The sequence below is a fragment of the Microcoleus vaginatus PCC 9802 genome (assembly GCA_022701275.1).
In the GTDB taxonomy this organism is placed as follows: domain Bacteria; phylum Cyanobacteriota; class Cyanobacteriia; order Cyanobacteriales; family Microcoleaceae; genus Microcoleus; species Microcoleus vaginatus_A.
Map to the genome: position 1 here is coordinate 3,652,955 of CP031740.1, position 230,686 is coordinate 3,883,640.

Annotated in this window: 196 protein-coding genes, 2 tRNA genes and 15 pseudogenes (2 of these 213 cut by a window edge); 88 read left to right on the forward strand and 125 right to left on the reverse strand. The window is 46.0% G+C overall.

Going from position 1 to position 230,686, the window contains the following annotated elements:
- A protein-coding gene (locus D0A34_14760; GenBank protein UNU22304.1) for a hypothetical protein crosses the window boundary here: on the forward strand, window positions 1-736 show its 3' portion. The gene continues 491 nt to the left of window position 1, outside the view; only the last 736 of its 1,227 coding nucleotides appear in the window; the start codon falls outside the window, past its left edge; it ends in the stop codon at window positions 734-736.
- 271 nt (window positions 737-1,007) lie between these two features.
- Here the strand turns inward: D0A34_14760 and D0A34_14765 are convergent.
- Together D0A34_14765 and D0A34_14770 are read right to left on the reverse strand one after the other, a co-directional pair.
- Window positions 1,008-1,079, reverse strand: a tRNA-Gln gene (locus D0A34_14765).
- Window positions 1,080-1,180: 101 nt separating this feature from the next.
- Complete coding sequence (locus D0A34_14770) at window positions 1,181-3,952, reverse strand: GAF domain-containing protein (protein ID UNU19973.1); 2,772 nt, start codon at window positions 3,950-3,952, stop codon at window positions 1,181-1,183.
- A gap of 775 nt (window positions 3,953-4,727) precedes the next feature.
- On the opposite strand from D0A34_14770, the gene D0A34_14775 reads away from it, so the two are divergent.
- Window positions 4,728-5,114: a response regulator gene (locus D0A34_14775; GenBank protein UNU19974.1), complete on the forward strand. Its 387-nt coding sequence runs from the start codon at window positions 4,728-4,730 to the stop codon at window positions 5,112-5,114.
- Between the two features lie 148 nt (window positions 5,115-5,262).
- Here the strand turns inward: D0A34_14775 and cheB are convergent, their stop codons facing one another.
- The 12 genes from cheB to D0A34_14835 form a co-directional block, all read right to left on the reverse strand.
- Window positions 5,263-6,348, reverse strand: coding sequence for a chemotaxis-specific protein-glutamate methyltransferase CheB (gene cheB / locus D0A34_14780; GenBank protein UNU22305.1), 1,086 nt, complete (start codon window positions 6,346-6,348; stop codon window positions 5,263-5,265).
- A 247-nt stretch (window positions 6,349-6,595) separates the two neighbouring features.
- Entirely contained in the window at window positions 6,596-9,091 is a 2,496-nt protein-coding gene (locus D0A34_14785) for a hybrid sensor histidine kinase/response regulator (protein ID UNU19975.1), read from the reverse strand.
- Window positions 9,084-9,311 (reverse strand): hypothetical protein, encoded by a 228-nt coding sequence (locus D0A34_14790; GenBank protein UNU19976.1) that lies wholly within the window; start codon window positions 9,309-9,311, stop codon window positions 9,084-9,086. Before D0A34_14790 ends, D0A34_14785 begins: the two co-directional genes overlap by 8 nt.
- Before the next feature lie 4 nt (window positions 9,312-9,315).
- The gene (locus tag D0A34_14795; GenBank protein ID UNU22306.1) at window positions 9,316-11,028 is read right to left on the reverse strand and encodes a methyl-accepting chemotaxis protein; all 1,713 of its coding nucleotides are present in this window, start codon (window positions 11,026-11,028) and stop codon (window positions 9,316-9,318) included.
- Between the two features lie 128 nt (window positions 11,029-11,156).
- Window positions 11,157-12,623, reverse strand: coding sequence for a chemotaxis protein (locus D0A34_14800; protein UNU19977.1), 1,467 nt, complete (start codon window positions 12,621-12,623; stop codon window positions 11,157-11,159).
- A 253-nt stretch (window positions 12,624-12,876) separates the two neighbouring features.
- Window positions 12,877-14,007, reverse strand: coding sequence for a chemotaxis protein CheW (locus D0A34_14805; protein UNU19978.1), 1,131 nt, complete (start codon window positions 14,005-14,007; stop codon window positions 12,877-12,879).
- A 3-nt stretch (window positions 14,008-14,010) separates the two neighbouring features.
- The gene (locus tag D0A34_14810) at window positions 14,011-15,678 is read right to left on the reverse strand and encodes a tetratricopeptide repeat protein (GenBank protein UNU19979.1); all 1,668 of its coding nucleotides are present in this window, start codon (window positions 15,676-15,678) and stop codon (window positions 14,011-14,013) included.
- Window positions 15,679-16,067: 389 nt separating this feature from the next.
- A complete protein-coding gene (locus tag D0A34_14815; protein ID UNU19980.1) occupies window positions 16,068-17,834 on the reverse strand; it encodes an AAA family ATPase in 1,767 nt (588 codons plus the stop codon).
- Between the two features lie 122 nt (window positions 17,835-17,956).
- Entirely contained in the window at window positions 17,957-19,108 is a 1,152-nt protein-coding gene (locus D0A34_14820; protein ID UNU19981.1) for a 4Fe-4S ferredoxin, read from the reverse strand.
- A 152-nt stretch (window positions 19,109-19,260) separates the two neighbouring features.
- A complete protein-coding gene (locus D0A34_14825) occupies window positions 19,261-19,443 on the reverse strand; it encodes a hypothetical protein (protein UNU19982.1) in 183 nt (60 codons plus the stop codon).
- 90 nt (window positions 19,444-19,533) lie between these two features.
- Complete coding sequence (locus D0A34_14830) at window positions 19,534-20,856, reverse strand: four-carbon acid sugar kinase family protein (protein ID UNU19983.1); 1,323 nt, start codon at window positions 20,854-20,856, stop codon at window positions 19,534-19,536.
- A gap of 192 nt (window positions 20,857-21,048) precedes the next feature.
- Entirely contained in the window at window positions 21,049-21,717 is a 669-nt protein-coding gene (locus tag D0A34_14835) for a hypothetical protein (GenBank protein UNU19984.1), read from the reverse strand.
- 96 nt (window positions 21,718-21,813) lie between these two features.
- Between D0A34_14835 and D0A34_14840 the strand changes: the two genes are divergently transcribed.
- On the forward strand, window positions 21,814-22,986 hold the full coding sequence (locus D0A34_14840; GenBank protein UNU19985.1) for an IscS subfamily cysteine desulfurase: 1,173 nt from the start codon (window positions 21,814-21,816) through the stop codon (window positions 22,984-22,986).
- 133 nt (window positions 22,987-23,119) lie between these two features.
- Here the strand turns inward: D0A34_14840 and D0A34_14845 are convergent, their stop codons facing one another.
- Both D0A34_14845 and D0A34_14850 read right to left on the reverse strand, forming a co-directional pair.
- On the reverse strand, window positions 23,120-24,124 hold the full coding sequence (locus D0A34_14845; protein ID UNU22307.1) for a glycosyltransferase: 1,005 nt from the start codon (window positions 24,122-24,124) through the stop codon (window positions 23,120-23,122).
- Window positions 24,125-24,218: 94 nt separating this feature from the next.
- On the reverse strand, window positions 24,219-24,926 hold the full coding sequence (locus tag D0A34_14850) for an NlpC/P60 family protein (protein UNU19986.1): 708 nt from the start codon (window positions 24,924-24,926) through the stop codon (window positions 24,219-24,221).
- A 95-nt stretch (window positions 24,927-25,021) separates the two neighbouring features.
- Between D0A34_14850 and D0A34_14855 the strand changes: the two genes are divergently transcribed.
- Window positions 25,022-25,960, forward strand: a complete 939-nt coding sequence (locus tag D0A34_14855) for a serine hydrolase (GenBank protein UNU19987.1) — start codon at window positions 25,022-25,024, stop codon at window positions 25,958-25,960.
- Between the two features lie 154 nt (window positions 25,961-26,114).
- On the opposite strand, the gene D0A34_14860 is transcribed toward D0A34_14855, so the two are convergent.
- The 4 genes from D0A34_14860 to D0A34_14875 form a co-directional block, all read right to left on the reverse strand.
- Window positions 26,115-26,203: transfer RNA gene (locus D0A34_14860), tRNA-Ser, on the reverse strand.
- A 153-nt stretch (window positions 26,204-26,356) separates the two neighbouring features.
- On the reverse strand, window positions 26,357-27,484 hold the full coding sequence (locus D0A34_14865) for a phospholipase (protein UNU19988.1): 1,128 nt from the start codon (window positions 27,482-27,484) through the stop codon (window positions 26,357-26,359).
- Between the two features lie 47 nt (window positions 27,485-27,531).
- Window positions 27,532-28,380 (reverse strand): mechanosensitive ion channel family protein, encoded by an 849-nt coding sequence (locus D0A34_14870; GenBank protein UNU19989.1) that lies wholly within the window; start codon window positions 28,378-28,380, stop codon window positions 27,532-27,534.
- Window positions 28,381-28,591: 211 nt separating this feature from the next.
- Complete coding sequence (locus tag D0A34_14875) at window positions 28,592-29,794, reverse strand: alanine racemase (protein UNU19990.1); 1,203 nt, start codon at window positions 29,792-29,794, stop codon at window positions 28,592-28,594.
- A gap of 134 nt (window positions 29,795-29,928) precedes the next feature.
- Here D0A34_14875 and D0A34_14880 point away from each other — a divergent pair, with 134 nt between their 5' ends.
- Entirely contained in the window at window positions 29,929-31,509 is a 1,581-nt protein-coding gene (locus D0A34_14880; GenBank protein ID UNU19991.1) for a peptidoglycan-binding protein, read from the forward strand.
- Between the two features lie 95 nt (window positions 31,510-31,604).
- On the opposite strand, the gene D0A34_14885 is transcribed toward D0A34_14880, so the two are convergent.
- The 4 genes from D0A34_14885 to D0A34_14900 form a co-directional block, all read right to left on the reverse strand.
- On the reverse strand, window positions 31,605-32,639 hold the full coding sequence (locus D0A34_14885; protein ID UNU19992.1) for an S-layer homology domain-containing protein: 1,035 nt from the start codon (window positions 32,637-32,639) through the stop codon (window positions 31,605-31,607).
- Window positions 32,640-32,821: 182 nt separating this feature from the next.
- Window positions 32,822-33,703 (reverse strand): hypothetical protein, encoded by an 882-nt coding sequence (locus D0A34_14890; GenBank protein UNU22308.1) that lies wholly within the window; start codon window positions 33,701-33,703, stop codon window positions 32,822-32,824.
- A gap of 244 nt (window positions 33,704-33,947) precedes the next feature.
- Window positions 33,948-34,553: a DUF1517 domain-containing protein gene (locus tag D0A34_14895; protein UNU19993.1), complete on the reverse strand. Its 606-nt coding sequence runs from the start codon at window positions 34,551-34,553 to the stop codon at window positions 33,948-33,950.
- A 466-nt stretch (window positions 34,554-35,019) separates the two neighbouring features.
- The gene (locus D0A34_14900; protein ID UNU19994.1) at window positions 35,020-35,562 is read right to left on the reverse strand and encodes a hypothetical protein; all 543 of its coding nucleotides are present in this window, start codon (window positions 35,560-35,562) and stop codon (window positions 35,020-35,022) included.
- A gap of 357 nt (window positions 35,563-35,919) precedes the next feature.
- Between D0A34_14900 and rfbB the strand changes: the two genes are divergently transcribed.
- From rfbB to D0A34_14925, 5 genes and pseudogenes are all read left to right on the forward strand, one after another.
- Window positions 35,920-37,026, forward strand: coding sequence for a dTDP-glucose 4,6-dehydratase (gene rfbB, locus D0A34_14905; GenBank protein UNU19995.1), 1,107 nt, complete (start codon window positions 35,920-35,922; stop codon window positions 37,024-37,026).
- Window positions 37,027-37,415: 389 nt separating this feature from the next.
- On the forward strand, window positions 37,416-38,267 hold the full coding sequence (gene crtA, locus D0A34_14910; protein ID UNU19996.1) for a cyanoexosortase A: 852 nt from the start codon (window positions 37,416-37,418) through the stop codon (window positions 38,265-38,267).
- Entirely contained in the window at window positions 38,267-38,935 is a 669-nt protein-coding gene (locus D0A34_14915; GenBank protein UNU19997.1) for a cyanoexosortase A system-associated protein, read from the forward strand. Before crtA ends, D0A34_14915 begins: the two co-directional genes overlap by 1 nt.
- Window positions 38,908-39,110: pseudogene (locus D0A34_14920) on the forward strand (hypothetical protein). The gene D0A34_14915 and the pseudogene D0A34_14920 overlap by 28 nt, the downstream one beginning before the upstream one ends.
- Window positions 39,107-39,784, forward strand: coding sequence for a hypothetical protein (locus tag D0A34_14925; protein ID UNU19998.1), 678 nt, complete (start codon window positions 39,107-39,109; stop codon window positions 39,782-39,784). Before D0A34_14920 ends, D0A34_14925 begins: the two are co-directional and overlap by 4 nt.
- 455 nt (window positions 39,785-40,239) lie before the next feature.
- Here the strand turns inward: D0A34_14925 and D0A34_14930 are convergent, their stop codons facing one another.
- Window positions 40,240-40,881, reverse strand: coding sequence for a cofactor assembly of complex C subunit B (locus tag D0A34_14930; GenBank protein ID UNU19999.1), 642 nt, complete (start codon window positions 40,879-40,881; stop codon window positions 40,240-40,242).
- A 136-nt stretch (window positions 40,882-41,017) separates the two neighbouring features.
- Window positions 41,018-41,749 carry a DNA-binding response regulator gene (locus tag D0A34_14935; protein ID UNU22309.1) on the reverse strand — a complete coding sequence of 244 codons (732 nt, stop codon included), beginning with the start codon at window positions 41,747-41,749 and terminating at the stop codon, window positions 41,018-41,020.
- Window positions 41,750-41,913: 164 nt separating this feature from the next.
- Here D0A34_14935 and radA point away from each other — a divergent pair, with 164 nt between their 5' ends.
- The 6 genes and pseudogenes from radA (at window position 41,914) to D0A34_14965 (ending at window position 45,603) form a co-directional block, all read left to right on the forward strand.
- Window positions 41,914-43,449, forward strand: a complete 1,536-nt coding sequence (gene radA / locus D0A34_14940) for a DNA repair protein RadA (protein ID UNU20000.1) — start codon at window positions 41,914-41,916, stop codon at window positions 43,447-43,449.
- A 45-nt stretch (window positions 43,450-43,494) separates the two neighbouring features.
- Window positions 43,495-43,716, forward strand: a pseudogene (locus D0A34_14945) (type II toxin-antitoxin system prevent-host-death family antitoxin).
- Window positions 43,717-43,804: 88 nt separating this feature from the next.
- The gene (locus D0A34_14950; GenBank protein UNU20001.1) at window positions 43,805-44,029 is read left to right on the forward strand and encodes a hypothetical protein; all 225 of its coding nucleotides are present in this window, start codon (window positions 43,805-43,807) and stop codon (window positions 44,027-44,029) included.
- Window positions 44,029-44,241, forward strand: a pseudogene (locus tag D0A34_14955) (type II toxin-antitoxin system HicA family toxin). Before D0A34_14950 ends, D0A34_14955 begins: the two are co-directional and overlap by 1 nt.
- A 106-nt stretch (window positions 44,242-44,347) precedes the next feature.
- On the forward strand, window positions 44,348-45,202 hold the full coding sequence (locus D0A34_14960; protein ID UNU20002.1) for a TIGR02587 family membrane protein: 855 nt from the start codon (window positions 44,348-44,350) through the stop codon (window positions 45,200-45,202).
- Window positions 45,199-45,603, forward strand: a complete 405-nt coding sequence (locus tag D0A34_14965) for a TIGR02588 family protein (protein UNU20003.1) — start codon at window positions 45,199-45,201, stop codon at window positions 45,601-45,603. Before D0A34_14960 ends, D0A34_14965 begins: the two co-directional genes overlap by 4 nt.
- A gap of 145 nt (window positions 45,604-45,748) precedes the next feature.
- Here the strand turns inward: D0A34_14965 and D0A34_14970 are convergent, their stop codons facing one another.
- From D0A34_14970 to D0A34_15005, 8 genes are all read right to left on the reverse strand, one after another.
- On the reverse strand, window positions 45,749-46,342 hold the full coding sequence (locus D0A34_14970) for a CPBP family intramembrane metalloprotease (protein UNU20004.1): 594 nt from the start codon (window positions 46,340-46,342) through the stop codon (window positions 45,749-45,751).
- A 46-nt stretch (window positions 46,343-46,388) separates the two neighbouring features.
- On the reverse strand, window positions 46,389-47,456 hold the full coding sequence (locus D0A34_14975) for a DUF3326 domain-containing protein (protein ID UNU20005.1): 1,068 nt from the start codon (window positions 47,454-47,456) through the stop codon (window positions 46,389-46,391).
- Complete coding sequence (locus D0A34_14980) at window positions 47,453-47,644, reverse strand: hypothetical protein (protein ID UNU22310.1); 192 nt, start codon at window positions 47,642-47,644, stop codon at window positions 47,453-47,455. The genes D0A34_14975 and D0A34_14980 overlap by 4 nt, the downstream gene beginning before the upstream one ends.
- A 57-nt stretch (window positions 47,645-47,701) precedes the next feature.
- The gene (locus tag D0A34_14985; GenBank protein UNU20006.1) at window positions 47,702-48,019 is read right to left on the reverse strand and encodes a ferredoxin; all 318 of its coding nucleotides are present in this window, start codon (window positions 48,017-48,019) and stop codon (window positions 47,702-47,704) included.
- Window positions 48,020-48,262: 243 nt separating this feature from the next.
- Window positions 48,263-48,802, reverse strand: a complete 540-nt coding sequence (locus D0A34_14990; protein ID UNU20007.1) for a Uma2 family endonuclease — start codon at window positions 48,800-48,802, stop codon at window positions 48,263-48,265.
- 132 nt (window positions 48,803-48,934) lie between these two features.
- Complete coding sequence (locus tag D0A34_14995) at window positions 48,935-50,116, reverse strand: DUF697 domain-containing protein (protein UNU20008.1); 1,182 nt, start codon at window positions 50,114-50,116, stop codon at window positions 48,935-48,937.
- Between the two features lie 196 nt (window positions 50,117-50,312).
- Window positions 50,313-50,852 (reverse strand): Uma2 family endonuclease, encoded by a 540-nt coding sequence (locus D0A34_15000; protein UNU20009.1) that lies wholly within the window; start codon window positions 50,850-50,852, stop codon window positions 50,313-50,315.
- Between the two features lie 624 nt (window positions 50,853-51,476).
- Complete coding sequence (locus tag D0A34_15005; protein UNU20010.1) at window positions 51,477-51,920, reverse strand: hypothetical protein; 444 nt, start codon at window positions 51,918-51,920, stop codon at window positions 51,477-51,479.
- Between the two features lie 144 nt (window positions 51,921-52,064).
- On the opposite strand from D0A34_15005, the gene D0A34_15010 reads away from it, so the two are divergent.
- Both D0A34_15010 and D0A34_15015 read left to right on the forward strand, forming a co-directional pair.
- Window positions 52,065-52,277 (forward strand): XRE family transcriptional regulator, encoded by a 213-nt coding sequence (locus tag D0A34_15010; GenBank protein ID UNU20011.1) that lies wholly within the window; start codon window positions 52,065-52,067, stop codon window positions 52,275-52,277.
- 57 nt (window positions 52,278-52,334) lie between these two features.
- Window positions 52,335-52,547, forward strand: coding sequence for an XRE family transcriptional regulator (locus D0A34_15015; GenBank protein UNU20012.1), 213 nt, complete (start codon window positions 52,335-52,337; stop codon window positions 52,545-52,547).
- Between the two features lie 96 nt (window positions 52,548-52,643).
- On the opposite strand, the gene D0A34_15020 is transcribed toward D0A34_15015, so the two are convergent.
- The 9 genes from D0A34_15020 to D0A34_15060 form a co-directional block, all read right to left on the reverse strand.
- The gene (locus D0A34_15020) at window positions 52,644-53,594 is read right to left on the reverse strand and encodes a F0F1 ATP synthase subunit gamma (GenBank protein ID UNU20013.1); all 951 of its coding nucleotides are present in this window, start codon (window positions 53,592-53,594) and stop codon (window positions 52,644-52,646) included.
- Window positions 53,595-53,725: 131 nt separating this feature from the next.
- On the reverse strand, window positions 53,726-55,243 hold the full coding sequence (gene atpA / locus D0A34_15025) for a F0F1 ATP synthase subunit alpha (GenBank protein UNU20014.1): 1,518 nt from the start codon (window positions 55,241-55,243) through the stop codon (window positions 53,726-53,728).
- A 191-nt stretch (window positions 55,244-55,434) separates the two neighbouring features.
- Complete coding sequence (locus D0A34_15030; protein UNU20015.1) at window positions 55,435-55,980, reverse strand: F0F1 ATP synthase subunit delta; 546 nt, start codon at window positions 55,978-55,980, stop codon at window positions 55,435-55,437.
- A 3-nt stretch (window positions 55,981-55,983) separates the two neighbouring features.
- Entirely contained in the window at window positions 55,984-56,511 is a 528-nt protein-coding gene (locus D0A34_15035) for a F0F1 ATP synthase subunit B (GenBank protein ID UNU20016.1), read from the reverse strand.
- Between the two features lie 87 nt (window positions 56,512-56,598).
- Entirely contained in the window at window positions 56,599-57,084 is a 486-nt protein-coding gene (locus D0A34_15040) for a F0F1 ATP synthase subunit B' (GenBank protein UNU20017.1), read from the reverse strand.
- A gap of 97 nt (window positions 57,085-57,181) precedes the next feature.
- Window positions 57,182-57,427, reverse strand: coding sequence for an ATP synthase F0 subunit C (atpE, locus tag D0A34_15045; protein ID UNU20018.1), 246 nt, complete (start codon window positions 57,425-57,427; stop codon window positions 57,182-57,184).
- Between the two features lie 128 nt (window positions 57,428-57,555).
- Window positions 57,556-58,308, reverse strand: coding sequence for a F0F1 ATP synthase subunit A (locus D0A34_15050; protein ID UNU22311.1), 753 nt, complete (start codon window positions 58,306-58,308; stop codon window positions 57,556-57,558).
- A gap of 61 nt (window positions 58,309-58,369) precedes the next feature.
- Window positions 58,370-58,723: an ATP synthase subunit I gene (locus D0A34_15055; GenBank protein ID UNU22312.1), complete on the reverse strand. Its 354-nt coding sequence runs from the start codon at window positions 58,721-58,723 to the stop codon at window positions 58,370-58,372.
- Window positions 58,724-59,158: 435 nt separating this feature from the next.
- Window positions 59,159-59,608: a nitrate reductase associated protein gene (locus D0A34_15060; protein ID UNU20019.1), complete on the reverse strand. Its 450-nt coding sequence runs from the start codon at window positions 59,606-59,608 to the stop codon at window positions 59,159-59,161.
- Window positions 59,609-59,805: 197 nt separating this feature from the next.
- Between D0A34_15060 and moaA the strand changes: the two genes are divergently transcribed.
- The 4 genes and pseudogenes from moaA (at window position 59,806) to D0A34_15080 (ending at window position 62,049) form a co-directional block, all read left to right on the forward strand.
- Window positions 59,806-60,795: a GTP 3',8-cyclase MoaA gene (moaA, locus tag D0A34_15065; protein UNU20020.1), complete on the forward strand. Its 990-nt coding sequence runs from the start codon at window positions 59,806-59,808 to the stop codon at window positions 60,793-60,795.
- A gap of 168 nt (window positions 60,796-60,963) precedes the next feature.
- Window positions 60,964-61,452, forward strand: coding sequence for a hypothetical protein (locus D0A34_15070; protein UNU20021.1), 489 nt, complete (start codon window positions 60,964-60,966; stop codon window positions 61,450-61,452).
- Complete coding sequence (locus D0A34_15075) at window positions 61,445-61,885, forward strand: hypothetical protein (protein ID UNU20022.1); 441 nt, start codon at window positions 61,445-61,447, stop codon at window positions 61,883-61,885. The genes D0A34_15070 and D0A34_15075 overlap by 8 nt, the downstream gene beginning before the upstream one ends.
- A gap of 53 nt (window positions 61,886-61,938) precedes the next feature.
- Window positions 61,939-62,049, forward strand: a pseudogene (locus tag D0A34_15080) (cyclic pyranopterin phosphate synthase MoaA).
- Between the two features lie 52 nt (window positions 62,050-62,101).
- On the opposite strand, the gene D0A34_15085 reads toward D0A34_15080, so the two are convergent.
- Window positions 62,102-62,389: a hypothetical protein gene (locus D0A34_15085; GenBank protein ID UNU20023.1), complete on the reverse strand. Its 288-nt coding sequence runs from the start codon at window positions 62,387-62,389 to the stop codon at window positions 62,102-62,104.
- A 199-nt stretch (window positions 62,390-62,588) separates the two neighbouring features.
- Here D0A34_15085 and D0A34_15090 point away from each other — a divergent pair, with 199 nt between their 5' ends.
- Window positions 62,589-63,032 (forward strand): hypothetical protein, encoded by a 444-nt coding sequence (locus tag D0A34_15090; protein ID UNU20024.1) that lies wholly within the window; start codon window positions 62,589-62,591, stop codon window positions 63,030-63,032.
- 163 nt (window positions 63,033-63,195) lie between these two features.
- On the opposite strand, the gene D0A34_15095 is transcribed toward D0A34_15090, so the two are convergent.
- From D0A34_15095 to D0A34_15115, 5 genes are all read right to left on the reverse strand, one after another.
- Window positions 63,196-63,486, reverse strand: coding sequence for a hypothetical protein (locus tag D0A34_15095; protein ID UNU20025.1), 291 nt, complete (start codon window positions 63,484-63,486; stop codon window positions 63,196-63,198).
- Window positions 63,487-64,362: 876 nt separating this feature from the next.
- Window positions 64,363-64,608: a hypothetical protein gene (locus D0A34_15100; protein UNU20026.1), complete on the reverse strand. Its 246-nt coding sequence runs from the start codon at window positions 64,606-64,608 to the stop codon at window positions 64,363-64,365.
- Window positions 64,609-64,763: 155 nt separating this feature from the next.
- On the reverse strand, window positions 64,764-65,030 hold the full coding sequence (locus D0A34_15105; protein ID UNU20027.1) for a hypothetical protein: 267 nt from the start codon (window positions 65,028-65,030) through the stop codon (window positions 64,764-64,766).
- A 125-nt stretch (window positions 65,031-65,155) separates the two neighbouring features.
- Window positions 65,156-66,388 (reverse strand): class I SAM-dependent methyltransferase, encoded by a 1,233-nt coding sequence (locus D0A34_15110; GenBank protein ID UNU20028.1) that lies wholly within the window; start codon window positions 66,386-66,388, stop codon window positions 65,156-65,158.
- A 274-nt stretch (window positions 66,389-66,662) separates the two neighbouring features.
- Complete coding sequence (locus D0A34_15115; GenBank protein ID UNU20029.1) at window positions 66,663-66,887, reverse strand: hypothetical protein; 225 nt, start codon at window positions 66,885-66,887, stop codon at window positions 66,663-66,665.
- 183 nt (window positions 66,888-67,070) lie between these two features.
- Here D0A34_15115 and D0A34_15120 point away from each other — a divergent pair, with 183 nt between their 5' ends.
- Entirely contained in the window at window positions 67,071-69,860 is a 2,790-nt protein-coding gene (locus tag D0A34_15120; protein UNU20030.1) for a photosystem I reaction center subunit X, read from the forward strand.
- Between the two features lie 582 nt (window positions 69,861-70,442).
- Here the strand turns inward: D0A34_15120 and D0A34_15125 are convergent.
- A complete protein-coding gene (locus D0A34_15125) occupies window positions 70,443-70,847 on the reverse strand; it encodes a hypothetical protein (protein UNU20031.1) in 405 nt (134 codons plus the stop codon).
- A gap of 207 nt (window positions 70,848-71,054) precedes the next feature.
- Window positions 71,055-72,389: a DUF839 domain-containing protein gene (locus D0A34_15130; protein ID UNU20032.1), complete on the reverse strand. Its 1,335-nt coding sequence runs from the start codon at window positions 72,387-72,389 to the stop codon at window positions 71,055-71,057.
- Window positions 72,390-73,284: 895 nt separating this feature from the next.
- On the opposite strand from D0A34_15130, the pseudogene D0A34_15135 reads away from it, so the two are divergent.
- Window positions 73,285-73,737: pseudogene (locus D0A34_15135) on the forward strand (type 1 glutamine amidotransferase domain-containing protein).
- Between the two features lie 93 nt (window positions 73,738-73,830).
- On the opposite strand, the gene D0A34_15140 reads toward D0A34_15135, so the two are convergent.
- On the reverse strand, window positions 73,831-74,034 hold the full coding sequence (locus D0A34_15140) for a hypothetical protein (protein ID UNU20033.1): 204 nt from the start codon (window positions 74,032-74,034) through the stop codon (window positions 73,831-73,833).
- Between the two features lie 263 nt (window positions 74,035-74,297).
- Here D0A34_15140 and D0A34_15145 point away from each other — a divergent pair, with 263 nt between their 5' ends.
- The 3 genes from D0A34_15145 (at window position 74,298) to D0A34_15155 (ending at window position 77,356) form a co-directional block, all read left to right on the forward strand.
- The gene (locus D0A34_15145; protein UNU22313.1) at window positions 74,298-75,662 is read left to right on the forward strand and encodes an ATP-binding protein; all 1,365 of its coding nucleotides are present in this window, start codon (window positions 74,298-74,300) and stop codon (window positions 75,660-75,662) included.
- Between the two features lie 177 nt (window positions 75,663-75,839).
- Window positions 75,840-76,817 carry a shikimate dehydrogenase gene (locus tag D0A34_15150; protein ID UNU20034.1) on the forward strand — a complete coding sequence of 326 codons (978 nt, stop codon included), beginning with the start codon at window positions 75,840-75,842 and terminating at the stop codon, window positions 76,815-76,817.
- A gap of 107 nt (window positions 76,818-76,924) precedes the next feature.
- Window positions 76,925-77,356, forward strand: coding sequence for a hypothetical protein (locus D0A34_15155; GenBank protein UNU20035.1), 432 nt, complete (start codon window positions 76,925-76,927; stop codon window positions 77,354-77,356).
- Between the two features lie 258 nt (window positions 77,357-77,614).
- Here the strand turns inward: D0A34_15155 and D0A34_15160 are convergent, their stop codons facing one another.
- The 3 genes from D0A34_15160 to D0A34_15170 all read right to left on the reverse strand — a co-directional run bounded on the left by D0A34_15160 (window position 77,615) and on the right by D0A34_15170 (window position 79,053).
- A complete protein-coding gene (locus D0A34_15160) occupies window positions 77,615-77,902 on the reverse strand; it encodes a YggT family protein (GenBank protein UNU20036.1) in 288 nt (95 codons plus the stop codon).
- Window positions 77,903-78,156: 254 nt separating this feature from the next.
- Entirely contained in the window at window positions 78,157-78,480 is a 324-nt protein-coding gene (locus tag D0A34_15165) for a hypothetical protein (protein UNU20037.1), read from the reverse strand.
- 198 nt (window positions 78,481-78,678) lie between these two features.
- Complete coding sequence (locus D0A34_15170) at window positions 78,679-79,053, reverse strand: YkgJ family cysteine cluster protein (protein ID UNU20038.1); 375 nt, start codon at window positions 79,051-79,053, stop codon at window positions 78,679-78,681.
- Window positions 79,054-79,402: 349 nt separating this feature from the next.
- Between D0A34_15170 and D0A34_15175 the strand changes: the two genes are divergently transcribed.
- Complete coding sequence (locus tag D0A34_15175; protein ID UNU20039.1) at window positions 79,403-79,543, forward strand: photosystem II reaction center protein Ycf12; 141 nt, start codon at window positions 79,403-79,405, stop codon at window positions 79,541-79,543.
- 121 nt (window positions 79,544-79,664) lie between these two features.
- Here D0A34_15175 and recJ read toward each other — a convergent pair whose 3' ends face one another.
- The gene (gene recJ / locus D0A34_15180) at window positions 79,665-81,761 is read right to left on the reverse strand and encodes a single-stranded-DNA-specific exonuclease RecJ (protein ID UNU20040.1); all 2,097 of its coding nucleotides are present in this window, start codon (window positions 81,759-81,761) and stop codon (window positions 79,665-79,667) included.
- 57 nt (window positions 81,762-81,818) lie between these two features.
- A complete protein-coding gene (locus tag D0A34_15185) occupies window positions 81,819-82,100 on the reverse strand; it encodes a hypothetical protein (protein UNU20041.1) in 282 nt (93 codons plus the stop codon).
- A gap of 22 nt (window positions 82,101-82,122) precedes the next feature.
- Between D0A34_15185 and D0A34_15190 the strand changes: the two genes are divergently transcribed.
- Window positions 82,123-83,028, forward strand: coding sequence for a hypothetical protein (locus D0A34_15190; GenBank protein UNU20042.1), 906 nt, complete (start codon window positions 82,123-82,125; stop codon window positions 83,026-83,028).
- A gap of 74 nt (window positions 83,029-83,102) precedes the next feature.
- Here the strand turns inward: D0A34_15190 and D0A34_15195 are convergent.
- From D0A34_15195 to D0A34_15205, 3 genes and pseudogenes are all read right to left on the reverse strand, one after another.
- Window positions 83,103-84,702, reverse strand: a pseudogene (locus D0A34_15195) (apolipoprotein N-acyltransferase).
- A 271-nt stretch (window positions 84,703-84,973) separates the two neighbouring features.
- Window positions 84,974-86,056 carry a photosystem II q(b) protein gene (psbA, locus tag D0A34_15200; protein ID UNU20043.1) on the reverse strand — a complete coding sequence of 361 codons (1,083 nt, stop codon included), beginning with the start codon at window positions 86,054-86,056 and terminating at the stop codon, window positions 84,974-84,976.
- Window positions 86,057-86,604: 548 nt separating this feature from the next.
- On the reverse strand, window positions 86,605-86,952 hold the full coding sequence (locus tag D0A34_15205; GenBank protein ID UNU20044.1) for a histidine triad nucleotide-binding protein: 348 nt from the start codon (window positions 86,950-86,952) through the stop codon (window positions 86,605-86,607).
- Window positions 86,953-87,212: 260 nt separating this feature from the next.
- Here D0A34_15205 and D0A34_15210 point away from each other — a divergent pair, with 260 nt between their 5' ends.
- Window positions 87,213-88,742, forward strand: coding sequence for a magnesium chelatase (locus D0A34_15210; GenBank protein UNU20045.1), 1,530 nt, complete (start codon window positions 87,213-87,215; stop codon window positions 88,740-88,742).
- An 807-nt stretch (window positions 88,743-89,549) separates the two neighbouring features.
- Complete coding sequence (locus D0A34_15215) at window positions 89,550-90,959, forward strand: hypothetical protein (GenBank protein UNU20046.1); 1,410 nt, start codon at window positions 89,550-89,552, stop codon at window positions 90,957-90,959.
- A gap of 293 nt (window positions 90,960-91,252) precedes the next feature.
- On the opposite strand, the gene D0A34_15220 is transcribed toward D0A34_15215, so the two are convergent.
- Window positions 91,253-92,077 (reverse strand): hypothetical protein, encoded by an 825-nt coding sequence (locus tag D0A34_15220; protein ID UNU20047.1) that lies wholly within the window; start codon window positions 92,075-92,077, stop codon window positions 91,253-91,255.
- 428 nt (window positions 92,078-92,505) lie between these two features.
- Here D0A34_15220 and D0A34_15225 point away from each other — a divergent pair, with 428 nt between their 5' ends.
- The gene (locus D0A34_15225) at window positions 92,506-92,913 is read left to right on the forward strand and encodes an IS701 family transposase (GenBank protein UNU20048.1); all 408 of its coding nucleotides are present in this window, start codon (window positions 92,506-92,508) and stop codon (window positions 92,911-92,913) included.
- 191 nt (window positions 92,914-93,104) lie between these two features.
- Here D0A34_15225 and D0A34_15230 read toward each other — a convergent pair whose 3' ends face one another.
- Together D0A34_15230 and D0A34_15235 are read right to left on the reverse strand one after the other, a co-directional pair.
- On the reverse strand, window positions 93,105-93,506 hold the full coding sequence (locus D0A34_15230) for a DUF4342 domain-containing protein (protein UNU20049.1): 402 nt from the start codon (window positions 93,504-93,506) through the stop codon (window positions 93,105-93,107).
- Window positions 93,507-94,267: 761 nt separating this feature from the next.
- Window positions 94,268-94,471 carry a hypothetical protein gene (locus D0A34_15235; GenBank protein ID UNU20050.1) on the reverse strand — a complete coding sequence of 68 codons (204 nt, stop codon included), beginning with the start codon at window positions 94,469-94,471 and terminating at the stop codon, window positions 94,268-94,270.
- Window positions 94,472-94,935: 464 nt separating this feature from the next.
- Here D0A34_15235 and D0A34_15240 point away from each other — a divergent pair, with 464 nt between their 5' ends.
- Complete coding sequence (locus tag D0A34_15240; protein ID UNU22314.1) at window positions 94,936-96,420, forward strand: ATPase; 1,485 nt, start codon at window positions 94,936-94,938, stop codon at window positions 96,418-96,420.
- Window positions 96,421-96,603: 183 nt separating this feature from the next.
- Here the strand turns inward: D0A34_15240 and D0A34_15245 are convergent, their stop codons facing one another.
- From D0A34_15245 to D0A34_15260, 4 genes are all read right to left on the reverse strand, one after another.
- Window positions 96,604-96,990: a hypothetical protein gene (locus D0A34_15245; protein UNU20051.1), complete on the reverse strand. Its 387-nt coding sequence runs from the start codon at window positions 96,988-96,990 to the stop codon at window positions 96,604-96,606.
- 153 nt (window positions 96,991-97,143) lie between these two features.
- Window positions 97,144-98,112 (reverse strand): protein translocase subunit SecF, encoded by a 969-nt coding sequence (gene secF, locus D0A34_15250; GenBank protein UNU20052.1) that lies wholly within the window; start codon window positions 98,110-98,112, stop codon window positions 97,144-97,146.
- A 142-nt stretch (window positions 98,113-98,254) separates the two neighbouring features.
- A complete protein-coding gene (gene secD, locus D0A34_15255) occupies window positions 98,255-99,652 on the reverse strand; it encodes a protein translocase subunit SecD (protein ID UNU20053.1) in 1,398 nt (465 codons plus the stop codon).
- 185 nt (window positions 99,653-99,837) lie between these two features.
- The gene (locus D0A34_15260; GenBank protein ID UNU20054.1) at window positions 99,838-100,821 is read right to left on the reverse strand and encodes an alpha-ketoacid dehydrogenase subunit beta; all 984 of its coding nucleotides are present in this window, start codon (window positions 100,819-100,821) and stop codon (window positions 99,838-99,840) included.
- Between the two features lie 193 nt (window positions 100,822-101,014).
- On the opposite strand from D0A34_15260, the gene D0A34_15265 reads away from it, so the two are divergent.
- Window positions 101,015-101,590 (forward strand): Uma2 family endonuclease, encoded by a 576-nt coding sequence (locus D0A34_15265; GenBank protein ID UNU20055.1) that lies wholly within the window; start codon window positions 101,015-101,017, stop codon window positions 101,588-101,590.
- Between the two features lie 225 nt (window positions 101,591-101,815).
- Here the strand turns inward: D0A34_15265 and D0A34_15270 are convergent, their stop codons facing one another.
- Together D0A34_15270 and D0A34_15275 are read right to left on the reverse strand one after the other, a co-directional pair.
- Complete coding sequence (locus tag D0A34_15270; GenBank protein ID UNU22315.1) at window positions 101,816-102,088, reverse strand: type II toxin-antitoxin system HicB family antitoxin; 273 nt, start codon at window positions 102,086-102,088, stop codon at window positions 101,816-101,818.
- Window positions 102,089-102,169: 81 nt separating this feature from the next.
- Entirely contained in the window at window positions 102,170-103,537 is a 1,368-nt protein-coding gene (locus tag D0A34_15275; protein UNU20056.1) for an NACHT domain-containing protein, read from the reverse strand.
- Window positions 103,538-103,784: 247 nt separating this feature from the next.
- Between D0A34_15275 and D0A34_15280 the strand changes: the two genes are divergently transcribed.
- The gene (locus D0A34_15280) at window positions 103,785-104,624 is read left to right on the forward strand and encodes an SH3 domain-containing protein (GenBank protein ID UNU20057.1); all 840 of its coding nucleotides are present in this window, start codon (window positions 103,785-103,787) and stop codon (window positions 104,622-104,624) included.
- 73 nt (window positions 104,625-104,697) lie between these two features.
- Here D0A34_15280 and D0A34_15285 read toward each other — a convergent pair whose 3' ends face one another.
- Together D0A34_15285 and D0A34_15290 are read right to left on the reverse strand one after the other, a co-directional pair.
- The gene (locus D0A34_15285; GenBank protein UNU20058.1) at window positions 104,698-105,423 is read right to left on the reverse strand and encodes a peptidase M15; all 726 of its coding nucleotides are present in this window, start codon (window positions 105,421-105,423) and stop codon (window positions 104,698-104,700) included.
- Between the two features lie 300 nt (window positions 105,424-105,723).
- Window positions 105,724-107,019 (reverse strand): adenylosuccinate lyase, encoded by a 1,296-nt coding sequence (locus tag D0A34_15290; GenBank protein UNU22316.1) that lies wholly within the window; start codon window positions 107,017-107,019, stop codon window positions 105,724-105,726.
- A 150-nt stretch (window positions 107,020-107,169) separates the two neighbouring features.
- Between D0A34_15290 and D0A34_15295 the strand changes: the two genes are divergently transcribed.
- Both D0A34_15295 and D0A34_15300 read left to right on the forward strand, forming a co-directional pair.
- A complete protein-coding gene (locus tag D0A34_15295; protein ID UNU20059.1) occupies window positions 107,170-107,418 on the forward strand; it encodes an XRE family transcriptional regulator in 249 nt (82 codons plus the stop codon).
- The gene (locus tag D0A34_15300; protein ID UNU20060.1) at window positions 107,415-108,146 is read left to right on the forward strand and encodes a restriction endonuclease; all 732 of its coding nucleotides are present in this window, start codon (window positions 107,415-107,417) and stop codon (window positions 108,144-108,146) included. Before D0A34_15295 ends, D0A34_15300 begins: the two co-directional genes overlap by 4 nt.
- Here D0A34_15300 and dcm read toward each other — a convergent pair.
- Window positions 108,109-109,302 (reverse strand): DNA (cytosine-5-)-methyltransferase, encoded by a 1,194-nt coding sequence (gene dcm, locus D0A34_15305; GenBank protein ID UNU20061.1) that lies wholly within the window; start codon window positions 109,300-109,302, stop codon window positions 108,109-108,111. The genes D0A34_15300 and dcm overlap by 38 nt on opposite strands.
- A gap of 205 nt (window positions 109,303-109,507) precedes the next feature.
- Between dcm and D0A34_15310 the strand changes: the two genes are divergently transcribed.
- Window positions 109,508-109,732 (forward strand): type II toxin-antitoxin system HicB family antitoxin, encoded by a 225-nt coding sequence (locus D0A34_15310; GenBank protein UNU20062.1) that lies wholly within the window; start codon window positions 109,508-109,510, stop codon window positions 109,730-109,732.
- Here the strand turns inward: D0A34_15310 and D0A34_15315 are convergent.
- Window positions 109,698-110,168 (reverse strand): annotated as a pseudogene (locus D0A34_15315) (DNA cytosine methyltransferase). The gene D0A34_15310 and the pseudogene D0A34_15315 overlap by 35 nt on opposite strands.
- 355 nt (window positions 110,169-110,523) lie before the next feature.
- Between D0A34_15315 and D0A34_15320 the strand changes: the two are divergent.
- Complete coding sequence (locus D0A34_15320) at window positions 110,524-111,579, forward strand: alpha/beta fold hydrolase (GenBank protein ID UNU20063.1); 1,056 nt, start codon at window positions 110,524-110,526, stop codon at window positions 111,577-111,579.
- Between the two features lie 401 nt (window positions 111,580-111,980).
- On the opposite strand, the pseudogene D0A34_15325 reads toward D0A34_15320, so the two are convergent.
- A pseudogene (locus tag D0A34_15325) lies at window positions 111,981-112,585 on the reverse strand (SAM-dependent DNA methyltransferase).
- Window positions 112,586-112,958: 373 nt separating this feature from the next.
- On the opposite strand from D0A34_15325, the gene D0A34_15330 reads away from it, so the two are divergent.
- The 3 genes from D0A34_15330 to D0A34_15340 all read left to right on the forward strand — a co-directional run bounded on the left by D0A34_15330 (window position 112,959) and on the right by D0A34_15340 (window position 116,577).
- Window positions 112,959-114,560, forward strand: coding sequence for a metallophosphoesterase (locus D0A34_15330; GenBank protein UNU20064.1), 1,602 nt, complete (start codon window positions 112,959-112,961; stop codon window positions 114,558-114,560).
- 146 nt (window positions 114,561-114,706) lie between these two features.
- Window positions 114,707-115,435, forward strand: coding sequence for a DUF3891 family protein (locus tag D0A34_15335; GenBank protein ID UNU20065.1), 729 nt, complete (start codon window positions 114,707-114,709; stop codon window positions 115,433-115,435).
- Between the two features lie 173 nt (window positions 115,436-115,608).
- Window positions 115,609-116,577: a YegS/Rv2252/BmrU family lipid kinase gene (locus tag D0A34_15340; protein ID UNU20066.1), complete on the forward strand. Its 969-nt coding sequence runs from the start codon at window positions 115,609-115,611 to the stop codon at window positions 116,575-116,577.
- Between the two features lie 52 nt (window positions 116,578-116,629).
- On the opposite strand, the gene D0A34_15345 is transcribed toward D0A34_15340, so the two are convergent.
- The 4 genes from D0A34_15345 to D0A34_15360 form a co-directional block, all read right to left on the reverse strand.
- A complete protein-coding gene (locus D0A34_15345) occupies window positions 116,630-116,986 on the reverse strand; it encodes a hypothetical protein (protein ID UNU20067.1) in 357 nt (118 codons plus the stop codon).
- A 288-nt stretch (window positions 116,987-117,274) separates the two neighbouring features.
- On the reverse strand, window positions 117,275-119,002 hold the full coding sequence (locus D0A34_15350) for an ABC transporter ATP-binding protein (GenBank protein ID UNU20068.1): 1,728 nt from the start codon (window positions 119,000-119,002) through the stop codon (window positions 117,275-117,277).
- 80 nt (window positions 119,003-119,082) lie between these two features.
- On the reverse strand, window positions 119,083-119,565 hold the full coding sequence (locus tag D0A34_15355; protein UNU20069.1) for a hypothetical protein: 483 nt from the start codon (window positions 119,563-119,565) through the stop codon (window positions 119,083-119,085).
- A 213-nt stretch (window positions 119,566-119,778) separates the two neighbouring features.
- Entirely contained in the window at window positions 119,779-121,482 is a 1,704-nt protein-coding gene (locus D0A34_15360) for an FAD-dependent oxidoreductase (protein ID UNU20070.1), read from the reverse strand.
- 93 nt (window positions 121,483-121,575) lie between these two features.
- Between D0A34_15360 and D0A34_15365 the strand changes: the two genes are divergently transcribed.
- The gene (locus tag D0A34_15365) at window positions 121,576-122,487 is read left to right on the forward strand and encodes a calcium-binding protein (protein UNU20071.1); all 912 of its coding nucleotides are present in this window, start codon (window positions 121,576-121,578) and stop codon (window positions 122,485-122,487) included.
- 286 nt (window positions 122,488-122,773) lie between these two features.
- Here D0A34_15365 and D0A34_15370 read toward each other — a convergent pair whose 3' ends face one another.
- From D0A34_15370 to D0A34_15380, 3 genes and pseudogenes are all read right to left on the reverse strand, one after another.
- Window positions 122,774-123,370 (reverse strand): hypothetical protein, encoded by a 597-nt coding sequence (locus D0A34_15370; protein ID UNU20072.1) that lies wholly within the window; start codon window positions 123,368-123,370, stop codon window positions 122,774-122,776.
- Window positions 123,371-123,415: 45 nt separating this feature from the next.
- Entirely contained in the window at window positions 123,416-124,591 is a 1,176-nt protein-coding gene (ribD, locus tag D0A34_15375) for a bifunctional diaminohydroxyphosphoribosylaminopyrimidine deaminase/5-amino-6-(5-phosphoribosylamino)uracil reductase RibD (protein UNU20073.1), read from the reverse strand.
- A gap of 102 nt (window positions 124,592-124,693) precedes the next feature.
- Window positions 124,694-124,816, reverse strand: a pseudogene (locus tag D0A34_15380) (LysR family transcriptional regulator).
- 96 nt (window positions 124,817-124,912) lie between these two features.
- Between D0A34_15380 and D0A34_15385 the strand changes: the two are divergent.
- Window positions 124,913-125,773, forward strand: a complete 861-nt coding sequence (locus D0A34_15385) for a deoxyribodipyrimidine photo-lyase (GenBank protein ID UNU20074.1) — start codon at window positions 124,913-124,915, stop codon at window positions 125,771-125,773.
- A gap of 97 nt (window positions 125,774-125,870) precedes the next feature.
- Complete coding sequence (locus D0A34_15390) at window positions 125,871-126,284, forward strand: hypothetical protein (GenBank protein UNU20075.1); 414 nt, start codon at window positions 125,871-125,873, stop codon at window positions 126,282-126,284.
- Here the strand turns inward: D0A34_15390 and D0A34_15395 are convergent.
- Together D0A34_15395 and D0A34_15400 are read right to left on the reverse strand one after the other, a co-directional pair.
- Window positions 126,166-126,456 carry a hypothetical protein gene (locus D0A34_15395; GenBank protein UNU20076.1) on the reverse strand — a complete coding sequence of 97 codons (291 nt, stop codon included), beginning with the start codon at window positions 126,454-126,456 and terminating at the stop codon, window positions 126,166-126,168. The genes D0A34_15390 and D0A34_15395 overlap by 119 nt on opposite strands.
- Window positions 126,426-126,965 (reverse strand): cyclic nucleotide-binding protein, encoded by a 540-nt coding sequence (locus D0A34_15400; protein ID UNU20077.1) that lies wholly within the window; start codon window positions 126,963-126,965, stop codon window positions 126,426-126,428. Before D0A34_15400 ends, D0A34_15395 begins: the two co-directional genes overlap by 31 nt.
- A 148-nt stretch (window positions 126,966-127,113) precedes the next feature.
- Here D0A34_15400 and D0A34_15405 point away from each other — a divergent pair, with 148 nt between their 5' ends.
- The 7 genes from D0A34_15405 (at window position 127,114) to D0A34_15435 (ending at window position 138,585) form a co-directional block, all read left to right on the forward strand.
- Window positions 127,114-127,410, forward strand: a complete 297-nt coding sequence (locus D0A34_15405) for a hypothetical protein (protein UNU20078.1) — start codon at window positions 127,114-127,116, stop codon at window positions 127,408-127,410.
- A 213-nt stretch (window positions 127,411-127,623) separates the two neighbouring features.
- Entirely contained in the window at window positions 127,624-128,733 is a 1,110-nt protein-coding gene (locus tag D0A34_15410) for a hypothetical protein (GenBank protein ID UNU20079.1), read from the forward strand.
- A gap of 281 nt (window positions 128,734-129,014) precedes the next feature.
- On the forward strand, window positions 129,015-129,344 hold the full coding sequence (locus tag D0A34_15415; protein UNU20080.1) for a hypothetical protein: 330 nt from the start codon (window positions 129,015-129,017) through the stop codon (window positions 129,342-129,344).
- Window positions 129,337-129,678: a type II toxin-antitoxin system PemK/MazF family toxin gene (locus D0A34_15420; GenBank protein ID UNU20081.1), complete on the forward strand. Its 342-nt coding sequence runs from the start codon at window positions 129,337-129,339 to the stop codon at window positions 129,676-129,678. Before D0A34_15415 ends, D0A34_15420 begins: the two co-directional genes overlap by 8 nt.
- 64 nt (window positions 129,679-129,742) lie before the next feature.
- Window positions 129,743-132,862, forward strand: coding sequence for an SMC family ATPase (locus D0A34_15425; GenBank protein ID UNU20082.1), 3,120 nt, complete (start codon window positions 129,743-129,745; stop codon window positions 132,860-132,862).
- Window positions 132,863-133,239: 377 nt separating this feature from the next.
- On the forward strand, window positions 133,240-136,548 hold the full coding sequence (locus D0A34_15430; protein ID UNU20083.1) for a PAS domain-containing sensor histidine kinase: 3,309 nt from the start codon (window positions 133,240-133,242) through the stop codon (window positions 136,546-136,548).
- 159 nt (window positions 136,549-136,707) lie between these two features.
- Window positions 136,708-138,585, forward strand: coding sequence for a guanylate cyclase (locus tag D0A34_15435; GenBank protein UNU20084.1), 1,878 nt, complete (start codon window positions 136,708-136,710; stop codon window positions 138,583-138,585).
- Between the two features lie 14 nt (window positions 138,586-138,599).
- On the opposite strand, the gene D0A34_15440 is transcribed toward D0A34_15435, so the two are convergent.
- Both D0A34_15440 and D0A34_15445 read right to left on the reverse strand, forming a co-directional pair.
- On the reverse strand, window positions 138,600-139,367 hold the full coding sequence (locus tag D0A34_15440; protein UNU20085.1) for a YebC/PmpR family DNA-binding transcriptional regulator: 768 nt from the start codon (window positions 139,365-139,367) through the stop codon (window positions 138,600-138,602).
- A 145-nt stretch (window positions 139,368-139,512) separates the two neighbouring features.
- Window positions 139,513-140,151: a histidine phosphatase family protein gene (locus D0A34_15445; GenBank protein UNU20086.1), complete on the reverse strand. Its 639-nt coding sequence runs from the start codon at window positions 140,149-140,151 to the stop codon at window positions 139,513-139,515.
- Window positions 140,152-140,214: 63 nt separating this feature from the next.
- On the opposite strand from D0A34_15445, the gene D0A34_15450 reads away from it, so the two are divergent.
- Entirely contained in the window at window positions 140,215-140,487 is a 273-nt protein-coding gene (locus D0A34_15450) for a BrnT family toxin (protein UNU20087.1), read from the forward strand.
- Window positions 140,474-140,695, forward strand: coding sequence for a hypothetical protein (locus D0A34_15455; GenBank protein ID UNU20088.1), 222 nt, complete (start codon window positions 140,474-140,476; stop codon window positions 140,693-140,695). The genes D0A34_15450 and D0A34_15455 overlap by 14 nt, the downstream gene beginning before the upstream one ends.
- 541 nt (window positions 140,696-141,236) lie before the next feature.
- On the opposite strand, the gene D0A34_15460 is transcribed toward D0A34_15455, so the two are convergent.
- Entirely contained in the window at window positions 141,237-141,605 is a 369-nt protein-coding gene (locus tag D0A34_15460; GenBank protein UNU20089.1) for a DUF91 domain-containing protein, read from the reverse strand.
- 277 nt (window positions 141,606-141,882) lie between these two features.
- Between D0A34_15460 and D0A34_15465 the strand changes: the two genes are divergently transcribed.
- The gene (locus D0A34_15465) at window positions 141,883-142,236 is read left to right on the forward strand and encodes a DUF4864 domain-containing protein (protein UNU20090.1); all 354 of its coding nucleotides are present in this window, start codon (window positions 141,883-141,885) and stop codon (window positions 142,234-142,236) included.
- A 10-nt stretch (window positions 142,237-142,246) separates the two neighbouring features.
- Here the strand turns inward: D0A34_15465 and D0A34_15470 are convergent, their stop codons facing one another.
- Window positions 142,247-142,948, reverse strand: coding sequence for a class I SAM-dependent methyltransferase (locus D0A34_15470; protein UNU20091.1), 702 nt, complete (start codon window positions 142,946-142,948; stop codon window positions 142,247-142,249).
- Window positions 142,949-143,281: 333 nt separating this feature from the next.
- Here D0A34_15470 and D0A34_15475 point away from each other — a divergent pair, with 333 nt between their 5' ends.
- Complete coding sequence (locus D0A34_15475; protein UNU20092.1) at window positions 143,282-145,147, forward strand: sugar transporter; 1,866 nt, start codon at window positions 143,282-143,284, stop codon at window positions 145,145-145,147.
- A gap of 559 nt (window positions 145,148-145,706) precedes the next feature.
- Here D0A34_15475 and larE read toward each other — a convergent pair.
- From larE to D0A34_15495, 4 genes are all read right to left on the reverse strand, one after another.
- Entirely contained in the window at window positions 145,707-146,534 is an 828-nt protein-coding gene (gene larE, locus D0A34_15480) for an ATP-dependent sacrificial sulfur transferase LarE (protein ID UNU20093.1), read from the reverse strand.
- Between the two features lie 358 nt (window positions 146,535-146,892).
- Window positions 146,893-147,666, reverse strand: coding sequence for an ABC transporter permease (locus D0A34_15485; protein UNU20094.1), 774 nt, complete (start codon window positions 147,664-147,666; stop codon window positions 146,893-146,895).
- Window positions 147,667-147,920: 254 nt separating this feature from the next.
- Window positions 147,921-148,919, reverse strand: coding sequence for a hypothetical protein (locus D0A34_15490; GenBank protein UNU20095.1), 999 nt, complete (start codon window positions 148,917-148,919; stop codon window positions 147,921-147,923).
- Between the two features lie 5 nt (window positions 148,920-148,924).
- A complete protein-coding gene (locus D0A34_15495; protein ID UNU20096.1) occupies window positions 148,925-149,443 on the reverse strand; it encodes a hypothetical protein in 519 nt (172 codons plus the stop codon).
- 227 nt (window positions 149,444-149,670) lie between these two features.
- Here D0A34_15495 and D0A34_15500 point away from each other — a divergent pair, with 227 nt between their 5' ends.
- From D0A34_15500 to D0A34_15510, 3 genes and pseudogenes are all read left to right on the forward strand, one after another.
- A complete protein-coding gene (locus D0A34_15500) occupies window positions 149,671-150,804 on the forward strand; it encodes a cob(I)yrinic acid a,c-diamide adenosyltransferase (protein ID UNU20097.1) in 1,134 nt (377 codons plus the stop codon).
- A gap of 463 nt (window positions 150,805-151,267) precedes the next feature.
- Window positions 151,268-153,235 (forward strand): calcium-binding protein, encoded by a 1,968-nt coding sequence (locus D0A34_15505; GenBank protein UNU20098.1) that lies wholly within the window; start codon window positions 151,268-151,270, stop codon window positions 153,233-153,235.
- 388 nt (window positions 153,236-153,623) lie between these two features.
- Window positions 153,624-153,870 (forward strand): annotated as a pseudogene (locus D0A34_15510) (DUF4926 domain-containing protein).
- 498 nt (window positions 153,871-154,368) lie between these two features.
- Here the strand turns inward: D0A34_15510 and D0A34_15515 are convergent.
- The 4 genes from D0A34_15515 to petN form a co-directional block, all read right to left on the reverse strand.
- Window positions 154,369-154,557 (reverse strand): CsbD family protein, encoded by a 189-nt coding sequence (locus D0A34_15515; protein UNU20099.1) that lies wholly within the window; start codon window positions 154,555-154,557, stop codon window positions 154,369-154,371.
- An 85-nt stretch (window positions 154,558-154,642) separates the two neighbouring features.
- Complete coding sequence (locus D0A34_15520) at window positions 154,643-154,885, reverse strand: DUF167 domain-containing protein (GenBank protein UNU20100.1); 243 nt, start codon at window positions 154,883-154,885, stop codon at window positions 154,643-154,645.
- Complete coding sequence (locus D0A34_15525; GenBank protein UNU20101.1) at window positions 154,882-155,481, reverse strand: protease; 600 nt, start codon at window positions 155,479-155,481, stop codon at window positions 154,882-154,884. Before D0A34_15525 ends, D0A34_15520 begins: the two co-directional genes overlap by 4 nt.
- 92 nt (window positions 155,482-155,573) lie before the next feature.
- Window positions 155,574-155,663: a cytochrome b6-f complex subunit PetN gene (petN, locus tag D0A34_15530; GenBank protein UNU20102.1), complete on the reverse strand. Its 90-nt coding sequence runs from the start codon at window positions 155,661-155,663 to the stop codon at window positions 155,574-155,576.
- A gap of 82 nt (window positions 155,664-155,745) precedes the next feature.
- On the opposite strand from petN, the gene D0A34_15535 reads away from it, so the two are divergent.
- Window positions 155,746-156,225: a hypothetical protein gene (locus tag D0A34_15535; GenBank protein ID UNU20103.1), complete on the forward strand. Its 480-nt coding sequence runs from the start codon at window positions 155,746-155,748 to the stop codon at window positions 156,223-156,225.
- Between the two features lie 140 nt (window positions 156,226-156,365).
- Here D0A34_15535 and D0A34_15540 read toward each other — a convergent pair whose 3' ends face one another.
- The 6 genes from D0A34_15540 to D0A34_15565 all read right to left on the reverse strand — a co-directional run bounded on the left by D0A34_15540 (window position 156,366) and on the right by D0A34_15565 (window position 163,765).
- Window positions 156,366-157,040, reverse strand: a complete 675-nt coding sequence (locus tag D0A34_15540; protein ID UNU20104.1) for an SDR family oxidoreductase — start codon at window positions 157,038-157,040, stop codon at window positions 156,366-156,368.
- A gap of 171 nt (window positions 157,041-157,211) precedes the next feature.
- On the reverse strand, window positions 157,212-157,823 hold the full coding sequence (locus D0A34_15545; GenBank protein ID UNU20105.1) for a class I SAM-dependent methyltransferase: 612 nt from the start codon (window positions 157,821-157,823) through the stop codon (window positions 157,212-157,214).
- Window positions 157,824-158,050: 227 nt separating this feature from the next.
- Window positions 158,051-159,094: a biotin synthase BioB gene (gene bioB, locus D0A34_15550; protein ID UNU20106.1), complete on the reverse strand. Its 1,044-nt coding sequence runs from the start codon at window positions 159,092-159,094 to the stop codon at window positions 158,051-158,053.
- 17 nt (window positions 159,095-159,111) lie between these two features.
- Entirely contained in the window at window positions 159,112-160,416 is a 1,305-nt protein-coding gene (gene bioA, locus D0A34_15555; protein ID UNU20107.1) for an adenosylmethionine--8-amino-7-oxononanoate transaminase, read from the reverse strand.
- A 215-nt stretch (window positions 160,417-160,631) separates the two neighbouring features.
- A complete protein-coding gene (locus D0A34_15560; protein UNU20108.1) occupies window positions 160,632-162,044 on the reverse strand; it encodes an adenylate/guanylate cyclase domain-containing protein in 1,413 nt (470 codons plus the stop codon).
- 251 nt (window positions 162,045-162,295) lie between these two features.
- Window positions 162,296-163,765, reverse strand: a complete 1,470-nt coding sequence (locus D0A34_15565) for a DUF3365 domain-containing protein (protein UNU20109.1) — start codon at window positions 163,763-163,765, stop codon at window positions 162,296-162,298.
- A gap of 304 nt (window positions 163,766-164,069) precedes the next feature.
- On the opposite strand from D0A34_15565, the gene D0A34_15570 reads away from it, so the two are divergent.
- Window positions 164,070-164,819: a class I SAM-dependent methyltransferase gene (locus D0A34_15570; protein UNU20110.1), complete on the forward strand. Its 750-nt coding sequence runs from the start codon at window positions 164,070-164,072 to the stop codon at window positions 164,817-164,819.
- A 145-nt stretch (window positions 164,820-164,964) separates the two neighbouring features.
- Window positions 164,965-166,323, forward strand: coding sequence for an FAD-binding oxidoreductase (locus D0A34_15575; GenBank protein ID UNU20111.1), 1,359 nt, complete (start codon window positions 164,965-164,967; stop codon window positions 166,321-166,323).
- Window positions 166,324-166,440: 117 nt separating this feature from the next.
- On the opposite strand, the gene D0A34_15580 is transcribed toward D0A34_15575, so the two are convergent.
- The 3 genes from D0A34_15580 to D0A34_15590 form a co-directional block, all read right to left on the reverse strand.
- A complete protein-coding gene (locus D0A34_15580) occupies window positions 166,441-166,827 on the reverse strand; it encodes a hypothetical protein (GenBank protein UNU20112.1) in 387 nt (128 codons plus the stop codon).
- A gap of 242 nt (window positions 166,828-167,069) precedes the next feature.
- Window positions 167,070-167,960 (reverse strand): ABC transporter permease, encoded by an 891-nt coding sequence (locus D0A34_15585; GenBank protein ID UNU20113.1) that lies wholly within the window; start codon window positions 167,958-167,960, stop codon window positions 167,070-167,072.
- Between the two features lie 87 nt (window positions 167,961-168,047).
- Entirely contained in the window at window positions 168,048-168,785 is a 738-nt protein-coding gene (locus tag D0A34_15590) for a Uma2 family endonuclease (protein UNU20114.1), read from the reverse strand.
- Between the two features lie 122 nt (window positions 168,786-168,907).
- On the opposite strand from D0A34_15590, the gene D0A34_15595 reads away from it, so the two are divergent.
- Window positions 168,908-169,177, forward strand: coding sequence for a hypothetical protein (locus tag D0A34_15595; protein UNU20115.1), 270 nt, complete (start codon window positions 168,908-168,910; stop codon window positions 169,175-169,177).
- 329 nt (window positions 169,178-169,506) lie between these two features.
- Here D0A34_15595 and D0A34_15600 read toward each other — a convergent pair whose 3' ends face one another.
- Window positions 169,507-169,932, reverse strand: coding sequence for a hypothetical protein (locus tag D0A34_15600; GenBank protein ID UNU20116.1), 426 nt, complete (start codon window positions 169,930-169,932; stop codon window positions 169,507-169,509).
- A gap of 289 nt (window positions 169,933-170,221) precedes the next feature.
- Between D0A34_15600 and D0A34_15605 the strand changes: the two are divergent.
- Window positions 170,222-171,625 (forward strand): annotated as a pseudogene (locus tag D0A34_15605) (ATPase).
- A gap of 163 nt (window positions 171,626-171,788) precedes the next feature.
- Here D0A34_15605 and D0A34_15610 read toward each other — a convergent pair.
- From D0A34_15610 to D0A34_15625, 4 genes are all read right to left on the reverse strand, one after another.
- Window positions 171,789-172,124, reverse strand: a complete 336-nt coding sequence (locus D0A34_15610; GenBank protein ID UNU20117.1) for a DUF433 domain-containing protein — start codon at window positions 172,122-172,124, stop codon at window positions 171,789-171,791.
- Between the two features lie 190 nt (window positions 172,125-172,314).
- Window positions 172,315-173,337 carry a daunorubicin resistance protein DrrA family ABC transporter ATP-binding protein gene (locus tag D0A34_15615; protein ID UNU20118.1) on the reverse strand — a complete coding sequence of 341 codons (1,023 nt, stop codon included), beginning with the start codon at window positions 173,335-173,337 and terminating at the stop codon, window positions 172,315-172,317.
- A gap of 495 nt (window positions 173,338-173,832) precedes the next feature.
- Window positions 173,833-174,021 carry a hypothetical protein gene (locus D0A34_15620; protein UNU20119.1) on the reverse strand — a complete coding sequence of 63 codons (189 nt, stop codon included), beginning with the start codon at window positions 174,019-174,021 and terminating at the stop codon, window positions 173,833-173,835.
- A gap of 333 nt (window positions 174,022-174,354) precedes the next feature.
- Complete coding sequence (locus D0A34_15625) at window positions 174,355-175,278, reverse strand: histone deacetylase (GenBank protein UNU20120.1); 924 nt, start codon at window positions 175,276-175,278, stop codon at window positions 174,355-174,357.
- 396 nt (window positions 175,279-175,674) lie between these two features.
- Between D0A34_15625 and D0A34_15630 the strand changes: the two genes are divergently transcribed.
- Window positions 175,675-178,386, forward strand: a complete 2,712-nt coding sequence (locus D0A34_15630; protein UNU20121.1) for a DNA gyrase subunit A — start codon at window positions 175,675-175,677, stop codon at window positions 178,384-178,386.
- Window positions 178,387-178,620: 234 nt separating this feature from the next.
- Complete coding sequence (locus D0A34_15635; GenBank protein UNU20122.1) at window positions 178,621-179,916, forward strand: ribonuclease D; 1,296 nt, start codon at window positions 178,621-178,623, stop codon at window positions 179,914-179,916.
- Window positions 179,917-180,089: 173 nt separating this feature from the next.
- On the opposite strand, the gene D0A34_15640 is transcribed toward D0A34_15635, so the two are convergent.
- The 3 genes and pseudogenes from D0A34_15640 to D0A34_15650 all read right to left on the reverse strand — a co-directional run bounded on the left by D0A34_15640 (window position 180,090) and on the right by D0A34_15650 (window position 181,844).
- A complete protein-coding gene (locus tag D0A34_15640) occupies window positions 180,090-180,272 on the reverse strand; it encodes a hypothetical protein (protein ID UNU20123.1) in 183 nt (60 codons plus the stop codon).
- 92 nt (window positions 180,273-180,364) lie between these two features.
- A complete protein-coding gene (locus D0A34_15645; GenBank protein UNU20124.1) occupies window positions 180,365-181,426 on the reverse strand; it encodes an NAD(P)-dependent alcohol dehydrogenase in 1,062 nt (353 codons plus the stop codon).
- A gap of 12 nt (window positions 181,427-181,438) precedes the next feature.
- A pseudogene (locus tag D0A34_15650) lies at window positions 181,439-181,844 on the reverse strand (cupin domain-containing protein).
- 304 nt (window positions 181,845-182,148) lie between these two features.
- Between D0A34_15650 and D0A34_15655 the strand changes: the two are divergent.
- Window positions 182,149-182,349: pseudogene (locus D0A34_15655) on the forward strand (AraC family transcriptional regulator CmrA).
- A gap of 96 nt (window positions 182,350-182,445) precedes the next feature.
- Here D0A34_15655 and D0A34_15660 read toward each other — a convergent pair.
- Window positions 182,446-184,977 carry a VWA domain-containing protein gene (locus tag D0A34_15660; GenBank protein UNU20125.1) on the reverse strand — a complete coding sequence of 844 codons (2,532 nt, stop codon included), beginning with the start codon at window positions 184,975-184,977 and terminating at the stop codon, window positions 182,446-182,448.
- Between the two features lie 212 nt (window positions 184,978-185,189).
- Here D0A34_15660 and D0A34_15665 point away from each other — a divergent pair, with 212 nt between their 5' ends.
- The 3 genes from D0A34_15665 (at window position 185,190) to D0A34_15675 (ending at window position 193,909) form a co-directional block, all read left to right on the forward strand.
- Window positions 185,190-186,176, forward strand: coding sequence for an AEC family transporter (locus D0A34_15665; protein UNU20126.1), 987 nt, complete (start codon window positions 185,190-185,192; stop codon window positions 186,174-186,176).
- A 169-nt stretch (window positions 186,177-186,345) separates the two neighbouring features.
- Window positions 186,346-191,790 carry a GAF domain-containing protein gene (locus D0A34_15670; protein UNU20127.1) on the forward strand — a complete coding sequence of 1,815 codons (5,445 nt, stop codon included), beginning with the start codon at window positions 186,346-186,348 and terminating at the stop codon, window positions 191,788-191,790.
- Between the two features lie 439 nt (window positions 191,791-192,229).
- The gene (locus D0A34_15675) at window positions 192,230-193,909 is read left to right on the forward strand and encodes a calcium-binding protein (GenBank protein ID UNU20128.1); all 1,680 of its coding nucleotides are present in this window, start codon (window positions 192,230-192,232) and stop codon (window positions 193,907-193,909) included.
- 66 nt (window positions 193,910-193,975) lie between these two features.
- On the opposite strand, the gene D0A34_15680 is transcribed toward D0A34_15675, so the two are convergent.
- Window positions 193,976-194,338, reverse strand: coding sequence for a hypothetical protein (locus D0A34_15680; protein ID UNU20129.1), 363 nt, complete (start codon window positions 194,336-194,338; stop codon window positions 193,976-193,978).
- Window positions 194,339-194,739: 401 nt separating this feature from the next.
- On the opposite strand from D0A34_15680, the gene D0A34_15685 reads away from it, so the two are divergent.
- Together D0A34_15685 and D0A34_15690 are read left to right on the forward strand one after the other, a co-directional pair.
- Window positions 194,740-195,582: a Photosystem II manganese-stabilizing polypeptide gene (locus D0A34_15685; protein ID UNU20130.1), complete on the forward strand. Its 843-nt coding sequence runs from the start codon at window positions 194,740-194,742 to the stop codon at window positions 195,580-195,582.
- Between the two features lie 462 nt (window positions 195,583-196,044).
- On the forward strand, window positions 196,045-196,818 hold the full coding sequence (locus tag D0A34_15690) for an RNA polymerase sigma factor SigF (GenBank protein ID UNU20131.1): 774 nt from the start codon (window positions 196,045-196,047) through the stop codon (window positions 196,816-196,818).
- 101 nt (window positions 196,819-196,919) lie between these two features.
- Here the strand turns inward: D0A34_15690 and D0A34_15695 are convergent, their stop codons facing one another.
- On the reverse strand, window positions 196,920-198,083 hold the full coding sequence (locus D0A34_15695) for a pyridoxal phosphate-dependent aminotransferase (protein UNU22317.1): 1,164 nt from the start codon (window positions 198,081-198,083) through the stop codon (window positions 196,920-196,922).
- A gap of 240 nt (window positions 198,084-198,323) precedes the next feature.
- On the opposite strand from D0A34_15695, the gene D0A34_15700 reads away from it, so the two are divergent.
- The 8 genes from D0A34_15700 (at window position 198,324) to nrdJ (ending at window position 212,262) form a co-directional block, all read left to right on the forward strand.
- The gene (locus tag D0A34_15700; GenBank protein UNU20132.1) at window positions 198,324-198,836 is read left to right on the forward strand and encodes an adenine phosphoribosyltransferase; all 513 of its coding nucleotides are present in this window, start codon (window positions 198,324-198,326) and stop codon (window positions 198,834-198,836) included.
- A gap of 217 nt (window positions 198,837-199,053) precedes the next feature.
- A complete protein-coding gene (locus D0A34_15705; GenBank protein ID UNU20133.1) occupies window positions 199,054-200,094 on the forward strand; it encodes an ABC transporter permease in 1,041 nt (346 codons plus the stop codon).
- Between the two features lie 117 nt (window positions 200,095-200,211).
- Window positions 200,212-201,942, forward strand: a complete 1,731-nt coding sequence (locus tag D0A34_15710) for a leucine-rich repeat domain-containing protein (protein UNU22318.1) — start codon at window positions 200,212-200,214, stop codon at window positions 201,940-201,942.
- 181 nt (window positions 201,943-202,123) lie between these two features.
- Window positions 202,124-203,077, forward strand: coding sequence for an ABC transporter ATP-binding protein (locus tag D0A34_15715; GenBank protein UNU20134.1), 954 nt, complete (start codon window positions 202,124-202,126; stop codon window positions 203,075-203,077).
- A gap of 77 nt (window positions 203,078-203,154) precedes the next feature.
- On the forward strand, window positions 203,155-204,822 hold the full coding sequence (locus D0A34_15720) for a hypothetical protein (GenBank protein ID UNU20135.1): 1,668 nt from the start codon (window positions 203,155-203,157) through the stop codon (window positions 204,820-204,822).
- Between the two features lie 572 nt (window positions 204,823-205,394).
- On the forward strand, window positions 205,395-207,557 hold the full coding sequence (locus D0A34_15725; GenBank protein ID UNU20136.1) for a DUF4394 domain-containing protein: 2,163 nt from the start codon (window positions 205,395-205,397) through the stop codon (window positions 207,555-207,557).
- 174 nt (window positions 207,558-207,731) lie between these two features.
- On the forward strand, window positions 207,732-208,019 hold the full coding sequence (locus D0A34_15730) for a hypothetical protein (protein ID UNU20137.1): 288 nt from the start codon (window positions 207,732-207,734) through the stop codon (window positions 208,017-208,019).
- 955 nt (window positions 208,020-208,974) lie between these two features.
- Window positions 208,975-212,262, forward strand: a complete 3,288-nt coding sequence (gene nrdJ / locus D0A34_15735; protein UNU20138.1) for a ribonucleoside-triphosphate reductase, adenosylcobalamin-dependent — start codon at window positions 208,975-208,977, stop codon at window positions 212,260-212,262.
- Window positions 212,263-212,379: 117 nt separating this feature from the next.
- Here nrdJ and D0A34_15740 read toward each other — a convergent pair whose 3' ends face one another.
- The 3 genes from D0A34_15740 to D0A34_15750 form a co-directional block, all read right to left on the reverse strand.
- A complete protein-coding gene (locus D0A34_15740; protein UNU20139.1) occupies window positions 212,380-214,674 on the reverse strand; it encodes a stem cell self-renewal protein Piwi in 2,295 nt (764 codons plus the stop codon).
- Window positions 214,671-215,408, reverse strand: a complete 738-nt coding sequence (locus D0A34_15745) for a hypothetical protein (GenBank protein ID UNU22319.1) — start codon at window positions 215,406-215,408, stop codon at window positions 214,671-214,673. Before D0A34_15745 ends, D0A34_15740 begins: the two co-directional genes overlap by 4 nt.
- A gap of 120 nt (window positions 215,409-215,528) precedes the next feature.
- Window positions 215,529-215,750, reverse strand: a complete 222-nt coding sequence (locus tag D0A34_15750) for a hypothetical protein (GenBank protein UNU20140.1) — start codon at window positions 215,748-215,750, stop codon at window positions 215,529-215,531.
- Between the two features lie 348 nt (window positions 215,751-216,098).
- Here D0A34_15750 and D0A34_15755 point away from each other — a divergent pair.
- From D0A34_15755 to D0A34_15765, 3 genes and pseudogenes are all read left to right on the forward strand, one after another.
- A pseudogene (locus tag D0A34_15755) lies at window positions 216,099-216,410 on the forward strand (XRE family transcriptional regulator).
- 3 nt (window positions 216,411-216,413) lie between these two features.
- Window positions 216,414-217,184 (forward strand): ImmA/IrrE family metallo-endopeptidase, encoded by a 771-nt coding sequence (locus tag D0A34_15760; protein UNU22320.1) that lies wholly within the window; start codon window positions 216,414-216,416, stop codon window positions 217,182-217,184.
- A gap of 57 nt (window positions 217,185-217,241) precedes the next feature.
- Complete coding sequence (locus tag D0A34_15765) at window positions 217,242-217,934, forward strand: ImmA/IrrE family metallo-endopeptidase (GenBank protein UNU20141.1); 693 nt, start codon at window positions 217,242-217,244, stop codon at window positions 217,932-217,934.
- A gap of 197 nt (window positions 217,935-218,131) precedes the next feature.
- On the opposite strand, the gene D0A34_15770 is transcribed toward D0A34_15765, so the two are convergent.
- Window positions 218,132-219,418 (reverse strand): Glu/Leu/Phe/Val dehydrogenase, encoded by a 1,287-nt coding sequence (locus D0A34_15770; protein UNU20142.1) that lies wholly within the window; start codon window positions 219,416-219,418, stop codon window positions 218,132-218,134.
- Between the two features lie 408 nt (window positions 219,419-219,826).
- Between D0A34_15770 and D0A34_15775 the strand changes: the two genes are divergently transcribed.
- Window positions 219,827-220,438 (forward strand): DUF4126 domain-containing protein, encoded by a 612-nt coding sequence (locus tag D0A34_15775; protein ID UNU20143.1) that lies wholly within the window; start codon window positions 219,827-219,829, stop codon window positions 220,436-220,438.
- Between the two features lie 120 nt (window positions 220,439-220,558).
- Here D0A34_15775 and D0A34_15780 read toward each other — a convergent pair whose 3' ends face one another.
- Window positions 220,559-221,722 (reverse strand): ferrochelatase, encoded by a 1,164-nt coding sequence (locus tag D0A34_15780; GenBank protein UNU20144.1) that lies wholly within the window; start codon window positions 221,720-221,722, stop codon window positions 220,559-220,561.
- Between the two features lie 100 nt (window positions 221,723-221,822).
- Between D0A34_15780 and D0A34_15785 the strand changes: the two are divergent.
- Window positions 221,823-222,408, forward strand: a pseudogene (locus D0A34_15785) (class I SAM-dependent methyltransferase).
- 391 nt (window positions 222,409-222,799) lie between these two features.
- On the opposite strand, the gene D0A34_15790 reads toward D0A34_15785, so the two are convergent.
- The 3 genes from D0A34_15790 to D0A34_15800 all read right to left on the reverse strand — a co-directional run bounded on the left by D0A34_15790 (window position 222,800) and on the right by D0A34_15800 (window position 226,379).
- Window positions 222,800-223,924, reverse strand: coding sequence for a hypothetical protein (locus D0A34_15790; protein ID UNU22321.1), 1,125 nt, complete (start codon window positions 223,922-223,924; stop codon window positions 222,800-222,802).
- A 236-nt stretch (window positions 223,925-224,160) separates the two neighbouring features.
- A complete protein-coding gene (locus D0A34_15795; protein ID UNU22322.1) occupies window positions 224,161-224,835 on the reverse strand; it encodes a membrane-anchored protein in 675 nt (224 codons plus the stop codon).
- A 143-nt stretch (window positions 224,836-224,978) separates the two neighbouring features.
- A complete protein-coding gene (locus tag D0A34_15800) occupies window positions 224,979-226,379 on the reverse strand; it encodes a DUF2157 domain-containing protein (GenBank protein UNU20145.1) in 1,401 nt (466 codons plus the stop codon).
- A gap of 338 nt (window positions 226,380-226,717) precedes the next feature.
- On the opposite strand from D0A34_15800, the gene D0A34_15805 reads away from it, so the two are divergent.
- On the forward strand, window positions 226,718-227,311 hold the full coding sequence (locus D0A34_15805; protein ID UNU20146.1) for a Uma2 family endonuclease: 594 nt from the start codon (window positions 226,718-226,720) through the stop codon (window positions 227,309-227,311).
- 423 nt (window positions 227,312-227,734) lie between these two features.
- On the opposite strand, the gene D0A34_15810 is transcribed toward D0A34_15805, so the two are convergent.
- Complete coding sequence (locus tag D0A34_15810; GenBank protein ID UNU20147.1) at window positions 227,735-228,313, reverse strand: hypothetical protein; 579 nt, start codon at window positions 228,311-228,313, stop codon at window positions 227,735-227,737.
- Window positions 228,314-228,658: 345 nt separating this feature from the next.
- On the opposite strand from D0A34_15810, the gene D0A34_15815 reads away from it, so the two are divergent.
- Window positions 228,659-229,741: an IS630 family transposase gene (locus D0A34_15815; protein ID UNU20148.1), complete on the forward strand. Its 1,083-nt coding sequence runs from the start codon at window positions 228,659-228,661 to the stop codon at window positions 229,739-229,741.
- Window positions 229,742-229,771: 30 nt separating this feature from the next.
- Here the strand turns inward: D0A34_15815 and D0A34_15820 are convergent, their stop codons facing one another.
- On the reverse strand, window positions 229,772-230,686 hold the 3' portion of the coding sequence (locus tag D0A34_15820; protein ID UNU20149.1) for a hypothetical protein. The gene runs 531 nt beyond the window's last position; only the last 915 of its 1,446 coding nucleotides appear in the window; its start codon lies off the right edge, out of view; it ends in the stop codon at window positions 229,772-229,774.

The following is a 230,686-nucleotide window of genomic DNA, read 5'->3' on the forward strand; positions in this document are numbered from 1 at the left end:
CAAATTATTTTGGATGGCAGCCTTTTACTCAGCCATAGAAAAAGGCATCATTACGCAAAGAGAATCTGCCTTTAAAAACGACCTCGATCAAATGATTCGCGTCTCCAACAACGATGCTGCCAGCCGACTTTTAGACAAAATAACAGATACAAAATCCGGCGATCGGCTGGCAGGAGAAGAGTTGCAAAGCTGGCTGAAAAAGCGCAATCAAATTAACACATTTTTTCAGTCTGCTGGATACAATGATATTCGTATAACCACCAAAAATTATCCCATACACTATTTAAGACAAGAACAGCCCATCGGTCGGGACTTGCAATTGCGGGGCGATCCTTCCCAGCCGATTCGCAATCAAGTAACTACCGACCAAGCTGCCAGATTAATATATGAAATCTATACTAGGCAAGCCGTTTCCACTGTCGCCAGCCGCAAAATGGCTTACTTGCTGACGAGAGACTTAGACCCCAAAGCATGGAAAAATGACCCCAGCAACTCGATACAAGGATTTCTCGGCGAGTCTTTACCAACTAATATTTATTTTGGTTCCAAAGTTGGCTATACCTCTGGTTCCCGCAGCGAAGCGGCATTTGTCAGAACTTTAGACGATCGCGCGATTTATATCTTAGTTGTTTTCGCAGACGATCCGGCTTATGCCAAGGACGAAACAGCATTTCCGGCAATTTCCCGATACGTTTTCGATCGGCTAAATGCTCGCGGGCCCAGCAGTTTGCCGTGAGAGCGAGTAGGGCGGGTTCACTCTTTTTGGATGAGGACTTACGCAAAACAACGTGTTTGGGCCAAAAATCCGCACTGGCGAGCAAAGAAACCGATTTCTCTATCGCAAAAATCTACGCTTTTAGGCCAAATCCGCCGCAAGAAACCCGGTTTCTTATATCCTGTGAGCAACCCCTAATTAGGTTTGTAGTTAGGCACTCGTTTTTCTCTCGTCGGACGAGCGGTGACTCTAAACTATCAGTTAAATAATTGATTGACCTAACACAATTTAACTGGGGCGAAAGGATTCGAACCTCTGAATGGCTGGACCAAAACCAGCTGCCTTACCACTTGGCGACGCCCCAACGTCTTAACCTTCACTATCTTAACATTCAAACACTGGAATCTGTCAAGCATTTTGACAATAAAATTTAAAAAATGTTTTTGGAAGCGATCGCCGGCCGGTTTATTCTTTGATCGCAGGGGGGCGAGCTACCGGGATTTCAATCCTGAAATCAGCTCCCTGTCCCGGTTTCGAGATACAGTTCAAGCTTCCTCCGTGTTTTTCCACCACAATCTGGTAGCTGATAGACAAGCCGAGCCCCGTACCCTTGCCCACAGGTTTAGTGGTAAAGAAAGGGTCAAACAAGTGGCATTTAGCTTTTTCGCCCAATCCCGGCCCGCTGTCTTGAATCCGAATCACCACAACTTGACCGCTCGACTTTCCTGACTCACCAGCCTCCGAGTTTGGGGCCACCACCGCCGTCGAGATTTTGATCGTCTTGGGTGAGGGCTGATTTTCCAAAGAGTCGATCGCATTCGCCAAAATATTCATAAATACTTGGTTGAGCTGTCCGGGATAGCACTCTACCTTCGGCAAGTTGCCGTAGTCTTTAATTACCTCAATTTCCGGTATTAGCCCATTTGACTTCAAGCGGCTCTGCAAAATCAGCAGCGTGCTGTCCATCCCTTCGTGAATGTCCACCAGCTTCATCTCTGCTTCGTCGTGGCGCGCGAAGTTCCGCAGAGACAGGACAATTTGGCGGATGCGTTCAGTTCCCATCTCTATTGAAGACAGAATTTTCAGCAAATCCGGCACTATGAAATCAACATCGATTTCTTCGTTTTTGTCGAGAATTTCGGGGCAAGGATCGGGGTAGTGCTTTTGATACAAGTGCAGCAAATCCAGCAAATTCCTCATGTACTGCTTGCAATAAGTCAAGTTGCCGTAAATAAAATTAACCGGATTGTTAATTTCGTGGGCGACGCCGGCGACCATTAGACCGAGAGAGGACATTTTTTCGTTTTGGATGAGCTGAGCTTCTTTCTGCTGCAACTGCTGCAAAGTTTCCGTCAGTTGGCGGGCTTGAGTTTGAGCGGCTAAGGCTGCCGCCCGCGTTTGGGCGTAGAGTTCGGCTTGGTCGATCGCGATCGCCAGTTGATCAACCACCGCTTGCAGCAACTCCACTTCGCTCGTCGCCCAGGAACGGTGGCTGCTGTAATGGTTACAAACTACAGCACCCATTTGACCGGAGCGAGTCTTGAGCGGCAGCAGCAGGTTAGAAACAATGCCGAGACTGGTCAAAAAATCTCGCGTGGGCTGTTCGATGCAGAGTGCTGTTGCCGCCTCCCCGATCCGGAGCGTTTGGCGGTGGCAAATTTTCTCGGCCAGCAGCGTTACTTGTTCGATCGGGTATTCTGTAAGCCGCTCTTTCAGTTCGGGATTTGCCGCCTCGTGGGTGATTGCAAAGCTTGGCTGCCCGTCTCGCGAGATGGAGTACCACAAAAAGTAGCACTGGTCAACCTGCAACAAGCTGCGAATTTCGTTGACAGCCGTATCTAAAATTTTGTCGAGGTCGAGGGAATTCCGCATCTGGCTGGCGAGGCCGAAGAGCAGGCCTTCGCGGCGGCTCAACAATTCTTCTCGGGCCGTGATGCGATCGATCGCCACAGCTATGGCGTTAGCCATGCAGCTCAGAACTTCTAGCGCTCCCTCGCTTACCAAAGCGCTACTGCACAGAGCCAGCACTCCCACCAGGCGCTCCTCCACTATCAGCGGATAGGCAATGGCGCAAAGAGACGGGTTCGACAGTAGGCATACAGGAGCCGTTTGGAGTTTTCCCGGTTCTGCTCGCACCCAATCTTCTATTTCCCGTTCCCACCCTTCGGTGCTGAGTCCTGAATCGGCCTGCAATTCTAACTGCTCTGTCTGTGGGTTGAACGTCCAGATAGTCGCCTCCTTGGCGTCGAGGTAATCTACCATTGCCTCGGTGCAGCGGTTGAGGATGGGCGATATTTTCCCACCTTGTCCGAGGGCGGCACCGACTTTAGCTTGCAGAGCTCCCAAGCGCGATCGCTCTTCTAGCGACGGGGCCGTTAATTGGCGCTCATAGGTGTCCCGGGAGCCGACAACGATTTCTCGGATTTGTTGGGTATCGTCTGCATGCCCGATGCTCGCTGAAGTTTCCCACGAATATTGAGATTTGCCTGTTTCCTCGACCGTTGGGAGCTTTTTTGCGTATATTCTTGTACAGCTTTGTGGCGTCTGTACGGCACACAAGGTGGATGGGTTCGAGCCACGAACTAACTCGGAGATTTGCTCGCTGTCGGAGCTGATATCTTCCGCCTCTGGCCACTGTTTCTGAGCTTTGAGTAATTGCCAGCGCAGCTCCACCAAACTCGCAACTTGCCGACTCAAAGCTTGGATAGCTTCTATGGTTTCTTTTGTCAAGTATCTCGGTACTGAGTCCATGACCGATAGCACTCCCAGCATCTGCCCATCTGAGGTCATGACTGGGATGCCGGCGTAAAATTTCACGAAGGGATAGAAAACTGTTAGGGGATGCTCGCCAAATCTCACGTCTGTGGAAGCGTCTCGGACAATGGCCACAGGCAGTTCCTTGAAGGAATTTGCAGGGGGTTCGATCGCAGATTTGGGAGCAACTGGCGGTTTTTGCAGGGGGTTCGAGCGGTCAAATTCCGAGTTTGAGTTTGAGCCGACGGCGAACTCTTCGGGAGTTGGGTCGAGCGCGCGATCGCAAAAATCCAGGTAACTATCAGCCAAAGTTTGATCGATACCTAACTGCGACTTCAACCAGTGGCGGTTGCCGTCAATCAAGCTCAAGAAAGCAATAGGAGTTCGGCTGATCTGAGCTGCCAAACCGACCAAATTGTCCAAGCAAACCTCTGGATCAGAGCCGAGAAGCTGATACAAGTCGATGTTATGGACCTTGAACACTTTTTTTACCAAGAGGTAAGGGTGCTTTTATCATGTGTAACGGCCCGTCTAGTTGCTGGCAACCGCCCTTCTCAATACTTCCCTTGAAAAACAAGCTATGAATTCTGTGCTGGGAGAGTCTGGGCGCAAGTTCGGCGCAGGTTGCTTGCGCCGAATTCAGACTAACCTCTTGACTGATCTGGAAACTTTTGAGTTATGGGAGTTAGAGCTCCCCAAATCTAAGACTATATAAATTATACTTCCAGTTGACTATGCTTTTGAATACCTCCGGCTCTCTAAATCTAAGAGCCTCTGTTGAGAGGAAGCAGCTTTCCAAAATATAACGCGATTGCTTACCTAGAATTTTTTAATCATTTTAATTGTATTTTAACAGACCTGTCTACTCCTGGGTAGCGGGCTTGCTGGTAAATTTAAATCATGGGTGTGTGCCACAATACCAGTGTCCTTTAGCGAGCTGTGCCTTAGCCGATCGTTCAACTACAGTTAGGAGATGAATTACAAAAGATTGGTAAGATGTTAAACTTTGTAACAATAGTTACTCCAACTCGACCTTCTAGGGTTTCTGGGCCCGGATGCACATTTTGCAACTGTTGTAATCGCCGATCAACCACTCTCCCAATCCCTTTTTTCGAGTTGGAGGTAAAAAAGCAGGGGTCAAGTTTCAACTAACACTCCAATGAGGTTGACAATTATTGCGTAGAGCCAACTCTCAAAAAATAACTGCAGGAAGTATGTTTTGTATTTTCAAGAACTATAAATAAACAGGGAGAATAATATGTCTGCAAGTAGCAGTCAAGTACCAACTATTTTGGCAGTTGATGATAGCGTCGTGATGCAAGGACTTGTTAAACAGGCCTTAAGCAAAGAGTTTCGAGTTCTCGTAACCGATAATGCAGTGGATGCTTTGTCAACGATTTATCACGAACAAATTTCGGTTTTGTTGCTCGATGTTTCGATGCCTGGTATTGACGGATTGGAACTCTGCCGCACGGTGCGGAGCTTGCCTCAGTTTCAAAATTTGCCGATCGTAATGCTGACAGCGCGAGATGGAGCTTTTGATAAGGTACAGGGGCGTTTGGCGGGAGCAACAGAGTATTTAACTAAGCCGTTTGATGCTGAGAAGTTGCGCGAGGTAATTGGTAAGTTTATCAAAATCAAATAATCGCACTTAGAAAAAAATTCAGTTTTGAGTAATTAATGAAGTAATTTGAGTAATTAATGAACTAAAAAGTTGCGATCGCGCTCTCTTATCGCCGATTTTTTTAACCAGTCCCGGATCGGGGTATTCTGCACTATTTGCGGGGTAAGTCCTAAATTTTTAATTTAGCCAGAAGTAAGGGAGCGATCGCACTGACAGGTAGAACATATTGGGCCGCACCGAGGGCGATCGCCTCCTTGGGCATTCCGAAGACAATGCAGCTAGCTTCGTCTTGGGCGATTGTCAACCCTCCTTGTCTGGCGATAGCCAACATTCCGTCAGCACCATCTCTACCCATTCCTGTCAGCAAAACCCCCGCTGCCCCCCGATTATAAAAATTAGCTACCGACTTAAATGTCACCGTTACAGAAGGGCAGTGCCCCGCGGCAGGAGCAGCTTCTGAATAAACAAATCGCCCTTGAGAGTCCAATTCTAAATGACGTTTTTCTGGCGGGAAATAAACAGTCCCTGCTTGTGGCAATTCCCCAAAAGAAGCTATCTTAACTGGCAGTTTCGATTCATTACCCAGCCAATCAACTAATCCTTGCAAAAAACCTTCACTGATGTGCTGAACACAAATTACAGGCACAGGAAAACTAGCTGGAAGTTTAGAAATAATGGCGTATAGTGCTTGCGGGCCCCCTGTAGAAGCCCCTATAGCCAATAGTTTAATAGTTGGAGATTTAAGATTTTCGTTGAAAAATTTGTAATTAGCAACTGGTGTTTGGTTAATTTTTACCAGTGGGTTATTATCTTCTGTTTGTATCATTTTTGGATGGCGTGTAAATACTTTAACTCCGGCGACTATTTTAATTTTAGCTATTAATTGATTTCCCAGCCGCTCGTAATCTGATACCAAGCCGCCAATCGGTTTCGGAAAAACATCCAATGCACCAGCCTTTAACACTTGAAATACATTCTGAGTATCATTCGCTTGTACTGAAGCACTAATTACTAAAATTGGTAGCGGATATTTCTTCATTACTTCTTTCGTAAATTCTAATCCGTTCATTGGTGCCATGTTCAAATCCGTACAGATTACTTCGGGGTGAAGTTTCGGGATTAATTCTAGTGCTTCTAACCCGTTGCAAGCGGTTCCTACAACTTTGATTTCGGGGGAGGAATCAAAAATTCGTTTGAGGACGATCGTAACTACTGGAGAATCTTCAACTAACAATACTTTAATGGGCGATAACATCAGTTTGGGGGGAAATTGGGAATGAGCAATTGAGAATGGGCCATTGGAAATGGGGGACTTGTACTGCCCTTCGACTTCGCGAGCGACTAAGCTAAGCACGACTCGCTCAGGAACCGCGTAGTCGAAGTATTGGGTCTTGGGAATCGATGCAATGGTAATTGTGCACTGGGCACGAGGCATTGGATCTCGCTAATTGATAGTAAAATTGATAGTAAATAAGAAATGGCTAATAACTAAGGGCTAATGACTAAACTAACCTTTTTAGTGTCTCTATGAGTACATCTTGATTAAAATTCCCTTTAGGAATATAAGCATTTGCCCCCGCATCCGCTCCTCTTTTTCTATCTTCATCCGAGGCCAAAGATGTTACTAAGATTATCGGTAACTCACTGTATTCTTTTTGCTCCCGAATCTTAACTGTCAGGGCCAAACCGTCTAAATTTGGCATTTGTACGTCAGAAATCACAGCATCAAAATTGCGAGTTTTTAATTTATGGAAAGCATCCAATCCGTCTACCGCTGTCACAACTTCGTAACCCGCACCTTCCAGGATGCGCTTTTCTTGAGTGCGCGTGGCGATCGAGTCTTCTGCTAAGAGTATAACTTGTTTTCTGGTGGCAGTCTCAATTGGCGATCGCGCACCAGAAACCCTACGGGACGAAACTTGCTGGCGTACAGATTTTATCAAATCGTGGGGATTGAGTACCATACAAACTTCCCCAGTACCCAGAATTGTGGCACCCGAAACATTTCGCACCCGTTTCAGCAATTGACTTTGAGGTTTCATCACCACATCCTGTTCGTCTATCAAAGCATCTACCAATAATCCCAATCTTTCCTCCCCAACTTTCAAAACAATACAAGGCATTTTTGAAGAAGTTGAATTTAGGAATTCTTGGGGATTTTTGGTCATAATTTCGCTACCGTTTTCCTGTCTCAAATACCGATTTCTTTGCCAACCCTGTCTATGGTTTAATTCTAGTAAATCTGTCAGATGAGCAACTGACAGAGGCTGACCGTTTGAAAGTATAGTTGCCTTACCTTCTATAGCAAATATCTCAGACTGAGACACCTGTTTGGCCGTGTCTACAAACTCGACGGGCAGAGCATAAGGAATGTCTTCAACTACGACAATTAATACATTTACGGTAGCTAAAGACGTGCTTATTTGCAGCTTGAAGGTGCATCCTTTTCCCGGTAAAGACTCGACTTGAATACTACCTTTTAGGGCTTCAACATTAGTGCGAACTACATCTAAACCCACCCCGCGCCCCGAGACTTCAGTAACAAATTTTTTTGTTGAAAAACCAGGACTAAAAATTAAAGATTGTACTTGAGTATCGGTCATTTCTGCCAGTTGTTCCCGCGTACAAATATTACGTTTTACAGCCGTTTGTTTAATGCTCTCTAGATTTAGTCCCCTGCCATCATCAGCAACTTCAATAATAATATTGCTAGCAACATTATAGCCTTTAATTCGGAGAGTAGCCACGGGAGGTTTACCTATTTTTTGCCGCTCTTCAACAGTTTCAATACCGTGGTCGATTGCATTTCTAATCATGTGCATTAAAGGGTCTTTCATTTCCTCTAAAATGCGTTTATCGGCTGTAGTTTCGCCTCCTTCAATCACTAATGCAACTTCTTTACCTTCCCGTTTCGCTAAGTCTCGAACAGTTCGAGGAAATAAATTAAAAATAGTAGACAAAGGCAGCAGTCTCAGAGTGCGAATTCCTGATTCTAATGCCTCGGCGATTAATTCGAGTCTGGCAGTATCTTCATAAACTCGATTTCTCAAGCGGTTGACTAAAGTTCCGAGACGTTCTAAACGTTCTTCTGTACGTTGATAGTAATCCTGCAATTGGCTAAATTTACCGTTGGCTTTAATACCGTTTTCATCTATTGGCATCCGCTCAACATTCAAGCTCGTTACAAAATATTCTCTGCTCCACTCTTCCCACAAAGTTGTAATTTGTTCGATCTCTGCAACTCGGTGTCCTAGCCGAGTTTTTGTGACAGTAAGTTCCCCTGCTTGAGTCATTAAATCGTCTAAATTTTGAGTAGCAACACGAATGGTTTCAATGCGGTAAGATGAGGTTGAGGATGCAGTAACTGCCGACTGCGAAGCCGACGCAGTGGCGGGTTCAGAAGGTGCAGGCAAGTTTTGAGCTTGCAGTAGAAATTCTGGCTGGGATTGTAGGGGTAAAAAAGAGGAATTTGTCTCTAAGTTAAGGACTTCAGAAGTTTCAACATTTGTTTCTAGTTCTTGGGTAGGAGGCTCAGTAAATTGCGGTTCTACCAACGGTTGTTCTGGTACTTGTGAAGATGAGGGAGCTACTATTGAGGCTGCAGCCTGTGGCTGTTGCTGACTAGAAGCACCCATCATGCTAGCGAGGATGTAAAATGTATTAACGCCGGAATCTTCACCCGTGACGGCTTCGTCAACGAGTTTGCGGATGGCGTCTAAACTTTGCGAAAGTCGATCACTAATATCTGAATTCAATTGAGTTTCACCCCGCTTGATAGCTTCTAAGATATGCTCCATTTGATGAGCTAAAGATGCTACATTTTTTACTCCAAGCATCCCAGCATCACCTTTAAGAGAATGAGTTTCCCGCAACAATTGTTCTAACTTAGCTGAGTCTCCCGGGTGTTGTTCCAAGTACAGCAATCCATCGTCTAGTATCTGCAAGTGTTCTTCACTAGCAATTTTAAATACATCTCGGAGTTCTTCATCTTCAATCATATATATCTTTAGGGAATTGGGAATGGGGAATTGGGAATTGGGAATTGGGCCGAAAAGCATCTTCGCCGCAAAGAATTGGGAATTGGACCGAACAGAATAGGGAATTGGGAATTGGGAATTGGGAATTGGGCAATTTTCCCACTCTCCGCCTCTCCCTCTCCCACTCCCACTCTCCCCCTCTTCCTTCTTCCGACTTCCATAGGACTTCTTCCTTCAACATCTAACTAAACTACTGATTTTAAATCTTGGGCTGCGTGGTGGAGTTGAGCAATGCCGAGTTTGACTTGAGAAATGCCGGATGCTGTTTCCTGAGCAGCTAGGTTAAGAGAGTTGACTGCTTCAACTACATCCTCAATGGCGATCACCTGGTTTCTTGCAGTAAAAGAAATTTGTTTGCTGTTCAAAACAATGCGATCGATCGCCTCTGCCACGCCAGCAAAGGCGTCGGCGGTTTTTCGGGCAATTTTCACTCCATTTTCCACAGTTTTTGTCCCGTCATCCGTCACCGTTGCTGTCGAACGAATCGCTTTCTGGATGTCTGCAACTAAAGCATTAATCTTGCTCGCTGATTCCTTGCTTCGATCGGCTAATTGGCGAATTTCGCTGGCAACAACAGCAAATCCTTTGCCACTTTCACCCGCTCTAACTGCTTCGACAGCAGCGTTGAGGGCGAGCATATTTGTTTGGTTGGCTAAATCGCTGACTAAACCGGAGATATTGCCAATGTGATCGGTTTGCTCGCTCAAACGCAAAATTTGCTTTTGAATTGCTCCTACATTTTCTGTCAAAGTTGCCATTTCTTTCAAGGTATTGTCTACTGCTTGACTGCCTCCTGCTGTGAGTTTAAGAGCCTGTCCAGCCCCGAAAGCGGCCGCTTCGGCTTGCTCGGCACAAGCTTTGCTTGATTCGCCCAATTCGTCCATTTTAGTAGCAGTTCGAGCTACAGCATATAGTTGTTGGCTGGCAATGCGTTCTTGCTGTTCGACGGTGACAGCAATTTGCGAGGAAGAAGAGGCGATCGCCCGCACAACTTCATTTACCGAGCGAGTAGCTCGAGTAGCCAAAAAAATTGCGAGCGCGCTAACAATAGCCGCCGTCATTCCAACTCCTGCAATCAGAGCAGACAGCAACTCTTTTTGCGGAGCAAATAGATTTTTTGTATCGTTAGCAATAATCACACTCCAACCCAATTCTGGCATATTTTTTAATGTTTCAATTGGAGCGTAAGTAATGAGTTGCTTAGCTCCATCAAGGCGATCGATATCTATGGCACTCTGAATCTTTCTGTTGGCTTGCATTTGGGCAAAAATACTAAAGTCTGACCGTGCATCTCTACTCACCTGCTGAATTTCTGTTGCTGAGAAAAACTTGCCATTGCCATCTATCAAATGGTATTCTTCTTGTTTTAATTCCTCCGAGTCTCTGGTTAATTTATCTTGGTTTTCCTGAAAACCCTGCTCTAAATAAGTTATAGGGGTGCGAGTCCTGATGACAGCGATAGTTTTCCCTGTATTGATATCGACAATCGGCGCCGCAGCAAAAAAAGCGTATTTCCCATTTATAAATGACTTTCTTGGCTGCACAAGCGTAGGACGATTAGTTTTAATTACTTCCTGAAAATACTCGCGCTTGCCTAGCTCTGTAATTGGTTCTCCGCTCGATTGCAAAATAGTATTCCCCTGGAGGTCTGCGACTGCAATACTGTCGTAACCTTCCCCTTCTTTTACATATTTATCTAACAGAGCTTGTTTTTGACTGGTTGATGTGGTTTTGCTGACTCGGGGGTCGTTCAGTATAGCTAAATTAGCTAGTTCCTTAATGTCTAGGTAGCGTTCAAAATTAAAGTGGCTCACTTCATTTCCTGTAGAGATAGCCCGTGATTCTTGGTACTTAATTACGTACTTAGTGAGGTACTCGCTGGCCAATAAATAAGTCATCGCTCCTGTCAATAAAAGTGGGATTGTACTGAGGCAGAGCGCAAAAACAATAGCTTTTATTCTTAAAGACCAATTTCTCACTTTTAGTTTCATAATTAAGATTTAACAAATGATAAGTGATAAGTATTCTAAACAACTGCTTTTAAATCTAAAGCAGCTTCATTCAATCTTTGAGTGGCGACTTTAGTTTGAGTGATACCGCAAGCCGTTTGTGCCGCTGCTTGGTTGAGAGAGTTCATAGCTTCCACCACTTGTTCGATCGCGATCGATTGCTGTTGGGCATTCAGCGAAATTTGCTGAGAACTCAAAACCACATTGTTAATGGCATTGGCAACTCCTGCAAATGCTGCTGCAGTTTCTGAGGCAATATTCACGCCCGATTCCACAGTTTTAGTTCCTTCGTCGGCCACCATTACCGTTGAGTTAATTGCCTTTTGAATATCAGCAACTAATAGATTAATTTGTGCTCCTGATTTTTTACTGCGATCTGCAAGTTTGCGAATTTCTGACGCCACCACACCAAACCCCTTGCCGTGTTCCCCCGCCCGGACTGCTTCAACAGCAGCATTGAGTGCTAACATATTAGTCTGATTCGCCAAATCGCTAACTACAGTTGAGATATTACCAATGTGATCTGTTTGTTCGCTCAACTCTATAATTTGTCGTTGAATATCCTGAACTTTAGTTTTCAACGTTGCCATTGCTTCTAAAGTTTGTTCTACAGCTTTTGTGCCACCTCCAGCTAAATTCAAGGCTTGCATTGCTTGAGCCACGGCGGTTTCGATCTGCTGTGATGTCGCCCTAGAAGAGGCTCCCAATTCGTCCATTGTAGTAGTAGTTTGATTTACTGAAGCTGCTTGCTGACTTGCCATGCGTTCCTGTTCTTCCACGGTGGCTGCAATCTCAGTGGAAGAAGAGGCGATCGAGCTAATTGCCCGATCAATAGTTTGAGCAATTCCTGAAGAAATCAGCCAAGCTATGGCTGCACCAAACAGCACTAACAGCACCGAACCAACCAGCAGCGTCGATACCAAAAAGCTTAAAGCTTCCTTCGTCATTTTCGTTTTTTGTTTAACGATACTTAATTCTGTTTCCCGAAATTCCCCGTTCACTTTCAAAAAATTATTCAGAAAATTTGTGTACTTCCCTGTATTAAATACAGCGATAGCTTTCGTTGTCTGATTTTGCTGCAATAAGCGAACAATGTCTTCATTACAAGCATCATAATATTGATTGACTAGCTCTCGCATCCTTTGCAAACGCGTTCTCTGTTCTGGATCTTTAACGGTATGCTCTATATTATTCGCCGACTGGCGAGCCAACTCTGCACCTGCTTGAAAATCCTTTAAAAACTGCTGATTTTTATTATTAATTAAATACCCGCGCAGCCCCCGTACCATTTGCTCCGCACCTAGCGATATATTACTTATTTCCCCGACTACCTGCTGTACCCTTTCTGTTTCTTGTAAATTTTTAAATACCTGATTTGTAGTAGCAATAACTAATAAGGGAAACCCTAAGTATATAGCGGCTGGTGCTAGATATCCGAACAGCATCTTGTTTCTAATGTTTAAGTGGTTTATTTTAGGCAACATATTTTTCTCCTTGATTTAAGCCAGTGCATACACGAATTATATGCCTTTGTCAAATAGCGCTTGAAAAGCGGATTTGGTATAACTAACTTCTCTAGTCCTGGACACACTTCAAGATAATTCTCTCATGCTGAGTCCCGCTCGTTACCCGTTCCGATCTCTGCGTTGGATCGGGATTGCGAAGGAAATGAAGTATCAAGCCAGATGCTTCACTTGACTCATGACACATATGCTTTGCATAAGTCCTGTTCTTCATTCAAACCTCTTCATCAACAACTACTTCTCCTTTTGTCAGCAGTTTTTGCAAGCTCAGAATAGCCATCATTTTTTCTCCGTAAATAGCTGTCCCCCTTAGATATTCGCGGTTAGCAGAATGCAGTGCAGCCGGAACAGCCGCCATTTCCGACACATTTAAGTATATAATATCTAATATTTCGTCAACAACTATACCAGCGACCAAATCCCCCACTTCAACAACGATCGCCTTAGAGAGATAATTTGCAGCCTCCGACATATTTAAAGACATATTTAAAACACTGCGAATATCAATTAGCGTCAAAATTTCTCCCCGTAAATTCATATTTCCCACTATGCGATCGGGAGTGCAAGGAACCGGAGTTACTTGGTTAATATCAGTAAATTCGCGCACTACATCCAAAGGAATACCAAAGTATTCACCATTCAAAACAAACACCGCCAGGGACATATTAATTGCAGCATCATTTTCCCCCTTGCCTCGCAGCCTCAAATTATTAGTCCGCGATTGAAAAATTGCTTTTTCTTCCGGGGTAGCCTGCGGGCGAAAAACGTGACGATTGCTCAAAATTTGAGGATTTTTGCCTAACAATTTTGCATTTATTTGCCACTGTAAACTTTCCGTATCTGACTCACCTGCTGTTTCTTGATTACCTGCATTGTTTGGAGAAACAGGCCAGCTTTCCTCTAACTTTTTGGGAGAATATCGAATTAAGCGATCGAGATTCAGCAGCATGATAATATCGGCTTCGCAGCGGGCAAATCCAGCTACAAAATGATGAGAGGCTTCTGAATGGTCTCGCCCGTAAGATAACTGCGAAGTGATGGCATCTTCTGAGAGTTCCTTAACTTCGCGAACTTGATTGACAATTATACCGACTTTAAATTCTTGCCACTCGATGACGATCGTACTATCTGTCACAGAATACTCCTGCCAAGCGTATCCAAAACGCAGATTCAGATCCATCACGGGCAGAATTTCGCCCCGAAGGTCGATCGCCCCAACAATATCTTGAGGTGCTTCTGCAATTGCTGTCAACTCCGGCAGAAAGAAAATTTCCCGAACATAACAGGCTTCTATACCGCAGAGAAAACCGTTCTGTTCAAAGATAAGATACGGTTTAGTGTCCATATTTTAGTGTACAGTTTCCTTACTGTATAATCTTAACAATTTTTTTTTAACATCCACCAGCAGTTGATTAGCTGTCATTTTCCCCTGGGAATCTATGGGAGTGTGTTGCGGTAGTGCTTTCAGGATTTCACAAGATGAATTGTACATTTTAATCGCTCTTTTTACTTGACCTTCTTTATTGTATATATTCCCTAGTTCTATATAAGCTGAAACAAAAGATGGACACATATAAATAGTCCTCTTTAATAAATTTTTTGCTGTTTCCAATTGCCCCTGTTCTTCAGCAATGTGAGCTTGTAAATAATCAGTCAATACTGAGCCAGGATCTACTTTCCTAGCTCGATTACAGTATTCTATTGCTTGAGAATAATTGCCCGCATTTGCATGAACTTGAGCAATTAAAAAATAAGCATCAAAATTATGCCCCTGCAAGTCTATTGACTCTTGTGCCTTGTTGATTGCCTCAGCATAATCTTGATTTTTAAATAATTGTTTAGCCTCGAAAATTAGCATTTGAGGCGTTTTATTTTGAGTATTTTCTGCTATTACTTTTTGTGTAACTGATACGGCATTGTTCCCCAAGCCGTCCTCCAGATAGCGAGAGCGCAGCATCTTCCCCAGCGGATTACTTATTGTTAATACGGGCGGCATCTCGGGAAAATTGCTGTTAGTAACACTAGGTAATCTGGTTTTTCCTGTTAGCAACTCACCACTATCATCCCCCACAGTATCTGGTTTCGGGAATTCCCGAAATGCCGAGTTGGCTTCCCCTACCGTCGCCACCCTAGACTCTATTTGACAGCCTTCCTCCGGTACTGCATCCCGACGCTGATAAACCACCGACTCCGGAAAAATCTTGGGCTGAAACTCGTTCATAATTTGACCATAAACTTCAGCGTGACCGGTCATTAAATATCCTCCAGGTCTCAGGGTCTTGGAAAATTTTTTCAGTACCAGTGAAATATACTTATGTTCAAAATACACAAAAACGTTTCTACACAAAATTAAGTCTATGTTATAAAGATTTTGGTAAATACTAGGAAACTCATCTGTGATTAAATTAACACAGCTAAAGGTTACACTTGGGCGCAATTCTTGATTAATGTGCCAATCATTTTGCCTCTGATAAAAATACTGCTTTTGTATCTGCGGTTCAACCAAGCGAAACGACCAATGACTGTAAACTCCCTGGGGCGCTTTTTTGATTACTTTTTCATTGATATCTGTACCTAAAATTAATATTTTCCATTCTTCCCAATCGGGAATCAACTGTTTTAAAACAATAGCTAAAGAATAAGGTTCTTCACCGGTGGAGCAGCCCGCACTCCAGATTCGCAGTGTCGGCTGCATTCCCAAGGTCTTGTGCAAGTTTCTTTTCTGCTCTATCAATTCAGGAAAAATTACTTTTTTCAACAGAGCAAACTGTCCTTTATCTCGCATAAAATAACTTTCTATTGTTGTTAATACCAATACTAATTCTGCCCATTCCTTTTTACTTTCAAAAGTTTTGGCGGTTAAAAGTTTATAATATTTTTCGGGTTCGGGGATTTTTTTTGCTCTCATTCGACTCATAATTTTATGAGACAAACCCTCTCGATCTTGGAACCTAATTCGCACACCTATCTCAGTAGTAATTAAGTTAATAAATAGCTGAAGTATGGAATCATTCATGTCAACTCAGGTAGATTCATTTAATAATTTGGGAAGTGGCCACTTTTACTGAGCTGGTGGTGAGTTTGTGCTCAGGATAGCCGCTCACCCGCGGCTCGTCCGTTCGCAAAGCCGAAGGGAGCCGAAGGGAAGTGCGTAGCCGAACTATTGGGAATTGGGCAACTTGTAAGCTCGTGTAGTCGAAGAATTGGTAATTGGAAATTGGGGAATTGGAAATTAGAAATTTAGAATTTAGCCGATCGCATTAACAAGAACAGTGTTACAAAACATCATATCAGAAACTTGCCAGCTACTCAAAAGAAAAAGGCAAAAGGTAAAAGACACAAGCCAGGAAAAAATTATCCCTTCTGCCTTCTACCTTCTGCCTTCAAAAGCACTAATCTCCAACTTTAAGCTGGATATATCCGCAAGCGACGATTGGGTTCTTCCCCAAAACTGTGGGACTTCAGGTGATAGTGTTCCACAAGTTCGTGCTGCATTTTGCGGACATTCGGAGAACGGGGCAGGAGTTCCACCGGCTGTCCCTTGGGAATGACGATTTGCTCGACTGCCAAGCGGGTTTCTTCGAGAGCTTCGATCTCATCAGAAGAACCGCTGCGGGCGAATAAGGCGAGGTCTGCCACTTCCGGGGTGCCCGGGTCATCCATGTCCAATAGGCGCCGCAAAGCTCTCGCTACGTGGGGTATAGTGCCAGCCTTAATTGTGTGCAGGGGAACTTGGCGAGTTTTGGCCAAGTGCCTCAATTTCGACTGGTTCCGAACGTTCGATCGCAAAGCCAAAACCACGTCAGCACTCTCAATATCCTTCGTCAGCAGCACCGGCAGGTTCAGCGTTGAAATCACCTGTTCGAGCTGGTGGCGAGGTATGCCGTAAGGATAAACGTGGAGGGGCAAATCTTCGCCGTTAGGGCCGACATTATGGGAATAGCGTCCGGGGTTGGGTACTGGTTCGACGGACAGGGATTCTTCGAGCAGTTGCTCGAAATACCGAGTCTCAGAAACCGGCGCGCTCTTAGCAGCGAAGTTCTCGCTGGGAGCGGGCATCGGCACCATTTTGCCAGCACTCCGCCACCCAGAGATCGGTGTGACGGGCCGCATTGCCGAGACAGCAGCCGGGCCGCTGGAAGCTGCCATCCCCGGAAACCGGGCGGGGGGAGCGGCCGAGTCGCGCTCGATAATTACTTCTCCACTCTCGCTGACACTTCTGATTTGCTGGTGCGGTTCACGTCCCCGCAGCAGAGTGTCGATCGCATCTGCAACTCGCTCGTGGATTACCCAGCGCTCGCGTTCGAGCATTTCGATGGCAATTTCAAAAGTTGGCGGTGCTTTGCGCTCCAAAACCGTCTTTTGAGAACCGCGCCGTCTTGCTTCGTCATCTCCCAGCGTCACCGCTTGGATGCCCCCAATTAAATCTGCCAGAGTCGGGTTTTTCATCAAGTTTTCGATCCGGTTCCCGTGGGCGGTACCGACCAACTGCACGCCCCTTTCGGCGATCGTCCGAGCCGCCAAAGCTTCGAGTTCCGTGCCGATTTCGTCAATCACGATCACTTGCGGCATATGGTTTTCCACTGCTTCGATCATGACTTGGTGCTGAAGTTCGGGACGGGAAACTTGCATTCTGCGAGCTCTGCCGATCGCTGGGTGGGGAATATCTCCATCTCCGGCAATTTCGTTGGAGGTGTCGATGATTACCACCCGTTTTTCCAAGTCATCGGCGAGCACGCGGGCAATTTCCCGCAGGGCGGTGGTTTTGCCGACTCCGGGGCGGCCGAGCATCAAAATTGACTGACCGGTTTCCACTAAATCGCGGATAATGCCGATCGTCCCGAACACAGCGCGGCCCACCCTCAAAGTCAAGCCGATAATCTCGCCGCTGCGGTTGCGAAGGGCGCTAATTCGGTGCAGGGTTTGCTCGATACCGGCTCGATTGTCGCCGCCGAAGTGGCCGACTCGCTGGATGCAATAGTTGAGGTGTGCCTTGGAAACCGGCGTTTGGGAAAGAGGTTCGGCCAAGGATGGAAAACGAGCTTCAGGTCGGCGGCCCAAATCCATCACAATCTCAATGAGATTGTTGCGCTGCGGGTGCTGCTCTAAGGGCTGCCGGATCTCATCTGGCACGATGTCTAATAATCTGTTGAGGTCGTCTGTAATCTGCATTCGCCTCGATGTGTTCGGTGACGTTTTCAACTTTTTAGTCAGTTGTCAGTTGTCAGTTAACAGTTGCCAGTTGTTTTTTACTTGTAACTAATGGCTTCTGAGTTCTGACTAATGACTTCTGACTAAAATTCTTTGAGCTGGGAAACTAGAGAACAAGCTAAACTCACGGCCTCCGAGAGAAGTTCTGGGACGGCTTCGAGCTGAGGTAGCCGAGATGTTTGAACTCCGGCTCCTGACCGCGCTACTGCCACTGGAACGGCATAGGCTCGATCGGTCTGCATTGTTTCTAATTGTTCTAAAATTGGCGATAGCAAAACCCTGGCATAGCTGCCGTAAGCTACACCTGCAATGTATGGGACAGGGGGAACTAATAAATTTTTCCCGCCATCCTTCAACAGTCCGTCGGCTCTCAGCTTGCTGACAGTGTGAGCATTAGTGCCGCCTGCAAGTTGCACGTATCCCGGCAACTGGGCCGCCAAAACTTTTTGACCGAGTTTGACCGCGGCTCTGGTAGTTCCTGTTCCGATATCTCCGCTCATTGGCCTACCGTCGGTTTGCCAAATTAGGGGACAAGGAAGGGGGGAAATTATTTGATACAGTGTCCGCAAATAATCAATCAAACCGTCTCCATCGGGGCAACTAATTGCTATTACCTTGAGTTGACCGACCCAGGGAGCTATACTCGACCAAAGTCGCGCAAAATCTGCCTCTCTGCCTACTTGCGTGTGGATTTCTAGGGCGTCGGCACCGGATTGCAAGATTAAAGGTGCGATCGCGGCGGGAGCAGACACGTAAGAACGAGTATAAATCAGTTGGCTCGGACAAATCGGCAGACAGCGACCGCAGCCATAGCACTGCTGGTCTATCACCCCGGAAAAACCACTGCCAGCACTCTGAAAAACTATTGCTTCGGCTGGACATATTTTTTCGCACGGCCGCCAGCAGTCCACCGGACAATCGGCTGGGTTGAATTCGGCTTTGCGAAAATGCGGGTCTTCCCCATCATTTAAACTCACCATCAGCCACGGCAACCCTTTGCCGCCAAACCTGCGGTTTTGAGTTCTTGCCTGTAATTCGCTGGCCACTTGTAGGGCTTCTTTCGCTGCTGCGACGGCGGCGGGATCTGCCGCGACATCGATACAGTCAGCGCCTGCTAAGGTGTAAGCCAATGTGAGATTCCGTACAGCAGGCAGGTGCTGAAAGCTCGCCCCACAGATCAGCTTGAACCAATGGCCACCTTTTAATGAGTTTAGGGGATGATAATGTTCTGTCACCCTTATATGCTAATCCTTTCAGCTAAAAATTACGAGGTGCAAATTTCTACTTAATTTTAAAATTTAGGCGGGTACAAGCTGGAAACGCTACTGATAGCAGTAGCTCTGGCGCTGTTGGCTCTATATGTAGAGTTCTGCCTTAATTTTTTTTTCTAAATTTGATTTTTTTGAGAGCGGCTGCTGAGGGGCGATTTGGAGATGGCGCGATCGGCTTGAGTTACAGACAGACCTTCTATTGTATCATAGTTGGGTGGCTTTGGCAAGGAAACAGTAGGGTAGAGATTTTTTTTGAAGTTGCCGTGCAGTGGGAATTGCCATAAAGTTCGATCGAGCATGGAAACCCATCGACGAACCGCAGATGAACATTATCCTCCCTGACTCGAAGCTAAATTCATCTGGGTTAATCTGTGATTCAACGAGCTATACTACTTGCTCAGCCGCTTGTAAACCGTAGCCAAAGCATGGCTATCCCCCACATTTCCCGGAAACAAAACAACTGGCAAATTGGGAAACAGAGGATGAGTAGCCTCGGTTTTCACCACCGAACAACCTGCAATAATTTGACCGATTTGCCTGACACTTTTGAGCGACAAACCTGTACTCAAAACATCATTAGAAGTAATGCCGCCCTTGCTAATTAAAAACCCGATATCTGCCGGCAGTCCCCGCACGATATCCATCAATAAAGCAGAAACCGCCTCTCCAAATTTTAAGCGAACTTCGGCATTTTCAAATTCGAGTTCCTTGCGGCTGGTATAAATTACAGGCGTTTTACCATCTGCATGAGCAGTGCGGACTTTTTCGAGAATTTCATCGAGCATTTGGGTGCGATACTCTGGTGAATCTTCTACCAACTGAGATACATCTATTTCAATGCTAACTATATTGGGTTCTTTTAACAAGCGTTCCAATTGTTCAGTAGTTTTCTTAACGTGGGAACCAACTATTACTGCACCCGGTTTGCCATCCCTCACGTATTTTGCCATTTCGTCGGCTGCTACTGGCTGCGGGCCGAGGTCAGCTAAGGATGTTAAAATACTTGCTGCACTGCGGAATAAAAACTTTTTGCCTTGACTGACTGCATGGAGAATGTGTTTGGCAAATGTGTCTAAATCGCCTTGGCTTTGGCCGTCAACAACTGCACATTGGTTGTCTGTCATGTCCATCAGTCGATCTAAACTTCCGTAGCGAATGTCTCCGAGTAAAATGCGATCGACTGCATCAGCGGGGATGCGACCTTTGGTTTTTTCTTCTACATAGTCTGGGAGGTAACTGTGACTGTAGCCGAAGACTGAATCTTTGGCAAATTCGGTTTGATGTACTGGTGTCGGGACGCTGTTAACTATTAGGTAGTGCACGCTGTGGCGAGTCATTCTCCCTCCTTCAAAAAAGGCGGGAATCAGAAAATGGGCGTCGAAGGGGCCAAGTTCTTCGGCGATCGCGTCGGTTTCGATGGGATAGTGGCCGCGCAGGGTAGAATCGGAACGGCTAACTATTAGGAAGTCTTCGATTTTTTCGCTCGCGATCGCCTTTTTGAGATTTTGGCACACTTCGCGGGTGACGGAGGCTGCTTTTTCGGGAGTTAGCGAGCGAGTATTTGTCAGGATGAAGAAAATCGGGCACTTGTCCCGCAGCCCCAAACGCAGGGTGTCTTCGTCCCAACGTGTCAGCAGCAAGCAACTGTGCACGGTTTGAGAACCAGTCGGATCGTCGTCGAGAACTATAATCTTGGGTTTAACAGAAGACATACTGACCTGGTTGTTAACGTCACCTTTCCAAGATATCCTTACCTGTTACGTAACAGGAAAAAATTTACAATAGTTATGATATTTTTTTCATAATTCTCCTAACTTATAATTTGGAGAATGTGTTTGAGTTAGATCGGTTCAGTAAGCTGCATATTGCTACTAGGTAAGAGGCGCAGGCAGCCGTGTCCGCTACTAAGTTTTGCCATTTTTAAAATGAGCAGCGTTTCGATCTTGCAACTTTTTCATTTCTGCTTGAACTCCCACGGCTACCTGCAAAGCTTCGTTGAGCAATCGCCCTTGTTCGCTGGCTCGATCGCTAATTTGCAGGGCATTCAAATTTCTTAAGTTAGTGGCAAACAATTCGGAGTTAGTAGCGACAAATTTTTTGTTTTCCCTAAGAATTCTTTCAGTTTTTAAAGCTCGAACTAAATCGTCTCTGATTAGCTGCAAAGCTTGAATGACTTTTGCGCGATCGCCTATTTTGACTTCCGCATTGCCAGCATCTTCTATCCGATCGTTAATTGCGATCGCTTCGATTATACCATTATAGCGATCGACATCATCAAAAAGATTGATTAAATGTTGGTTTTGCCGACTGCACCGGATTTTCCACGCATCCTCAAAGATTAAACCCACTATCGCAGCGAAGTGAAGGGCGAACCACAACAAATAAGCTCTAGGAAATATCGCAACCAGCAGCCAACAACTGATGAGAACCAAAACAATTAAACCGACAGTTTTCAAGGCTTCGCGGGCAAACTTAGTCGCTGTCGGCGGTCGGTATACGCGATCGGGCCCTGCGCCGGTGAGGTGCTTGAGCTCACCGAGAGTAATTTCTAATCCCTGAATGTCAGCTCGCATAAATCTTTACAAATATTTGTTAATTATAAAGTTTTGTAGTAGAACAAAGGGCTCGTCTACAATAAACCTAACACTTTTTTCACCCAACCCTGCACTATGTCCGCACGTCCTATATACCTCGACAATCACGCCACAACCCCCGTAGATCCACGGGTACTTGATGCGATGCTGCCGTATTTCACCGAACAATTTGGCAACGCAGCCAGCATCAACCACGTCTACGGCTGGGAAGCAGAAGCAGCGGTAAAACAGTCACGACAAATCATAGCAGAAGCGATCAACGCCTCCCCAGAAGAAATTGTTTTTACCAGCGGCGCCAGCGAAGCAAATAACTTAGCGATTAAAGGCATCGCCGAAGCTTATTTCAGTAAAGGAAAGCACATTATCACAGTAAAAACCGAACACAATGCAATTCTCGACCCCTGTACCTATTTGCAAAAATTGGGGTTTGACATTACTGTTTTACCTGTGAAAAACGACGGGCTGATTGATATAGGCGATTTGATCAAAGCGATTCGCGCCGAGACAATTTTAGTTTCAGTGATGACGGCTAACAACGAAATTGGCGTCATTCAGCCGATCGCAGAAATTGCTGCAATTTGTCGCGGAAATGACATTCTTTTTCACACAGATGCGGCACAGGCTATCGGCAAAATTCCCCTCGACGTAGAGGAGATGAATATCGATCTAATGTCCTTGACAGCCCACAAAATTTACGGGCCAAAAGGGATCGGTGCTCTCTACGTGCGCCGCAACAAACCGAGAGTGCAGCTAGCGCCGCAGATGCACGGAGGAGGCCACGAACGGGGAATGCGATCGGGCACTCTCTACCCACCGCAAATAGTTGGGTTTGCCAAAGCAGTAGAATTGGCAATTGCAGAAATGCCGTCGGAAACAGAACGAGTGGTTAATTTGCGGCAGCGTTTGTGGGAAAACTTGAGTGAATTGGGAGATGTTTATCTCAACGGTCACGCTACTAAGAGATTGCCGGGAAATCTCAATATTAGTGTAGGGGGGGTTGACGGTCAAGCGTTGATGTTGGGTTTGCAACCGGCGGCGGCAGTTTCTTCGGGATCTGCTTGCACTTCCGCAAAAATATCGCCATCTCATGTTTTAGCAGCGATCGGGCGATCGGACAAATTAGCTTATGCTTCAATTCGGTTTGGTATTGGCCGGTTCAATACCGAAGCAGAAATAGATGCAGTCGCCGAACACGCGATCGCAACTATTACATCTCTCCGACAAGCTCAAAAAGTAAATCAATTTTAGATTTGAGATTTGAGATTTTAGATGAGAGAATTGAAGATTAGGAAGTAGTTTTGAGTGGTGAGTTTTAAATTATTTAACTTACAACTCAAAACTTTTCCTCTTTTTATCACGGAGTACAATTGGGATCAACCCCTTACTTAGAACCAAACACCTCGCGCACCCGATAAATCGGTTTTCCCTGCGACTCGTGATAAGTCCGCATCATCACTTCCGCCAGCAAACCAAAACAAAATAACTGCACGCCAGTTAACAGCAAAACCACAGCCAAAATCAGCAAAGGACGATTGCCAATACTTTGACCAAAAGCAAATTTTAAGACTGTCAAATAAATCCCTAAAACCGTTCCCAACGTCATAGAACTCAGTCCCAAAAGTCCAAAAACGTGCATCGGTCGAGTCAGGAACTTTTTCATAAAAGAAATAGTTAACAAATCCATCAACACGCGAAAAGTCCGCCAAATTCCGTACTTACTTTGACCGAAACGGCGGGCGTGGTGTCGCACAGGCAGTTCTGCAATTCTCGCCCCTTCAATAAACGCCAAAGCAGGTAAAAAGCGGTGCAATTCCCCGTAGAGATTCAAGTCTGCTACCAACTCGGATTTATAAGCTTTCAAAGAACAGCCGTAGTCATGCAAAGTTACACCTGTAACGCGACCAATTAACCAGTTAGCAATTTTAGAAGGAATCAACCGGCTAATAGTATTATCCTGCCTATTTTTCCGCCAGCCGCTAACTAAATCGTAGCCTTCATTTAACTTTGCCAACAACAGCGGAATATCAGCAGGGTCATTTTGCAAATCGCCGTCTAGGGTAACAATAGCACGGCCGCGAGCGCGATCGAAACCTGCCGACATGGCAGCAGTTTGCCCGTAATTGCGACGCAAAATTACAGCACAAAGGTCATTGCGAGTGCTGGCTAACTGCTGGAGAAGTTCAGCAGAACCGTCCTTAGAACCGTCATCTACACAAATAATTTGATAGCTGAGTCCAGATGGTTGGATAGAAGAGGCGATCGCCTCAATCAAATGAGGCAAACTTTCCACCTCATTATACACCGGCACCACCACTGAAACGTCGAGAACCACCTCAGCGCCAGCCTGCTGTGCAGCCAATTTTTCCAAAAATAATGCAGCGTCCATTTCTTTGTTAGATAACATCAGTAATCATTAGTCATTGGTCATTAGTCATTAGTTAACAGTCAACAGTCAACAGTCAACCGTCAACCGTCAACAACTAATGAGGTTGATAACTTGCCACAACTTTACCATATCCCCGCAATTGCTGGTAATAAGCTTGACTGACTAGATCGCCATCGTCCGACAAAACATCGATACCGATACCGTTGCGACCTTGTGCTTTTCCAGAACTGTGAATGTAGCGATTATCTCCGAGATACAATCCTACATGAGTTGCTTTTTCTGGCGTACCAAAAAATACTAAATCTCCCGGTTCTAAAGCACGGATACTAATAGGTTTAGTAAAAGCTTCTTGCTGATAAGCATCCCTCGGCAACCAGATGCCTGCGGCCACAAAAGCCGCTTGCATCAAGCCCGAACAATCATAATTCGGCCCGACTGTACCGCCCCAAAGATAATAATTGGATTGGTTCATAGCCTCACGAGCGAAAGTAATTGCAATTGGCAATTTTTCTCTAACTTCCGCCTCAGAAAGCACCAGAGGATGATACACTGTTTCTGCCACATCGAGCAACTCAACATCTCGAATATCCAGCCATCCCGGATAATCATCTTCGCACAGCCGCACCATCACAGCCGTTGTATCCAAGTTTACATCGCTCTGTCTTAGGGGGAGTTCAACGACGCGCAAATGTCGCCCCAGCGCTGCTTGAGTTGCCAATCGATCGCACTTTGGGGAATCGTAAATATTTATGTGCGATCGGGTTCGGTACTCCACAACATCAGATAATTGATAATTGGCCATTGCTAATTGCTCATTGTTTGCTGTTAATTGTTCGCATTTAACGATAGATTGCCATTAGCTGCTAGCCGTTAACCGTTAAGCGTCAGCCATTAACCATGACATTTTTTCACCAAGACGAACAATTAGAAACCCTCGGCAGTAGCATTATAGACTCCGCATTGTCAGAATTTACAGGATTAAGTGGCGATCGTACAGCCATTACCTGGATAGTCTACGATCCGCCGGTGCGAGTCAATACAGGCGGCGCCCTGAGTCCAGAAGAATTTTGGAAATATCAACCCCGAGGTTTTAGCGCTAGAGCTTCCGAACGAATTTATCCCGCCAGCATCGTTAAATTATTCTACCTCGTTGCCATCTGGGAATGGGCGCAAAAAGGCATGATTAAAACATCGCCAGAATTAGAACGCGCCGTCCGAGATATGATAGTTGATTCCAGCAACGATGCCACCAGTTTAGTAGTAGACGCCCTCACCGGCACTACCAGCGGCCCAGAATTATCACCCGCGCCCTTTGAAACTTGGAAACAGCAGCGAAACATCGTCAACCGTTACTTTCAATCATTAGATTGGCCGGAATTACAAAATATTAACGCCAATCAAAAAACCTGGTGTGACGGCCCCTACGGTCGCGAGCGAGCATTTCTGGGAGAATTAATGGAAAATAGAAATATGCTGACAACAAATGCAGCGGCGCGTTTGCTGCACAGTATCATCGGCGGCGTAGCTGTTTCCGCTAAAGCATCGCAAGAAATGATGGGTTTAATGAAACGCAGTTTAGACCCAGCAGAATTAGAGGCAGATCCCGAAAATCAAGTAACGGGTTTTTTAGGTGGTGGATTGCCCGAATCAGCAAAATTGTGGTCAAAAGCGGGACTGACAAGTCAAGTGCGTCACGATGCTGCTTATATTGAAATAGCGGGTTTGCGGCCGTATTTGTTAGTTGTATTTACAGAGGGGAAAGAGAATAGCAAGAATGAAGAGATTTTGCCATTTATATCGCGGCAATTTGTAGAAGCGATGAAGACACTGAATTAGATTTAGTAGTTGATTATTGCGGCTAGAGTAGACTTGAACTGCAAAAATAATTTGGACGGGCTAGAAGCCCATCCCACAAAATTTTCTTGTGGGATGGGCTTCTAGCCCGTCCAAAAATTTGATTAAAAGGAATTTTTTCCTAGAAGCTCTAGAACGGAGAGGGAGGGATTTGAACCCTCGAAGGATGTTAACACCCTTAACAGATTAGCAATCTGCCGCTTTCGACCACTCAGCCACCTCTCCAAGATGACAGTAACTAACTATAGCACACACATCTTCTTTTTGCCAACCCCTAATTTAAAAATTCCTCAATCCCTTACTCTGTATACTTTTCGCCGCAGGCAAAAGGCAGATTTTCCCCAATCTCCCCCTCTTGCCCAACTCAAGACTCGAAACCTACTCCCCAAAGCCCCTAGCCTTCAAGTGCTTCTCCCAACTAAAATTGGCACTCAAAAAGAACCTCTTAGTATACAAATACCCCAAGCGGTACAGGTGAGCCTTGCGATCGCCATCGAGATTAAAGTCCGTCGTCGTCACCCCAGCTTCAGTCACATCAATATTAATCACCCTGCCCTTATCCATTTCCCGCTGGTGATAGCGGTCTCTTGCTTTCATCATCGTTCTGAACATCGCCGCCAGCATCGACAGGGGAGTATCAATCTTAGCTTTAGTCTCAATTCCGGTATCGACTAATCGAAACCCAAAGGTAAACCAGCGCGGCGACGCAGGAGTCGCACCGACGGATTGTTTGTCATAAATCCACAGGGGGAAATTGCTCAAAATTCCGCCATCTACAATTAAGTCATCGCCAAGTTTTCCGGGTTCAAAAAATAGCGGAATACTCATCGACAACCGAACGGCTTCAGCGACGCTAAAATGTTCAGCGCTTGGGAGGTGCAACTGCTCGTACAAAGCATCGGAATCTGTCGATTCGCGCCGATGTAAGTCGTCGGGAAGCACCAACATTTCACCGCGAGTGAGGTTAGATATTACTACTTTTAATTCCCGGTCTTTTACGATTTGTTTGACATCGGCAAAAGTGTGCAAGTTCCCTCGACCGAGCATTGCTTCCAGCCACTGCCGGAAAGGCTGCGCCGAATATTCTCCCATTTGACGGCTAACTGTTAGAAAAAGCAGGGTCCAAGCTGGGGATTGCAAGTCGTCTGCGGGGTCGCCGTTTAAAATTAGAGGACTATTTTTTTTAGTTAAAAATATGCTGTAATCGAGCTGACCTAAAATTTCCTCTAAATCATCAATTGACAAGTCGGTTGCCAATACTGCGGCGGTAATTGCACCTGCTGAAGTGCCTGCCAATTTTCGCCAGCGGATGCCCAAATCGTTGCAGCACCTGAGTGCTCCTAAAAACGCAACTCCGCGCACGCCGCCGCCTTCAAAAACCCCGTCGGCATATATTTGACCGTTTTCGTCGGGAGGCGGAAATTTGCTGAGAATTGTTTGTTTTTCGGTGGCGGTCATTCTGACACCGGGTTCTTGCAAAATTTGCTGCGGATACCACTTGCTCATAGGAAATACCTCGGCTAGATTTGGGATTTTAGATTTTAGATTGATATCTAGTGTTCTTGATTTTTGTAGGCATTCATTGCTTCTTTGACGTGTTCTTGAACTTGCGATCGCACTTGTTCGTAGGCCACCGACGCGCACCAAGGCCGGAGAGATAAAATAGTTGTGTCTGGAGTAATCTCGGCTACCAAACAAGTCGGGGGCGGATTCTCCAAAACCAGGGGGTGAGAGTGGGCAATTTCTAATAACTCAGCTACAGTTGGACGGATCGGCCGATCGCCAATATCAATTTTCAAGTCTACTCGCCTCGTTCCCATTGCCGTGGTATTTTTCAATGTACCGTTAAACAACTGATTGTTCGGGACAATAATTTTTATGCGATCGTCTGTGACTACGGTTGTTGAAAAAATCCCGATGCTCTCCACCACTCCCTTAACATCCCCAGCTTCGATCGCATCTCCGACTTCAAAAGGGCGCAAACTAATCAACATTACCCCAGCAGCAAAGTGCGACAAAGTATTTTGCCACGCCAAACCGATCGCCAAACCCGCTGCACCCACCACCGCAACCACGCTGGTAGTTTGAATTCCCAACTGATTCAAAGTGGCGACTACTCCCACTACCAAAATCGTAATTTCAGCAGCTTGAACTAAGAATTTTCGCAGGGTGGCTTCGGTGCGACTCAGTGCTCGGCGAGTCACGCGGCCCGCAAAGCCGATCGCAAATCGCGTAATTAACAAAATGCCGATCGCCCACAGCAGTTGAGGTACAATTTTAAACCCCAATTCTACGAATTTTTTCGAGAATTCTTGGGCTACTTCCAAGGCTTGTGTTCTTTCTGCATTTAGCTGAGTATAGAAGGTTTGAGCTATTGGTAAAAACGTCTGAATAACTGTCATATCAATTGGGAATTGGGAATTGTAAATTGAGAATTGAAGTCTCAGTCTTATCACTTATTACGAGAGTCCGACGGGGGTTGAAAACCCCTATCTCATAGCGGAAGTTCTCTAAAATAGGACTAAAGTCGATAATTTTATCCTTCAAACTCTTGAGTCGGTTTAAACCGGATTTTGCTATGAGGCAGGGGTTTAAACCCCTGCCGGACTACTGCTAATAGTGTACTGCTACGCGGGGCAATCGGTGTTTAAAACCGCAGAGAATTTCCCACGAAATAGTTCCTAAAGTCGCGGCCCAATCGTCGGCAGTAATTTGATATTCCCCATCTTTGCCCAACAGCGTCACCACTTCGCCGACTTCTAAATTGGGAATATCAGTTACATCCAGCATTAATTGATCCATCGTTACCGCGCCCACTTGCCGCACGAAGTGACCCCGGACTAAAACCTGCATTTTATTAGAAAGATTGCGCGGAATGCCATCTGCATAGCCGATACCAATTACGGCAATCTGTGTCTGGCGCTGAGCTATAAATTTATAGCCGTAACTGACGCCGGTTCCTGCTTCAATTGTTTTCACCTGCGTTACCCTAGCTTTTACCTGCATTGCAGGCTTCAAATTGGCGATCGACTGCAAGTGAGGTGCTGGATAAAGACCGTAGGTAGCTAAACCGACTCGCACTAAATCGTAGTGCAAAGCCGGGTCAGCGAGGGCTGCGGCAGAGTTGGCCAAGTGGAGGCGAGGGGGGTTAATTCCTGCTATTTTAATTTGCTCGATCGCCTGTTGAAACCGCTGGTGCTGCTCTCTCATAACTGCGGGGTCGGGGCTATCTGCTGTCGCCAAGTGAGAGTAAATACTGGCTAATTTTAAATTGGGCAACCGCTTGACTAATTGCACAAATTCTGTTGCTTCTTGCCAGGGCGTACCCAAGCGAGACATTCCCGTATCTAACTTAGCGTGAACCGGCAAAGATTGGTTAAGATCAGCGAGAACTTCGGAAAAAATTAGGGCTTGTTTGGCAGTACAAATAGTGGGCTGCAAGTGCCAATGGGCGATCGCCTTTACCTGTTGGGCTGTATGGGTTGCCCCCAACAGCAAAATCGGCGCTTCTATCCCAGCTTCTCGCAATTCTATTCCTTCGGGAATTGTCGCCACTCCCAGCCAACTAGCACCTGCTTGCAATGCTGTTTGACTGACTGCAACAGCACCATGCCCGTAAGCATCCGCTTTCACAACTGCCATCAGTTCTGTGTGCGGAGATAAGAGCTTTTTAAGCTGTTTTACATTGTGAGTTAAAGCTGCTAAATCGATTTCTACCCAAGCCCGCTGGCAAAGTCCCCCGTCATCCTCCCACAGCAAAGTCTGGCGGGATTCTTTTGTCGTTGATTCTGCGGTTGTTTTTTCCCCACTCCACATTGTCGATCGCTCCTACTTGCTTGCACCATTAAAAACTGCTTGGAGATTTTACCCTAAGTTTGATTATAATAAGATTCTCTCTTTCATCAAAGTTAACTGGTGTATCATAGCACCAAAAATACCCGGTAAAAACTATGGACGGACTGGCCTACCTACATTTAGCTGAAACTTGGGAAACGGCTGCGGGTCAAACTCGATCGACCCACTCAAAAATGCACCGGAATTTAGCCTATACTCCTTTACTTTTCTTTACGATCGCTCTCACAATTGTCAATTTAGTCAATCCCGCACTCGCCCTCAAAAAAGGTGATTCAGGCGCGGAAGTTGCAAACCTCCAGAAAACTCTGCAAGCAGCAGGATATTTTGGCGGTAAGGCTACAGGATTTTACGGTTCTCTCACCCAGGCTGCTGTGAAAAAGTTTCAAGCAGAGAACAACCTGAAAGTTGACGGAATTGTTGGCCCTAAAACCTTGTCAGCACTGAAAGGTAAGCCGGAAGACGCCAGCATGGAAGCTGCGGAAAAAATCTCGCCAAATGTCGATCAATCTTCGCCATCTCCTACCGCCACAGATAACACAAACGAACTCGAAGATCAAACTAAAGCTCAGCCCCAAGAACCTCTATTTCAAGAACCCTCTTTGCCACCCTTTAAAACTGAAAATTCCGAGGATAAAGAAATTGAATTACCACCCACAAGGCTAGTAAATCCTCCCGATAATACTCAAGGAAAAATGACCTTGAAAAAAACCATTTACGGCAATATCTCACCAAAATCAATAGTTTATTCGGGAGCGGGTTTGTTTTTTGCTCAAAACATGATGTACCGCCACACAATCACAGTTTATGACAGGAATTTTAAATTAGTCAAGACTATTCCCGATACCGTAAACTTGTCGAAGTTCGGGTTTTCTAAATTCAAAGGCAATTATAAAGGATCTCCTGTAGAAGCTGCTTTTTCAACAGACGGCAAATATGCCTACGTCTCCAACTACAAAATGTACGGTTCCGGGTTTAGAAATCCGGGAACCGACAGGTGCTCTCCAGCGGCCAAACATGACCAAAGTTTTCTGTACCGCATCAATACCCAAACTTTGAAAATAGAAAAGGTAATTCCTGTAGGTGCAGTTCCGAAATTCAATGCTGTTTCCCCTGACAATCGCTTCGCCCTCGCTAGCAATTGGTGCAGTTGGGATTTGAGCGTAGTTGATATCAATAAAAATCTCGAAATCGAGCGAGTGAAACTGGGTGCATATCCTCGGGGTATTGTTGTTACTCCCGACTCAAAAAATGCCTATGTTGCCATCATGGGTTCTTCCGATATTGCGAAAGTGAACCTCATCGACTTTTCGGTAGAATGGCTCAAGAATATTGGCAATGCGCCGCGTCATTTGACGATCGATCCCAATGGAAAGTATCTTTATGCCACTTTAAATGGTGAAGGAAATGTGGCAAAAATTGACCTAAAAACGGGTAAAGTGGTAGACAAAGTTTCTACAGGAAAAGCACCTCGCAGCATGACAATTTCCGATCAGGGAAAACTGCTTTATGTAGTCAACTATTTCTCGAATACTGTTAGCAAAGTTAGGACGAGCGATATGAAAGTGCTGCAAACAGTGAAGGTTAATTCAAGTCCGATCGGGATTACTTACGATCCGGAAACTAATCAGGTTTGGGTAGCTTGCTATTCGGGCAGTATTATGGTGTTTCAAGATTAATTTAGCTGCTTCGTACTGAAGGCTTCCGTCCTGACTACAAACAATAACGATTAAATGTTATTGTGGGGCGGGCTAGGAGCAACGCCCCTAAAATATTATTTGGGCAACTTTAAAGGCTTCACAACATACTCTGAAGACTTAGCAGGTACTTTGCCTTTTTTAGCCATAGCTTGGTAAATCATGGCTGCTACTTCAGCACGAGTTGCTGTTCTATTAGGCTGCAAAAGTGTGCGCTTCGGGTGGTTAACAACAATGCCAGCTTCTGTGGCTGATGCTACTTTGTTAGCTGCCCATTTCGGTACTTTTGCCCTGTCTGTATAAACTTGTAAAGTTTTGGTTGCTTTTGTTGATGGTTTCAGGCTCAAACCGCTCGCTAAAGCTGCGATGACTTCGACACGGGGAATTTGTTTTTCGGGACGGAACTCCTTGTTTGGGTATCCTTGAAGATATCCAGTTTTGACGGTGTGGTCGATCGCAGGAGCGACAGGACTCTGGTCTTTTACGTCTTTAAAATCAATTGGTTTTCGGATCGGTTGTTTGTCGTCGGACATTCGCTGAATTAAGCGCGCTAGTTCGGCTCGCGTCATCGGTTCGTCGGGACGAAATTTGCTGTCGGTGGACTCAGCAAAAATTTTCCGATCGACTAAAGCTACAATGAACGGACGCGCCCAATATTTGTCTGGAACATCGGAGAATCTAACGGGCCCAACTTTGGGTTTATCGGCTTTGGGTTTATCGCCTTTGGGTTTGGTAATTGCTGGAGCGGGAGTCGATCGCGCAATTGGCTTGGGAGGAACAACGATTACACCCACCGGAGGATTTTGCGGTAAAACCGGCCCTAAAGGTCCCACAGGTGCGGCATCCGGTTCTGAGGGAATGAGCGTTTTAGCGGGCGAGCGCAAATCGGAACTTGGCGATTCGGGTGTTAATATTCCCGGACTCGCGGGCGTAACAGCAGGCTGAGAAAAAACGGCTGGAAATTGCCAATTTCTGGCATTCAATCGCTCGGGATTTTTACCTGTTACCCAAAATAAAATGGCTCCCATCGTGCCGAAGGCAACCAAGATCGCAATCAATTCATCCAATCCTAGAGGATTTCTTTCCCCTGACGGGGGTTGTGAAGAAGACATATTGTCACCTACATACTAATGTAGAAATTAAATCACATATTTTTTGGGTCTGGGGGAAACAGAGAAGACTAAATCAATTATTCCAAAATTTTCATTCTCCCTACCTGTGGCAGCGTGGCATCGGGAGAATATATAAAATCAACTTTTACCCATGTCAGTTGCTGATTTTTACCATCTTCCACTCAGCGCCTTCTACTCCCGAAAGAGCGATTCCGACTCGGTTGACGAGAATTTCTACCGCTACCAAAACTCGGCTGCCGCTTGTATTGATTTTGACGCGGCTGCCGCGATCGCCTCAAAGTGCTGCCACCGTAACCCGAACCGGTGGATCGATTGCCATTTGGCCGTACTGAGGGTCTTACTGGCTGGTTATATGTGGGCGATCGCAAACGACCGGTCGTCCTTAAAACTTGACGGTTTCTCACAGCCGGAGGCGGAGTTCGATAACGAGTTTGATACTGCTGAACAGCTTGGCCGTAAGTATTACCATACCCGCCATATCCTGTCATAATCCCCGGCTGATAGACTGGCGGCATATAATATCGTGGTCTAAATAACAAACTGCCGATCGCCTGACCGGCTATAGCCCCAGCAAACGGCGCCCAGAAGCCAGATTGCTGGCGCACTACTACGGTTTGTGGCTGACCTGTTTGAGGATTAGGAACAGTTTCGGTAACGTTGTGAACGTACTCAATTTTAAAATCTTCTGTCAAATGCAAAACCGCTTGATTGTTATTCACATTTAGATAACTTTTCTTGCCTGCCGATATTTCTTCTTCTGTTAAGCGAGCCATTTGCAAATCCCTAGTGCGGTAAACTGGGGGACTGCCGGCGGGAGTATTCAGCAACATTAAACTGTATTCGCCATCCGCATCGTCGTAGGTAGCTTGCTGTACAGGATATTGACCTTCACTCAAGTTATTATTATTTGGTGCAGGACGCACTGTGTTAATATTTGGATTGCCAGCAGGATTTGGAGAAGTTTGTGTGCGAGGTGCACCGCAGCCGATGGCCGTCCCCAAAAAAGTTAAAGCCATTAAATAAATTGTCAGTTTTCGCAGCATCATAAATAGTAATTGGTAATGAGTAAATACAGCCTATTCCATCTTTAACAAGTACAGTAGCAGCTATATTGTGTGGTGTTAATCTCTAGGGTGCCTCGCTGCAATATATTGGATAAAACTTGGAGTTTGTTGCTAGCAACGCACCTTCATTACTAGAAGATTGGGTCTACTACATATACATGGAATCTGCTGTAGTAATTGGTAAATAGTGATTGGTAATTTCTCCCTCTTCCTTCTTCCTTCCTTAAAGGGGAATAAGTTCGGGGAAATTAACCAACACTTGGTCGTTGGTAAGTTCGTCTCCCAACTGTGCGGGAGAAAAGTGAACTTGCACAGCTCGGAGCCTTTCTTGGTAATGTAAATTAATCAGGGCTTTTAAACCGACTTTCAGCGCGCTGATGTCAGCGAGGTCAGTTTCTAGGGCAGGAACTTCGCCTTCATACGCAACTGTCAGCATCACTACAATATTTCTAGTTACCGGCAAAGACAAGGGGGATTTTTGATCATAAACAGATGTGGTGTATTGAGGCTCGCTCAGATAGCGATCGGCTGAATCAATGAAAAGTTCATCCACATAATCGCCCGCTTCCCCTTCATTCCAAAAAACATCGCCTTCATTGGCGGCTGATTGCCAGTAGTTGTCGTACTGCAAGAGGTGATTGCAAATTTCTACAAGACCTTCTCCTAAAACTACTATGTCGCCATCGGCATCAATTGCTTTTCTGGCGTTGCGGTTGAGAACTCCTAACAGCGGTGCAACTTCTTCGCCTGTTATGTGAACGAACACCCGGCAAACTGCCAATCTAGTTTGACCTGTAAATTGATTGAATCGATCGCGCCAAGCATTCATAATAACCTATAGTTGTAATCTGTAGGGCTATATTTCCCACCATAGCAGGGGATTTGAACTCTTGCCGTCTACCCTCAGATTGATCTGAAGAGTATTTTTAGCGCTCGCCTCGGCAGGGTACTCTTTCGCTTTGACTCATCTCATTTTATAGCAGTTTTCAATCGGATTAAATACAGTTCAAATACAGTAGGGAAACGGCACAGCCTTGTCCTGAGGGAGAGCGGCAACTTTTAATAATTAGTATGAGATTGATGATTGTAGCAAGAGTTTTTTTAATTGATATTAATTCAGCGCTCGTTTGCTTAGCCGGAATATGATAGTGTGTGCTATCGATTCATCTGTCTATTGTTTGCAGTGCTTCGCGAGCGCAATGACCAGAAATTGTAGGGTAGATAATTTCCAGTCAAAAAACCTCCAATCTTGGAAGATTGGAGGTGCGCTAAGCGAATACTTTGGTTTGAGATAACTATTTGACGATCGCGTTTTGGACTTGTTCGATCGCAATTTCAGAACTCAACTCGGCAACTGGCGAAACCGGCAAATCCAGCTCACCGCCAGGAGCTTCTGGGTGTTCGCGAACGGCTGCAACCGCATCTGCTGACTCAGCTACAGCACCCGCCGGCGCCAAATCGAGCAAGGCAGGAACTTCTATGTGTCCAGAAACACCTGCATCTGCGATCGGAGCCGACTCTTCAAAAACTTCAAAATTATCGGTCATCGCAGCGCAAGCAGCAGAAGCGCGCTTGCCGGCGCGGTAGCTCATGTAGGCCGCTCCGCCACCCAAAACTCCCGCCAAACCTAGGAAACCGAGAGCTGCTGTTTTGTAGGATTTCCACGGATTGATTCGCTCCGAGCCGCCGGAACCTAGGATCGTTGTCGCAGAACCAGATTTAGCCGCCCCAGATTTGCTGTAGGAACAGGGGAAAGCAGATGCAGCGTCACCTATGGCGATGCTGCTGGCGATCGCGACGACGGAAGCAATGCCAGCTAACACTTGAAACTTCTTCATGGTGCTCTGGAGATTGTAAAGGATAATTAAAAAATTAATGGTAACAGCTCTTTACAAATGTATCAACTCTGCGCGCCTTCCAAATCGCGGATCGATCGCAAAAGTCAGCTATAGCCTCACGCAATTCAAATTTAAAATTGCCCGCTTAAACATCTGGAATAGTTGCTGTGTAAGCGTTTGATCTACCGGATCGGTAGAACTTCAAGTTTTGTGAACCAATACTTTGATCGCGCCCACATTAGAAAATCTGAGGTGAGATTGTAGAAAATTTAGTTACATCGCCGCAAACACTTGGTGACAAACTACTTTTAAGGCTACTTTTGTAAAGGCTTAGTTATTGGAATAACTCTTATTTTTATGACAGACAACGCGAATCAAGGCATTGAGCGAGCCCCTCGCCGATTGTTGGTGACGGGCGGGGCTGGATTTATCGGCTCGAATTTTGTGCATCACTGGTGCAGCAGCTATCCGGGCGATCGAGTAGTCGTACTCGACGCTTTAACCTACGCCGGAAACCGACAAACCCTGGCAACTTTGGAAGGAGGCGAAAATTTTCGGTTTGTGGAGGGGGATATTTGCGATCGTACCCTAGTCGATACCTTGCTCCAAGAAGAAAACATCACCACAGTCGCCCACTTTGCCGCAGAATCCCACGTTGACAGGTCAATTATCGGGCCTGCAGCCTTTGTTCAAACAAACGTTGTCGGAACCTTCACACTTTTAGAAGCCTTCCGCAAGCATTTTGAAGCAATTGATGAGGCATCTCTCAAAGCACAAATGCGCTTCCTCCACGTTTCTACCGACGAAGTTTACGGCAGTCTCGGCCCCGATGACCCAGCCTTCACAGAAACAACTGCCTACTCGCCCAACAGTCCCTACTCAGCCTCCAAAGCTGGCAGCGACCACCTCGCCCGCGCCTATTTTCACACCTACGGCGTCCCGACAATTATCACCAACTGTTCCAACAATTACGGCCCCTATCACTTCCCAGAAAAGCTCATTCCATTAATGTGCATCAATATGCTATTGGGCAAACCGCTGCCAGTATACGGCGACGGTCAAAACGTGCGAGATTGGCTTTACGTTCTCGACCACTGCCGCGCTTTAGATGCCGTTATTCACCGTGGTCAGCCTGGGGAAACCTACAATGTTGGCGGCAACAACGAGGTAAAAAATCTCGATTTAGTAAAAATGCTGTGCCAGCTAATGGACGAATTAGCTTCTGATTTACCTGCCCGTCCTTGCGAACAATTGATCACATTTGTCAAAGACAGAGCCGGGCACGATCGGCGTTATGCTATTGATGCCAGCAAAATTAAAACTGAGTTAGGTTGGACTCCCTCAGTAACAGTTGAAGAAGGTTTGCGGCAGACTGTAGAATGGTACTTAGCCCATCGGGAGTGGTGGGAACCCCTGCTTTCGGAGGAATATCAAACTTACTACCGGAAAGTCTACTCTAATTAATCTACTCTTGGACGCACGGGCTACCAAAAACCAGCACCGGTAAAAAACTGGTTTTCAAGCTCAAGAGTGCGTCCAAGAAAGGTTTCTGTCTTGCCTTTAAGCTTTACATCTAAACTCTAGGCGCAGAAACCGGGTTGGAGGGAAGAAAATCTTTCGTGGAGTGCGATCGATCCGAGTTAAAAAACCTGTTTTCTTTGGTCTTTGATCCTAACTTCAGAATTAATTGGGTGAAGGTAATTATCACACATATTTACTATTGTCAATCTTTGTGAAGATTTAGTGAAAAATCATCACAAACGCATAAATTCAAGTGTTTGTAGCTGATAATTTGAATAGAGTTACAACACATTAAGCATTTTAGAAGCTTTTAGTAAAAACAAAAAGCAGCAATGACCGAAATAAACTGGCTCAAGCACATCCAAGAACCTAAATACTGGCTGTTAGGCATCGCCTCCGGTTTGATTGCCCTACACCTAACTCTAACTTCCAGAACAAACGACACAGACCTGTTCGGTACAATGTTACTGTTTTGGGGAGTCGTAGCATTTCTCATTTGGGAAAGGCACGAATCCTTAACTTTTGAAAGCGGAGTTTTCGCCAGCTTCTTTGGGACATCGTTAATTGCTTTAATATTGCTCAAAAGTTCGTCCATATCTGGATACGACTTTTTTATCCGAGCAACGCCTTTTTTGTCGGGAATCAGTCTCGCATTGCTTGCTTCTGGAACAAAAGGACTGAAACAATATTGGCAGGAACTTCTAATTCTTGGCTATACAGCTATTCCTCCCGGATTAATCGGAGTATTCGTTGATGTCCCCAAATTAACAGCTAAATTTTCAGCTTTCATCCTGCACTATATAGGATTTGAAGTGGTGCGGAAAGGGGTTTTTTTAATCCTGGAAAAGGGAAGCGTGGAAGTGAATCACGGCTGTTCCGGCGTAAATGCGATGCTACAATTATTAGGACTAGCTCTGGTTTTCTTACTGATGTTTCCTACCACTAGGGGTCAGAAAATGGTATTGCCATTCGTGGCAATAATTACTGCATTTGTAGTGAATGCCGCGCGAGTTGGTCTCCTGGCCGTGCTGGTATCGCTATCTCAACCCGAAGCATTTAAATACTGGCACGAAGGAAATGGTTCGGTAATATTTTCTATGATTGCTGTATTTATTTTCGGGTTATTCTGCTGGTTTGCAATTTTGAAAGACCAACCCCAAAATAAGGAAGGACAGAATTGCTAATGGCTATTACCTCTTGGAAACCACTTAGGCTTTCCCTGTTGGCTGTTACTTTGGGAGGGGTTTTGTTGGTGGCCGGAAAATTGGTTTTCTATCCATCGGACGGCAACACTCAGGCAACCCCGTTTGAGTTTCCCGAGTCGGTGCCTCTAGCCGATTGGAAACTACACAAGAGCGCCGTTCTGGAAATTAAGGACACTTCAGGATTAAAAGCTGCCAGGAAATATGAATATCAAAAGAATAGCATGGCTCTAGAAATAGAGATGCGGTATGCGGTAAACACCATTGGAGATGTGGAAGGCCTGATGAAGGGACATACTATTCTCAAGTCGTATCCTGGTAAACTAGCATTGGCAAACACTCAAGGCGTGGGGTTTCACGGAATTTTGCAACAGAAAAATCGAGTGTATTTGAGTTCGTGTATCAATCCTCGTGGCAGTGCTACAGTAACTTCCCAACAGTTTAGATATAATCGAAATACTCGCGATTGGCAGCCAAACCGTATTCTGTTTTGGTTGTTGGGTAGGGGAAATATTCAAGACCGGCGCTGTTTATGGACTCAGATGTCTGTGCCTTTGGATAAAACAACTCCAGAAGATGCCAAAAAAATTCTAGAGAATGCTTGGGTTTCTTGGTATGAGTGGTGGCAGCCGCGATTTCCCGAGCCTTGAGTCGAGTCAGTCGATTTTAGATTTTAGCTTTTAGATTTACTCCACAGGTGAATCTGGAAGCTTGAACAAAAGTCTAAAATTTTTGATTCTCCACGACTGTTGTCGGGGGCTTGTATCCGTTCTTGGGCGGGCTCAAGAAAGATTTTTCTTAACAACAACTCTGATGATTTTATGAATGACTTACAAGGCGAACAAGGTTTTTCTATCTACAGACTGCGTTGGATTGGCTACGGTCTATTAATTCTGTCTGTATTAGATACGATTGCAGTTCTTATACCAGCAAATTTTGGCAATCGCCTCTGGGAATTGCAGACGATTGGGGCTGTAGTGGAACGGGTGCCAGTTCCTTTACTGGCAATGGCGCTGATATTTTTTGGAGAAGGGTACGATCGCAGAGGTTTGGAAGACGTTTTTTTGAAGGTTTTGTCTTGGGTTTGTCTGCTGCTGGCCCTGGTTTTTCTGTTGATGCTGCCTTTGGGAATTTTTGGCGCTATCTACGTCAACAACCAAAATAACCAGCAAATTACGACTCAAGCAAAGCAACAATTAGCTCAGTTGCAGCAGGTGGAAGAACGGCTGAATAAGGGTAGTCCTGAAGATTTAAGGAACTTGGCCGGGGAACTTACCCGTCTGGGGGTACCAGCGGATACGCAAAACCCACAGCAATTGAAAGAGCAAATTCTTTCGAGAATTACTCCGGCTAAGGAACGGTTACAGACGCAAAGTGCTGCGGTTCAGTCTAGTCAGCGCTTGGGGTTATTTAAAAATGCTATTAAGTGGCTGCTGGGCGCGCTGATTTCTAGTGTTTTGTTTTTTACGCTGTGGCGCGGTACTGACTGGGCTCGGTAGTAGTTTTGAGTTTTGAGTTGAGAGTTTTGAGCTAGTAAGGTGCGCCTAGCGCACCCGGAGAGCGTTGTTGAGGACTAAGATGCGCCCTGTGCACGCAGTCCGCTCAGGAGTGGTGAAGAAGACCCTCAAACCCTGCAAATTTTGTTGGGGGGAGCGCTCGCTCTTTTTCTTTTCAAAAGATATCGGTAATAAATCTTGTTTATTGCCGATAACCAACACCTAGAATGAGGCAAATTCGTCGTTAGCGCAGCCCTCGAAGACGATCGCACCTTGACAGGGCTGGCATTTTGCAATCCACAATCTAAAATCTAAAATCTAAAATCCACAATCTAAAATCCACAATCTAAAATCTAAAACCAAAAATCCACAATCTAAAATCTAAAATCTAAAACATAAAATCCCCAATCTAAAATCTAAAACCAAAAATCCACAATCTAAAATATAAAATCTAAAATCTAAAATCGATTGATGGTATTTTCTAGTTTGTCGGCAATCCCTTCAATCCAGTTTTCATCTTGTTTGGTGTAGCTGCGGGGCGCGTTAGCACCTAAGATTAAAACGCCTTGGCTGCCGATGGGTTGACAGATGACTCCTTGAGTATTTTCTGGCAAATAGTCAAATTCAATTCGACCGGGATAAATATTGAGATTTACTAAATAAACTGGTTTGTTTTTGTCGAGCACTCGCTGCAAAATCGGCCCCGGTTTGACTTCGGGATTGATGCCTAAAATACCGCGTCGCAATAGGACTTTTCCCTGATACACAATTATGATCGACCTTGTGGCGGTATTTGTCAACAGCAAACGCGACGCCCAGGCTAATTCTATTTTCACAGCCTCCGGCAAATCCGGCGCAAATTCAAAACCTTCTTCGCCGATAAGTTTTACGGAATCGGGCGATCGCGCTTGCACCTGCTGCCACAGCAAACCTGTTAAAATCAGCAAAGCGCTAATAATTACTCCCAAAGCGTCCGATCGAGCTTGAGAATCTGTGATTTGCTCTGTCAGCAAGCGGTTGACCATTAGCAGCGTACCTGCTAACCCTCCTGCAACTAAGGGCAATTGCCGCAAAACTTTATTGGGATCAGATTTAGTCATTTGTCATTTGTCAGTTGGCTGTTGGCTGTTCACTGTTGACTGTTCACTGTTGGCTGTTCACTGTTGACTGTTCACTGTTGACTGTTGGTTGTCAACCGTCAACCGTCAACCGTCAACTGCCAACTGCCAAGTGACTTTATCCTACTTCTCCAATTTCGACAATTCGCTGGAAGAGATAGCCGGTGCCGCGGGCGGTGAGAATTAATTCGGGATTGCTGGGGTCGTCTTCCAACTTTGCCCTAAGCCGCGAGATGTGAACGTCCACTACGCGGGTGTCTACGTGGCGTTCTGGGGTGTATCCCCAGACTTCCTGCAAAATTTCCGATCGCGAAAAAGGCTCTCCAGAACGGCTGACAAGCAGTTCTAACAGGCTGAATTCCATCCCCGTGAGCCTAATTCGTTCGTCGCCTTTGTAAACTTGGCGCTTGTTGGTGTCAATCCTAATATTGGTGACGTGGATGACTCCGGAGCTTGGAATTCCCGAGGCGCCGTTTTTGTCAACCCTCCGCAGTACCGAACGGATGCGGGCTTCTAGTTCTTTGGGAGAGAAAGGTTTGACGACGTAATCGTCGGCGCCCAATTCTAAACCGGTGATGCGATCGGCTACGTCTCCCAAAGCGGTTAGCATGATGATGGGCACGTCTGACTCTTTACGCAACTCCTGACAGACGCCGTAACCGTCTAGCTTCGGCATCATCACGTCCAAAACCACTAAGTCGGGTTCGGTGTTGCGAAATGTTTCGAGAGCTTCTTCGCCGTCAGCAGCGGTGACGACATCGTAGCCAATCATGGAAAGGCGAGTCTCCAGAATGCGGCGGATACTGGCTTCGTCATCGACTACCAGAATTTTTTCTTTATGGTTTTCCAAGTTACCGAGCACTCCTTAAGTTACATTTCAGATAATGTTAATTTTTTGTACCCTATCATAGAAGACACAAATTGAATTATGTGTGGGGATGGGTCTGAAAGCTTGATAAGTGCTTTAACTCAGACTTTTCTAAATGTTAGGGTGACTATTTATCATAGTAAACAATGCCTAAGCCTCGAATACAATATATTTGTCGGGAATGCGGGTATGATTCACCACAATATTTTGGCAGGTGTCCTAGCTGTCAGAAGTGGGATTCTTTTGACGAGCAGTTAGAACAACCTACTGCTGCTGTCTCGCGGGCTGGTTTAACTGGGGTGACAACTAAGACAGTGGGCGGTTCGCCCCCTGATAAGTCGAAGGGTCAACCAAGGGTATCTTTCAGATTATCGCAGATTTCCGACCAAACTCAGTCTCGCTGGCCTTCGGGTTACGGGGAACTGGATCGAGTTTTGGGAGGCGGGATCGTTCCCGGATCGCTGGTGTTGATTGGGGGGGAACCGGGAATCGGGAAATCGACGCTGCTGTTGCAGGTGGCGAATATGTTGGCCCGCAAGGATCGGATACTGTATGTCAGTGCGGAGGAGTCCGGCCAGCAGGTGAAGTTGCGATCGCAGCGTTTGGGCGTGGCTAATCCGGTTGAATTGTCAAGCAACGGCGGGCATAAATCGGGTAGCAACGGGGAAGCTAAAAGGGATTCCGAGGATAATTCAGCGGAGAATTTCTATTTGCTTCCAGAGACGGATTTAGAGGTTGTTTTGCGGGAGTTGGAAGCCCTGAAACCGAATGTGGCGGTGATTGACAGCATCCAAACTATTTATTTTGCTAGTTTAACATCGGCTCCGGGTTCGGTGGCTCAGGTGCGGGAATGTACGTCTGCTTTGATGCAGGTTGCGAAAAGGGAAAACATTACTTTATTTATTGTCGGTCACGTTACTAAAGATGGAGCTTTGGCGGGGCCGAGGGTTTTGGAACATTTGGTAGATACTGTACTGTATTTTGAGGGCGATCGCTTTGCTTCTCATCGACTTTTGCGGTCGATGAAAAACCGTTTTGGTGCCACTCACGAAATCGGTGTTTTTGAAATGGTAGCCAACGGTTTGCGAGAAGTAAATAATCCGTCGGAGTTGTTTTTAGGGAATAGAGATGAATTTTCTCCCGGTACTTCGACGACTGTTACTTGCGAAGGAACTCGACCGATTTTAGTGGAAATTCAGGCGTTAGTCAGCCCTGCAAGTTTCGGTTCGCCGCGCCGCACTACTACTGGTGTGGACAATGCTAGATTGCAGCAAATTTTAGCTGTTTTGGAGAAAAGGGTGGGGATTCCTTTATCTAAATTAGATGTGATTTTGGCGACGGTGGGCGGGTTGAAGGTGGACGAACCGGCGGCGGATTTGGCAGTTGCGATCGCCGTTGTGGCCAGTTTTCGCGATCGGGTGGTTGATGCACGCACTGTTTTGCTCGGGGAAGTGGGTTTGGGGGGACAGGTGCGGCCGGTTTCGCAATTAGAGTTGCGGCTGAGGGAGGCGGCGAAATTGGGTTTCAAAAGGGCGATTATTCCTAAGAATCAACCGGTGCCAGAGTTAGGAATGGAGATTATTCCGGTGGCGAAGGTAATCGATGCAATTATTGCGGCGATTCCGGCTACTCCGGCTCAGTTGCAGTCGGTTGATTTGGAGGAAGAGGATTTGTTGAATTGACTTAGAATTGTGATGTTTGAAAATGAGATTAAGGAGGTACGAAGTATGTCTCAAGTAGACATTATTGAGGCAAAATAAAAGCTTGGGGAATTAATCGAAGCGACAATGAGAGGCGAAGAATTTGCGATTACTCAAGATAACCAGCCTGTTGTAAAATTGGTAGTAATTCCCAAACAAGCTAAACCCAATCGCCAAGCAGGAAGTGCCCAAGGAATGGTTGGGATGTCCGATGATTTTGACGAACCCCTAGAAGAGTTTAAGGAGTAGATGGAATGAGGTTGTTGTTGGACACTCATGCCTTTATTTTGATGCTTATGTGCGGGTGTGGTGAATTAAGAAAAATAAAGAGGCGAAGATGAAACAATTTAGAATCCTCATTGAAAAACATTCCGATGGTTATGTCGCCTATCCCCTTAGTATCAAAAGTGCCGTAGTTGGTGAAGGTGACACCCATGAAGAAGCCTTAGCTGATGTCAAGTCAGCTATTCGTTGCTACATCGAAGTAGTTGGCAAAGAAACAAGGGAAAACGAATCACCTGGGAGCGAGACTTTTTTAGTAGAAGCAGAGGTGGCTATTTAATGTCAAAGTTTCCTGTCCAGGCTTCTAAAAGACGAGTCATCAGAACATTTCAGTTGTTGGGTTTTCGCATTATTACAAAAGGCGAACATATTGTCATGGTGCGATAGAATCAGGATGGCACGGAGACTCCGTTAGTAATGCCTAACCACGAGCAAATAAAATCAGGGACACTGAGAGCAATTTGTACTCAGGTGGGAATTTATAGAGAGTAATTTTTAATAGCTTATGCACAAAGTTGAGTGCAAATGCTCTCTACGATAACACTTGAAATATGTTAAATTATAGATAGCCTTTTTTGAGGTACGTTTTCACTAAATAATGAAGAAATCAAAAAGACGCAAAAATCAGTGGTCAAATGAACTAAACGACATCATTCGAGGCGCATCTGGCGGCTTTTTGTTCGGGATTCCCCTGCTTTATACGATGGAAGTTTGGTGGATTGGTTCGTATACTAAACCAGCGGAAATGTCGATCGCGATCGCAACTACTTTTATCGTCGTTTTCTTGCTGACTCGCACTGAAGGTTTTCGCAAAACTAAGGACATCCGTTGGCTAGATGCTGCAATCGATACCGTAGAAGCGATCGCCATCGGCATTGTCTGCGCGGCTTTGATCCTGTTTTTGCTCAGGGAAATTACGCCGGAGACTCCACTGCAAGAAACTCTAGGGAAAATAATCTTTGAAGGCCTGCCCTTTGCCTTGGGAGTTGCCCTGGCGAACGGTTTTTTGAGCGGCGATCGCTATCAAAGTTCAGACAGCGACAACGAACCTACCATTAATCCAACTGTAGCAGATATCGGCGCTACTTTAATAGGCGCGATGATCATTGCTTTCAACATCGCCCCAACTGACGAAATTCCCATGCTAGCTGCAGCTATTTCGCCACCTTGGCAATTAGCAATTATCGCTGCTTCGCTGCTAATTTCCTACGGTATTGTATTTGCAGCAGGGTTTACCGATCAAGCAAAACGCCACCAGCAGCAAGGGATTTTTCAGCGTCCCCTCAGCGAAACTGTCATGGCGTATTTAGTGTCGCTGGCGGCTTCTGCATTTATGATGTTTTTCTTCCAAAAACTCAGTTTTGACGACCCGTGGTCGATTTGGTTGAGCTATACGTTAGTATTGGGATTGCCGGCGACAATTGGCGGCGCGGCGGGGAGGTTGACGGTATGACGGAAAGTAATAACGAACAGCAACCAAAAAAAACTTTTGCTGAATGGGCGACATTTGCGATCGCCTGCTTCATCCTTTTTACCCTCACTGGACTCGTACTCTACAACTGGCTGGCTAAAAAGCAGGAACCTCCGGTTATTTCTGTCACTCGCAACACGCCTATTCGCGAAACTCAAGGGCAATTTTACGTACCGTTTACCGTAACTAACACGGGCGGCGAAACGGCCGAATCAGTGCAAATTATTGCCGAATTGCGCGTCAATGGCGAAGTCGTTGAATCCGGCGAGCAACAAATAGATTTTTTGTCAAGCGGCGAAACGGAAGAAGGAGCTTTTATCTTCAGCCGTAACCCCAGTCAAGGTCAATTGAGCGTGCGATCGAGCAGTTATCAACTACCTTAACAAAGTTTTTAACTATCGTGTCCGGTAAGTGTGACCCTAATAAAATTTTGTCGCTGGGTGGGGGCGGGTTTAAAAATACTTTGGTTATTAAGCAGAGATACGGGTGAACCCGCCCCGACCTCAATATTATTGTAGTGCGATCGATCTACCGCTTCACGGCATTGTGTTCCCACTTCCAAACACAGCTAGAAATCAAATTCGTACAGATATGAGCCGTAATTGGCACTAACAAATTCCCAGTAGCTAAAACGCTGTAACCCAACAGCAATCCGACAGCCGTTGCCCAAACAGCATAAGGCCACTGATCCATGCCTCCCAAGTGCAGAATACCGAAACAAAAACTCGATAAAACTAAACTGGTAACATTCAATCCTAAAGCAGACAGCATCACGCCTCGAAATAGCAATTCTTCGCTAAGTCCCGGCAGCAGTCCCAGCCAAATTAAATCAGGCCAAAACAAAGGTTTGAGCACTACTTCCAAGTAAACGTCTGCACTCCGGCGATAACCCGGCCAGAGGTGATAAACGATCGCACTGCCGCCTGTAATTGCCAGTCCGATCGCACATCCTTTGAGCAAGTCGATTCCTATCAATTTGACTGGCAAAAGCGATACCGATCCAAATAGCAACCACAATTTAGCAACCGCCAGCAACATAATTGCTGTCACGCCCATTGCTATTAAAACTTGGGTGCGCGTCAAGGGTTCAATTTCAGGATTTTGGGGAAGTTTTTCTGCCACTTAATCACTTTTATATTTGAGGTTTGAGATTTTAGATTTGTTGAGTTTAGTCAGACAAACAACGCAGGGAGGAGATGTCTGCACCCAAGGAAGCTGGACTGATGCCGGCCCGCAAAGCGACCAAAACTCCGATCGCCTCTAAATATGAGTTTACCTGCAAAGCTTTGATTCCGAGTTTTTCTGGAGTCGCCTGCATCTGGGTTTTGTTGTCGCCCACAGCGATGATTTGTACCGACGATCGCCCACTCAAACTCAGAATAGCACTGCCGCCGCAGGCTGTGGCGGGTATTACCACCGCATCGACTCGATCGACGGTAATTGATAATTGATTGTGCTGCTGGCTTTCTGGCGCTACCAATTGCGGAGCTTTGCTGAGGCCCGCAAGCACGCAAGGTAGGAAAGTATAGCCGATCTCCTCAGCAGCCGATCGCGGGGACAGGTGCGGATCGAGGGGAAGCGCAGACAGGGCGGGGGCGTGGGCGCAGGGGATTTTAAACGTCCTGACGACGAGGTGGCTGATCACAGCTTCCGCGCCGGCGAGGGGGTCAACTCCTTTGCCGCGGCGGTAGTTTTCGAGGGCGAGGCTGCCTTCATCGTCGGGAAATCTGGCCACAACTGCGATCGCCTCTACTCTTGCTTGTTTGATTAATTTTTCGGCTGCGCGCAATAAACTGTCTGGATTGCCGATCGTCCCCCAGGATGCCCCTGATTCAGAAATACGCAATTCTACTTGCAGGGAGCGATCGGTTAAAACACAATCAGTTATATTCAAACCCAATGTAGCTCTCGTTGCATCAACGGCTTGCAAGTGGCGCAACTGCAAGTCTGGTTCGATCGCGGAATCGAGGATTAAGCCGATGCGATTTTGATGTACCGGTTGCAGTCCCCAGCATCCGGCAGCAAATTTGTCCAGGGCGTAACCTTCCACGTAGAGAGCGTTAGGTATCGGCCAATAAAGTTGAGCGCCGTTGAGGACGTTGGGGTGAGTGATCAGGGTGTCTGAAATTTGGGCGATCGCCCTAGCCACCGGCAGCGCATCTCCTGCAAACCCACCAATCGAGGCTCCAACGCCTGTGGGAACGATCAAAACCACTGTCAAAGGGCGGGGGTTCACGGTGTTGCGGAGGATGCTTCCACGAGCACGTAGCCTTCTACCACAGCCTTTTGCCGAGCGACATCCACGTCTGTGACTGCCCACCGCAGGGGTTCGCCGTACTTTTGCAGTTCAATTTCAATAGCCGAGTGCAGTTGCTCGGGGGTCTCGTGGAGGTCAACTTCTGCGGAAACGAAATGGGTGGTCATAGGGCGATCCATAGTGGTTTTACCGCTAACGGTACTTAGGTCAATTTTAGCTTAGTCCTAGGATTTACCGAATTGGCGATCGTACACAATGTCTTCTTTTTCGGTTTCTATCTTCAAGTTCGATCGGGGATAAGCAATGCACAGCAACACATAACCTTCTGCCTGAAGTTCGGGACTGACGCCCATGCAATCAACTTGCTCAACTTCACCCTCAATAACTTTAGCAGCGCAAGTAGTACAAACCCCCGCATTGCAAGAGTTAGGCAGATCAATGCCCGCAGCGTTTGCCGCCTGAAGAATTTGTTTATCTTCCGGCACTTCTACGGTATAGGTACTGCCTTGGTGGATCAATTCAACAGTGTAAGTCTTAGACATATTTCAATTATTGGTTGTAATTCCCAATTGGAATTTACGCTACATTTGCAAACAAAGCAATAAGTATTTTACCGCTCTTTGTGATTTGGTGCAATTTTACAACTGCATTTTTTATTGATAATTTTTTTTATTAATTAGCGGGGCGAACCCGCGGCATTTTGTCAATGACTTTTTCACAAATTATTACAAGCCTCACGGGCAAAGCCTGCCAAAAAGCACTTATACCTAATTAATTTTAGACCTTCAAGCCAACAACTCGTCAACAGGAACACTAAAACCCCCCAGCACTAGCTGAGTGCTGACTGTAGAACCCAGGTTAAAGGTTAACTTTTGACTTTGAGTCATGATCAATATCCAGCGACTTTCTGGAAAAAGAACCCAAGCTTCCAGACAACCTGAATCTAAATATTCTTGTGCTTTTAGAAATATTTCTTCCGCAATATCAGTAGGAGAAACTATTTCAGCAATTAACGGCGGACTTTGAGGCAAAGTAGGAACATCGCCATATTGAGCAACAAGTTCAGGAGTCAGATAAGCTACATCAGGACGGCGCACTCGCCTGTCTGTACGACAAGGAACTTCTGTATAAACTTCGCCGCCTTGTCCGCTCGATATCTTATAACTTCTCCAACAATAATCTAGTCGAGATTGGATTCGACTGTGTTTTACTGTCCTGCCATTTTTCTCCACGATTTGCCCGGCAACCCATTCCATGCAGTCGGGGGGATTAGCCATGAAGTCTTCTAGAGAAACATTTTCTGATAAAACGGCAGCCATTACCATACCCATTTACTTTCTTTTGCAGAATTCACTCATATTGTAGCAATCAATTGGTAATGGGTAATTGGGAATTGGAACTAACAAATAACCTATGCCCTATGCCCTATACCCCCTGCCCTATGCCCCATGCCCAATTTACTCAATATTAATTTGATTGGGAGGTTTAGGTTGCTCCGGTTTCTCATCCTTCAAAGTTTTACGCCCAGAACTAGCATAATCCTTGTACAATTCCACAAACATCTTGGTCAACTGCTGCAAAGAAAGTTGTTCTCCATTAACTTGAGCTTTCATATAAGCTTTAAGCACCTCAATGTAAGCCAAACCGAGGGCAAGCGTGAGAGCTGCTGCCGTTGCACCGGAGATAGCACCGCCGACAACTGTACCCGCACCAGGAATGATTTTAATCAAATTAGTCACAATACTTCGGCCAACAGCAGTAACCCCGCCTGTGCCGCTAATAGCAGACAGCATCGCCGAAATAAAGCCCTTATCAAAGGGCATTCCAAAAATCACAGTAATATTAGCAATCATTGCCGTTTGCATCGCCATCAAAATCGGCGCATCAGCAAACGGTACAGGAGTCGCACCGACAATTGCAGAACCTGCAACATAAGCACTTAAATACTTAAATGCCATATCGGATTTGAGCGCAATATTAGCAATTTGTTCTTTAACAAAAGCTTTTTTAGCTACTTCCGGCAGCAGTTGAAAAGTTGCATCTACCAACTTATCTAAACCGTGAGATTTTACTGTATAATCCTCATCAATTTCTTCCGGCTCAGCCATGACGGGGATGATTTGACTGACGGGCAAATTCATGTGTTCCAGTTGCTTGAAAAACTCGCCCGGCTTTTTAGATGTCGTCTGAGTCAGCACTAAAACAACTGGTACGTCTTTGACTTCCATTTCTTTTAGCCAGTTTTCCTCGACAGATTCTATTCTATTGGCGCTGTGATTGATGCAGTACCAGATGACGTGAATGTGTTCTTTGGGATGCAGGAGTCTTTGGTCTTCAATTAGTTTAGCAACGTTTAATTGAATAACTTTAATTTGTTCGGCATTGAGTTCGAGTCCCGGAGTATCGTAGACTGTAATTGGGCAATTCGGTTTGGTATATTGGCGAATGCCTTGAGTGATGGGGCGGCCGACTCCAGTTTCTGCTAAGCGTTGGCGAAAAACGGAATTTATTAGGGTACTTTTGCCGACGCCGGTTTTGCCGATGACTAAAACATTGCACTGTCCCACTTGGTTTTCTGCGTCTTTGAAGGCGTAGTAACTTCTATTTAAAAGCTCGTCTAAGGAAAAGTCGTCTGACATGGCGGTTTGCTCCGATAAGGGTGGGATATTAATTCAATACCACCGAATAGAATTCCGATGCTCTACAAACGAAGTCCGCGTAGGCGGACTGGGGGAGTCTTAAGAATATTGTAGCAATTTGATTTAAGAACTGGTGCAACGGGTAGAGGATAGTTTTGTGTCGCGTGCTGCTACATGAAAGGTTGTAGAATTTAGTTTAAGCTAGCAATCGATCGACATCAATGCTAAAACCGATCAGGATTTGTTGGGTGCTGGCGGTATCGCCGGATCGAAATGTCAATACTTGATTTTGAGTCATCACAAATACTAAATGACTTTCGGGAAAAACTAGCCAAACTTCCTGACAGCTAGATTCTAAATATTCCTGTGCTTTTAGAAAGACATCTTCAGCGATATCGGTGGGTGAAACTATTTCGGCAACTAAAGGGAAACTTTGGGGTAAAGTGGCAAGGTTGCCAAATTGTGCAACTAATTCGGGTGTGAGATAAGCGACATCGGGGCGGCGAATTTGTCGGTTAGTGCGGCAAGGAACCTCGACATAAGCTTCTCCCCCTTGTCCGCTAGAATTTTTGTAATCTTCCCAAAAATTCCCCAGTCTCAACTGAATTTTACCCGTCTTTAGTGTCATGCCATTTTTCTCCACAAGTTGGCCGTCTACCAATTCCATGTTATCGGGCGGAGCGACCGTGAAATCTTCTAGAGTAAAATTATCCTGTACAGCAGTAGCAGTGACCATAGTTATTTCCTCGCTTTTACCAAACTCACTTGTTACTATTATGGCTGATATGATGATAAGTTATTGCGTGATGAGTACCCGCACTTTACGGTAGTTTCTCCCGCACCGAAAGCCAAGAGTTTAGTTGTTCATCTAAAACATACTTATCGTTGTTAGCGAGTGCTGCGATAACTTTCATTAGTGATGCTTGAGTTTCTCAGATGTTGACGAAAAAAGGAACAGTGGCAGCGGAATTGTTTTCGACCAAATCGAAGAATGCTTGGATTTGTTATCCTAAATTCCTGTAGAGAGCGGGTAATCGCCACCGCCTGGGATATTTGAAAGGTTACTCATGGGCTTAGCTGAGATAGAGGGGGAAGCGCATGGAGAAATTATAACTGTTGTAGTCGAGCTTGTACCACTTTTTTGAATGTTTGCTGCGAGTAATTCCTGTAGGGGCAATCCCCCCGTTGTTGCCCCGATCTTTCGGGCGGGCACGGGGGCACCGCCACTACAGGGGGGGGCAGGAGTTTATGAGAGTTACGCATACCAAAGAAACCGGGTTTTTTACTTTAGTTAAAGGCTGGGCGTGAAGTATTGTTGCAAAAAAAATCGATTTCTAATCACCCGTGTTTCAGTCATAATTTAGAAATTTTCTAGCAGAGATTTCTCTTGTGCATAAACCTTTCGCAGCGACTCCAGAGCTATTCGACTTAACATCAATTTAATCACCCCTACCATTTCCCCCCACTCCAACAATTCAGAAACACAAACAGCTTTTTGAAATCTCGTCGCATAAAAATCCACCCAAAAATCCGGCGCGTGTCTCTCTTTTTGACTCGCTATCCGGCGCTTCCAATAACCAAAATCTAAACCAGAGGGCGATTCCACTCCCAAAACAGGCGGAAAGTCGGCATAACTCACAAACCGACTCATGCCTTTGGCGTGCACGTACAGGATATGCGCCCAGCACTCGAAGCGATATATTTGTTCTACCTTGATTTTCAGCAGCCGCGCGATCGCCTCTTTCGTCACAAACCGGCTCAATCTGTGTCTGGGGGTTGATTTTCGCGAAAATTTTGTTAACATGATGTTAAGCAAATCCTTTGTAAAGAGTACAAACTTTTGTAAAGGGATTGAATTTGGATAGGCGATCGCTTTTTAGTTTTCCAGACCTGGGAGCGATCGCTTTTTACGATATTTTTATTAAAAACTAAATCTAGTTTTTTGTCAATGGGTTTAATTAGATTGCGGGTTAAAGAATTTGCTGCTGAGAAAGGCTGGACGATCAAAGAGGTTTCTGAGCGATCGGGAGTCATTTACAGCACACTCACCACCTATTCACGTTCTCCGGGAATGGCAATGGTTGATTTTACTTGTCTGCTGAAGTTGGCACGTACTTTTGACGTGATGGTGGAAGATTTGGTTGAGGTCGTCAAAGAGTAGGCGATCGCTTTTTACAGTACAATTCTCTGACTTATATTAATCACATCTCAAGAGGTTATGGGCTTAATTAAGTTGCGGGTTCGAGAGTTGGCTGCTGAGAAAGGCTGGACGATCAAAGAGGTTTCAGAGCGATCGGGCGTAGTCTACAGTACCCTCAGAACCTATGCCCGATCGCCTGGGTTAGCAACTGTTGACGTGACAGCCTTGCACAAGTTGGCGAGGACTTGTGATTTGTCGATTGAAGATTTGTATGAGATTGTGCAGGAATAGGCAATCGCTTTTACAGACTAATTATCCAGATCTTAAAAAAAGCGCCTGAGTTGCCTCAGACGCCTACCATAAAATCAACAAATTGTCAACCCTAACCTAACCATTCAAAGCCTCAGCACCGCCGCAAACTTCCAGGATTTCCTGAGTAATTGCCGCTTGCCGCGCCTTGTTATAAGTCAGCGTCAAACTACCGATCAAATCGCTAGCATTCTCACTAGCATTATTCATCGCCGTCATCCGCGCCGCCAATTCGCTAGCAGCAGACTCTTGCAAAGCCCGCAGCAATTGGTTGTTCAAATACAAGGGCAAAAGAGCCTCCAGAATTTGCGCCGGATCTTGCTCGAAAATCATGTCTCTGGGCAAACTCTTCGTAGGTGAAGCAACCTTCTCCCGCGATACTTGAAACTGTCCGCCTTGCGATGTCAAGCGGAAGATTTCATCATCGGGAGTTTCCAAACCTTGGGGGTCGAGGGGCAGCAAGGTTTGAATTACCGGACGCGAACTAATTAGCGACACAAACTTGGTGTAAATTAGCTCAACTCTGTCCACAGTTCCCGACAGGAACAAGGAAAGCAATTCGTCAGCAATTTGTGCCGCTTCCGGTGCTGTGGGAATTTGTTCCAAGTTAGCGTAAGTAGCATCAATCGGCTGTTCGCGGCGCTGGAAATACTGAGTAGCTTTGCGTCCTACCAACACGTATTTGTAGTCTAAGCCTTCAGCTTTGATTTCCTTAGCGCGATTTTCGGCGTATCTGATGATGTTGCTGTTGTAGCCGCCGCACAAACCCCGATCGCCCGAAACTACCAACAGTCCCACAGATCGCACTTCGCGTTTTTTCAGCAGCGGCAAATCCAGGTTTTCAAACTGCAACCGTTCCGCCAAACCATACAATACCTCTGCCAGTCGATCTGCAAAAGGCCGAGTAGCAGTCACCTGTTCTTGAGCGCGGCGCACCTTTGCAGCGGCCACCAAACGCATCGCTTCTGTAATCTTTTTAGTGTTCTTGACCGACTTAATGCGATCGCGAATAGTTTTCAGATTTGCCATAACTTTCTCCTTACATCCTTGCCCGCATCTTCTTAATTAAAACCGCAGATTAACGCAGAGTAACGCAGATTAACTTCAGATTATCTACGTTAATCCGCGTTCATCTGCGGTTCAAAATTCCTACTTGTCTACTACGCAGAAACTAGAAAACTTTGCTTGTATTCAGTGATGCCTTCTTTCAGCAGCTTTTCAGCTTCATCAGTCAAGGCTTTTCCGCCTTGAACTATTTCGCCGTACTGAGGCTTGCTAGTCCGCAAATAGTCGCGCAAACCAACAGTAAACTTGCTGACTTTTTCCACCGGAATGTCATCCATATAACCGTTAATACCGGCATAGATTACAGCCACTTGTTCGTTCATCGGCAGAGGCGAGCTTTGCGGCTGTTTCAACAGTTCCCGCAAGCGCTGACCGCGCGACAATTGATTCTGAGTAGCTTTATCCAAGTCAGAAGCAAACTGAGAAAATGCTGCCAGTTCTTCAAACTGTGCCAATTCCAATTTCACCTTACCGGCTACTTTTTTCATCGCCTTAGTTTGAGCCGCCGAACCTACCCGCGATACCGAAATACCGGGGTTTACTGCCGGACGCAAACCAGCGTTAAACAAGTCAGAAGAAAGGAAGATTTGACCGTCGGTAATCGAAATTACGTTCGTCGGAATGTAAGCAGAAACGTCACCAGCTTGGGTTTCGATAATTGGCAAAGCAGTCATGCTGCCTTCGCCCAAGTCGTCGCTCAATTTAGCAGCGCGTTCTAGCAAGCGAGAGTGCAGATAAAACACGTCTCCGGGATAAGCTTCGCGACCGGGAGGACGGCGCAGCAACAGAGACATTTGGCGGTAAGCTTGTGCTTGTTTGGAAAGGTCATCGTAAATGACCAAAGTGTGCTTGCCTTTGTACATGAAATACTCGGCTAAGCTAGCACCTGTGTAGGGAGCCAAGTATTGCAGGGTTGCGGGGTCGCTAGCGTTGGCTGCTACTACGATCGTGTAGTCCATCGCGCCCTTTTCTTGCAGGACGTTGACGATGTTAGCTACTGTAGAAGCTTTTTGGCCGATCGCCACGTAAACGCAGATCACGTTTTCCGATTTTTGGTTAATAATCGTGTCGATCGCGATCGCAGTTTTACCGGTTTGTCTGTCACCGATAATCAGTTCCCGCTGTCCTCTTCCCACCGGAATCATCGCATCAATAGCGGTAATTCCTGTTTGCATGGGTTCGTAAACAGAACGGCGAGAAACAATCCCCGGTGCCGGAGATTCAATCAAGCGAGATTCAGTAGTTTTAATTTCTCCTTTGCCGTCAATCGGACGGGCCAAAGCATCAACTACCCGTCCCAACATTGCTTCACCCACGGGGACTTCAGCAATTCTGCCAGTAGCAGTAACTGCCGAACCTTCTTGAATGCCGAGGCCTTGGCCCATCAACACTGCACCGACGTTATCTTGTTCGAGGTTCAGTGCAATGCCCACGGTGCCGTCGGCAAATTCTAGCAATTCCCCAGACATGGCTTTATCCAAGCCATAAATCCGGGCAATGCCGTCGCCTACTTGCAGAACAGTACCGACGTTAGAGACTTTTACGTCTTGGTCGTACTGCTCAATTTGCTGGCGAATAATGCTGCTAATTTCGTCAGGTCTGATTGCTGCCATGTTAGTTATTATGTGTCAGTTGTCAGTTGTTAGTTGTCACTCGATGTTTTCGGCAAGAAAGAATAGGGATTTGCTAGTAAGAATTTGGGACTAACAACTCAAAAACAGAAATTAATTTATTCCTGCTTCCTGTTTGATTCTTCCTTCTTCCTTCTTCCTGCTTCCTTCTTCCTTCCTCCTGCTTCCTTAAATCAGGAATTCAAGCGAATTCCTAGACGCCGCAATTGTCCCCGCAGGCTGGCATCAATTACTTGAGAGCCTACTTTGATTATCACACCGCCGATTAAATCTGCGTCTATTTTGGTTTCAATTTCTACTTGACTAGCGCTGGTCATCGCCTGCACTTTCTCGCGCACAGTCTGCTGTTGAGCGTCTGAAAGCGGGACGGCCGATGTAACTTCAGCCAATACTGTTTGGTTGAGTTCTCGGAGCCTTGCCAAGTATTGTTTGCCAATTCCTTCTAAAAAAAGAATTCTTCCTTTGTCTACTAATAGCTTCAGAAAGCTGTGCATCAAGGGGTTCATTTCTTCACCCGCTATTTGCTGAATCACGGCTTTTTTAGCATCCGGTTTTACCAGCGGATTGGCTAAAAATTGACGCAAGTCTTCCGAACCTTCTAGCAGGCTCAGCAAGGAACGAATATCTTCGCCAAACTTCTCTGAGAGATTGCTGGACTGAGCCAGTGACATCAAGGCAGATGCGTAAGGCTGTAAGACTTCTGTGCTGACTGTACTCACGTTTTAGCCTCCCAGTAACGCAATGCTGCGATCGATTAATTGGTGTTGAGCGCTGTCGTCCAAGCTCGTTTTTAGCTGGCTTTCCACCTTTGCTAATGCCAGAGATACAACCGCCGATCGCAGTTGGGCGATCGCTCTTTCCCGCTCCGCTTCCAACTCTTGACCTGCTGTTGCTCTCATTCTTTCAACGTCTTGCGCTGCCTGAGCTAGAATTGCTTCTTTTGCTTTCTTGGCAGTTTCTTCAGCAGCGGCCCGAATTCGTTCCGCTTCTGCTTGCGCTTGAGTCAATTTTTGCTGTTGCTCTGCTAGAGCTGCTGCTGCATCTTTTTGGCGTTTTTCTGCTTCTTGAATCGCCTCTTGGATGCCCGAACGCCTCTCAGTCAGGATTTTACCTACAAATCCGCGCCCGAAATAAAACAGCACTGCAATAATAATGACCAGGTTAATCAGGTTGGTTTCTAAAATATCGAAATTTAAACCGAAACCACCTTCGCCGCTAGCTTCTGTGGCTAGCAATAAAACAGTCCCCATGATACTCTTCCATAATTGCGCGTGCAGATTGGGTGAAGCGATTTTAGATTTAAGATTCCATCCAAAATCTAAAACTCTTCGGTCTCGCTATTTGGCCAGCGACTGCCCTAATAGCTTTTCGAGAATTTGGCCGCTGAGCGCGTCTACTTGTTGTTCTAGTGAGCGCATTGCTTCTTGCTTTTGCTGCTCTATTTCTTGCCCAGCCTTTTCTCGCGCGACTTGAGCTTCTTGTTGAGCCTCAGCTACTTTGGCTGCCCCAATTTTTTGGGCATCAGCTTGAGCAGCAGCAATTACTGATTGAGACTGTTTGCGAGTTTCTCCCAGTTTTTGCTCGTACTGCTGCGCTAGTTGCTGAGCTTTTGCCAAGCGTTCTTGGGCGGAGACTTGAGTGTTGCGAATGTAATCGGCGCGATCGTCAATTGACTTGCTGAGCGGCTTGTAAAAAATTACATTCAAGACTGCGACTAGAATTAAAAACTGCACCGCCATCAGAGGCAGCGTAGCATCTATATCAAACAGTCCCCCTTCCTTAGCCGCTTCTTCAACTGCTAGTAATACTGTCCAGTGCATCATGATTTTTTGACGGCTTCCATCTAATTCGCTTAATCGATTTTAGATTTGAGATTTTGGATTAGAATCGCCAAAACCTCAAATCTAAAATTTCCAATTATTATGCGAAGGGGTTGGCAAACAGCAGCACTAGGGCTACGACCAAACCGTAAATTGTGAGCGCTTCCATGAACGCCAAACTCAACAGCAAGGTGCCGCGAATTTTACCTTCTGCTTCCGGCTGACGGGCAATCCCTTCTACAGCCTGACCTGCTGCATTACCTTGACCGATGCCAGGGCCGATTGCAGCTAAACCTACTGCCAAAGCGGCGGCAATTACGGAAGCGGCAGCAACTGTTGGGTTCATGATGATTTTCCTTATCTAAAGTACAAAATTGAGAACAGAAAGTCTACAGAATTGTCCGATGTGACGGGAGAAAGTTTGAGTTCAGAAATTTTCTTTTTCCTCCTTCATTCTTCGCCGTTTATCGTTAGTTAATCGTGATGTTCTTCGCCGTGACCGCCTTCTAGAGCTTCACCTATATAGGCTGCGGCTAAGGTTGCAAAAATCAAAGCTTGAATTGCACTGGTAAATAGTCCCAGAACCATTACTGGCAGAGGAACAAATAAAGGCACTAGCAACACTAGCACTCCGACCACCAATTCGTCCGCAAGAATGTTGCCAAACAAACGGAAACTTAGGGACAGAGGCTTAGTGAAATCTTCTATGATTTTGAACGGCAACATGAAAGGCACCGGTTCAACATAGTGGGCGAAATACCCCAAGCCGCTTTTGCTGAGACCTGCATAAAAATATGCTAGAGAAGTCAGCAGTGCAAATGCTACCGTCGTGTTGATGTCAGCGGTAGGAGCTCCCAATTCGCCTGATGGCAGCTTAATCAGCTTCCAAGGAATTAGAGCGCCAGACCAGTTTGACACAAAGATGAACAGAAATAATGTACCAATAAACGGTACCCAAGGGCGATATTCTTTTTCCCCAATTTGGTTTTTAGCCAAGTCGCGAATAAATTCCAGCGCATACTCCATAAAATTTTGCATTCCGCTGGGAATTCGCTGGATTTTGCTGGTTCCTAAAATCGAAACTACGACTAAAACGGCAATTACAAACCACGAGGTTAGAAAAACCTGCCCGTGCACTTTCAGATTGCCCAGTTGCCAGTACAACTGCTGGCCAACTTCCAATTCGGCGAGGGGGAAACGATTAAAGGTGTTTAGAACGTCAAGCATTGCCATTCAACGGGCTTCCCCATACAAATCGATGAGTTGAGTTGTGCTCTTCTTGCCTGACCTACCTGTAGTCTAGTGCTAATGCACTTCGGATCACGTAAACCAACAGCGCAGCTTTGTAAGTCAGAAATCCCAAAAATATCGGTAAAATCTGTAGCTGATTCCACTGTGTTCCTACTATCATCACCGCTAAAAACACACCGAGCCGTGTCTTGCTGATGCGCTGATTTTGGCTGCCGATTCGTTCAACGTCTCTAGCCAACATCTTTAAGTAAACCACACCTGTGCTCGCCCCAAGCAAATAATTCAGGGCAATATTGAGCGAGTAAAAAATCCAAACGGAGATAAAAATAATCGCCGTAAAAGCAAGGGTGTACGCCAACAACTCTTGTTGGAGGCGATAAAAGTCTTGCATGGGATTGCTAGTCTCGGACGAGGCTGTCGAGACTGTCGAGACTGTGCCAGCTTGAGGAATATCCTCGTTTGCTGCTGCGGGTTCGGTGGGTGTGTTTTGCGTGTTCACGAAGCTCAGAAACTAATGCAGGTAGCAGGCGAGTGCTTTGCAAACTCACAAAAATCATACCACGCTGCGGTAACAATACTTAAAATAAAATTAATCATATTTTCGGAATTTGGTGTCTGGCGCTTCGGAAACCTCAACCCGTTAAATGTCCGATCAACCTCACCCTACATCTCCCACCGCCCGACCGCACTCTCTTACACATTGTTTTTATTTTTCTCACTTAGTGAGTCTCACTTAGTGAGTGAGAACTGAGGACGATCGGGCAAATAGATGAGCAGACTCTCCCTTCTCGGACTCTGCGCCCTAAAAGTCAATTAAAACTTGATCTTATTCAATAACCTTAAACTCTTGAAGCGCCGGGATGAAATTTTTATTCTCGTGGCTCGATCGACTAAGCTTAATCAAAGCAAATCGCTGTAGAGGCTGCAAACTCGCCCACTGGGGCAAAGAAATTGTCACGCCGAGCTCTTGCGCTTTTGCAGAAACAGACTCCGGTACAGTTGCAGCATCCATCCAGGGGGGATTTTCATCAACCGCCAAATCACTTCCCGGTTTGCCTGTCTGTTGAATTAATACTTGGTTTAGCTGTTCTCGGTAATCGATAATTTCTGCTTTTGTCAAGCAAGGTAACTCTACAAGACTTTGCCGTTCTGCTTGGTTAAAATGATTCCAATCCTGCAACTTCAATTTAATGCCGCAAGTATCTAACTTGAGACGTACCTGCATCGGAATGCAGCGCAAAGCTTCGACAAAATCAGCTTCAAATTCAAAGAACATAAATTTAGCAATTTTAGATTTTAGATTTTAGATTTTAGATTTACTCTACAGCCGGGAGCTGGGGGCTTGTATCCCTTTTTGGATGATATTAATTGTATTTTAGATTTTAGATTTTAGATTATCGATTTACTCTACAGCCGATAATTGCAGAAAATTGAGTCAGCATTTATAATTAAATAATATTACAAACTATTGACATGGATACCGTAGACTACCTTCGGATTAGCTTGATAGACCGCTGCAACTTCCGCTGTCTCTACTGTATGCCGGAAGGTAGCGAGTTGGACTATGTATTGCAGCAGCAGTTGTTAACTCACTCGGAATTGCTAACTCTGCTGCGGGAAGTTTTTATACCCGTGGGATTTACCAAGTTTCGCTTGACGGGAGGGGAACCGCTGCTGCGGCCTGGGGTGGTGGAATTAGTGAGGTCGATCGCATCTTTGCCCGAAACCCGAGATTTATCCATGACAACCAACGGATTTTTGCTGGCGGGAATGGCGGAAAATCTCTACAATGCTGGTTTGCGCCGGATTAATATTAGTTTGGATTCGTTGGAACCGGAGACTTTCGACAAGATAATTGGCAGTCGGGGACGATCGCGGTGGACGCAGGTTTGGGAGGGAATTCAAGCGGCTTATCAAGCTGGATTCGACCCGCTGAAACTGAATGTTGTGGTAATTCCGGGTGTGAATGACAGCGAAATATTGGATTTAGCGGCGTTAACAATTAACCGGAATTGGCACGTTCGTTTTATTGAGTTTATGCCGATCGGGAATGGGGATTTATTTGGCGATAAAGGTTGGGTAGCTTCAGCCGAATTGCGGCAACAAATTAACGACAAATACGGGTTAGCCGAGTCGGGAGTGCGCGGAAATGGGCCGGCAGATGTGTTTCAAATTCCGGGGGCGAAGGGCACTTTAGGCTTTATCAGTCAAATGTCCGAGTGTTTTTGCGATCGCTGCAACCGGATGCGTTTGTCTGCTGACGGGTGGCTGCGGCCTTGTCTCCTGAACGAAACTGGTCAAGTTGACTTAAAAACTGCTCTCCGCACCGGGACTCCTCTCAGCGAATTGCGCGATCGAGTGCGGCACATATTAGAGATTAAACCGGAGATTAATTTCAAGCAGCGAGATTCGGGAACTACTCAAGGAAGTTACAGCCGCACAATGTCTCAAATCGGTGGGTGAACTGCCCGAAATCGATCGCTCTTTTTGTTATGTGGGGCCGAGGGGCGATTCACGCTCGGGATAGCTGCGCTTCAGGTACTTGGGCAAAAATGGGCGATCGATCTTTGTCAACTCTGTATCGATAATTTATTTGCTACACTTAAGACATCATCCAATTTTGTAAGCCAGATGAACACCATCTCGATCGCCATTTCAGACCGGCTGATTCTGAAGCTACAAAAAGTTGCTGCTGAGATGAATGTATCGATTGAAGAATTAGTCTTGATGAGCATTGAAAGCTCAATCGCGCAACGAGAAAATCCCGCAGCAAATACCGAGCGAGATATCTTCAATAAAAATGCTGAAATTTCGATCGAGGTAATTGACAAATTTTATACTCTTGCTACGGAATGGCAAAGTGAAGTTGCGGGAATGTCTTCGACAGCTCAAATGTCTCAGCATCCTGCATATCAGGAAATTATTAATATGGGATCTAAAGTCGTGCCGCTGTTGCTATCGGAACTGAAAAAAAATCCCCTTTACTGGTTAGCTGCATTGAATGCAATTACGGATGAAAATCCCATTAAACCGGAACAAAGGGGAAGGGTAAAACAGATGGCATCAGCTTGGATAGAGTGGGGTAGAGATCGAGGCTACGCGATTGAAGAGAATGTATAGAAGACCGGAACTTGAAATTAAATGGCCTAACTTGTCTCGCACTGATTATCGAGTTACTAACCAAAAGTCACAGGAATATAATTGCTTTGCATGGGCTGCTGGTGAAGAAGATCGCTGGTGGCAACCGATACCTGGAGAGCAATTCTATTGGCCAGAAGGCGTGCCGCAAGAGGAGACTTTAGACGCATATATTCAGGCTTATCAAACACTGGGATATGAACTTTGTAATGGTGATATATTAGAAGCTGGATATCAGAAAATAGCAATATATGTTGACTCTAGCGGTATCCCAACTCATGCAGCTAGACAGTTACCTAATGGTAAGTGGACAAGTAAACTTGGATGGTTAGAAGATGTTGAACACGAATTGGATGGATTGACAGGCGACAGGTATGGAGTGGTCGGTCAAATTCTTAAACGTGCGATAAATTAGGGAAAGGCGATCACTTTAGCTCAACCCAATTTACAAATAATTATATTAAATGCGATCGAGTGCGGCAGATATTAGAGATTAAACCGGAGATTAATTTCAAACAGCGAGATTCGGGAACTACTCAGGGAAATTACAGCCGCACCATGTCTCAAATTGGCGGGTAATTGTCTTTAGGACTTACGCATGGGGCCCAGAAACCGGGTTTTTTTTACGCAATTACTTCGTTTTTACGGACAGATTAGGTAAAAAACCCGGTTTCTTTGTCGGAGTGCGTCCAGGAGTGTATCTATCTGCGGCAAAAGCAAGGCAGGCTTTGATTTCTGCCGAAGTTAGTAGGGTTTTCCACCAATAAGACTCCAAAATTGGCGGCAGTCCGATCGACACGGGGCGATCGTCTCGACATCTCCGACGGCTGGCACGGCTGCCACGGCTCCAAAATTGCAGGATAGACTCGCTGTTGTGGGGTTTTGGGGTGATTTTGGTGAGGACAGGCACGGCTTGCACAGTCGCACCATAAGGACTGCTACGGCTCGGGCTGTCGCAGTGGTAAGGCTGGCATGGTTGGCAAGTTTGGCGATCGTCTCGCTGGCACGGTCGGAGCGGTGGGAGTGTTGGTAAGGTTGGAGCGGTTGCGGGTCTAGCTTTTTTACGTTAAACCTTCAGGTGTATAGGGTTTTTTGGTCATGTGAGGTATATAGTTTTTATGTTCAAAAATCTTTTGATAGGTCTAATCTTCACTGCCGGGGTTTTATTACCTTCTTTTTGTGGTGAAAGCGTTGCTACTCCGTTGCTCCAAGTTCAAAATCCCAACACATATCCAGAGGCTGACAAAAATGGAGACTACCACATTGTCAATGGAAAGAGTGGAGTCATGCCTTGGGTGTGGGAAGTCGTAGATCCAGAAGGTTTGAATGTTCGCTGGCAAGATAGGACTGGTCAAAGTAATCGAATGGATATGATTGATTTGCCTGTTGATAGGATTATGCCCACTGGAGAAAGATTTGATGCTGTTGGAATTTTTCTTGACCGACGGGGAAAACCTTGGCTATGGGTGGGAAGCCATTCATTCGGTCGAACTCGCTACTGGGTCAGAGCTAATACAAATTATGTCCGACCGATTCAAAGAATTAATCGCGACATAAAGTGATTAATAACTGTTATAAATGTTTGATGTTTTTTAAAATCAGGGATAACGAACAAAACCCATTACAGGTAAAGTGTAGTGGGTTTTGTTTAATTTCACCCTTATTTCAAGGATGAATTACGGGTTCAGAAACATATTTAAAATGGTTAGATAATCTGAGTTAAAACTAAAATCCTGAAGCCTTTATAACTTCTTCATAATGCTCTTTTACAGCGTATATAAAAGCGTTGTATGGGGAAGAACTTTCTGAACAGTCAACAAACGCCGTATGCTGAACACATACAACTTTAAAGCAATCGTTATTATTTATGAAATTGGCTTCATCTGGGTCTAGCCAGATATACTCTCCGACTGCTGGGATACGTGTGAATTCACACACGAAGTTTACTATGGTATTTTTTGGGTTTCGGATATATAAAAGGACTTTTCCGGTCATAATAGATTCCTTCAGTGGCATAACTTATAGTTGTATCGTAATTTTGGTACTTCTGTAAAGACACGCAGTTGTAGATGTTTGACGCTTTGAATCAGGAAATTACCGTTTCCTGATTTAGTAAAGTAACGTGCCTGATATTTGTTGGTCTTCTTAACTGGTTCCCAGGCTAGAGCCTGGGAACCGAGATCCAGAGGCTCTGCCTCGCTAACGGATAAAAATAAAAACAGGAGGCAGAGCCTCATGGAATGCGTTCCCAGGCCTTAGCCTGGGAACGAGCAAAAAGTACCAGAGTGCGAGTCCTGCCTCTACCATTCCCACCACTACGCCCTAGTCTTTATACATTAACACGGGTATCCCTACTATGATGAAGATCACAATTTTTTATGATAATAGTCACAGATAAAAATAACCTGATTTTAGGATAATATCAAGATAACAATGATGCTCGTAACTAATGCGAGTGAAAAATAAATTATATGTCAATAATCGCTCCTGTAATTGGCTGGTTATTAGTAGCTATTGGTGGGATACTTGGTGGGATAGAAGTTGGGGGAGTTGCTGGCGGAACAGCAGCTATTTCAATAGAGATAGTTTTTTTTGCTATTACTATTAATATGAACACAAGAAAATAATGGTTTAATTGTTTTAACGGCTTTATGATGCGACCGAACTACTACTGTATAAATTAAGTGCGTGGGCGCGATCGCACGAAAGTCAGTAAAGGAATAAGATTAAACTGAGATGTTGCACCATTCTCAATTACTTTAACTGGTTCCCAGGCTGTAGCCTGAGAACCGAAATCCATAGGCTCTGCCTCGCTAACGGATAAAAATAAAAACAGCAGGCAGAGCCTCATGGAATGTGTTCCCAGGCTCTAGCCTGGGAACGAGCAAACACCTACGCTTTGCGCTTCCGACGGCGAATCAGCACACTCATCACTTGCTTCGGATTGGCTGCACGCTGTACGGGACTCCAATCGCCGACTTCGGCAAATCCCAGGCGGTACAAAGTGAGTATGGTTTCCCTGACACCCTTGGGCGAACCTGTGACCGTTACACACACCACATCCTGTTCCGATTCTGCTGCTGAGTCGTCATTTGGGCATTGGGATTTGTTGTCGTCAGGCAAGAATTCCTGTGACATAATTATGTTCTCCTGGTTTTGGGTTTTCTAGAAAAACCCAAAAACCCAGCCGCCCCGCATTTCAAGACATAGCAGGGCGGCTACAGAGGATGTTAAGATACTCCGTTAGCCTCCAGACTGCTGATTCCAGTTTGGCGGTGAGCTGTCCATTGCTGTTACCAGCAGCTTTGGGCAGTGCAACTAGATTTTTGGGCGACGCGGGCTACTTCCTCTACAAGCAAAGCAACCTCTAACTTCAAAGCGTAGCCGCAGAGGGGGGCCTGTGTCAATCCATTTGGGATTTTACCGAAAGTCAGTAAAGAAGTAAGATTAAACTGAGATGTTGCACCATTCTCAATTACTTGTTTAGGAACAGGCAAGATGCCTGTTCCACAAGAAAATTCATCTCTTGTGGAATGGGCCGGAGAGCCGGTTCTTGACAATGGTGCAAGATTTAAGATTAAAGGAACCGCGAGGCACGCGGACGCGAAGGAAGAGAAAGAAGAAGATGCAGTTATTCCTTCGCGCTCTTGGCGTCTTCGCGGTTCGTTCAAATAATCAAAAAGCCCTATAATTTCGGTGTTAGCAAAATGAGCTGTTTTGATAAGATCGATCGCACTTCATCCAATCCCATCTCCACATCCGCCAAAATCTCTCCTATGCTTTTGCCAGACGGCCTTCCCTCTTTCTCCCCCCCTTGATAAGGGGGGGCTGGGGGGGGTAAACAACCTTGCAAAAACTCAAATTCCGCATTTGACAAATTGATCAATTGGTAGTTGCAATCAAACACTTGCTGGCTCGGCCAACCGTGCATACAACCACTCAACTCTGGAATGGCCGCCAAAAGTGCCTTATCGTCCGACCAATCAATTTTATTAACAGGCTTTTTCCCCAAGAAAAACTCGTAATGAGTGATTTCCGTATCTAACAATTCAATTAATCGATAAAGCTCCCGTTCCGTCAAACCCTGAGCTCTTTCTATCAATTCCGGCGCTTTACTCAAAAGTCTTTCTAACTGCCAATATCCCGGATTTGAAAAACCGATAAATTCCAATCCCGAAGCGTCAATTAACTCGAACAAAGTCTCAATATTGTAGTCAATTTCCTGCGGGTGAACGTACATATCAGCAAAACATTCGTCCCGCCGATTTTCTCCTGCCCAACGCTGTTTTTCGTACTTGACAATACGGTTGTTTTCTGGTAAAGAAGCAAAGATTTGACGACCGACTTTCACACCATCGGGATAGTCACCTTTTTGCGGGCCTTGGAGAACTGCGATCGCCCTTTGCATGAGTTGAATTTCCCAGCGTCCGAGTTCAGCATACACAAAAATGTGCATCAAACCACCCTCCGCCAACTTCGCCGCCAGCGCTTGAATGCCCCGGATCGGATCGGGTAAGTGGTGCAGCACGCCGACGCAGTTGATCAAATCAAACTCGCCCTCTAACTCGGCGGCATCGTACAAGCTGAGGTGGCGAAAATCTGCTTCACGCGCTCCCGAGCGCCGACAGCGTTCTTGTGCTACTTTCAAAGCACCTTCACTCAGGTCGATCGCCGTCACCGAAGCTTCAGGATTGAGGTGAATCAGATAATCTGTACTCGAACCAGTGCCGCAGCCAGCATCTAAAATCCGAATATCCAGTTTTGGCGGCTTTTGCCCGGTGCAAAAATTGTAAGCATCAGGCCAACTCCAGCGCCAGTTGTACCCAGGCGGCGGTTCATCTGACAAAGGATCGGGGGGGAAAGGGAAAGTATCGTAAAGCCGCCGCACGGCAGCGCTGATATCAGGCGTAGTATCCATAGGTGAGGTAATAGTGCGTGGGTTTGGAGATTGGTTGTCAGTAGCTAGGGGGTAAGGGCGCTAGGCCATGCACTTCTAATGCTTCGTTACGCGCAACAAAAATCGCGCCTCACTGGCGTTGAGAAGCCTCAAACAGAGGGATCGGGCGATCGACCAACCCATGACTGCCAAGCCCTGACAGCTAGTGCGTAATAAAACTTATCATTTTTTCTCATATACGCTCTCTTAAATCTATACAATAAATCTCGGCAGGCTTTTTAACAAACGAGGACTGTCAATAACCCACCGCTGAGCTTTCGGGTAAAGCGGAGGCGTCTTTAAGCAGAAAGTTAAACGCCCAGAAAAAGGCAGAAGAAAATTTTTGATTTTCTTTTCCCTTAATTGACGGCACTTGCTGCAATCGCCCAAAGGCAACTCTCCTGCCGAGTCTTTTTTTCCACGGGTATGCCGGCGGAGCGCAGCGGAGGGAGTACCCCGTGCCTGCCTTCGGATCGGACATTTCCCGGCAGGCAGAAAGATGAAACCAAAACATTTTAATCTAAGAAAGTAAGCGCGCCCGAACCTCCTGACGGGTAAAGGCAAAAAGTAAACAAAGCAAAAATACCTACTTTGCCCTGCATGAGAAGGCAGGGTTAGTCTGGGTAAATGCTACAACGATTTAGATAGGGAGCGAAGGAGTCTAATGACTGTAAAGGCAAGTGGTGGAAGCTCAGTTGCACGTCCGCAACTATATCAAACTGTACCAGTCTCAACAATTTCGCAAGCAGAACAGCAAGACCGCTTCCTACAGCGGGGCGAACTCAGCGAACTGGCAAGTTATTTCAGTTCAGGGGCTCTGCGGATCGATATCTCTGCGACGCTGACCAAAAACTCGGAACTGATAGTATCCCGCGCAGCCAACCGGATTTTTACCGGCGGTTCCCCGCTGGCATTCTTGGAAAGACCACAAGAACCTGCGATGGCTTTGGCAGGGGCGGGTCGTGGCGGTTCGGCGAATGTCTCTGAAGGCATGAAACTGGGAACTGTCACCTACGTTGAAGGTCGCGCAGGCGGCGGCAACGGCGGTGGCGGCGGCAACGGCGGATTTTTGGGGCTGGGAAATCTGTTTTTTGGCAACGGTGGCGGCTACAGCGGCCCACTCCCTGCAGGATTTCAGCCGATCAATGTCTCGCGCTACGGCCCGGGCAACATGACCAAATCTCTGCGCGACTTGAGCTGGTTTTTGCGCTACATCACCTACGCAATTGTCGCTGGCGACCCGAATATTATTTCGGTGAACGTGCGCGGATTGCGGGAAATCATCGAAAATGCTTGCTCTTCGGCGGCCACAATTGTGGCAATGCAGGAGATGAAGGCAGCATCCTTGGGCTATTTCAAAAACAATGCAGAGGCCGCGGCGATCGTCGGACAGTATTTCGACGTAGCAATTACCGAATTCAAAGCTCCCACACCTTCAGACAAGGTGCGGCAGCGCGAAAGCAACGACCAGCAAGGCCTGCAACTGCCTCAAATCTACTTCAACGCAGCCGAGCGACGGTCGAAATTCGTCATGAAAACCGGTCTGTCTTCGGTCGAAAAGCTCGAAGTAATCAAAGCAGCTTACCGCCAAGTATTCGAGCGCGATATTACCCGCGCATACAGCCAAAGCATTTCTGACTTGGAATCCAAGGTCAAAAATGGCGAAATCTCGATGAAAGAGTTTATTCGTCGCCTTGGCAAATCTCCTCTGTACCGCAAGCAATTCTACGAGCCGTTTGTCAACAGCCGTGCTGTAGAATTAGCCGCTCGTCACTTCCTAGGTCGCGGTTTGAGCTCGCGGGAGGAATTTAGCAAGTATTTTGCGATCGTCACCAAAGGCGGCCTGGCAGCCCTCGTAGACGCAATGGTTTATTCCCAGGAATATTCCGACTACTTCGGCGAAGAAACCGTGCCTTACCTGCGCGGTTTGGGCCAAGAAGCTCAGGAATGTCGCAACTGGGGCCCGCAAATTGATTTGTTCAATTTCAGCGCTCCGTACCGCAAGGTGCCTCAGTTCATCACCTTGTTTGCAGATTACACTCAGCCGCTACCAGAACAGCACGTTTACGGTGTTGGCAATGACCCCTTAGAAATTCAGTTCGGCGCGATTTTCCCGCAAGAAACTCGCAACCCCAAGAGCCGTCCCGCTCCCTTCGGCAAGGACACCCGCCGCATCCTGATCCGTCAAGGTGCGGGGATTGAAAACCAATTGAGCAACCCGGCGGCTCGTGGTAAGGCTCCAGGCTCTCTCGGCCCCAAGGTCTTTAAATTAGACCAGTTGCCGGGTGCCTACATTGCTCCCAAAAAAGCCAGTGGTCGCGGTGCTTCTGTAAGCAGGGGCTACAACAATTCTGCGAGCGTCAAATTTACCGAAAGTTCCACCCAAGCGATTATTCGGGCAGCTTACCTGCAAGTGTTCGGTCGCGACGTGTTCGACGGTCAGCGCCAAAAGGTGGCGGAAATTAAGCTGGAAAACGGCGAGATTCCGATGCGCGAGTTTATTCGGATGTTGGCGAAGTCTGACGTGTTCCGCAATATGTACTGGAGCAAGCTGTACGTTTGTAAGGCGATCGAGTACATTCACCGCCGACTCCTGGGACGCCCTACCTACGGCCGTCAGGAAATGAACGCTTACTTTGACATTTGTGCTAAGAAGGGTTTCTACGCGCTGGTCGATGCCATCCTGGACAGCACGGAGTACAACGAAGCTTTTGGGGAAGATACAGTTCCCTACGAGCGCTATGTGACTGCCGGTGGTTTGTCGATGCGCACGATGCGATCGGGTTCCGTCGCTGAGCAAAATGTCCAAGCTCAGACGCCCGAAACTCCTCGATTTATCGAACTCGGCACTGCGCTCGATCGGGGCGAATTCGAGTTACAAAATAGCCTCGCTCAAGGTGTCAGCAAGCGGCGCGAACAAACTAAGGTGTTCAAGCTGACGACTACTTCGGACAAAGTAGCTTTGAAAACTTTAATTCAAGCTGCTTACCGTCAAATTTTTGAGCGCGACATCAACCCCTATGTTGTGAAGAATGAATTCACGGCGCTGGAAAGCAAACTGGGCAACAATGAAATCAATCTCAAGGAGTTCATTGAGGCTTTGGGCTGCTCGTCGCTGTACGTCAAACAATTCTACGCACCTTATCCCAATACTAAGGTGATTGAGTTGGGAACCAAGCACTTCTTGGGCCGCGCTCCCCGCAATCAAGCGGAGATTCGGACGTACAACCAAATCTTGGCAAGTAAAGGGATTAAGGGCTTTATCAACGCGATGTTGAACAGCGTTGAATATGCCGAGGCGTTTGGCGAGGATACTGTTCCTTACCGTCGCTTCCCGACTCTGCCGGCTGCGAATTTCCCGAATACCGAAAGGCTGTACAATCAACTCACCAAGCAGAATGATGATTTGGTGGTTCCAAGCTTTGAGCCAGTAGCTGCTACTGACAGAAGCTAGATTGATTTGAGGTTTGAGATGTTAAATTAGCAATAATTTAACATCTCAAATTAGTTGAAGGGCTGGTGTAATTGCCAGCCCTTTTTTATGACAGGTTTGTAGTTGCGCTGTCTTGATTAATTTTGAATTTTTAACCGCTGATGAATGCTGAGGAAGAGGATATTATACCAGTTGTCATTAGGATGAGGTACAGGCTCAGAATGCCCAAAAGAAGAAGTTCCTCGTTTGGGGTGTACTGCATCCAATTGCCAACCGCTATAAGTTGAGATGAGAACTCAACCAATGCGTATCAACCTGCAGCCCGTAGAAATCTCTAGAAGCACTTGTACTACGCAGCTCTCAGCTTGGTTTTGACGTGACCGCATTTAGCCAATTTGATTATTTGCTTAGATAATGTAGAGGCAACTTATTTATATAGAGGTTGCTTACTACCAAGGTTTGTCACCGTTAATCGGCTAGGCTAAATTCATTCTACATGGCATAAAGACATCTTGTAAATGTAAGTGATTGTTAGCAAATATTAGAAAAAGTCTTACAGTTAATCAACCCTTTCTTCCCTTCAAAATCTAGTTACTTCCTTGCTCAGTCGTCAAACTCAGAGCAGTAATATTTAGGAGCCAAAGCGTTAAGCGCATCAACTTCAGCATTGCCTTGAGGTTGCAGCAAGTCGATCGACATTCCCGCACTCAGCGCATTACATATCCCGCGCGCACGTTCAATAGCGGCTTGGGGATTTCGCTGAACGCGAGACACGGCATCGGATGAGGATGAATTGAGCCGTTTGCTCAAGGATCGTTGATAACTATTAAGAAAAGCCTGGTCATTGGGCTCTAAAGCGATCGGGCGGCCTCTGCCACTACTTCCACAAAGCTTACCTAAGTCGATCGTTCGACCATCACTCGTCTGTATATAGCAAACATAATCAACGGGTATTTGAGCGACTGAATCCCTAGATTGAGATAAATCAACGCCAAAGGCGATCGACATCATTACCAGAGTATAAAACACTCGTTTCGACTGGCGGACATATTGCACGACTCTTCAAACTCCCACAAACCGTTAAACTTTCATAGGCTTATAGAGAACCCACACCGGATGTTGCCACAATCCGGCGTGATTCACCATCTTCTGCATAGTGCGAACATAAGAGCGTTTTACAGGCAAATAAAATGCTCGCACTATAAGGCAGTAATGTTATGCTCCTCGTTGAGAATTCCAAGGGCCCCAAATGGCAAACGTGATGCCTGGGGTTTGGATATTAACGAACATAGTTCGACCATCCGGCGAGAAGCAGGCTCCGGCAAACTCGCTATCGTTGATAGCATTTTTTGCCAGACGATACAGTTCCCCGTTGGGAGTTACGCCCACCACGAACTGCTCATCAGCGCCATCTTCGCAAATGATCAGATCACCATAAGGTGCCACAACAATGTTGTCAGGACCATCGAGTTCGTCAGCCGATTTAGCCTCAACAAAAAGTTCGATCGTATCTCGATCGGGAAGATACCGCCAAACCTGACCAAATCCGTTCGGTCTGCCATTGGCGTCAACAGAGCCACCGTTTGTACAACAGAAATAAACTTCACGATTGCCGTACCAGATGCCTTCCCCACGAGCAAACTGGGCAGCACCTTTACCGAAACCTTCAACCCGTACCGTATCCGTAGCAGGGTTAGGATTGTCAATTGTCACCCATTCCACTGGCATCGGTTGGCCCTTGGGAAAGCCTGCAAAAGTCTTTGCCTGAGGCATATTCTTAATCTTCAGCGCTTGCAGAGTGCCCCCTGCGCTTAAATTGTTCCGTTGAAATGGGATAAAGCGATACAAAAGGCTATCTCTTTGGTCTTCAGTTTCGTAGACAATTCCGGTTCTGGGGTCGATCGCCACCGCTTCATGGTTAAACCGTCCCATCGCAACTAAAGGTACGGGATTCACAGGAACCGTTGCCCGAGCCGGAACTTCAAAGTTGTAGCCGTGAGATTTGGAGACATTTCTCGCATCGTTTGGTCTATTAGTCGCCACAGTCGAGGTATTCTCCTCGCAAGTAATCCAAGAACCCCAGGGAGTCGGACCGCCCGCACAATTTCGATAGGTGCCACTAAGTGAAGTGTAGTGGTTGACGAGCTGACGATTGGGGCCAACCTGTAGTGTGGTTGTTCCGCCTTTGCAAAGAGGATCGTAAGGATTGGGACCCACAACTTGTGTTGTAGAATTCGGGCTCAGTTCGTGATTGCGAACCAGAATCACCGTGTTTTGGGGACCTGGGAAAGCCGCCATGCCATCGTGACCACCGGGCACAGGGGAACCGTCGCTCATCATTTCGCCGGTTCGTGAAAAAGCCTGATACTGAAACCCACGGGGTAAATCTAACAATCCATTCGGATCGGGTACGAGGGGCCCATACCCTCCTCCAAATACTGATTCACCATTCGCCTTTTTGGCATAAAGTGCTTGTAGAGGAGACATCATCAAAGTGCCAGCAGCACTCGCTCCTGCCAAGGTAAAAAACTTTCGTCGTGATAGTTGCATCAGCTTTTCCGGTGAATTAAACAAAGCATACTAGACCTGCATCAAGGTCAAGATAAGGTTGGTTTAACTTCTCATTAAGGTTGTTTCATAATTGTTCAATGTCAATCCCAGCGGCTCGTAATTGCGCCGCTAACCGGGCTGTTCGTTACTCTATTTTTTCAGCCAGTTGACATTTTTATTCAGTAGTAATTTGAAGGCTTAACATTACCTTAATCGGCTTTTTTCAAGAGATTTTTATAAAAAAATGTAGGTTTATTAACTTGTGAATAATTAGGAGAATTTCCTAAAATTTCTGACCACCATGTTACCTCGTTTTGTTGTTAATTCTGACGTTATATATTTTTTTAACAGCTTCTATTTGTGCAATATTTACCCCAATAAGAGCGGTTGCACATTCTACCCCACTGGGCGGAAATCAAGTATTTATACAAAAATGGCAGATTGAGATAGTGGTTGGCAATTGGATAAAGTACACCCCAAACGAGGAGCTTATTCTTTCCGGCATTGTGAGCCTGTACCTCATCCTAATGAGAACCGTTATAAAGTCCTAATTCTCTTCGCAAGCAGTGCCTGGGAATACGGATTTTGCCGCTTAGCCTCGCGTTGAGAGAATTATTAAAATTAGTAAAATTCTAACATGGGTTTGATTTTTGGCAACTGTCTTTCAGATTTCCGAAAAGCTAGCCAAATCCGATTAGTAACAGCTTGTGCAGGTTTGAGGACAAGGATCAAGCGATTTTTTTTCAGGCAATTTCACACAAGTAGTCGGGAAGAACGCTCAAGCCAAATCCCGAGGCACCGGCTTGTCTAATTGCTCTTAAATCGGGAATAATTAGTTTGGGATGAACGTCAATTTTTCTGCGAAATACAACTCTCCAAAAGTGGCGGGCGGCCGGTGGCGCGAGTGGAAAATACTCTCAATCCTGCACAAATTGACCCCGCAGAATATGGCTCTATTTTCTACGCTGGGGGACAGGCTACAATGTGGGATTTTGCTGATAACCAGTAACTTGCTGGGATTGCTGTTATTTAGGAAGCAGGTGGCATTGTCGGTGCAGTCTGTCACGGGCTGGCGGCGTTAGTTAATCTTAAGTTGTCCGAGGGTGACCACCTGATTGCAAATAAGACTGTGGCTGGTTTTACTAATGAAGAGGAAGCCGCTGTGGGACTGGCTGAAATACGGCCGTTTTTGCTGGAGTCGAAATTAATTGAATACGAGACTAATTTTAGGAAAGTTCCTAATTTTCAAGTTGGCGTTGTGGCGAGCGAGAGGCTCGTCACAGGCCAAAATCCCGCTTCGGCAGCAGGTGTCGGTCACAAAATGGTAGAATTGATCAAAAATAAGTAGATCCCAAAAAAATATCACACCGAGAAACCCGGTTTCTTACACAACACCTTCGCGCCTAAGTCAAAATGCTCTAAGAAAGTAGGTTGGGTTGAGTCACTCGTACCCAACGCCATCAATTTTAGATTTTACATTTTTGCTCCCATCTAAAATAGCCAATCTAAAATCTTTTGTTGGTTTCGCTCCCCTAGGGTTCAAATTACAAGGTATTATTAAAAAAACCTGGTTTATGGATACCTGATTTCTACCTGCTTTTTCTTCGGTTAACCGTACTTCAAGACTCACTTTAGTGGAGAACATTACTGTCATTTTTTCGTCGGTGAGGTCAATGAAGTTGCGCTCGCTATACGAGGATAAATTACTGATTTATGGGAGGTTTTAGTGAGTTTTATTTATTCCCAGGGCCCAAAATAAAGTATAATTTGGGAGTGCTGATTTAGGCAGGCATCAAGATATTGATTGCTCCGTAAAACAGCGGAATCACCTGAGAAGTTGTGCTGATAATTACCCTAGCGAAACGAATAAGCTATTAGGGCATAATGTTGTGAAAGATGGAACAGGGTATGGAACTAAATTTACAGAAATTTTATAGCGCCTGCAATCCCAGCTACACCCTGGCAGTAGCAAATCAAAAAGACCGACAATACTATATCGATTTCTCTTCAGTGCGGGGCGGCACAATCGTCGAACAATTGGAGCGCACCATCAGCCGTCTGTCCCCCGATGCACCTACCTGTCAATTATTCACCGGTCACATCGGCTCTGGTAAATCAACTGAATTGCTGCGGCTGCAAGCTCAATTGCAGCAACAAGGATTCCATGTTGTTTACTTTGAGTCGAGTAAAGACTTAGACATGGCAGATGTAGATATCACTGACATTTTGTTGAGCGTTGCTCGTCAGGTGAGCGAAAGCATTGAGAAAATGAAAATCAAGCTGCAACCGAGGGGTTTTAAAGCTTTGCTCAAAGGGGTTGCTGATGTTTTTCAAACTCAAATAGACTTGAGCGCTGAAGCTAATGTCCCTGGTGTTGGGGAAATAAATGCCAGCACAGAGGGAGAATTTTCTCTGGCGTTGGGAATTGGCAAAATTACTGCTAAAGCGAAAGATGCTCCGAATCTGCGATCGGAGTTGAGGCAATATTTGGAGCCGCGAACTAATGTAATTTTAGATGCACTGAATAAAGAGTTGCTGGAGCCGGCTAATCAAGAACTCAAACGCCAAGGGAAACAAGGACTTGTAGTAATTATCGACAATCTCGATCGCATACACCTGTGCGCGAAACCGACGGGGCGGCTTCAGCCGGAATACCTGTTTGTCGATCGCGGCGAACAGTTGGCAAGACTAAATTGTCACGTCGTGTATACAATTCCTTTGGTGCTGATTTTCTCTAACGATTTGGGCCAGTTGACCAATCGATTTGGGGTAGATCCGAAGGTTTTGCCGATGGTGCCGGTGCAGTTTAGCGACGGTTCTGAGTGCTCTGAGGGTCTGGAATTGCTGCGGCAGATGGTTCTGGCGCGGGCTTTTCCCACAGTGCACCCTTCGCAGCGCTATGCTTTGGTGGGCAAAGTTTTCGACTCTGCGGAAACTCTCGATCGCCTGTGTCGAGTCAGCGGCGGTCATGTCCGCAATTTGCTGCAACTGCTGTATAGCTGTCTGCAGAAACAAGACCCTCCTCTGTCGCGGGAAACTTTGGAAAATGTGATCATCCAGCGCCGCCACCAGCTTACTTTGGCGATCGAACCGGATGAGTGGCAATTGCTGCGCCAAGTATCCGCTACCAAAACTGTGACTGGGGAAACTAAATACCAAATCTTGCTGCGTAGTCTCTGGGTGTTTGAATACCGTTACGGCGAGGATTATTGGTTTGATGTCAATCCGATTTTGGCGGACGCCAAAGAGTTTCGGGAAACAGTTGAGAGTTGAGAGTTGACAGTTAACAGTTGAGGGTTTACAGTCACTCGGCGAGGAAAATCGCTTCTGCACCAACGAAGTTCACTCCTAGCCGACTAAAGAATAAGGGCCCAAGTGTAGCAGGATGTGGTATGAAAACTAACGAAACTCAACAGTCAACCGTTAACAGTCAACAGTCAACTAACAAAAATGATTAAAGGCACTACTAAACTGTTAGGAGTAATTGGTCATCCCGTCGAACATTCTCTGTCGCCGGCGATGCACAATGCTGCTATTTCCCACTTGGGAGTCGATTTTGTTTACCTGCCGTTTCCCGTAAAACCAGGGGATTTAAAAGCTGCTCTTGCAGGATTTGCGGCGATCGGCGTTCGGGGATTTAGCATCACGATTCCGCACAAACAAGCAATCTTACCCCTGTTGTCGGAAGTTTCCCCGATCGCCCGAGCGATCGGCGCAGTCAATACCGTATACCTGAGTGACAAAGGTTGGTGCGGCACAAATACTGACGTTGAAGGCTTTCTCGCGCCGCTGCAAACCCCCCCAACCCCCCCTTACCAAGGGGGGGCTAAAGACGCGACCTCTCCGTTAGAAAGGGGCAATACGGCTGTCGAATCCTGTCCCCCCCCTTACCAAGGGGGGGCTAGGGGGGGTTCCGATTGGAGTCAGAAAGTAGCGGTAATTTTGGGGAATGGTGGGGCGGCGAGAGCTGTTGTGGCTGGATGCGCTCAATTGGGATGTGCAGAGATTCACGTTGTCGGCCGCAACGAACAAAATTTAGCGGAATTTCAGCAGAGTTGGATCAATTCTCCGATGCCCGTGCAGAATTTGCAGGTGCATACTTGGGAGAATTTATCAATGTTAATCTCGCAGGCAGATTTGCTGGTGAACACGACGCCTGTGGGGATGTATCCGCAGGGGGAAAAGTCGCCGGTTGCGGAGGGTGCGCTCGATCGAATTTCAGCAGGTGCGATCGTCTATGATTTAATTTACACCCCTAATCCTACCCAGTTTCTCAAAGATGCAAAGCTTCGGGGAGCGCGAGCTATTGACGGACTCGAAATGCTAGTTCAACAAGGAGCAGCCGCCTTAAAAATTTGGCTGGATAAAGAATCCGTCCCAGTCCATGTGATGCGCCAAGCCTTGCGACAGCATTTAGGTCTAGACTAATGCCATTTCTTCAAAAAGTAGCTGTAGGTTTCCGAATTCGTATAAGTATAAATTTGAGGCTAAATTCGCGCTAAGCTGAGAATTAAAATATACTTCCCCCGCCATTTATGAAATTTCGAGCTATCAGCCTTTTTTTTGCTACTTGCCTAATCGGAATTTTTAGTTTGGTATACACTCCACCTGCTTGGGCTCTGACGCAGATTAAACTTTCCGACCTTTCTTATCGCGAATGTCCGGCCCAAATGGGAGAAGGAACAGTCACCAGTGGCAGTTCGATGGAAGCTACCTGCTTTTTGATTACTGGGAAAGCTGAAAATAGCACCGGCAAACCAGTTGTCAATGCCGATATTTTCGGCCGCATTTATGATGCCGACGACAATCCGGTGATGCAAAATCGCACTCGCTTGGGTTCTATAGAAGAAGTTCCTCCCGGAGTTAGCGATTTTCAGCTCAGAATTTCCGTTGCCGCCAATCAACGAACACCTTTGAAGCTCAAGCAATTTAAAGCTACAGGTTTTACTGGCGTGGTTCGCCGTTAACAAAACTATTTAAGATTTTAGATTGCTGATTTGAGATTTTGGGTTGGCTGTTGAGAAACCGCGATGCAGTTTTCGATTGTAGATTTGAGATTTGAGATTGTTGAGTGGCTGGCAATTTCTCATTTCTCATGTACGATGAACTCCCCAGCTTTTCAACCGGGGAGTTCATCTAAAAATCTCAAATCTAAAATTTAGTGGCCGGCAGCTATGTCTGCCAAACAATTTACGCTCGATGCTTAAAAACTTAAGCTTTTCAAACTACAAGGATGTTTGCAAGCTGGTCAAAAGACCGATCAAGAATTCCGAGCCGAACTGAAGTACAAAAAAGGCAATCAGTGGCGAAAAGTCAATCCCTCCCAAGGGGGGGATAATCGATCGGAATAGATTCAGGTAAGGATCTGTTAACTGACTCAAAATCGAAAACGGGGGGTCGTACCAATTGATATTGGGGAACCAGCTTAACAGCACCCGAAAAATCATCAGGACTAGATAGATTTGCAGAAATGTCGCTAGCGTGGTTGCCAAAAGGCCTATTGAAGAACTCATAAATTTTGCTTGTACTTTGAGTAAAGTTTACAGACACTTTAACTGTGAGTTTAGCATAGCTGGGGGAGTGACAGAGGAGGGAGAGGGGGGAGAGGGGGAGCATCAGGCTTTTTACGGGCGGGCAAGATAGGATACCCACCCCACAATAAAATTCACTCTTGGTAAAACAGGCTCAAAAGCCAGTTCTTGAGAATGGCGCAAGATGTTAGTAGCCCCCATTGAGCTGCCAGACTAATCTAAAATTTTAAATGGATTCAGGAGTCTGGAGCGATCGAACCCTCGTTGCCCGGCGCCGGCGCGTTGCCGTTTACGTCGCCGAGTTGCAGCCGCACGTCATCTATTGCCTGATTTAGCTGGGCAATTTTATCTTCTAAACTCAGCCTTGCTACTTCCATCCCGTCGGCTTCGAGTTGGCTGGCTTTCCTCTGGCGGATTTTTCTGGTTTTTGCGTCTGAAGGTTCACTCAGCAAAGCTTCAGCAGCGCGCCGCGACAGCACCGCGCCCAAAACTGCACCCACCAAGCCGCCAAGGGCAGCTCCGGCAATAAATCCCCCTGTAAAACCCTCTCGATTACTCATAGCTCAACTCAACTGCGCGATATTTCCTTATTTTGTTTATTTTGACACTCTCCCGGTGAGAAACCGGGAGAGTGTTAGTTGTCAGGTAGGCGTTGCACCATTTGAAAAGGATGCTTGTGGGGTGTCCCGCCTGCTGTGAAAATGCACGCCTTCGGGTTCATTGGCCCATCCCACAAAACAATCAAAATCATCCCGCAATTATGCAACACCGTCAGGTAAGGCGAGAATTCCGACTTCAGAGTTAAAGCGGATCATTTCCAAAGATCGATCGCCATAAAGGTCTTCAATGTGTTCCAAGCAGCAGTCGATCGCGAAATCGTTCAATTGGGCCGGCTCAACGCCGTACATATCCTGAAACACCTCTGAGTCTACCCGACAAAAGCGCGGTCGATCGCCGTAAATTCCGCATTCTCGGGTCGCTTTGTCAAAATTGATACACCAACCGTCATCTCCAACTAAGCTCAAATAGAGCGATAATTCGTCTTCAGATAAATACTCGTCTAAGTCGGGGCGCTCTGTTGGGTCGAGGTAACAACAAGCACCGCACTGCTTTACGCAACGCCAAGTAGCCATAGTTTGATTTTAGATTTTAGATTTTAGATTTTAGATTTTAGATTCGGAGCATAATCGGGAAAATGCCAAACTTTAGGAGATTGGGGCTCTTCAAGTATATCAATTGCCAGCGCCGGAGGCAGATCTCCTCTAGGGGCCTTCGATTTTAGATTTGAGGTTTTAGATTCCGCTCACTTTCGGGGAAGGGGCATCAAATCCCTGGTTTGGTGTCACTGAGAGGTCGATCGTAGTTTACATTTTGTTGAATTTTGTAAAGTTCCTTAAAAAATATGGTCGATCGCCCGGTAAAATCAGAAGCGGATTTTCTAATTCAACAATCTAGACTTAATCACTACAGTCAGGAGGACACATGGACTTTATAACCGATCTTTTCAGTGGTATGGCTGGTGTAGACTACCAACTCATTGTTCAGGTAGCTTTAGTTGCAGCCGTCGTGCTTTCGGGCCCGATCGTGATTTTTCTGTTGGCAGCTAGAGGCGGCGACCTGTAATTATAGCACGCTCCGGGGCGATCGAGAGTTGGGAGTTTTGAGTTTTAAATTATTCAAAATTCACAACGCTCGATCGCCAATTTTCCATGATGCACGAAATTTTTTATCAAATACCGAGTTATCAAATACCCAGGGCGTGTTTAGCAGTTTGAATCAAATTCTCAAAAAAAGGTAGAGATACATCGACTTCTCTAGCATCTTTGCGGGAGTTACCTAACAAACCGATGTTTTGTCCGGGTGAAACAGCCAGAACTTGGCCTTGAGAGTTGCGAATTCTCAATTCCTCGATCGACCCGGCGGGAGATAGACTGCAAGAATAAGTGCGATCGCAGTAATCAAACTCAACTTTTCCCAACCTCGGTGGCCTGGAAGTAGCAGCATTTGCGGGCAGCCGGACACCCAACAATTCTAACTCCACTGATGTCTTCCCATTAAAACTATTTTCCCGCAATCGGTAAGCAATATCAACCCGCCGAGGCAAAGGAAAATATTCCCCCCAACGCCAAGCAATCGCCTTCACACTAGCCGATGCTTTTCCATCTTGAGTTGCAGTTAGTTTAACGTGACCTCCTTTACCAACAATTTTCTGTTCAGTTATGCAAACATTAGGCGTCCAAAAGACAGGAGCCTTATTTTCAATCCCGCAAGGTTCCAGAGCATCAATTTGTCGGTAAAGGTCGAGATTAATTTCAGCCAAATCTGCTCGCACGTCAACTGCAACCAGCGGTTTTAGGTGTTCCGGCTGCAAACATTGATTGGCAAAAATTGACAGTTGATTGCGGAATTCTTCGAGATTCTGAGCCGGCATAGAAAAACCGCCAGCCGCTTTGTGTCCGCCAAATTTAGTTAATAAATCCGCGCAAAAATTCAGCCCGTCAAATACATTAAACTCAGGAATTCCCCTCGCCGAACCCCTGATAATTTTATGGGCAACCGCCCCTACAGCCTCGTTTTCGCCAGCCTCATCCTCAAAAGTACCAATAAACACAGGTACGCCGTAGCGTTCCACCAACCGAGAAGCTACAATCCCGATCACCCCGTGGTGCCAACCCGGTTGCACGACAACTAAAACTCGTTCTTGCTGCAAGTCGAGCTCACTTTCCTCGCACCAAGCGATGGCTTCCTGCTCAATTTCCTGGCACAACTCCTGCCTGCGCTGATTAATTTGTTCGCACTGCATCGCGTTTTTAAGAGCCAATTCGCGATCGTCCGTAGTCAGCAACTCTATCACAATTTGAGGGTCAGCCAGCCGCCCCACAGCATTAATCCTGGGCCCGAGCCTAAAACCAATATCTTCAGGCTTTAAGGAATTATTAGTTTTATTTTGCGAGTTGAGAATTGAGGGACTTTCCGCACTTCCCGGCTGCACTCCCGCCACCTGAATCAAAGCCTGAATACCCGCCAATTGCGAGTGAGGCAACAGCCGCAAACCCCGCTTCACCCAGCGCCGATTAACTCCTGTCAAAGGCGCTAAATCCGCAATAGTTCCTAAAGTAAATAACTCCAGCAGCGGATTCACCAACCCGCCAAGTTTCTGCATATCAATTGCCAAAGTAATCGCCAAAACATAAGCAACGCCTACGCCCGCCAAACCGCGATAAGGTGAAGATTCCGCGATTAATTTCGGGTTGAGAATAGCATCAGCAGGCGGCAGTTTTGGTGGCAAATCGTGGTGGTCTGTAATAATAACTTTGACACCGAGTTCTCGCGCTCTGGCAACCGGGCCGTAGGCTGCAATTCCGTTGTCAACCGTGAGAATGAGAGCGACACCTTCCGAGTGAAATTCTTCTACAATGCGATCGTTAATCCCATAACCTTCTCGCATCCGGCTGGGAATAGCATAATCCACATTCGCCCCCAGAGCCCTCAGAGCTCGCAGCAACAAAGCGGTGCTCGTCATCCCGTCCGCATCGTAGTCGCCGCAAATCGCAATTTTTTGCCCTCCCGAAATCGCCTCCCGCAACAATTTGACACTCGCAGCCAAATCTGGAAACTCATCGTTTGGCGCGGGCAAAACCAGAGATTCCGGTTCGATAAACCCTTGCACTTCTTTCAGAGAATCGATGCCCCGGTTAATCAGTACCTGTGCCAGCAAGGGCGACAAACCGATTTCTGCGGCAAACTGTTCGGCTTGCTGTGGTTGAGGCGAATAAATTTGCCACCGTTGGTTTGGCAATCGGTGAAAATGCGGAGGCACAGATGTCGGTATCTCTTGCACGGAAGCTGAGGTTTAAATATACATAGTTAATCTTACCTAATTAAGTGCATCAGTCAATCAATTTGAGATTTGAGATTTTAGATTGATGCTGATGAGTTTTTTGGGTAAAATCCAAAGGTTGTTTGTAGGAAAGCTTTTTTCGGAAGCTCTCACCGCACTCAAATAGGGATATAAGCCCTGACAGCAGTCGTGGAGAGCAAAAAATTTTAGACCCAAGTTCAAACGCCTCAGATTCATCTGTGGAGTCAATCTAAAATCTCGAATCTCAAATCGACTGGTGGGAGCCGAAGAACTAAGTTTACCAGGCATTTGCGCCGCCCGTGCTAGGGCGGGGCTAATTTAATTTAATGAGGAGACTTGCATGAGTGGCGATCGACCACCTTGGTTTAAAATTGCATTACAGGTTCGGGGGTCTGTCATTCCCTCAATTTTGCCCCGCGTTTTGCTGTGCGGAGGCTTTGGAGTTCTTATTTCCCTGCTGCACTTTTTTAAGTTGCCAGTTTCCATGCCCATTTTGTCGAGTATTGTACCGAGTATTGTCCTGGGTTTACTGTTAGTTTTTCGGACAAATACAGCCTACGAAAGATTTTGGGAAGGTAGAAAAATGTGGGGTACTTTAGTCAACAACGTCCGCAATTTGGCGCGCCAAATCTGGGTAGCTATTGAGGAAAAAGAGCCGCAGGATATCGTAATCAAAAAGTCAGTCCTGCGCCTGTTACCTGCCTTTGCAGTGGCAATGAAACTGCACTTGCGGCAAGAATCAGTCAATCCAGAGTTGGAGCCGTTAATGTCCCCAGCGCAGTACCAAAAGCTCAAATCGATGAACAATCCGCCCCTAGAAATTGCCTTTTGGATTGAGGACTATATGCACGAGCAGTACGAGCGCAATTGCCTGGATGTCTATCAGTTAACTGGTATGAATCAGTTGCTCAATTCTATGATTGATGTATTAGGAGGCTGCGAGCGGATTTTGAAGACGCCTATCCCTTTGGCTTACGCGATTCACCTGAAACAACTATTGTTGCTTTACTGTTTAGCACTGCCATTTCAAATGGTAAACGATTTGAGTTGGGGAACTGGTCCAGTTGTGGCTTTAATTAGTTTTACTTTATTCGGCATCGAAGAAATCGGCATTGAAATAGAAAATCCCTTCGGGCACGATGCCAATGATTTGCCTTTGGACAATATGTGTGCTGCCATGCAGCGCAATATGGACGATTTAATTTCTTTATCTCCTAGCGTTCACGAACACGTGAAAGATAAGTAGAGTCATTCCATTTTCGATTTTAGATTTTAGATTTTAGATTGGTATCGAAAATCGAAAATGGTATAACCTACTGGTTAATTTTTAACAATAAACCGCATTAACCCAGCCCCTACTAACAATAAAGGCGTCAGCCAATCTCCCCACCGCACGTACAAAGTCCGAGTTTGCCGCCGATAAATAGTAGCATCTCGGACTTCATAGGTATTAATTCCCGACTTCCAAACCGTCTCGCCACGAGGATTTACAAAAGCAGAGTAACCCGTATTAGTGGCAATAACTGCCCATCTATCTGTCTCAATTGCCCGCATCACATCGAGAGCGTGATGTTGAGCCAACATTGGCGGTTTATAATGGGCATTGTTGGAAGCTGTGAGCATAAATTCGCCTCCATTAGCCGCCTGATATCGGAAAATTTCCGCAAACGCAGAATCGTAACAAATTCCGACAATGGCGCGACCAAACGGCGTATCAAACAATTGTTGAGAATTGCCGGGTACTAAATGAGCATCTAAGGGAGAAAGCCGATTAATAATCCCGCCTAAGATTTCGTAAAAAGGGATATATTCGCCTAAAGGCACTAGCTTTAGTTTATCGTAGCGGCCGATAATTTCTCCCGTGCGATCGATCGCCAATAAGCTGTTAGTGATACTATTGTCTTGCTGGCCGAAGCCTCCCACCCAAGCCAGAACGCCGCGTTCGAGAATAGCTTGATAAAAAGAAAGAGTAGAACGTTGATACTCGTTTGTCCAGATAAAAGGCAAAGCCGTCTCTGGAATTAACACAGCATCGACTTTTCTATCCGCTAACTCTTTGTATCCATTGGTGTAACCTTCCAAAGCGCGCGCCCAACCCCCTGAGTCAAACTTAATTTCGTTAGGAATATTTCCTTGAATAATGCCAATCTTTAAAGCGGTTGCAGCTTCTTGATTCAAAGGACGGTTGTATAAACTCCATCCCACAATATGCAAAACTACACACAAACTAGCAGGCAAAATATAAGCAATCCAATTCTTCCTTCTTCCTTCTTCCTTCTTCCTTCTTCCTTCAATAAAAGCTTCGGCGATTAAGCCATTTACTGCTACAAGAGCGGCTGTTACTGCGCTGGGCCCGGAGAGTTGACCGAGGTGCAATATTGCTAAATTGTGCGGGCTTTGCGTATATGATAGGGATGTCCACCACAGCGAACCTGTACTCCAAATACTTTCTAAGGCACACCACAAAGCTGTGCCAATTAAAACGCGAGTTACGGCTGAAAATTTAGAGCTACCCCCCCAGCCCCCCCTTGTAAAGGGGGGAGTTAAGAATAAGAATTGAATTTTTCCCGGGTAAAGTGAGGGAGTTGAGAATTACAAATAGCCACGCCCAAACGGCGACTAAGGCGGCTCCCCAGAGGGTGATGAATGCCCAGCAAAAAAGTGCTATCGCCAAACTCGGCCACCAAGGAACTCCCAACCAAGTCATCGGGTGAATTCCCCTAATCCAAGATAAAGCTAATCCGTGATAGCCAATTCCCCAGAGTGAAGGAAGAAGGAAGAATGAAGCAGGAAGAAGGAAGAATTTTTGTTGTTTTACTTCTTGAAGAGGCCTTTCATAACTAACAACCAAAATCCAGAGGGGAACTAGGGCTACCCAAGCCAATAGCCAAGCATTTACTGGGGCGGTTGTCAATGCCATCAAAATGCCGCTAAAAAATGCGATCGCCCAGGCTAATGTTTTGGATTTATGAACCGCGAGTTTTTCAAATTTGTGCCTGTTAAATATCGCCACTTGGATGATTGCCAAAAATAATAATTCCTAATTAATATATCAGATTAATCAGGAAGAAGGAAGCTCGGCCACGCGCAGTGTATGGGATTTAACAGAAAAAAATCTCTCAAATTCTACTTGCCAAAACAAAAAGCGCCCCTATTTCTAGGAGCGCTTTTTGTTAATCAAAAACTAAAACTTAGCCGTTGATGGAAGGAGCAACCATTGCTACTGGGGTGACTTCCCCGGCGGCCAAGTCGAGAGGGAAGTTGTGAGCGTTGCGCTCGTGCATTACTTCCATACCCAAGTTAGCGCGGTTGATGACATCAGCCCAAGTATTGATCACGCGACCTTGCGAGTCGATAATCGATTGGTTGAAGTTGAAACCGTTCAAGTTAAACGCCATTGTCGATATACCCAAAGCGGTAAACCAGATACCGACAACTGGCCATGCACCTAACAAGAAGTGCAAAGAACGGCTGTTGTTAAAGCTCGCGTATTGGAAGATTAACCGACCGAAGTAGCCGTGGGCTGCGACGATGTTGTAGGTTTCTTCTTCTTGACCGAATTTGTAACCGTAGTTCAAAGATTCAGTTTCGGTTGTTTCACGAACCAAGGAAGAGGTAACTAAAGAACCGTGCATGGCGGAGAACAAGCTACCACCGAAGACACCAGCAACTCCCAACATGTGGAACGGGTGCATCAGGATGTTGTGCTCGGCTTGGAACACGATCATGAAGTTGAATTGACCGGAGATACCCAAAGGCATACCGTCAGAGAAAGAACCTTGTCCGATGGGGTAGATCAAGAATACTGCGGTTGCTGCTGCAACTGGTGCAGAGTAAGCGACGCAGATCCAAGGACGCATACCTAAGCGGTAGGACAATTCCCATTCACGACCCATGTAGCAAAATACACCGATCAGGAAGTGGAAAATTACCAATTGGTAAGGGCCGCCGTTGTACAACCACTCATCGAGGGAAGCTGCTTCCCAGATTGGGTAGAAGTGAAGACCAATTGCGTTTGAAGAAGGAACAACAGCACCTGTGATGATGTTGTTACCGTACATCAAGGAACCTGCAACTGGTTCGCGGATGCCGTCGATGTCCACAGGAGGAGCAGCGATGAAGGCGATGATGTAGCAGATGGTGGCACTCAGCAAGGTGGGAATCATCAAGACGCCGAACCAACCCACATAAATGCGGTTGTCTGTGCTAGTTACCCACTCGCAGAACCGTTCCCAAACGTTGCCGCTTTCGCGACGCTGTACGGTTGTTGTCATTTGGTTTATGATGGCTTAATTGAATTTTCAAGGTTCGTTGTGGGGATGCCCCACGCTTATATTAGTAACATCATTCACTAAAGTTTGCCAAGGGATTACTGCTGACAATTAAAAGATTTTACAAACATTTACAAAAATTGGATTCTTGATAAATATTTATTGTTTTTTACAAAGTAATATTACCCCCCTAACACGTTAAATATAGCGACCTGAAGAACTGAATTTATTATCGGTAGGTTAATCCAGCACTTCGAGCTAATTATTTTTGTTCAGGTCGATTCTCTTTCTATCTAAATATCTGTTAATTAAGTCTTGAAGAGATAATTTTTAATATTTATTAACCTATAATTGGTGACTTCTGCGAGGGGAAATTTTTATAGGGAGAATAGGGAAAACCGGGTTTCTAGTGCGATCGCGCTACATTCTCAATAATCTCCAATCCACCGGTTTATTGACGAAAAAAGAAACCCGGTTTCTGAGGCGCTTGGCAATAGAAATCAACCGGGTTTCTGAGGATGAGTCCGCAAGTTCTGCGTAAAAATTAGGCTTTAGCCTGGGGGCCACTTCATCTGCCGTCCGCCGAGAATGTGAAGGTGCAGGTGGTCTACAGTTTGGCCGCCGTCGCTGCCGCTATTAATGACGACGCGATAGCCGTTGCTAAGTCCGAGTTGTTCTGCTACCCGTTTGACAGTCAGCAGCAAGTGTCCCATGAGAGCATGATCTCCCGACTCGGCATCGGCTAATTTGGCAATAGGCTGTTTGGGAATGACTAGGATGTGGACGGGTGCTTGCGGATGGATATCTCTGAACGCGAGGGCCAAGTCGTCTTCATAAACGATGTCTGCTGGAATCTCTTTGCGGATGATTTTGCTGAAAAGCGTTTCTTGAGTTGTCATGGGTGTTAACGAAGGAAGAAGGAAGAAGGAAGAAGGAAGAAGGAAGAAGGAAGAGGGAAGAAGGAAGAGGGAAGAGGGAAGAAGGCGGAAGTGGGAAGAGGGAAGGGGAAGAGGGAAGAGGGAAGACCCAGCAGGAGAGAGGGAAGAGGAGAAAAAGAAGAGGCAAGGAAAAGTTTTTCTTGCCTCTTCCGATATTCATTAGTCATTGTTAATCATAATAGATGATGAATCAGGGACAGGCAAATTAAGGATAAAGAAAAATGCTTGCTAGGGTTTGGAGTGCATCGATCGTTGGAATTGACGCGGTAAAGGTGGGTGTTGAGGCTGATGTGTCAGGGGGGCTACCAAAAATCGTCGTTGTGGGATTGCCCGATTCTGCGGTGCAAGAAGCTAAAGAAAGGGTTAGGGCTACGCTAAAAAATTCGGGATATGCTTTTCCCATGCGGAGTATTGTGATTAATTTGACTCCGGCGGATTTGCGAAAGGAGGGGCCGAGTTTTGATTTGCCGATCGCCATTGGCATTTTGGCAGCATCGGAACAAGTCAGCGGTCAACTTTTGGGAGATTATTTGTTTTTAGGGGAACTTTCTTTAGATGGGAGTTTGCGGCCTGTGGCTGGGGTTTTGCCGATCGCCGCTGCTGCTCAAAAAATGGGTATTTCGGGGTTGGTGGTACCGGCTGGTAACGCGCCGGAAGCGGCTTTGGTGCACGGAATATCTGTTTATGGTTTTGAGAATATTTTTGCTGTTACTGATTTTTTAAACAATCCTGAAGTTTATTCGCCTGTAGAAGTAAACGGTCGAGAAGAGTTAGCAAAAACGCGGTTTCCGGGTTTAGATTTAAAGGATGTAAAGGGGCAAATTCACGCGCGGCGGGCTTTGGAAATTGCGGCGGCGGGGGGACACAATTTAATTTTTGTGGGGCCGCCAGGGAGCGGTAAGACGATGTTGGCGAGGCGTTTGCCGGGTATTTTGCCGCCGCTGACTTTTGAGGAAGCTTTGGATGTAACTCAAATTCATTCGGTGGCTGGGTTATTGAAGGATAAGGGAAGCTTGGTGGGCGATCGACCTTTTCGCAGTCCTCACCATTCGGCATCTGGCCCTTCTTTGGTAGGTGGCGGCAGTTTTCCGCGTCCGGGGGAAATTTCCTTAGCACATCGCGGCATTCTTTTTTTGGATGAATTAACTGAGTTTAAAAGAGATGTTTTGGAGTTTTTGCGGCAACCGCTGGAAGATGGTTATGTGACGATTTCTAGAACTAGACAATCGGTGATGTTTCCGGCGCAATTCACTTTAGTTGCGAGTACGAATCCTTGCGCTTGCGGTTATTACGGCGATTCGATTCAACAGTGTACTTGTTCGCCGCAAAAGAGGGAGCAATATTGGGCAAAACTTTCGGGGCCTTTGATGGATCGGATTGATTTGCAAGTGGCGGTTAATCGTTTGAAACCCGAGGAAATTACGCGACAGCCGACGGGGGAGGAGTCGGAACCGGTGCGGGTGAGGGTGCAGCGGGCGCGAGAGCTCGCAACTCGCCGTTTTCAGTCGGAATCTAGTTTGCGCTGTAATGCGGAGATGCAAAGCAGTCACATTAACAGATGGTGTCAGTTGGATGAGGCTTCTCGGAATTTATTGGAGATGGCGATTCGGAAGTTGGGGCTTTCGGCGAGGGCGAGCGATCGCATTTTGAAGGTTGCTAGAACTATTGCTGATTTGTCGGGGGATGAAAGCTTGAAAACGAATCATGTGGGGGAGGCGGTGCAGTATCGCACGATCGATCGGATGCAGTAAACAGCGGCTCAAAAGACACCATCTCCCCGAGCCCCGACTTCTGAAAGAAGGTGGGAATCTAACAATTGATTAGGCGATTGAAATCGCTTCTAAACATACGAAGTCCCAGCAGAAAGGCACTAAGGGAGTAAGGAGGTATTTAAGCTCGATTGAGGTTGTCCAATTATTTAATTGAGCCAGTGAAACGCCCCGATGTCCCCATGTTTTTTGTCGGATTTGGTGGTGCATGATGCCAGGATCACTGGTCACAGTTGTGTAAGTTCTGTTAGTATTAGATTGGGGGAGGCGACAGCAAACCAAGGCAGCAGTTAAAGTGGCGATCGAGGCAGCTTTAGATCGATTTCCCGAAAGCTACTCAACTAAAGTGTATCAGCCCAAAGGTCAAGAGGTTTATCAGCAGGTCTACGAATCTTATTCTGAGGTCGGATGCAGTATTTATACCACCGCAGTTTGAAGCTGGTGTAAATGCTACCCAGGCACAGCTTTTGTCAAAAATTCCTCATAATTTCATCAAAAATTCATCAATTTTTTACCCACTTTTTGTCATATTTACTGTAATTTATGATACCGATCGCCGAAGTTGCCCTAATCTCCACAACGGCCGAATTTTTAATATTTAATTTCTCGCTCTCCCTCTCCCTCCCTCTCCCTCGCTCTTCCTCGTTCTTCCTCTTTTCCTCGCCCCCTCTCCCTGTTTCACCCTAAAATTGGCAATTTTTGAGTTACGAATCATGGCACGATCGCAGCGCGTTTTGATACCATGCAATCAAGCGCAAGACAATCAGGGAATGCACTGGAGGTGTGTAAATGGAGCTTTTCGCAGAACAAAAACGGTGCTTGGATTGCTTGGTAAGCTCGATCGAGCAATTGGGAGGTCGAGTAGACATTCCAAAGCTGGAGCAGATAGCTGAGCTAATCATTCAAACGATGAGAGGGCCTTGGCGCTACTTTCACACGTCGGAACACATTTTTGAGGTCGGGGGGTCAGTCGATCCGATCGAGGTGCTGGCTGCGCTGTTTCACGACCTCGTGTACGTGCAAGTCGATCAGGGCGTTAGTTTCAATATTAGCAGCGCCCTTTGTCCTTTTGTCAAAGAGGTGCCATCGCAGTTTGTCAAAGAGGTGCGATCGCAGTTAGTTATTAGAGATGAAAGCGAACTGCCCGACGATGCCATGTATCACCTAGTGGCCTCAGTCTTTGGGTTTATTCCCGGCAAGGCTCTCTCTCCGTTTGCCGGTCAAAACGAATTTTTGAGTGCCGTTATTGCTGCCAAATGTTTGGAGCCTTTTTTGCCAGCTAGTACGATCGCTGAGATAACAGCTTGCATTGAGGCTACTATTCCTTTTCGCCCGGTTTCGCCCAGTGGTTTGAGCGCGATCGAACTGTTGCACCAGCGTTTGGTAAGTGCGAATCGCGATTTTAACTTGGCATGGAGCGAGGCCCAAACCGTAGAAATTGTCAAGCGAGCGGTCAGGTTAGCAAATCGGGATGTAGAGAATTTTGCCTCTCCCAATTCCTCTAATTTCTTAGACAATACCTGGAACTTGATGCCAGAAACCAACCACGAATTGGGCAATGCCAATTTGTATACTGTTGCCGAATATCGCAAGTCTCTGCAAAAAATGGAAGGATTTTTGAAGTTCCTCACACCCGAACTGGTTTTCCAGCAGTTTAGGCAAGAGCCGGACGATGAAACCTACGCTAACCTGATTGCCAGAACTCGGAAAAATATCGCCGTTGCTAAAGTTTATCTGGGTATCAAGCTAATTACTATCGCCATTTTAGAAGCTCTTTCCTACCGTTTGGGCCGCGAGATTCCGCTTTCAACTATGATGGGAGAATTGCGCGCACCCGGATCTAAAACAGCGGTTTTGGAGGATTACTTGCCCAAAAAACAGAGCGCCTACCCATTAGAAAGTCAGTTAGAAAGAGAGGTTTTAAATTTGTTAGCAGTAGGACGAAATCAAGAATCTCGCTATGATATTAAAAACTCTCCCGTAGGTACGTTTATTATCAAATCTATCGGCTTTGCTGAAACTGAAAACTTGTTGAAGAAAGCTCAAGAGTTTTTTGCAGATCCTACTTCCTCCGAAGAGTTTCTCTCTTACTGCGCTCCCGATGTCATCGAAACCATCTCCTCCGGCGTGATGAAACTCTTTGACAGCAGGAAGACGGCTTTAGGGAAAGTTAAATTAGTTCACCAAACTGTTTCTTAGGATAGGTTGGCACAATCTTAAAACGTTTTCCATCGCAGAAACCAGGTTTCTTGAGTTGAGCCACAATGTCCGGCTAGTCTGAGATGTTGCACCATTCTCGCTTAACAGGCTTTCGGGCCTGTCCCACAAAAAATGAGTTTTCTTGTGGGGTGGGCAGGAGAGCCCGCCCATAAGAGGCTTATTGACAATGGTGCAAGATCTCAGTTTAAACCATAAAAAAAAGTCCTCTTTAAAGGACTTTAGCTATGAGTCTGGGGTTTGAACCCCTGGCGGGCTAATTCGACATCCAACTTCTATTGCGGTGAACCAGTCGCACCCTCTGCGCCAGAGTTGCTCTCAGGTACAGCCGTACCCGTAGGATTAGAATCGCTCTGGCTTTCCGTATTAGTTTCGCCGCTGGTACCTGCTCCAGGAGCGCCCTCATCTAGAGTGGGAGATGGAGTAGCTGAACTCTCAGGTGCTGGAGTTGGCGGAGTGGAAACTGGCTCATCCTGCGGAGTCGGAACCGTAGTATTGGTATTATTTGACGGCGAAGATGGAGACGGTGCTGCTTGCTGCTGTGAATTTGGAATTGTAATATTGATATTGGGAGCCGGACTTGGTTGAGGAGCCGGAGTTGCCTTTTGAGCTGGACTTGGTTGAGGAGCAGGCGTAGCCTTTTGAACTGGAGATGGTTGAACCGGAACCGGAACAATCTTTTGAATGATCGTTTTTTCTCTCTCTATAGTCCGAGTCGGAGCAGGTGTTGCTGAAGGTTGATTCGCTTTCGGTACAACAATCACAGGAGCAGCAGTAGGAGTAGGAGCCTCCTCACCCCGATTGAAGTAATATACACCGCCCAGAACTAAGCCTGCCAAAGAAGTAAGAAGAATCCCTAACAGTAACCCACGACCTGCATTCTCATTATCGCGGACTTCTTGGACTCCAAGTTGGCGGTGGTTTTCCGCCATTTCACCCTGTACATAACCTTGGTGATGAGCTGCTTCTTTAGAAGCTTTCCCCGTTGTACTCGGAACACTTGTAGTAGTTCGGGTTGTACTGACGTGACCGTTAGTTGCATCTGTGTGAACTTCTTGATGAATTTTACGGCTAGAGCTATTTTCTTCGTTAGGTTTCATAATTATCTTCGCCACAACTATTCAAAAAATATTTGTCTGTAGGAGATGCTCTGGTTTGAAAACTTGAGCTAAGCTGTTCAGCATTTAAATCACTTACTTCGATTCACTGTCAAGATTCAGCCAAGATTCACTCAAGATGCAGTCAAGATTCACTCAAGATTCAGTCAAGATTCATGTGTAAACCTTGGGGGTTTTAGTCATACCCAGTTTAAATGCTTAAGAGCTTAATGCTTAGGCAGTTTAGAGAACTTTTGGCTTTTCCTTAATCTGTATCGAATCTAACTAACCAACGCATTAACCAGGCTCTACCCTCCGAGTGATTGTCTGAGTCCTCCAAAGGAATAGGATTAGCCGGACTTAAACAAAAAATACAGGCTAAATGAGTTTATATACTTGCTATGCAAGCATATAAACTTAAAAGATGAGCAATGAAAGAGACAACCCCCGCCGCAATGCCCCCCTGCTTTTATAAATGGTGTCCAATATTTGACGATATCTTTCGTCATCAAGCCCAAAAACGGGAGTTTAGGAACTATTTAGGCGAATTATTGGGAGAAAGTGAGCCAAACCACCTCTCGCCGATGGTGGCACACGCCGTCCGAGTAACTTACCACAAATTACACCATTTTTTAAGCGCAGCGCCTTGGTCATTCACTGAAATGAATCAACGCCACTTGGAGGTAATGAATCAGTGTCATCCAACCACGATCAGGCAAGGATTTAACCTCATCTTAGATGATTCATTGCACCGTTACAAGTGGCAACTTTACAACCAGACTGGGAAGGTAATAGATCCTAGAAATCGGGAAAAAACTGAAGGGAGTAGTAACGGTTAATCGCCAGCTACTTACCCAGCCCGTTTGCGCTTGAAGTTTGTTTAAGTCCGGTTAGATAACCACAATTAAGTTAGTAGTAATAAAGGCCATCTTTCTCTCATTCATAAAGAGAGGAGGGTCTTACTCACTACCAACAAGGTTGATTACGGGAAATTAACCGGACATCAGCTATTACTAACAACTGAGTTTTTTTACTCGGTTCTTTCAATGATGATAGTCATGTGAGCGACTAATGCACCTATCGCTCCTACTGCTGCAATGACTGGAAACAAGGCCGCACCGATGACTCCACCGACTACTCCGACCGTCAGAGGAACTTCTACCAAAATCCGTCCCTCTTCATTTTTGATAATGATGCGGCGGATATTTCCTTCATGAATCAGTTCTTTTACTTTAGCAACCAAATCGTCGCCGTTAATTTTCACCTCCTCGACGCTAATTTTTTGCTGACTACTATAAGCTGGGGTTTCTAAAGGAGTCGTTTCAAAATTAACCTCACTAACTTTTTGGGAAGAAACTTTTTCAGATACAGGTATTGATTCGAGTTCTCTTGTCCCGACCGGTTCTTGTAGGCGCTCTGTAGGGGTGTCCATTTTTTGTTCTCCTTTTAGGTAAAAGTATTTTTGTATAGAATTATTTAGAAATATAACACGTAACTTTTTGTCGATCAATCATTCTTTTGGGTGATATTGCTGTTGGTGCGATCGTGCTTTTTTCTCTTGATGTTTAACGGCGATCGCCTAAAATCCTTCCTCGGTAGGCCCTAGCTGCCGACTTCCCTAGTGCCGCTTGGTTAACAGTCTGCTTCTGGGCCTCGCACCGCCCCACTCTTCAAAAACCTCTGATCCAGGCAGCCCAATGATTAAAGGGACTTTCACACTCTCAGAGACTCAGACTCAACAGGTGTACCGATTGAAATAGTGACATTGTACTGAAAGTACGATCGTCCCGCCGTGTATATAGTTACCACCTCTACTTCGGGAAACCGCACATGGAAACCGTCACTTACTTTCCTCAAATGTCATTTCAATTTAGCTCAGTGCGATCGCCCAACCAAACCCCACCCCGCGAGGTTCCTCAAATCAACATCTTAGAGTTTCTAATGAGAATTGCCTAAAATCAAGGGGGAGGAGAAATAATAATGATCGAAATATTATCGTGACCAAACCAACTTCCTCAAATTGAAGTTGAAGTTGGGGAAAAGTCGGGTAAAATAGAATTATTTCTTTCTGCTTCCTCTTGATTCTCCGTGTCGGATTGGCCAGCGACCGAGTTTGAATCTCAAGTTCGTGGCCCGACGGTACTTTTCTGTAAACTTTTAAGGCACATCAAGCGGATGTGTGGAATGTGAGTTTTAGTTGCGATCGCACAACTTTAGCATCGGCTGGGAAAAATTCGTCGGTGAAGCTTTGCAGGCTCGACGCGAGTAAAGTATAAGCTGCCGAACTTGACAAATTGCTCGTAATCGGCTGTCCCGGGCGGGAAGACTACCTACAATACAATCCCCGGGTTGAGTGCGATCGGCATTGGTGCAAAAAAACTGACAATTGAGATTCATTGGCAATTGCCGGAAACCTGTTTTGCCTGAATTTTAAAATCGGGCGATCGGCAGCCAATTTGTCGCTATTCTTGTCTTATTGTAATATAATTTTACGCAAGGGGTAATACCAAATGTACTACCACAGGTCGCAGATGTCTATCAATCGGAACCAAATTAAGGTCATCAAACATTAAAAATAGTTATGACTGTTATATTCGGATTAGTAGAATCTTGGAGCTGTCAAATTTACTACATAATTAGGTTTCAAAGGAGTGTCTGCTGTTCAACAAATCTAACCTGCAATAGCGTTTCGGGTGACACCCGCACGATTTAATATCCCAAAAATTCTGCTGAATTAACTCAATTTGAGCGAGCCGAGTAGAGTTGATTTCATAGCTATAAAAAAAATAGAAAGTGCAGTACAAATAGTAAGCAATACTCCAGCAGCCAACCGCTACGGTCAATTACCAAAGGAGGGAGCAGTGTATGAAAATGACGGGTTGAGTCCCCTGAAATCACCGCTTGGTTTGCGATCGACTCTACAGGAATTAACCCTGTACGACTTTCTCCTAGAGTCTGAGTGTGCGGGGAACGAAGTTGCTAAAATTTTTCAAGCAAACCCTTTAGTTCCCGGCATCATCATCACTCAGCAAGGAAAGTTTATAGGGATGATTTCGCGGCGGCGTTATTTTGAACACATGAGCCGCCCCTACAGTTTGGAGTTATTTTCTCAACAGCCTTTGTTTATACTCTACCGTTTTACTAAAACGGATATGTTGGTTCTCGATCGCGAAACCTCAATTATGACGGCAGTGCGGCAGTCTTTGGAGCGATCGCCCGAACTAATCCACGAACCCATTGTAGTACAAGTAGAACCCGAAACTTACAAACTTTTAGATGTACATCAACTGCTGCTTTCTCAGTTGCAAATTCACGAGTTATCAACAGTGGCGATGCGCGAGTCGCAAGCGCAATTGAGACATCAAGCCCAACAGCTAGAACTTGCCTTGCTGGAACTTCAGCGCACTCAAACTCAACTAATTCAAACAGAGAAAATGTCTTCTTTGGGGCAGTTAGTAGCAGGAGTAGCTCATGAAATTAACAATCCAATCGGCTTTATTTATAGCAATTTGCACCACGCTAAAGAGTACACGCAAGGTTTAATGCGGATGCTCGACATTTACCGACAGCACTGTCCCGAACCCATCGCAGCAATTGAAGCGGAAGCAGAAAAAATCGAACTCGATTATTTGCTAGAAGACTTGCCGAAAGTCTTCAATTCTATGCAGCAAGGTGCAGAAAGAGTGCGCGACATCGTTTTGTCGCTGCGGAATTTTTGCAGGTTAGACGAAGCTCAAATGAAGCAGGTCAACATTCACGAAGGGATCAACAGCACGATTATGCTTTTGCAAAGCCAGCTTAAAGGGAAACCGGGGCAGGAGGCGATAGAAATTCACAAAGAATACAGCGACTTGCCGCTGGTGCACTGCTACCCCGGACAGCTCAATCAGGTATTTATGAATATTTTAGTTAATGCCATTTACGCTCTTGTTGAGTCGAACAAACACGAAAATGTTGATAAAAAAAGCCCGAACAAGTCGCAATCCGGCGAGGAAAAGCAGTCTTGTACAAAGACTCAATCATCAGTTTCTAAGTCTACCCGCCTGATTCCTACGATTCGGATTCGCACGGAGTTAATTGAGAAAAAAAAGGTAATAATTAAAATTTATGACAACGGCCCGGGGATGACAGAAGATGTTCGGAAGCGGTTGTTTGACCCTTTTTTTACTACTAAGCCGGTCGGCCAAGGAACGGGTTTGGGACTGTCGATTAGCTATGAAATTGTTGTCAACCAACACGGCGGCGAATTGAAGTGCTTTTCGGAACCGGGAAAAGGAGCAGAATTTGCGATCGAAATTCCGCTTCAACAGTCTTCCGTAACACATATTTTGCCTCGCTTTGCGTGATACAACAGAAGGAAGAAGGAAGAAGGAAGAAGGAAGAAGAAAGAAGGAAGAAGAAAGAAGGAAGAAGGAATAAGAAAGAAGGAAGAAGGAAGAAGGAATAAAAGTTAGGGACTAGGCGGTTGAAACCGCTTAAGAGTCAAACTTTCGTTTTTCTCGCTTGAAACTAAAGAAAAAAGCCCATCGCTACCGCGAACCTTTGCAAACCCACTTCCACAAAGGATGACTCGGCCCACGCTGGCGAATGCGGCGCACTTGTTGTTCCAAACCCTGTTTTTCCCGGTGGGGCAATCCTCGCACCATATTGCGACTTTGCCAAGTTAGCACTGCTAAAGTCATTCCCAAGCACAAACCCAAACCGAGAGTTGGCCAGCGATTAAAAGATAAACCGTAGCGCACCGCCGCCCAAGTGAAGTGTTCTAACCACAAAGCGATTTCGCGGCGCAAACCCCAAATGCTCAAAGAACCGACGCTAATCCACAGTAATATCACAGTTAACCATCGGCCATAAACTGTTAGTTTGTGAAGCCTTTGGACTTCAATTTGAAAATTTGCGTCGCTTTCATTAGTCATTAGTCATTAGTTATTAGTCATTAGTATTTAGGGTACCCAGCGCGCAGCTTACCGCTATAAGTGGCGTGTCAAACCATTTTTTTGCCTTAGTCCTGAGTTAACCGTTAACAGCAGTCAGCAGCTTAATAACTAATGACTGATGAGCCATGACAATTAAACTTCCTCTGACTGGTTGATTCCTTCTGCGGGGACGGGGATAGAGTGGGCCGTGCGACTGCGCCACCAAGCTAGCAGGGTACTGGCAATGAAAATACTCGAATACGCACCCGCAATAAAGCCGACAATCAATGCTAAAGCAAAGTATTTGAGGGTTTCGCCGCCAAACAAAAAGATGGAAAACAGTGTCAGGAGAGTAGCAAAAGTCGTGTTAATTGACCTTCCCATGGTCTGCATAACAGCATCATCGACAATTTGATCGATCGACTGTCCCGGATTTAGCTTGATTATTTCTCGCACGCGATCGTAAATTACCACTGTATCGTTAACAGAAAAACCGATGATTGTCAAGAGCGCGACCACAAATAAACTGTCAACTTCCACTCCTTGAACTAAACCCAAAAACGAGAAAACACCAAGAGTAACCAACACGTCATGGAACAGAGCAACGAAAGCAAAAAAGGCGTAATCCAACTGAAACCGGAACGTTAGATAAACCGTAATTCCAGCAAAGGAAAGAAATAAAGCCAACAATCCCGAAGTAAATAATTGTTTACCGAGGGTAGGCCCAACCGTATCAATTTGAGTAGATTGAGGAGCAAAAACGCCTATCTTTTCGCTCAAAGCTGTTTGCAAATTAGTCCGCTGTTCGACATCCAAAGTTTTCGTTCGCAGCGACAAACCTCGCTGTTCTTGGCCGATAACTTGAATGCTGCTGCCTGCCAAACCTTGGGCGTCCAGGACTTCGCGGACAGCAGCAATATCGATGGGTTTACAATTTTCCGGTTTCGTGCAGTCGAGTTCAAATTGCAGCCGAGTGCCGCCGATAAAATCTAAACTGGGGCGCAGCGGTGCGCGGATGTCGGGACGAGTCCAAGAAATCGCCATCGACACTATACCTGCAAGGATTATAGCGGCGGAAATACTCCACCAGAGCGATCGTTGTTTGATAACACTGAATTTCATAATTTGAAGGAAGAGGGAAGTTCGGCAACGGATTGTGTAACGGATGTAACGGATTGAAGGAAGAAGTCAGTAGTTATTGGTTATTGGTTATTAGTAGCAGCTAACTAACACATAACTAATAACTAATAACTAATAACAACAGTTAACTATTAGCAGTTTTCGACAAATTGGGACAGAACCACTGAGGTTTTCGCAGCGCCGGAAAGCTCAACACTACCAAAAGTAGAGTGCGGCTGCAAGTAATAGCAGAAAACATACTCACTACTACGCCCAATCCCAGAGTTACAGCAAACCCTTTAACTAAACCAGCGCCCAACCAGAACAAAGCAACACAAGCAATAACCGTTGTGACGTTGCCATCTAAAATGCTGGAAAAAGCGCGGTAAAAACCCGATTCGACCGATCGATAAAGCGATTTCCCGGCCCGCAACTCTTCCCGCGTGCGCTCAAAAATCAGCACGTTAGCATCCACGGCCATCCCGATGCTGAGTACAAAACCAGCAATTCCCGGCAGCGTTAATGTCACTCCCAAAAGCACAAAAGCTGCCCAAGTTAACAGAGCATAAATTAACAGCGCAATATTGGCAATTACGCCGGGGAGTCGATAGTAGGCAACCATGAAAATCAAGACTAAAACTAAGCCGCCTATACCTGCGTTAATACTGCTTTGAATGCTGTCTTTACCCAAGCTAGCCCCAATCGTACGGTTTTCTACAATTTCGACAGGCACCGGCAAAGCACCGCCCCGCAATTGCACTGCCAAATCGTTGGCTTCTTGCGTTGTAAAGTTGCCTTGAATTACGGCACTTCCACCAGTAATTCCTGCTTGGGCAAATTCAACGCCGACGACTGGAGAACTGATCATTCTTTCGTCTAGGAAAATACCGATACTGCGTCCGGTGCCGGCTAAATTTTTAGTGAGTTGGGCAAATAGTTCGCCTCCTTTGGTATCGAAAACAAGAGCAACGTTCCAGTTGTTCCCAGCCGCCAAGGGTTGAGGTTGAGCGTCTTTGAGGTTTTCGCCACCGAGGCCGGTGCTTTTGAAGAGTTTGGCGATCGCGTCATTACTTCTTTTCAAAGCAGCCTGATTTTCTTTAATAGCTGCCTCATTCGGGCTAATTTTCAATTCTTCTTGTTTGACCAGCAATTCCTGCTGCAACTGCCTCTCAATCGCTAATTGTGTTTCTGTTCCGGGCAGTTGTTCCAGAAATTCTAGCTTTGCCGTGCCGCCCAAAACTCGTTCTGCTTGCTGCGGGTCATTTACTCCGGGCAACTGCACGAGAATTTGGTCTTCTCCTACTGTTTGGACTAATGCTTCGGAAACACCCAAACCGTTAACCCGGTTTTCGACAATCCGCCGCACTGCTTCTAACATTCCCTGATCAATTTTGGGAATTGTGGGGGTAGTTTTTACTTGAATGGTGAGTTGCGACCCTCCTTGCAAGTCTAATCCCAGCCGCGTCGGAATTGTTACTATTACAGTAATGGCGGCGATGATTAGAACAAAAATTAGCGCTAATATGGAACGTTGTTTTTGCATACTTAATTATTAGTCATTAGTCATTCATCATTAGTCATTAGTCATTGGTCAGTAGTTAGGTGGAAGGAATAATCAATTTGTGCATCCGTGTTTTAGCATTAATGTCCGGCTGGCAAATATCGTTAGTTTTAGGGAACAACCAAAGAGTGATAACTAATGACTAATGGCTAATGACTGATGACTATTTATACTCGCAATGCTACCATTTTTTGGACGGCTTCGACAATTTGAGTAGGCTGGACAATTGTCAGTCTTTCCAAATTACCGTTGTAAGGTGTGGGAATATCTTGTGAAGACAACCGCAAAACTGGTGCGTCGAGTTCGTCAAAAAATCGATCGCTAATCGAAGCAATTAGTTCGGCACCGATGCCTCCTGTTTTCATGCACTCCTCTACAATAATTACTTTGTGAGTTTTGCGAATGGATGCGCCGATCGTCTCCATGTCCAGGGGTTTGAGAGAAATTAGGTCGATTACTTCAGGATCGTAACCTTCTTTTACCAGGGCGGGTACGGCTTGCATGACGTGGTGCCGCATCCTCGAATATGTCACGATTGTGACATCTTTGCCCGATCGCACAATTTCTGCTTTGTCCAGCGGCACTAAATATTCTGTTTCTGGCAAATTTTCTTTGAGGTTGTAAAGAAGGACGTGCTCGAAAAACAGAACGGGGTTATCGTCGCGGATGGCTGATTTTAAGAGTCCTTTGGCGTTGTAGGGAGTCGAACAGGCAACTATTTTCAAACCCGGTACAGCTTGGAAATATGCTTCTAACCGCTGGGAGTGTTCCGCGCCGAGTTGCCGGCCCACGCCACCTGGCCCGCGAATTACCATTGGCATTTTGAAGTTGCCGCCGGATGTGTAGCGCAGCATTCCGGCGTTATTGGAAATTTGGTTGAAGGCCAGCAGCAAAAAGCCCATGTTCATGCCTTCGATGACCGGCCGCAGTCCCGTCATTGCTGCGCCTACTGCCAGGCCTGTAAAGCTATTTTCGGCGATCGGGGTGTCGAGCACTCTAAGTTCGCCGTATTTGTTGTAGAGGTCTTTGGTGACTTTATAGGAACCGCCGTATTGACCTACGTCTTCGCCGAGTACGAATACGGCGGAGTCGCGGGCCATTTCTTCGTCTAACGCCTCGCGGAGGGCGTTGAACAATAAGGTTTCTGCCATAGGAGGTTAAGCAATGATTGCAGGAGGGTCAGACTAGAATCTTAACCTTTTGGGGGTGTGGATGAGGAGGCGATCGCAAATTTGACAGTTAAAACCTGAGACTTGGCCAATCTTTATCATAACATTTGTATTATGTCAATGAATATTTAAGTTAAAATAATACTAACTTGCCTGCCCACCGCAGAGGAATATTATGCTCCAGACAAAAACTCAACTCACTCTGGAAGAGTTTCTCACTCTTCCCGAAGGAGAAGGCGATATTACCTACGAACTTATTGACGAGCAAGCAGTACCGAAAATGTCACCTAAAAAATTTCATTCTCGCCTCACCAGAAGCCTAATAAAACTCCTCGAACAGTGGGGTGACGAACGGGGAGAAATTGGTGTAGAATGGGCGGTGAAATTAACCCGCCAGGGGCGAGACAGGGTGCCAGTACCAGACCTTTTATATGTTTCTTACCAACGCTTATCTCCTGACTGGAATCAAGATGAAGCCTGTCCTGTAGTCCCGGAATTAGTCATAGAAATTATTTCACCCGAACAAACTTTCGGTCAGTTAGCTGCTAAAGCGAGAGATTATTTAGATGCTAAGGTATTGCGGGTTTGGATAGTAGATAGCAAGGCGAGAAGCATTACAGTTTTTTACCCCGATGCACCACCGCCAACTTATAGGGGAGATACCCTATTAAAAGAGCCACTTTTTGAGGGATTAGAATTTACGGCGGAACAGCTATTTCAAATGGCCAAAATACCACTAACATTTTTTTAGGATGAGTGTGTGGTAGTTCACAAGCTATTCCATTCTTCAAGAGGAATTTGCCTTTCTATAATCTCCTCCGCCTCCCGAATCATCATCCGTAGCTGAGGGACAGAATACTCATCATTAGAGGGAATCGTTAAGCGATACTCCTGATAAATCATAAACTGGTGTTTACTTCCAGAAAAAGGACCCGAAAAGCCTAGCTGTTGTAATTTCTGGATGAACTCTCGACGCTTACAAGGTGTCCAACGGCTCAAGGCTAGGCTCCTGATTTAAATCAATATTGTCAATGACGGGCATTCGATGTCGCAATTTCAACCCTAGCAAAATCCAGTCTTCCAAAGTTGAGCGCAACTCATTTTGACACTCTTTTAAAGTTGAACCAAAGGCGATGACTCCCTTGCAAACAGGAATTTTCCCAACAAAGCTATGATCTTCAAGTTTGTCATACATAGCCTGAGCCATTGCTTTGTCAACGTATTCGCTCAGAATGAATTTTACAGTCATTGAGTTTCCTTTTGCTTGTCGAATATTGGAATCTCCTTCACAGTTACATCCATTATATTTGTTTTTGTCAAGTTCCGGCATTTATATCTCTGAAAAATGTTTTTGCAATAAATCGTGAATAAATCGATAACGCCGATCGCCAGTTTTTTGCAGCAACAAGCGATCGGTCGCAGCATCGAGAAAACGCTTGTAATCCCAAGGAATGTAGCCGTTCGACCACAGCACGAGGCGCAAGATAAAACTTTCAATCCCGGGAAGTCCCGGCAACAAAGCACTAATTACCGCAGCAACAGCGCCCGCAATTAATCCCCAAATCGACCCGGAGACTAGGCTTGCAATTAATCCCAAAATCACCCAAATCAGCCCGCCAAGCAGCTTAACTCCAAACTGATACTTGCGCCGTTCATGGGCTGTTTGCAGCCAGCTAGACGGTATGCGATCGAGGTAAAATTCTTGAATTCCTTGCTGTTCCATTCTTCTGGCCAACCATCCCAGCCAGTGGCGAATTTGTTCCGGCCGCAGTTCTTTACCTCTGGGATACTGCTTGACTTGTCCAGTGATTTGGTGGCGAATATAGGCAGTTAAGAGATATTTGCGCTGTTCTTCGGCAGAAGTTATGCGCTTCCAAGCTTCGATTAAAATATCGTCGTAAGCCAGAGCCATCATGCTCAAAAGCAAGGGGACTTTTGCCAATTTCAACAACTCCGGCTCGCGCTCTATGCTGTACCAAAGTTCGCGGCTTCTAGCTTCTAGCAGATAATTTTGAATTTGACTTTCTGTTAAAGGTTTCAATAAAACCGCTGCTTGCAGGCGAAATCTAGTATCGCAGTTTTTGTAAGCTTCAAAACTGCTGCAAGCTACTAAATGTTTGGGTTTAAATTCGCTTTCAACAAACTGATTGATTGCTTGAATGCAGATATTTTGGCGGTGGGTTTCCACTTCGTCCAATCCGTCGAGGAGAGGTAGCAATTTTTGTTCGGCGACCCATTTTTTGCCGACAGCAGGAGAGATGCCGTATTTGAACTGAAGTTGAGCAATTAACCAATCTGCGATCGCCCCGGATTCTGCTTTCCACGATCCGAGTTCAAACAGCACTGGTACTGGCAAACTAGCATCTTTTTGGGCGCGGGAAATTAACACCCGAGCTAATTCTAGCAGCGTCGTAGTTTTGCCTGCACCCGTGGCTCCCAAAATTACCAATTTGCCGCCGCTGCGATCGAACACTTTAGCCATGCTGGCTTTGGGAGGAAGCCGAAAACTCGGACGGTTGCCCGCTTTCACTTCCACATCCCAACAGCGGTTAACACCAAGAGGCGACGAGTCTTGACTGAGGTTAGCCAGTACAGCGGCGTGCAAAGACTGCGCGAGCCCTGCTTGGACTTCCTGCTTTACCTCTTCCAACAATCGATCGCGAGGCGGTTGTAATCTCAGAGGAATCAATTTTGACATTTTATGTACCTCGCGCTGAACGCTTACCTTCGCAAATTTGCGCGCAAATAACCCAGAGCAAGATTACCATCAGTATAGGCGTCCAGTATATATTATTGACTCAAATTATTGCGGCACTTATGGATCGGAAATTTTATATAAAAATCCTGACCCTGTGGCCCGCACTAGGTATTTCCACATAAATTAACTGGCGATCGCCCCAACTCCCAAACAAAAATTATTAGTATAGATACAGAGAGGGTTTTTTATGTCATTTACTAAGGGTCAAATCATCACAGTCAGCTTAGCAGGACTGGCAACAGCGGTGGGAGTGGCTGTTGCAACTATACAGTCGGGTGCCATGAAACAATCCGATCTTCCCCTTGCAGAATCCCCGGCATCCACCAGAAACCAGATTGCAGGGCCGACGAACAACGCTGAATCTCGACCACCAAAATCTCTGCAAGCACAAACCCAGGCTGCAGAATCTCCGAAATCCCCACCCCAACCTGCAAAAACCCCGGCTGTTCAATCCTCGCTAGTTGCAGGAGTCTCCCCGCCAAAAGTTGAGCCAGTAGTTGTCACACCGCTAAATTCCGGTTGCAAAATCAGCCAGGCTGTAGTCAGCGATCCGAATCCACCGCTAAATGTGCGATCGATCCCACAGGTAAGGGGCAGCAACATAGTAGGAAAACTGAAAAATAATACCTTTGTTTCAGTTGCTGAAGAACAAAACGGTTGGCTGCGAATTACCGATCCGCCCGGTTGGATTGCCAAAAACCGCACCGAAAGTAGTTGTTCTAACGTCAACCAGCAGATTAATTTTCTGCCGGGAGGAGATGAGGCGATCGTCAAAGGTCGAATTATCGGCGGCGGCAGCCACTCTTACCGGATTCGTGCTAGAAAAGGTCAAACAATGACTGTTAGGAATCGGCAAGAAGTTTTCCCGCAAATTATAACTCCTCGTGGCAAACTTTTAGCCGGAGATCCTTATCAAGGCAATGAAACAGAGTGGACTGGAAAAGTGCCAGTCACAGGCAATTACACATTACAATTAGACTCAAATTTCCGGGGATACGAATACGAATTTTCTGTTGAATTGCGATAATTTTCCTGAGATCAGTAGGGATAAAGCAGTGCCTTGTCTTCTCCCAATCGGCGACTTTTAATAAATAGTAGAATTAAGGAATCTCGGAAAGCGAGATATCAAGAATCGCAAATTTCTGCCAATCTTCCGAATCAAAGTGCCACCATTCAGTTGTGATACCGATAAATCCGTGTTTTTTCATCGCATTCTTAAGCACTTGACGATTTTTCCGAGATTCCGCGCTGCCGCCTTGATAATCTCCGTGAGCTTTTTCGGTAAAATCATCGTAAGGTGTGGGCATTTCTAATTCTTTGCCCGTGCGATCGACTAAAGTCAAATCAATAGCAGCACCGCGATTGTGCCGCGAACCCCTAGCAGGATTAGCAACATAGCGCGGATCTGGCCAAGCTTGCCACATTTGCTTAGTGACAGAGAAAGGCCTGTAGCAATCGTAAACTTTCAAACCCAATCCGATTTTTTCCAAATCTGTTTGAACTAGCCCTAACTGTTGAGCAACAGAACTTCTCAAAGCGCATTTCGATATAGGGTAAAGCTTTCGTTTCAAGAAATTGTTAGTAGTGGCGTATCGGATATCGAGGCGAATGTTGGGATTTACGGTGCGGATGTCAACCAGTCGCGCGGAACGGGGAAGTTGACTCATGAAAATACTTTCAGGTACTACTGGGTTTGGTTCTGGTTGGGTAGTTTGCACTTGTGGCGGCTCCTGGGCGCGAATAGATGTTGTATAACTCAGTGTGGTTGTAGATAGTAATATTAGAGCGAATACAATTAAATATTTTGTAAATCGGTTTAATTTCATAGCTCTGTTAAGTGGATATTTAATAGACTTTTTACATTTCATAACTTGGGGAATTTTCGCGTTTTTCATGTTGTCTGCCAGCCCGCCAGACCGACAGGGGTTGAAACCCCTGTCTCATAGCTAAAGTCCTCTGAAGAGGACTGAAATATTTGTCTAAAACTTTTATTTTATGAGTCTTTCAGTCGGTTTTAACCGACTTTAGCTATGAGACGGGGGTTAAAACCCCCGGCGGACTGTGGGACAAGCGCGAGAACGCTCGCTCTCTTCTCTCTCTGAGTCATTTTTAATTGTTAATTGTCCTCAAATTCCCAAGCGCTGATACACTAAATCTAAGTGCCTCAATTGATACTGCGGATCGAAACAATCATCAATTTCTTTGGTAGTCATCTTAGCTGTTACCCGATCGTCCTTAGCAATTAAATTGTAGAAATTGCCGCCCGGTTTGTTCCACGCTTCGTGAGCACAAGATTGCACAATTTTGTAGGCGTCTTCGCGACTGGTGCCTTTTTCTACTAAAGCTAACATCACGCGCTGGCTGAAGATGACTCCGCCGTAAAGGTTCATGTTTCGCTTCATATTTTCGGGATAGACTAGCAGGTGTTTTACTAAGTCTGTGGTTTCTACTAACATGAAGTGAGTTACTGTAGAACTGTCGGGCAAAATCATCCGTTCTACGGAACTGTGAGAGATGTCTCTTTCGTGCCAAAGTGCAACGTTTTCTAAGGCTGCGACGGCGTTGGCGCGGACAATTCTCGCCATCCCTGTGAGTCTTTCCGATCGAATCGGGTTGCGTTTGTGGGGCATGGCGGATGAGCCTTTTTGCCCTTTGGAAAAGAATTCTTCGACTTCGAGAACGTCGGTGCGTTGCAGGTTGCGGATTTCTACTGCAAAACGCTCGATCGATGCTGCTAAGAGTGCTAAGGTTTGGACGTATTCGGCGTGTCGATCGCGCGAAATGACTTGAGTCGATGCGGTATCCGGTTCGAGTCCGAGGTTTTGACAGGCGATCGCTTCAATTCGCGGGTCAATATTAGCATAGGTTCCGACTGCGCCGGAGATTTTGCCCACTGCAATCGACGATTGCAAATTCACTAATCGGTCGCGGTTGCGAAAGACTTCTGCCAGCCATCCTGCTAGTTTAAAGCCAAAGGTGATGGGTTCGGCGTGAATTCCGTGCGATCGACCAACCATGACGGTATTGCGATGCTGTTGAGCCTGATAGCGAATAGCTTGACTCAATTCTTCGACACGTTCTAACAAGATATTGACGCTAGCGACTAATTGCAGCGCCAAAGCGGTATCGAGCACATCGGAACTGGTTAAGCCGAGGTGGATGTAGCGTCCGGCATCGCCTACATATTCGTTGACATTTGTCAAGAAAGCGATCATGTCGTGGCGGACTTCGGCTTCAATTTCGAGGACTCGTTTCGGGTCAAAATTAGCCTTAGCTTTGATTTCTTCGACTGCGGCGGCGGGGATGTAGCCGAGTTCGGCTTGAGCTTCGCAGACAGCGATTTCTACTTGCAGCCAGCTTTTCAGTTTGGCGGTTTCAGTCCAGATGTTGCCCATTTCGGGCAAGGTGTAGCGCTCTATCACGGTGGGAGTTTTGGGGAATGCGATCGTCCTATTGTACATCTGCGAGGCATCCCTCTTGAGTCGGGATGGGGAATTTCGGGCGATCGGGCGATCGAGAGATGTGACACATCGTCCGTAGACTGATAGTCCGCAGAGACTGAAAATTGGCAGATGAGTCGATCGAAACAGAAGATTCTGCGTGCTTTAGGTCATCTCGTAAAGCAACGCAGGACAGCGTTGGGAATTTCGCAAGAGGAGCTCGGAATGCGGGCTAATTTAGACCGCACCTATATATCTGGAGTCGAACGCGGAGTCAGAAATCCGTCCATAACTGCAATTGCAAATCTAGCTAGCGGCTTGGGCACAACAGTTTCCAATCTTCTCGAAAATCTAGAAATAGAAGCGGAAAACGTAGAGTGAACAATCAAGATTTAGCAAGCACAATTAAAGCTCAATTAAAACAAGACTCAACTCAATTCAAAGTCTTTAATCTCCTCTCCGACCAAAAATGGCACTGTCGGGAGTGCGAAGGCAAACAGATAGCATCAGCTCAATATGCTGGCGGTGGCGGAATTCAGGGATTGCAGCGCGGAACAAGGAAGCGCCCCGGTCTGGTTATTGTAACAGAAAAGAGATACTGTCAAACTTGTCAGGCAACTCGTTTGGGCGATTTGTGGACAGGAGAAATTAAATCAGCAAATTCTGCTGCTAACATACCCGCTTCTCTGGTAAAAAGAATTCTCGAAGTTTACTTTTATACAGATGTAATCGAACAGAGAAAACGAGCAGCTCATGAGTTAGTAATTGACCATAGATTCCCAATGGAGCGTTGGGGAGATAATGAGCCACCCCACCTGGCATCTATGAGCGAATCTGAAATCAAGGCAAAGTTTCAGTTGCTCAAAAAAGATGCTTCAGGCAATCACAATCTTCTAAAATCTCGAAGTTGCGAACGCTGCATCAAAACAGGGAAAAGAGGCACACCTTTCGGAATCAAGTTTTGGTATGAAAGAGGCGAAGACTGGCCTTCCATACATCAGCGCGGCGCTGAGGCTGAGGAAGGCTGCACAGGATGTGGCTGGTATGATTTTGAAACTTGGCGAAATGCTCTCAATCAAAAACTAGCTGAATCTGTTCGAGAGGTTTAACAGTAACTATGCTAGGTTTGTTAAGTGCAATATCAGTCAAGTATGGAATAAGTGCAAAACCGATACACTCTGCTAAACGGGGCGGCACGGCATTTCCAATTTGCCACATTGCCTTTTTCATTGAACCTTCAAAAATAAATGAATCCGGGAAAGTTTGTAATCTAGCCATTTCGCGAGCTGAAATAACGCGATTAAGATAAGGATGAATATGAGTGCCACCGTGATTTTCTTTAACAGTCATGCTCGGTTTTCCCGGATACTGTCGCTTGAAAGCATCGGCGTAGCTTTCATACAAAGAACCGCCTGGTGGAACTTTAGCAAGTCTTTCCATGTACTCAACAGAATGACGAGTCCATTGGTGGTTAATTTCCGGTATGGGAGTGTACTCTGGTAAATCATCAATTGCTGACTCAATCGCTTTGTATTGTTCGGGTAACAATTGCGGCTTGGGATAGGGATTTTGCATCCCAAATCTGTTGGCTATAAAAATGGCTCGCGGGCGGATTTGTGGGACTCCATAGGTTGCGGATTCCAGAACAGCAACTGACATATGGGGATAGCCAATTTCCCGAAAAGCCTCGCAAATGGCTTGCTTAACAGCTCCTTTTTGTATAGTCAATATTCCGGGTACATTTTCCATGACAACATACCAAGGACGTATTTCAGAGACAACGCGGACAAACTCTCTAAAGAGGCGATTTCGAGGGTCGTTGGGGTCGCGTTTTCCTGCAACTGAGAAGCCTTGACACGGCGGCCCGCCTACAACAACATGAACTTCTGGCGAACCAATTTCAGCGAGCAACTTTTGGGGATTTAAGTTTTTTATATCGTCGCACAAGTGATGGCAATCGGGAAAGTTTTTTGTGTGAGTTGCCGAGGCTATGGCATTAATTTCAACACTTGCTACTGGTCGAAAACCTGCTTGCAATAAACCTTGCGTCATGCCACCCGCACCGCAAAAAAGATCGACAAATGTATAGTCTGATTTTGGCAGTGACTGAGATTCAATATCAATGAATATCTTGTAGGGGTCGCAGTCATTTGCTTCTAGTTCGCGTTGGATGCGTTCGTAACGCCCTAATTTTGCTTTCTTCTGCTTTTTGGCAGGAATTGGTTCTTCCTCTTTTGAGAATAAAGACAGTTGTATTGCTTCCATTTTATATTTGTTTACTGCGTTCTATCTGATGTTGCCCACTTGGGGCAGGGTGTAGGGATCGATCGCGCTTGGAGTCGAGGAGTGCGATCGTCCTATTGTACATCTGGGAGGGGATGCAAGACAATGATGCTAAAGTATATTTAGAGAAGTTAGTCAATGAAACACTTGAGGCGCTTAGGCAAATCGAAGCAGAGGAGACAGAACTATGAAATATACAGTTGTTATCCAATGGTCAGAAGAAGATCGGTGCTTTGTCGTATTTTTGCCCGAATTTGAGGATGTAATGCAACCAGTAACTCACGGAGATTCTTATGAAGAAGCTATCTACAATGCGCGAGAGGTACTGGAGTTACTAATCGAGAGTTGTCAAGCTGAAGGTAAACCATTACCAGCAACTAAGAAGCTAGAACGATTATTTCAGGCTGCTTAAATTTGTTCACAGCAATATCAGTCAAATATGGAATAAGTGCAAAACCGATACACTCTGCTAAACGGGGCGGCACGGCATTTCCAATTTGCCACATTGCCTTTTTCATTGAACCTTCAAAAATAAATGAATCCGGGAAAGTTTGCAATCTAGCCATTTCGCGAGCTGAAATAACGCGATTAAGATAAGGATGAATATGAGTGCCACCGTGATTTTCTTTAACAGTCATACTCGGTTTTCCCGGATACTGTCGCTTGAAAGCATCGGCGTAGCTTTCATACAAAGAACCGCCTGGTGGAACTTGAGCAAGTCTTTCCATGTACTCAACAGAATGACGAGTCCATTGGTGGTTAATTTCCGGTATGGGAGTGTACTCTGGTAAATCATCAATTGCTGACTCAATCGCTTTGTATTGTTCGGGCAACAATTGCGGCTTCGGAATTTTATCATCCCTTGCCCTCGCTTCGGGTAATTTTTGCGGTACGCTCGTCCTTCCTGGAACTATTAATGCACTCGGGGTTGCGCTAAATATTTAACTTGAGCCTGCTTTAAATTCTCTTCTCATTCCATCCCGAACAACTTTTGGGCCACAGACCAATCGAGAGCGATCGCTTAAACACTGGCACGCTACATATAGCGTGCCTACGTAAGTCCTGTTTATTATTTTGGCTTGACTTCGCCCTTGAGTGCATTTACTCAAAAAGTATTGCGGTTTTCAGGGTTATTCGCTAAAATAGCCAACCTGTCAAGTAAAAAAATCCCACCAACGAGACAGACATTTCCGACATTCGCTTATGACCATTGCCTATACTCCACCTTGGCTGCTGAACAACGGCCTATTAATGACGTTGTACACCGCATTAAGGGCTAGTCGCGGTTGGGAAAAGACAATCCCTTACCCAGAGCCCCCTTACCGAGAACACATCTTTACTGGTGCCTGTGGAGTCCCGATTTTCGGCTGGGTGGCCATCCCCGAAAATCCCCGATATACCATTGTCGGCACTTACGGCATTACTGGCGATCTGGATAATCAATGGTATCTGAAGCTACTAGGCCGTAAAGCCTATGCCCAAGGCTGTGCAGTGGTATTATTTGACTGGCGAGCTCACGGCAAAACTGCCCAACTCTCTCCCACCCTGACTTCTGATGGCCTATACGAAGGCGAAGATTTCGTTCGGATTGCTGCCGCTGCTAAAGAAATGGGATGTCCCGCCCCTTTTTGGTTCACGGCTTATTCCCTGGGCGGACAATTAGCCTTGTGGGCCGTAAAATCAGCTCAGACGATCGCAGATTGGGGGCCTGACTTAGGGATTGAAGAGTCAGAACTAGCAGGCGCGGCAGTAATTTGCCCCAGCTTGGACTCAAACCGTTCTCTGTCTTATCTAGTTAAAGATGAGTGGGGGAAATTTTTAGAAAAAGCGATCACGCGAGAGTTAAAAAAACTAGCAAAACACATCGCCGCATCACATCCGGGGGCGATCGATCCTGCCGCTATTGAACGCGCCAAGAGCATTTGGGGCTTTGACCATGAACTGGTAATTGGCCCGTTAGGTTTCTCCTCTGTGGAAGAATACTATGACGCTAGCAGCGCTCTAAACATTTTGCCTCACCTCAAAAAACCCACTTTCATCCTTTATGCAGCAGATGATCCGATGTTTGACCCGATGCTTGTCCCTGAGTTGCAAGCTATTAGCGCGAACAATCCAGCCTTAGAATTAGTGCTGACACCCTACGGCGGTCATGTTGGGTATGTCAGTAGTAAACGTTGTCAGCATCAATTTGCTGATAGCGATCGGTGGTGGGCATGGAATCGGATTTTACAGTGGTTCGATGACTTGAGTGTTGATTAAGATTATAAAATAAAACCTTAACACTCCTCGGCAATAGTTGCGGCGAGGAAAGGATTATGGGGTTTAATCCCTCCAGTCGAGAACGTTAAAACTATTTCGCAAAAACACTAGACATCGGGGCCAAAGCTGAATGGCTTACGGGGAATCAATTGTACATAATCTGCACAGCGGCTTGATTTCACCTCGATTTGACGACAGCATAAGGATTAGAAACAATTTTAGTGAAAAACTGGTGAATAAATATCGATTAATTTATTCGTTTTTTTGAGAATTGTGTCAGCTATTAACTAGGTAAAACTAAAGCTCTAACTCTCAATCTAATCAAACCGCAAATGGCGAGAATTACTCTCTCGTAATGCCTTTTTCTTAACCCAAATTTTTATTGAGCCACTCGAAACCAGCATTCCCCCACCACAAGCCGGGTCTAAAATTCGCCCGTAATTCGGCTCTATTACATCGACAATCAGCTTTACCAGTAAAATTGGAGTAAAAAACTCTCCGCCTTTGTGCCCTTCTTTCTGAGCAAAATTCCCTAGGAAATACTGATAAATTTCCCCAAAGGCATCCTCAGTAATATCCTTTCGGCGAATCCGATTTAAGATTTTCAACAACTCCCGCAAAATCGGTTTTTCCAAGCTGTTATGATTTCTAGGCAAAGCGCCGCCGAGTTCCTCATTTTCATCTGCGATCGCCTTCATGGCCGCATTAATCGCCCCACCAATATCCTCTGCTTCGGGGCGATCGATCAAATAATTATGCGCGCGCAGTTTCCGGCAAATAAAGCGCCCAAGAGTTCCTGGTAATCAGGCTTACCCACCGTGCGCCGCCTGCTACTTCCCGCTGCTATTTGCTGTGAAACCAGGGCAAACTTAGAGTCAGCGTAGAGCAGAAAAACCAACCCCAAAACGGGGACGGAATATTCCGAAGACTTGAGTTTAGAGTTAGCCCAGAGTTCGTCGGCTGGTTCCCAAAGGCGTTTTTCGGGTTGGGTATAGCGGGCTGGCATTGTTAGTGTTATCTTCCCACGTCGTTGATAGATTCCCTCGTCTTGGGCAACAACAAACAGCACCGCCTCGTACAAACGCTTATTTTAGTTTAGATACGGGGCGATCACATCAAAACGTTCATAACCGAGTTTTTGGCCGTTCCTATCGGTTTTAACTAAGATGTGGCACCAGTTCCAATAACCGCCAGGGGTTTCAACCCCCGGCGGGTTAAAGAAAATGGTGCAATATGTCAGTTGTCAGGCAGTATTCTCCTAAAAACCCGGTTTCTGAGTACCCGCGCCTCGATTTTCAGCTTTTAGAGAGATGTAACAACTCGCCCGATCGCTGCAAAATTAATAACTAGGAACTCAGCAATTTTGGAGAAGAGGTGAATTGAAATTCGTTTCCGACCCGCAAATAACAGTCAAAATCCGCAAAATGAAAGAGCGGGTGCGGTGGCAAGAACACTCGATCGTCGATCGGGGAATCGACCAAACTCGGATGGTTTTGGAATCTCAAACCACCGACTCTCCAGAGTTTTCGTTTTTAGTCGTAGGCGACAGCGGCACGGGCAATCACCGCGGCTACAATCCCCAGCGGCAGATTGCCGAACTGATGGTCTCGGAGCGCGAAACTTGCCGTTTCGTCCTCCACACCGGCGATGTAGTTTATCTGGTAGGTTCCAGCGAATATTACTTGCAAAACTTTATTCGCCCCTACCGAGAATTTATAGTCGGCGGCGAGCATCCCTCCCGGATTGCCTACGATCGCATGGTGTTTAATTTTCCGTTTTTGCCCGTACCGGGAAACCACGACTATTACGACTTGCCCATAGTCTACGGCATTCTGTCAGCGACAGCTTTGCCACTGCGGCGGCTGTTGGGTTCCAAGTTGGATCTCGATGTTGGCTGGCACGGTTCCGATCGCGGAAATGCCTACGCCAAAGCGTTTCTCGACTACCTGCAAGCTCACAAAATGCCGGGAGAACTCGATCGCCACCTAGACGCCCACTACACCGCCAGCACCAGCACAGGCCGCTGCATCCGTTACCAACCCGGACGCTTTACCCGCTTACCCAACCGCTACTATACCTTCCGCAGCGGCGGCATCGACTTCTTCGCCCTCGACTCCAACACCTTCAACGAGCCCTTACCGATCCCGAAAACCAAACAGGGCGACATTCGCCGCCAGAATTTGGAACTCGATCGCCAGAAATTGGAACAAGAAAAATTGGCAATGCTCGAAATGTGCGATCGGCTCAAGCCCGAGATTCCCGAGGAAGCCGAACAGCTAGACGACTTAGCCGCCAAATTAGAGCAAGTTGACGAAATGTTGATGGATATTGACAAACAACTGTCCCCCGACAAAACAACCGCCACCGACGTTGAACAGCTCGAATGGCTGAAAAAAAGGCTGATTAACTCTTGGCGCGATTCCGAGGTGCGGGGGCGGGTAATTTACCTGCACCATCCCCCCTACGTGACAGAGGCGACAAAATGGAATCAAGCTCAAACTTTGGCGGTTCGGTTGCGATTGCGCGAGGTGCTCGACGGGGTGGCCGATGCAGTTGGGGATGTGGCGCGGGGGCGTCCGCTAGTAGATTTGGTGCTGACGGGCCACGCTCACTGTTTGGAATACCTGCGGACTGGGAATACTGGACACGGCGACTCTGGCATTAATTGGATTGTCTGCGGGGGAAGCGGCCACAGTCTCCGCCGCCAGCGCCCGGAAGGGCCGATGTTGCAGGAACCATTGAGTCCTGAAGCTTATCGGTTGGCGCGGCAGTCGGGTTCCGAAACAGCCAGCCGGCGGGTAGCGGAATCTTTGCTATTTGTCGGCCGCAGCGGTCAAGGTTCCTACAAACGCCGTCCTTATTCGTGTTTGCGGATTGATGTTCTCGACGGATGCCCCCCCAAGTTCCGCATCCGACCTTTGGTTGTCGAACGATTTGAGGGGAAATGGCAGGATATCCCGATCGAACCTTTTGTGATTTAACTTTCGTTTTTCTGTAAGTCTCGATCGCCCTTAAAAAGGTGGACTTTGACCGATTCCGGTTCCCCCATTTTTAAGGCGCCGGGGGGATCGAGAGCCGAATGCTCGCACAAAATACTCGTATCAACTTAATTGAGGAGAAAAATTCAATGATTGCTAACTTAACCGCCACCGGCTGGGAAATTATTTACCACCGCGCCCACGCTTTACTCGCGGCCCAACTTGGCGGACAGTGGAAGCGCTCGAAATCTCCGCTTCGCCTCTACGAAACCATAGCGGCTATTTCCCATCACGATGATTTGGAGAAAGAGTGGGAAGAAAATATTTTGACTGAAGCGGGCGCGCCCTTTGATTTTACCTTGCAGACGGAAACTTCTCTGCCGAAAATTAAAGCCATGGCGCAGAATGCCCTATATCGCGGTAGGTGGGTAGCAATGCTGATTTCTATGCACATGAGCTTTCTCAATGAAGGAAAGCGGGGAGAGTCGAAGGAACTCGACGAGTTTTTGGACGAGCAACTGGAAAATCAAAAAAAATGGCGCAAAGACTTGCAAATTTCCGAGGAAGATGCTAAGGCAGCTTATGCTTTTTTCCAGTGGTGCGATCGGCTATCATTAATTCTTTGCAGCCGCGAGTTACCCGCCGGAGAACGAGCTTTAGAAATTAGTGTCGGCCCGGACGGCAAGCGCTACGATATTGTACAGCACAGCAACGAACTCGTGACTGTAACTCCTTGGCCTTTTGAAGAAGATAAGTTTACGGTGAACGTCGAAGCGTGCCTTTTGGATAAAGTCAAGTTCGACAGCAACAAGGAAATCAAGGAAGCGTTGCACAAAGCTCCCCGCGAAGTCTTAGAGTGGACTTTTGTGAAGTCTTAATTAAAGCTCTACCACAAATACTGCACCGTTCTAGGTTTGTAGCGAGAACTTCAGTTTAATCGAGTTTGATGAGAACTGAAGTTCTCACTACAAACCAATTTGATTGTTGGCGATTTACCGGACATAATATTATCAATGAGTCCTTACCAATTACCCATTACCAATTACCAAATATGGAACGTTCAGCTTGCCTAATTTTCAATCCCGTCGCTGGCCACAGCGACCCCGACCAAGACTTAGCTAGAATTCAGGAACTTTTAGAGCCTTTTATTGACTTAGACATTCGGCTGACAACCCCAGAATTAGACGCGGATCAAATCGCCCGCGAAGCTGTTGCTAGGGGAGTTGAGGCAATTATTGCTTGCGGGGGCGACGGCACATTATCTGCTGTTGCTGGGGCAATTGTCAGCACAAATATTCCTTTAGGAATTATTTCGCGGGGAACTGCTAATGCTTTTGCTAATGCTTTAGACATTCCGAATACAATTGAAGCCGCCTGCGAAAATATTTTGGGAGGGTTGACGCGGGTGGTGGATGCGGCGACTTGCAACGGTGAAATGCCGATGGTTTTGTTAGCTGGAGTGGGCTTTGAGGCAGAAACTGTCGAACTAGCCGATCGCGAAATGAAGAATCGCTGGGGAATGCTGGCTTACATTCTATCAGGAATTAAACAGTTAAACAATTTAGAAAGATTTGAAGCGGAAATCGAAACCGAAGATAGAATTATCAGCCTTACTGCTGTGGCGGTGACAGTGGCGAATGCAGCGCCACCTACTTCCATTTTAGCTCAAGGCCCGGCAGGGATTATTTTTGATGACGGCTTGCTGGACGTAACGCTGGTGGCGCCTCAGAATAAAGCTGGGGCGATCGCAGCTTCTTATCACCTATTGCAAACAGCTTTGAGCGGCAATCCTACAGATCGCGACGACATCGGTTATTTGCGGGCAAAAAAAGTAACAATTAGTGCCGAGCCGCCTCAAAAAGTGGTTGTAGACGGCGAAATCATCGGCATGACTCCGGTTTGTATTGAGTGTGTTCCGGGGGGTTTAACTATTTTTGTACCGCGAGTTGAAGAAGAGCAAGCGGTGGAAAAACTCACCGGTTTAGCGGACATCGAAATTACATTGAAACCCGTAACTTAAAATTTTTAGCGACACAAACAAAAAGAAAGACCGCCTGGGCGGTCTTTCTTTTTTAGGCGTCTAAAATTTGGCGAATGCGGCGCTCCAAACGTTCGAGATCGAGTCCACCTTCATCACGGCTGATGCGGCGCACGGTGACGTTAACATTGCTCAAATCTGCCAGCAAATCTTGCAGAATCTCTTGTTGCTGCCGAGCTTGAGTTATTTCGCGCGGTTCCTGCACCAAATCGCGAACAATTGTATCTTCCGCGCGCGACGCAACGATCGGGTCTGCTTCGCCGTCTACGTGCACGAAAGTGCGCCGACCAGGCCCCCGTTCTTCTTCAATTGGTATTACTGCTGTTACTCGATCGGAGCGTACATATTTGCCAAATCCCAGGTGGACTAAGACAGAAGATTGTATTTTCATAGATAGCAAGTTTTATTTGTTAGTTATCTATATTTTAACTCGGCTTTATCGGCTATAACAAGTAATGATAAAGCGGGTTTTACCCCTATCTTGAAGAGTTTTTACTGCGATTAAAAATTGTCATTTCTCAGGTAATGTGCTAAGCTTTTAGTGGAATATAACCACCTAAAAAAAAATTAGAACTATTTTTTAGTAAGAACGTCCGTCCTGATTCCCCAAACTTTGAGGCCGGACGTTTTTACTGCAAACGTAGAAAGGCAGAGCCTAGAAAGGAGGAAATAACGTAGCCTACTGACTAAACTGTTGAGCGTAGTAGCCAGCATAGCGAGATCCCTTTTCCAGCAACTCCTCGTGCGTCCCAGATTCCACAATTCTGCCTTTTTCCAACACTAAAATGCGATCGGCTCTCCGCACAGTAGCCAAGCGGTGCGCGATAATAAACACCGTGCGATCGCGCATCAATCTTTCCAGCGCTTCTTGCACTAAACCTTCGGATTCCGAATCCAGCGCCGATGTCGCTTCATCCAAAATCAATATTCTGGGATCAAGCAAAACTGCACGGGCGATCGCAATTCTTTGTTTCTGTCCCCCAGATAAATTTACACCCCTTTCTCCTACCCAAGTTTGATAGCCGTCGGGAAACTCACTAATGAATTGATGAGCGTTAGCAATCTCCGCAGCTTTTTGAACATCTTTCAGTTCATAATAAGATCGCCCAAAAGCGATATTTTGAGCAATTGTACCCGAAAATAAAATCGTTTCTTGCGGTACAATTCCGATTTGCCTCCGCAAAGTATTTAAGGTGACATCTTGAATATCAATCCCGTCAATTAAAATCTGTCCCGCTTGCGGATCGTAAAATCTGGGTAGCAAATTTACTAAAGTAGTTTTACCCGCACCGGATGCACCCACGAGAGCAATCATCTCTCCGGGCAGCACTAACAAACTCATGTTTTGCAGAATCGGTGTCTCCGAGTTATAGGCAAAATTAATATTGCGGTATTCGACTTTTCCGCTAACGTGGGGAAGTTCAATGGCACCCGATTTTTCGACTACAGCGGGTTCAATTGCTAATAATTCAAAAATGCGATCGCTAGAAGCTTCTCCCTGCTTAAAATCTCCGTAATTAGCAGTTGTGATAGCAATGGGGTCAATTAAAAGTGCCACCCCTGCGATATAACTTATAAATTGAGTACCTGTGAGATTTCCTTGAGAAATTTGCCAACCTCCCAGGAAAAAGAGCAAAATCACGCTCATCGCTTCCAGAAAGCCAACTACAACGAACTGAAGTGCTTTTACTCTTTCTGACAGATACTTAGCGCGGCGGTTTTGTTCTGCTTCTTCTGCAAAGCGGGCAATTTCGTAGTCTTCAGCCACAAATGCTTTGATTAAACGAATGCCGCTGAATACTTCTGTCAGCAAAGCGGATAAATCAGAGATGCGATTTTGACTTTGCCGCGAGTAACTTAGCAGTCTTTCGCCAAACCAGCCAATTAAAATAGCCATCAGTGGTGCAATAATTAATGCACCTAGAGTTAATTGCCAGTTGAGATAAATCATATATCCCAGGACGGCAATTAGCTGCAAAACACAAGGAATAAACTGATGAAAAAATTTATTTACAACTTCGCCAATGCGGTCAATATCTTCGGTGAGGCGGTAGGATAAATCTCCGGTTTTGGCGGTTTCAAAGTAGCCGATATTGAGTTTTTGCAGGTGGGAGTAGACTTTTTTGCGAATTTCTAAAGCAATAGTCAAAGCAGCTTTTGCCATCAGCGTATCTTGACCGTACTGGGCTGTACCGCGAATTAGAAAGATAATGGCGCTGAGTGCAGCAATTTGAGCAAACCCTTTTAAATCTCCTTTACCTATAAATTTGGCTGTTTCGCCAACCAGCCACGCTATAATCGGCCAAAATATGGTAAATACTACGGTACAAGCTAATGCTTTACCAATGGTTTGTTTTTGGGGACGGAGGTAGGGTAAGATTTGCCAGTATGTCGATCGAGTTTTCAAGATATTTTACCTCTGCAAGTTCTGTTTTTACAGATATCTGAGCCAAAACATGATATCAGCGATCGGGCAAGTCTCAACAATCATTCTTGACCGTCGGCATGAGTAGCCTGTACCTTAGCCCCCGCGACAACTTCGCCCCGAAAGGCGGCTGACTGTCCGGGTGCAAGAGTAACTGGTTCAGCGTAGATAAATCCGTTGTCAATTAAATTGCCTGACTCGTCCAAAACTTCATAATTGACTTTGACATTCTTGATTATTTTGCAGCCTTGATTAAGGACTTGACCGCTGAAAAAGTTGCCGTCATAATTAGTCGTCGCAATTGACACTTTCGCAGCAATGTTGGCACCGGGAATGCAAGTTTGGGAAGTTCCTAAAGATGGCTGTTTCTCGCATAACTTGCCCAAGTCTACTGTTTTGCCGTCGGGGGTTTTCATGTAGCAAAACGGCTCGTCAACTGGGAAATTTTGAGCCATTGTATTTGTAAAGTCTGTAAGCAAAGGGCGAGCCGATATTGGCGACATTAGCAAACTAGATAAAGCTAGGGTTAAAGGTAAAATAATCATGTTTTTTGGCAAAAGTGGTACAATATAATTCACATAAATTTTACCTTTGCATATCTCTATGTAGGGTGGATGTTATAACTAATTTAATTTTTCGGGCGGGCTAGAAGCCCACCCCACAAGAATTAGATGTGCGTGGCTCAAAGCCACACCACAAGAATTAGATGCGCGTTGCTCAAAGCCACCACACAAGAATTAGATAAGCACCTTCCGAGATTATCTAATACTCGGCTTTCTATTCCTAAGATTCCGCGCTCCGGGAACTTTCCGGCTAGGACGGCGATTGTTCAAATTACTCGCTGTTCGAGCATTCAAAGCATCAGCAGAAGGTATCAAACCTAAGTCTTGCAAAATTTCAACAGCCGCCCTTTGTCCAGTTTCGCAACCGCCTTCCATGTAACCTTGATTTTCCAGCGAAGTGTGTTCCCCGGCAAAATATAAATTGCCAACTCGTTCGCCTTCAACGCCGTACATTTGTGTCCACTGTCCCACTAAATAGCAGGCATAAGAACCTTTGAAAAAGCGTTCTCCCGGCCAATAAGCTCGCACAGCTTTGCCCGATCGCAAATTTCTCACTCCGGGAAAAACTCTTTCAAATTGGTTCAAAAATCTTTGTGCTTGGTCTTCGGGAGTTCCGGCACCGATCGACAAACCCTGCTTTCCTCCTGTAAAATTAGTAACTAAACCGTTAGGAGTAGGGGCGAAAGGCGTAGCTTCCCAGGTATTCTGGAATCCTAAATCGCTATAAACAGAAGCAGTCGAGCGATAAAGTTCTCGCCAAATTCGGCTGCGGTAGCCAGTAATTAACTTAGAATTAGTACCGTAACCCAACTGCTCGATCGCCCTGCGCTTTGGTTGGGGCAAAGGTACGTTAATTCTAACGTCTCGCAGAGTGCTGAACGGCAAAGTTAATAAAACTCGCTCGTAAGTGCGCTCGAACGCGCTTTGTCCCGATCGCAAATTTACCCGATAGCGGCCATCAGGCAAAAGAGTAATCGCTTCCAAAACCGTCCCCGCCTCGATCGAACCAGACAATTGACCCGCCAAACGGTTGATAATTTGACTATTACCGCCGTCAATTTGATAACGCTCATCGCTGTTGCCGTACAATTCAAAACTGCCCGCCTCAGAACCGATTAAAAACAGCAGATTTAACGCCGACTGTTCTTCAGGATCTCGACCGTATTCAGTCGTGTAAGCAATGCGGAGTAACTGCCGGACAATCGTGCTAGTCTCAGCTTGGTCTACATATTCAGCGATCGAAAGATTGTCCAATCTTTCCGCTGCTTCCGTAAAATCAAGATAGCTAATTTCATCGCCAACCGTCTCCAAATCAGCAGTAATTTTACTCGCTAGCGGCGCAAAATCTGCGATTATTTGCTCAAGAGAAAAGCGGCGCCCTTGAAAGAAAAAAGTATCCTTCACCAGTCCACTCTGCACTTGGGCTAAGTCGATCGCCCGCAAACCCAATTCCGACGCCAGCGAGATTAAATTAGTGTGGCCGGTGTCAATAAATTCTCCCCCCAACTCTGCCGGAATCAGCGTTCCAGCCACCTTGGGAATAGTGCGTATCCGCCCCCCCACGCGGTTAGTTGCCTCGATTATATCGGCGCGCACGCCCGCTTGGCGCAAGCGATAAGCCGCCGTCAAACCCGCAATTCCCGCACCCACAACCAAAATGGGCGATCGTCCGCCCTGTTGAGCAAAAGCTCCCCCTCCCTCCCTGGTAAAAGTCACAGCAGCGACAGCCCCCACAGCAGCTAAGCCCCCGTGCAGCAAGCGACGCCGAGATATGGGAGAATTGGGAATGCCAGCGCTCAGCATCCCCAGCAGTTCATCAGCCGGAATGCCCGTTTCCCTTGATTTCTGAGCAATACTCGCAGCGCGGCGCAGCATTGCCATCAGTCCAGATTTAGCCATAATTAAGACATCCTCACAAAACAAAACTTTGATGTAAACTGGATTCTCGATCGTCCACTTTCCAGACTAAAGTCCAGAGAGATTTTTTTAATAATGCTAACCCTCAGAACACTGTTCGACAGCAAATTTTATCTCGAAAACAACCCAGATGTCGCCGTAGCAGTTGCCAGAGGCACGGTATCGAGTCCCTTCGATCACTACCGAAAAATTGGCAAATTTGAAAATCGCGACCCCAATGCCCTGTTCGACGCCAGCTATTATTTAGACACCAATACAGATGTAGCGACATCAGCGAAACTCAACGGTTTTTCAGGCGCCGATCACTTTATCAGATTCGGTCAATTTGAACGACGCAATCCCAACCCTTTCTTCGATGTTGGTTTCTATTTAGCAAGCAACCCAGATGTTCAGACAGCAGTCCAAACCAATCAATTTACCCCATTTGAACACTACTTCAAAGTCGGTCAATTAGAAAACCGCAAAGCCAGCGTTTTCTTCGATCCCAGCTTTTATCTAGAAAAATATCCGCTGGTAGGAGCAGCAGTCAATAGCGGCGCAGTTAAAAGTGCGATCGACCACTACATTCAATTCGGTCAACAAGAAGGACTGTTAAGCATTATCCCCGATCCCGCAGACAATTTGAACGCGGCAAAAAGCCTGGGCATTCTGACAGAAATTCAAACGGCGAGCGATTTTGTGGGAGCTGCTGAACCAGCCGACATTTACAGTTTTATCCTTAATACTCCCAGCCTTTTCAGTGTAACTGTTGACGGTTTGAGTGCAGATGTTGATGTTGAATTAATTCAAGATATCAACGGCAACGGCGCAGTTGGATCAGACGATCTGATTGCTTCGTCTAACAATTTAAGCACGGCTTCAGAAACGATTGTCAGCAATGGGCCTTTACCTGCGGGGATTTATTTCGTCCGCGTTTCTCAATTTCAAGGCGATACAAATTATGACTTGAGATTGCTTTCCGCTCCTTCTCCCACGCCGCTTCTATGACATGAGGGTTTACACTCGAAGGCAGTCCAAATCAGAAGGTGGAAGACAGAATGCAGAATTAAAGAAAAATTTATAATTAAATAATTCTGCGGGTTTGTCAGTTAGATACTGTCCGGTTAATGACTTATAATATAATTGTTTGTTGTCACCCTCTTAAGAGAAGAGAAGACTTAAGTCCTCACTACAAACCTAATTATAAATTTTTGACCGTACTTGATATTAAAACAAACAATTCTCTCTTCCATCTTCCATCTTCCAGTGGGCCGATATTTCACTTATTAGTTTCTTACCCCCTGGGAGAGGGCAAAGATTGAACAGGTGCCGGAGGCCAATTAGAGCGACTTCTGGTTAGAGTAGTAGACACCAAAGCATAGCCCAAAACAGCGGGAAGCACGATCGCACTCAGAAACACGATCGCCGCAGCCCAACTCATCGCATTCGATATCGGGCCGTAATGAGTGCGGTAAGGGTCAAAGGTGGGTAAATTAGGCCTCGGGGCGTCCCGCAGCGCGATCGGACGTTTGAACCGCACCCGCCTGTCATCGAGCTTTTCGAGCAAAATCCAGCCAACCTCCGCCTCTTCGCGGCACAGCTTGTGAAAAATCGCAGGATTGCGAAACAAATCGTTGCTAGCCCGCACAATCTTGTACTCCCAAACCGTCAAATCAACAGCATTAGGAGCGGGTTTGGGATTGCCATTGGATGGCGCATTTTCAGGCGCATTAAAATTATCTTCTTGAGATTCGTACCGAGTCAAAACTTCCTCCTCCTCATTGTATTTTTGCCACGCAGCCAATTGCTCGCGGCTCACCAATACACCCGCGAGCGCCGCCTCCAAGCCGAGACTGCCAACCATCAAACTCCAAATCAGAATTTCAACCATAAAAGGAGTTAAAAATCAAAAACTAGAAAGACTCACTTTTAACTTTCAATCTTTAATTTTCAAATAGCCTTCCACCAAACAATCTGCACCCACTGCGCGCCAAGAAACCCGCTCTAAAGCCAAAGCATCAGTCATTGCCGAAAACCCCAAATCTCCTACAGGAGTTGGAGCTCCTTGGCCACCGACAATTTTAGGAGCAATAAAAGCCATAATTTTTTGAACTGCACCCTCAGCAATTGCCTCGGCCGCCAAAGTGCCGCCACACTCCCAGAGTACAGAAAGAAAAGATCGATCGTACAAATAAGCCATAACATTAGTCGGCGTCAGCGGCGACAATTCCACAACTTCCACCCCTTTTGCGATCAAAAATTCCTGAAATTCGCGGTTAACCCCAGGCTCAGTCAGCACCAAAGTAGCCGCCACAGAGGTTTCCCACAACCAAGCCGACTTCGGCAAATCCAAAGTGCGACTCATCACCACCCGCAGAGGATTATTCCTATCAGGCTGGTGGCTCGTCAGTAGAGGATTGTCCAGACGCACCGTATTTCCCCCAACAATCACTGCATCGCAGCCGACGCGCACCCGGTGTACCTCGCTCCGAGCCTCCTCGCCTGTCACCCAAGCGCTGTGCCCGGTACTGGTAGCAATTTTACCGTCCAAAGTCATTGCATATTTCAAAATTCCAAAAGGCCGGCGGTACAAAATTCGGTGTACAAAAGCCTCGTTGAGTTTCTGGCAAGCTTCCCCTTCCACTCCCGCCACCACTTCAATGCCAGCCTCTCGCAACCGGGCCAGCCCAGTTCCAGCTACCAAAGGATTCGGATCGACCATGCCAGCCACTACTTTTGCCACCTTGGCCTTAACTAAAGCTTCGGAACAGGGAGGAGTCCGCCCGTAGTGGTTGCAGGGTTCCAGGTTCACGTAGACGGTCGCTCCTTCGGCGAGTTCCCCCGCTTCCCGGAGCGCAAAAACTTCGGCGTGAGGTTGACCCGCACCGGGATGAAACCCTTCGCCGACAATCTTGCCGTCTCGGACAATTACAGAACCGACAAGGGGGTTGGGTGCGGTTTTGCCGAGAGCACGGCGAGCCAATTCTATGCAGCGGCGCATCATGGCTCGATCGAACTCTTGAATTTCGCTGTTGTCCAGTTGTTTTGTACCTTGCTGCTGTCCGTTAGCTAAGCTGGCGATCGCTTGAGCGTCCGCCGGAAAAGTTTCCATAAGATTTTGGTATGATATCTATCCCTGAGTGTACTGACTTTGATGTTAATTTTGGCTGCGATCCGACGATCGATTGCGGCTGGGGCAAACTGTACGTTACCACTGAGATATTGCACCATTCTCAATTAGCCTTTTATGAACAGGCAAGATGCCTGTTCCACAAGAAAACTTATCTTTTGTGGAACAGGCATCTTGCCTGTTGCTGACAATGGTGCAAGATGTGAGTTACCAGGAGCGAAGGGTCAATTTACGCGATCGGGCAGGCACGCCCCAACAAATAGCTTTAACATGAGGAAAGAATAGCAGGCGCTTGAAAAAACCATGAGTCAGGACATGAAGCGGGAATTTGCCAGCCGCGACGAATTAATTGCCTACGTGCGTGAACAGTTCCCCGAAGCCGCCGCCCGGGACAGCAGCGTACCCCCAACCCCAGGCGGGCGGAAAGCAGCCGAGACAGCCCTGCAACAAGTCGATCCCGGCAAGTACGCTTCAACCCGCAATTTCCTCAACGGTGCGATAACGCGCTTGTCACCCTATTTACGCTACGGAGTTTTGAGTCTGGCGGAAGTCCGGGATGCCGTGCTGGAGAAGGTGCGGCATCGAGAAGAGGCCGTAAAACTCGTCAACGAGTTGGGTTGGCGGGATTATTGGCAGCGACTGTACGCGGAATTGGGCAACGGGATTTGGCAAGACCGGGAACCCTACAAAACTGGCTACACTGCTAAAGATTACAGCGAAACTCTGCCGGAGGATGTCATTGAGGGATCGACTGGTTTGTTTTGCATCGACAGTTTCAGCCGCGAGTTGCGAGAAACTGGTTATTTGCACAATCACCAGCGGATGTGGACTGCCGCTTATCTCGTACACTGGCGCCGCGTGCGCTGGCAAGCCGGAGCTCGCTGGTTTTTGCAACATTTGCTAGATGGAGATCCGGCGAGCAATAATCTTTCTTGGCAGTGGGTAGCAAGCACTTTTAGTCACAAACCTTATTTTTTTAATCGGGAAAATTTGGAGCGTTACACTAAGGCGGTTTATTGTCGCGATTGTCCTATGTACGGGCAATGCGATTTTGAGGGAACTTACGAATATTTGGAAGGGCAGTTGTTTCCTCAGGGAGAAAAGGTCGATCGTAGCGGCGGTTCTAAAAGTTGGCAGGACTTTCAAAAGCGCCGGAAAAATTAAGGAAGTTCGGCAACCGATTCGCTTTCTTCGGATTTAACGGATTTAACACCAATTCTCAATTACCAATTCCCAATTCCCAATTCCCAATTCCCAATTTATGAACAATCCGATTATTTGGCTGCACGGCGACTGCTTGAGTCCTGAAGGCCCGGCTTTTAAAGCGCACCCAGAGGCACCGGCAATCTGGGTTTGGGATGACGCGCTTATTGATGAATGGCAGTTGAGTCTCAAACGAATGGTGTTTATTTACGAATGTTTGCTGGAGTTGCCGGTAGTTATTCGGCGGGGCGATGTGGCTGCGGAAGTTATCGCTTTTGCTAAAGAATCCGGCGCGAATCAAGTGGTGACTGCGGAAAGTCCCAGTCCTCGGTTTCAGGATATTTGCCGCGAAATTAAGCGATCGCACCCTGTAGAAGTTTTGCCGCCCGAACCCTTTGTCCGCTACGATGGTTACATTGATTTGAAGCGTTTTTCTCGCTATTGGCGCGTCGCTGAAAAATATGTTTTCTAATTGTAATTGTAATTGGGAATTGGAAATTGGAAATTGAAAAGAGGTGTTCTTTTCTCTTCTTCCCTCTTCCTTCTTCCCTCTTCCTTCTTCCTTCTTCCTTCTTCCTTCTTCCCTCTTCCTTCTTCCTTCTTCCCTCTTCCTTCAACTCCCCTTCAAACGCTCCAACAGCCATTGAAATCTCGATGCCGCCAAATCAGGATTTTCGACATTTTGCGGGATGGCGTCCTCGTCGTCGGGCTCTTGATACATTAAACCATCACTATCATCGCCGAAGCGCTGGACTGTACCCCGCAGTCTCGACGACAGAAATTTGGTAATCGCCCGATAAAACCGCAGGGAAAAAAGCACGTCTTGCTCGAGTTTTTCAGTTAGCAGCCGCCGGGGAATTGACAGGATGACGCACTCTTCAATTGCCGTGACGCTAGCAGAAGGAAGCCTCCCGTCTACAAAAGACATTTCGCCCAAAACTTCCCCGGCAATAATTTTTCCAATTTCTTTGTCGCCCAAAGATGATACAGCAACGCTCAAAGTTCCCTCCAGAACTATGTACAGGGCGTCTAAGGGCTTACCTTCGGTGATCAGAGTTGTGCCGGGGAGGATTTGGGTGCGGGTGCCGTTGGCGAGCATCCAATCGATGTCGCGATCGCTCAATTCGCCTAAGATGACTAGAACTTTGCTCATAAAGTCAGGTTGAGATGAGATAATTTGTATTTTTTTACTTGTTTAGTTGCGTGGTGTTGTTAGATGGTCAGACCCTGAGCGAAAGCGAAGGCTAAACTTTACAAATAGAACACTAATTTTTACACAATTTTCATAATATTCAGTAATTTTGACACTATCGAGCCACAAATATTTCTCGGATCGGTGGTATTATTCTACATTAATTGTCACGGACTGTGCAGCAGCCGATCGCGTTGTTTTAACTGCACTTGCTTTGGACGGCGGGGCTGCCAAAACTGTTTTGAAAGCTTGTTGTCTCTTGGTTTCGAGCTGGTGCGCCCTCAAAAACCGGATTTTTCCGGCGTGGCTGCGAGTGCAGCGCCCCCAAGTACAGTATTGTAGAATGCCAGCCAGACGCGCGATCGACCTCTCAATTAAACAGGAGCAAGGGTGCAATCATCCCTAGGATTGATTTTTTGCCGATCGATCTGTAAATTAAAATTAGCCTCTAAACCCACCGTCCGTTCTTGAATCTAATCAGCTTGAGAGTTGACTATTCAACGGTAAAATGGCAATCTAGGAACAACACAACTCATATTTGTGTCTTTTTTTAGCAAAGCTCTTGACGGTCGCCCTCAAACACTTACACTTTTAACACACCCTTCATTGAGGAGTATCTATGAATAGTCTATTTTCCAAGTCTACTTTTGCGTTAATAAATCTTGCAGCTTTAGCTGTTTGTTGCAGTACCATGTCAGCGAAAGCTGAAACTGGCAACTTGGCCGATGTCGCTACAACTGCAACAATAGCCGCTCAAAATATTGACCAAATTTCTGAGCCGACAGCAACTTCAGCAGTTAAACCCGACGCAGAAACAACGGCTAGTAATAAAAAAATTGATTCTATCAGTTGGAGCGAACTAGCAGAAGCGGCAGAGCCAGTCGCCTCTGAACCGGCAGCAAACTTGGAAGTATCTATTGCTGCACCCGAAAAATCGGAAGCAGCAACATCTGAAATTGCTGAGACAGAAACAGCGCAAAATACCTCCATTGCTGCTGAGACTGAAAATTCGGAAGAAACCGCTAAAATTGCTGATAATGGTGTCGAAGTGCAGTCAACAGTCGAGACTGCCAAAAAGAGCGATCGACCTACCTCAATTGTTGCCGAGAGCAATAATCTTGAAGTAACCGCAACGAAGGACGAAAAAGAAGTCCAAACAGCACAAGAATTGTTGAGCAATCCTGTCAGCACTTCCGCCTCAGCTCTGACCAACCAACCGAAAGTTGCTGAAAAACCGGCAACTGCCTCAGAAGCAACTGAAAAAGTGGCTCAAGGAACTCCAATCCGACCAGGCCGAGCAACCCGTTCTGGACCCAGCTACGTCGGCATTGGCGGCAATCTAGGTTTTGGCGGAGCTACAGCCTTAGGGGAAGGTTCATTTACGATTATTAGCAAAATCGGTTTGACGAACAATTTGTCGGTGAGACCGACTCTTTTGTTGCGGGACAAGTTAACTGTTCTAGTTCCCCTTACCTTCGATTTTGTATCTCAAAATGCCGTCGAAGTCAGCGAGGAATTTGTGATTACTGCGGCTCCTTATGCAGGTGCTGGCGTGATAGTTTCTACCGGCAAGGACGGTCATTTTGGCTTCCTGATCTCAGGGGGTGTAGATGTGCCGCTGTCGAGAAATTTTACAGCAACAGCGGGACTGAATGTTGGTTTTATCGACGGAGCTGAAGCGGGATTGTTAGTCGGTGTCGGCTATACGTTCCCGAATATTGCCAGGTAGTGTTGCTGTTTGAGCAAACGCAGGACAAATAAATATGTGCGGGGTTGGCTGTAGGAATACAGTCAACCCTTTTTGATTATGGAAAATCTGGCTATGCGATCGATGTAGGGTACGCCACAAGCAGAGAGCGCCGAGATTGATTTGTGTGAAAGATATAATGATGGTTGGATCGATCTTATATCTTGCACCATTTTCAATAAGCTTTTTATGGACGGGCAGGATGCCCATCCGACAATCAAATTCACTCTTTGTGGAACAGGCCGGAAAGCCTGTTCTTGAAAATGGTGCAAGATATGGGATCGATCGCACTTTCTCACAAACCACCCGCAAAAACCGTGACTAAAACAGAAATCTTAGCAGCACTCAAAAATCTGACAGCAGAAGAACGCCTAGAAATCATCGAAACAGCTTCGCGGATGATGCGCGAAGAAATAGAAGAAAAAGCCCAGCGCAAAGCCGAGAGAAAGCGGAGACTCAGAGCCGCAGCAGAAGCAGCAGTCAAAGATTATATGCCGGGAGGTGCTTTACATGATTTGTGGTCGCCTGAGAGCGAACCCTATTTTGACTCGGAGGAAGAATGCCTTAACGCAGGGATAAAAACTAATGCGTAGAGGTGAAATCTGGCTAGTTGCGCTTGAACCTACTGTGGGCGCCGAAATCGGCAAAACCCGTCCGGTAGTAATTGTCAGTGATGAAACGGTTGGAATTTTGCTGCTTGAAGTTATTGTTCCCATCACTGACTGGAAAGAGCGATACACCGAGAGAAATTGGATGGTTCGACTAGAACCCAGCGGCGAAAATGGCTTGACTAAAGTCTCCGCCGCCGATACTTTTCAAGTCCGTTCCGTTTCCCAACAAAGATTTGTCCGACAACTCGGAACCCTGTCCGAGACAATTATGGAAGAAATTGCAGAAGCACTGACAATTGTTCTCGATCTAGATTGAATAACTAGGCAACAGCGTACAAATAGTGTTATTTATAGATAGATTGTATGGCGCGATGGCCTAAATGATTCCTATACAACTTACACTCAAAAATTTTCTCAGCTATCGCGAAGCTGCTTTAGACTTTCGCGGCCTGCACACCGCTTGCATTTGCGGGCCTAACGGTGCTGGCAAATCCTCCCTCTTAGAAGCCATATGCTGGGCACTTTGGGGCTGTTGCCGCAGCGATACAGAAGACAATATCATCCACATTGGCGAAACAGATGTGCGCGTTGATTTCACTTTCTCCACCGGCGGCCAAATCTACCGGGTGATTCGCAACCGCCGGCGCGGACAATCGGGAAGTGTGGAATTTCAAGTCAGCTTGAATTCGGCCGTAACCGAGGAAAAACTTAATTTTCGCACGCTTACAGACAAAGGCCTGAGAACAACTCAGCAAAAAATCCTCGAACACATCAAACTAGATTACGATACTTTCATCAACTCGGCGTATTTGCGGCAGGGGCGAGCTGATGAATTTATGCTCAAAAAGCCGATCGAACGCAAACAAGTTTTAGCCAACCTGCTCAAACTCGACTCCTACGATACTTTATCCGAACAAGCCAAAGATACCTCCAAACAATTTAAAGCTCAAGTCGATCTACTCAAACAGAGTTTGCTAACCGTACAAGAGCAACTACAACAAAAAGAGACGATCGCCTCGGAACAAACTCAATTGCAGCAAGCAACCGATTTGCTTCAGCAGCAGCAGCAAGCCGACACAACCGAGTTACAGCAACTGCAACTCCAGCACCACAACCGCCAAACTTGGCAAAAACTCCTCGCCGGCCACCAGCAACAGCACTACAATATCACTCAAGAATGCCGCCGCTTGCAGCAAGAACTCAGCGCAGCCAAACAGCAGCAAAATGAGCTGCAAGCCCTCCTAGGGCAAGAAAAGGAAATAACAGCAGGCATCGCGTATTTCCACAGCTTGCAAGCCACAGAAGAAACTCTGGCGGGCAAATTTAAGGCTAACCAACAAGCCCAAAATCAGCGTCAGCAATTGCAAGAACAGCAACGGCAAGAACTGAGCTTTTTACAAAGCAAAATTCAGCAGTTGCAAGCTCAATTAGAGGTTTTAGAACAAGATGAAAAAGATGTTCTGGAAATTCTCAAACAGCAGCCGGAGGTTGATAAAGGACTCGCACAGTTGCAAGCAGTTCGATCGCGCCTCAACGAACTAGAGCAACTGCAACTGCAAGTTTCGCCGCTGTTACAACAGCAGCAGCAAAAGCAACAAAAGCTCGATCGCGCCCGCGCCGGTTTAACCGCCCGCTTAGACGAAATCAACCGACAGGTGCAAGTTCAGCAGCAGCAGCGACAGCCGCAATTACAGCAGGAAATCTCCGCCATCGCCAATCAAATTTTGCAGTTGGAAAACAAGCGAGTTTATCAGCAGCGAGTCCGCGAAAAAGGTCAAGAAAGGCACGACTTTCTAGGAAACCTGCAAGCCAAAAGCCGCGACTATCAAACCAGACTCGCCGAGATCGACCAAAAACTGCAACTGCTGCGGAAACATGAAGGAGAAAAAACCGCAGGCGAAGGTAAAGCCTCGAATTTTGCGGAAAACGAGCCATCGAATTCGCCTTTAATGGTGCGGGATGCAAATTTTGGCAATTGTCCTTTGTGCGATCGACCTTTAGACGAACACTACTGGAATTTGGTAGTCACAAAACACCACACCCAACAGCAGGAAATCTGGAACCAACTGTGGGTTGTCCGCGAACAGTTGGCCGTCTCTGAGCGCGAAATTCAAGTTCTCAGACATGAATACCGCGAACTAGAAGAGGAATTAGCGCCCTACCAAGAATTGCGGGAACGCCGCAGTCATTTACAAGCACAATTAGATAGCCTGGGCCAAGATGAAAACCGACTGCAAAGTATGCGTCAAGACGCTGCAGAAATAGAGCGGTTGCTACGCACCGGCGAGTATGCAGCCGATGACTTGGGCGAACTCCAGCAAATCGAACAGCAACTGCAACAGCTCAATTACAGCGATAGCAGCCACTCCCTCGCCCGCAGCGATGAAAAGCGCTTGCGGTGGGCGGAAATTAAGCAAGCTCAAATCAAAGACGCTCAGCAGAAACTGAATAAAATTAATGCCCGTCGCCCGGATTTGCAAACTCAATTAGCCACAGTACAGCAACAGTTAGAACAGCAAAAAAATAGCTCGGAAATACAGCAGCAAATTCTGTCTTTAGATAGATACATTGCAGAAGTTGGCTATAATTTGGAACAGCACGAACACGTCCGGAGCGAAATGCGCCGATCGCAGTTTTGGATCGCCCGCGCCGAAAAATTGCGATCGGCAACTCAGCAGTACCCGCAAGTGCAGCAGCGGGTTAATGAAATAGCAAATTCCATTGCAGTGCGCGATCAAGATTTGCAAGCTGTCAGCGCTCAAACTGCGGCGATGAACCAGCAATTGCAAGAATATCCCGATCCCACAGCCCGCATAAGTGCGATCGAACAGCAAATGAGTCGCCGCCGCCAGCAGCTAGACCAACATTTGGGAAGTCTCGGACGCCTCCAGCAGCAGCAGCAAAATCTAGAAACTCTGCAAGTTCAGCTAGTAGCTCAAAAAGAGCAAATGCAAGTTGCAAAACGCCAGCAGCGAGTTTATCAAGAGTTGGGTCAAGCCTTTGGTAAAAACGGCATTCAAGCTTTAATGATTGAAAATGTTTTGCCTCAACTTGAAGCGGAAACAAATCAGATCTTGTCGAGATTGAGCGCGAATCAATTGCACGTTCAATTTATTACTCAGCGGGCTGCTGCTTCTAAAAAAGCAACTAAATTGATTGACACCTTAGACATTTTAATTGCTGATGCTCGCGGTACTCGCGCCTACGAAACTTACTCGGGCGGTGAAGCTTTTCGGATTAATTTTGCGATTCGGCTGGCCCTGGCGAGACTGCTGTCTCAGCGGGCGGGCACGGCTTTGCAAATGTTGATTATTGATGAGGGATTTGGAACTCAGGATGCTGAAGGGTGCGATCGGCTGATTGCTGCAATTAATGCGATCGCCTCCGACTTCGCCTGCATCCTCACCGTTACCCATATGCCCCACCTGAAAGAAGCTTTTCAAGCCAGGATTGAAGTAAGCAAAACTGCTCAGGGTTCTTCCATCAGCTTGTCAATTTAAAAGGGTTGACGAGCCGGATGGAAGGAGGAGAAGAAAAAAAGTTAAAAATATCCGTATTTTCACCTTCTGTTTTCTTTGGGTCTTGGGTATTTTCACCTTCTGTTTTCTGGATAAGTCCCTAATACCTTCGGTGATACTAATTTCCAAAAAGAAGGCAACTGTAGACCCATGATCCAAACCATGATGGAATCAGTCATTGCCAATCCAAAATCTCACATCTAAAATGGTATTAGTCGCCTCCCCCGCCGGCTTTTTTTGGCTGCTGGCTTTGTTAACAAGGCTAAATTAAAAATAAAATTATACAATAAGAATGGCTCCAGCTCTTTATAAATTTTTATTGTTCTGTCCCCTCCCTGGGAATTTGGATATTGCCACCGATGACAACAGACTCTTTCCACCTGTCTCTCCTAGAGCGGGCGATCGCAGCTTCGAGTAACAGTATCCTAATCGCGGATGCTAGCAGGCCTGACATACCTATTATCTACTGCAATCCTGCTTTTGAGAAACTGACCGGTTACAGTGCCGAAGAAGTTATTGGACGCAACTGCCGGTTTTTGCAAGGCCCCGATACCGATCAGGCCGAATTAGATAAACTCCGCAGCAGCTTGCGAGCAGGAACGGAAATTCAGGTAGTTCTCAAAAATTATCGCAAAGACAAAACTCCTTTTTGGAACGAATTAATCGTTTCCCCCATCCTAGACAACGAGGGAAAATTAACTCATTTTATCGGGGTTCAGAACGATATTAGTAAAAGAGTAGCAGCCGAAACAGCCCTGCAAGAAAGTGAAGAAAGATTGCGGGCGATCGCCACTGTGACTCCCGTTCCCATGTCAATTACACGCCTAGAAGACAGCGTTATTTTGTATGCCAATCCTGCCCTAGGGAAAAGTTTAGGTGTGAGTTCCGAACAACTTATCGGACGCAAAAAAATTGAACTTTATGCCAATATCAATGACCGCCGTCAATTGATAGAATTAGTCAAACAAAACGGCTTTAGCGACAGCGAACAAATCTGCCTTAGGAAACCAAACGGCAGTTTGTTTTGGGTAAAAATGTCGATGCGCTCGATTAATTTTAACGGCGAAGCCGCAATTTTATCGGCATTTTACGATATTACCGCTCGCGTAGAAGCAGAAACAGCACTACGGCAAAGCGAAGCGAGGTTTCAAAAACTAGCTGCCAACGTTCCCGGGATGATTTATCAATTTCAGTTAGCAGCAGACGGTACTTTGTCATTCCCCTACGTCAGTTCCGGCTGCCGCGAACTCTGGGAATTAGAACCCGAGGTACTCCAAGATTCAGCTATTCCCGCCATCGAAATGATTCATCCAGAGGATGCGCCCAGCTTCCATGAATCAGTTGCTATCTCAGCTAAAACTTTAGAGCCTTGGCGGTGGGAAGGCAGATTTGTTTTTCCGGGGGATCGGATTAAGTGGATTAGCGGGGCTTCCAGACCAGAACCGGGCGAAAAAGCTGACATTATTTGGGACGGCTTGTTGATTGACATTAGCGATCGCAAACTTGCAGAATCAGCACTGCGGCAAAGCGAAGCCAGATTTCAAAAAATGGCCGCCAACGTGCCGGGAATGATTTATCAATACTTGCTGCATCCCGACGGTTCCGATGAATTCATTTATGCCAGTTCAGGCTGTTGGGAGCTCTACGAATTAGAGCCAGAAAAAATTCAAGAAAACTCCGGTTTAATGTGGTCAATGGTGCATCCAGAAGACCTAAAATCCATGTTAGAATCAATCGCAATTTCCGGCGAAACTTTAAAACCTTGGATATATGAAGGGCGGATCGTAACCGGATCTGGAAAAGTAAAATGGATTCGTGGCATTGCCCGCCCCGAACTGCAACCGGGCGGCGATATACTGTGGGAGGGAGTGACAATCGACATCAGCGATCGCAAGCTAGCAGAAATCGCCCTCAGCGAATCAAAAATGGCCCTGCAACAAGCCAATCAAGAACTTGAAAAGCGCGTCCTAGAACGCACGGAAGCCTTGCAAACCTCCCAAAATATGCTGTGGTCGGTAATCAACAACATCCCTCAGTTAATTGCCTGGAAAGATCGAGATTTAGTTTACTTGGGAGGCAACAAAAACTTTGCCAAAGTCGCAGGTTTCAATCACCCCAGTGAAATCGCTGGTCTCACCGACTTCGATATGCCTTGGAAGCCCGAAGAAACAGAAATTTTTCGGGCTTGCGACCGTCGCATCATGGCAACAAACACCCCAGAATATCACATCATAGAATCCAAAATGCAAGCCGACGGCACCCAGTGCTGTCTGGATACAAATAAAATACCTTTACACGACAATTCCGGCAATGTTGTCGGCATTTTGTCTACGTTTGAAGACATCACAGATAGGCTTTCTCTAGCAGCTCAAGTCCGGGCCAGCGAGGAACTATTTCGCACAATTTTTGAAGATGCACCCATCGCTATCTACTTAGCTAATTTAGACGATAACAAGTTAGTGCGAGTCAATAAAACTTACTGCGAAATGCTGGGATATACCGCCGAAGAATTGCTGAACAAAACATTTACAGAACTTGGGCACCCCGAAGATTATCCAAACAACCTCCAAGTTGCTCATTCTCTTGAGCGGGGAGAAACTAATAGCTATCAAATTGAAATCCGCCAGCTTGCCGCTACAGGTAAAATTGTTTGGGTAAACGTGACAGCTACTTTGATTCGAGACGCCGAAGGAAAAGCTATTTACAAATTAGGGATGATTGAAAATATAACTAACCGCAAAATTTCCGCCGCCGCACTCCAAGCTTCCGAATCTCAATTAAGAAAACAAGCATCCCAATTGCAAGAAGCCTACGAACAGCTACAAAACGCTCAAATCCAATTAGTTCAATCAGAAAAAATGTCGAGTCTCGGTCAGATGGTGGCTGGCATCGCCCACGAAATCAACAATCCAGCAACTTTTATTAACGGTAATATTTCTCATACATACAACTATTTTCATGATTTAATAGAACTCTTAAGTCTCTACCAGGAATGCTACCCCTCCCCAGTTCCTCAGATTGCTGAAAAAGTTAAGGATTTAGAGCTCGATTTCCTGAAGGAAGACTTGCCCCGAATGCTAAACTCCATGAGAGTAGGAATAGAAAGAATCAGTAAAATTGTATTGTCGCTGCGGAATTTTTCGCGACTGGATGAATCAGAAATGAAGTTGGTAGACCTTCATGAAGGAATTGACAGTACGCTGTTAATTTTGCAGCACCGATTGCATCAGGGAAGTAGAAAAAGCCGGATTGAAATTATTAAAGAATACGGAAAAATCTCGAAAATTCACTGTTGTGCGGGGCAGTTAAACCAGGTATTTCTCAACATTATCAGCAACGCGATCGACGCTCTAGAAAACCAACCGCAACCTCGGACGATCGTGATTCGCACCCTCATGAAAAAAGCTGGCCTGAAAAGCCACAGTAAAAACCAGCTCACTGATTGCGATCGCATTGTAATTTGCATCGCCGACAGTGGCCCGGGAATGAGCGAAGACGTTCGCAAGCGGCTATTTGACCCGTTCTTCACAACCAAGCCCGTAGGGGCTGGAACCGGCTTAGGATTATCCATCAGCCATCAGATTGTGGTAGAAAAACATAAGGGAAGTCTGCGGTGCATCTCAGCGCCCGGACAGGGAGCGGAATTCTGGATTGAAATCCCGTGCTGAGCGATCGTCCATTAATCTAAAAGTTTAAATATCTAACTTTTAATTCCCAATTGCCGTCGGTGCTTGAGTTATCAGGGTTTTGAATTAACCGCACTCAGAGGCCGGAACAAATCGCACTCAGCGGTGTGCTAATCTGCTGCCCTTATTCGCTAGGCAATTATGCTGAAAAAACTACCTTTATCCTGGTCTCGCTACATTCCAGCCGGGTTGACGCTGGCTTTGGGCGTCGGGCTGTCGGTTCTGACATTCGCCTTGGTTTGGGACTGGGAAGACAAGCGCCGCGACTACGAAATGCACCGCCGCATTGACGATATTTCGATCGGCATCGAACGTCAGCTCAACTCCGACTTAGATACTGTTCTCGCCCTCAGCGACTACATGAAAGCCTTCAGCGCCGTCGAGCGTTCCTCTTTTGCCCGGTTTGTCGCCCGTCCCCTATCCGTCCACCCCAGCCTGCAACTCCTGGCTTGGGCCCCCCGCGTCCCGAATTCCCAGCGGCGCAACTACGAAACCAAAGCTAGAACCGAAACCGACCCCAGCTTCGAGATTACAGAGCGCGGCCCGCGAGGAGAACTCCGCAAGGCCCTCCAGCGTTCCGAATACTTCCCGGCTTTCTACGTCGAACCACCAGCCGGAAATGAGACAGTATTAGGCTTTGACCTCGCCTCCCACCCAAAAATCCGCGTCGCGCTCGATCGAGGGCGCGATACAGGGGAAATGATTATCACCAACTACATCGGCCTAACTGAGGGCAATTCCCCGGAACTGGGTCTTTTGGCCATAGTTCCGATTTACGAAAACAGCAGTAAACCCACTACCCTGGAATCCCGTCGCCAACTGCTACAAGGATTTGTTCTGGGCGTATTTCGAGGCAAAGATATTTTCCAAACCTCTTTAAAAGGACGCAATACCGACTACCTCAATATTTATCTCGTTAGCGAGGCTCCAGACAAGCAAGAAGCACCGTCGCTGTTACCCCAAACGGGGAACCCGGTTCTCAAAAATCTCCCTGCTGAGCGCCAAATTCAGCAATTTGCGGTGCAGTTCCAATCCGCGAGCCAACAAGTGCTTCCAGCATCAGCCACTGCTGACCGAGCCCTGATGCAAAACTGCCCGATTCTTGACAATCCCGGCCCGAACTATACAGCTTGCAGAAGGCGACTGAAAATTAGCAGCGGCCAGTGGTCTATGTACGTGTCTGCAACGCCGGAAATTCGCAGGCTTCGCAAGCACTGGCGCTCTTGGGGAACTCTGACGATGGGGATGCTGTGGACTCTGATTCCGGTGACATATATGCTGACCTCTTTGAGCCGCACCGCCCAAATCGAAAAGCTAGCCCGAGAAAGAATTCGCCAAGCCGAACAGTTGCAGGCTGCTTACCTACAGTTGGAACTCGAACAAGCTAAATCCGAGCAACTGCTGCTGAACGTTTTGCCGGCAGCGATCGCCCTGCGTTTGAAGGACAATGAACACAATATCGCCGAAAGTTTTGCGGAAGTGACTGTGATGTTTGCCGACATTGTGGGGTTTACAGAGCTTTCGTCGAGAATTTCAGCGACGGCGGTGGTGGAAGTGCTCAACGATATTTTTTCGGCTTTTGACCACTTGGCCGATCGCCACGGTTTGGAGAAAATTAAGACTATTGGTGACGCTTACATGGTTGTCGGCGGTTTGCCGACGCCCCGAGAGGATCACGCCGAGGCGGTTGCGAACATGGCGATCGATATGCTGCACGAAATTCGGCTCCTGAGTTTAGAACATTCGGAACCTTTCAGCATTCGGATTGGGATTAGCAGTGGCCCTGTCGTTGCCGGCGTCATCGGCTTAAAAAAGTTTATTTATGACCTCTGGGGCGACACAGTAAATATTGCTTCGCGCATGGAATCCCACGGGATTACTGGCTGCATTCAAGTCACCACCGAAACCTACCAGCTATTAAAAGATAAATATACTTTTCAGAAGCGCGGCGCCATTCAAGTTAAGGGCAAGGGATACATGGTTACTTATTTACTGACTGGGAAAAAAGAATTGCCATAAAACTTTTTTTGGCTTTAAACCATGACCGAAGACATCAATTCATCTGTCATTTCAAAATTCGCCGTCACACTTTGCACATCATCCAAATCTTCCAGTGCATCCATTAACTTAAGGAGTGATCGAGCTTTTTCAGGAGTGTCTATTTCCACTGTATTGCTGGGAATCCAGCGATTTTCCGACTGCAAAACTGCAAATTTTTTTTGTTTCAAAACATCAGCCAGCTTTTCCAAATGAGCTACACTTGTAAATACCTCTGCACCTTCAGTATCCTCATCAATTAATATCAAATCATAAGATTCCGCAGCCGCCTCTAGCGATGCTTCAAACAATTGTTCCTCATCAATCGGGCCGCGTACCGTACAAACTCCTTTGTGGTCAAACATCCAGCCCACACAACCAGTTTCGCCCAAGTTGCCGCCATTTTTAGTAAAAGCTTCTCGCAAGTCAGCCGCTGTGCGGTTGCGATTGTCTGTCAGCGCTTCAATCAGAATAGCCACCCCGCCAACGCCGTAACCTTCGTAGCGAATAGCTTCTAAATCCGAACTCCCCCCCGCCAAGCCGGCACCTTTGGCGATCGCCCTTTCTATGTTTTCATTAGGAATATCCGCCGCCTTGGCTTTTTCAATAGCCGTCCGCAGTTGAAAATTGCCAGCGGGATCAGGAACTCCGCTGCGGGCCGCGACAATAATTTCGCGAGATATTCTAGCAAAAACCTTGCCTTTAACGGCATCAACTCTAGCTTTTTGGCGTTTAATATTCGCCCACTTACTGTGTCCAGCCATACCTATTTAAGATTTTCGATTTAAAATTTGCGATCGAGATTAAACAATAACACCCAGATTCGGACAAATCAGATTAACGTAGGGTGCACCTCGGCGCACCTTACACACATACCATAAAATGCAATTTTTCGCACGAATCTCAACTTTAATTAAACCGGATCACGGCTTCAGAGTCACTCAGGTGAGAAGTATCGCCATTAAGTGCGATCGACCATTCTCCCTCACCCCGCACCACTTTCACCAAACAGCACAAAGAAGCGTTAATTTCCGTTTCAACACAGCCAGCCAGCCCGATCGCAGTTCCTAAAACCGATGCACCGTGACCTACCAATAACATATCTTCGGGAAACTCAGCCGCGAGGCGTTTAGCAGTTTCCCCCGCCCTTTTGAAACAAGCTTCCCCAGTTTCGGGATAATTAGCAATACCGCCTTTGTAGGAAGCATCTATCCTGGGAAAACGCCTGCACAAAGCTTCGACGGACTCAGTTTCTGGCATTTCTGGCATCCATTCCGGATTCAGCCATTCGCACAGTCCCCACTCTAGTTTAATTGACAAATCGAGAGCTTCGGCCGCGTGATTTGCTGTTTGGACAGTTCGCAGAAAAGGGGAAGCAAAAATATGAGAAATTCCTTCTCCTTTGAGGCGATTGGCGAGTTGTTTAGCTTGAACGTGACCGTCTTCGGAAAGGTGGGGGTCATAGGGGCGTTCTGCGGTGAGAAACCAGTCGGGGTTAACGAAGTCGATGCGGTTTCCGTGTCGTGCGATCCAGACTGTTTGTGGCATGAGTTGGTTTGAGTTTTGCTTCTAGGTGTAATATTATATCAAAGATGCTGATTTTGGCTCTTTATGAAATTCGAGTGGGATGAAAACAAGGCTGCGGTAAATTTGTCCAAGCATGGCATCTCATTTGAGGAAGCCAGAACGGTTTTTGACGATCCCCTCTACGTCGATTTCTACGATCCGGATCACTCTGATGAAGAAGATCGCTATATTATTGTTGGAGAGTCCCAGCAAGGTAATTTATTGATAGTGTCGTATACAGAAAGAGCAGATTTTATTCGTTTGATTAGCGCCAGGAAAGTAACACGAGTGGAGCGAGAAGTTTATGAAGAAGGATGAAACAGGGATGGACGATGATCTTCGGTCGGAATATGATTTGAGGAAGTTGAGTGTAAGAAGGGTAGGATCTGGACGAAAGACCTTTGGTGGTGTAAATATTCGTTTAGAACCGGATGTTGCAGAGATGTTTCCCGATTCTGAAGCAGTAAATGAAGCTCTACGGTTTTTGATTAGAATTACTAAAGAAAACGTGGTGTCGGAGAAATAAGCTTAAAGTCTTTGTAGCCACTTTCCCAAGGATAAATTAATTAGAAACTCCAAAATATTAGATTCATGTGTGGCTGAGTTATCTCAGTTACATAGTGTTTTAAATGCCAAGTTTGAGCTTCCCAATCAGAAGCAGAATAACGAGAACCCACCGGCCAGTGGCGAAGATAGGAATACTCATCTATTTTGCTAAGAGATAAAGCATCATTCTGCTTTCGGTTATAAATCGCCCTTCTCCCAACCCTGTTACAGTTATCTCTGCAAGGGGAAAGAGGTAGCCATAACATGAGTGCTGGTCTAATATAACCTTCCCTTGCTCTTCTATCTACACAAATCTGAGCGCATAGTTTACTTTTACCTTTACCATAGCTAATGCTTTGAGAGCGAATTATTTCTTGCATACGGGTGTCAAATCTGAGAATCTTCTCCCGAATTCTCTTGATTATCTGCTGTTCGTCATCAATAAACTTCTTGAGTAGATTCCGAAACTCTCTGGGTGGCTTCGGTATATTATCAGTGCTTTCTCTTGGATGATATGTAATTTATACTTGTGAAATATGTTGAGTATCTACATCTTTCAGTTGTAAATTTAAGTGGTTCTCAGAAAGAACGATCGCAAATTGCAAAAACTGAAAAAATAGCCCGTGATATTTCCTGTCTGTAAAATTATATCTGTGAAATTTTGGCGCAATTGCTATTAACCGAACAGGTGGAGCGTAATCCACGCGATCGGCAAAAGGTTTGTGTTCTAACAAAGCATCGTAATAACGGGTTAACTGCTGAACGACATATCTATCTTCGCCGTTTTTCAACTCCAGCACAACTAACCGTTTATTCTCGTCCACCGCTATAATATCGCATCTTTGCTCGTTGACAGTGAATTGCCGCTTGATGACTGTTAAACCGAGCAAACTTTACAAGTGAACTTCGACAAAATCCTCTAAGGCTTCTTCATTTGCAAATTCCCACCCAGACCCTGTTTTCCTCAATGCGGCGCTACTTAGCATTTTGACAATTTTTAAAGTCTTTAACCAATTTTACCACTAATGTCTGTAGTCCGCCGGGGTTTAAATAAACCCCGATCGCCCTGACAGCTTCCCAGCCATCCCGCAACAAAATCGCCTTTAAGTGGGAGCGCTATAATAGTAACTATTCGACACTCCCACCTCTTGACCAATCCTTAAAAATATGCTCATCAGTGAAAGCGATCGCGCTACCATTCGCTCAGTCGTTGAACAGCAACTACAAGCATTTCAAAAAGACGATGCTGCGCTCGCTTTTTCCTTCGCCAGTCCCGGAATTCAGCAGCAGTTTCGCACAGCCGAAAACTTTATGCAGATGGTAAAAATTGCCTATGAAGCTGTCTACCGTCCGCGCTCGGTATTATTTGAAAACCTCACCACTGTAGAAGGAATCCCCGCTCAGCCAGTGCTGTTGCTGGACTCGGAAGGCATCCCCATCCGAGCCATTTATCTCATGGAAAAACAGTTTGATAAGAGTTGGCGAATTAATGGCTGTTATTTGGTTTCGCTACCAGAATAATAAGTTATGCTTACTTTTCTGCTGAGCTTTTTTTGCTAACTCGCAGCATCTTATTCCCGCCTTTTTGAAACTCATAAGGAGCCTCTTGAATTTCTACACTAAAACTTCTCTTTTTCAATTCTGTGAAAATCGGATTTAAGTGATCGGATTCCTCCCCGCTAAAACTCTGCAATAGAGGGAATACCCGGACTTCCTTCGCAACCCGACACATTTCTGTAATTGCTTGCAGATGAAATTCTTCGGAAAGCAGGTGAGAATAAGCAAATAAGAAATGGCTGCACAAAGCTAGATCGAATTGACCGCTGTCGAAAGGCAAAACTGGCAGCTCAGCATTCAGGTAGCGGCCTTGCTGCAAGCCTGATGGAAAATCTTCTAAAAATTCCTGCATCGCCTTCATTCGCACTTCGCCTAGCTGGTACGGCGATTCAAAATTATTCCACAGATAGCCGTCTACATTTGCTTTAACAGCATCAATCACAGTTTGATATGTTTCTTGGATGCGATCGCCTATTTCCACCGCACTAAACTGATAAACTGGATCGCAAGAAATTACCTTTTTACCTTGGCGAGTCATTTCGGCATTGAAACTCGCCGGGCCGCCCGCACAATCCAGAATTGCTAGCTTGAGGTCACTTGATGTCAAGCTAAACATTCCTATGTATTCATCCAAGCAGCGTCCCCAGGGAATTACTTTATCCAATTTTAGTGACACTTGTCTTTGTCCCGCAGATAGAATTATCTAATATTTTACCTCAAATCAGGGCGGTTTTTTCCTATCGCCTTTCGGTGGCGGGTTGATTTGTATCCCGATTTATGTATGAAGAATTTTGCTCAAACGAGATCCTAATCCTGAGAACAGTTGGCGGGCTTTACAGTTTCTTTACAAACAAGGTGCACAATAGTTAAGTGCGATCGCACAATTTTTATGATTCCACCTGTGGATTTTGCAGCGAAGCGAGGCTACACTAAACAGCAGGGAAAATAAACTAAAATCAGCTAGCTAAATTGCTCTCGTTCATTGGCAGGTTGCAACCAGGAAAGAAAGATGAAACATACCGTTCAAACCGCTACAAGTCTGAGTTTGTCAGCACTCCTGGCGCTATTGAGCTCGCTGCCCAGTATAGCTCAGTTGCCTGCCGTCAGAACTCCTGGAGCCACTCCTACCCCAAACCGGCCGAGAGTACCGCCGCCACCTCTTCCGGGTTCGAGTTTGCCACCGAGCGGCAATTCTGGTTCGGTGACACAAGAAGCAGCTTATACTTTAGGATCGGGCGATCGCATTGCTTTAGAGATCTTCGGCGTCCCTGAATTCAGCAGAGAATATCAAGTGTTAGTTGACGGGACGCTCAATTTGCCAATCATTCGCAGCGTCTCCATTCAAGGGTTGACGCTGGAACAAGCCGCTAACGTAATTACCAGGCGATACGAACCCTTCATCAATGTTCCCGTTGTTACCGTGACTCTGATGGTCGCTCGCCCCCTAAATATAGGTCTTGCGGGTGAAGTTACTCGCCCGGGTTCCTACAAGATTAATCCCACTAGAGAAGGAGGAGGAGTAAAATTCCCGACTTTGATGGAAATGCTGCAACTTGCACAAGGGGTGACATCAGCAGGAGATATGCGAAATGTCCAAATTCGCCGTCCCCGCAGAGGCGGGCCGGAGCAAGTTACTACTGTAGATTTGCAGGATTTTTTAGAGACGGGAAATTTGCGTCAAGACGTTACCATTCGAGATGGAGATACAATTTTTGTACCGACAGCCAGGGCCCTGAATACTCAAGAAGTTCGTCAAAGAGCCAGTGCTAATTTTTCCGCTGATATTACTAAACCAATTGGCGTAGTAATTGTCGGGGAAGTGAACCGGCCAGGGCCTTATACTGTATTTGCTTCGGATGTGCGATCGAGCAACCAACAAACAGAGTTGAGTTTTGTATCTATCGACCAACAGCAAGGAGCAGTTGTGGGCTTACCAACGATAACTAGAGCACTGAAGATTGCTGGCGGTATTACGACCGAAGCTGACATTCGCCGCGTGCAAATCCGCCGCCGAGTCAGAGGTGGCAACGAACAAACTATCATGGTAAATCTGTGGGATTTGCTGCAAAAAGGCGACACAACTCAAGATATTTTGCTGCAAGAAGGAGATAGCGTAATTATCCCGACTGCGGCTACTGTAGACTTGGCTGAAGTTTCTCAAGTGGCAAATAGCAGTTTTTCTCCGAACGCGATTAGCATCAATATTGTAGGAGAAGTAATTAGGCCTGGGGCTTTGCAGGTGCGGCCTAGTACATCCCTGCACCAAGCTTTGCTGACCGCAGGCAGTTTCAATCAATTGCGAGCTAAAAAAGACAAGGTAGAACTATTGCGTTTGAACCCCAACGGTACTGTTTCTCGCCGCACGATCGAGGTAGATTTTGCTCAAGGCTTGAATCCTAATAATAACCCAACTCTCCGCAACAACGATGTGATTCTGGTAGCGCGATCGGGCTATACTAGGGTAGCAGACAATATCAACAGATTCTTGCAGCCGATCGCAGGAGCTGCAACGGGGATCAGCGCTGTTAGCGGCGTTTTTACTGGGTTTCAAGCAACTATCAACGCTTTTCAAAACTTATTTTTGGGAGGCGATTTCGAGCGGCGAAATCAGCTCAGACAGATTCGCGAACAACGTCAAGACAGACAAGAGCAACGTGAAGACAGACTGCTAGAAAGAGAGCTAGAACGTCAAGATAGATTGGAGCAAGCAGAAGACAGAAGACTGCAACTTGAAGACAGAAGACTGGAACTTGAAGACAGACAGCGGCAAATAGATCTTGAGAATCGGCAAATTCAAATCCAGGAGCAGCAACTTCTGCTCCAAAATCAGCCGCAGCAAATGCAGCCACAGCAAATTCAGCCAACTACTCCTTGATAACACTCGGGCGTTGAAAGTTAGCCACCCTCTTTATGGATCGGCGGTTGAAACCCCTGCATAGAGTCCAACGAAGTCGGAGCAAAGAGGGACTAAGAAATAAAGGGGGTATTAAAACCGGATTTGCTATTACATGGCACATCCCAAATCTACGGCAAACATCCTAGGCGTTGCTGATTTACGGTATGAAACGTTAAATATGCCCGTCATAAAAACCAGTATCCACAAAGCTTTTGGATTTTAAAGTTATTTTTTTCATACCCTGATTAAGTAACGCCACTTTGAGATTGCTTCATATTGTTTCCGGTTGCATCGGAATGATATAGAGGACACCGCGAGTAATAATTAATTCCGATGCTACCGGAGTTGATATCCCTGAGTTCGCTGGGCGACAGAAATACGTTAGTTTTGGGTAAGTCCTGTAATCCTAACAATTCGAGCCTTGAAAGGTATAAGTTGCTACATCAACAAAGGTAAAGGTTCGATTGACATGGTTCCCCTTTGTCCATGTCCCAAACTACATCAATCATGAGAAATTTTTTGTATTCGGGAAAATTAATCAACCTTTTGCCTGCAACAACTGCGGCTGCAAAACCTGATTTAATTTGCCGCTGCGAAACCCCTCCAAATCCAAAGTCGCGTACAGAAAACCAAACTCCTGAAACACCGCCACCAATGCAGGCAAATCCGTATTCAGCACAAACTCCTGAATCTCCTCTGCGGGTAACTCAATGCGCGCCGTATCTCCGTCCGATCGCACTCGCAAATTTTTCAGTCCCAACTGCCGCAAATACCGTTCGGCGCGCCCCACTCTTTGCAACTTTCCTACCGTGATTTCTTCGCCGTAAGGAAAGCGTGAACTCAAACAAGGTTGAGCCGGTTTGTCCCACCAAGGCAAATCCAATTCTTTTGCCAACTGCCGCACTTCAAATTTAGTGATTCCTACTTCTGCTAAGGGCGATCGCGCGCCGCGTTCCTTTGCCGCCTGAATCCCCGGACGGTAATCCTTTAAATCATCAGCATTCACCCCATCGACCACATAAGGATAACCCTTTGCTAGTGCTAGCGGTTTCAAAGTATCGTGCAGTTCGCTTTTGCAGAAATAGCAGCGGTTAACCGGGTTAGAAGTGTAATTTGGATTTGCCATTTCCTGAGTTTCTACTTCCTGGTGGGCAATCCCAATTTCTGCTGCTTGAATGCGCGCATCTTCTAAATCTTCTGGCAGTAAAGACGGGGAAACTGCCGTCACTGCCAAAGCGCGCTCGCCCAACACATCAAAAGCGATTTTTGCCACCAAAGTGCTGTCAATTCCGCCGGAGTAGGCAATCAAAGCCCGTTCCATTTGTGCGAAAATATCTTTTAATTGTTCGAGTTTTTCCACTAACATAATTTCAATTTTTATTACTCCTAAGCTATCGTAATCTAATTTACAGGGTGATTGCTCTTCAACATCTTTAGGACTTACGCACGATTGTTTAGAAACCGGGTTTTTTTACGAAAAGAGGCGTTGTAGACCGCAGATTCGGTAAAAAACCCGGTTTCTAGGCCCCGATGCGTAAGTCCCTGATCTTGTGGGGAGGGCAGAAAAGCCCGCCCAAAGGTACTATTTAAATACAGAACAGCTTATTCGGGCTCAATTAAAAGTTTGAGTTTTAGTCGAGATGTCTGAGCGAGCGCCTCCTTGATATTTTAGCGTGATAATTTGATAGATATACTCAAACTTTTGAAAGTAGGGCAGGCGCGTTTTAAAATTCCCTACGGGAAAATATGGCGATCGCAATTGACAGCAGCAGCACCACATACAGCAAACCGTAGCCAGCATCTGTAATCAAACCTGCTAAGTAAGGAACTTGTCCGTAAACAGCATCGTTTCTCAAATTGAATCTGGCTAAATCCGGCAAAACCAGATAAAGTCCCATCATCAATTGTTCAAGGCCAGGATTTTTAGTTAACTTGCCCAAAGCCACTAAATCCCGCGTCGAATGTCCCATTAAATAAACGCCAAATGTCAGTAAAGTTGCCAGCAGGGAACTGCTAAAAACCCCAAATAAAATCCCGACACCAGCCATGAGACACAGCTCAAACCAGATAAACAGCGAAGCGATTAAAATGCTTCCCAAAGGGAAAGGAATGCGGCTCAAACTCAGAATAGCCAGATAGATAACAGTCATTGCTGCTACGAGCACCGCCAGCACCGCCGACAGCCCTAAGTGCTTGCCCACAATTAGCTCAGCCCGACTTATTGGCTTAGCCACTAACAGATAAACAGTGCGCTTTTCAATTTCTTTGTTGACCAACCCGGTAGCCACAAAAACTGTGGCAATTAGACCGAGAATGCTCATAGCAGCCAAACCGACATCTAAGATAATTTTCTTCTCGGTTGTCGCCGCCAATTCCGGTATCAACCGTACCGAGGCGCCCATCAACAGAGCAAAAATAATAATTAAGTAAAGGATGCGATCGCGAATTACTTCCCAAAATACATTGGTCGCGACTGTCAAGATTCTTCTCAAATTCATCTAGTTATTAACCCGCTGGAAACTTTCGCAATCAATACTTTAATATAAGGAAGAATGAAATTCGGCAACGCGCAGTGAATGGGGATTTAAGGGATTTAACGGATTGGATGTTGAAGGAAGAAGTCCTAGGTTCGAGGGAAGATTCTCTCCCATCTCCCACTCTCCCCATCTCCGCCTCTCGGGCTTGGATACTCTCCCCATATCCCCCTCCTCCCCTTTCTTCTGGGACACTCTCCTAACTGCCTGAGACAGGCTCAAACTTGACTGTCCCCCGCCGTTCCATCTTTTTTCTGTCCGGGTTGAGAGCGTTTGATGGCAGCGCAGGTTACAGTCGCCCTATTTCCTATCTCGAATACCTCGCAAGATTTTGTAAACGAATATGTTTCCGGTCTAAAAACCACCCCCAGCCAAGTTGCCTCCATCTCTAACTGATAGCGGGAATCTCCTTGGACGATCGAAGTTTTGACATCCCACTTCGCATCTTCTGCGACTACCCCAGTTGTTTTTAAGGCTTGATTCCGCAGAAAAAACCGCTCGTTGTCCATATCTATTAACATTTGCTCTACCTGCGCCCACGGTTTTGTGCGGGCTTCATTTTGTAGGTATCGCTCCATTGCATTGAGGATAACAACTCCTCGGGAGCGATTAATAGTTGGCTGTTGAAATGTCACCACATAATCGCTTTGCCTCAAATCCTGGGATAAAACGCTCGGGTACTGTCGTATCCAACCTTGAATTAAAAAGTGAAAAGCAAACCAACAGGAAAACAGCAGGTGAACTAGAGTAATGATCAAAAACTGAGGCCGCACCAACGACCTGATACCTTCCCGTTTTGACTCGCTATTCCAAACCTCTATTGTAGCAAGAACTACTACTGCTATAATTGGGCCGGATATCCATGCTATTTCCTTCCTATCCGACGGCAATCTTACCAGCAACCACAATCCAATTAAAATGCTTGTCACCCACGGACTCAGACTTACTCCTTTAATCACAAAAGGTTGCTGACTGGTCAGCAAACCCATTGAAAGTGTAAAAAATAACCAGCTCATATCAAAAAGCAGAGTTCTCGTCCGCCAGTCAGTGACTGCCGCCACTGTCAGCAAAGCTAAAAAGATGCTGAGCAGTAAAGGAGTCTTCCAGTGGACAACTTTAGGCGGAATCATCGCCTTTTGGATTTTTTTATTGGTTTCCCAAAGGTTGTTCGTCAGTTTAGTGAGTTGCTGAGTGACATCCAAAAATTGCTTCATCATAAATTTCAATAGACGCTTTGCAAAAACAACACGGTTAAAATAACGACATTGCTAACAGTGTGGGCGATTAAAATTCCCCCAAACTGGGTAGTTACTTGAAAAGTTCTTTTGGGAGGACGGCGGGTGAGGGTTGGCGGTCCTAAAAACTGAGGCTTGGAAGCTTTTTTATTGCCGGAAACCATGTTCTCTATGAATTCTAATCCCTGCCATTTAGCTATAAAAGTTACTGCTAATACTGAGAGGGCTATCATAGTTATTGGAGCGTAAACATTATCCCCTCTACCTAATAAAATATAACCGATAAGCTGTTCCCGTAAATCTTTGGTAAGAACGCTTTCAATGCCCAAGAAAACTAACCAGCCCACACAAGTGCAAGATAGATTGAGGATGGCTGTATATTCAATGCTGGTTTTGGGGCCGAGTTTAAGTAGTTTTTGCAAAAACCACGATTCGATCGCGATCGCCAAAAACATAATTAAAATTTGCACCAAAACAGTCCGAAATGGGAAAACACTCGCAATCATAAGCCTTTAGGTATATCAGCCCGTGTTAAATTTTAATTGTACAGCACAAACGGAATAATCTTAACCGGAGGTTTGAGCACCTGATTGCCTTAGATCGATGCTTAAAAGATTGGGGGTTAGGAGTTATCGTATAATCTGTTGAGATCCGCCAAGAGAATGGAAAAATTAAACATTCAAGGCGCGCGATCGAATACCCACCCCGATACAGACTCAAACAACTGCTGATTATGGTAAGGAATGGCATTGGTATTCGGACAGCCTCATCCCGGTCGGAACGCGCCGCGGGTCAGATTCACGTCTACGACGGCGCTGGTAAAGGCAAGTCTCAGGCAGCTTTGGGAGTAGTGTTGCGGTCGATCGGGCTGGGTATTAATTCTGACTCGCCCACGCGAGTCTTGTTGCTGCGCTTTCTCAAAGGCCCCGGCCGCTCCTACGACGAAGACGGGGCCATAGAAGCCTTGCAACGGGCATTTCCGCACTTGATCGACCAAGTGCGTACCGGCAGAGCCGAATATTTTGGGGCCGAAGCAATCACCCGGTTTGATCGCGCAGAAGCTCAGCGAGGCTGGGATATCGCCAAAGGAGCGATCGCCAGCGAGCTCTATTCGGTCGTGGTACTAGATGAACTAAACCCCGTATTGGACTTGGGTTTACTGCCAGTTGACGAAGTAGTCCAAACCCTCAAAAACAAACCAGAATATTTAGAAGTCATCGCCACAGGCCGAGCGGCCCCCGAAGCTTTGCTGGAGATTGCCGACTTACACTCAGAAATGAAGCCCCACTATCACCCCGCAGCGGCAGAGCATCATATTTCCGGTATCGAAATATACACTGGAGCGGGGAAAGGCAAGTCTACGAGCGCTTTGGGCAAAGCTTTGCAGGCAATAGGTAGGGGTATCAGTCAAGACCAATCTCACCGGGTGTTAATCGTGCAATGGCTCAAAGGTGGCACCGGTTATACAGAAGATGCGGCGATCGCAGCTTTGCGGCAAAGCTACCCGCAGCTAGTAGACCACCAGCGGTGCGGCCGGGATGCTATAGTTTGGCGGGGGCAACAGCAAGAGCTAGACTGCATAGAAGCAGAACGCGGCTGGGAAATCGCCAAATGTGCGATCGCCAGCGGCTGGTACAAAACGATTATTCTCGACGAACTCAATCCCACAGTAGACTTAGAACTGCTGCCGGTAGAGCAGATCGTAGAAGCCCTGCTACGCAAGCCGCGGGATACAGAAATTATTATCACCGGGCGCTGCCACAAACCCCACGCTTACTTTGACTTGGCAAGCGTACACTCCGAGGTATACTGTCACAAACACTACGGCGATCGGGGCGTAGAACTAAAGCGGGGCGTAGACTTTTAAAGCCCGGAGCGGTACGGATTTCAATCCGGGCCAGAATTATTAAATGACGGCCCTGCCTGGAAAACCGGAAATTGCCACAAAGCCTTGTTACCAAGTAACAAATCTCCCAATTTCCCTTGTCTTCCCGATCACCCAGATCTGCCTTTTTTAATCTTTAATTTCCTGCCCCGGACGCGATCCCCGACCGCCAATCCAGAATGGAACATTAAGAAGATGAGCCGCGTCTTCTTGAGCGTGAGCACCTGAGACAGTGCACCAGGATTATTAAAGGGTGAAGACTTTGAAAATAAAAGCTTACAAGCAAAAAGTCGGCGAGGGAGAAAGTCTAGACAGGGTTAAGGCCTGTAGGCTAGACTTGCGGCTGGCAAACAGGTTAAACTACAGCGGAATCCAAACATTCGGTGTTCTAGGCAGTGTCTGTAGTCGCACCAGCGATGACCAACAAGTAGAGGAGTGAAGCTTTATGACAACGTTAGATGACAATCCTAATCAACTAGATTTAAACCTTCCGGGACTAGGCCCGGATACAGTATTCGCCGGAGCCGGGGCGGATTTCGTTAGAACTTCCACCCTGGGCGGCAGCTTAATATTTGGCCAAGCCGATAACGATACTCTAGTTTCAGTTGGCCCGAACGATACCATATACGGGGGCGACGACGAAGACTCAATCAGATCCCAGCGCACTCCGGCTTTGCTGTTTGGCGACGCAGGCTCGGACACCATAGTCGCTGAAGCCCGCGCTACCGTGGCCGGCGGTTTGGGAGAAGACATCCTCCAAGGTACTGTCGAAGCTAACCTGATGTTTGGTAATCAGGGCGCAGATACGATTCTGGGAGGGGCGCAGAGAGGAGATTCCCTCTACGGCGGTAAGGACAATGACGCGATCGGCTTCTTCATCGCAGGCGGTGGGAACAACCTTTCTTTACAGGGTGGCTTGGGTATTGGCTTCGCTGGCAATGAAGGCAGCAACTACTTGCGGGGTGATTTGGGCGACGACTTGGTTGTAGGTATCAATGTAAGAGACACTCTCTTTGGCGGTAGAGGCAACGACACCCTAAGAGGTGTGGCCAGCAACAGCTACCTGTCGGGCGATCTTGACGACGACATCTTAGTCATTACCAACAGTACGCAAAGCAGCCCATTTACTTCCGCCGTCATCACGATCGGCATTGAGAGAACCACCTTGATTGGCGGTGGCGGCAACGATTTTCTCAACGGCGCGATCGGCGAGTTTGGTGCCGGCAGAAACTTCTTTGAGGGCGGCGACGGTAACGACACGATCAACGTTTTTGCCACTTCTGATACTGCGTTGGGAGGTGCAGGCGACGACTTCATCGTGTCGGCGTCGGTGCCGAATGTAATTTCGAGCGTAGGCGCCTCCAGTTCATTTCCCGGCTTCGCGGGTCGCAACTTGCTCGACGGCGGAGTGGGCAATGACACGATCGTCGCTGCCTTCTCCAGCGATACGATGATTGGCGGTGAAGGCAACGACAGCCTGAGCGGTACCTTTACTAACGCAGCCGGTGGAGATGGCAACGATACTATCGATGCTACCAGGGCCATTTTTGCTGGTACTGGTACTGCTTTGATTACTCTCGAAGGCGGGTTGGGCAACGATTTGTTAATTGGCTACACCAATCCTACTGGCAGCACCTTCACCGTCACCAACCTCATGAACGGTGGCGAGGGAAGTGACACAATCATCTTTGGCAGCCAGCGCGATCGCGTAATTGGCAACGTTGCCGGTAACGACTTCATCTCCTACGCTAGCAGCGTCACCTTTAGCGGCACAGTCGCCAACTTGATTACCGATACCTTAGGCAGCAACTTCATTATTGGTGGCAACGGCACTGATGTCATCACTACTGGTAACGGGGATGACATCCTGTTCGGCGACACATCCAACACTACCCTCGGAGGATTCGGGGACGATACCTTAAATGCTGGCGCCGGGAACGACACGATGCTGGGCGGCTTTGGGAACGACTATTTGATCGGCGGTGACGGTAACGACTCTCTCGGTGGGGGGCCTGGTGCTGACACGCTGCTTGGTGGCTCCGGTAATGACAGCTTCTACTACAACAACTTCGGCGAGGGTGGCACATTGGGTAGTGGGCCAGACCAAATCGGCGATTTTGTGGTCGGTCAAGACAAGTTTATCTTGCAATTCAACAGCTTCCCCGGATTGAGTGCAGTCGAAGGTACGAATCGACTTTCTTCGAGGTCGTTCTTGGTGCTTGAGAGCGGGGCTTACAGTGGCCAGTTTGGTCCCGCCGGGGCGAGCGCGTCACAGCCGTTCCTCTTTTATGAAAATGGAACCGGACGACTAGGATTTGACTCTGACGGTACTGCTGGTCCTGACACAGGCGTTACGCTGGCAATTCTGAATGGCAGACCGGGCCTGACGGCTGGTGACATTACCCTGATTTAATTTGGGTAAAAGTGGGTGGGGTCGATTCTGAAACATCGCCCTACCAACTCCAAAAACTAATTGTGCTATGTTTCGAGCTGGGGATATCCATCCCTGGCTTTTTTGTGGGCATTAGCATGGGGCAATTTTAGATTTTACATTTTAGATTTTAGATGGGTAATTTTAATCGAAAATCGAATGGGGTATGGGACGGGTTCACCAATGAATTTGGCCACGACCCAATAATCTTTAGAACTGACGCATCAGAACCAAAGAAACCGGGTTTTTCACTCCTAGTTAAAAGCCGGGATGCAGTATTTCGGTAAAAACCCGGTTTCTGCCTCCAGGACTAAGCTTGATAAACCCGCCCCCAGCCCAGTCCAAAAGTGAGGTACAAATAAGGAAAAGAATTAAAGACCTAGATATTGTTGCTTTAACAGAATATTTAGAAGCAAGCCATTTTGTAAAAAAAATAAATCATTAAATTACATAAAGGACAAGTAGGAACAGTTGTGATGGAATTTGATGGCAGTGCTTTGGATGTATAAATTTTTCATCAAGATGGCACAACTTATGCAAGGGAGACAATTCCCGCCACAATGTTAATGCTTTTACATTATGAATTAGTAGAAGCTGTAGCGGCGGTTCGCCGATGAATTTTGCCACGCACCAATAATCTTTATCAGGACTTACGCACCGGGACTAAAGAAACCGGGTTTTTTCACCAAGATTAAGGGTTTGAACCAAATATTTTGGTTGAAAAACCCGGTTTCTGAACACGGTTCTGTTAAGCCCAATCCTCCCTAGCCCCACTCCCCCCAGCCCACCCCCTACTCCTCCAAGGGGGGAATGAAGGGGGGACAAGAACTTACTCAAAGTCGCCCTTATTAATGGGAATTTAGGGCGATTTTCGAGGAATAAACAGTTTTAACCCAAGCGTATTGCTTTATAGTCAGTGCTGGACGCACTCCGGCAAAGAAACCGGGTTTTTTACCGAATCTGCTGGCTGCAACGCGTCTTTTCGTCCATCAAACGCGGTTTCTGGGTTCCAATGCGTCTAGGACTATAATCTCGGAAAACTATCTATAAAAAAAACCAGCAAACGATATGTTTGCTGGATTTAGTAGGCAGGAAACTTGTAGCAAATACTGTTACTAAGCTTTGTCTACAATCTCTTTTGCTTTATCTTTGAGGTCTTCTTTCAGGTGAATTGCTGATGCTTCGTCCTGCTTGGCTTGACCTTCTAATTTATCTTTCTGATTGCCTGTAACTTCGCTAGCAGCTTCTTGGATTTTGCCTTCAATATTCTTCGCTGTTGCTTCGACTCTATTTTCAATGCTCATAATTTTTTATTCTAACTCTACAACTATTAATATATAATTTTAAAGTTGAGTCTGTATCCCTCTTTAGATAGATGTGTTATTACCTTTATTTCAAAGTTAAAGGTTGGATTGGTATTTCCACAAGTTTATTTCTGGAAAAAAAACCGGATTTAATGCCGATCGCAGATTTCGGCACTTTAAACTTTTTCGCCAACAACACGATTAATTCTTGATTGGCTTTACCATCAACGGGCGGCGACTTGAGATGTGCTGTGAGGCTGCCGTCTGGTTGTTCTGCGATGCTTTGCTGTTTGGAATTCGGTTTAACTTTGACTGTGAAAATAGTCATACTTCGACTTTCTCTGAATGTTCGATCTTCGTTCCCAAAACTTTCAGGAATTCAGCTAGCCAGTTAGGATGTGCTGGCCACGCGGGGGCGGTGACTAAATTGCCATCGACTACCGCTTCGGTAACGGGAACTTCTGTATATTTGCCGCCGGCCCGGAGTACGTCGGGGCTGCAAGCCGGGTATGCGGTGCAGCGTTTGCCTTCGAGTACGCCTGCTGCAGTTAGAACCTGTAAGCCGTGACAAATAGATGCGATCGGCTTTTTGCTGTTGGCAAAGTAGCGGGTAATTTGCAGCACTTGTTCGTTGAGGCGGATGTATTCTGGGGCGCGTCCTCCGGGGATAATCAAAGCGTCGTAGTCTGCCGGGTTGATTTCGTCAAAAGTCGCGTTTAAAGTGAAGTTGTGACCGGGTTTTTCGCTGTAGGTTTGATCGCCTTCAAAGTCGTGAATTGCGGTGCGAATCGTTTGGCCTGCGGCTTTGTCCGGGCAGACGGCGTGGACGGTGTGACCTACCATTTGCAGTGCTTGGAAGGGCACCATTACTTCGTAGTCTTCTACAAAGTCGCCGACTAACATTAAGATTTTTTTGGCTGTCATGTTTCCAACTCCTGTTATTTTGATTTGGTTAAATAGGATTTTAAAAAAATGCGGGGCAGTTAAAAAGCTTGCCCCGCAAGCTATTCTGGAATCTAGAAACCGTTGCGTCCCCAAACGACCATTGAAATTGAGAAGGAGAACAGAACTAGCACCGAAACCCAACCGAGTGACAAAATATCCATAGCTATTTATTGAACAAACTGTACAAAGTGACTACAAACCTTATGATAAGTCAATTTGAGCCATTTTTGAAATGAGGGCGCCGTGAAGGACTCGTCAAATTTTAGTGCCGCTGAACGGATAGAATCTTTGAAGGCAGGGAGTGTTGCTGCTTTGTCTTGTTTGCTGGGTTTTGGGGCGATCGCCCTTGGTAATAGCTTAATTCTGGCGCATAGGTTCGATTCTCTGGCGAGTTTGCAGGTAAGGGAAATTGACCTAAATTTTGCCTTCAGAGGGGCGATCGCACTTTTAGGCGGTTTTTTGTTCGGCGTGACTTACCGCTATGCGATTCGCCGAGATGTTAACCCGCAGCTTAAATCTGGTGCTGTGTTGGCTTTTGGGTTGGTGCGGGCTTTTGGACAATTGGATGCTGGATTGTTTTTTGAACCCGGGAAGATGCCCGCCCTACAGGAGTTATTGCCATTTGCTGTTCGCGGTGCCGAGAGTGTGGTATTGTTTGCGATCGCGGGTTTGGTTTTGGATTGGGCGATCGGGCGATCGTGGATTAAGCCTTTCGATTCTTGAGTGCAAAATCTTGCAGCATTTTTAGGAACAGGCAAGATGCCTGTTCCACAAAAGTTCAATTTTATTGTGGGGTGGGCTTCTAGCCCGCCCAAAAAATACAATTTAGATGCGAAACAGCTTATTTTGCGCTAAACCCGCCCCTAAAGATTTAATACCTCAAATTCTGGATTGCCGTAAAGCATTTGCCTGTCTACCGCCGACAAAACTTTATTATTAGCAGCATCAGAAACTAAACACTGACAAACTAGCTGCGCTACATCCGCCCGGTGAATAGTTCCAGCAACTCGACAATCTTCTGTTAAAATACCGTTGCCTGTTGCAGGTTCCGACTTGAGTCCGCCGGGACGAATCACTGTATAAATCATCCCGCTTTCTATCAAATGATTTTCGGCTTTTTCTTTCTCACTTAAGACCGGGCCCAAAGTTTCCAAAACTTGCGGTTGCAAAGCAGCGGCACTGTTACCGCTACCGATGGATGAAACTAAAATAAATTTTTGTACGCCTGCTTTGACAGCCGCATCAATCAAGTTTTTGTTGCCCAAATAATCGGCTCTTTCCCCATCTTTGGGCAAGCCGCCAATTGTGCTGATTACGGCATGAATTGGCTCACCGCCAGCCATTGCCACTTCCATAGCGGCAGCATCCAAAGCATCGCCAGTCACGACTTTGATGCCCATGGTTTCTAATTCGGTGCTGGTAGCGGGCGATCGCAAAAGTGCAGTTACTTGCATATTTTGTGATATCAGACATTTCGCGATTTCTAAGCCGACTCCTCGACTAGCACCAGCTAAAAAAATGTGGCATTTCTCTGTCATATCAATTTTGATTTAAGGGGTTCACAAAGTGGTTTATTTGAATGTAGATTATACAAGAATCCTCTGTCAATTGGTGAATGAGTTTTTTTATTTAACCGCAGAGGGCGCAGAGGGCGCAGAGGAAGAGAGGGGAATGATTTGCGATTACCGATTGCCTATTTCCAATTTACGTTAGATTTTTCTGCCCACCATTACTACCCAAGATTGAGCTTCGCGCGGTAAGCCGGGGGGGCGATAGTAGTGATTGACAATGGCAAATCCCGCTTGTTCTAAACAAGGCGCTAAAGTATGATATTCCCATCCGGCAGTATAGCGTTTTCCGGTTGGTCGCTCGTCGTATCCCTCCCAATTTCCCCGGCACATTGACATGACAATTGCACCGTTAACAACTAAGGCTTGGTGCAAATCTTTCAGCACTTTCACCATCTCATCGCTGGGAACGTGAATCAAGGAAGCATTGGCAAAAATACCGTCAAATTCTGCCTTTGGCAAGTCGAGATTCAGAAAAGATTGCTGCCAAACTTCGCATCCTGATAATTTCTTAGCTATTTCTACAAAAGCCGGAGTTGCATCTAAGCCTACAACTGTGTGTCCTTGGCTCTTGAACGCTACTAAATCTCGTCCCGGGCCGCATCCTATATCGAGAATTTTACCGGGATTGCGCGGCATGGCAGCGGTCAATGCGGAGCGATTTTGGGATACGTCGTGGTGCCAAGTTCCTTCTCGGAAAGATTCGGCAGTTAGCTGGTATTCTGCGATCGTAATTTCTTCGCGTTTGTCCACAATTTCCCCCTCTTGTATTATTTTATATTTTAGATCTTAGATTGAAGAATATCAACCGGAGAATAAGGGTTTATGACTACAATCTAAGAGCTTACGGCTTAGGCATTTGCTACCTCAGAAACCCGGTTTCTCTTCCCCATGCGTAAACGGGAAGTAGAGATATTGGGTAGGCCCACGGCACTGCCGTGTCCTACTCTATTTCATCTGATTGAAAACTACTATAATAGTTAAACAACCAGGGTTTTTTGTTCGGGTTTGGTAACTGCTGAATCAACTTCTAAGAGAGAACCTTCGGGGGATTCGATCGCAAATCCCGCATCTCGAATCATGTCCCAATCTTGATGTGCAGCTTGTCCGGGAGTTGTCAGATAATCGCCCACAAAGATAGAATTAGCGGGGTAGAGTCCGAGAGGTTGCAGCGATCGCAAATGCACCTCCCGTCCCCCAGCAATCCGAATTTCTTGACTCGGAAGCAAAAATCGGAACAAACAGAGAATTCGCAAACATTGGCGGGGAGTTAACCTGTTTACCTCTGCAAATGGCGTGCCGGGAATCGGAATAAAAAAGTTGACCGGCACGCTAGTAACGCCCAACTTGCGAAGCGAAAGCGCTAAATCGATCGCATCATCATCCGATTCGCCCATCCCCAAAATGCCGCCGGAACAAGTTGTGATTCCCGCTGCTTTTACGTGTTCGACGGTTTCAACCCGATCGCCAAAAGTGTGAGTAGTGCAAATGTCCGTGTGATATGATTCGGAAGTATTGAGATTGTGATTTACGCGATCGACTCCAGCTTTAGCCAAACGGTGAGTTTGTTCCTCGCTCAACAATCCCAAACAAGCGCAGATTTTCAGGTTATGATTTGCCTTCACAGTCTCGACAGCATCCAAAACGCGATCGAAAGTAGATGCGCTGGGTTGGCGGCCAGAAATCACCAAACAAAATGTACCAGCTTTTAAATCTGCTGCGCGTTGGGCGGCATCCAGAATTTTCTCCTTAGCTAAAAGCGGATATTTCTCAATTTCCGCAGTCGAAATTTTTGACTGAGAACAATAATGGCAATCTTCAGGACAAAGGCCACTTTGAGCATTTAACAAATAGTGCAGCCTGACTCGGTTTCCCCAGTAGTGGCGGCGCACCCGATAAGCTGCGTTTAGTTGTTCCAGCAAAACCTCATCCGGTGCGCGCAATACGGCTAAAGATTGCTCGCGAGAGATACATTTGCCCGCCAGCGCGTCGTCAGCCAAATCGTTCCAATTGGGTAAATTCATTACTAAAATTAAAGGGTTTACAGAGTATCCAAAACCTGACGAATTACCCGATAAATCGATTCTAGTTCATCAGGAGAAATGCAGTAGGGAGGCATCAAGTAAAGCGTGTTTCCCAAGGGGCGGAGCAAAAACCCCGCTTCGAGAAATCTGGCTTTCAATACAGGAGCGATGTCATTAAAATAACCGGAAACGCTTTCGGTTTTCACATCCATTGCTGCGATGGTGCCGCAAGTCCGAATCCGTTCAAGCTTAGGATGATTTCTCAGCCATTGATTTAGATATTTGCGGTGCAGTTTTTCCATCCCTTGATAAACATTTGGGTTTTGCTCCAAAAGCTCCATAGATGCTACACTCACCGCACAAGCTAAAGGATTTCCGGTGTAAGAATGACCGTGAAAAAAAGCTTTGTCCGATTCATCCCGCCAGAAAGCTTGATAAATATCCTCCGATGCCATTGTGACAGCAATTGGCAAGCAGCCGCCAGACAATCCTTTAGACAAACACAGAATATCCGGCGAAGTTCCAGATTTAACAGAGGCAAACAGTTCCCCCGTGCGCCCAAAACCAGTCATTACTTCATCGTAAATCAACAATACATTAAACTGGCGAGCAAGTTGTGCGATCGCCTGCAAAAACTCAGGGCGGCACATTCGCATTCCCCCGGCACCTTGCACCAAAGGTTCGATAAAAATTCCCGCATAGCCGCCCTGCTTTAACAAAAACTCCAACTTCTCTAAACTCGCCGCCTCCTTGCTTTCCACCTCCTCGTCGCCGTCAAAAGTCGCAGGAAAAGGAACAACATCCCCAGGAAACATTAAAGGTGCAAAAGATTCCCACCACAGCGAACTTCTGCCAGCAGACATCGCGCCCACAGTATCGCCGTGATAACCTCCCTCAAAACTAATAAAGCTAGTACGGTTAGTTTCTCCGAGATTGCGCCAATATTGAAATGCCATTTTCAGAGCAACTTCAACAGCAGTTGAACCGTTATCAGAAAAGAAAATCCGCGTTAAAGAAGCAGGCGTATGAGTTAGCAATTTACTCGCAAGTTTCTCGGCCGGTTCGTGAGTAAATCCCGCAAAGATTACGTGTTCTAACTTTTGGGCTTGTTCATAAAGAGCCTCAGCGAGAACCGGATGGCTGTGCCCATGAACAGTCACCCACCAACTAGAAATGCAGTCGAGAATTTGCCGCCCGTCTGCTAATTCCAGCACCGATCCTTTGCCACGAATTACCTTCAGCGGCGGGGCAGCCGTTTTCATTTGCGTAAAGGGCTGCCAAATCGGTGAATTTGAATAATTATGTTCCTGATCCGCCGTCATTTCTACCAGTCAAACTAATATTAAGTCGCCTTTTAATATAGCAAGTTTCCCTCACTTATGAACTTTTTATTTTTTCTTCTTTCTTCTTCTCTTCCTTCGTGTCCTTAGCGTCTTCGCGGTTCGTTCAAAAAAAATATAGTTTGGTGTCGATGGCGGCTGCGCTGCAACGTCAGCCCCCATACCACGTATTCGCGGGCGATGGTTAAAATTGTCAGTTACAATTTTCTGCCTTTGAGCAAATAAGTCGTCATAGATCCTTTGCCTTTAACATTAATTTTACCGCGTTTTTCCAACAAATACTTATCGCACAGCAACTCATAAGTTGAGTTGCTAACTTGAATTTTACCAGGAAGTCCCTGAGACTCCATGCGGCTTGCTGTATTCACAGCATCTCCCCACAAATCGTAAATAAACTTTTTAGTGCCGATGACACCTGCTACAACAGGCCCAGTATTAATGCCAATGCGGATATTGAGAGGTTTACCGCATTCGTCGCGGAATTTCATAATTTCTTGCTGCATTTCCAGGGCCATTTCGGCAATAGATTCGGCGTGATTTGTACAGGGAAGAGGCAAACCGCCTGCTACCATATAATTGTCACCTATCGTCTTAATTTTTTCTAAGCCGTATTGCTCGCTCAAGCGATCGAAAGCTGAAAATATTTTATTAAGTAATTCTACTAATTCTTCAGGAGATGTGCGCGAAGATATTTCGGTAAAACCCACAATATCAGCAAACAAAACCGTAACCTCGGCAAATCCGTCCGCAATATTTATCTGACCCTGTTTTAGGCGATCGGCAATCATTGCCGGTAATATATTTAGTAATAAACGTTCGGACTTTTCTTGTTCGGCGCGCAATACTTCCTCAGCTTGTTTACGCTGTGCGATTTCCTTGTATACTCGGTGAAACATTTGATTGAATGCGACCATGAGTTCTCCCAACTCGTCATCGCGCTTGACAGACAGAGAGTAGAAATCAGGTTGTTCTCGATCTTTGCTCAAAGCGTCTCCAGCAGCGATCAAGTCATCGCGCAATCTCAAGAGAGGTGAAATTACTGTCACCCCTAAAAAAAACATAGTCACAGAAGTGACAAAGGCTGATATAATGATAACTAGAACGGCAATTCGCCCGATAAATGCGTAGAGTTCCGGTTGAACGGTGGAAGCATCGTGGCGAACAATTAAGATGTAATCGCCTCCAAAATGTCGCTCCGTCCAAGCAATATCGTAGCGCTTGCCATCGAACTTGTGACTGTGAACTATACGAGCTTTTTTTAGTTGCTGTAAACGGATTTCTGGCGGTTCGCCAAGTGTATATATTAGCTCACCGTTAGCTTGGTAAATAGATAGTCCTAACACTACTTGAGAATCTTTAGTAATATTTTTTACTTCTTCTTGCAAGAAAGTGCGATCGGAAATATCTTGCTGTAGCAAAAACTCTAGGGAATCAACTGTCGCCCGAGATACCTGTTCCAGTTGACTTAAAAGTTCATTTTCTCGCCGAAAATAAGAGGGAACTAAAATAATTCCCTCTATGACAAGAATGCTAGCAAATACCCACAAAGCTATTTGCCTAGACAAGCGAGATTTGAAAAATTTCAAAAATGATAAAATCCGCGATAACATAAAACTTACTATTTTGCCAATGGCTAATGTAGGACATAGGAAAATAAACCCGGTTTCTCGTAATAAATTTTTGGTTTGTCAACGAAGCAACCGCGCAGAAACCTGGTTCTCACATCCCCTGTGTAATTCCTGTAATTGTCAGCAGTCAAAAGCCAGCAAGCATTAACTGTTAGTTCTTGGCTAAGGGCTAACAACTAATGACTGATGACTCCGGACTAACTAGCAGACCCCTTCATAATATAATAAACAAATCAAACCGAAACTGCGCTGACTAGCCTGCCTGCAAGCAGATAAGTATTCATATCGCCCTTGCCTTTGATGTGGATCATTCCTCTGTATTCAAAGAGATACTTATTTCTCAAGATATCGTAAGTTGATTGTGTGACTTGAATCGCGCCGGCAATCCCGTGGGATTCCATGCGGGATGCTGTATTGACGGCATCGCCCCAGAGGTCATAAATAAATTTTTTAGTGCCAATAACCCCCGCAATTGCAGGCCCGGTATTGATGCCGATGCGAATGTTCATTCCTGCATGATGTTTGGCATTAAATTTTGCTAATTCCTCCTGCATATCTAAAGCCATTTCCGCAATGCTTTCAGCGTGGTTGGTGCTGGGATTTGGCAAACCTCCCACTACCATGTAAGCATCTCCAATTGTTTTGATTTTTTCCAAGCCGTACTTTTCTGTCAGACAATCGAAGGCTGAAAAAATTTCGTTGAGAAAATCGAGCAATTCTTCGGGAGATATTTGTGATGAAAGCACGGTAAAGCCTACGATATCCGCAAACAAAATCGTGACTTCTGCGAAGCCGTCAGCAATACTGCTTTGACCATCTTTTAGCTTAGCAGCAATGGATTCGGGTAAAATATTTAGCAGCAGGCGATCGCTCTTTTCCTGTTCTTTTACCAATTCTACATTAGTTTCTTGCAATTGTGCCGTGCGTTCCCAGACGCGCTGTTCTAATTGTTTAGCATTTTGGCGCAACCTGCTGATAGATAAAGTTAATCCTGTGACCCCTAAAGTTGAAAGTCCTACTAACAGTAAAAACAGGTTCTTAAGTTCACTTTGAGTGTTTTGGGTGATGGTACCGAGAGGTTGAGTAATTTCTAATATTCCCCGCACATCTCCCAATTTCCAATCAGTTTTAGGACTGTCAGGGTGAGTATTGTGACAGTTCACGCAGCTAGAACTTAGAATATCTGCCTCGGCATATCGAAATGCTGGTTTGCCGCGATAATCCTCACGGCGAAAAAACTTTTGTGTCGGATTTTGGGTCAAATACGTAATAGCTTGCCGTTCAAAATCGTCTCGGGCTCCGCCTTCTCCTCGCCGCCAGGGAAACGGGTAGTCGCTGTAGAGACGAAGTGATACTTCGGGATTTTTATTTGTGATATTTTGACCGACTTCTATTAAGAAAGCAGCCGGTACCGGAATTGTTACTTTTGTCGGGTTGTAGTCGTGGGTAAAGTTAATCGCTTTAGCGGTGTTTAGAGGATTGACAACATCGGAACTGTAAAGGGTGCGGGCTTCTTTAATAGCTTGGGCATAGAGGGTGGCATTTTGGAGGGCTTGCGATTCGATTAGGGTGGAGGAAAGACGAGACATATTTGCCATCGCTACTCCTACACCTACACAAAATAAAATTGTCAGCGCAAGCAGAATCCGCTTATAAATTAATTGGCTGATGGCAGCCCGACTGCGAGAAATCAACTGGCGCATGGTATCCTCAAGCCTGAGCTTTAATCTTTATTTCAATTTATGCACTACTAACATAACACTGCTTGTTCAGACTGTTTTGCTGGCGTCCGGGGTAAACCAATACTCTCTGGGTGCAACGGAGGGTTAATTATTGTTTACCGCGAGTGTTTCCCTTATCCGTAAGAATACGCATAACTTTATAGTGATTTTCTGTTGAGTGAAGTACAGATGATCGGTTAAGGACACGGCAGTGCCGTGTCCCTACTTCACGCAATTTTTGCTTTATCTCGGTTAGGATAGCAATTGTAGTCTATGGTTGGCGATCGTGAATTCTGACTCTACTGCCTCACCTGTGCGCAACGAAATTTATCCCGGAGAAGTTTTCGTCAATATTGCCAATTTTGATACCGGCATTCGGCGACTTTTACCTAAATATGACGAAATGCTGGATGTATTAGCAGGCTGCATTGCTAACACAAACCATCGCATTTTAGAACTCGGCTGCGGTACCGGGGAACTCACTTTAAAAGTTCTCCAACGCTACCCATCAGCGGAAATAGTTGCTGTCGATTACTCGCCGCGAATGCTTAATTTTGCCCGCGCCAAAATAGAGTCGGCAGGATACGCAGCCCGGTGGACTGGCCTAGAAATGGATTTTGGAGAATGGGCGAACAATCCCAATTTCTCCGGCTTGGGCGATAAATTCCATGCTTGCATTTCATCTCTGGCAATTCATCATCTTGAGGATGAGATGAAGTTGAAATTGTTTGAACGCATTCGCGAAAGTTTAAATGCTGGTGGCTGTTTTTGGAATGCCGATCCTCTTTTAGCAGAATCAGCAGCAATAAAAGATATTTATCAAGCGGCGCGAGAAGATTGGGCGCGAAATCAGGGGGAAACCTTAGCACAAATTCGCGCAAATGTGGGAACGAGTGTCTCTTACGGGTATTCTAATCCCGATCGCCTAGCTACACTTTCGGCACAGTTGGAAATGCTGGTAAAAGCTAGATTTGAGACTGTTGCAGTGCCTTGGAAATACTACGGTATGGCGGTGTTTGGGGGATTTGTTAATTGAAAAAAGCACTCCTGGAGGCAGAACTTCTATGTGTAGGGTGCGCGCATAAGCACCTTACTGCTTAAAGAAAAATTGCAGCTAGTATTTTTGGCTACTAAGTTCGGCTTGAGAAAATATATAATACTGCCAGCATGGAGTAAACAAAATGACTGCAACTGCGATTCAAAGTATTGACTGGGATGCTTTTTCTTCGGAACTCTCGGGAATCGAAATAATTAGCGATCGCGCGCAAGTTGTCAAGCTATCTCAAGACTATTATCACTTCAGTCCTGTTTTGCAACCTCTCTTAAGTGATAAAACAGGAGATTTAGTAGTTCGTCCCGCCAGCGAAGCCGAAGTTTTGCGGATTGCAGCAGCCTGCGTCAAATCCAAAATTCCGCTAACTGTTAGAGGTGCAGGAACGGGCAATTACGGGCAGTGCATTCCCCTCAAGGGCGGCGTCATTTTAGATACCACCAAAATGCACAGTATCCGCTGGATAAAACCAGGTTTAGCTTGTGTAGAACCGGGGGTGAAAATGTCGGTTTTCGACAAACAAGCGCGAGAAACTGGTTGGGAATTGCGGATGGTTCCCTCAACCTATCGCACCGCAACGATTGGAGGATTTATCGGCGGCGGTAGCGGGGGAATTGGTTCGATAACTTACGGGCAATTGCGCGATCGGGGAAATCTTCATGCCGTTCGAGTCGTTACAATGGAAGACGAGCCCCGCGTCATCGAATTGCGCGGCCATGAAGTGCAGAAAGTCAATCACGCTTACGGCACAAATGGGATTATTACTGAGTTAGAAATTCCCCTCGCCCCTGCTTATCCTTGGGCGGAAATCATTGTCGCTTTTGACGATTTTATGACATCGGCAAACTTCGGTCAAGCTTTGGGCGATGCTGACGGAATTATCAAAAAACTAATTTGTGTTTGTGCTTGGCCGATTCCTGCTTATTTTGCTGCTTTCCGCGAGGATCTTCCTGAAGGTAAGCACTGCGCTTTGTTAATGGTATCTGAATCTTGTCTGGAACCGCTGCAAGATTTAGTGCGCGAATATGGCGGCACAATTTGCTATCAAAAAAACGCGCAAGCAGCGAGCAAAGGTGGAGCCATTGCTGAATTTACTTGGAATCATACAACTCTGCACGCTCGCAGCGCTGACCCGTCTCTGACTTATTTGCAGACGCTTTTTCCCGCAGATAAAGGTTTGAAATTGATTGAGGAACTGTACAATTATTATGGGGATGAGGTGATGATGCACTTGGAGTTTTTGCGGATGAATGGCAGAGCGATCGCCGCGGCTTTGCAAATAGTTCGCTACACTACGGAATCACGGCTCAATGAAATTATTCGCTATCACGAAGAGCAAGGCGCACTGATTGCTAATCCTCACACTTATATATTGGAAGATGGAGGGATGAAAAGTATTAATGTGGAACAGTTGCAGTTTAAAGAGTTGGTCGATCCTTACGGTTTGCTTAATCCGGGTAAAATGCGGGCGTGGTTGGAACGGCATTAAGGGGGATGGTTTTTAGATAAGATTGGGATATTGAAATCGCTGCTAGACAAACGAAGTCCGCCTAAGCGCTGGCTTCGCTCACGCGGACTGAGAAATGAGGAAACAGCAGTTGTAAATTTAAGGGACGGGGGCGGTAATTTCTGCAGGTGCGATCGCCGGTGAAGGCACTGCTTGGTCTGGTTTTTGCAGCATAAGGCGCTGTTTGTTGCGAAATTCTGCGGCCGCATCGTTCAAATTTTGGCGCTGTTGGCTATTAAATTCTTCCATGCTGCGACCGCCTCCCAATTGAGATCTGTGAATTAAATCAAATATTCCGCTTCCGTCGCTGCGGCCGGAAAATGGGTCGGTATTGTCTTGAGTTTGAAAGTCTTGCAGGGGTTGGGCATTATTTAAACCGCTGGCTTGAGCGAAGCTTGCTTGAGGGGAGAACAGAGAACAGGATGCGATCGCGCTTGCAGCAATCCCCATCATCAATTTGCCCGATTTGGAAGTGTTGGTGTTCATAATTTATTAGTTGAATCTTCAAAAAAACAATTCTATCTAAACAATATTCTGACTTGCGACTAAATATTATATTACTTCACTGGGGCTAAGGACACGGCAATGCCACGTCCCTACAATTGACTGCGATCGATCCGTCCACCATTGATTGTATTACTTCGATCGGGCTAAGGACACGGCATTGCCGTGTCCCTACCATTGAGGGTGCAGGTTAAACGATCGCCCGCAGATTTGCCACGATCGCCCTAAGCAAACCTGCGTCTCAGCAGCGGTTGAATGCTCAGCAGCGCCACCAAATCAAACGCCAGCAGCACTAATAGCGCTCCTCCAAAGGTAACATTACCCCAAGGAGCGTGCATCACGACACTGGCTAGGGACCAATCGCTGTGCAGGTACAAATAGCGGATGGGTTCGATCGCGTAACTCAGAGGATTGAGAGTCACCACAACTTGCAGCCACTCTGGCATAAATGACAGCGGCGCGAGGGCTGTGCTGGCAAATAACAGCGGCAAGTTAGTAACAAAAATTACCGCAATTAATTCTACGTGACCGGGGAGAGCGAAGGCTAAACCCAGACTCAAGCCGGTGACGCCCAAAACTAATAGTAGGACAATTAGGGCGATCGCCCCCAGTCCGGCAATACCGGGGAATCCCGCGCCCAAAAACGCCCCCGCTGTAACGATTGTGCCGGTTTGGATAAAGCTGAGGGTGACGATAAAAATAGCCGAAGCTAGGACGATCGAAAATCTGGAAGCCAGCGGCGCGACTAACAAGCGGTTGAGAAATCCGAACTCGCGATCGAACATAATCGGCAAACCGGCATTCAGCGCCCCGGCAAATGCAGTAAAAACGATCACGCCAGCGCCGAGAAATTGTCCGTAATTCTGGCTTTCGCCGAACAAGCCGGCGGGTGCATTTTCAAACAGAGCTCCGAACAAAACCAACCACATCAGCGGCTGAATAATGCCTGCAACTAGCGTCGAGGGGCGGCGCTGCAATTGAATAAACAGGCGCTTGGTTAAGGCGAGTGTTTCTTGAATGAAGTCGCCCAGCAGGGAACTGGAAGTGTCAGCGGATCCCGTGGAGAGTGGCCGCTGCTGGTTGAGGTTGTTGGGGGATGTAACAGTACCGCTCATAATTGCTTGCGCTGATTTTAATTAAATCTAACTCTCTTTACAGTAGCAAGTCTGGAGGTATTGGTGGTGTTGGGCGGGCGATCAAGCTTACAACTGTTGGGGGTCAATCCCTTTTTCTCGCAGCAATTCTATTAAAGCTTGATAGCGCTGCTGTTCCTGTTGTCGCAGAGTGCGTTCTTCTTCTAGCTGTTGCTGAGCGAGTTGTTTTTCTTGCTGTTGGCGATCGGCACGTTGGCTTTCCTGTTCTCGAAGTTGATCTAATTCTACGGAAGTGAGGAATCTGCGATCGTCTGGGCGATAAATTTCGAGGGTTTCTGGTGTCATTTGAAACCGTATCCCCAAGCGGGGGCTAACCCAACCGTTGATTTCTTGGATTTCTTCTAGGCGATCGCCCACTCGCTGAGATCCTGTAAATTCTAAGGTATCTGGGTCATAGATATAATATTCTTCTACTCCGTAGTTTTGATAGAAGAATAGTTTTCTGAGCATTTCGGTGTTGGTATTTCCTGGGGATAATATTTCAAATACTACTTGAGGCGGAATATTATCTTCTTCCCATTGTTTGTAACAACCCCTGTCTCCTTTTGGTCTGCCAAAGACTGCGAGTATATCTGGTGCTTTGCGAATTTTGTTATTGCCTTCGACGGGATACCAGAGTAAGTCGCCGGCAATAAATACGTCAGGGGAAGTAGCGAATAATATTTCTAGGTTTTCTTTGATTGTAACAATCCAGCGGAATTGTTTGGTGTTGTCTGCCATTGGTTGACCGTCGCTGTCGGGATAGATGACTTGTGGTGTTGTTTGTGGGGCGAGTTGTTGTACCATGCCGTTCACCTTTTGGCTGCAATAGTTTTAATTATATCATGTAAAAGATATCGTGTTAAATTTGTAACAAGCTATCATTAACTCTGCTAGCTAAAAACTTGATTTACTAGGAGGATAAAGCTATGTCATCAAGGGCGATCGCCACTTTGGTCGAGATTATGGAATCTTTGCCAGAAACTCTTCAAGACAAAGTGGTTGAACATTTGCGAGAATATCTTGAAGACTTAAGGGATGAAGAGCAGTGGAATTTATCTTTTCAGAACACACAACAATCGCTGATTATGGCTGCACAGCGCGCCAAACAGGAAATTTCCGAAGGAAAAGCACAGCCATTAGATATTGATATAGCTTTAGAAATACCAACACTAGCCGACTATCCCAGTCGCCGATAATTTATGCAATTGCCGCTAGAATAGAGGCGAAAAATTATAGCAAAACAAGCTGAGGCAATGTTGCAACATTCCCAGGAAGATAGAGAATGGCAAGAATTAGAAGCAGGAGATTTAAGTGACTACTAAAGTAGATTATCAGTAGTCACTTATCAAGAGCGATCGCTCTTACTCAATGAAGGGCGATCACTTTTCACTGCGGTAGAGTGATAGAAGGGGCGCTCCCTAACTAAAAATTGGATTAAAGGAAGGCGAAGCTGCTTTGCAAAATCGCCTTTTTCTCCTAATGTTTGTCCGAACCTTTTAGGTAACGCAGATTGTGGATATTGAGTCTACCATGTCCGGTAGCTATCGTAACAAGAACGTCCTCCATCGCCAACCCAAGTACCTTCCCTCGGATGCTTATAGTTACAAACCTCATTGAGATGATGGAACTCCTGTTTCCAATCAGGGTCATTGACCGTGACATTTCCTGTAACGCCTACATTCGGCACTGGTCCCTGCATTCCGCCTTGTACACCCATTTGAGTTTGTCTAGTAGATGCCCGTCTCGAACAGATAATACGGTCATTCTCAGGATCGAGGCGAGCAGATGTATTTTGACCGTAAGTATCCTTACAAAAGCGGTCTGCATCTGACTGGTTTATATCAGAAATTTTGTAGGTTACTCGTCTTTGTCCTGGTAGCAGTGGTACTTCAGCAAAAACAGCTTCACCAATTGTGCTAGTTGCTACTAACGCGCAGACTGCTGAAGACATTAGTGTACTTAGCCAAGATGTTCTGAACATATTTTTCACGTTTGATTTGCTAATAATGGCATTTGGCGTTTTAAGCCTCTACCTAAAGTTAGGTATTTAGTTGAAAGGCTTTGAGAGGATTATATTAATATTTTTTATTATTGCCTACTATAAAAAGTATCTTTGGGTATTCATTTTAAAACCTTTTTTGTTAGGATAAAAATATTTTAAGTAGCGATCTGGTAGTAAAAAGTAGTAAAAAGTAGGAAAAAGTGGGATAATGGCTACAAGATTAACATCTGCATGACCTATGGACGTTCAGGAAGTATTGAAATTAGCGGATGAACTAGCGGTGGACAAAACAGGAAAATATTTGGATGACATTCAAAAGGATACACTGCGAGGTATTTGGGAACGCAAGAAATACTTGGAGATAGCAAAAGCTTCCAACTGTAGCGAGACTCACATTAAAAAAGTAGCCTCCAAGTTATTCAGGCTATTCAGAGACAGACTTACTGATAAAAAACTTAAAAAAACTAACTTTAGAGCAACAATGGAAAGATATGAAATTTCTCAATGTTCTAATTTCGTAAACTTTAATATTGTACAAAAAAGTAACATCAATAACTTCTGCCCAGAAACATCCCACCCTCCCAAAACTCTACAATACTCACCCCCACCACAAACCTTAAATGAAAACAACACCCAACAAAAACTCGATTTAAGAGATGCACCAGAGCTCAAAACCTTCTACAACTACCCCAACTCACCCCTCACCGCCCTCGAAACCTGGATTCTAGAGCAAAACTGCCGCCTCCTCACCATCACAGGCATGGCAGGCACCGGCAAAAGTGCGATCGCCCGTCACCTCATCCCCCAAATTCAAACTCAATTCGATCGCATCATCTGGCGCAGTCTCCGCACCTCCCCACCCCTAGGAACAACCCTCAAAAATATTATTCAATTTATCTGCGATCGCACCGATATTAACTTTTCCACAAACACCGATGATCGGTTGTCAATCCTAATAGAACCATTGCGCGAAAATCGCTGTCTCATCATCCTAGATGACGTGCAGCAAATTCTCAGCAGCGGGCAACTTGCAGGACATTATAAACCCGGATATGAAAATTACGGAACCCTATTTAAACTTATAGGCGAAATACCCCACAATAGCTGCTTAATCCTCAATAGTTGGGAACCTCCCTCAGACATCATCACATTCACCGACGATAATTCAGCAGTATGTTTATTGCAGCTAACTGGTTTAGGTGAAACAGCCACAGAAATTCTTAGAGAGAAAGGTTTATTGGATGAAGAATACTGGCCAGAATTGATTGAGCTTTATCAAGGCAATCCCCTCTGGTTAAAATTAGTTGCTCAAACTCTTAATAACTTATTTAACGGTAGAGTCTCTCAATATTTAAGTTATCAACCAGTATTTTTAGGTGACGAATTGACACCGATATTGCAGCAGCACTATCAGCGGTTGTCGGAAATAGAAAAACAGGCGATTTCGCAACTTAGTAATGAAATGGAGCCTGTTTCATTTACCCAATGGATGGCAAAATGTCAAGGATCACAAAGCGAATTATGTAAAGCAATTTAATCTTTAGCCAGACGGGGAATGATCGAAAAAGTGAGCTGTGAATCTGAAATAGTTTTCAGGATTCCACCTGTGTTAAAACAGTATGTTAAAATGGTTGCAGAATAGTCTTAAATATCTAGCTAATTGTTACAAAAGCAGATACAACACAACTCCTTTTCTCGCAAACCAACATCCTGAACGCGAAGCAAGTCAAGGTCTGGCTGACGCAGGAAAAGCCCTCGAACAATATCGCCATTAAAATTTTCATCGCTCAACAGCCGCAGCATAGTTAACCCTCAAGATTTTTTTGGGCTAACAAACGCGATCGAATAACGCTGAGATCTGGTTGAATGCCTAACAAACGCTGACGGACGGAATCTGCTAATTGCTCGCGATAATAGAGATAAGTTTCCACTGCTTCTTGGTGTCGGAGATAATAGCCGATCGCACTATAGACATCAGACAATGACACAGTTGAATAACGCTGCACAATTGATTCCGGCGACGCCCCATCCTGAAAAGCTCTAATCACCACTTCCAGCAAAACTCTTGAGTTTCCCACCCGAATAGCACCTGTTGCATCTTCTCGAAAAGGAGGCGCTTCAACTTCTAAAACAAGATTCATTTATTAATATCTCCCAAAATCACTATAGTATTTTTCGATTCACTCTTAAGATTATAGCTAACTTATCTCGCTTGTCTGCGAAGGCAGACTTCGTTTGTGTAGACGCGGTTTCCAACCGCCGAACTATCTAAAAAAGAGAAGAAGGCTTTCTCTTCCTTCTTCCTTCTTCCTTCTTCCTTCTTCCTTCAAACTACGATCGCATCGCCTGTTTTTGTTCCGCCTTCAAATCGCGCTTGCTAGCAGCAGCCAACTCCGCATCCAACAGCGTCTTACCAGTCGCAGCCAAATACACATCATCCAAACTCGGCCGAGATTGAGCAATCCCAAAAGTAGGCAATCCCGCATTTTTTAAAGCTTGCTGAATAGTCACTAGCGCATCGCTTTGCGGTGTTACTACTAAATTGAGAGAATTTCCTTGAGCCGCGTTGACAATTACTTCCTGCACAAAAGGCAGCGATTGCATCAGAGTTTTAGCTTTTTCGGCTTCTTCCATCGGCGAAAACTCCCGAATCCGCAGAGTCACCCGATCGCCGCCAACCCGATTTTTCAACTCCTCCGGCGTACCCTCAGCAATCACCGTACCCTTGTCAATAATCGCCACGCGATCGGCCAAAGCGTCAACTTCTTCGAGATAGTGACTGGTAATCAAAACCGTCGTACCTTCTTCCCGCAAGCGCCGCAGGAAATCCCACACTACCACCCGGCTTTCAATATCGAGCCCGACAGTCGGTTCGTCTAACACCAAAACATCCGGCTGGTGAAGCAACCCAGCAGCTAAGTCCAGGCGTTTGCGGATACCGCCGGAATAAGTGCCCGTCTTTTTATTTTCCCACTCTTCCAAACCGAGGAGTTTCACCATTTCGTCAATCCGCCCTTTAATCGTATTGCGCGGCAAATGGTAAAGCGCTGCTTGCAGTTGCAGGAGTTCCCGCCCCGTCAGCACCTTATCGAGAGCAACTTCTTGGGCGACGTAGCCGAGTTTTTGTCTGGCCATTCTCGGCTGGCTGACAGCAGAAATGCCAGACACTTCAATGCGTCCGCTATCGGGCGCACTCAAAGTACAAAGTACCCGCAGGGTTGTGGTTTTGCCTGCACCGTTGGGGCCTAGCAAACCAAATATTTCCCCCGGTTCTACCTTGAAGGAAACATCTTTAACGGCTTCTACAGTGCCGTAGCGTTTCTGAAGATTTTCAATTAAAACGGCGGGAGCCATATATTTTGGGGATGAACTGGTTGTTAATATTTTGACACTTCCGGGCTCAAATTGCCGGAATGGTCGATCGACCAATGCGACTCGCTATCCTTGTAACGATCGCACAATCCTCCTCAACGGGAAACTGCTTATAGTTGTGATTTTTAATCCCAGTTTAAAAAATATTAACTTTATAGCGGTTCTCCGCCCCGCTCCCCATCAGTCTTTTCGCCTCTCAACTCTCAAATCTCATCTCCCAAAAATTATGAGTTTTGAGTTAATTATAACTTCTCAGTTACTAACTCAAAACTCACAATGTTTCAACAAGTAGAGATGCACCCACAACCTGTTATTTTATAATTATCTCTACCTATAGGCTGATGTGTAGCGCGATTGTCATAATTAACACCCTAGTCAAACACATCAAACTTTCGAGCTCAATATTAAACACCGAAAACTTCCCGAGGTGGCAAGTTCTACTTTTAACTCCCCTCAAGAAAGTTGAGTGTGGCGTCTTTAATCGATAATTTTTACCCAACCGCGGCGCACGTTGTACAGCAGTCGGTTGATGATGGCATACTCATCATCATTCAGTGTTCTTTCTAAGAGTGCAGATCTGAGCTGTCTCCGGTCGTGGCGAGTCACGACGCTGGAGAACATGACCTGACCAAATAACTCTTCGAGTGTCATTTGGGATACTGACATGATAAACCTCCTAGTTGATTGAGACAGATAAAATTTTCACAGGTTGACTGTAATCCTATTATGCTCTCTGCGAGCGACTTCAAAGGCGATCGAAAACATTGACACAGTGTGATTTTTTGGTTAAAAATCTGTGACCAAGACTTCGATGCCAAGTGACTTGGATCTCTTAAATTTGTGATGCTGGTCACGGAAGTCAGGAAGAACTCAGAAGGAAGAGGGAAAAAGACCATCAAGCACGATCGCCAAATAATCGCTTCGCTTCTCGCCCTCAAAAGATCTCCACCCCCTCCTCATGGCTTCTCAACCTCATTTTCCCCTATGCCAATTTTCCAGCTAATTGAGGCATCGGTCAATAGTCGCGACAACCGACTCGGCCAACTCTTTCAGCGCGTAACCCCCCTCCAAACCAAAGGCGATGCGGCGGGTGATTTGCAGGCAGTATCCGGTGAAAGTACCGTAATCTGACGGAGCCAGAGTCATGCTAGCCAGCGGATCGGACGCAGTAGCGTCATAACCGGCGCTGACAATCAACAAATCCGGTTCAAAGTTTGACAAAAACGGCACGACAAGAGATTCAAAGGCGCTCAGGTATTCAGCTATGCCGCCGCCCGGATACAGGGGAATGTTCAGCACGTTGTCGTAGGCCCCGCGCTCCTCGGCATCTCCCGTTCCCGGATAGCAGGGAGATTGGTGCAGGGAACAGTAAGCAATTTGCCGGCAGTTTTCCACCAAAGATTGAGTGCCGTTACCGTGGTGTACGTCCCAGTCGAGGACGGCGACGCGGTTGATTCCCGGCTGTTCTAGGGCGTAGTGAGCAGCGATCGCAGCATTGGAAAACAAGCAAAAACCCATCGCGCGGGCGTTTTCGGCGTGGTGTCCCGGCGGCCTGGCCAGCACAAAAGCCGGTTCCCCCGCAGCCACCACTCGATCGACCCCATCGAGCCAAGCACTCGCCGCTAGCAACGCTACGTCGTAACTTTCAGCAGAAATCGGCGTATCGCCGTCGAGGTAGCCGCCTCCCCGATGAGCCAAATGTTCGACTTCTTTGATGTATCTTTGCGAGTGAACTTTTTTGATCGCCGAGAACAGTGCTTTTTCGCGGTGCGCCACTGGGGTGGGCAGTTGCCACTCAATTTGAGCCGCCCAAGGAGCAGCTTTCAGAGCGTTGGCGATCGCCGTTAAACGTTCTGGTCGCTCTGGGTGAAGCATTCCAGTCTTGTGCAGCAAGAAATCTTCGGAGTAGATGACGGGTAGCATCGGCTGATTTTAGATTTTAGATTTTAGATTTTAGATTTTTAGTTGGCTTTAAGAAGGCCTTCGGTTTTGTGAAATTAAAATTGCGATCGGGCCACCATTTTAAATTTTTATATAGCCCTCAAAAAAACTCACCAAAGCATGAAACCCGGTCGCCTAAAAAAACCTTTCTAGCTTTTGCCAACGGCTGACAAAATCACCAACTGACAAATTATCAATTGTCCTTGTTTCGTCCCTTAATTTTTCTGACAACTTTTCCATAAAGTCAAAGGCAAATTGTGATATAATTTCAGGAGTAATTTGCAATATTTGGCAGCTCTACTGAATCCAAACCGATTTTATCGCATTTTTGAGATTTATAGCGGTCAAATTTAAATTTTTAACGGAGTTTTTCAACCTATGAGCACCTCTGAGTCGCGGATAATCCCGACGGATCTGGGTAATGAGATGTCCCGATCGTACTTGGAATACGCCATGAGCGTAATTGTCGGTCGGGCGCTACCAGATGCCAGGGACGGTCTCAAGCCCGTTCACCGACGCATTCTCTACGCCATGAACGAATTGGGCTTGACTCCCGATAGACCTTTCCGCAAATGCGCCCGCGTCGTGGGGGAGGTGCTGGGCAAGTATCACCCGCACGGAGATACAGCGGTTTACGACGCCCTGGTGCGGATGGCTCAGGATTTCTCCATGCGGGAACGCCTGATCAACGGTCACGGCAACTTCGGCTCCGTTGACAACGACCCGCCGGCTGCCATGCGGTACACCGAATGTCGCCTCACAGCTTTGACTAGCGACTCCATGCTGCGCGACATCGACTCGGAAACAGTTGATTTCGGGGACAACTTCGACGGTTCCCAGCAAGAACCCCTCGTACTCCCGGCACGCATTCCCCAAATTTTGCTCAACGGTTCCTCCGGGATTGCTGTGGGGATGGCAACCAACATTCCGCCACACAATTTAGGCGAAATAATTGACGGTTTAGTAGCACTAATTCACAATCCAGCAATTACCGACCTGGAATTGATGCAGTACATCCCCGGCCCGGACTTTCCCACCGGAGGGCAAATTCTGGGTAGAGGCGGCATTCGCGATGCTTACACCACGGGTCGCGGTTCGATTACAATGCGCGGAGTCGCCGGCATTGAAACCATCGAACATCCCGGCCGCCCCGACAAAGAAGCAATTATTATCACCGAATTGCCTTACCAAACAAACAAGGCAGCACTAATTGAGAAAATTGCCGAACTTGTCAACGACAAAAGATTAGATGGAATTTCCGACATTCGCGACGAAAGCGATAGAGACGGAATGCGGATCGTGATCGAACTCAAGCGCGACGCCTATCCCCGCGTCGTCCTCAACAACCTCTATAAACAAACACCCCTCCAAGCCAACTTTGGAGCCAATATGTTAGCGCTAGTAAATGGGGAACCCCAACTACTTACGCTCTCCCAATTCCTCAATGTCTTCCTAGATTTCCGCATTGAGACAATTACTCGCCGGACTCAATATGAGCTCCGCAAAGCAGAAGAACGCGACCACCTTCTGCAAGGCTTATTAATTGCCCTAGACAACTTAGATGCAATTATTCACCTAATTCGCGCCGCTGCCGACTCCGCCGCAGCGAAACAAGAATTGATGGATAATTACGGTCTTTCTGAACAGCAATCCGACGCAATTCTGCAAATGCAGCTCCGGCGTTTGACAGCATTAGAAGCACAAAAGATTCAGCAAGAACACGAAGAACTGCGCTCTAAAATCGCCGATTTGGAAGATATCTTAGCGCGCCGGGAACGCATCTTAGAAATCGCCGAATTTGAAGCAGTTGAAATCCAAACCAAAATCGCCACTCCTAGGCGCAGCGTTATCGAACACGCCGAAGGAGAAATCGATGAAAGAGATTTAATTGCCAACGAACAAGCAATTATTCTGATCACCGAGCAAGGCTACATCAAACGGATGCCTGTTAGCACTTTCGAGGCCCAAAGTCGCGCTACTCGCGGCAAAGCAGGCGCGAAAATGAAAGAAGACGACGGAGTAGAACATTTCCTTTCTTGCTGCGATCACGATAGCGTTTTGTTCTTCAGCGACAGGGGCGTAGTTTACTCTGTCAAAGCTTATCAAATTCCCATCTGTTCCCGGACGGCCCGCGGCACTCCCGTGGTGCAACTGCTGCCGATTCCTATAGAAGAAAAAATTACTTCTATGGTGTCAGTCACAGAATTCACCAGCGAAGAATACTTGGTAATGCTGACTCGCGGCGGCTACATCAAGAAAACCGCACTTTCGGCTTTTGGCAACATCCGTACTAATGGATTAATCGCGATTTCTCTAGAAGAAGGCGACCAACTGCGCTGGGTACGGAGAGCAAAAGTGGGTGACAGCATCATCATCGGTACGCGCCAAGGGATGGCAATTCATTTCCGCACCAATCACGAACAGTTGCGCCCAGTCGGCCGCGCGACGCGGGGTGTAAAATCAATGAAATTGCGATCGGGCGATGAGTTGATTAGCATGGACATTTTGCCCAGTTCAATAGTTGCCGAAATTGCTGAATTGGAAACTGAAGAGTCGGAATTTGAGGGAGCTAATATTGCTCAATTAGAAACGGGCGACTCGGAATTTGAAGGAACCGAAATTGCTGAATTGGAAACGGAAGAGTCGGAAGTGGAAGATGAAGAATTAGAATTGCAAGCCGAGGAAATTGAAGGCGAAGAGGCTGAAGAAATTTCGACAGTTAGCAGTGAAGTTCCTTCCGTGTTGGTAATCACCACCAACGGCTACGGCAAGCGGGTTCCAGTTTCTCAATTCCGCCTACAAAGACGGGCGGGCAAGGGATTGACGGCTACTAAATTTAAGTCGAAAAAGGGTAAGGATCAGGTAGCTGCGCTGCGAATTGTCAATGAAGATGACGAGTTGATGATCATTACCAACCGAGGTATTATTATCCGTCAGGCTGTGAGCGCAATTTCTACTCAATCGCGCACTGCAACGGGCGTGCGGGTGCAGCGGTTGGACGAGGATGATTCGATCGTAGCTGTGGCTTTAGTGCCGCCTGCTGGTGAAGAATCGGCCGAAGAATCGGAATCTGAGGAAGTGGCAGAATAGTCATAGGTTAATAGTTTGTAAGGTGCGCGCTGCGTACCTTACTGCTGAATGGTAAAAATGCGATCGTCTATTCCCGGTTTCTGCCTCCAAGACTGGTCAACCTTTAATACTAATTATGAAATAATACCTCTAGGGACACGGCATTGCCGTGTCCTTAATGCGATCGTTGACAATCGATCCGATAATTGCTATAGGATAATATAAGCCTAAATTTAATAGCAAAAGTCTGTAAAAATGCCTTATTTAACAGCAGAAAACGACATCAAAGCACTCATCACTAAATTTTCCCAAGCTAAAATCCTGTGGGTTGACACAGAAATAGCAGACTATAAATCTAACCCCAGATTATCTCTAATTCAGGTGTTAGCTGACTCCACAGATTCGACCGGAGATGGAACTTTTCTACTAGATGTCTTGGATAAACCTGAATTGGCAAAAGATTTCGTCAACCAAATCATGGTCAATCCAGATATTGAAAAAGTATTCCACAACGCCAGCTATGACATCAGATTTCTCGGCAATGATGACGTTCAAAATGTCACTTGCACATTAAAAATGGCGAGACAGATTCCTTATTACATCCTGCCATTACCCAACCGACAGCTCAAAACTTTAATAGAAACACTTTGCGGCATTGCTTATGTAGATAAAACAGAACAAAGCGGCGATTGGGCAAAGCGTCCGCTGACCCAGAAGCAGCTAGAATATGCCAAGATGGATGCGGTCTATTTAGCTGGAGTGCATCGCCGCCTGCTAGAAATCCTTGCCCAATGTTACTCCGAACCCGCAACGGAAAACTTGACAGCATTGGGCCAAAAATATCAGGAAATAGAATCTAGTTGGAAGCCGCTAGACTCAGAAATTGCTGAAGTCAAAGAACGATTTAAAGCGGGCATGATGGCACAAAAGCTCAAAGATAGTTCTTATTTTGAGCTTTCCAGTTCGATAACGATGAAAGTTGATTTTATCACGCTGGCCAGACTGACGCAAACTGAGGGAATTGAGTTGAATTTTCCGGTGACACTGACGAAAGAAATTCAAAAACAGTTAGGCCAACTCCTCACTGATCCATCTTTGGAAGTTGAGGAAATTGCTAGCTTGCGCTTGAATTCCAACCTACAGCAGCGGCGGAAATCTACTAAGAAAATTGTGCCGGAACCGGAGAGTGAGGATTTAACAGCATTGGGGGAAAGGTACAAAGAAATTTTGCCTGAATGGAAGTTGCTGGATTCAGAAGTTGAGTATCTGAAAGAGCGAATTAAAAAAGCAATGTTGGTGCAAAATCAGGAAAATACTCCCCATTTTAAGTTATCCAGTTCCTCGATTTTGAAGGTAGATTTTGCTAAATTGGCTAAACTTGCGCTATCTGTTGGAGTGGAGTTAGATTTTATGGTGACGCTGACTCAATATATCCAAAAGCGGTTAGGGGAAGCGATTAACAAAATTGATGTGCAAATTGAGTATATTACGAGTTGGCGGATGAGGGCTAAGACGGTGGAAGATGAAGATGATGATGAAATCCCTTTTTAACTACTAAAATATCACGTTTCCTCTCATTTTTCTGTGGGACCCGGGGTCTGCGAGGGTGAGAAAGAGGTCTATAAACAATGCCGAATAAGGGGGTTGCAGCCTGTATACGCTGTTGATAAAAGTGATGTTTATTACGAGTTGAATTGATTAACTATTGTACAGATTCAGAATATTTATCCACATAATTCACCCACTGCTCTCCATCTTGCGCCAACGCCAAAGATACTCAGTCTGCGGTATTTTTTGCTTTGTTTTTTAGGCGGAACTTCCCCGCTTTGGGGCAAGGCTGTTTCATTCTCAGAAAAACCAGGATTTTGCAGGGGCGGTGCTAAGAGTGCCCGCCCAGGCCCAGACACGATAAATTGGGCATTTCAGCGATCGGGGCAACCACGGGGGGTTGGCCCCTACAAGAGAATGAAACAGCCCTGCCTTCTAGGGGCGGCCTCAGTTATTCAGATTTAAGCGATGCCATATCAATTACAAAGCGATATTTCACATCGGACTTGAGCAGTCTTTCGTAAGCTTCGTTGACTTTTTGGATGGGGATGACTTCGACATCGGAAGTGATGTTATGTTCGCCGCAAAAGTCGAGCATTTCCTGGGTTTCCGCGATGCCGCCGATATTAGAGCCGGAGAGACTGCGGCGGCCCATGATCAGGCTGAATGCCGCGACCTCCAGGGGCTTCTCAGGTGCGCCGACAAGGGTGATGTTGCCGTCGAGGCGAAGCAGGTTGAGATAGGCGTTGATGTCGTGATTGGCTGAGACGGTATCGAGAATGAAATCGAAGCTGCCAGCGTTCTGCTGCATCTCGTCGGCATTGCGGGAGACGACCACTTCGTCAGCACCGAGGCGGAGCGCGCCTTCCTTTTTGTCGGGCGAGGTGGTGAAGACGACGACGTGGGCACCGAACGCACGGGCGAACTTCACGCCCATGTGACCCAGCCCGCCAAGACCGACTACGCCGACCTTCTTGCCCTTAGTGACGCCCCAGTGGCGCAGGGGCGAGTAGGTGGTGATCCCGGCGCAGAGGAGCGGCGCAACCCCGGCGAGATCGAGGTTATCTGGAACGCGCAGAACGAAGCGTTCATCGACGACGACGCTATCAGAGTAACCACCATAGGTGACTGGAGCAGTCTTGTGCTTGTCTGGGGAGTTGTAGGTGAAGATCACATTTTGGCAAAACTGCTCAAAGCCAGCTTTGCAATGGGGACAGGTACCATCCGAATCGACCATACAGCCGATCCCCGCGAGGTCGCCAGGCTTGTACTTCGTCACTGCCGAGCCAACCTGAGTGACACGACCGACGATCTCATGGCCGGGGACAATTGGATAGGTAGTAGACATGAAGTCGCTCCACTCGTTACGCACCGAATGGACGTCAGAGTGACAGATGCCGCAGAAGAGGATCTCAATCTGCACATCATGTTCGGTTGGATCGCGCCGTGCGATCGTGTCGGAGGCTAGCGGTGATGTTGCACTGACTGCGGAGTAAGCTTTGGCGTTGTACATGAATTGATGCTCCTATTTGTTTACTTTTGGTGCCTGGTATTGTTCGTCGCTGACCTTTTCCATCCAGTCCACGGTCTTGCCGTCGAGCTGTTCCACAATGGCGATGTGCGTCATAGCCGTGGTTGCCGTGGCACCGTGCCAATGCTTCTGGCCCGGCGCAGATCGCGTCCCCTGGCCTAATTTGCTCGATCGAGCCGCCAGAGCGCTGTCCAAGTCTGCAGCCAGCCGTCACGCTCAGGGCCTGTCCCAACGGGTGAGTGTGCCTGGGTGTCCGAGCACCCGGCTCGAACGTGACACTGGCGCCGATCGCACGCGCCGGATCATTTGCTTGGAACAGAGGGTAAATACGTACAGTGCCGATAAAATACTCAGCCGAGCCTTTAGCGTTCGGCTGTGAGCCAATTCTGTTGATTTCCATCTCTTAATTCCTTCACTTGATACCCTGTTAGTGGCTTGCCCAATCATAGAAATTGAGCACTTACCGCCTGCTCTATCAATAGGGATGAATTTTTTAATAAGCAAGGTTCGCCTTGATGCCCTTTTGGTTGTTAGCAGGGGAATCTCTTGCCCAATCAAACCTGCGTTTTCTCTTAAATAAAAGTCCAGAATGCTTACAATTCGCCGGAATGACGTTTCATTGCTTTAGCTTCATTCTAAGAATCCTCAAGGGCAAGCCATAGGACGATCGTCTAAGATTGTTGTACAATCCTGCAAACTTAGAAATGAACGCTGCCAAACCGAGTGAAAAGCCCGATATGGAGTTAATGAACGGCCAGCAGGCAAAGCGCGAGGCAGATAGAGCGCAAGCCCACAGAGACGAACTGACTGAGCGGATTGCACCGGCGATTCGTCAGGACGGGACGATTGAGCCACTGAAAGGATTGCACTTCTACCGCTCCTCCTCTTGGCAACCTAACACTTGTCCCATCTACCTATTTCCTAGTCGCCACCGCTGCGCCTTTGCGGTTTATTTCAATCACACATATTTAACCAAGGTGGGCAAAAGCCCACCCTAATTCCTACTTCCCTACCGTGAAATACTCATTCTTAGCATACACGCTAATAATGCAGTCTCCCACTTCAAAAAACATCCCCTCTTGCTCATCTTTAGAAAATTGCAAGTTGCCGTATTTAGAATTAATTTCCTCAGCAGTCGCCGCTTTTGCCTCCATTTCATCCGGGATAAGTCCGGTAGAACCGATATAGAAAACCAGCGGTGAAACTTTTTCCCTGTACACTTTTTCAGCATAAGCTTCCAGTCGCTCATTCGCATTAGCTAAAGCAGCTACAAACTCCTCTCGCTTGACATCTTCTCCCTGCCATTTCGCTTGCAAAAGGCGCAGCAAACTATCTGCACCCACTTTGGCTAAAGTAGCGCTAACAATTCCGTTATCCTCCAACCCCAAAAACTCATCGAAAATCAGTTTCATCAAGTCGTCAACTTTGGTGATTTTTGTTCGGGATGACAGCGTTTTGTGTGCGAAGACAACAGGCTCATCTAAGGTGATGTCAAATGTCGGTTTTGCTAGCTTTTCGCCCGTCTTTTTGTGGTAAACTTCATAAAGGCGATCGAGAAATTTGTTGGCAGAGTGCAATTTGCCGAAGTTAAGGATGTTTTTGCTGCCGATGTCGATTTTGTAGCTGACTCGCGAATCTACTGAACCGTTGGCGATCGCACTTTTTAAATCCGTGTATTCCGTCGTCGTCGGAAAGTTGATGTAAAGGCTTTTTGACAGATAATGCTGTTTCAATTCTTCCAATTGTTCCGCAGTGTAAGCCTCGGATTCCTCCTTCAAATGAGCCGAGAGAATGCTGGAGAGAATTTTAATTTCTGCGAGTTCCTCAAACACTCCGTCAAGGCTGCCGTAACGCCCGTCAAAAGGCACGAGGGGCAAAGTCTCTAACTTTATATCGTACTCTGAACGGAAGTCGAATTCTTGCACAGGCGAACCGTCTTTTTCAAGGACACCGCATTTTTTGAGCAAATCAAACACTGGTTTGCTGCTGATTTTGGTTCGCAGTGACTTGATATTAACTTCGCCGTCGCTGACAATGGTATAATTGTTGAAAGTAGTGAGGTCTGTAACTAGAATTCCCGCCACTTCTGCGATTAAAGTTTCATCCTCAACTTTTTCCAGCTTAGCTTTTCGGGTAATTAGCATATTGATGGTAGCGGTATTTTGATTGATGGCAAATGAACCCATTTGCACGTATTCGCCACCATCTAAGAATTCAGTTTTCAGCCAAGGCTTGACAAGGTTGCCGTTTTCGTCTCGCTTTCCTTCAATTCGCTTCAAACCTTTTCGCTGATAATTTTCTTGCAAGTGTTTCAACTTGATGATGATGCTGTTGCTGTTTTCCTCCAATATCTTGATTAACTCCAGCAGGGAAATTTTCTCGCTGACTTTTACCCGATCGCCAATTTCATGATTTTTCAACACCTCAGGCGCAAAAACAGCCTGTTCCAAATCTTCCGTAAACTCGGCTATTTGGGCATTTGTCAAAGCTTTCGCGTGTTTTTCTGTCAAAGTAGCGTCGAAGGTGCTCGCCAGCGCATACTTAGCCGTATTTAAATTGCCGTCAGCCAGGTTAGCTTTCGCAAAAGCAAACACCGACTCATCAGTTTGAGCAACGGGAACATCTAGTTTGTCATACTCATCTTTGGCGACTTTCTGATATTTGTAAAACAGTCCCCGATCGTCTGCTTTCAGCCCGCAGATTTTCAGCGTACTCGATGAACCGTTGATTTTCTTGCCGCTTTTGGAAACAAAAACTTGATAATCATATTCCTTAATTAACGGTTCTTCCAGCGCAGGTGCAACGGAACTGCCTAAAAGTTTTGTGCTGTCGTAAAGAGCATCATAAACCATTTTGACTTCGCCAGCGCGGATGCAATTCCCCGATAATGTGTTGGCGATTTTGGAGAGAAGTTTGAAGTCGGCAGAGGCATAGGAGATCGTGTTGGCAAACACATCCATCTCTTTGAGTTCTTCGCAAATTTCCCCTAGTTTTGCAGCTTCCGAATTGGGACTGGGGTCATTTGCATAGCCGTCTGTGTGCAAATTGATCGCTGTCATTTCTCCCGCTTTAACCAGAGATTTAGCGAGTTGCATCGACTGCGATATGCAGGTACAGCCAGCCGTGTGGATTTTTTGAATTTCTTTGATGTATTGAGAGTCAAACTTCAGCACTTCTTGAATGGGAATTCGCTGGAAATGACAAATTACGTCCCCATTGCTAGCATAGGAAATCAGGCTGACAATTAGCTGGTAATTGTTGTATTCGTCTAAGGTCAAAAGCTTGATTAGGGTTTCTTTCAGCGGTTCTAAGTCATAATACATTGAGCCGGAACGGTCGATGATGATGATGCTGTGAGCGACGGATTTTTCTGGGATATCACCGGGCTTTCTTTCTAAATTAATGCGATCGACTAGATAGAATGCCTTTGCGTTTCCGGCAAAATTGTAGAGGGTAAATTTGGTGCGAGTATTGGAGGCTGCTTGGCTGCTGGAACTTTTGACTTGAGACGATTGTTTTGCTTGCCGTGCCATAGTTTTGACCTATGTTGATTTATTCCTCAACTTCATCATTACACGCGCTTCTGTGGATGTCAAGGTCTGTGTGGAAAATTATCTGCGAGGCTGAATAATCATTAATATTTAGCCCTGCGGTGCCAGGGAAAACTGCGGCGGTAGGGTAAATGTGGGCTTTTTTGGCAAAAGTAGTGGATATGCGTAAGTATTTAGTAAATATTTAGTCAATCATGCTTTATTTAGAAAATCCGCTGCTCAAACTTTATCTAAATCTGATCGGATGGGTGGCCTTGGGATTTTTTCTCGGCCGCCTGCTACCACGAAGCTATTCTACATATTTAGCCAAGTTTCTTTTCTTCTTTGGCACGCCATTGAGCATTGTGGCTTTTATCCGCAGCGCCAATTTGTCGGGCGCTATTTGGAAGGCGCCGCTGATAGCTTGGGCGGCAATTCTAGCAGGTGGAGGACTCGCTTGGGTTTTGATAAATTTCGGTGTCGGCGAGGAACGTTTCAAGACTCTTAATCCGATCGCCCAAAATAGCCCGGAACACACCAGCGCTTGGAGTTTGCCCACTCAAGGCAGCTTCTTATTGGCAACGATGGTTGGTAATACGGGTTTTTTAGGCATTCCCGTTACCTTGTCCTTATTAGGGTCGGAACACTTTGCCTGGGCGTTGTTTTACGACTTGCTAGGCACTACCATGGGAATCAATATACTGGGAGTTGCTATTGCTTCTCACTGCGGTAAAAGCGATCGGCGTCAGAGTTGGTTAAGTCCCCTGCGGGCAATTTTTCAGAATCCGGCACTGTGGGCTTTTGGTCTAGGATTTGTCTCGCGCAGCTTGCCGCTGTCGGCACAAATCGCAGAATTGTTAACAACAGGCGCTTGGACTGTAATTACTTTAGCTTTAATTACGATTGGGATGCAGTTGAGCAAGTTGAATTCCTTGCACAACCTCAAACCAGTTTTGGCTTGTCTGGCGATTAAAATGCTGTTAGTTCCCTTGGTAATTGGCACGGGATTAACGTTTTTTGGCATCGCGGGCGCGCCGCGACTTGTGCTAGTGCTGCAAATGGCAATGCCTCCTGCTTTTGGTACTACATTGTTGGCCGAAGCTTTCAATCTCGATCGCGAATTAGCCGTAACTGCGATCGGCCTCGGCTGCGTTAGTTTATTATTCACTATTCCAATATGGATGAGGCTATTTAATTTTTAATAAAAATAGGAATTACTCAGTTTTTAAACTACCTTACTTCAGTGATCGCCATCACAAACATTGAGCGATATATGTCATATTGATTTAAAATAACTATTACGGGACTTGGAAACTGTATTGGCTTCTACTAATGGGGAAATAGCCCGCGGAGGGCGGGAAGAATAAAAGTATGGCAAGTATAAATTTTACCTTGACAGGTTATCAAATTGTCGATCGCATTTACTCAGGAACTCGCACCCTGGTTTATCGAGCTTTCCGCAGTGGCGACAAACAGCCCGTCGCCATCAAAGTGTTGCAGAGTCAGTATCCCACGTTCAGCGAACTGGTGCAATTTCGCAATCAGTACACGATCGCCAAAAACCTCAACTTGCCCGGGATCATCGAAACCTACAGTTTGGAACCCTACCAAAACAGCTATGCGCTGGTAATGGAAGACTTTGGGGGAATTCCTCTGAATGAATGGATGGAACAAGGGGAAACTGCACCGAGTCTGAGCGAGTTTTTGCAAATGGCGATCGACCTGAGCGATACATTAGATATACTCTACCGCCACCGGATAATTCACAAAGACATTAAACCAGCCAATATTTTAATTAATCCGCATACAAAACAAGTCAAACTCATTGACTTTAGTATTGCATCCTTGCTGCCCAGGGAAACTCAAAGCCTGATGAATCCTAACGTACTGGAAGGAACACTCGGCTATTTGTCTCCCGAACAAACGGGAAGGATGAATCGGGGGATTGACTACCGGACAGACTTTTACTCTTTGGGCGTGACTTTTTACGGATTGCTGGCGGGACAATTGCCGTTTCAATCCAACGATGCGATGGAATTGGTACACTGTCATATTGCCAAGCAACCGCCATCACTGCATGAAATCAATCCCGAAATCCCGCCGGTCCTCTCGGAGATTGTCAGCAAATTAATGGCAAAGAATGCCGAAGACCGCTATCAGAGTGCGTTGGGACTGAAATTCGATTTAGAATTTTGTTGGAAGCAACTTGAAGAAAACGGTAGGATAGAGAGTTTTACGATCGCGCAGAGGGATGTGGGCGATCGCTTCCTCATACCCGAAAAACTCTACGGTCGCGAAACCGAAGTTGCCGAATTACTGGCAGCATTCGATCGAGTAGCAGGTTTTTCCCAGCAGGCATCAGAACAGCGTGGAGGCTGTGAGTTAATGTTAGTCGCGGGTTTTTCTGGGATTGGGAAAACTGCAATTGTCAATGAAGTTCACAAACCAATTGCCCGCCAGCGCGGCTATTTCATCAAAGGCAAATTCGACCAATTTAACCGCAACATTCCTTTCTCAGCTTTTGTCCAAGCATTTCGAGATTTAATGGGACAATTGTTGACCGCCAGTGACCAGCAGTTGAAAAATTGGCAAACTCAAATCTTGCAAGCAGTGGGCGATAACGGACAAGTCATTATTGAAGTAATCCCCGAACTCGAAAGAATTATTGGGCCACAACCGCCCGCACTCGAATTATCAGGAACTGCGGCACAAAATCGGTTTGATTTGCTGTTTCAAAATTTTATTCGCGTGTTCACCAAACCAGAACATCCCCTGGTGATGTTTTTGGATGACTTGCAGTGGGCTGATTCCGCCTCGCTGCGGTTAATGCAACTGCTGGTTGCCGAGTCAGCAACGGGCTATTTATTAGTAATTGGTGCCTACCGAGATAATGAAGTGTTTGCAGCACATCCGTTGATGCTGACACTCGATGCAATGGTAAAAGCTGGGGCCGCGGTGAATACTATTACGCTGGAACCGTTGAGTTCAGAAAGTCTAAATCATTTGGTTGCTGATACGCTCAATTGCGATCCATCTTGGGCAAGACCTTTGGCTGATTTGGCGGCACAAAAAACTCAAGGAAATCCCTTTTTTGCAACGCAGTTTCTCAAAGCACTGCATCAGGATGGGCTGATTGAGTTTGACCGGGTTTCTGGTTATTGGCAGTGCGATATTGTGCGAGTTCGGGAGGCAGCGCTGACGGATAATGTGGTCGAGTTTATGGCGTTGCAGTTGCAAAAATTGCCGCCAGCGACTCATAATGTGTTGAAGTTGGCTGCTTGTGTTGGGAATCAGTTTGATTTGGGGACTTTGGCAGTTGTCTCCCAGCAATTGGAAACGGAAACGGCGGCGGATTTGTGGAAGGCTTTGCAAGAGGGGTTAATCCTGCCTGAAAGTGAAGTCTACAAGTTTTATATGGGGCGAGAAAGACGGGAGGAGACCGAAAATTCGGAGGTGGTGAATTACAAGTTTTTGCACGATCGCGTTCAGCAAGCTGCCTATTCTTTAATTCCCGAACAAGAGCGATCGCGCGCTCACTATCAGATTGGACAATTGCTGATCCGGCAAATTTCACCCGCAGCTATAGAAGAGCAAATTTTTTCAGTCGTCAATCAGTTGAATTATGGTATTGCGCTGATTGAAGACCAAACAGAACGCGATGAATTGGCACAACTCAACCTCACGGCTTGCCGCAAAGCCAGAGGCGCTACTGCTTATCAAGCTGCTCGCGAGTATGCTGCGATCGGGCTAAATTTGCTTGGAGAGAGCGCTTGGCAACGACAGTACGAGATGACCTTGAACTTGCACGACATAGCCGCAGAAGTGGCTTCACTCTGTGGCGATTTTGACCAGATGAATCGGTGGATTGACACTGTGATTCATCATACCAGAACTCCCCTAGAGCGAGTCAGCGTTTACATCGTCAAAATTCAGGCTTTATCGTCCCAGAACAAGTTTTTAGAAGCAATTGCTATCGGTTTGTTGAGTCTCAAAGAATTAGGCGTTGAATTGCCAGATAGCGCTACATCAGAAGATATTCAGCAAGCAGTGCAGGAAGTTAATAGCTCGATCGGCGATCGACCGATTGAAGAGTTATTCGATCTGCCAGCGATGGTGGATACCCAAAAGCTTGCCGCGATGCAAGTGGCGGCAAGTATGGCATCAGTTTGTTATCCGGTTGGTTCGTCTTTGTTTCCACTGGTGACTGCCTTACAGGTAAATTTATCTATCCAATATGGCAACAGTCGTACATCAGCTTATAGCTATAGTTTTTATGGGGTGATTCTCAACAACTTACTACAAGATGTGACGGTAGCCGATCAATTTTGCCGATTAGCTTATCGTCTTGCCAGTGGGCCGGATGCCAAAAATATTCGCTCTGCAAGTTGTGTTGTGATCGCAGCTTTGTTGTACCATCGCAAATCGCATTTGCGGGAGACCCTCCCCATTTTTCAGGCAGGCTATCAAGCCGGATTAGAAACAGGCAATCTAGAGTTTGTCGGGCATAATGGGCATGGATTTTGTCTAAATTCCTACTGGTGCGGTCAACCTTTGGCAGAACTTGAACCCCAAATTCGGGCATACCGTCAGCAATTACTCGACCTCAACCAACTAGCGACGGCAAATTATTGTTCGATTTATTGGGAAACAACGCTGTTTTTATTGGGTAATCCAAACAAGTTTGAGATTTCCTTTGAACAGGAATGCTATGAGGAGAAGCTGGTTTCTCAGTCGCTTGCCACTAACGATTTGTACCGACTCTGCATCTTCTATCTGTACAGGGTGACGTTGAGATTCCTGCTGGGAGACATTGCTGGGGCCTCCGCAGATGTCGATCGAGCAAGACAGTATATAGCCGGAAGCGTAGGAACTACTTCCGAAGCTGGTTTATATTTCTATGACTCACTCATAGCCCTTGCCACTCCTGAGTCCGAGACAGAGTTAGAAACGCAGTGGCAACGAGTTCAGGAAAATCAAAGGAAGTTGCAGCATTGGGCAGAACACGCCCCCATGAATTATTTGCATAAGTGGCAGTTGGTAGAAGCAGAGAAATACCGAGTTGCCAGACAGAGGGCAGAAGCTATTGAAATGTACGATCGCGCCATTTCTGGAGCGAAAGAAAACAAATATATCCAAGAAGAAGCCCTTGCTAACGAATTAGCAGCTAAATTCTACCTCGACTGGGGCAAAGAAAAAGTGGCGCAAGCCTATATGCAAGACGCCTACTACTGTTACGCTCACTGGGGCGCGAAAGCCAAAATCAATGACTTAGAAAAACGCTACCCCCAACTTCTTGCTCCCATATTGCAGGCAAGAGAAAATCGTTTTGGCATCAGCGAAACCCGCCTCCACACAATCAATAAATCGTCAGTTTTACATCAAACCTTGCACACAACTCTATCTAGCAGTAGCAGTATTTACGAAGCCCTCGATTTCGCGACTATTCTCAAAGCCTCCCAAACTCTATCAAGTGAAATTCAATTAGAAAAATTGCTGGCTGCACTGATGTCTGTGGTGATGGAAAATGCCGGGGCAACCAAAGCAGTTCTGCTGTTGGTTAAGGATGGGAATCTCGCCATCGAAGCTGTAGCTTCCTTCCATCAAGATGTCATCTCAATGTCTGTACCGCTGTCACCTAGCGACGAGGTTCCCGCTGCTGTGATTAACTATGTTAAGCGGACTTGGAAAACTGTGGTTTTGGATAATGCAGCAGTACAAAACGATTTTATTGCCGATCCGTATTTGATGCAGAAAAAGCCAAAAAGTGTGCTGTGTACCTCGATTTTAAATCAGGGTAAATTAATCGGGTTGCTATATCTGGAAAATCACTTGACAGTTGCTGCATTTACAGACGATCGCACTGAAGTCATCCAACTTTTGTGCGTCCAAGCCGCTATCTCTCTAGAAAATGCCCGCTTGTACCGACAATCTCAAGCTTATGCAAAAGAATTAGAGCGATCGCTCTTTGATTTGCAGCAAGCACAGTTACAGATCGTGCAAAGCGAAAAAATGTCCACCTTGGGCAATCTAGTCACAGGAATAGCCCACGAAATAAATAATCCTGTCGGCTTTATTAGCGGCAATATTGAGGAAGCAACGACCACGATCAAAGATGTGATTGGTCACTTAAAATTATATCAAGAAAAACTGCCAAATCCAGGCGAGGAAATTGAAGAAGATGCTGAGGATATTGATTTAGAGTATGCCTTAGAAGATTTGCCAAAGATGCTGTTGTCGATGAAAGTGGGGTGCGATCGCATTCGCGGCATTAGCACCAGCCTCCGCACTTTCTCCAGAGCCGATAAAGACTACAAAGTTCCGTTTAATATCCATGAGGGCATTGACAGCACCATCTTGATTTTGAAACACCGACTCAAAGCCAACGAACATCATCCCGCCATCGAAGTCGTCACAGACTACGGCAATCTCCCCCCCATCGAATGCTTTCCCGGTCAACTGAACCAAGTCTTTATGAACCTGCTTGCTAACGCGATCGATGCCCTAGAAGAATCAAACCAAGGACGCAGTTTGGAGGCAATTAAAGCAGATCCACACTGTATCACAGTTCGTACCAGTCTGTCGGGCGATCGGCACATCAAAATTCAGATTGCCGATAACGGTGCGGGCATGACAGAAGCCGTGAAACAGCGGATTTTTGACCATTTGTTCACAACGAAGGCAGTAGGAAAAGGCACTGGGTTAGGATTGGCGATCGCCCGCCAGATTGTAGTCGAAACCCACGGCGGAACAATTAATGTGAATTCTACCTTGGGGGGAGGAAGTGAATTTGAGATAGTGTTACCTATTACCGAATAAAAGTAGAAGACATTTGTTATACCATTTTAGAAGTGAAAAAGTGAAAACTTTGGAATGACAGATAACCTAAGGATTTGGAGCTAACATACACTTGCATTCTTGTTTCAAAGTGCTAAAAGAAGAAAAATTTTGAGAATGAGGAAAAAGGAAAAAGGTTATTCATTTTTCATTCTTCCTCATTTCGTTTGTCTAGTTTGACTTCCTTAAGTGCGATCGACTAATTTCTATTTGAAAAAATCCCGACTAACTAAATTAGATTGCCGATCGGGCATTATACCAGCCCCGATCGCAACTGCGGACACGAGCAAAACTTCCCGCGCCCCATGCCAGATTGCCAAAATCTCAACTATGCTAACCTAGGCAAGCAGCAATCCCTTGTCACGAAGGCGATTAACCTAATTTCAAACAATTTATTTTATTGAGGACCGGTGTATCCCGTATGGCAAACCTGATCGGCACAGACAGCAACGACTTTATTCTAGGAACTCCGCTGAGCGATCGAATTCGCGCCTTAGATGGCGATGACACGCCCCTAGGTGCGGGAGGAGATGACACCCTAGAGGGCGACGCCGGCAACGACCAGCTTCTTGGAGCTGACGGAGCAGATTCGCTGATTGGCGGTGAAGGAAATGACGAACTCATTGGCAACCAAGGTCGCGATTTTGCTTCCGGCGGGAACGGCGATGACTCGATTCGCGGCGGTTTGGGCAACGACATCCTCGAAGGCAACGACGGGATAGACAGCGTGGTGGGAGACGCTGGGGACGACTTAGTTTTTGGCAACGGAGACTTTGATGTGATTGCCGGCGGTACTGGCAACGACACGCTCACAGGGAATGACGGCGACGATTCGGTGTTCGGGAATGCTGATGATGACTTTCTCTACGGGAATTTTGGGAACGATTCTCTCAACGGCGGTAGTGGCAGCGATCAAATGTTGGGCGGTGAGGGCAACGATTACTTTAGCGCCAGCGACGGCGACGACACTTTGTACGGCAATGCCGACAACGATTCGCTCTTCGGAGATGCTGGTAATGACCAGATCTTCGGTGGGAAGGCTAACGATACAGCTTTTGGCGGCAGCGGTTCCGATACCCTTCGCGGCGATGAAGGCGACGACTCGGTACTGGGAGATGAAGGTAATGACTTCCTGTTTGGCGGCAAAGCTAATGATGCTCTCGACGGCGGTTTTGGCGATGACTCTTTGGCCGGAGGTATCGGCGACGATACAATTTTGGGCAGTTTCGGCAATGACAATTTATTTGGGGCAGAGGGTAATGATTCTCTGATCGGAGGTGAGGGTTCGGATACTCTGACGGGCGGTAGCGGCAGTGATGTCTTTGGATTGGGAGCTGGGCCTGGCAGTTTGGCTTTAATTACTGATTACAATGAGGCAGAGGATTTCTTTGGACTGCCGAGCAATTTATCTTTCGCTCAACTGGAAGTTCGGCAAGGTAACGGTGCAAATCTCAGGGATACAGTCATTACGATCGACGGCAAGCTTTTAGCAATTTTGACAGACACTCCGGCGGCGCTGCTCGATGCCAATGATTTTATCGCTGTGACTGGGACGGTTCCCCCCAGACCAACCACAATTACAACTACAACTACAGTTACAACCACAATTACAGATCCAACTGCGACGCCGACTCCGACTCCGGCTCCAACTCCAACTCCGACTCCAACTCCGACTCCAACTCCGACTCCAACTCCAACTCCAACTCCAACTCCAACTCCAACTCCAACTCCGACTCCAACTCCAACTCCAACTCCAACTCCCACAGCAGCACCGACTCCAACTCCCACAGCAGCACCGACTCCAACTCCCACAGCAGCACCGACGCCGACTCCCACAGCAGCACCGACGCCGACTCCCACAGCAGCACCGACTCCAACTCCCACAGCAGCACCGACGCCGACTCCCACAGCAGCACCGACTCCGACGCCGACTGCTTCGAGGATTCCGATGCCGCCGACAGTTAGCGTGCCTGATTCGCCTCTGCTGTCAATTAGTTCGATCCCCCCGACTCCCGGACTATTGCCAATGCCCGGCCAGACGCCGATATTCCCGACGGTGCCGAACCCGATACCCTTAGCTCCTACACCTTTTGGGTTCTAGGCGCGATCGCGCAGCTCAGTTATGAGTTTGTGAGTTTTACATAAACTCATAACTCATAACTCATAACTATTTAACGTCCTGAGGAGTTTCGGTCGAGTCTTGTGGCGACTCGGCTGGAGAATCTTCTACAGGAGATAATTGTTGGGTGTACCCCAAGAGCGATCGAAGTTTCATGCGGTGGATGTAAGGCCAGCCGCCATTGGCTTCAATATTCCTGAGCAGTTTGTAAAGTGCTTGGCGGTTGTCGGGAAAAGACGCTTGAAACAAACCGTCGCGAATTTCCCGGTGCGAAGCTTCCAGCCTCCGCAGCAGGGCCAAAAGCAGCAGACTGTCTCCCTGACAACTTTCGGCTAAAGTCCGAATCGCCTCTGTCAGCGATTGCATTTGAGACTGCAACTTTTCTGACTCTAAATCTTTGCCGTTGTCCATACCGCTGCTTCCTTTGAAATCTACAAGGCCTTTGTCCCCAGCCTTTTGGTCAACCGACTAATCGAGCTAGTCGCGATCGCCATTCGGGGTCATAAGCAAAGTAACTTAAGTAGGTTGACTTAAGCAATATTAATTTGCAGTCCAAGTCAGGAAAAGAGCACCACCCGTCGTACCATGTGTATTGGGCTGCGATCCGAACATGATTGAGAAATCATAAGTTCATGCTTATTTTTACGGCGCACTAGCTTGATTTTTGGAGTCAATGCCGGTGTCTGTGAAGCGAGCGATCTGGATCTAAATGCTGCCCTAAGCGCTGGCCTAGCCTGCCGGCGGGCAATTATATTTTGCTCGAAGTAGGGCTTTTTCTTAATATAATCCGATGTTGGATATTGAGGTTGGCAATGAAATATCGTGCTTTAATTGTTGCACTTTTAGCATTTTGCATGAGTGCGCTGGTTGCTTGTTCTTCTGCTTCTGACACGACGGTGGCGACTACCGAGTTGCTCACCTACGACGAGATTAGAGGTACTGGCTTGGCTAATAACTGCCCTAGCTTGGCAGAAACTTCTCGGGGTTCGATCCCCATCGAAGCGGGTGGCACCTATAAACTGAGTGGTTTGTGTTTGCAGCCCACAACTTATTTTGTCAAGGAAGAACCAGCAAACAAACGCCAAGAAGCGGAATTTGTGCCTGGTAAATTGCTGACGCGGTTCACCTCGAGCATTGACCAAGTTCAAGGTACGCTCAAGGTGGGTAATGACGGGACTCTGACTTTCAAAGAAGAGGACGGCTTGGACTTTCAAGCAATTACGATTCAATTACCGGGCGGAGAGCAAGTACCTTTCTTGTTCACTATTAAAGAACTGGTAGCCAGTTCCGAGCCCGGAGTGGTTGCTATCAATACTTCCACCGATTTGAGAGGGGAGTTTAACGTTCCTTCTTACCGCAGCGCAGGCTTTTTAGACCCTAAAGGTCGCGGGGTAGCGACTGGGTATGACAATGCTGTAGCGCTTCCGGCTTCTGACAATTCCAAACGTGTGCGGGCTAATGTTAAGGTAGCTGACACCAGCACCAAAGCTGGCAAAATTTCTCTCCAAGTTGCTAAAGTCAACAGCGCCACTGGCGAAATCGGCGGAATTTTTGAGAGTACGCAGCCTTCTGATACTGATTTGGGAGCTAGACCCGCTCTGGACGTGAAAATTCGGGGTTTGTTTTACGCTCGCATTGAGCCTTCTGTCTCGTAAAATTGGCTTTCTGGATCGATCGAACTTGAGTAGTTTTTTATCCTAAAGGTACTGCTCGCTCTTCATTAGCCAACAGTCTTGAGCAACATAACTTAGGACTGTTGACTAATGACTAAATTTATGATTGAATTGTGGTGATTGGCAAGTTATGAAGTTTGGATTTTTTATTAATTAAAGTATTGTAGTCAAAGCGCTTTCAGCTTATAATATATTTTTAAAAAAACCTGGTTAAATTGGGGATTGTGCTCAAGGCCTTCTACCTGGTAAAAGTCTGCCTTATGCCGAAAACCTTCTGATAATCCCGCTAAATCCGTTCACGATCCGAAAGTTAAACTGGTGTGTCCGGTATCACACCTATTAAGTGCTAGGATTACACTAGCTAAAAGTGAATTGTTTTAGACTAGATAAGAAGCTAGATCTAAAGCAACCTCAGTCCTCTGCTCTACCAACCCTTATGTCACCATGTCTACCACAGTGCCGAACGAGCTAAAAAGCGAAAATTTGCAATTGTTGCGCGAGTACCAAATTTCTGGCTCGAATGAAATCCGCAATCAGTTAGTTAAACTGAATATCGGACTGGTCAGAAAAGAAGTTTACCACTGGATCAACCAGTGCGGTGAAAGCTATGACGATTTGCTGCAAGTCGGATGTATTGGGTTGATCAGGGCGATCGAGCGGTTTGATATCGCCAAGGGACACGCTTTTAGTTCCTTTGCAATTCCCTACATACGCGGCGAAATTCAACACTACTTGCGGGACAAAAGCCCTTCTGTGCGATTTCCCCGCCATTGGCAGTCCCTGGAACGCAAATCAGTAGCAGCGATCAAGGATTTGCAGGTGCAGTTAAACCGCAAACCTACGGATGCTGAAGTAGCAGCAGTCCTTGAGGTTTCTTTAGAAGAATGGCAAGAAATTAAGTTGGCCCATCTCAACCGATCGCCTCTGAGTTTGGACGCGCCGATGCAAGATGAAGATGAGGGGGCTACTTGTCTGGGAGAATTGGTGCCCGATACTAAGTATCGGAGTTTCCAGTTGGCGCAAGAGGATCAAATTCGCGTACAGCAAGCTTTGGCTATGTTGGAACAACGGACTCGCGAGATATTGGAGTTTGTTTTTCTCTACGATTTGACGCAGAAGGAAACCGCTGAACGCTTGGGTATCAGTGCGGTGACTGTTTCTCGGCGAGTTAAGAAGGGGCTGGATTTGCTCAAAGAGATTATGACTAAACAGCTTTAGTTATTAGTCATTAGTCATTAGTCAGCAGTCAGGAGTCAGCAGTCAGCAGTAAGCTGCTACTGATAACAAATAACAAATAACCACTGACTACTAACTAATTTTTAGATGCTGCGGACAAATTTATCCAGCCTTTCTACGGCTTTTTTAATTGTGCCTAAATCGGTGGCGTAAGACAAGCGAATGTGGTCGTCTGCACCAAAAGCAATCCCCGGAATAACTGCTACTTGCTGCTGTTCTAAGAAAGCGTCGCAAAATTCCAGAGAATTCATTCCAGTCTTGCTGATGTTGACAAACATATAGAAAGCACCGTCTGGTTTAATACAGCTAATTCCGGGGATAGCATCAAGTAATTCAAATATTACCTGACGCCTTTCGGCAAAAGCTAGACGCATTTTTTCGACAGATTCTTGGCTGCTTTCCAAAGCTGCGATCGCGCCGTACTGTGCAAAGGTACACACGTTTGAGGTACTGTGACCTTGAATGGTGCCGGTGGCCTTAATTAATTCGATCGGCCCGGCCAAATAACCGATTCGCCAGCCTGTCATCGAGTAAGCTTTGGCAAAACCGCTGCTGATGAGAGTGCGATCGAAGATTTCTTTGCCCAGGGAACCGATGCTGACGTGTTGGGCGCCGTCATATATAATTTTTTCGTAAATTTCGTCAGAAACGACTAAAATATCTCGATCGACTATCACCTCAGCCAAGGCTTTGATTTCCGCCGGAGTGTACACCATTCCCGTCGGGTTAGAAGGCGAATTCAGTACAAATAACTTGGTTTTGGGAGTAATCGCTCCACTCAGTTGTTCCGGTGTAATTTTATATCCTGTAGAAGCATCAGTCTGTACAATTACTGGCTTGCCGCTAGCGAGTTTCACCATTTCGGGGTAGCTCAGCCAGTAGGGAGCCGGAATAATTACTTCCTCTCCCGGCTCGATCAAAGCCATCATCAGATTGTAGAGCGAATGCTTGCCGCCGTTGGTGACAATGATATTTTCTGGTTGATAGTTGAGATTGTTGTCGGATTGGAGTTTGCGGACGATCGCAGCTTTTAACTGCGGTTCCCCAGCCACAGCGCCGTACTTAGTCTTCCCCTCGTCTAAAGCTTGTTTTGCCGCTGCTTTAATGTGTTCGGGCGTATCAAAGTCGGGTTCTCCCGTACTCAAACTACAGACATCAATCCCTTCGGCCTTCATGGCTTTAGCCTTAGCGGCGATCGCCAAGGTTATAGAAGGAGGAACCTCACCCACTCGTGCTGCCAACTTAATCATTGGATTTTAGATATTAGATTTTTGACTTTAGATCTTAGGGTGAGAAATGTTGATATTCAACCCTGTTGTTAGGGAATTATGACATTTGTTTACATAGTACGTAAAGGATTAAGCAATTAAAGAATAAAAATTAAAGAAGCTCTTAGTTTTAATTTTTATTTTTAAATTTTTAAATTTTGACGTTATTATTGTAGCATTTTTGATGCCTCGTTACCCTCAACGCCGATCTGCAAGCTTATGGATCTCAAATCTCTGATTCGCGACATTCCTGATTTCCCCAAGCCGGGAATTATGTTTCGAGACATTACAACTTTGCTGCGCGACCCGCAAGGGCTCAGCTACACCATTGACAGCTTAGCCGAAAAATGCTCTGCAATGTCTGTTGACTATGTGGTGGGCATGGAATCGCGGGGCTTCATCTTTGGCGCGCCTTTGGCTTATAAAATGGGAATAGGCTTTATTCCTGTCCGCAAACCAGGGAAACTGCCCGGTGCGGTTCATTTTGCTGAGTACGAATTGGAATACGGTGTCGATCGGCTGGAGATGCACCAAGATGCGATGGCATCGGGCAGCCGGGTGCTGATTGTGGACGATTTAATCGCCACTGGCGGAACAGCGGTGGCGACGGCTAAATTGTTGGAACAAGCTGGCTGCGAGCTTGTCGGTTTTGCTTTTATCATTGAATTGCAGGCTTTGGGTGGCAGGCAGAAATTGCCCGATGTGCCGATCGTCACGCTAGTTGAATATTAGTTAGTTAACTGTTGGCAGTTGACAGTTGACAGTTGACAGTTGACTGCTGAATAAAAACTACTGACAAATAATATCCTTTCCGTTTGCATCGGAATTATTCATCTCTCTCTTCTCTTCCTCTGTGCTCTCTGCGTCAAGAGCGGTTAAATCATTCCGATGCAACCGGAATTAATATAATTCACAATCCTAAAATCTAAAATCTAAAATCTAAAATTGTATGACTTCTCTTAAGTTAAATCGAAATTGGCGAGCGTTGAATTCTCTGTTTGGCAGCGAGACATTTACTTATGTTGTCAAGCGACTGTTGCAGGCACTTTTAACCCTATTTTTGGCATCGATGCTTTGTTTTGCAATTATTGAGCTAGCACCGGGAAATTACTTGGATACTTTGAGCCAAAATCCCAAGATTTCGCCGGAGACACTCAAGCAACTCGAACAGCAGTTCGGCTTAGATAAACCAGCTATTGTGCAGTATTGGCTGTGGCTGCAACAAATTGTGACGCGGGGGAATTTTGGCACGAGTTTTGTGTATCAGCGATCGGTAGCTTCGCTGCTGTGGGAACGGGTACCGGCGACGTTATTGATGGCGATCGCATCTTTGATTGTAACTTGGGCGATCGCGATTCCTTTGGGAATTGTCGCCGCCGTCAATCAAAACCGCACAGTCGATCGAGTTTTACAAGTAGTCAGCTACACGGGACAGGGATTTCCCAGCTTTATCACAGCGTTGCTGCTGCTATTTTTTGCTCAGAATACTTCGCCTCTGTTTCCCGTCGGAGGAATGACAAGTATCGACCACGCAGACTTACCTTGGTGGGGTCAAATCCTCGATTACGGCTGGCACTTAATTTTGCCAACTGTCGCCCTCAGCCTTACTGGTTTTGCAGGTTTGCAAAGATTGATGCGCGGACAATTTTTGGACGTGCTGCGTCAAGATTATATCCGAACAGCACGGGCGAAAGGTTTGCCGGACGATCGAGTAATTTACATTCATGCTTTGCGGAATGCTGTTAATCCGTTGATTACGCTATTGGGTTTTGAGTTTGCTAGTTTGTTGAGCGGTGCGTTTATTGCCGAATATTTCTTTAATTGGCCGGGTTTGGGAAAGCTGACTTTGGATGCGGTGAACAATCAAGATTTGTATTTAGTAATGGCAAGTTTGATGATGGGCGCTACCATGTTGATTGTTGGGAATTTGTTGGCGGATTTGCTGCTGAAAGCTGTCGATCCTCGGATTAAGCTGGAAGATTTGAAATAGAAGACTTAATTCAGTAACAGAAGCTACGCAAGGGCGATTGGTAATAGTCAACAGTCAACAGTCTTCCATTATCCATGCCCCATGCCCCATGCCCCATTACCCATCTCGGAGTGTTTTATGTCAGAAAAACAACCCAACGAGCCAATGAGTTTTAGCAGCTTTGCCGACTGGTGCAGGCATATTGACAGTCTTTCAGAAGAGGCAAGGCACACAGTTAAATTGTTGTTAAAAAAGGCTGGCACTGATGACGCACAAGAAGCGGAGCAGATACTTTCAAGCATGACAGAACTGGCTCTCAGCTACGATCACATTACCGACATCAGCTTCCTCCGCTGGCTCACCAATCTGACCACCCTAAATTTCGAAAACAATAAAATTACCGACATCAGCTCTCTCGGCTCGCTCACCAATCTGACACGCCTGAATCTCAGCTACAATCAAATTACCGACATCAGCTTCCTCGGCTCGCTCACCAATCTGACAACACTGGATCTCAGCTACAATAGAATTATCGACATCAGCTCCCTCGGCTCGCTCACCAATCTGACACGCCTGAATCTTAACATCAATACAATTACCGACATCAGCTCTCTCGGCTCGCTTACCAATCTGACAAGGCTGGATCTCCTCAGCAATCAAATTACCGACCTCAGCTCTCTCGGCTCGCTTACCAATCTGACAAGGCTGGATCTCAGCAGCAATCCAATTACCGACATCAACGCTTTGCGTAAGCTCACCAATCTGACAATACTGGATATTCTCTCCAACACTCGAATTACCAATATCAGCGTGTTAGGCGAACTCGCACAGAAACGTCTTACTCTCTCGACTAGACCAATTGATGCTCAAAAAGCCACAGAAGCAGTCAAAGTTGCCTATGCAGCTATTGGCCTAGAAGAACCCGAAGTTATTGTTTGCAGCAGTCCCCGCGACGCTTTTCTCCAAATCTTCAACTTGCCAAAAGGCGACCATTCACCAAACTGCTCAGACGAATGGCACAGGAATAGATTGGGGGAAAAGCTGGACGGGAAATGGATGTCCATGTTCCCATCGATTGTGAGAGACTTTGCAAGTCCGGCCGTGTGGAAGTATGAGCTCGATCGAATGACAATCGAACGCGAAGCAGACACGACACTGAGTTCGCTAATGGTCGAATTGTTTTACGAATATAAGCCATCGGAACGAACGGGGAATGTTATTCCCAGTCATTTTTTAGACCTGGTGCGATGCCCTATAACCCCCAGGACTTTGTTTAAAGAAATCTATTTGACTCAATTGTATATCTATTCATTAGGCGTCAATCTTTCCCAAAAGACACAAGAAATACTTCGCTGCCAAAACCTGCTTTTCGAGCATTGCGGTTTTATATTTCCCTTGGAAACGTTTTGCTTTGTGTGCGATCGCCCGCGCCACCTGCGCTTTGACAGTCAAAACCGCTTGCACGCTGAAGGAGAACCTGCTATTGAGTTTGCGGATGGATGGAATTCTTACTATTATCATGGCGTCAGATTGCCTGAAAAATACTGTCAACTACACCCGAACCAATGGCAATCCCAATGGCTGTTATCAGAAGATAATGCCGAACTTCGGCGAGTGTTAATTCAAGGAATTGGTTACGATCGCATTTGTCAAGAGTTGGAAGCAAAACAAATACATAGTTGGCAGGAATATGCACTATTAAAAATAGATCACCCTAGGGACGAGCCGATTTATTTGTTAAAAATGACTTGTCCGAGTACGGGATTCATTCACGCTTTGAGAGTTCCACCTAACCTGAACTCAGCTAGGGAGGCAATTCGCTGGGTAAATTGGAATATCGATCCAGAGGAATTTTCTGTGCAGACTTGATATATAGCCTTTCTCAGGTAAATTAGATGCTCGTGGGCTGCGGGCATAGCAGATATAAAAGCGTTTGAGTTTTTAATTTCAGAACGGGGCTGACAATTCATTGAAGAACGGGCTAGGCTAGTTGTAGACTTCTATTTCCATGCCAGGAATGCACCAATAAAAATTCATTCACCCTCCAAACATGGCAAAACAACTAGCAATAGAAACTCGCGGACTCACGAAACAATTCGATCGCCATATAGCTGTCAATGACATCGATTTGCAAGTAGCAGCAGGTGAAGTATGCGGACTGATAGGCCCCAACGGTGCCGGCAAAACTACTTTGCTGCGAATGCTGGCGGCGGCTGAGGAACCGACTATAGGGGAAATTTACATCAACGGGGATAGGTTATTGCGCGATCGATCGCACCCAATTCTCAAACAGCGCATCGGCTTTCTTCCCGATGACTTTCCCCTCTACGACGACTTGACTGTTTGGGATTATTTAGACTATTTTGCCCGACTCTACAACCTCCAGCAACCGCGCCGCCGAGAGCGAATCAACTCCGTGTTAGAACTCGTGCAATTAACTAACAAACGCAACAGCTTAATTTCTACCCTGTCGCGGGGGATGAAACAGCGCCTGAGTTTGGGGAGAACTATTATCCACGAACCGCTGTTGCTGTTGTTAGACGAACCCGTTTCTGGCTTAGATCCGATCGCCCGAATGCAGTTCCGCGAAATTATCAAAGTTTTGCAAGAAGCCGGCATGACCGTAGTCATATCATCTCACGTCCTCAGCGACTTAGCCGAACTTTGTACCTGGGTAGGCATCATGGAACTCGGATATCTGGTCGAAAGCGCACCTTTACAAGAACTTTACAAACGCCTCAGCCGCCAGCAAATTTTCATGTCGGTTTTAGGAAATAAATTAGAAGCGCTAACATCGGCATTAAAAAACTTTCCTTGGGTGGAAAATTGGGCAATAATCCCGGAAACTCAACAGGTGTGCGTTGATTTTTCAGGAAGCCCGGAAGATGCCGCCAGTTTATTACGCGAACTCGTCGCCGCCCACATTCCCCTAACCGAATTCCACTGCACTCAAGAAGACTTAGAAACCATCTTCCTCAAAATGGGACACAAACAAGCATCCTAATGTGCTAGTTTCCTGTTTACCAGAATAAACAGTGAGTTATAACTAAGTCGTCACCCATTCCTAATCACCAATAACCAATGACACTCCACTTACTAGACAAAATAGGCAACTGGAATCCCCAGTTATTTCGAGAAATCAAAGGTCGCTTGAATACTGGCAATATGGCGATCGCCTCGGCTTTTTCCCTAAGCGCTCAAGTGCTGCTGTTCAAGTCTGTCAGCGCTCAGATACCCGTTCCCCCTCCTAATGGGTCGTACACTAACCCCATCTATCACAGATTTTGCTTAGATGACGCCCCTCCCTATGAAAGAATCTGCGTCAGAGATGCCTTCAGCAACTTTGTCATTAACTGGCCGATGTGGTGGCTAGAGATATTCACTTGGCTGAGCATATTTAGCGTCTTAGCTTTATTAGTAGCCGGGACTTATCTACTTGTCAGTGACTTAGACAAGGAGGAACGCCGCGGGACGCTCAACTTTATTCGCCTCAGTCCCCAGTCTGCCAAAACAATTTTTATCGGCAAAATTCTCGGCGTCCCAATTTTACTGTATCTAGCAGCAATTCTGACAGTACCGCTGCACCTGTACAGTGGATTAGCTGCTCAAATACCCTTGAATGAAATTGTATGTTTCTACCCAGCGGTTGCAGCTAGCTGTGCTTTATTTTACAGCGGTGCGATGCTATTTGGATTGACAACCAGTTGGTTGGGAGGATTTCAACCTTGGTTGGCTAGCGCTATGGTTTTTGTTGTGTTTGGGATTTCTTGGCTTCCGCTCACGCGAACTGCTGTGGATGTGTTACATTTTTTGTCTCCCCTTGCTATGCTGAGATATCCGCTTTCTCTAGTTGATAAAACGGATTTCGATTCGTTAGTTGAAAACTTAGACAAGTTGCAATGGTTTTACTCGCCAGTGGGTACAAATATTGCGATTGGCCTTGCTTTGTCTCTCTTGGTTTGTGGTACAGGAACCTACTGGATGTGGCAGGGATGGCAGCGCCGCTTTCCCAATCCCAGTGCTACAGTTTTGAGCAAGCGGCAAAGTTATTTGCTAGTTATCTGCTGTCAGGTAATATTTTTAGGGTTTGCACTCCAATCAGACCCCCCAGGAGGCAACAGTAATCTCATCTGTTTACTTATCTTGAATTTGGTGATGTTCTTAGCTTTAATTGCAGCTTTAACATCTGACAGACAATCATTGTACGATTGGGCGAGGTATCGGAAACAAATCGTTCCCAGCAATCAGAAGCTGTGGCGACGCTACCCACTACTCGATTTAATTTGGAGCGATAAAAGTCCGGCTGTAGTTGCGATCTCGATCAATTTCCTCAGCTCAGTAATAATTTTAACACCTTGGGCGCTGTTGGAAAAAAGTGAGAATAATGGATTTGGGGGTGTAATTTTATGCCTGAATCTTATCCTGATTTACGCAGCCATCACCCAACTATTCCTATTTACCAAAACCCGAAATCAGGAAATTTGGGCTGCCTGCACAGTCGGCAGCGCTATCTTGTTGCCACCTGTGATTTTCTCTATGCTTTTACTAACCCCAGAAAAAGCTCCTTTTTTGTGGTTGTCTTCAACATTTGGCCTTTGGTTTTCGCCGTCTCTGACAGCCGCGTCAGGAAATACCTTTTTGCTATCCCTACTCAGTCAGTGGACTGTCTTGGTGTTGTTGAACCTCAAATTGCGATCGCAACTGAAACTCGCAGGGGAATCAGCTTCTAAAGCCCTGCTGAAAGCTTGAAAAAGCAGCGGAAGGGATCAAACGTGAAACTCCGATTTAGGCAGGGATTTAAACCCCTGCCTGAAAGCTTAAGTCGTCTGAAAACGACTGTTTAACTAACTTATTATACTAATTCCGCATTTATAATCCACTTTATATTGATCGGTGGTGGTCGCCCCTACACACACAAAGCCCATCTTCGCAGGCTTTAAGATTAAAGTAAAAAAATTTCTGACTGTACAGATCCAAAATTATTGAGTCAGCGTATATTACTAATGAACGCAGTACAAAATTTCATAGGTTCGCACCGCTAACAATTTCAGCTTGCCTGTTTGCAGTTGAGCTGCGATCGCCCTTGGCTACACAGCAAACTATAAAATACGGCTAAGTGATCTGTATTTAGGAGTGAGTTTATTTGAATCCGGGGGCGGGTTTATATATCATTTTAGCTGCGTGTAATACTTTTATGGCAACCCACCCCTACAGCCGAAAATAAGAAAAACTATCCTAAAAGTGCGAATTTGTGATATTTTAACTGAGAATACCACCGCCGTTAGGCAACAGAAGTATCAAACTTAGAGGGTGATTAGATCATGGCAGAAATTAGAGGCACCGCACAAGCAGAATTGCTAGCAGGAACTCCAGAAAATGACCTAATTTTTGGTTTAATGGGGAATGACACCATTGCGGCAAACTCTGGTAATGACAGCATTTATGGAGGAAAACAAAGCGACTTAATTGATGGCAATGCTGGTCAAGATTCGCTTTTTGGAGATTTAGAGAACGATACTGTTAACGGTGGAGACGGTAACGATTTTTTAGTGGGCGGAAAAGGCAGCGATTCCATATCGGGAAACTCGGGCAATGATGTTTTGTCGGGCGATCGAGATACTGATGTCCTGATAGGCGGAGACGGGGCTGACTTATTTGTTTTGAGGCGCTACGCGGAGGCAGATCCTGGTCGTACCAGCGGCGGTGCTAATTTCGCAAATGCGGACGCGATCGCCGATTTTACAGCCGGTACAGATTTAATCGGTTTGGCGGGAGGTCTTAGTTTTAGCGACTTGAATATTCAGGAAGCAGGAAACGATACTGTTATTCAAGACCGAGTGACTGGAGAATTTCTCGCTACTCTCAGAGGGGTGAGACAAAGTGCGATTAACCAGGCAAGTTTCACTAATAATATTGGCAGCGTTGTTCCCAGCCCCCCGCCTCCAGCGCGGACAACGGCTTATGCTTTAACTCCTGCTAATCGGATTGTCGGTTTTAGTCTTTCCAATCCGGGAAGTGTACTCTCAGATTTTCCCGTGACTGGATTGCAAGCGGGAGAAAGTTTGCTGGGAATTGATTATCGGCCGGCTAACGGTTTGCTTTACGGTGTGGGTTCTAGCAATCGCTTGTATACTGTCAATCCGATGACTGGGGAAGCAAGTCCAGTCGGTAACGGGCAGTTGGCTGTTCCTCTAACTCCGGGGGCTGCGGGTTTTGATTTCAATCCGACAGTCGATCGAATTCGGTTTGTCAATGAAGCCGATCAAAACGCCCGCCTCAATCCTGATACAGGCGCAATTGTCGATTTTGACACGCTGGCGGGGGGAATTCAACTCGACGGGAATTTGGCTTACCGGGCGGGCGATCGCAATTTTGGAAGTTCTCCGGCTGCTGCTGGGGCTGCGTATGTGAATAACTTTGCAGGGGGAACTTCGACAACGCTGTTTGTAATTGACAGCGATTTGGATGTTTTGGTGCGACAAGATCCGCCGAATAATGGAGTGTTGAATACGATCGGATCTTTGGGAGTTGATGCTACTAGCGTTCTCGGCTTTGATGTCCGGAGTATTGGCGGCCGCGAGGTGGCAGTGGCGGCACTGGAAGTTGGTGGCATTTCCGGCTTGTACAATATCAATTTAAGTAGCGGTCAAGCTTCCTTTGTCGGTCAAATTGCCGACGGGAGACAGATTAACGGTTTGGCTTTGCCTTTGCCTACAGCTTACGCCTTAACTGTCAGAAATGGCGCTGAAACAATTGTCGGTTTTAACGAGGCGGGACCGCGGGCGATTCTCAGCGACGTGGCAGTTACGGGGTTGCAGCCGGGAGAAAGTTTGCTGGGAATTGATTTTCGCCCCGCTAACGGTGTGCTTTACGGTGTGGGTTCTAGCAATCGCTTGTACGCGATTAATCCGGTTACTGGGGCTGCAAGTCAAGTCGGTAGCGGGCAGTTTGCTGTTCCTCTAACTCCGGGGGCTGCGGGTTTTGATTTCAATCCGACAGTCGATCGAATTCGGTTTGTCAATCAAGCTGGTCAAAACGCCCGCCTCAACCCGGATACTGGGGCACTTGTGGATTTTGACACGCTGACGGGGGGAATTCAACTCGACGGGAATTTGGCTTATGCTGCGGGCGATCGCAATTCTGGCAATCCCGGCGCTGCTGCTGCGGCGGCGTATGTGAATAACTTTGCCGGGGCAACTTCGACGACACTATTTGCAATTGACACCAATTTAGACGTTTTGGTGCGCCAAGATCCGCCGAATAATGGAGTGTTGAATACGATCGGATCTTTGGGAATTGATGCTGGTACCGTTCTCGGCTTTGATATCAGGAGTTTTGGCGGTAACGAGACGGCTTTGGCTGCGATCGAGGTTGGCGGAGTTTCCAGCCTGTACAATATCAATTTGACGACCGGTCAAGCTTCGATCGTCGGTCAAATTGGTGACGGGCGAGGGATTAAAGGCTTAGCACTGACTTTGATTTAACTGCTAGATTCCCAGCGATTTTAGATTGATTTTAGGCATCAATTATCTAGTTTTTAGGTGGAAAATTGAAAACAACTCAACTTTTCTACAATCTGAAATTCTCAGTCTAAAATCGTTTGGGCAATTCCCAATTCCCAATTTGAGGTAACATATTATTTTGACAACCAAGATAAGATGTTATCTCAAGTTTTTTACTTGCTACGTTCCCGCAGTGACGGCAAATATCTGTCCGCGAATCCCAATCCAGATGCGGCAGTGAGTTACCTGCTGATGTTTCGCGAAGACTATGACGCTTTGAGCTATCTCAACGCCCACGCTGCTGATGTTGCCGATCGATTCGGAGTAGAATCGATTTCCGGTTCTCAGGTAAAAAAGCTACTCGAACGTTGGGGATTTAACGGTGTGGGGGTTGTTCAAGACCCGCTGTTACCCAATATTGAGTTTTTATTGACAAAGGATTGACAATTGACAAGATTTGCTATTCACCCGGTTTCAGGAAGAAATCGGGTTTTTTTGTCAAGTTTTGAGCCGATCGCCCGATCGAGCTTGTAGAGTTATATGCCCCATATTTAGTGCAAATTGTCAAATTTGTAAAGCTTTCACCCTAACTCTGAATCCTGTTGTATATTCGTAGTTTGATTTATTCCGACCCGTCAGTACACAACCTCTGGTTCGAGAATTAGAGCGAGCGAAGCAACAGACTGGGCAACTAGCGTGCGATCGCAGTGTCTGGCGGTTAATCAGACTCGGCAATACCGCCCCTGAGCAAACAAGAGCTAGACCAATAAAAATCCCCAGCAGCTACGAACTGACCAGGGAAATGCACAAAAAAACCAAGAGATAATTATGGCACAAATCAATGGCTTTGGAGCAAATGCTCAAGAGTTCGAGTACCCGAAATTAGTAGCAAATATCCAGCTAAAACTGGTTTTAAGCCCAGATATTGACCGACATCAACCTTACCACAGCCAGATCCAAGAACTTCAAGCTCAAATGAATGGTCTAAAGACTGAAAACCTCGACTTGAAGACTGAAAACCTCGACTTAAAAACTGAAAACCTCGACTTAAAAACTGAAAACTTCGACTTGAAGACTGAAAACTCAAACTTGAGGCAGATTAACCAAGAATTGCAATGGCGTATCAATCCCAACTCTCCTGATGGAGATGCAATTTGCAATTCAGACTGGTAGTTGAAAATACAGTAGGTGTGCAGCCCTGGCTTAAAAAGTCAGGGTTGTTTTTTCAACAAAATTACTGGTATCCAGGGGGCAAGCTAGAAAATTTTGCTGAGCTTATACACTTCTGAGCCCCATATCTAGTGCAAATTGTCAAATATATTAACCTTTTACCCTAAATCTGAATCCTGTTGTATATTCGTAGTCTGTTGATATATTCCGACACGTCAGTACACAACCTATGGTTCGAGAATTAGAGCGATCGAGTGCCCGCGAGAAACGCAACCTGTCCGATTTCCCCGAAACAGCACCCGCAGCCAATCCAGTATTTTTTAGGACTTACAGCCGCCGTACCGAGACGGGAAGGGAGACTTGGGAGGAAGTGTGCGATCGAACAGTCAAGGGGCTGCAAAAGCTGGGAAACCTCACCTCCGAAGAAACACAACTGCTGCACCGGATGCAAAACCAGCTCAAAACCCTCGCTTCAGGCCGCTGGCTGTGGGTAGGTGGCAGCAAATGGATCGAGCAACCAGAGAATTTTTCCGGCGCATATAATTGCTCCTCAACAAATATTCTCGACTGGCGTTCCTTTGGTTTGTTGATGGATTTGGCAATGATGGGCTGCGGCACTGGGGCAGTCTTGGAACCACAATATATCAACCAACTGCCGCCGATCCGCAACCGTTTAACCCTAACCATGCAAGGCGAAATCGGCTCTACACCCGCCCAGTCGCGCCGTGAAGAAACAGAAGTAAAAATAGCAGAAAAAACCGCAACTATTTATGTCGGAGATTCTCGCCAAGGTTGGGTAAACTCCTATCAAACTTTGCTGGAATTATCCACAGATGAAAGATTTGCAGGAGAAGTTCAAGTATTCATCGATTTGAGCGACGTTCGCCCGGTGGGAGAACCTTTAAAAGGTTTTGGCGGAGTAGCAAATCCCGTGAAATTGCCCGACCTTTATCAGCGCTGCGCCGCTATTTTGAATAAAGCTTTAGGGCGGCAGTTAAATTCAGTTGAATGCTGCATTTTGATAGATGAAGCGGCGGTCACGATCGTCGCAGGAAATATTAGAAGATCGGCCGGAATGCGTCAGTTTTCTTTTGATGACGAACTGGGGGCAAATGCTAAAAATAATTTGTGGCAACAAGATGAAAGCGGCAACTGGAGAATAGATCCAGAACGCGATGCCCTTCGGATGGCCAACCATACGCGAGTTTTCCATACCAAACCTACACTAGAAGAATGTATTGATGCTGTCCGCAAACAGTATTACAGCGGCGAAGGTGCGATTCAATGGGCTGGCGAAGCCGTAGCTCGATCTAACGTTGATTTACTTTCAACACCGAGTCTTAAACTTGAGTTTTTGAAAGCTTACGACGAAGGAAAAGCTAAAGAGTGGTTGCAGGAACGCCATCCTAATATGACTGCTGGCGAGTTAGAGCATCGGTTAGTCCGCGTGGGCTTAAACCCGTGTGGTGAAATCATCGGCTCTAATTTTCATTGTGTCAGTGGCGACACTCTGCTAATTACTAGAGACGGACTGCATAAAATAAAGGACGTTGTTGGAACTGAAATCGAGATTTGGAATGGTAAAAGATGGAGCTGCGTCACACCATTTAAGACAGCGAGTGATACTTGTGGCGGGCGACGCAAACTTTATCGTGTAAAGTTTGGTGATGGTACTTATCTGGATGCCACAGAATATCATCGCTTTTTTGTCAAGGATCGCTTTGGTAAAGTTTACAGAGAAGTTCAAACCAAAGACTTGATGGATACAAGTCGATATAGCATTCATACTGAACCTTTTACAATTCAGTATGAAGATGGCTTGAATATCGATTCAAGTTATGCTTACACTTTGGGAGTGGCTGTAGGAGATGGAACTACCGACAAAAATGACAATGCGAAAGTTCGACTTTACGAACACAAAATGGCATTATCAGTAGCCGGAAATAAGTCTTCTGAAAGAAGCTATGACTATTTACCTGCTTTTACCGATGTAACTAACTTGAGCTTTTCTGGAGAGTTGCTGAAAAGTTTGAAAGTTAACCCAGAAGCACTAAATGTAATTGCGAGCTGGAATCGGCAAGCAATTTTACATTTTATTGCTGGATTAGCCGATACGGACGGCTCGAATACCCACAGTAATGGTATCAGAATTTATATTTCTGACCGCGCTCGCGCTTTCAGAGTTCAGTTACTTTTGACCAAATGTGGTATTCGTTCGTCGCTAAATCTTTGCGCTCATCAAGGGTCAATTACTAATTACGGTGTCCGAAGTCGGGATTTGTACTACTTGCAAATTACTGACTGTGGTGAAATTCCTTGTCAGCGGTTAGATGTGAGCAAAGGGACGAATGCTAAACACAAAGGTAAATGGCAAGTGGTCAGAAGTGTCGAAGAATTACCAGGATTGCACGATACTTACTGCTTCAACGAACCAGAGTTTCATAAGGGAGTTTTCGGCAATACCCTAGCTGGAAACTGTAATTTGGCGGAGGTTCACCTCAATCAAATTGATCCTTACAACTTCAAAGAACAGGAGGAAGCTTTCAGGGCGGCGGCTCTATCTGTCGCGGTACTTCTCAATCACAAATTTATTGAACCCCGCTATCAATACAGCCGCGAATTAGACCCGATTGTCGGCGTATCTTTCACGGGATTGTTCGATTTCTTTGTTCATGCTTTTGGCGTTGAGTGGCTGCGCTGGTGGGTGGAAGGCCGCCCGCAAACTCCGCAAGGAATCGCTTTTAAACAGCGGGAAGAAGAGTATTTGAGTGGTTGGCGCGAGATTGTGAATCGGGTAGTATGGGATTATTGCGATCGCCATTCCTTAAAACGCCCAAATCGCTGCACAACGGTTCAACCATCGGGTACTAAATCTCTGCTGACAGGTGCTTCTCCCGGCTGGCATCCGCCGAAAGCCCAGCGTTTCATTCGCCGAATCACTTTCGGCAAAAACGACCCCGTAGCCCTCGCCTGCATCGACTACGGATACAATGTGATTCCGTCTCAATCTGACAAAGATGAAAACGGCAATTTGCTGAACAATCCCTTCGACGAACGCTGCACGGAATGGCTGGTAGAAATACCCGTTGCGGTAAGTTGGGCTGATTTACCCGGTGCTGATGAAATTGACATTAACAAATTCTCAGCGGCGGCACAAATGGACTTTTATATGCAGGTGCAAAAGTTCTATGTCCGCCATAACACTTCGGCCACGATTGAACTGCGCGAAAATGAAGTTGAAAGTTTGGGCACTCGGATTTATGAAGCCATTCGCGATGATGAAGGCTACATTTCCGCAGCGCTTTTGGCTAGGTTTGATGCTCTTGAAACTTTCCCGCGTCTACCCTTTGAACCGGTGAGCAAGGAAATTTACACCAAGATGGTGGAAGAGACGGTAGCGCGCCGCCAAATAGATGTTTTTCATGCGGCACTAAGTCGCTATGACTTAGGTGAAATGATGGATTCGGGGCCGGCGGGCTGCGATTCCGATAAGTGTTTGATGCCGGAGACTAAATAGATTTAGCGATCGGCTTAAGTATGAGAAATCCCCTGGCTTTGGGGATTTCTTTTTTTTGAGTTGCACAAAAATTCTAAAGCCTTGATTGAGGCTGTTCTGGAGAAGAGGTGATCGCTCTTACAGCCAAAATTGTTTATCCCCATCCAATGCACCCGGAGAAATCCCTTGTAAACGACGATAAGCGATGCGATCGGAGCCATATAGCGGTACAGGTAAGCGCGGCTCTTTAAGGGCTCCATGATGTAGTAAGGTAAGTTTAAGAGTTGCTTCTACTACACTATCAAGTGATACTTGCTGTCCTTCATCAGGAATAACCCTCAAACGCAGGGGATAAGGTAAACCCATTTTCTCAGATTTCACTTCAGTTGTCACTAAAATCACTTCATGGGAAGACAAGCAAAGTGATAACCCTTTTTTTGGTGCTTTCAAAACAGACTGCTCAAAGTTGTAAAGTCGGGGAATTCCTGACTTTATGCACTCCACTAGAATAAAATTGGAACCAATGGCTTTCGATCGTTCCCGTAAATGCTTGATTTCACTACCGCAAAAGTGACCGTCACGGTAAATTAGTACAGTTTTGCGACTGAGTTCAGCAGCAGGGAGAAACCTTTCTAGAGTTCTTTTATCGATTTCTTCACCTTCTATAAGAGCATCTTCTAGCCGATAGCGAATAAACTCTCCTTGTTTACTGTAGAGACGGACACTTGCACAGACATTTAGGCTTCCAGTTCCCTTCTTTTTCGGAGTTCGGGAAATATCGAAGCCGATAAAATAATCCGCAACCTCCAGAGGTTCAGCTAGAATAAAAGGCAAGTTTCCCAATTTGGCCAAAATTCCAGGAATGACTTGATTGAGGATATTTCCGTGATTGCTAGTATCTTTCAGCGTGTCCTCGTAAATGACTTGGCTAGCAATTCCACGGCGAAGTAAGCGCGAAGATATAAAAGCATAAAAGCTGCCATCCTCGCTATTGTCAGCGTGGCGATCGCTCTGCGGTAGAAATGTCAAAACCAGATCTGCGGGAATTACCAATAACTCATCTATCGCTTGTTCCACTCGGGCTTTAGCCTCATCTACGCTCAAGCCATCTGTCAAAACTACCTTTACTCTATCTTCATCAATCTTTTTGGTATCTAGATCTATCAAACGGAGGCTTTGAAATTTGTATTGTTTGAGCCGCTGAGAGATTTGTTCAAGAAAGAAAGAATTGACTTTAAAGTTACCAATTTTTAAAACAGAAATGCGAATTTCTGTGGATGGATCTTCATAGTCACGGTGCTTTCGATAAACACCACCTCTAGAGAGTCCCTTTAAGACTTCACCTCTTTTGCCAATAACATTTTGACCGGACTTGTCTTTTCCGAAAAGTAGTTTTGTTTCATCAAGCTTAAATGGCAGCGTTCGAAATATTTTGGGATGCTGACGGCTATTGATACTATCTCCTAACTGAAAACCATAAATAGCTAGATGTTCTCCAGCCTTTTGTTTGTAGGAGGTTAAACAGTTCTTTCGTTCTAGGTATGGAATTTTAGTATGCTTGAGTAAATCCCCATATTCCATATCAAATTTGTGAGCTGTATCCTTGGTAATACAAGGATAAATAGCTGCCATTGGATAGTGAAATTCTTTTGTCCCCTTGCCAAACTGAACAGCTACTACTGGTTGCTCGTCAGGTGCCGATATGAGTTTTTCTTTGCTAATTGAACCCGTCGCTTTTTCAAGCAATTCTTCTCTACGTTCGCCAATATTTCCGGCAAGATTAACAACGGTAGCAGAACTATTAGTTTCAATTACGCGAACTTTCATTCCGCTCAAAAGCTCTTGAGGCTTGTGTCGGTAAGGATGATTTTCATAGAAATCAGAGAGACTACCATTAAAAGTAAAGTAACTGTGAGGTGTTAAAACCAGTGCGGAGTATAGAATTCCTTGCAGTTCAAAAGTTTCTGCCCAAAAGTCAACTTCACGCTTGACTGCAACACGATTATCAGACCAAACAGTGTCAGCAGGTGAGAAAGTCCGCCTGATTTGTAATACTCTTACAGCTAGTTGAGCAAAGATACAAGCTGTTGGCTCTGGTTGATTTACCCATTGAATTGAGTAAGAGCGATCGCCAATATCATTTTTCAGCTCTTCTATAATTTCATTCAGTGCTGTTCGCCATTCACCTTGGTTCGGCATTGGTTGATCTGGTTTAGCTAAAACCCAGAAACATTTATCTTCCCAAATGACGATCGCATCAGGAAATTTCTGACTGAAACGCCAGCTAAATCGATTGCCAATCTTGCGATCGACTTCGGGAGCTAGTCGAAAGCAGATTAAATTTGGTTTAGAAATACTCAGTTGAAAAATTTCACTCAGATATGTTGGAGATGGGGCAGATTGCCGAGAAATTTGAACGGGAGCAGTAGTCATGCAGCAACCTCTGATACAGAAGAAAATTGACAAATTGAATTAAAGGAACAGTAGCCACAGCTAAAACCAGGATTCGCTGGAAAAATAATACTGAAATCAGCAGGATTATCTCTGTAAAGCTTTAACTGTTTCTGATGCTTTTGAGCAATTAGTGCTAACTCGATCTGAAAAGCTTTGAGTGTACCAGCAGTTGCGCTAATTGGGTCAGACTGCTTGCCAGTCTCCAAATTGTAGAATGAGGCAATAGCTGGTTGGCTCCGATAGAGATAACTGGCTGCTAGCAGGTAAATGTATGCCTGTCGTCTGTCAAAATCTGATTTACCTGTTTTGAAGTCCAAAATGTGCAGCCTGCCATCAGGCTCAACAAAAATGCAGTCAATTGCTGCATAGAAGTTAAACAGATAATTCCCCTGCTTGATGATAATTGCTTGGGGAACTCCCTCATCACCTCGACTCAATTGAATGATGTTCTTGCCAAAAAGAATAGGATGCTGCTGGTAATTTTGTAAGATGAGCTTTACTCGCTCCTCAACCACGGCTGACTGTTGATTTAATTTCAGCATTTCTGCTACTTGCTGTGCACCATCTTTTCGGGATAACAGTTCAGGGGCTTGATGAAATTCATAAACTCCTCTTTGTGCCAGCAGTCCAATTTTCTGAGGTTGGCTGTCAGTCGCTAACAGTGCTGCTATTTGAGGTTCTCGCTGGAGTGCTTTGGCAAAACCGCGCTTCATATCGCAGTGTAAGTGTTCTTGTCCCACTGGTGGAGCAAACTGCAACCAGAGATTATAACTGGCAAATGCCCAAATTTTTTTCACAGGCTGAGCCCTCTAGAATAGAGGGCAGTTATTGGTTCATTTCGTGAGAATTGCGTGAATTGCTTCTTTGGCTTTAGCTGACTTGGATATTCCAGTCTGGTTGGCTAGTTCCAAAGTACGTAACCCTTCCAGCATTTGTTCGGCAGCCTTCCTCACGTTTGGATTCCGGCTTGTCTTTTGCACTTCCTCCAGCAGCAGTGGCAGGGGTCGGCCGATTGAGAAGCACAGTTGATCCGGATTCGATTGCTGTTTTTTCATACTTGGCCTCCTGTATAAAGCTTTGTAACTCAACAACTAGAGGGATGCCAGTCATAGTTGATATATACTTTCAACATATTGGCTAGATGCCTCTAATGTTGAAAGTATATGCAACATGAAAAATTATGTCAAGGGGTCGAGAGATAAAAAAGTATGTTGACATAGCTATTCAACATCAGCTACGATCGACCTATAAGTTATGGTGGATTAACCTATTTGGGTAATAGCTCGACAATAAAAGCATTGAAACCCTTATGAGGTAAAGGTTGTAGCTTTCACACCCTTTGAATGCTCGCAACGTTAAAATCAGTGGGCTTAGGGAATCTCGTCAGTAAATCGGATGTGGCTATGGATAAACAAGAAGGTCAAAGTTTTGGTGCGGTTATTTGGCAAGCCCGCAGGAAAAAGCGATTGAGTCAGAGAGAACTGGCTGTAAAGGTAGGAGTGGACTACACCTACCTTTCAAAACTGGAAAATGACCATGTTGAGGCAAGTGAGAAAGTCATCCGCTCCTTAGCAAAGCATCTAGAGTTGAACGCAGAGGAATTGATCTACCTAGGCGGTCGCATGACCGAACATGACACTGAAGCTCTTGAGGAAATGGTCAGGGCGAATTACAAGGAAATGCCTGCTTTATTCCGTCGAGTGCGGGAAAATCCTGGTATGGATTCATTCGTAGAAGCACGGGAGGAGCAGCTCGCAAAACTGCAACAAGAAAATGCTACCCTCAAAGCCCAAATTTCAGAGCTAGAGAAACAACTACGGATCTATCGTTTTTTTTCCAAAGCGGAAATAGAACGCAGTGCTAATGAAATTCTGCGGCAAATGCAAGCAAAAAAACTTATTCCTAACTGGCCTTTGGATGTCACTCGTGTAGCTGATTTTCTAGGAATTCGTATTTATTATGATATAATTCCTCCTGATGAAGAAGGACCTATTGTGGCTAAAATTTTACATCAAGAACGCGCCATTATTATCAATGAAGATTTGACAATTTTTAATAAAGATATTTCCCCCTTTAAGAATAAATTTTACTCTTCAATAATTGCTCACGAAATAGGACACTGGGTACTTCAAGTTAACCAAGATGAATTTGAAACTTTATCGGAACAGCGGAAGATGAATTATAATGTTGCCAAAGGTATAGATACATTATTGTGTCGCTTTGCTAGCGAAGAACTCGATCGGTACAGTTTGAATAAGCCCGGGAATGGGGTAGAATGGCAAGCTCAATATTTTGCCAGTTGTTTGCTAATGCCTCGCCACCTCTTGGAAGAAAAACGAAAGGGGCGTGATTTAACGAAATGGTCTCATCTTTATGCAATGCGAGATGAACTGGGCGTAAGCATATCACATCTAATTAATCGCCTGCAAGACTTAGGCTGGATTTACATCCCAAAAGGTTCCAAACACATTTACCAAGGTAAAGGCTAGCTCCAATGATATTTCGATAGGTTTGATAACAATCGTAGAAGGTGAGGAGAAGAAAAAATGAACTTATTTAAGCCAGTAAGATTCTTAAAAAAAGAAGAAATCGAAGATAAGGCTAATGAGGTTTTGATGAAGATGAAAAAAGAAGGTTTTATCCCCAAATGGCCTTTTGAAGCTTCTTATGTGGCTGATGCTCTTGAAATTCGTATAGCTAGAGGCAAAATACCACCAGACAATGAGGGAATAATAGCAGCTAAAATAGAACCAATAAAACGTTTAATTACCATTAATGAACTGTTCTTTGCAAACATAAAAATAAATAAAGGGCTGGAAGAATCAACAATCGCTCACGAAATAGGACACTGGGTACTTCATGTCAACCAAGATGAAGCTGATGGTATTGTAAAGCAGCTCGAACTACCTCTAAACTGCCAAGCTACTCCACAGCTATTTTTGTGTCGCAGTCTTGATAAGAGCCATCAAACTACATTCAATAGTAAAGTTGATATTGAATGGCAAGCGCAATATTTTGCTAGCTGTTTGTTAATGCCTAGATATATCTTGGAAGAGAAGCGAAGAGGACGTAACTTACAAAACTGGCCTCACCTCTATGCAATGGCTGATGAACTTGGCGTAACTATATCAAATTTGACAAATCGCCTGCAAGATTTGGGCTTGATTAACATTCCCAAGGGTTCCAAGCAGATATATTTAGGTAATTCAAGACCTAATGGGCAGCAAAAGTTGTTTTAGAAAAGCACGATCGTCCTTTCTCTTCCCCTACTCAAAAAGTGCGATTGTATAGCAACTAGCTTGCATATCGCTTGCGTGGAGGCCTAAAATTCGCCCATAATTCAAAGCCAAGTTTTGTCAAGTCGGTTCGTAGACTGCACTCTTCTCGAATAACTGCGGTAAGATTGTGCGATCGGGCTTCCCCGATCGCACTTCTCTCAACCGTTCACATAATAATCCCGCGTTCCCTTCGCATTCATCGCTTCTCCGAGTCTATTTAACCCGTACACGTAAGCAGCAGTTCTCATCGAAACTGACAATTCCTGAGATTTTTTCCAAATTGCTTCAGTTTCTTCGACCATTTTATGCTTCAACCGCTGGTTGACTTCCTCCAGCGTCCAATAAAGCCCGCTGCGGTTTTGCACCCACTCAAAATAACTAACCGTTACGCCTCCGGCATTGACTAAAATATCAGGGATTACTTGAATTCCCCTCGCTTCTAAAACCAAATCAGCAGCAGAATCAATCGGCCCGTTAGCTACTTCAAAAATAAACTTAGCCTTAACATCATTAACATTCGCTTCAGTTATTTGATTCTCCAAAGCTGCTGGCACCAGCACGTCTACATCTAATGCTAAGAGTTGCTCATTTGTCAAGATTTCGTGTTCGATAATATTGCAAACAGAACCTTCACAGTAAAGAGCTTTGATACCTTTGTTAGAGTTTTTAAAGCCTCGAATACTCGGGATATCCAGACCTTGTTTAGCATAAATTCCCCCTTGGGAATCGCTGACAGCAACAACTTTGTAACCTGCTTTCCACAGCAGTTCTGCTATTTCTGCACCTGCATTACCAAAACCTTGTACTGCGACAGTTGTATCTTGAGGATTTAGCTCAAATTTGGGTAGAAGAGTTTGTACTACAAAAAAAGCACCCATTGCTGTTGCGGTATCTCTGCCCAAACTGCCGCCAATTGTCACTGGTTTACCAGTCACAACCGCTGGAGAAAGCTGCCGCTTAATAATATTGTATTGATCCATCATCCAACCCATAATCATGGGATTGGTGTACACATCCGGCGCGGGAATATCAACATCGGGGCCGATAAAATCTGCGATCGCATCGACATAGCCCCGGCTCAACCGTTCCAATTCCAGTTTGGACAATTCCTTGGGATTGAGAGTGATTCCGCCCTTGGCTCCTCCAAAGGGCAAGTTCAAAACTGCACATTTAAACGTCATCCAAAATGCTAAGGATTGCACTTCATCAAGGGATACTTCCGGATGATAGCGCACTCCTCCTTTAGACGGGCCTCTGGTATTGTCGTAGCGCACTCGATAACCTTGAAAAATTCGCAGGGAACCGTCGTCCATCCGCACGGGAATCGATACAATTAAACTGGATTTGGGGTGTTTCAGCCGTTCAATAGTATCCTCGGAAAGCGACACATATTTTAAGGCTCGTTCTAATCGGCGACTGGCATCGGCAAATAATGAATCAGACATAATAGGAAGGAAGAAGGAAAGCACGACATGGATTTTGACACGGATACACGGATTAATTATTTAGTGTCCGTCAGATTTTGAAGTCAGAGGGAAGAAGGAAGAATAGCTGACATCTTAATTTTAAGTATCTCGGCTGGCCTACTGGTTTTCCTATACATTTTAATTTAATCACAATCCAGGTTGAATTCTGTCAACGGTCAACTGTCAACTGTCCACAAACTGCCTTGTGTCGATCGACAATCTCGCAGTGCCAAGCAGCGATTAAGCAGATACACTTACAATAGAGGGTGATATTTAAGCTCAAGCCCCAATTTGAGTTCGCTCGCTCAAATCACAGCCAGCCATCAGGGAAATTAAATTCTGAAATAGATCGAGGCTTTAGCTGACGTTAGAAACTGAATTATTATTATGGTTGGACTCCTAGCCGCACTCTCTGCGTCTGCGGCAGGGGGTATGAGAATTGCCCTGCCCCTGCTGTTAATTGGTTTGTTGCGGATTGACAAACTTTGGTCGGAAATACCTTTATTGTCGGGGGTTCCCCCCCAGGTGGCTATCACCATCTTGGTGAGTTGGTCGCTGTTAGAGTTATTTGCTTCTAAAACCTTTGTAGGACAGCGGGTACTGCAAATGGTGCAAATTATTTTCAGCCCCATTGTAGGAGCAATTATGGGAATTTCGATCGCTCAGGTAAGTTCGATCGACGAAATTATTGCTCACCCTTGGATGCTGTGGATAATAGGTATTGTCGGAGGTTTGTTGGCTTTAGTGCTGCAACTGGTACAAGCAGGATGGTTTTATCGGCTGCGGGGTTTGCCGATTTGGGTGATTTTCCTCCAAGATGTTCTGTGCATTTCCTTGGTTTTGTTTGCCTTCGACGCCCCGCGGCAGGGAGGGTTAGTTGCTATGATCCTGCTGTGGCTGGCAATTCGCAGTTCTAAAGAGTGGTATCGCTGGTACAGAAGTCAGGGAATACCGGGCGATAGGGGAAATCCCCGCCGCCGCAAGCGCGATCCTGATTAGTTTAGTCTGTAATTATTCCAAGTGGAACTTGTAGGGGCGGGTAAGCGCGCCTAATACAAGATAGAGCGCACAGTCTCGATACAAAACCCGCCCTCTACAGATTCATTGCAGAACCCATTTTTAAAGCAATCCGATCGAGTGTAGCGGGCCCTGACCCGTAATTAACTCCAGCAATAGTGCCACAAAACCAATCATCGCCACACGACCGTTCCAAACTTCCGCCCCCGTAGTCAAACCCCACTCCCACTGCTCTTGAGGGTACATTTTCACTTTCTTGGAAGGGCGTATAACATCAGAGAATTTAACGTTGGGAGATTCGATCGACTCGATGACTAAATCGGCCAAAGCTTCAATAAACACCGGATGAGTATTCAGCGCGGGCACTCGGTAGAAATTTTTAATCCCCGATTCTTCTGCTAATTCTCGATACTCCATGTCAATTTCTTGCAGAGTCTCGATGTGTTCGGAAACAAAACTAATCGGAACTACCAACAAATCTTGGACTCCATTTTCTGCCAATTCGGTAATCGCGTCTTCGGTGTAAGGCTTGAGCCATTCCACCGGGCCAACCCGACTTTGATAAGCTAGAGTGTGTTCGTTCGATCGGTTCAAATGTTCCATAATCAGACGAGTGCAATCTTCAATCTCGCGCTGATAGGGGTCTCCAGCCTCTTCTACGTAGCTGAGGGGGACGCCGTGGGCGCTGAAAAAGATGTGAACTCGATCGGGATTCGGATTGTGGTCTAGTTCTTGGGCTATCAGTTCCGACATTGCCTGAATGTAGCCTGGCCGCTTATACCAAGAAGGAATCGCGGTATATTCGATATCCTTGAGGGCTGGATCTTTGCCCCACATTTCTTCTAGCTGCCGGAAGCTAGAACCGCTGGTGCTGATGGAAAATTGAGGATACAGCGGCAAGATTGTCAAATGTTCGATGCGATCGCGCTTTATTTTGGCGATCGCCTCTTCGGTAAAAGGATGCCAGTAGCGCATCCCCACGTATACTCGAGCATCTTGTCCCTTGGACTGCAATCGTTCTTGCAGCGAAGCTGCTTGTTCTTCGGTAATCCGCCGCAAAGGAGAGCCGCCCCCGATTTGGCGGTAGTTTTCCTGAGATTTCTGAAAACGCAGGGTCGAAATCAACCAGGCGAGCGGTTTTTGCATCCACGGAAACGGGATGCGAATGATTTCCGGGTCAGCAAACAAGTTGAACAGGAAAGGACGGACATCCTCGATTTGATCTGGCCCGCCCAAGTTTAATAGCAATACTCCCACACGACCCATAGCGGTTACAGCTCTCCCAATATCTCAGTTCTGTTACTTATCTTTATCATATAACTTAATAATATCTTAAGTCGATAGCAAGGTATACATAATTTTGACTATGGCAACAATTTTTAGAGATTTAAGTTATCGGTATCAGTGACTGTACGATGCGATCGCGCGTCTGGCTGCTTTGAGCGTAGGCGGCAATGCTCGTTTGAGTCAACTAGCCTGGGAAAATTGGATCGTCCGCGCCGAAACTAAAGTTTTACACCGTTGCTGCGGTAGGGGTCAAACTAAGCGATTTCTAGTGCAATATTTCCACGATGTCACAGGACTTGACGCTTCGCCATTATCTTTGCAAGGGGCAACGAAAAATGTACCATCAGCCAATTATTATTTAGAAGCTTTTGCCGAGTCGATGCCTTTTCCCGACTGTCAGTTTGACAGAAGTACACAGCAGCGTTGCGATGCACGAAATGCGATCGGCGCAATTGCGAAAAATCTTTCAGGAAGTATACCGCCTGCTTAAGCCGGGTGGTCTATTCATTTTGGTAGATTTTCATCCACCCACAAATCCGCTATTTTGGCCAGGGTTGGCTGTATTTTTGTTGTTATTTGAGACTGAAACTGCTTGGAAGTTGATTGAAACTGATTTGGGGAGTTTGTTTGCCGAGGTGGGATTGCGATCGTACAATTCCGAATGAACTCAACAACCAAAACTTTAGGCTGGCGGCAGCATTCAAGTAATCCAAGTTCAAAAGTCATTAGTCATATAAATTCCGGTTGCACCGAAATGATGTTGACTGTTGACTGTTGACTGCTGACTGTTGACTGTTGACTGTTGACTGTTGACTGTGAATCGAACAACTGAAAATTGCGCCGAGATAGGTAACGACTTGTAAAAATCATTCATTAATTGCCCTCGAATTTATTATTCCGATGCAGCCGGAAACGATATCACAAGTCATTAGTAGACTTGAATGGCAAAAGTCGCCAACTATCTGGAAAAGCCTCTGCGTTTATCTGCGTTTATCTGCGGTTTCCCTATCAATAAAAAAAATTGCAATAAGTCTACTAATGACTCATGACTCATAACTAAACAAACTTTTTCGCTTCTGCCAAAGCCGCCTCAAACTTGAGCAATACATCCTTTTCTGTGTGAATAGCTTTCTCTTGTTCCAGCAGCGGGCGGCCAAAGCGAAAAATGCCGTCCTGTTCTACGTGGTCTACATAAGGCAGCGTCTCTGGATGCGGCAAAAATTTTCTGCCGATCGTGTAGGGCGTGTGGAAAGAAAAGCTAAAATCGGGAAACTTGTCGCTCTTGATTTCCAGGTAGTAAAGCGAGTAATAATCTTTGGTTTCGGAGTACACGCATTCGCGGCACTTATTTACCACTTTGCGGTTCTGATAGAAAAAATCCCACTTGTCCCAATAGTAGCCATCTTTCATCATTTCCTGGTGGTCGTCGCACAGTTCGAGATATAATTTGTCAGAATCCGCCGGACGGTAGAAGTAAAGCATGGCGTAAGGCATTTCAATCAGTAACTTGACTGCTTGATTTTTTCGCTGGTACCATTCCTGCTGGTGAGTTTCGTAGATTTCCTTATATTTATTAATTGCTTTGAAGCTGTTGAGCTGATTTTCTTTTGCCCAGCGCGACGCCCAAACTGTCCAGTAAGCTAGCTGGAAGGTTGCTGAAATTTCCGCCGAACCTTGTTCTTTCCAGCCGGCAATGATTTTTTCCCACTCGGAACTAAAAGCTACTCGGGATTGTTCGTTTTCTGCGGGGTTTTCTGTATTGATTGGGGTGGGTATTTGGGGATTATTTTTAATGAGCCCTTTGGGTTCTTTGCGCCAATTATTAATATCGGTTGGCGTTAGACTTAAGATGAATCTTCTGTCGTGAACGGGATATTCTAAATGGATTCCTGATTTGCGGAAAGAGCGGTATTCTAGAACAGGGAGTTTGTCTTGTTCAATCCACTGCTGGCGTTCTGCAGGCGAACACTTGAGTATTGTTTCTAATTCAGCAGGATCGACGGCTAATTCACTTTTGAATGTCTCCCAAAATCTTTCTTGTTCGGCTGGATTTGCTTCCAGCAGGGATACAATTCGGTTGACGAGGTGATCGGTTTTGTCTTGGCAATTGTCGGGAAGTCCTAAGAAGTCGAGGAGTTTGGTCTTGAGTATGCGTCTGGCTGAGATTAGCTCGGCTAACATGAGAAGCTCCAGTAGAGTCATGACTTGCGCCCTTGAATTGGCAAGATTTGCACAAGTCTTATATATCTTAATAGATTCTCCTGGGTTGTCGGCAATTGAAATGTCTGCGCCAGCGAAGCTATCCCGAACGCGCGTGCGTTCGGTGAAGGGTAGGGAATCGCCCAACCTCCGCCTCTATCTAAGCAAAAATACTCAAAACAAGGCCAAAAGACCGATCGACCTTTTGCCGTTTTTGGCTAAAATCGATAATTGCGATCGCGCACCCACAAACTCACAGGCACAGCATGGCCTGTTTTGTCAACCTTTACTTCTACCAAAAATGATTGTCGCTGCTTCCTTTGAGCTTCGCTAATCTCCTGGTTGACTTTTTCCCTTTCATCCTCTGGCATATAATAAGTTTCTAAGCCGTATTCCATCTGCCAACCGTTATATTTGCCCTTAATTGCGATTTGATTGGCGGGTAAATTGCCGGGATTTTCTAGACTGACGCGGACGGGTTTCCAAGCTTGGGGGCGGCCGGGATTAGTCCCGGCTTTTGGCGCTTCTAAGATTACATAAAAACTGGTTTTTGCCTTGACAGTGTTCGTATTTTGTGGACAAACAACTCCGGGCGAACAATATATTTTTTCTTTAGGTAAATCTTGCCAACCGGGCAGTTTTTGGAGATTGGTGCTAGCAGAAATATCATAGCTCAAAACTTGGTAATATCCGCGCAAAAAGTCGTAAGGGTCTACTGGTGCTGTTTGCAGGACAACTGTTTTGCCAGTCATAAAAGTGTAAACTGCGGGAGCGGGTACGGCGGCAATTAGTCCGATTTGCAGCAGCAAAGGAACCCACAGCCGCCACGCAGGAAGGCGTTTTGCTTCCGGGGGAAGGGTGAATGATGGGCGATTAGCGCTGGTCTCTCCTATTTCGGAACTTTTATCTGTGAAATCTGGATTTTCGGTGTTCATATTGGGAATTGGTTTGCAGAATAATATCGTTGACCTTTGAATGGCATAATAATCTTCCGAGTGCAGTGCAAGGGGGACGATCGCACTATAGTAGAATGCTCCTATTCAGCGGGGATTTTTGCGAAGTGGCGCTCGAACCACAAACCCGCAGCAATTACGCCAATTCCGCACAAAACAAAGACAAAAGATTTGAGCAACAATCCTGTATTATATTCAAACACTCGGCTGATAAGTTGCAGGGTGATTAATACCATGCCTCCCCAAAAAATCTGGCGGTTTCCTAATGCTAAACCTTCTCGGATTAAGCCGATAGCGAGCAGAAATAATAAAACATTGAACAGAAAGGTCGCTAATTGAGGAATGGGAGTAAAATTGAGGTGAAAAAGCGGTATAAAGGCGCTGGCGAGGATTAAAATGCCGATCGCACTTGTAGTCAAATCCAGTGCTTTTTGTTTTGGTCGCCGCAGTTCCAAACGTCCCAAGCGCAGCCACTCAAACACCGTGAAACCGCCCAAAACAGCCACATTTGCCAGCAAAACCCAATCGGACTCAGTTGGCGAAGGATTCGGCGAATCCCGCCACAACCAGTGGAAAGAAAGAAAATAAAACAAACTGGCGAGAAACAGCAGTGCTAAACTGCGGGCGGTAGGTTGAAACAGCCTGCTGTGTACCTTCGGCCAGATTGCATCGTCGTATCCCCACAGCAAAGCGGGCGGTAAAGCACAAAAAATTGCTGCACCCCAGGTGGGATTTAACCCTTGGACAATAGAAACTTGTAGGGAAAAAATTATCGCGATCGCACCTATGGCAAAAATAGCACGCGATCGACACCAATAAGCCAGCGGCACAAACATTATACTGGCTGCGATCGGCATTTGCCGCACCAAAACTTCCAGCCAAGAAAACTCGACTTTGGAAGACCAATCTAACACGGCCAGCCAATAGCCTAAACCGACTAAAAGTGCGGACAAAACGCCCAAGGAAGTCAACCGCAAACTGTAAGCCATTCCGAGGACGCCGATTCCCCAAGTGAGGTAAAGTCCGTAGGAAGAACCGCCAATGTGAAACATTTGTGCCATCAAAGCCATATTTGCTCCTAAAATCAGAGATCCTAACAGCAACAATCCTTCACCTAGGAGTTTGTTTCGCCCTATTGTTATGGGCAAATTGAGATTGGAGTTTTGGCTTCGGGATGGGGGAATGCGCCACAGATAGAAACCTGCTGCATTGACTGCTACGAAAAGACTTAGCAGCAGCGCAACTCTCACTTCGCGCGACCAAACTTGCCAGTTTGCGGCTACAAAGGTGATGACTCCTATACCGAGGAGAATGCCGCCGAGACTGATGAGAATGCTGAGGAAACGGTTGCGGGAGGCGGTTTCGAGTGTGTTGAATTGGTAGCGTTCCGAAAGTTGTTGGTAGAATGAAGTGTCGATGAGTCCTTCTGCTTGCCAGAGTTTGGCTTGTTCGCGCAACTCGCGTCGAAATTTATCTGAAATCATTTTTAATATTCCAGAGGATTTGAACTCAATACGGTTCAGTTAAGCCCGATCCCCCCTAGCCCCCCTTAAGAAGGGGGGGACAAGAACTTACTCAAAGTCCCCCTTCTTAAGGGGGATTTAGGGGGATCTCCGAGGAATAAACAGTTTTAACTGAACCGTATTGGATTTGAACTGTGATAGTTTTTAATATGTCACTTGTGGGTTGATTGTCGATGGAGGCTGGGACACCTGTCTAACTTGCACAGCAGATTTGATTGAGCTCTTTCGGCGGTTGAAACCGTTTCTATATAAACAAACTCCCAGCAGCAAGGGACGAATAAATTAAGGAAGGTAATTTTATGGTACAAGCTCAATCTAAAAAATTAACTTTTGACGAGTACCTTAATTACTCAAATGATACGGATCAACGCTATGAGTTAATTGATGGGGAGTTAATCGCTTTGCCGCCAGAATCTGAACCTAATAATTTCATTGCTAACTATCTATTTTTCTATCTGGCTAGCAGCGGGCTAGTGCCACTTAGACTGATTAAAACGCATAATTGCGAGGTTCAAGTTGCCGTTTTGCGATCGGGAGATGCCGCCAACCGCTACCCCGATTTGATAATTCTGGAACCTGAACACATTCCGCTGACAGCAACCAGGCTAACTATCACCTTCGATATGTTGCCTCCTCGGTTTGTTGTGGAGGTAGTCAGTCCGGGTAGACTGGGCAGGGATCGGGATTACGATCGCAAACGAGCTCAGTACGCAGCGCGGGGCATTGCAGAGTATTGGGTTATCGATCCAATTGAACAAGTTGTGACGGTTTTGCGGCTTGAGAATGGGCAATATGTTGAGGTTGGGGTATTTCGGGATGGAGAGGCGATAGTATCTCCGATGTTTCCACAGCTAAGTTTGACGGTTCAACAGATTTTGAGTGGAGAGGTTTAAGGGCGGATCGATAGCTAATTGGTTAGCATTCATCTAACCACCTACCGATTAGTGAAAATCTCCACCCTCAACCTGATTAAGGCCATGTTTCAATCCCTGATAGGGATTTAGGTTGATTGCAACCTGTAAGTTTCGCTAACAGTCACACCATTTTTAGATAGTGACGTGAGAATATCACCAACCTTACTTTGCTAAATAAATCTAGGCGGGGAAAATCCTATTTCCCCGCCTAAAGCCTGCAACCCTTACACATGAGAAAACGCACTTATCCTGATTTAGAGCCTCAAATAAAGATAGGCGGGGATAGTCACATTTCCCCGCCTATAGCTTGTAATCTTTACCACCACGTTCAACATCTATGATTAAAACCTCTCAAAGAACTCAATTTACTTCAATGAAAGTTCGAGAGGCTAAGTCATAAAATTATTCTATATCACTGTGTCTATATCCTATAAGCTTTTTAGAACCATTGTCTTTTAAAGTTCCTAATTCACTTATTCTTTTTTCTAATCCACCTTGAATCATTTCTTTTGTAGATACAAAACACCAATCAAGTAATTCAATCCAAGTATCATCAATATCGAGGTCTATTGGTGGGAAAGTTCTTTTTTTATTGTTGTCTAAAACTTCCACAATAAATGAATTATTGTGGTGTTTAAAAGCCATAAGAAGAGCTACCCCTGATGGTGGGGCTAAGCCTTTTTCAATAAAAATACGACCAGAATTATTGCTATTAAAATGTGCTACAGGTATCGAAATTAGTAGCCAGAATTCAAAAAAGCCGTTATCTTTTATAGTGATCGAGTCTTCAACACGACATTTAGGAAGTGAACTTTCTCCTTCAGGATTGGCAAAAGATATATTATCACTACTTCCAAGGTCGTGAACTAACTTTGTACGAAGTTGATCCATGAATATAAAATTTTTATTTAAATACTCATAAGTTTTTTTCTGATCGGTCTCGACAATTTCTATTAATTCCTGCATTTTTGATTTTGACATTGCTTTGCTCTCTAACTTAAAATTATTTTTTATTATATCATTTACACCCTCTCTCTAAAAATCCGTAACTTTTAGCAACATCACGAGTGTGAAGCAAAAAATCTAGACCGCCACCGCTGCGACCGACACTGCCTGCCACCGCTCCGACCGTGCCAGCCTCTCCGACCGCTCCGACCGTGCCAGCGCTGCGATCATAGCAGCATGATGTTTAACGTAAAAAAGCTACACCGAAAGCTTCGATAGCTCTCACTAAAATTTAGTTGTTGCATAGATATAGCGATCGCAAATGGTTTGTAAACCATCAATTATGTAGAATGAGGTAGGTGAATCTAAGTAGGAGTCGAAATGTCACCCAATAAATCGTCAGAAAAATTCGGAGAGCATGAAGTCCAAGCTTTATTAGAACTAGAAAGTTTTATTGCCAGTAATCCCGACCCAAGAGAACTAAAAAGAGCCGTAGCTGTCCGCATGCTAATGGAAGGTATCTGGCGAGAAACCATTCAAACTATTTTAGGAGTATCATCTCCCTTTATCAGCAAGTGGAAAATCAATTATGCGTTGCAGGGAATTGAAGGATTGCGCTTAAAACATCAAGGTTCGCAGGGACAACTTAAGCCAGAAGAACGAGAGGAAATTATCCAATGGTTAACCAATCAAAACCACTGGGATTTATCCGCCCTAGAAAACTATATAGCCGAGCGGTATCAGATTGAGTTTCAATCTAAAACCAGCTACTATCAACTCTTTAAGTCAGCCGGAATTAGCTGGAAAAAGTCTCAAAAAAAGAACCCCAAACGGGATGAAGAACTGGTCAAAAAAAAGCATGAAGAAATTTGTAAAAATCTTGAAGAACACCGGGAAGCTATAGAGTCGGGAACGCTGGTGGTGTATTTAATTGATGAGTGCCATCTCCTGTGGGGAGATGTCTGTGGTTATCTTTGGGGAAAGCGCAATGAGAGGATAGAAATACCGCTAGTGAATGAAAGAGAAAAACAAACTTATTATGGCGCAATAAATCTTTTAAGAAAACAGTTGGTTCTGCGAGAATATGCGAGTGCAAATTCCGAAAATACGGTCGCTTTCCTCAAGGATTTACAATCTTTAAATCCGGCAGCGCGACATTTGATTATTTGGGATGGAGCTAGCTATCACAGATATAAAGAGATGAAAGCTTATCTAGAAGAAATTAATCTCGGTAAGGAGAAGGATGAATGGCCTTTAACTTGTATATTGTTTGCTCCCACTGCTCCCGAGCAGAATCCCGTAGAAGATATTTGGCTAAATGCCAAGACTGGGTTGAGAAAATTTGGGAAGCGTCTGAGTTCTTTTTCCTTAGTTAAATGGTTCTTTAATTTTACCATACAGGAGCAAAGTTTTGACTTTCCCAAGCTACACAAATTTGGTAATTTTGAGCCAACATTCTCATGAAACTACTGCTCGCTCGAACTCTCAATCGATTTATGAATGATTTACGATCGCTATATAATATCTTTTTAAAAACTTGTTTTCATTAATGATAGTTTGTATATTAGATTGATTCACTATCTCCTGGATTGTTTTACCACTATCAACTTCTATAAGAAATAAAATATTATATAAGTCTTGATATTTACTGTAAATCTTTTCAATTACAGCATTGTAGCTGTTATTTATTCCTGATGTAGATGTAAATTTTAATATAATTCTATATGAAAGATGTGTAGTAGTATGGTATAAATTTATAACTTTTTCTTTAGGTGCATATTTCACCCTTAAAGGACTATTATTCAAATATTGCTCAAGTAATTCTAATAAAATAAGCTGTCCTTTTTCTTCCTCTTTAGGTTCTCTTCCAGGTCTATAAAAAGCACGCTCTAATCCTAAGTTTACTAATTCACGAAAGTGTTCACATATTTTTTCAACAATTTCTTTGTTATTAATAAAATTTTTACCACTCGAATCGGTAAGTTTCAGAGGAAAACGTTCAGCATAGTTTCTAGCGGTATCATGCCATTTAAACACATCGTTAGGATCGTTTTTAAAGTCGTATGATTTCGCCTCTTTAGCTTTATATTTGCTAATAAAATCCTTCATTATTTCAGGATGTTTAAGAACAACATCTCTAAAAACAGTTTTATTTTTAGTAAGTTGTTTATATGATGGTGATAAATAAGTGTATTTAGTAATCTTTTTATTTATATAATTTCTAAGTTCATAATTATGATATGTTACACGCTCTCTGTCTTCCCAAGAACGAGCAACTGGAAGCGAAGTTAATATATCTTCAGGTACTAAAAGAAAACCTTGACCAGGGTTTGCGTGAATTCGAGTTGAACAACAAGGTAAACTATCATAATTTTCCCCACCAATCAATGTTGATTTTTTCGATGTTGG

Coding starts and splice junctions, on each gene's coding strand:
- D0A34_14775 (UNU19974.1), top strand. CDS start 4,728: ATGTCTGCAAGTAGCAGTCAAGTACCAACTATTTTGGCAGTTGATGAT.
- cheB (UNU22305.1), bottom strand. CDS start 6,348: ATGTTATCGCCCATTAAAGTATTGTTAGTTGAAGATTCTCCAGTAGTT.
- D0A34_14785 (UNU19975.1), bottom strand. CDS start 9,091: ATGATTGAAGATGAAGAACTCCGAGATGTATTTAAAATTGCTAGTGAA.
- D0A34_14790 (UNU19976.1), bottom strand. CDS start 9,311: ATGTTGAAGGAAGAAGTCCTATGGAAGTCGGAAGAAGGAAGAGGGGGA.
- D0A34_14795 (UNU22306.1), bottom strand. CDS start 11,028: ATGACTTATTTATTGGCCAGCGAGTACCTCACTAAGTACGTAATTAAG.
- D0A34_14800 (UNU19977.1), bottom strand. CDS start 12,623: ATGTTGCCTAAAATAAACCACTTAAACATTAGAAACAAGATGCTGTTC.
- D0A34_14805 (UNU19978.1), bottom strand. CDS start 14,007: ATGGACACTAAACCGTATCTTATCTTTGAACAGAACGGTTTTCTCTGC.
- D0A34_14810 (UNU19979.1), bottom strand. CDS start 15,678: ATGAATGATTCCATACTTCAGCTATTTATTAACTTAATTACTACTGAG.
- D0A34_14815 (UNU19980.1), bottom strand. CDS start 17,834: ATGCAGATTACAGACGACCTCAACAGATTATTAGACATCGTGCCAGAT.
- D0A34_14825 (UNU19982.1), bottom strand. CDS start 19,443: ATGCTCGATCGAACTTTATGGCAATTCCCACTGCACGGCAACTTCAAA.
- D0A34_14830 (UNU19983.1), bottom strand. CDS start 20,856: ATGTCTTCTGTTAAACCCAAGATTATAGTTCTCGACGACGATCCGACT.
- D0A34_14835 (UNU19984.1), bottom strand. CDS start 21,717: ATGCGAGCTGACATTCAGGGATTAGAAATTACTCTCGGTGAGCTCAAG.
- D0A34_14840 (UNU19985.1), top strand. CDS start 21,814: ATGTCCGCACGTCCTATATACCTCGACAATCACGCCACAACCCCCGTA.
- D0A34_14845 (UNU22307.1), bottom strand. CDS start 24,124: ATGGACGCTGCATTATTTTTGGAAAAATTGGCTGCACAGCAGGCTGGC.
- D0A34_14850 (UNU19986.1), bottom strand. CDS start 24,926: ATGGCCAATTATCAATTATCTGATGTTGTGGAGTACCGAACCCGATCG.
- D0A34_14855 (UNU19987.1), top strand. CDS start 25,022: ATGACATTTTTTCACCAAGACGAACAATTAGAAACCCTCGGCAGTAGC.
- D0A34_14865 (UNU19988.1), bottom strand. CDS start 27,484: ATGAGCAAGTGGTATCCGCAGCAAATTTTGCAAGAACCCGGTGTCAGA.
- D0A34_14870 (UNU19989.1), bottom strand. CDS start 28,380: ATGACAGTTATTCAGACGTTTTTACCAATAGCTCAAACCTTCTATACT.
- D0A34_14875 (UNU19990.1), bottom strand. CDS start 29,794: ATGTGGAGTGGGGAAAAAACAACCGCAGAATCAACGACAAAAGAATCC.
- D0A34_14880 (UNU19991.1), top strand. CDS start 29,929: ATGGACGGACTGGCCTACCTACATTTAGCTGAAACTTGGGAAACGGCT.
- D0A34_14885 (UNU19992.1), bottom strand. CDS start 32,639: ATGTCTTCTTCACAACCCCCGTCAGGGGAAAGAAATCCTCTAGGATTG.
- D0A34_14890 (UNU22308.1), bottom strand. CDS start 33,703: ATGCTGCGAAAACTGACAATTTATTTAATGGCTTTAACTTTTTTGGGG.
- D0A34_14895 (UNU19993.1), bottom strand. CDS start 34,553: ATGAATGCTTGGCGCGATCGATTCAATCAATTTACAGGTCAAACTAGA.
- D0A34_14900 (UNU19994.1), bottom strand. CDS start 35,562: ATGAAGAAGTTTCAAGTGTTAGCTGGCATTGCTTCCGTCGTCGCGATC.
- rfbB (UNU19995.1), top strand. CDS start 35,920: ATGACAGACAACGCGAATCAAGGCATTGAGCGAGCCCCTCGCCGATTG.
- crtA (UNU19996.1), top strand. CDS start 37,416: ATGACCGAAATAAACTGGCTCAAGCACATCCAAGAACCTAAATACTGG.
- D0A34_14915 (UNU19997.1), top strand. CDS start 38,267: ATGGCTATTACCTCTTGGAAACCACTTAGGCTTTCCCTGTTGGCTGTT.
- D0A34_14925 (UNU19998.1), top strand. CDS start 39,107: ATGAATGACTTACAAGGCGAACAAGGTTTTTCTATCTACAGACTGCGT.
- D0A34_14930 (UNU19999.1), bottom strand. CDS start 40,881: ATGACTAAATCTGATCCCAATAAAGTTTTGCGGCAATTGCCCTTAGTT.
- radA (UNU20000.1), top strand. CDS start 41,914: ATGCCTAAGCCTCGAATACAATATATTTGTCGGGAATGCGGGTATGAT.
- D0A34_14950 (UNU20001.1), top strand. CDS start 43,805: ATGAAACAATTTAGAATCCTCATTGAAAAACATTCCGATGGTTATGTC.
- D0A34_14960 (UNU20002.1), top strand. CDS start 44,348: ATGAAGAAATCAAAAAGACGCAAAAATCAGTGGTCAAATGAACTAAAC.
- D0A34_14965 (UNU20003.1), top strand. CDS start 45,199: ATGACGGAAAGTAATAACGAACAGCAACCAAAAAAAACTTTTGCTGAA.
- D0A34_14980 (UNU22310.1), bottom strand. CDS start 47,644: ATGACCACCCATTTCGTTTCCGCAGAAGTTGACCTCCACGAGACCCCC.
- D0A34_14985 (UNU20006.1), bottom strand. CDS start 48,019: ATGTCTAAGACTTACACTGTTGAATTGATCCACCAAGGCAGTACCTAT.
- D0A34_14990 (UNU20007.1), bottom strand. CDS start 48,802: ATGGTAATGGCTGCCGTTTTATCAGAAAATGTTTCTCTAGAAGACTTC.
- D0A34_14995 (UNU20008.1), bottom strand. CDS start 50,116: ATGTCAGACGACTTTTCCTTAGACGAGCTTTTAAATAGAAGTTACTAC.
- D0A34_15000 (UNU20009.1), bottom strand. CDS start 50,852: ATGGTCACTGCTACTGCTGTACAGGATAATTTTACTCTAGAAGATTTC.
- D0A34_15005 (UNU20010.1), bottom strand. CDS start 51,920: ATGTTAACAAAATTTTCGCGAAAATCAACCCCCAGACACAGATTGAGC.
- D0A34_15010 (UNU20011.1), top strand. CDS start 52,065: ATGGGTTTAATTAGATTGCGGGTTAAAGAATTTGCTGCTGAGAAAGGC.
- D0A34_15015 (UNU20012.1), top strand. CDS start 52,335: ATGGGCTTAATTAAGTTGCGGGTTCGAGAGTTGGCTGCTGAGAAAGGC.
- D0A34_15020 (UNU20013.1), bottom strand. CDS start 53,594: ATGGCAAATCTGAAAACTATTCGCGATCGCATTAAGTCGGTCAAGAAC.
- atpA (UNU20014.1), bottom strand. CDS start 55,243: ATGGCAGCAATCAGACCTGACGAAATTAGCAGCATTATTCGCCAGCAA.
- D0A34_15035 (UNU20016.1), bottom strand. CDS start 56,511: ATGGGGACTGTTTTATTGCTAGCCACAGAAGCTAGCGGCGAAGGTGGT.
- D0A34_15040 (UNU20017.1), bottom strand. CDS start 57,084: ATGATGCACTGGACAGTATTACTAGCAGTTGAAGAAGCGGCTAAGGAA.
- atpE (UNU20018.1), bottom strand. CDS start 57,427: ATGAACCCAACAGTTGCTGCCGCTTCCGTAATTGCCGCCGCTTTGGCA.
- D0A34_15050 (UNU22311.1), bottom strand. CDS start 58,308: ATGCTTGACGTTCTAAACACCTTTAATCGTTTCCCCCTCGCCGAATTG.
- D0A34_15055 (UNU22312.1), bottom strand. CDS start 58,723: ATGCAAGACTTTTATCGCCTCCAACAAGAGTTGTTGGCGTACACCCTT.
- D0A34_15060 (UNU20019.1), bottom strand. CDS start 59,608: ATGTTCTTTGAATTTGAAGCTGATTTTGTCGAAGCTTTGCGCTGCATT.
- moaA (UNU20020.1), top strand. CDS start 59,806: ATGGATACCGTAGACTACCTTCGGATTAGCTTGATAGACCGCTGCAAC.
- D0A34_15070 (UNU20021.1), top strand. CDS start 60,964: ATGAACACCATCTCGATCGCCATTTCAGACCGGCTGATTCTGAAGCTA.
- D0A34_15075 (UNU20022.1), top strand. CDS start 61,445: ATGTATAGAAGACCGGAACTTGAAATTAAATGGCCTAACTTGTCTCGC.
- D0A34_15090 (UNU20024.1), top strand. CDS start 62,589: ATGTTCAAAAATCTTTTGATAGGTCTAATCTTCACTGCCGGGGTTTTA.
- D0A34_15095 (UNU20025.1), bottom strand. CDS start 63,486: ATGCCACTGAAGGAATCTATTATGACCGGAAAAGTCCTTTTATATATC.
- D0A34_15100 (UNU20026.1), bottom strand. CDS start 64,608: ATGTCACAGGAATTCTTGCCTGACGACAACAAATCCCAATGCCCAAAT.
- D0A34_15110 (UNU20028.1), bottom strand. CDS start 66,388: ATGGATACTACGCCTGATATCAGCGCTGCCGTGCGGCGGCTTTACGAT.
- D0A34_15115 (UNU20029.1), bottom strand. CDS start 66,887: ATGTCCGATCCGAAGGCAGGCACGGGGTACTCCCTCCGCTGCGCTCCG.
- D0A34_15120 (UNU20030.1), top strand. CDS start 67,071: ATGACTGTAAAGGCAAGTGGTGGAAGCTCAGTTGCACGTCCGCAACTA.
- D0A34_15125 (UNU20031.1), bottom strand. CDS start 70,847: ATGTCGATCGCCTTTGGCGTTGATTTATCTCAATCTAGGGATTCAGTC.
- D0A34_15130 (UNU20032.1), bottom strand. CDS start 72,389: ATGCAACTATCACGACGAAAGTTTTTTACCTTGGCAGGAGCGAGTGCT.
- D0A34_15140 (UNU20033.1), bottom strand. CDS start 74,034: ATGTTCTCCACTAAAGTGAGTCTTGAAGTACGGTTAACCGAAGAAAAA.
- D0A34_15145 (UNU22313.1), top strand. CDS start 74,298: ATGGAACTAAATTTACAGAAATTTTATAGCGCCTGCAATCCCAGCTAC.
- D0A34_15150 (UNU20034.1), top strand. CDS start 75,840: ATGATTAAAGGCACTACTAAACTGTTAGGAGTAATTGGTCATCCCGTC.
- D0A34_15155 (UNU20035.1), top strand. CDS start 76,925: ATGAAATTTCGAGCTATCAGCCTTTTTTTTGCTACTTGCCTAATCGGA.
- D0A34_15160 (UNU20036.1), bottom strand. CDS start 77,902: ATGAGTTCTTCAATAGGCCTTTTGGCAACCACGCTAGCGACATTTCTG.
- D0A34_15165 (UNU20037.1), bottom strand. CDS start 78,480: ATGAGTAATCGAGAGGGTTTTACAGGGGGATTTATTGCCGGAGCTGCC.
- D0A34_15170 (UNU20038.1), bottom strand. CDS start 79,053: ATGGCTACTTGGCGTTGCGTAAAGCAGTGCGGTGCTTGTTGTTACCTC.
- D0A34_15175 (UNU20039.1), top strand. CDS start 79,403: ATGGACTTTATAACCGATCTTTTCAGTGGTATGGCTGGTGTAGACTAC.
- D0A34_15190 (UNU20042.1), top strand. CDS start 82,123: ATGAGTGGCGATCGACCACCTTGGTTTAAAATTGCATTACAGGTTCGG.
- psbA (UNU20043.1), bottom strand. CDS start 86,056: ATGACAACAACCGTACAGCGTCGCGAAAGCGGCAACGTTTGGGAACGG.
- D0A34_15205 (UNU20044.1), bottom strand. CDS start 86,952: ATGACAACTCAAGAAACGCTTTTCAGCAAAATCATCCGCAAAGAGATT.
- D0A34_15210 (UNU20045.1), top strand. CDS start 87,213: ATGCTTGCTAGGGTTTGGAGTGCATCGATCGTTGGAATTGACGCGGTA.
- D0A34_15215 (UNU20046.1), top strand. CDS start 89,550: ATGGAGCTTTTCGCAGAACAAAAACGGTGCTTGGATTGCTTGGTAAGC.
- D0A34_15220 (UNU20047.1), bottom strand. CDS start 92,077: ATGAAACCTAACGAAGAAAATAGCTCTAGCCGTAAAATTCATCAAGAA.
- D0A34_15225 (UNU20048.1), top strand. CDS start 92,506: ATGAAAGAGACAACCCCCGCCGCAATGCCCCCCTGCTTTTATAAATGG.
- D0A34_15230 (UNU20049.1), bottom strand. CDS start 93,506: ATGGACACCCCTACAGAGCGCCTACAAGAACCGGTCGGGACAAGAGAA.
- D0A34_15235 (UNU20050.1), bottom strand. CDS start 94,471: ATGAATCTCAATTGTCAGTTTTTTTGCACCAATGCCGATCGCACTCAA.
- D0A34_15245 (UNU20051.1), bottom strand. CDS start 96,990: ATGACTAATGAAAGCGACGCAAATTTTCAAATTGAAGTCCAAAGGCTT.
- secF (UNU20052.1), bottom strand. CDS start 98,112: ATGAAATTCAGTGTTATCAAACAACGATCGCTCTGGTGGAGTATTTCC.
- secD (UNU20053.1), bottom strand. CDS start 99,652: ATGCAAAAACAACGTTCCATATTAGCGCTAATTTTTGTTCTAATCATC.
- D0A34_15260 (UNU20054.1), bottom strand. CDS start 100,821: ATGGCAGAAACCTTATTGTTCAACGCCCTCCGCGAGGCGTTAGACGAA.
- D0A34_15265 (UNU20055.1), top strand. CDS start 101,015: ATGCTCCAGACAAAAACTCAACTCACTCTGGAAGAGTTTCTCACTCTT.
- D0A34_15270 (UNU22315.1), bottom strand. CDS start 102,088: ATGACTGTAAAATTCATTCTGAGCGAATACGTTGACAAAGCAATGGCT.
- D0A34_15275 (UNU20056.1), bottom strand. CDS start 103,537: ATGTCAAAATTGATTCCTCTGAGATTACAACCGCCTCGCGATCGATTG.
- D0A34_15280 (UNU20057.1), top strand. CDS start 103,785: ATGTCATTTACTAAGGGTCAAATCATCACAGTCAGCTTAGCAGGACTG.
- D0A34_15285 (UNU20058.1), bottom strand. CDS start 105,423: ATGAAATTAAACCGATTTACAAAATATTTAATTGTATTCGCTCTAATA.
- D0A34_15295 (UNU20059.1), top strand. CDS start 107,170: ATGAGTCGATCGAAACAGAAGATTCTGCGTGCTTTAGGTCATCTCGTA.
- dcm (UNU20061.1), bottom strand. CDS start 109,302: ATGGAAGCAATACAACTGTCTTTATTCTCAAAAGAGGAAGAACCAATT.
- D0A34_15310 (UNU20062.1), top strand. CDS start 109,508: ATGAAATATACAGTTGTTATCCAATGGTCAGAAGAAGATCGGTGCTTT.
- D0A34_15320 (UNU20063.1), top strand. CDS start 110,524: ATGACCATTGCCTATACTCCACCTTGGCTGCTGAACAACGGCCTATTA.
- D0A34_15335 (UNU20065.1), top strand. CDS start 114,707: ATGATTGCTAACTTAACCGCCACCGGCTGGGAAATTATTTACCACCGC.
- D0A34_15340 (UNU20066.1), top strand. CDS start 115,609: ATGGAACGTTCAGCTTGCCTAATTTTCAATCCCGTCGCTGGCCACAGC.
- D0A34_15345 (UNU20067.1), bottom strand. CDS start 116,986: ATGAAAATACAATCTTCTGTCTTAGTCCACCTGGGATTTGGCAAATAT.
- D0A34_15355 (UNU20069.1), bottom strand. CDS start 119,565: ATGATTATTTTACCTTTAACCCTAGCTTTATCTAGTTTGCTAATGTCG.
- D0A34_15360 (UNU20070.1), bottom strand. CDS start 121,482: ATGGCTAAATCTGGACTGATGGCAATGCTGCGCCGCGCTGCGAGTATT.
- D0A34_15365 (UNU20071.1), top strand. CDS start 121,576: ATGCTAACCCTCAGAACACTGTTCGACAGCAAATTTTATCTCGAAAAC.
- D0A34_15370 (UNU20072.1), bottom strand. CDS start 123,370: ATGGTTGAAATTCTGATTTGGAGTTTGATGGTTGGCAGTCTCGGCTTG.
- ribD (UNU20073.1), bottom strand. CDS start 124,591: ATGGAAACTTTTCCGGCGGACGCTCAAGCGATCGCCAGCTTAGCTAAC.
- D0A34_15385 (UNU20074.1), top strand. CDS start 124,913: ATGAGTCAGGACATGAAGCGGGAATTTGCCAGCCGCGACGAATTAATT.
- D0A34_15390 (UNU20075.1), top strand. CDS start 125,871: ATGAACAATCCGATTATTTGGCTGCACGGCGACTGCTTGAGTCCTGAA.
- D0A34_15395 (UNU20076.1), bottom strand. CDS start 126,456: ATGGCTGTTGGAGCGTTTGAAGGGGAGTTGAAGGAAGAGGGAAGAAGG.
- D0A34_15400 (UNU20077.1), bottom strand. CDS start 126,965: ATGAGCAAAGTTCTAGTCATCTTAGGCGAATTGAGCGATCGCGACATC.
- D0A34_15410 (UNU20079.1), top strand. CDS start 127,624: ATGAATAGTCTATTTTCCAAGTCTACTTTTGCGTTAATAAATCTTGCA.
- D0A34_15415 (UNU20080.1), top strand. CDS start 129,015: ATGGTGCAAGATATGGGATCGATCGCACTTTCTCACAAACCACCCGCA.
- D0A34_15420 (UNU20081.1), top strand. CDS start 129,337: ATGCGTAGAGGTGAAATCTGGCTAGTTGCGCTTGAACCTACTGTGGGC.
- D0A34_15425 (UNU20082.1), top strand. CDS start 129,743: ATGATTCCTATACAACTTACACTCAAAAATTTTCTCAGCTATCGCGAA.
- D0A34_15430 (UNU20083.1), top strand. CDS start 133,240: ATGACAACAGACTCTTTCCACCTGTCTCTCCTAGAGCGGGCGATCGCA.
- D0A34_15435 (UNU20084.1), top strand. CDS start 136,708: ATGCTGAAAAAACTACCTTTATCCTGGTCTCGCTACATTCCAGCCGGG.
- D0A34_15440 (UNU20085.1), bottom strand. CDS start 139,367: ATGGCTGGACACAGTAAGTGGGCGAATATTAAACGCCAAAAAGCTAGA.
- D0A34_15445 (UNU20086.1), bottom strand. CDS start 140,151: ATGCCACAAACAGTCTGGATCGCACGACACGGAAACCGCATCGACTTC.
- D0A34_15450 (UNU20087.1), top strand. CDS start 140,215: ATGAAATTCGAGTGGGATGAAAACAAGGCTGCGGTAAATTTGTCCAAG.
- D0A34_15455 (UNU20088.1), top strand. CDS start 140,474: ATGAAGAAGGATGAAACAGGGATGGACGATGATCTTCGGTCGGAATAT.
- D0A34_15465 (UNU20090.1), top strand. CDS start 141,883: ATGCTCATCAGTGAAAGCGATCGCGCTACCATTCGCTCAGTCGTTGAA.
- D0A34_15475 (UNU20092.1), top strand. CDS start 143,282: ATGAAACATACCGTTCAAACCGCTACAAGTCTGAGTTTGTCAGCACTC.
- larE (UNU20093.1), bottom strand. CDS start 146,534: ATGTTAGTGGAAAAACTCGAACAATTAAAAGATATTTTCGCACAAATG.
- D0A34_15485 (UNU20094.1), bottom strand. CDS start 147,666: ATGAATTTGAGAAGAATCTTGACAGTCGCGACCAATGTATTTTGGGAA.
- D0A34_15490 (UNU20095.1), bottom strand. CDS start 148,919: ATGATGAAGCAATTTTTGGATGTCACTCAGCAACTCACTAAACTGACG.
- D0A34_15495 (UNU20096.1), bottom strand. CDS start 149,443: ATGATTGCGAGTGTTTTCCCATTTCGGACTGTTTTGGTGCAAATTTTA.
- D0A34_15500 (UNU20097.1), top strand. CDS start 149,671: ATGGTAAGGAATGGCATTGGTATTCGGACAGCCTCATCCCGGTCGGAA.
- D0A34_15505 (UNU20098.1), top strand. CDS start 151,268: ATGACAACGTTAGATGACAATCCTAATCAACTAGATTTAAACCTTCCG.
- D0A34_15515 (UNU20099.1), bottom strand. CDS start 154,557: ATGAGCATTGAAAATAGAGTCGAAGCAACAGCGAAGAATATTGAAGGC.
- D0A34_15520 (UNU20100.1), bottom strand. CDS start 154,885: ATGACTATTTTCACAGTCAAAGTTAAACCGAATTCCAAACAGCAAAGC.
- D0A34_15525 (UNU20101.1), bottom strand. CDS start 155,481: ATGACAGCCAAAAAAATCTTAATGTTAGTCGGCGACTTTGTAGAAGAC.
- petN (UNU20102.1), bottom strand. CDS start 155,663: ATGGATATTTTGTCACTCGGTTGGGTTTCGGTGCTAGTTCTGTTCTCC.
- D0A34_15540 (UNU20104.1), bottom strand. CDS start 157,040: ATGACAGAGAAATGCCACATTTTTTTAGCTGGTGCTAGTCGAGGAGTC.
- bioB (UNU20106.1), bottom strand. CDS start 159,094: ATGAATTTACCCAATTGGAACGATTTGGCTGACGACGCGCTGGCGGGC.
- bioA (UNU20107.1), bottom strand. CDS start 160,416: ATGACGGCGGATCAGGAACATAATTATTCAAATTCACCGATTTGGCAG.
- D0A34_15560 (UNU20108.1), bottom strand. CDS start 162,044: ATGTTATCGCGGATTTTATCATTTTTGAAATTTTTCAAATCTCGCTTG.
- D0A34_15565 (UNU20109.1), bottom strand. CDS start 163,765: ATGCGCCAGTTGATTTCTCGCAGTCGGGCTGCCATCAGCCAATTAATT.
- D0A34_15575 (UNU20111.1), top strand. CDS start 164,965: ATGACTGCAACTGCGATTCAAAGTATTGACTGGGATGCTTTTTCTTCG.
- D0A34_15580 (UNU20112.1), bottom strand. CDS start 166,827: ATGAACACCAACACTTCCAAATCGGGCAAATTGATGATGGGGATTGCT.
- D0A34_15585 (UNU20113.1), bottom strand. CDS start 167,960: ATGAGCGGTACTGTTACATCCCCCAACAACCTCAACCAGCAGCGGCCA.
- D0A34_15590 (UNU20114.1), bottom strand. CDS start 168,785: ATGGTACAACAACTCGCCCCACAAACAACACCACAAGTCATCTATCCC.
- D0A34_15595 (UNU20115.1), top strand. CDS start 168,908: ATGTCATCAAGGGCGATCGCCACTTTGGTCGAGATTATGGAATCTTTG.
- D0A34_15600 (UNU20116.1), bottom strand. CDS start 169,932: ATGTCTTCAGCAGTCTGCGCGTTAGTAGCAACTAGCACAATTGGTGAA.
- D0A34_15610 (UNU20117.1), bottom strand. CDS start 172,124: ATGAATCTTGTTTTAGAAGTTGAAGCGCCTCCTTTTCGAGAAGATGCA.
- D0A34_15615 (UNU20118.1), bottom strand. CDS start 173,337: ATGGCTCCCGCCGTTTTAATTGAAAATCTTCAGAAACGCTACGGCACT.
- D0A34_15620 (UNU20119.1), bottom strand. CDS start 174,021: ATGTCAGTATCCCAAATGACACTCGAAGAGTTATTTGGTCAGGTCATG.
- D0A34_15625 (UNU20120.1), bottom strand. CDS start 175,278: ATGCTACCCGTCATCTACTCCGAAGATTTCTTGCTGCACAAGACTGGA.
- D0A34_15630 (UNU20121.1), top strand. CDS start 175,675: ATGAGCACCTCTGAGTCGCGGATAATCCCGACGGATCTGGGTAATGAG.
- D0A34_15635 (UNU20122.1), top strand. CDS start 178,621: ATGCCTTATTTAACAGCAGAAAACGACATCAAAGCACTCATCACTAAA.
- D0A34_15645 (UNU20124.1), bottom strand. CDS start 181,426: ATGTACAACGCCAAAGCTTACTCCGCAGTCAGTGCAACATCACCGCTA.
- D0A34_15660 (UNU20125.1), bottom strand. CDS start 184,977: ATGGCACGGCAAGCAAAACAATCGTCTCAAGTCAAAAGTTCCAGCAGC.
- D0A34_15665 (UNU20126.1), top strand. CDS start 185,190: ATGCTTTATTTAGAAAATCCGCTGCTCAAACTTTATCTAAATCTGATC.
- D0A34_15670 (UNU20127.1), top strand. CDS start 186,346: ATGGCAAGTATAAATTTTACCTTGACAGGTTATCAAATTGTCGATCGC.
- D0A34_15675 (UNU20128.1), top strand. CDS start 192,230: ATGGCAAACCTGATCGGCACAGACAGCAACGACTTTATTCTAGGAACT.
- D0A34_15680 (UNU20129.1), bottom strand. CDS start 194,338: ATGGACAACGGCAAAGATTTAGAGTCAGAAAAGTTGCAGTCTCAAATG.
- D0A34_15685 (UNU20130.1), top strand. CDS start 194,740: ATGAAATATCGTGCTTTAATTGTTGCACTTTTAGCATTTTGCATGAGT.
- D0A34_15690 (UNU20131.1), top strand. CDS start 196,045: ATGTCTACCACAGTGCCGAACGAGCTAAAAAGCGAAAATTTGCAATTG.
- D0A34_15700 (UNU20132.1), top strand. CDS start 198,324: ATGGATCTCAAATCTCTGATTCGCGACATTCCTGATTTCCCCAAGCCG.
- D0A34_15705 (UNU20133.1), top strand. CDS start 199,054: ATGACTTCTCTTAAGTTAAATCGAAATTGGCGAGCGTTGAATTCTCTG.
- D0A34_15710 (UNU22318.1), top strand. CDS start 200,212: ATGTCAGAAAAACAACCCAACGAGCCAATGAGTTTTAGCAGCTTTGCC.
- D0A34_15715 (UNU20134.1), top strand. CDS start 202,124: ATGGCAAAACAACTAGCAATAGAAACTCGCGGACTCACGAAACAATTC.
- D0A34_15720 (UNU20135.1), top strand. CDS start 203,155: ATGACACTCCACTTACTAGACAAAATAGGCAACTGGAATCCCCAGTTA.
- D0A34_15725 (UNU20136.1), top strand. CDS start 205,395: ATGGCAGAAATTAGAGGCACCGCACAAGCAGAATTGCTAGCAGGAACT.
- D0A34_15730 (UNU20137.1), top strand. CDS start 207,732: ATGTTATCTCAAGTTTTTTACTTGCTACGTTCCCGCAGTGACGGCAAA.
- nrdJ (UNU20138.1), top strand. CDS start 208,975: ATGGTTCGAGAATTAGAGCGATCGAGTGCCCGCGAGAAACGCAACCTG.
- D0A34_15740 (UNU20139.1), bottom strand. CDS start 214,674: ATGACTACTGCTCCCGTTCAAATTTCTCGGCAATCTGCCCCATCTCCA.
- D0A34_15745 (UNU22319.1), bottom strand. CDS start 215,408: ATGAAGCGCGGTTTTGCCAAAGCACTCCAGCGAGAACCTCAAATAGCA.
- D0A34_15750 (UNU20140.1), bottom strand. CDS start 215,750: ATGAAAAAACAGCAATCGAATCCGGATCAACTGTGCTTCTCAATCGGC.
- D0A34_15760 (UNU22320.1), top strand. CDS start 216,414: ATGGATTCATTCGTAGAAGCACGGGAGGAGCAGCTCGCAAAACTGCAA.
- D0A34_15765 (UNU20141.1), top strand. CDS start 217,242: ATGAACTTATTTAAGCCAGTAAGATTCTTAAAAAAAGAAGAAATCGAA.
- D0A34_15770 (UNU20142.1), bottom strand. CDS start 219,418: ATGTCTGATTCATTATTTGCCGATGCCAGTCGCCGATTAGAACGAGCC.
- D0A34_15775 (UNU20143.1), top strand. CDS start 219,827: ATGGTTGGACTCCTAGCCGCACTCTCTGCGTCTGCGGCAGGGGGTATG.
- D0A34_15780 (UNU20144.1), bottom strand. CDS start 221,722: ATGGGTCGTGTGGGAGTATTGCTATTAAACTTGGGCGGGCCAGATCAA.
- D0A34_15790 (UNU22321.1), bottom strand. CDS start 223,924: ATGTTAGCCGAGCTAATCTCAGCCAGACGCATACTCAAGACCAAACTC.
- D0A34_15800 (UNU20145.1), bottom strand. CDS start 226,379: ATGATTTCAGATAAATTTCGACGCGAGTTGCGCGAACAAGCCAAACTC.
- D0A34_15805 (UNU20146.1), top strand. CDS start 226,718: ATGGTACAAGCTCAATCTAAAAAATTAACTTTTGACGAGTACCTTAAT.
- D0A34_15810 (UNU20147.1), bottom strand. CDS start 228,313: ATGTCAAAATCAAAAATGCAGGAATTAATAGAAATTGTCGAGACCGAT.
- D0A34_15815 (UNU20148.1), top strand. CDS start 228,659: ATGTCACCCAATAAATCGTCAGAAAAATTCGGAGAGCATGAAGTCCAA.